Consider the following 230,686-nt stretch of genomic DNA (forward strand, 5'->3'; position numbering starts at 1 on the left):
TTGATTTGCTGAGTGAGATATGTCGTCTGATAACGCACGAATACTTTTAGATGTCGAAGTCACCAGATTCTCACATTCTTGCATACTTTGTGCTGAACGCCCACCGAGCTCTGCAACAGAATCACAGCTATTTGATAGCTCGTTAATGCGCTCGTCTAAACGTTGAATGTTTTCCTGATTAACACTGATGTTTTTACTGACTTCGACCGCTTGTTGTTTAGTTGTTTCGGCAACGCGGCTAATCTCAACCATCTCAGCATTTAAATTGGTCACGGTACTCGTTGTTTTATGGTTATTGTCCTTAATGGTCAAAATTAGGCTGCGAATATCGCCCGCAAGTTGGCCCAGCTCGTTATTTGAGTGATGATGAATAACGTGGGTTAAATCTTTATTCCGAGTAATAATGTGTAAGTCAGATGATACCGATTTAATGGGGTCGATAATAAACCGTTTGTTTAATACAAATGCGAGGGCGATGCATCCAATCAAGGAGGCTAATGTAATTGCTAATAGCATGTTTGCACGCACGATATGATTGGCAATCTCTTCGTTTTTATCAGATGCGCGCATGTTTACATTGTCAGATATTTGTTTTAATGCTTGGTTCAAGCGCTCAGAAATTTGCTGTTGCTCCATTAATATATCTCGGGCCAAATCCCAATTGACACTACTTTGCGCCATTACGCCCATTAAACGCTGTACATTATTGAGCAAGCCGTTTAGTTCTTTGTCGAGAGCGAGGCTTTTACCAGAATTTGAAAAGACTTGCTGAGACAGGGAAGCAATATCAGCTTTGCGTTGTTCGAAAATATCTGCAAATTCGTTACTACTCAACACCGTACCATACAATGCGAATGCATCGATTTGCGTATTCTTAATTTGCCTTTCAAGAGATTGCAGTTGTTCTTTTAAAGGCAGGGTGTCTTGAGTAAAAGAGCGGCTTAATTCTAGGATGCTTACATTGTTTTTTACTTGAATCGCCGCAGTAATCAAGACGATTGCCAGAATGAACCCATAGCCGATCATGGTGGTTGAATAGACACTGTTATTTTTCATATTAATAATGTTCTCAAAAATTAGAAAACTACTGTTTTTTCAATGACTTTCAGTATAGACCGTTTGAACCAAAAAATTCTTTCCTTGCTTGTAAAACAATAGATGCTTATTAGGTTCTGCGCCATGCATAATGCCAGCCTTTCGATGTGATGATCTGTTTGACTTCGCTGGGGAGTGCGTCGCTCGGAATAGGTAGATCACTGGTGATGTATTTTATTTTCCATATTTTAAAGAGCGGGTTTTGTCCAAAAGTGATTGCGCCAACATAGGCATTGTCAGCGTTGAATATAGTGCAGGTTTTTCTCATACAACATAAACACCAGAAATGACTAGGATGTCTGTACTGTAATAATATACAGCATGGTGAAAAGAGACAACCATTTATTGAGTGAGGTATTGAGTGGGGATATCACAGGCTTTAAGTTGTGTTTGCCAAAACGCAATATGGCGCTGCATTTCGTGTTTGTAGGCATCAAAAGTAGAAAAAAACCTTTGTATTTTCTGCTTAAATGCTGGCGATAGCTCAGGGTGGTGTGCCAATTTTTCTAATATTTCAGAGAGCGCATAATGATTCTGGTTTAGGTTGGCGCCAATAGGCTGAATATGGGCTATGAATTGTTGGCGAAAGACATTGGCTAAATAGGATACGTTGGGTTTATGACGCGCACTTTCGCACGGGAGATCGATTGTCAATTCAGACAGTGTGTCTGTGAGCTGTTTTAAGTTCGCTGTCAAAAATAGCTGACTACGTTGCTGATGCGCGATGACAGGGTATACGGTTAGCACACGCATTGCAGTTTCGATTACCTCAGAGGTGACATGTTTTGCTGATTGCGCGTTTGCTAGTATTGCCAGTGCTTGTGCTACGTCACCGACGTGTAAATTATCCGCGTTAATATACCCCGCATTGTGAGAGAGTTGTCTGCGTATTTCGGGGCTCAACTGCATCATATTCGCCCACACACCACCGAGTTGTGATTGTTTCAATTTAATCCAGGCTTGTATGGGGGGCTTTTTTTCTTCAGGCTGGTTATCGGCACACACCTTTAAAGCCTGAAGGAGTTTAAACTCATAAACAAAACGAACCGATGGCGTTTGGACTTTCCCTAGTGCCGTATTTCGTTCACCAATAAGTTGAATGGCGGGGCAGTGGCTCAAGCGCGCGAACTCTCTCACATTTATGGTTAACATTGGGATGTCTTGGCGCATTTCGCTGAAGTTAGGATAGGTTAATATGTCAGGAGAAACCGTGTCAGGCAGCTCAACACCCAGAACCGCCGACAGTCTCAGGGTGTAATTTTTATACACATCGGCTAGATCGTTTTTTTGACTACAAGAGGTCAGCGAGCATATGAATACGATGCTCCACATAATATGCTTAATGATCTTTTCCTACTTAATACACTTGCTCATCGTCTGACATAACGCATATATCTATACGCCGTTTCGTTTCGTTCATATGAAGGCTAATGTGTACATTGTTACAGCAGTTAGGGCAATCTTCAAAATAATCTTGGTCACCATTGCTGTAATCAATACTAATATGCATAGAATGGCCGCAATGAGGACATTCAATTGTCGCAGATTTTGTTTCCATCATTTACTCCACGGATTCTCTCACTCTTCAAAATACTGTGTATTAAGTGTAGTCGAGGCTACTAATTTCCGTGAGTAAGATAGGGTATTTAGGCTTTTGCATTTGAAGCGATACTTCTTCCTCCATCTACAGAAATGACTTGACCCGTCACGTAAGTGGCACGAATCAAATAAGCAATGGCCTCAGCAATATCTTGTGCTGAACCAAGCCGATTAGCAGGAATAGAAGCCAATACTGCCGCTTTTTCAGACTCTGACAGTGGTGCTTCAGGCCACAAAATCGCGCCTGGGGCTACGGCATTTACACGGATATCTGGTGCTAATTCACACGCCAACGACTTTGTTAGATTAACTAATCCCGCTTTTGCCAATGTATACACACTGTGACGCGCTAGTGGGCGCTCAACGTGAATATCAGCCATATTAATAATCACACCTCGGTTGGCTTTTAACGTAGGCAAACAGGCTTGCGACAAAAATAATGGGCCTTGCAAATTACTCCCTACCAAATGATGCCAATGATCGGGTGTAATTTCCCCGAATGGCGTTGGAAAGAATGAGGAGGCATTGTTTATTAATACATTGAGTTTAGAAAACGCTTGTATGGCGTTATCCGCTACTGCGGCGACATCTGAGACGTTACATAGATCCCCTTGCACGACTTTACATGAATGAGGGCGTGTCTGATTAAGCTGGCTACATAAACTTAACGCGTCTTTTTCAGAGTGATGGTAGTGTAATACGATGTTGTAACCTAACTGGTGAAGGTGACCGGCAATGTGTGCGCCAATGCGTTTTGCGCTGCCAGTAATGAGCGCGACTGGAGTACCTGACATAGAAGCGTGCTTTTTGTTTCTTTTAAAGCATGTAGTGTAATAACAAATGCCAAGAGAAAAAAGCAAATTAGCGTTGCTTCATACTGGGTTTTCTTTGCGCTATTTTCGCTGTTCGATGAATGTCGTCTCGATATTATTGGTCAAGCGCCATCAACATAGACGTGGCAGTATCGCGGTAGTGGCTACCAAACATGAGAGCGTGATTGAGAATATGATAAAGCTGGTACACTTGTTTTCGATATGCGTACCCTTCGTTGAGCGGCCATGTCGCTTCGTAGCCATCATAAAACGAAGGGGGAAAACGGCTAAATAGTTCGGTCATGGCAATGTCTGTTTCTCTGTCACCAAAATAAAATGCAGGGTCAAACAAAACCGGCGTGCGTTGGTGAAATCCAACATTTCCTGACCACAAATCACCATGTAACATGGAAGCGATAGGGTGGTGTCCGTAAAGAAGTTGTTTAACACTGTCTACTGCTCGTTCGATAGAGACTGAGCACTCTCCTTTCTCTGCAAGCAGTTGCAATAAAAAGCCAATACGTTCTTCTGCAAAAAACACATCCCATCGCTTATGCCAATGATTGGGTTGCGGTGTGCGTCCGATGAAATTGTCTTCCTGCCAGCCAAACATTTCTTGAGTATGTTGTTGATGCATGTGGGCTAGTTGAACACCCAATTGGTACCAGCTTTGCTCATCGCCGTGTTGTAACACAATATGCTCAAGCACAAGATAACTGGTATTTTCAATAATGCCTGAACAAATAACATTTGGGACACGGAATAACTGCGTGTCTCTGAGATGGTTCAACCCGACAGTTTCAGCATCAAAATAGGGTAAGCCATCATCACCATTTAACTTGATGAAAAAGCGTTTGTGGCCATCAGATATTTTATAATTCTGATGGGTATCGCCGCCTTTTACTTCTCGAATATCATCACATATAAAATCATCACCGATTGATTGACTGATTTGCTCACTGATGAAGTGCCACATGGCATTGACCATATTTCATGTTAAACAGACTGATAGTATGGAACACAACGCAAGTTTAGTAGGTTGATTACGCTATGCTAAGCGACGTTTTTATGTCAATCGGTAATTTGTACTTTTTGGTATTTTGGATTAGCGACCTTTTTTTGCAGCTGAATAAACGTGGTAAAAATAGACGATATCGCGAGGTGATTAGCAAGCCACTCGGGAATACTTCCGCCCGCATCAGCACTGCCTTGGTAGGTAATGATAACCATTGAGTCGTCGTTTGAATGTGAAGTAGGGTACACGCGCCATTGACCTTGAACATGCTGAATTCTTACTAGGTGGCTTTGCGTTGGGTAACGATCACCTTGATTTTCAATGTTGATAGTGAGGACGTCAATGTTCGAATCATATTCTGCTATTGAGCGGGTTATCATGTCGCGGTCAGAAAATGGCCAAGGTGCATTAAATACGGTTTTCACTGTTCTCTCGCTATGACCAAACCAGTCTAATACATCGACTGATTTTGCGTGGGTTATCCATTCTGTCGCTGCGTCAGTGTCATCCAGTAACGCCAACAGGGCAGTAGATTTAGCCTTAGCGAACGTAATAGCTTGAATTTCAAATACCCCTTGTACACGTTGCCGACTCATCACCACGACATTTTGATTCTGCTTTTCAATATTCCAGCCTTGAGTGGTCTGTGAGGAAATAGGGTTTGCTAGCATGTGATGGTGTTTCTCTTTTGCACTGAGCGGGTGGATAAACGTGACTAACAAAAAAAAGACAAGGAAGGGGGCAAAAACTGGCCTTAAAGCTAATTGCATATCAGTACTAAAATTCGCTATCATTCGGGTTTGCTCCTTAGGTACGTATACGTCCTTATAAAGGAACATCTTTTGAACCTGACTCAAGGTGAAATAACAAGTTTAACTTAAGTTTTTGGCGCAGTCTGTGGTTTTGTTTAATTGTGCAGCCTGTGAAATAAAAAGAAAACTGATGAATAACGCAAGTGGCGCTTGGTAGGCGTCACCACTGTAAATAGGAAAACGAATGGTTACTATAACCCTCCCTGATGGCAGTCAACGCCAATTTGAACATGCTGTATCAGTCATGGATGTTGCAAACGACATCGGTCCTGGCCTAGCAAAAGCAACGATCGCGGGTAAGATCAATGGTGAGCTTGCAGATGCAAGCGATATGATTACCGAAGATGCAAAGTTGCAAATTATTACGGCGAAAGATGAGGAAGGGTTAGAGATTATTCGACACTCTAGCGCTCACTTGTTGGGTCACGCGATTAAGCAACTATGGCCTGATGCGAAAATGGCAATTGGTCCTGTGATTGACAATGGCTTCTACTATGACGTAGACCTTGAGCATTCGTTGACGAGCGAAGACCTTCAAAAACTAGAAAAACGCATGCTTGAATTGGCGAAAACCAATTACGATGTTGTGAAAAAGAAGGTGAGCTGGGAAGAGGCGCGTGAGACCTTTGCATCTCGTGGAGAGAGTTACAAAACAGAAATCTTAGACGAGAACATTGAAAAATCTGATCGTCCAGGCCTATATCACCACGAAGAATATATTGATATGTGCCGTGGCCCTCATGTGCCTAACATGAAATTCTGTCATCACTTAAAAATCATGAAAGTGGCGGGTGCATACTGGCGCGGTGACAGTGACAACAAAATGCTTCAACGTATTTATGGCACTGCATGGGCTGACAAGAAGCAACTGAAGTCGTATTTAACCCGCTTAGAAGAAGCGGAAAAACGCGACCACAGAAAAATAGGTAAAGCGCTTGATCTGTTCCATTGGCAAGAAGAAGCGCCAGGTATGGTTTTCTGGCATAACGATGGCTGGAGCATTTACACAGAATTAGAAAAGTTTGTCCGTGACATGCTGCGTAAATACAGTTATGACGAAGTCAAAGGTCCACTGATGATGGATCGCTCGTTATGGGAAAAATCAGGACACTGGGACAAGTACGCGGAAAACATGTTTACTACCGAGTCGGAAAAGCGTGAATATGCGATTAAACCCATGAACTGCCCTGGTCACGTGCAGATTTTTAATCAAGGCTTGAAGTCTTACCGTGATTTGCCGATAAGAATGGCAGAATTTGGATGTTGTCATCGAAATGAACCTTCTGGTGCGTTGCATGGTCTGATGCGGGTACGTGGGTTCACGCAAGATGACGCGCACGTATTTTGTACTGAAGATCAGATCGAGGCTGAAGTCGGTAGCTGTATAGACATGATATACGAAGCCTATGAAGCATTTGGATTTAGCAAAATCGTTGTAAAACTATCAACGCGTCCAGAAAAGCGCGTCGGTAGTGACGAAATGTGGGATAAGGCTGAAAAATCACTAGCTGACGTACTCACGGCGAAAGGCATAGAGTTCAGTTATTTGCCTGGTGAGGGAGCGTTCTACGGTCCTAAAATCGAATTTACTTTGTACGATTGTTTAGATCGTGCATGGCAGTGTGGTACAGTACAGCTTGATTTCTCAATGCCAAATCGTCTGGGTTCAACATATGTCGCTGAAGACGGTGAACGCAAAGTACCAGTAATGATTCACCGTGCGGTACTTGGCTCGTTAGAGCGTTTTATTGGTATTTTAACTGAAGAGTTTGCGGGTTTATTCCCACTTTGGTTAGCTCCTCAGCAAATAATGGTGATGAATATTACCGATAAACAGAGCGAATATGCGGCCAATGTAGTGAAAAAGTTACAAGAAAATGGCTTTAGAGCAAAGTCTGACTTGAGAAATGAGAAAATTGGCTTTAAAATCCGCGAGCACACATTAAAGCGTGTTCCATATATGCTGGTTGTCGGCGACAAAGAAATGGAAGCTGGCCAAATTGCTGTAAGAACACGTAAAGGTGAAGATCTCGGTTCGATGTCTATCGAAGCATTTATCGAAAAGGCAGCGCAAGAGGTCAAAGACAAAGTTATAAGCTAATTGCTTTTACGCAATAGCAAGAGGTTACCCGCTTTATTTGCTTTTTCACAGCGGGTAACGCGAAGATTGAACATTTTGGAGGACTAGCACATTAAAGGCGCTAACAATAAGGCTCAGAGCGACAAAGCTCGAATCAATAATGAAATTAAAGCAAGGGAAGTACGCTTAATTGGACAAGAAGGCGAGCAGGTAGGAGTGGTGTCAATAAATGAAGCACTTCAAGCCGCCGAAGAAGCAAGTCTGGATTTGGTTGAAATTAGTCCAAATGCTGAGCCGCCTGTATGTAAAGTAATGGATTACGGCAAGTTCTTGTTTGAGAAAAGTAAAGCTCAAAAAGAGCAGAAGAAAAAGCAGAAGCAAATTCAGGTCAAGGAGATTAAATTTCGCCCTGGCACTGATGAAGGCGACTACCAGGTCAAACTGCGCAACCTGCGTCGCTTTCTAGAAGGTGGCGATAAAGCCAAAGTAACGATTCGCTTTCGCGGACGTGAAATGGCGCACCAAGAGATCGGCATTGAACTTTTGAATCGTGTTAAAGCGGATCTAGAGGAAATTGCTAATGTTGAGTCTTTCCCTAACCGGGTTGAAGGCCGACAAATGATCATGGTGCTTGCCCCTGTTAAGAAGTAAGTAAGGTTTACAAGTAATCGGGCCTTATTCCTCACGGAATAGGGATCTGCACCCGAATCACCTTGCTACTGGTTGTAACAACGACCCCTGTATCTGCAATACAGCGAGGTCCATTTAACAATGCGGAGTTTTAGCAATGCCTAAAATGAAAACTAACCGTGGAGCTGCTAAGCGTTTCAAGAAAACTGCTTCAGGTCGCTTCAAAAGTAAACAGTCTCACTTGCGTCACATTTTGACCAAGAAGAGCTCTAAGCGTAAACGTCACTTACGTGGCAAGAAACTAGTTCATACTGCGGATACAGCTTTGATCCAACGTATGCTTCCATACGTGTAAGAGAGGAGACTGAATAATGGCAAGAGTAAAACGTGGTGTAATTGCACGTGCACGTCACAAAAAAGTACTAAAGCAGGCTAAAGGCTATTATGGTGCTCGTAGTCGTGTTTATCGCGTTGCTGTCCAGGCAGTAACTAAAGCTGGTCAATATGCATATCGTGACCGTCGTCAGCGTAAGCGTCAATTCCGTCAACTATGGATTGCACGTATTAACGCGGCAGCGCGTCAAAATGGCATGTCTTATAGCCGTTTCATCAACGGTCTTAAGAAAGCGTCTGTAGAAATCGATCGTAAGATCTTGGCAGACATTGCTGTTCACGACAAAAATGCATTCAGCGCACTTGTAGAAGCTGCAAAAGGCGCACTGGCTTAATTTTATAAACAATTAAGTTTAAGTTCTTTCGGGAAACGGCGAGCAGGATGCTCGCCGTTTTTCTTTTCTGAATCAAGTATCGTTATTTCATTAACGTTTCATAATCATGCAAGCCTACGCAGGTGGTGAACAGAACTCCCCTCGCCATATATCAAATTGCCGTACAATTAAAAAGCAGCTTGCATTAGATGCGTGTTTTGTCGAGATTTTTATGACAAAAAAGCAAATGAAGTGTACGTGAAAAGGTGGGATGGAACGATTATTCAGACGAACTAGAGGGAGGAACACCGGCTTCAGCCAATTCATCTCTTGCGGTATCTTTGGCAAGTTCTCTGTTCGCTTTAATTTGCCACAATTTCATGGCTATGGCTGTAAATGAAAAGCGGCTTTCCGTAGTGTTATTTGTTCCTAACCATCCTTTCAAGAAGCCTAAAGAAAAACTGGCAACCAGAGATTCTGGTCGTTTGAGCAACGACTCCGAATGAACCAATAGTTTATCTGTCAAAATGTGGTTTTGCTGTTTTCTAAAATAATAGGCTTTTTGTAATGCATCTAGTTCACGACGTTCTCGCCTTAATAATAGGTTGCCTAGCATCTTACTTCTCCTCTTCTGGCGGCGTTGACAATTTAAGTACGCGCCACGTTCGGCTGAATCCAATACGAGACGACGTCTGTTTTATCGTGTGCCAGAGCACATAGCTTGCGAATAGATTCAACACAAACAATGACGGAATGACGACCCAGTAATTTGCGTCTATTGACATGAGGCCTAGTGCAACAGCCCAATTGATGAGTCCCCATAAACCCGCTATTACGACCCCCAACACGATTGAGAGTAAAATAGTGAGAAAGAAACTGTGCTTGCTATGCTGCCATTCGTATTGCGCTAGACGTACACCAGCATTCCATTGTTGCTGATACCCTTCTGCTAATTCAGTTCCGGCTGAAAAAATCTCTTCAAGAAGCGCAGAATCACTTAGTGATTCTGCGTCTGCTTCTTTAGGCCTTACAGGGCGGTTCATCAGAACAGTTCCCTCTAATTAGGCTTGCGTAATAATGACGAAATAAGCACGCCCGCTGCAAATGCGATACCCGCAGAAGCGACAGGGTGATCTGATACATATTTGCCGACTGACGATGAATGCCACTTTTTGTCAATTTCGTCGCGCTTTTTACTGAAAGATTCAGCTGAATTATGCGCACCTTCTCTTAATGAAACTTCGGTTGCAGACACGCGAGCGGCTAAATTGTCAATTGCTTCATGCAAGGTATCTCGGGCTTTGTCTGTAAGCGGAGCGCCTGTAGAAACATGTGTATTTCCTGTGCCATTAGGTTGAGATTTACTTTGTGGTGATGCAGTTGCCATAATTTCCTCTTTTACTTTTCCGATAGAAAGTAACAGGTAGACAGCAAAACGTATGCCTGTTAAACATACTCTATATAAATCATAGCGTTGCGACGTCTACCCCTTAGTATTGTCATCGTTTTCCGCGCAACATTTACAACGATTTAAGAGCAACGTGTAATTGTTTCATACTGCTACTTTACTTCGTTTACTGCTTTGTTTAACGACCCGATATGGCAATACGCTCTAATTATAGAATATTTTTACCCTGTTCAGGATCTCTCGCATTTTGCGCTTGATTATGAATCTCTTGAATCGAGGAAGACACATCATCTATTTGATTTATTGCGCGCGCTGATATTGGTGGGGAAGTGGGTGTTGATGCTTCAGCGTTAGTTTTCGGTTCGTAATGCTTTTGGCGATAAATTGGCACGCCTTCAGGAAATACGATTTCTCTGGCATCGTCTGGCATTGAAATATTATTTTCAAGAAAGGCATTGGTAACAGCGCGCATGGCCAACGATGATACTTTTAGTACGCTGTAGTCGTGTGCGTTTAGCCAAAAATACACTTTAATGTTAATCGTGGCAGAGCCTAATGAATCGACCAAAATCTGGGGTTCAGGCTCTTTTAAAATTGGCGTTAATGATGTCAATGCTGACATCGCGATTTGTTGTGCAGTTTGAATATTGTTGTCATAACCGATGCCAACCATGAAGTGACTTTGCATATTCGGGTTTGCTGTGAAATTCTTAATGGTATTTTTGTAAATGGTCGCGTTGGGAATCTGAATATGATTTCCATCAAAGTCCACCAAGGTGGTAGCACGGGCGGTGACTTGTTTGATGATGCCTGTCTGCCCATCGACTTCAATCACATCACCAATTTTAAATGGTCGTTGAATGCTCAATAGTAAGCTTGAGATAAAATTTTCGGCAATATCTTTAAATGCAAATCCGACAATAAGACCGATGACACCCGTGCCGCTAAGAATAGCTAACGCGAATGATGTGAGCCCGGCAAACTGTAAAAACAGATAAAGGCCAAGCAAGATAAATGCTATGCGAAATGTTCTGCGAACCACGGTTTGAATAAGAAGTGAAGAATAGACGTTTGACACTAACCGAGTTAAAAAATTAGCGAATGGCGCAGATAGAATAAACGTAATTATGAGTATTAAGAAGCCGATACCTATTTCAGGAAGAAGGTCTCTCGCGCTGTTGAGTATATCTGTAATTGGATCCATAACACTACCAGTAACGTTGTTTTTGTTTTCCGCGTTTCGCATCTTTACCTGATGCCGATTGAGCATCTCCTGTTTATGTTGACTTGAGTGTTAGCCCAATACGCGGTGAATAGATCACCTTAATAGCATGTATTGTCTATATTTGCCCAATTTTTCAACGAATTAATGCTTTTGCTCTGGAAGAAGGGAGTCAAGATCATGTACAATTGCGGGTTCTTTTTTAAATATATGTATACGCGTTGAAGTGAACCAACGACGCTTAAAATTAGCACTATCCAAATCGAGGAATCTATGGATCTCGACGCCATAATTAATCAAGCAGAAATGCGCATAAACGAAGCGCAAGATGCGGCAACATTAGATGCTGTCCGCGTCGACTTTATGGGCAAAAAAGGCCAGTTAACCGACCTGTTGAAAGGGTTGGGCAAATTGTCGGCTGAAGAACGCCCAGCAGAAGGACAAAAGATCAATCAGGCTAAGGGCCAAATCCAGCAGCTTATTCAAGCTCGTGGCGAATTCCTAAGAGATCAGGAGTTAAATGCTAAGCTGGCTTCTGAAACCATTGATGTTACGTTACCTGGCCGTGGCACGTCTGTCGGTGGGCTTCACCCTGTCACAAGAACGATTAATCGCATCGAGAGTTTCTTTAGTGAACTTGGATTTAGTGTGAAGTCAGGGCCTGAAGTTGAAGATGGATTCCATAATTTTGATGCGCTAAATATTCCGGATAACCATCCTGCCAGAGCAGATCACGATACATTCTACTTTAATCCAGATGTGATGTTGAGAACGCAAACCTCGGGCGTGCAAATTCGTACGATGGAAGTCGAAAAGCCTCCTTTGCGCATTATTTCGCCGGGTCGTGTTTATCGAAACGACTACGACCAAACGCACACGCCTATGTTTCATCAGGTAGAAGGGCTGATGGTCGATAAGAATGTGAGCTTTACTGAGTTGAAGGGCATTCTGCATGACTTCTTGAATAATTTCTTTGAAGAAGATCTGAAAGTTCGTTTCCGTCCTTCTTACTTCCCATTTACTGAGCCTTCGGCTGAAGTGGATGTTATGGGTAAAAATGGAAAGTGGCTTGAAGTGCTAGGGTGCGGAATGGTTCACCCTAACGTATTACGCGCAGTGAATATTGATCCTGAAGAGTACACAGGATTTGCCTTTGGCATGGGGGTTGAGCGTCTAACTATGTTGCGTTATGGCGTTAACGATTTACGTGCATTTTTTGAAAATGATCTACGTTTCCTCAAGCAGTTCAAATAGGCGAAAACGACAATGAAATTCAGTGAAAATTGGTTAAGAGAGTGGGTCAATCCAGCCATTACGTCTGAAGAGCTGGCAGAGCAACTAAGTATGGCTGGCCTTGAGGTAGATGCTGTTGATCCCGTGGCAGGGGAATTTACCGGTGTTAAAGTTGGTGAAGTTGTTGAGTGCGGGCAGCACCCAGATGCCGATAAATTACGCGTCACCAAGGTCAATGTAGGCGAAGATGAACTACTTGATATTGTATGTGGTGCGCCAAATTGTCGCTTAGGTCTTAAAGTTGCCGTCGCGACAGTAGGAGCGGTGTTACCAGGCAATTTTAAAATTAAGAAAGCAAAGCTACGTGGGCAACCTTCTCACGGCATGTTGTGTAGCTTTTCAGAGTTAGGTATATCTGATGATCATGACGGTATCATTGAGCTTCCTGAAGACGCTCCTCTTGGGCAAGACATCAGAGAATATTTGAACCTTGATGACAAAGCCATCGAAGTAGACTTGACGCCGAACCGCGCTGACTGTCTGGGAATTCGCGGTTTAGCGCGTGAAGTTGGCGTATTGAACCAAGCGGATGTGTGTAAGCCTGAAATAACCTCAGTTGAAGAAACTCTACAAGAAACGAGAGCTATTCGTCTTGAATCACCAGATGCATGCCCACGTTATCTCGGTCGTGTTATTCGCAATGTTAATTTGTCTGCTGCTTCACCTTTATGGATGCAAGAAAAATTGCGCCGAAGCGGCATACGTAGCATCGATCCTGTTGTTGATGTAACGAACTATGTGTTGCTTGAGCTGGGTCATCCCATGCACGCTTTCGACCTTGATAAGTTAGATGGCGATATTATTGTTAGACATGCGGCTGAAAATGAAAAGCTGACATTACTTGATGGCAACGAAGTTGAGCTGAAAACTGATACGCTACTTATTGCCGACCAGAGTAAAGCCCTTGCGATGGCGGGGATTTTTGGCGGTGAAGAGTCTGGTGTAACAGCGAACACCCAACATATTTTCCTTGAAAGTGCGTTTTTCTCACCCGATGCCATTCGTGGCGTAGCGCGCCAATATGGTTTACACACAGATGCCTCACATCGCTATGAGCGAGGCGTTGATCCGCAGCTTCAGCGTGTTGCTATGGAGCGTGCAACAGAACTACTTACACAAATTGTTGGTGGTGATGTTGGGCCAATAACAGAAGCGGTGAGCCACGATCACTTACCAACCACGCGTAAGGTAACGTTGCGTAAACAACGTTTAGAACGCGTTTTGGGTATTGAGATAGCACAAGAAAAAGTGACAGATATTTTAAATCGCCTTGGCCTTGATGCTACGTTTGACTGTAATGAATGGCAAACCGAAGTGCCTTCCTACCGATTTGATATCGCTATCGAAGAAGATTTGATTGAAGAAGTTGCTCGGGTTTATGGCTACAACGCGATTCCTAACGTTTCGCCTACGGCACAGCTAAAGATGTCTCAACATCAAGAAGCGGCAATTTCTGCAAAAACGTTTAAAGATGTGTTGGTAAATCGAGAGTATCAAGAGGCGATTACCTATTCGTTCGTTGAACCTAAAATGCAAGCTGCCTTATTCCCTGAACTTAAAGGGTTAGTGCTACCTCATCCGATTTCGGCTGACATGTCTGTGATGCGTGTAAGCTTATGGTCAGGCCTACTGCCGGCTGTATCATATAATCAAAAACGTCAACAAGGCCGTGTTCGTTTGTTCGAAACAGGGTTGCGCTTTATTCCTGATAGCAGTGAGAAAGCGGGTGTCAGACAAGAAAATATGATTGCAGGTGTTGTCGCGGGTAACATCAATGATGAACACTGGGATAAACCTGACCGCGCAGTAGACTTCTTTGATGTTAAAGCTGATGTAGAGGCGCTGTTGTCTGCTACGGCTAAAATATCCGAGGTAGAATTTAAGCCAGCTCAACATAGTGCACTTCACCCAGGGCAAAGTGCTGCTATCTTTATGCAAGGTCATCTAATTGGTCATATTGGCGCGATTCACCCTAAATTTGAAAAAACATTGGGTTTAAACGGAAGAACTTACGTTTTTGAGTTGGATTTAGACGCTATTTCGACTAAAAAGATACCTGAGGCTAAAGAAATTTCGAAATTTCCGGCGAACAGACGTGACATTGCCGTTGTAGTATCGGAAGATAAGGCTGTAGGCGATATTTTAAACTGCGTCGAAAAATCTGGCGGAAATCAATTAGTTGGCCTAAACTTGTTCGATGTATATAGAGGTAAAGGAATTGAGCCTGGATTTAAGAGTCTGGCTATTTCAATTACCTTGCAGGACGCAACGAGAACGCTTGAAGAAAGTGAAATTCAAGCAGAGGTCGATAGCATTGTGTCCCAGTTGAAAGAACAATTCGGGGCTTCTCTGAGGGAATGACGGTATGGCGTTAACCAAAGCCGACATGGCGGAACATTTATTTGAAAAGTTAGGCATTAACAAGCGAGATGCGAAGGAGCTTGTGGAACTGTTTTTCGAAGAAGTCCGTGAAGCATTAGAATCAGGAGAGCAAGTAAAGCTTTCTGGTTTTGGTAACTTCGACTTACGACAGAAGAACGAACGGCCTGGCCGCAATCCAAAAACGGGCGAAGATATTCCTATCAAAGCACGTAGGGTTGTTACATTCCGACCTGGGCAAAAGCTGAAAAGCCGGGTAGAAAATACCAAACCTGCTGATCAGTAAATGACAGAGAACAAAACGCGAGAACTGTGTGAAAGAACATCACGGTTCTCGCTTTTTTTATGCTTTAAATAATATTCCTACATAGACTGTTGCATGGTCAGAAAGTACGTGCCTAGTCCAACAGTAAATAAAAAATATCCCCAAAGCGAATGTTCCAGTACAACGATGAGTGTTGATCGGGTTTGCATGTAGCGATAACCGAACAAAAGCCCTCCAGCGCAAGACAATACAACTGCAATCCAATTCCCATAAACAGTATGGGCCATTCCAAAGCATAATGAACTCAGAATCCATCTCGCTGTTTTAGACGGTAAAATGCGTTTATATCGATGAAAGAAATATGTTCTAAATATTAACTCTTGCGGAATGACTGACACAAGAGGGTAAATTAGTAAGGTTGTCAGCCATAATTGCTGATGCCGCGAAGGAAGATCAAACCATCTATCTGGCAATAAAAAGTACACAAAAATAGAGAGCATTATAGAAAGGGGTAAAAAAAGGGCGAGTAATTGGCGTACATGAATATTAAAGGCAACAGTATGCCATAGCCGAAATCGCTTAAAGCTTTGATCGGCGAGCAAAACAATGAGGCAACCTGTTCCGACTGCGAAGAGGACTGGCATTAACCAAGCATCGATATCATTGATTAATGCTATCATTATGGTAGGTAAAACGATGAAAAGGGTGATGAGTTCACACCATCGAATCAGCTTCATTTTTAATCTCCCAGTGATAAGAATAGAAGCTGAAATAAAAAAGACATATTTCTTGTTACACAATCATCGTGCCATTCTCTGGCTAGCGAGTTTCAGTCGCTTAGGTGTATTCAGATAACGTTAGTACGCAGGCAATACACCAAATCGTTCAGAGCGCTAAGGCTAAAAAAGATGAAAGCATGGTTTGCATTCACCTTTAGTTAGAGGGTCATAGTTTAGCCTTTGGCTTTTCCATTACCCGAGCTTATATGATTACAACGCGTATTTGCCAAAGTGGAACGAGCTGATTTATAGGTGAGGAAGCGCCACAGCTTTTCTAAAGGTCCCATTTTATAACGTCTCAGCCATGCATCACTCATGAATAACTGAACAGTGATAATCGTGATTGCAATCGAAAATTGCACAAGCCGAGATGCCTCGCCAAATAAGCCAAGATAGTAAAATATCCCAGTGCAAAACAATGTTTGCATAATGTAGTTGGTGAATGCCATGCGGCCCACATTAGCCAGTTTTTTACTCAATTCAGACGTGAACGTGTTATCTACGCGTTGTAACCGATTTTCGCTAATCATCACCTTGCATGCCAGCATGACCCAAGCTGCATATCCAGTAGCTTGAATAGCACTACCCCAGTAGTTAAATTGACTACCGAAAAACATTGAGTGCGCTAGTGTGAACTGATGAGATAGATTGTAATGAACACCATATCCCGTCAGCGCTAAGCCAAGTATGGTGGACACTGCGGCTAGGGTGAAATATTTGTTCGCTGACCACTCCAAATGGAAAAAGCGTTTTCGAAACAAAATTATCCCTAAAATCATTAATGCGCTGACACGCCAAAACGTATTTGTCATAAATAAGAACGTTTGTAAAAACAACGCTTTTTCTGCTCTGATAGGTAGGGCTTCAAGCCAACCTGCCGTATACGCGTGTCGTTCATTATTGATGAGTTCAGCAGAAGGTGTCCACGATTGTTGAAGCTCTTCAAGGGCGACTTGAGGCATGAAATTTAGGCTAGATTGAAAAAAGAACGTGATGAGCGATGGAATGGTAAAGAAAATAACACTTAACATAATCAGTGTTTTGGTGGCTTTGTTCCTTACTACATAAATAAACAACCCACATAGTGCATAACTGAACAAAACGTCTCCGTACCAGAGCAAATAGGCATGAACGAGCCCAAACACGAGTAACCATCCCATTCTTATGAAATGGAGCCGATTAGAGAGTCTCTTTTGACTTAGGTTTTGCAAGAAAATAATGACACCAACACCAAATAACATAGAAAAAACCGACATAAATTTTTGATCTGCGAAAAGGTGAGAGACAATCCAGACCAGCTGATTTACGCCTGAAAAGTCACCGTAAACGGTTGGGTTTATGTAGGTTTCAAATGGCATTGAGAAAGATTGAATGTTCATAAACAATATACCCAGTAGGGCAACGCCTCTAAGCATATCAATAGATTGAAGTCTTTCAGGGGCAAGTGAGGTTATCATCAGGTAATATCTCAAAAAGTAGTCGTGTTTTCTGATAGTATGGCGTTGTCGTGAGAGTGACATGTGCCGAAAGTCACTTTCCTCTGTAAGATTGTTCTAAGGAATCAATAATAAAATGAAGAAATTTGCTCTGTTCATCATTGTTCTGTCAGTGCTGGCGATACTGTTTTATCACCATGATGAAAATGAGAATGTTACACAGACAAAGACACAACCTTCGATCAGTTACATAGACATCCTGCATAATCCCGAGTTTAAGCATGGCATTATGCAGGCGGTGTCTGCTAAAGATGACGCTTTACTAAAATCCTTACAAGCCAAGGCGCTCGAAATTGCGGAAGCCGCGAACTTAAGCGAGCAGGAAATTTCGCTGTTTGCTGGTACCAAAGGAGAGGGGTTCATTCGATTTCATGGGAGTCGCTTTCTTTTTTGGCAGAACGTAGAGCAACGTTATCGTAACTTAACAGACATCGAAGATCTTAAGACTCAGTATCCACAAGCGCAAGACCTTTTCTCTAAAGCAGATGCATTATTAGAAAAACGTAACGACTTGCTCTCTCAGATGGTAGAGGAGTATCGAATCGCAGGAATTGAAAACCCAGAAGACGCCGCTAGGCATAACTGGTTAGCCGTTCATACGAATCAAATTTAAACTCTTCTACTGGGGACTTTTTGAATATGTACGGGCGTTTGCAATGCGTTCCTTAAGCCTAGGGTGAGTGGACAGCAAATTTTCTAATTCCCCTTCATCTTTAGAAATAGAAGCAAGCGCCTCGAATGCGTCAGCAAAGTCGTTAGAATCTAACCCTATCTTGTGCAAGTTTGATAGTGCAAAATTATCTGCTTCTGTTTCTAATGCTTGAGAATACTGATTTTGTATCACGGTATGAGAGACACCAAAAAATAATTCAATAACGCCGCCCATGTCTCCCAAAATGTATTCTAACAATAATGTAGTAGACAAGACTTCTGCCATATATCTCAGACTATGTTGATGGGCGACATGACCAAGCTCGTGGAGTAAAATTGCATCGAGTAAACGTGTTTCTTGATCAACGAGTTTGATCAATTCATCAGTGAATATTATGGTACCGTCGGGCAAGGCGAATGCGTTTGGGCCTAATGCGTTACCCTGTCGAAATAGCACCTGATAGGTGACATCGGGATTTTCAACGCGTTGAAGTTGAGTGTGCAAGTGCCTACCCAGCTCGGTTTGTATTGAATTGGGCAAAGTAGAAGGCGCTAAAACGCCGTAATCTAACACGTTTAACGTGTGTTTTGACGCATACTCAGCAAATGCATGTGGCGTAGCAAGGGCTACCGCCTGTCCGATCATAGGTACGATAAACTTAAATACTATAAACAGCATTAACGGTACAAGTAGCAAGCTAGAAAAGATTGCAATAGGGTTTCTTTCTAACTTATCTACACGTGAATGAATATGACAATCTAGCCATTCATTAATCGCAGCCTGCTGCTTAATAACGAGTTTGTCTCCACTTGGAAGTAACACTTCTCTGTCGAGGCGCCCTAATCGTGGAGAAACAGTTAACTGTTGGTGCTCGTATAATTGCACCTCCTCGTCAGTATCTATTTGTAAGTATCGCTCATGAAGAGAAACGTCTACAACGGAGCACATGGCAGAGTCAACCTTGAATAAAGTTGCACACATAGGCTGACTCATAGAGGAGGCTGAATCATTATTCATTGAGTGTGGTTAAACCAATGAAACGTCAACGTCAAACACATCGGCGACTTCGTCCAATGTTGCACTGGATTGTGAAAGTTCGTTTCTAAGGCTAAGCTCGGCTCCAGGAAGAATGCCGACTTTTGTATGAGCCGCCAAATATGCTGCCTTTCGTACTTTTACCCACGCAAGGCCTAACCCAAGGGTGAAAATAAGAATCAATAGATTGCTGGTTCGCAACCACAATAGTCCCGCAAAGTGAAGGTTAGACTCAAAGTTTGCTAAGTTTGCAAGTTGAGAGTGATTGAACAGGTGATTTCTGATTTTGGCAGAGTAGTAACTCGATGCAATCACGAATGAAACAGCATATGCGGCAAATAATGCAATGGTGCTAAAATTAAAGCTACCGCTTTGCTCGAACATCGCTGTGAGATCAATGCCAAACGCAAAAAATAAACCTGTGAAAGCCAGTAATCCAGAAAGCGCCGCAACATAGAATACTGCAAAATAGTTTCCAGTAGACAGTTCCGTGGCAAACTGTTTGTTACCAAATTTTGTGTTTGAAACAATGAAGTTGTCAATTTGTTTCAACGCCCAAGGCAATGTTAGATAGAGCGTAAATAGCGTGGCGATGGGGAAAACGATAAACACACAAAAGGCTTGGACGTAGCGGCCCGTAAAATTAAATTGAATATTGCGATAGGAAGTCATTCTTAGATTGAACTTTATACTCTGGCAGATTAGCCACGGCGAAACGAACAACCAAGCTACAATGAAGATGCCCGCAGCAACAGAGGATATTTGAGTAAGGACAATGTAGAGCACAAAAATAACGACTGCAATAATGCGTCCTTTAAGAATTTGCAGCGGCTTTGCAAGATAAGTAAAGGTGTGGCCGTCTAGTTCTGTATTACTGTAAAAATAGCGGTTTGTTCGAACTTTAGCCCAAGCTGAATAAATACCGAAGGTCAAAATAGTCAGTAGTACATTAACGATCCAAATGCCGAAGAACTCTTTCCCGCGCCCGTTAAACACTACTTGGTGCCAAACGGGTTTTTGTTGTTCACGTTCTTGTTCCTGTTGAGAAGCTTCTAGCAGGCCAATCCGTGTTTTTAATAACGCTTCGCGTTCTGGATAAGTTGCGGCATCTACGCTCTCTAGGGCGTCTTTGAGTTCAGGCAGTGTGTAATGTTGAATTTTATCTTTATAGTCCATGTTAGTTCCATTTATGGTCTCGCTGCGTTCTGGAATAAAGGTGACTACTGTTGAGCAGCGAGATCAGGTTTAGTCCTTTAACCCTGCGCGAATATCTATTTCGCGTTAAGAGGCGCAATTTATATGAAACGTAGCGCATTTTCCAGAATAAATTTTTGTGTGGACATAAATAACCATTTAATGCAGTTCTTTCTCATCCAAGTAAAAATTCGTGTTCAAGTATCAAGTTGATTTTTAACGGGAAAAATTACTGGTTGTTAGTAACAATTTGCTCGAAATTAGGTGACCGTTCTTTTATAGTTCTTATCAATTAGATTTAGGTAGAGGTACTTATGGGACCTGTCATGCTCGACTTGTCAAGTTGTGAACTGACAAGCGATGAAAAAGATATGCTTGATCATCCCGTGGTTGGTGGCGTCATTCTTTTTACTCGAAACTTCCATGATATGAAGCAGCTCAATGCGCTTGTGTCACAGATTCGCCTTCATGCTAGAAATGATGTGATTATTGCGGTGGATCACGAAGGTGGCCGAGTGCAGCGTTTTCGTGACGAGTTTGTTCATATTCCAGCGATGGGCAGAATATATGAGCAAACAGCAGGGGACATGGATGACGCATCAGAATATGCCCACCAATTTGGTTGGCTAATGGCGTCTGAGTTGTTAGCCCATGATATTGATATCAGCTTTGCGCCTGTGTTGGATGTAAAAGGGGTCTCTGATGTGATTGGAGACAGGAGTTTTGGCGAGAAGCCCGAAGTGATTATTCAGCTTGCCAACCAATTTATTAAAGGCATGCGCAAAGCTGGAATGAGATCGACAGGTAAGCATTTTCCTGGGCACGGCAGTGTAAAAGAAGACTCTCATATTGCTATTCCAGTTGATAATCGAAGTGAGTCGGAAATATTTAACTACGATATGCGCGTGTTTGCTGAAATCCACCAGCAGGGCTTATTGGATGCTGTCATGCCTGCGCATGTGATATATCCGAATGTTGATAAACTTCCAGCTGGATTCTCAAAAATCTGGATTAGAGATATTTTGCGTAAACGCTTAGGCTTCGACGGCGTTGTATTCTCAGATGATCTGTCGATGCAAGGGGCTGCGCAGGTGGGTAGTTTCGCGCAGCGTGCCGAGGCGGCGCTGGATGCTGGCTGCGACATGGTGTTGGTGTGTAACGATCATAGCGCTGCCGCTGAAGTGATAGACAGCTTGCCTACAAATTATAGTGGTAGCGAGCGCCTTCCTCGGATGCGGAAACAACATGCACTTGATGTTGAATCTCTCAAAAAAACATATGTATATCGTAATGCATTGAAGGCAGTAGAAAAGTTCCGATAATGAAAGGCATCAAAACTATCGTCATCGCAGCAGTGGCATCCTGTGCGCTTGCATATTATTTAATGGTGATTGGTCAGCCGGTGGCTATCGCCTCAACGGCGGCTATTACTTTATTTACTGCAACACTCTGGGTGACTGAGGCGTTACCCATACCCGTCACGTCCTTGATCCCCTTTGTTGCATTGCCTATGGCAGGTGTGATTTCACATAAAGAAGCCGCTTCTGCGCTTGGTAGTCACGTCATCTTGCTGTTAATGGGCGCATTTATGTTATCCAAAGCACTTGAGCGTTCCAATGTTCATCATCGCTTTGCGACTTACATGCTTAATTTAACGGGAGCAGATAGCGCAAAACGTTTGGTATTGGCGTTTATGTTAACGGCGGCTTTGCTCAGTATGTGGATATCAAATACTGCGACGACGTTGATGTTGCTGCCCATCGCACTGGCTATTTTATCTCATTTCAATAACCCCCGACTAACCGTTGCGTTATTGTTAGGTATCGCGTTTGCAGCCAGCTTAGGAGGAGTAGGCACGCCAATCGGAACGCCACCCAATATTATATTCATGAGTGTGTATTCAGAAACTCAAGGAAAAGAAATCAGCTTCTTGTCGTGGATGAAAACGGGGGTACCGATTGTTTTAATTGCGATCCCGATTATGGCATTGTGGTTGACAAGGCATCTCGGTAAATTAACCGAATGCCCACAACCTGAATTAGGTGCGTGGTCTACCGAGGAAAAGCGCGTCATTGCGGTATTCTTTTTTGTGGCGTTAGCATGGGTATTTCGCCCCTACTGGACGGCTTGGCTAAACATGCCGTTTGTGGGAGACAGTACCATAGCGCTGCTCGGTGTCGTTGTCATGTTCATGATTTCGAGTGGTGATGCAAATGATAAAGATCGGCGCTTATTAGATTGGCAGACCGCGTCTAATATCCCTTGGGGAATGTTGTTGTTATTTGCAGGGGGGATCTGTTTGGCGAAAGGGTTTGCCGCATCAGGTTTGAGCGCGAAAATGGGCGATCTGATGACTGGGCTAGCGACTTGGGATATCTTTTGGCTGGTATTAGGAACCTGTTTATTTGTCACGTTTTTAACAGAAATTACCTCAAATACTGCTACGGCTACATTGTTAATGCCTATTCTTGCTACGGCTGGTGTAGGTGCGGGAATTGACCCTGCGCTATTAATGATGCCAGCGGCAATTAGTGCAAGCTGTGCGTTTATGCTACCCGTTGCGACGGCTCCCAACGCAATTGTATACGGAACCAATGCCTTTTCGATAAAAGATATGGCCAAAGAGGGCTTTATTTTAAATGTGATCGTCGCATTTGTGGTTTCCAGTGTGGTAGTGGTTACCAGAACGTAGGGCTCGTAATTAAAAGAGGGGGTGTTAACAATTTACCTCCCCCTTATCAAGAGACAATACAAAACCATGGTTTTCACGAGCAAAACTCGTTAGGAATGCTAAAGCGCGTTACCAAGATACATGCGGTTAGTTATACCGTTGTATCGGCAATCGCATTTTCATGATTAAGACTACGAGCCAGAACAAAAAAGTAGTCAGACAATCGGTTTATGTAACTTAGTGTGAGTGCAGGAACATCATGGTCATTTGCCAAGTTCACTAACTCTCGTTCGGCACGACGAGCAATGGTGCGACACACATGCGCTTGTGCAGCTTGCTGGCAGCCACCTGGCAAAATAAAATGGGTTTGTGGCGGCAGTGTGTCTGACAGTACATCAATTTGATTTTCTAACATCGCCAAATCATTGTCCGTTAACGCAGACGTAGCAGATATTGCAAATCCTATTTGGAACAAATTTCGTTGTATTTGCTCAAGTTGTGCGTCGAATTTGCTAGGAGACAATAAGCTAACTAGCAAACCGATATGGGCGTTTAGTTCATCTAAGCAACCGTAACAATGCAATATCGGATCTGCCTTAGATTTACGTTTAGCATCGCCAATATAAACTTGGGTTTCCCCCTGATCACCTTTTTTCGTATATATTTTCACGGTGGATACTCACTCTATTCTACGTTGTTACTTGTTAACTGATCTTCTGGTTGAGGGGGCGTGTGGCGACGAATTTGTACCACCATGCCAAAAAGTGGGTGGTCAAAATAATGAATTTGTTTACTGATCACTCTACGCAATTGTTTAAACTCATAGCTCTTGAGTAAATCTGGCTCGACTGGCGTGTCGCTATTGTTTATTTTGTTGAGGTTATCGTCGCTAATTACAGGAACGCGGTAGGCCATTTCACTGTCGATATGTAAATACGGTACATTGCGAATTCGTCGTAAGAATACCTTAATAAACCCATCTAGTTGCCATAATTCGTTAAGTTGTACGCCACGCTCATCGTCGGGTTTTTCCACTTGGTTGAGCATGGCTAATATTGTGTTATGGTCAATATCTTGGTTGTTGTCGAGCTGCGCGTTTAATGTGTCAAACAAATCTGATGAAATTGCTGTTGGTTGGTTGTCATCTTCAATTAATTGTTCGTTGTCTAAACTGATAAATTGCCCAGTAGAATCAAATCGTTTGGCAAAATTTTCTCCTGCAATCAGCCGAAGTGCAGGGGCCTTGCTTTGCCCGAATGGAACATGCTGTCTCCAGCCTAGGTGAAGAAGTTCTGACACATTCCGTTGTCTATTGATATCCCGAGCTAGGCGTTTTAATTTTAATGCTTTAGCAGGGATAAGGTAGGGGGCGCCGCTAAAGGGCTTTGCAATACCATCCACAATTTTAGGTACGCTTGATGCGAAGGATGACACTGCGTTTGGTTTTTGATTCGGCCATGCGAACACTTCGTTATCAAACTTACAATACAATGAATTGGGTAACACGACAGACTTTATCGGCTGTGGTGCCAATGCATTGTGCTTGTTGTTGACGTGTACTTGGTTATGGCTAGCGTTTGAAGCCATCTTAACTGCATCTACGATACCGAGTAAGTAAAGATCTAAATCTGTCATCGGCGTGTCGGATGATTGCCAAGCTTTATTTGACCAAAGTGCATCGAGTGTCACGTGGCGTGCAGCAATATCATGATGAAAACTAAAATCAGAAATAAAGGAAAACGCTGGCTCATCTGCATAACACACAGGGATGCCTTCGATTAGCGTAGTGATATCAGGGTTGAGAAACTGTCCTATCAAATCGAAATCCGCTGAATATCGCTGGTAATTAGGCGTAAATTGTTCGTTTACCAACTCAGGCGTGATGTCTCTCTTAAACATGATAACTTCAATTTCAAACCACCAATCTTGGCTCATGACGGGCGAACTAGCCATAACCGAGAAGGTAAAAAGGCTGAGCAGCAGCTTTTGTTTCACATTGTGTTTTCTCATAAGTCTTAGTAAGTGTTTCAAGCTGCTTTTACCTGTTGCGCGAAGTCACTTAACAGTGATTCGACAAATGCTATTCTGGACTCGGCTGATTCCGTGGTTTTCATGAAACGAATTTTCTGGGGACCTTCGAGTCTGAAAACATTGGGCTTAGACTGAATAAGTTGAATGATATATCCAGGATCCACATGAGGCTGTTCAATAAACTCAATTGCGCCACCAGCTTGGCTTGCGTCTACTTTCATGATTCCGGCTTTTTCTGCATGCAATTTCATTTCTGAAATTTTCATTAGATTTTTTGCCTGAGGAGGAAGCAATCCAAATCGATCAATTAACTCAACTTGCAGTTCTTTGATTTCATTCGTATTTTTGCAGCTAGCGAGCTTTTTGTACAGAGAAAGACGTGTATTGACATCGTTAATATAATCTTCGGGAAACAAAGCTGGCACACGCAATTCAATGTCGGTTTGATTCATTAATGCACCATCAAGGGAGGGTTCCTTTCCAGCTTTTAGTGCATCGACGGCTCTTTCAAGCATATCCATATAAAGTGAAAAGCCAACGGTGGCTATTTGTCCTGATTGATCGTCACCCAATAGTTCTCCAGCGCCTCGAATTTCTAAATCGTGGGTCGCTAGCGCAAAACCTGCACCTAAATCTTCCAGTGACGCAATCGCTTCTAGGCGTTTTTGTGCATCTCGCGTCATGCGTTTAGGGTGAGGTGTCAACAAATAAGCATAAGCTTGGTGGTGTGAACGACCTACACGACCACGCAGTTGATGCAACTGTGCCAATCCTAAATGGTCAGCTCTATCCATGATGATAGTATTTGCTGTGGGCACATCTATACCTGTTTCAACAATGGTGGTACAAACCAAAACGTTAAAGCGTTGGTGATAGAAATCACTCATGACTTTTTCAAGTTCACGCTCACGCATTTGCCCATGACCAATGCCAATTCTGGCTTCTGGGACTATCTCTGCAATATCGGCAGCGGTTTTCTCAATTGTGTCGACTTCATTATGCAGGAAGTACACTTGTCCGCCTCGCAAAATTTCACGCATAATGGCTTCACGAATCATTTCTTTATCGCGCTGGCGTACAAATGTTTTAATCGCTAATCGTTTTGCGGGTGGCGTAGCAATAATCGACAAATCTCGCATGCCACTCAGAGCCATATTCAGTGTTCTTGGTATCGGTGTAGCCGTTAATGTAAGAATATCGACGTCTGCACGCAACGCTTTGAACTTTTCTTTTTGGCGCACACCAAATCGATGTTCTTCATCGATGATAACTAAGCCGAGATCGCTAAATTTTACGTCGTCCTGTAACAGTTTATGCGTGCCTACTACAATGTCTACTTTGCCCTCAGCAATGCCTTCAATTACTGCCTTTTGGGCTTTTCCTCCGACAAAGCGCGACATGACTTCAATTTTAAATGGCCAGTCGGCAAAGCGATCTTTAAAGTTTTCGTAATGTTGCTGTGCAAGGAGTGTCGTGGGGACAAGTATCGCTACTTGTTTGCCTTCATTGGCGGCTAAAAAGGCCGCTCGCATGGCCACCTCAGTTTTACCGAAGCCAACGTCTCCACAAACGAGTCTGTCCATCGCATTTGGGCTGCCCATATCGTGTATGACGGCATTGATAGCTTGGGCTTGATCATCGGTTTCTTCAAAGGGAAAGCTGTCGGCAAAACGTTGGTACTCTTCCCAGTTAATAGGATAAGCGTAGCCAGGTTTAGCAGCGCGTCTGGCGTAGACATCGAGCAATTGTGCAGCCACGTCACGTACCTTTTCAGCGGCTTTTTTCTTCGCTTTACTCCATGCATCGCTGCCAAGACTGTGTAGCGGCGCGCTGTCTAAATCGCCACCGCTATAACGACTGATCATGTGCAGTGCTGAAACAGGCACATAAAGCTTTGCTTCTTTGGCATACTCAATCGTCAGGTACTCTGTCGCCACCCCGCCAGCATCCAGTGTTTGCAAGCCGAGGTAACGCCCTACACCATGCTCAAGGTGAACAACTGGCTGGCCTACCGACAACTCGGCTAAGTTTTTGATAACCGCATGTTCATCGGTTGCTTGACGTTTTTCTCGCAACCGACGTTGACTAATTTTGTGGCCGAGTAACTCTGCTTCGGTGATAAATGCCAGTTTGCCATCGGGTTCATCTAGCAAGAAACTATGCTCGACAAGAGAAACGGTTATTCCTATGGGCTCGTGACTGGCCATAAAGTCAGATAGCCGTTCAAATATTTTGATGCGAATGTCTGCTTTTTTGAGAATATCCATTAGGCTTTCGCGACGGCCTTGCGATTCTGCGCTAAACAAAATTTTTCTGCCGTCATTGACCCATTGATTTACTTGTTCTTTCAAACTGGCCCAAGGCACCTTGCTTTGGTGTTTAATCGCAATATTCTCGACTTTTTCTGCTCGAAAATTGACATACCCCGCTTTGTCTTCCAATGGTGCATGTTGAATAACAATACGAGGCCATTTTTTTAGGTGACCAAAAAGCTCTTCGTAGCGAAGAAACAATTCGGCTGGTGCGAGAATCGGCCTTTCTGTGTCGTAGCGGTATTGTTCGTAGCGTTCATTGGCGTCAGCCCAGAAAAATTCGCTGGCAGAAGAAAGATCACCGTGTAGTACGACACGTGTATTCTCATGAAGGTAATCAAATAACGTAGAGGTTTGCTCAAAAAACAAGGGTAAATAATACTCAATGCCCCCAGGCATCAGGCCTTTCCCTACATCATGGTAGATGACGTTTTTCGCAGTAACATTATCAAACCGTGATAGAAACCGTTGTTTGAATTGCGCGATGGCGTCTTTGTCTGTTGGGAATTCTCTGGCTGGTAACAGGTTTATCCCGTCAACTTTGTCACTTGAGCGTTGAGTCTCAGGATCAAAGATACGAATGGTATCAATTTCGTTGTCGAACAAGTCGATACGATAGGGGTGATGACTTCCCATCGGGAATAGATCGATAATACTGCCTCGAACAGAGAACTCGCCGTGCCCCATTACTTGATTCACATGCGTATAGCCTGCGCGCTCCAATTTGCTGCGAAAGTCATCAATGTCAAGTTGCTCTGACACATGTAAAATTAACAGATATTTACCAAGGTAATCTACTGGTGCCATTCTAAGCATGAGTGTATTGATTGGCACAATGACGACGCTGTTGGCTTGTTGTGTCAGTTTATAGAGTGTTTCTAAACGTTGGGAAACAATGTCTTGATGAGGTGAAAATTTATCGTAGGGCAACGTTTCCCAGTCAGGTAACAGAGTAATGGGTAGCGCTTCACCTTTTAGAAAATAATTTAGTTCTTTCTCTAACTTTAATGCAGATGGCGTATCGGCAGTGACAAGTAATAATGCGCCATCTAGTGCTTTTGCTGCACTCGCGATGGCAAGCGCCAGTGCGCTTCCACGTAAATTGCCCCAATAGTTTACATCGCCAGGTTTACTTGGGAGAGAAGGTGAAAATATAGTTTGCTTCATTACTCAGCTTCGTTTTTCTGTTGTTTGGCGCGAGCGCGTAATTGTAAAGTTTGAAGGTGCAGACTCGCTCGCACAATTAAGTCTTGGTCTTGTTCCCGAATGCGCGTGAATAGTAGTGCTATATGATATTGGTCGTCAGCTTCTTTGCAATCTATCACTTCTGCATACGTAAAAACCGCAGATGCTTCATCAGTAAGAAAGAGTTTCAACTCAGCCTTTTGGCCTATGGAGAGCGGTTTGTCACTTACTATCGTTAGACCGCCACCACCGAATGAAATCGTTTTATATCGATTGTCTTCATGGTCTTGTTGTTGAAGAATAAACGACATGATTAAGTCTATTTTTCTAGATTGATGATTGAGAAACTCAACCAGTTCAGCGGCATGTTCGCCTAATCGCCTCAGTGGTCGCAGTGCTCGGCTTTCGATTTCAGACATTTCACTGGCAATTCGAAATGCATAGGGCATATTTTCTGTCAATTCATCGACAGGTGGGAACTCAAACGCGTCAGACAGGCAAACAAGATTCACACTGATTGAGTGTTGAATAGAAAAAAATTCGTCAAACTGGGCTTGTTTTTGCGCCAGATCTAAATTGCTCATGTCCTCTCCGAATTACTGCTTATTCGCAGGATGGTGTTTTTGCTTGAAAAGCAGGCAAAAGGCATCCTGTTTTAGTTCCCACACTATTGTTGGGGCTTGGTATGCCATAATCAACATTTTTAACACTTCTGCTTGTTCGCAGCAACGCTAACACGTAATATGCCATGCAATTCAAAACTTTAGTATGGCAGACTATTTTACACGTAAATCGACATTCTTTGTGAGTGCGTATTTTATATTTAGTGTAGCCAACGCCATTTAGCCAAAGCCTGAGGTACGTGCACGCAGTACCGTAGGGGTTTAATACAGACGACACTCGATACCATGTTTCAACCTGCGTTTGCTTTTGTTGGGCTCAGATATGCAAGAACGACAAAGCGAAATCATTTTATTTCATTTATCAATCTTTTTTCGGTTGTAGGGATAGCCTTGGGGCTGGTTGCCTTGATTACCATGTCTTCGGTGATGAATGGGTTCCAAACCCAATTGAAAAACCGTGTGCTAGGTATCACGCCGCATATTGTGGTGAACGCTCCAGTAGATGGAGAATTAACGAAAGTGTTACAACAAAGCGCTAGTGTTATTGCAAGCTCTCCCTTTAGCGAATCTGAAGGCGTACTGCAATCTGCGAAAGACTTACAAGGTGTGATGATTCATGGTGTGATACCTGACGATATGCTATTGCACAGCGCTGCGGCACAAGCGATGTTGGCGGGGGAATTTACTCAACTCAAAGCAGGGGAATTTGGCCTTATTATTGGGCGTGCATTGGCCATTCGGTTAAACATTAGTCTTGGCGAACGAGTGAGGGTGATTTCGGCATCTACGGCGGTATTTTCGCCTTTTGGTCAAATGTATAGCCAGCGCGTATTTCGTGTTGTTGGCATGTTTGACATTGGTTCAGAGCTGGATGACAAAGTCGTTTATACGCATCTTCATGACGCAGCCAAACTACAACGGGTGAAACCAGAAGCGATGGCATCTACCCGGTTGTTTCTGGATGATGCGTTTAACTATTTACAGGTGATCGACCTGCTTGATGGTGCTGAACTGAGCTATGACACTTGGCGTGCGAGGCAGGGGCCGCTGTTTGATGCGGTAAAAATGGAAAAGAACATGATGGTCCTCATGTTGGTTCTAATTATTGCGGTTGCGGCGTTTAACATTGTGTCTGCTCTTGTGATGCTGGTGAAGGAAAAGCAGGGCGATATTGCGATTTTGCGCACGCAAGGGATGGAAGATAAAGGCGTGTTTCTCGTGTTTATTTTAAGCGGTTTATACAATGGCGTAAAAGGCACCATTGTTGGATTACTTGGTGGCCTACTGGTTGTATTTTCACTGAATCCTTTACTGTCTTTACTTAATGTACCTATTATGTTGGGAGAGCATGGTCAGCATCTTCCTGTCGATTTACGCCTGTCTCAGGTGGTAGTGCTGGTGGGGCTGTCTTTGCTGTTATCGTTCCTGGCGACGCTTTACCCTGCATACAGAGCGTTAAAATCAGAGCCAGCAAATGCATTGCAGTATGAATAGTCGCCAATAATGGGTGGGAATTCGTTCGCTTAATGAAAATAGTGTGAAATTTCAGACATATGTTGACGATAATTTGGCTATAATAGCCGTTTATTATTTCAAATTTTGTCGATAAACGGTTTGTACTCCGTAAATGTTTAGTTTAATGGGGTGAGAAATCACATCGAACATGCTGGGTAAGAGGTAATCCAATGGAAAAAACATTCATCACCGCACAGCAGTTACTAGAAGACTCGTTTCGTCTTGCTGCTAAGGTTTATGAAAGTGGTTTTCGTCCACATTTTATCGTAGGTATTTGGCGCGGTGGCGCACCAATCGGTATCGCGGTACAGGAGTATTTTGACTTTAAAGAAGTGGAAACTGATCACATTGCAGTGCGTACCTCTTCATACTACGGTATCGACCAGCAATCAAAAGAAATCAAAGTGCATGGCCTGCATTATTTGATTGAGAATGCAAACGAAGAAGACAGTCTGTTAATTGTTGATGACGTGTTCGACTCAGGTCGCAGTGTAGAGGCGCTTATTAAGCAAATTAAGAAGCTGTCGCGTCGAAATATGCCTCATGATGTTCGTATCGCGTGTCCGTGGTATAAGCCACAAAATAACAAAACAGATATTGTGCCGGATTACTTTGTGCATGAGAGTGAAGAGTGGTTAGTTTTCCCTCATGAAATTTCGGGGTTGACGCCTGACGAAATTATTAATGGAAAAACAGATCTTGCCAATGTAAGAGATTTGCTGACCAAGTAAACGTTGTCACGTTTTTATATCCAAACAAAGCGCTTCATGTAGGAGCGCTTTTTTGATTCAACGCCACACAAAGCGTATCTCAGACTGATCACTTATCCTTCAGCTTTCCCCTTAACGGGGTATTGCCGCTTGGCGGCATACTTTTTGAATACTTTTCCTTGAAATTTACCAGAATGATTTTTTCTTAAGGCCGTTTTTTATATTTAAGTAGCCTAGAAGGCACGATATGTCGGTGCTGACAGAAAAATTCAAAAATTGGCATTTATATGTCAACCAAACTCTATGCTGTGCGTTTTTACATAAGCATAGGGAAATTTTACAACGATAAAGGAGCGTCTCTATGCAACAAGTGGCTGTTTTATATCGCATGGTAACGGATGAGCATGTGTGTCCGTTTGGCATTAAGTCTAAACACTTATTAGAGGAACAGGGTTACGACGTTGAGGATCATCACTTAACCAACCGTGAAGAAACGGACAGGTTCAAAGAAAAACACGACGTTAAGACAACACCGCAAACCTTTATCAATGATCAAAGAGTCGGTGGGTATGATGAATTACGTCAGCACTTTGGTAAGCAGACAGAGCAAGAAAAGGTGTCGCGGTATAGGCCGGTTTTAGTAGTTTTCGCTATTGCGTTTTTATTGAGTGTTGGCTCTCAGTTGGCGTTTATGAGCGGCCTGTCTTTTGAAAAAACAGTCTTTATGTTTGTTGGTTTTACTATGACGTTGTTGGCGCTACAGAAATTACAAGACGTAGTGTCTTTCAGTAATCAATTTCTGGGCTACGATTTATTGGCGCAACGTTATGTCCCTTATGCGTACGTCTATCCCTATGCTGAAGCATATACGGGCATCGGTATGATATCGGGCTTACCAGCATGGAGTGTAGCCCCCATTGGATTGTTTATCGGAATGATTGGCGCGATTTCGGTGTTCAAGGCGGTGTACGTCGATAAACGGGAACTGAAATGTGCGTGTGTTGGAGGCAATAGTGATGTTCCGCTTGGGTTCATTTCATTGTCTGAAAATCTATTCATGGTTGGGGCAGCCGTGTACATGTTATGGAAATGGATGTGAATTTGGGTGGCGAAAAATTGATCAGGGTCAATGCCTGTTGTTAAAAGCTGCTGAATAATGACAATAACAAACATTGGGAGCGAGAGAATGCAATTTTCAGAATTTGTGAGTTTTTTTGGATGGATGACAGTGGTTAACTACGCCATTTTATGCCTATGGTTGGCTATTTTTGGTGGTGCAAAACAACACTTATTCTTCTTACATACCCGTTTTTTTCGCCTTACTGAACAACAATTTGACCTCATTCATTACTGCGGAATGGGTTTATACAAGTTGCTGATTATTGCATTTTCTCTTACGCCATTTTTAGTGATGAACTCATTGTTTTAATGAGGGAGTTCATCACAGTACGTGACTTAATCGATTGTCATTAATAATCATTTATCTTGCAAATAAAACTTATCGTAAAAAGTATACACCCATGTAGGCTTATAGATAATGAGTAACGTCATGGTCATACCGTTAAGCATTGCCTCTGGAAACAACATCAATGGAATAAGAATTAAGAAGTTGTCTTTCACGGTGTTCCAATCGTGAAATCCGTCGACAAAATAATAGCCACCCAGCAGTGCCATTTTTAGTGCAATAAGGATGGCTCCTGGGAAAAATGCACAAATGAATACATAAACAAAAAAGTGACGTGGCAATTTGTGAAATGATAGGTTGTAAATGAGGTAGCTGACGCTCAACGGAATGAGTGCACCCAATACGCCATTGATGCCAAACATCGCCCAATTTTCCAACCCAGCAATGGTTACACCCAACAAGCTTATAAAACTGCATACAATGGCCCATCGCAAACCAAGTATCAGTGACAAAGCAGCAAGCCATAAAAAATGCACATTTAGCCCGTCATAAATACCTGCACGGAACATCCACAAGATAAATACACTGGCAGCACACCCAAATACTAGATGCTGGAGTTTTTTGTCTTCTACAAGCTGTTTTAAATCAAGATGACGAACGGTGAAAAACAGGCTGGCGATATACGCCAGCAAGCCAATTATTTGTAAGGTAGTCAACGCAATTCCTTATTGCTGTTGGTAAACGGCCCATATCGGTGCATGGTCTGACGGTTTTTCTATGCCGCGCAATTCATAATCGATCCCCACTTCGCTGAGGGATTGATGCAGTGAAGGGGTGGCTAGAATTACATCAATGCGTAATCCACGATTGTCGTCGAAGCCTTTTGAACGATAGTCAAACCAGCTGAACTGATCGTTCACATCGGGGTTCATGCTTCGAAAACTATCTTCAAACCCCCAGTTCATTAACTTGGTCAACCACTCACGCTCTTCTGGCAAGAAGCTACATTTTCCTGTTTTTAACCAGCGCTTGCGGTTGGCTTCACCGATGCCAATATCTAAATCGGTAGGGGAGATATTGATATCGCCCATGACGACGACATGTTCTTCTGGCGTATGGTAGTCATCTAAATAGGTCATTAAATCTTGATAGAATTTACGTTTAGCAGGGTACTTAGTTTCATGCGCCTGATTTTCACCCTGTGGGAAGTACCCATTCAATATCCGCACACTCTCCCCATTGGGTGCTTCATAGGTCACCATAATCATACGACGCTGCGCGTCTTCATCATCTGTTGGGAAGCCATATTGAACGGCTGTAGGCGCGTTTTTACAGAGCATCGCGACACCGTAATGCCCTTTTTGGCCGTGATGATACACGTGGTAGCCCATTTTTTGCACGTCTTCGAGAGGGAACATCGGGTTATCGACTTTAATTTCTTGAAGCCCAATCACGTCAGGCTGATGTTTCTCAATAAGCGCTTGAAGTTGGTGAAGCCTTGCGCGTATTCCATTGATATTAAAAGAAATAATCTTCATAACATACGATTGCTTTGTGTCATTTTTATATTGGGAAGAATACTACCAGAAATATTCATGTAGCAGAACCCGTTACCCTTATCCATAAGGGGTAGGAATGTGTCGCTGTGTATGCATTGGTGGCCGCGAATAGCCCTTTTTATTAATTGGCGGCAAGGTGATGTCGGGATAATGCACGTGAGAGTAGGGAACTTGAGATAAAATATGGCTAAGGCAGTTTAGTCTGGCTGCGCGCTTATTTTCTGCGTCTACCACAAACCAAGGAGAAGACTCGGTATCTGTATGCTCAAACATAGCATCTTTGGCTTTAGAGTATTCTACCCAGCGGCTGCGCGCGTATACATCCATATCTGAAAATTTCCAGCGTTTTAAGGGATTACTTAGTCTTGCTTGAAAGCGTTTCTCCTGCTCTTCGTCTGACACTGAGAACCAATACTTGATTAGCAAAATACCCTCTCGAATTAGCATATTTTCAAACATAGGGCAGTCTTGTAAAAAGTTGTGGTACTGCTTGTCTGTGCAAAAGCCCATAACGCGTTCTACGCCAGCGCGGTTATACCAACTGCGATCGAATAATACGATTTCTCCCGCGCTCGGCAGATGGGCGACATAGCGTTGAAAGTACCATTGGGATTGTTCTGTGTCTGATGGCTTTGTTAATGCAGCAACCCGCACAATTCTTGGATTTAAATGGCTCGTTAGCATTTTTATCATGCCGCCTTTGCCCGCTGTATCACGCCCTTCAAATACGATAACCACACGCTGGCGCTCCTTAGCCACCCACTGTTGTAATTGCACCATTTCATGCATGAGAGCGTACAAACACTTTTCGTATTCTTTCTTTTTCATGGTATCTCCCTGAGCCTAACATACTTAACGCTGACACAGACCTTTTCATCAGGCAACATTTATTACAGTATAGAGAATAAGCAAATGTGTTATTTAATATTCGATTAACGAGATTGCGTCATTAAGTATTTGATTAAGTACATTAAAAATCAGAGACTTTGTTACAATCGAGCCACAAATCGGCGGGAAAAATACGTGCTTCACTTAATTCAATCAAACAACATGACGGTACTCGCAGCACACCTTGTGCAGCACATATGTAGCCAAAAAGACGGTGCTTTTTCTGTGTTTCGCCCAGACACCGTCTTAGTGCAAAGCCCAGGGATGGCGCAATGGTTGAAATTGTTTATTGCCGAGCATGTCGGAATTGCTGCAAACTTAGCTTTTCCGCTGCCATCAAGCTATATCTGGCAACTTTATCGAGATCATATTTCTGATTTGCCTGAGCAAAGTGCCTATACCAAACCCAATTTAACGTGGAAATTGATGGCAATATTGCCGAAGTATATTCATTTGCCAGAATTTGCATCGGTCAAATCGTATTTGGTCCCATCTGCAACTTTAGAACAGCGTGAGAAACAAAACGGCAATCAGGATGAACTTAACCTTCGGTGGTTCCAGTTGTGCCATAAAATAGCCGACGTCTTCGATCAATATTTGGTGTACCGGCCAGAATGGATAATGGCGTGGGAGGAGCATGATGATCTCTTAGATGAAGTTGATGTGTCGCTGCACCCGTGGCAGCCCATTTTGTGGCGTGCTTTGCAAGAATATACACGGGTATTGGGTGAGTCTGGTTATCACCGAGCAAATTTGCACACCACACTCATTGAGCAATTGCACACCACATCAGATGTACAGGCGTCAGAAGGTGAAAATCACCCAAACTCTCAACCACAGCCGCCATTGTACGTGTTTGGTATATCCGCGTTGCCCCAACAACAGCTCGAACTCTTAACGGTGTTAGGACAAACCCGCGATGTCTATATATTTTGGTTAAATCCAAGTTGTCATTATTGGGGAGATATCGTTGACACCAAAACGTTAGCGAAGATGGCACTGAAAGACCGCCACAACGGAGATAAATACCGCGATGTTGGCAACCCTTTATTGGCGTCATGGGGAAAACTAGGACGTGATTACCAAGACATGCTTTTGCAGCTTGATGTGCTCCAGCATGACGCATTTGTAGACTTTCCCGAATCACATAATTTGACCTTGCTTCAACATATCCAACGAGAAATCTATGAGTTAACGCATCGTGGTTCGCCTTCGCCGTTGGCTGCCGATGAATTGTTATCTAATGGCCGAACTTTCCCTAAGTTGCCAATTTCTGCTACTGATAATTCGCTGCAGATAGCCGTGTGCCATTCTAAGGTGCGTGAATTGGAGGTGTTAAAAGACAAACTACTACACGCATTCGAAACAGACCCGTCACTACAACCCGGCGATGTGATTGTTATGATGCCTGATGTCGCGGCATATGCGCCTTTTATTGATGGCATATTTACGGACAAATCTGATGTGACGATTCCATACGGTATCTCTGACCGCAGCGCTGCCGACGCATCGCCATTGGTGAAGAGTTTTTTGCAGGTTATGGCGTTACACACCAGTCGCTTCAGCCTGTCTGATGTGTTGTCTTTGTTAGATGTACCTGCGGTACGTCGTAAATTTACCATTTCAGATAATGAGTTTGAAAAGATAAAATTGTGGCTAAACGAAGCGGGTGTTAGGTGGGGGTGGAATGCGACCGATAAAATTCGCTGGGGATTACCGCCATCTCACCAGAATACATGGGCATTTGGCTTAGAACGGCTATTAAGTGGATTTGCGCAAACAGATCATCATGTCTTGTTTGCGTCGGGTAGAAACATGTTGCCGTACGGCGAAGTGGAAGGCCAAGACTCAATGGCTGTTGGCAAGCTGTATTGTTTTTGTGAGAACCTACAAACGGCGTTGAATTACTGCCAGACTGACGCGCCCTTGGCAGATAAAGTAGCAGGGGCACATGCATTGTTAGATAGCCTTTATGACGTTGATGAGATTGAACAGCTTGAGATCAATCATTTACGTCAGGTAACCGAATCGCTTCTTGCACACAGTGCTCAATACCGGGGTGATATTAGCCAAGATATTTTTCTTTATGAAGTCACGCAACGATTGCAGGAAAAAGGCGTAGGGCAGCGCTTTTTAGCGGGGAGCGTTAACTTTTGTACATTGATGCCAATGCGGTCTATTCCCTTTAAACGCGTGTGTATATTGGGCTTAAATGATGAAGATTATCCGAGACAAAATGCGCCGCTTGGCTTTGACTTAATGCGCCACGCTGTGTCACGTCGTGGTGACCGATCTCGTAAACATGATGATCGATATTTATTGTTAGAAGCGTTGTTGTCAGCAGAAGAGCAACTTTACTTGAGTTATCAAGGTTTCAGCGAGCGCGACAACAGTGAAAAAGTGCCTTCCATTTTACTGAGCGAACTAATTGAATACTGTCAGCAAACCTTTTGTATTGAAGGTTCAACCGATGTGGAGGCCGAAAAAACAACCAGGATGTTAACTGAACATCTGATGTCGTATTTTCCGCTACAGCCGTTTTCACCATCAAATTATTTGTCGAATTCAGGCAATGGCGTGAGTTATCAAGCACGGTGGTTTGATGTAGCCGCATCGTCATTTGTCGCTGAAAAGCCGTTTCATCAGCCGCTCACCGCTGAAACACCAGACATTGATGAGCTACAAATTGAAGATTTAATCCGCTTTTTCACCAATCCAGCCCGCTATTTCTTCCGACAGCGTTGGGGAACAAGTTTATCGATTTATACCCAGACACTCGAGGATGAGGAGCCTTTTTCTCTCGAGCCTCTGACACGTTTTCAATTGAGTGAAGCGCTGATAACTGCAAATGAGCCTGATCAATTTGACAGCATCGTTGCTAGCGGTGTGTTGCCTGCTGGGCAAGCATCGCAGATTCACTTTGACGGATTGCAGCGCCGACTCGCACCAATTAAAGAAGCATTATTGGATTTCCGTAATAATCAGCCATTAAGGGCACACGTAGATTTTCCAGCGCTTCTTGAAGGGATCAGTGTGAGCGGCACCATCGATCATATTTACGACGGTAAGTTGATTCGATGGCGAACAGGAAAAGTACGCGGCAAAGATAAGTTGGCATTGTATATTGAATGGCTAACATTGTGTGCCCTTGAGGACTCCCCAACTGTGCTTAAAGAGGCAATATTTATCGGCGAAAAAGCGCATTTTACGCTGCCTCTGTTTGAGCAGCCCGATGCGCTGGCTCGATTGTCGAACTTGTGTTCTTTATGGCAACAAGGATTGCATCAACCTTTGTTCTTTTTCCCTGAATCTGCATTTGCTTGGCTTAAACATAAAGACGAATCAAAAGCGATAGCAGCATTTAAAGGCAATGACTTTGCTAAAGGCGATGTCTCTGACCCACATATTGCGAGACTGTGTCCAGACTTGACGCAACATTTTGATACGTTTACTCGCGTGTCAGAATCTGTTCTCGCGGGTTTGGAGGAGTGGATCTGATGCAGCAGCTTAACAGTGTGACATTCCCATTGACTGGCCCGTCACTCATCGAGGCTAGCGCGGGAACAGGTAAAACCTACACGATCGTTAATTTGTATTTGCGCTTGTTGCTCGGAGACGGTTGTGAGCCTCATGACATTGAAAATATTCTTGTTGTTACCTTTACAAAGGCGGCGACAGCTGAATTGAGAGAGCGTATCCGAGCGCGTTTACATGATGCCTATATGGCGTTTTATGCTGACAAATTGGATAACGTTAATGACGAGGTGCTACACCATTTAATTCACCACTGCCAAGATAAAGGCATGGCATTACGTCGACTTAACCTCGCGATACGGCAAATGGACGAGGCGGCGGTGTTTACCATTCATAGTTTCTGTCAACGTATGCTATCTGAGCACGCATTTGAAAGTGGTGCGAACTATGACGTGGATATGGTCATGGATGAAAGTCAGTGGGTTGAATTAGCGGTGAATGACTATTGGCGACGAGAGATTGCACCGCAAGATACTCACTGGATTGAAATGGTGATGTCGGTGTTTAATTCGCCCGATCAGTTACGCCAGACATTACGGCCTTTGTTATACCGATCAGTTCGTATTGATGATGCACACGATGTGATGCAACTAGAGCACAATGTCAAAGAGTATGTGCACGCAGTGAAGCGATTTAAGCTGTGGTGGCTTAATGCGAATTTATCTGCCAAATTGCTAGAGGCCGGGCTGAAGAAAAATCATTCAGTAGGTAAAGCCGCTTTTCATGAAAAAATTCTGGCGTTCTGCCAATCAGATGACATCGTGCCTCAATTTTCCAGCGCGCCCAGCTGGGAATCCATTACATCTGACAAAATACAAAAAGCGCTACCAAAAACTCTCGACAAACCATTAGATATTGATTTTACCGTGATTGATGATCTTCATCTAACGTTAACGAGTATACAACGTGCATTAAAGCCTTCAATTATTGCGCATGCGCAACATGCGGTATCGCAGTTATTGGCAGACATCAAACAACGATTGTCACTGATTGCACCTGATGACTTGTTACGGGTTTTACATGACGCATTGCGCCATCCTCAAACAGGTAAAAAACTGGCAGAGGCAATTCGCCAAAGTTATCCGGCTGCATTGATAGATGAATTCCAAGACACCGATGCCATACAGTTTTCAATTTTTGAATCATTATATTTGTCTCTGCAATCGGGTTCGCCTCAAGACAATGACAATCATCGCCTGATTAACGAGATACCTGTCGATGCGCCTAATATGACGTCGCCGTGTTGTTTCATTATGATTGGCGATCCGAAACAAGCAATCTATGCGTTTCGTGGTGCAGATATTTTTACTTATATTCAAGCGAAACGCTGTTTAAGTGAAGAGCGACTATTTACTCTGACAAAGAATTACCGCACGCAATCGTCATTAGTACATAGCGTCAACCACATCTTTGCAAGGCAAAAAAATGCGTTCATGATGGACGCAGATATTCCATTTATGCCAGTACAAGCGCATCAATCTGAGACTGCAATCACCATCGGTAATAAAAGACTGAATGCGCTAACATTTCGCCATTTAAGAAGTGACACAGATAAACCGCTCAGTTGGTCTGAAGCGAGTGTGATAATGGCGACAGATGCAGCATTGCAAGTGAAAGAGTTACTCACACTCAATGCTATGGTGGCAGAGCGAGCGATACGCGCTGGTGATTGCTGTATGCTAGTTCGAGATAGGCAAGAAGCGACATTGCTCCGAACGGCGCTGCGTCAACAGGGTATTGATAGTGTATTTCAAGTGCGCCAGAGCGTGTTTAGTTCAACGGTTGCTCGGGATCTCTATTTGTTGCTGCATGCCATTGCAAATCCAGCAGAAGAGCAAGCACTTAGGGCAGTATTTTGTAGTAGTTTGTTTGTCATGGATGCCGCAGAAATAGACGCGTTATTTTCAGACGAAAAGCGGTGGCAGGCGGTGTTAGACCAATGTTATAGCTGGCAAAAGAGCTGGCTACGATATGGCATAATGCATACGGTGATGCAGGTTTGTGAGCAGTTTGATGTCTTTAGGCGAAATGTGATGCACTTTGAAGATGGTCAGCGACGGGTTACGGATTTACGCCATGTTACTGAATTATTGCAAGAGCAGCATGCCAAAACGCCATCGATGTCTCAGGTTCTTCACTGGTTCAGTGAGCATTTGCATGAGCCTGATGATAATCATGAAGCTCAGCAAATCCGTTTAGAAACAGACGAAAACCTTGTTCAAATCGTGACGATGCACAGCGCCAAAGGGTTGGAGTATCCTGTCGTATTTATTCCTTTTGCTTGTCGCGCAAGAGAAGCGAATAACGCGTTATATCACGATGCAAATCATGCTTTGCGTGCAGATTTAAACAATCAGGAAGCACGTTTAGCTTTGGCAGAATCTGAGCGTCTAGCAGAGGATATTCGCCTTTTGTATGTTGCTCTGACTCGCGCTGTGTATCATTGCAGTGTCGGAATCTGGAATCCGGGCGACAGGAAAAAGCAATCTGTGTTCACGCGCTCGGCGTTAGGCGCGCTGTTAATTCAAGAGCACTGTGCCATGAATGACACAGATAACGTTGACGATGGGGTGTTGGCAAAGGCGATTATGGCTTTGGTAGAGGCGAAGTCTTCTAATACAATGGATCTTAGCGATACGGCTTACCATCAGATCGATCCTAGCGCTATGGCACAAGCTCCACATGTGACTGCCCGCAATGATAAAGGGTCAGATAAGTCGGCACTGGCGTTATCAACCGTCACCAGACACAATCTGCAAACGTGGCGATTAGCCAGCTATTCGAGTATTTCTAAACAGCGACAAGAGATTGAACATCATACTTTACTGCCTGGTCGAGACGAAGGGGAGAGGGATATTGAGCCGCAAAAGCCAAGTGTAGATATTGACGCGTTACCTACGCGGTTTGCCTTTGAAAAGGGAGCGCAAGCGGGCTCTTTTTTACACGGCGTTTTAGAGCATTGCACTTTTAATTCGCTGGATAACTTGCCAGACATTGTGGCGCAACAAAGCCAATGGTTTGGCATTGATGAAGAGTGGCACATTAAATTAGTAGATTGGATCACAGAGGTACTTAATACGCCTTTGACGGGCGCGCTCTGTGATGCCAAATTGAGCGATTTGCCTGCTACACATATTTTACCTGAAATGGAATTTCACCTTCCTATGAAGCAGGTAAAAGAAGCGCAGTTTAATCACATTCTTAATCAATTTATGCCCGGAAAAGCGAAGTATTACCGTTTCCAAGAAATCAATGGCATGTTGAAGGGGTTTATTGATTTAACGTTTTGCCATCAAAATCAATACTACGTTGCAGACTACAAATCGAATCACCTAGGCTACCATTTTGACGATTACACACAAGACAACCTCGAAGCGGCAATGGATGATCATGATTACCACCTTCAGGCGATTCTGTATTCTTTGGCTATGCATCGTTGGTTGAGGCGTAAATTGGTAAATTATGATTACGATACGCATTTCGGCGGGGCCTATTATTTGTTTTTACGAGGAATGAGTGAGGCACAGCAAGGCCGCGGCGTGTATTTTTCTCGTCCAGAAAAGGCATTTATAGACGCATTAGATGCCCTGTTTGACGGCGAATATCGCCCTCAATCTTCCGAGCAGGAGCAAATGTCATTATGGTAAAAGACGGTTTACGAAAATTACTTGAAATGGGTATTGTATCTGAACGTGATTATGCGTTTGGTTGCTTTTTGAACGACCATGAGTCGGGGCATGCAGCGTTAATCGCCTACATCGGTTGCTATTTGAGTCAGCGCTTGTCTCAGCAAGATACGTGTATTGATGCGACTGAAATACGTCAGCCATTTTTGCCTGTATTCACGTTTCCAGATCCAGATATATTGTTGCTGAAATTAGCGGAATGTCACCTTGTTGCATTTGGGCCTAGCAACGAGGTGCTCGACAAACCTATTGTCGTAGACAACGGCAAGTTATATTTGCAACGATATTGGTTTTATGAAAAGCAATTAGCTAGCCAATTACTCGAACGTGCAGGGCAGAGACGAAATATTGACTCAACACTAGCGAAATCGGTGATCAAAACCTTATTTTCTGAGACAGCTGGTACGGAAGACATCGACTGGCAACAAATTGCAGTGGCACTAGCGGCAAGCAAGCGTTTAAGTTTTATTACTGGCGGGCCAGGAACGGGGAAAACAACAACGGTAGCGAAGCTGCTGGCGTTACTTCAGTCGTTGGCGCGTGCGCAAGGGCAACCCTGTCGAATTAAATTGGTTGCACCTACGGGTAAAGCCGCCGCGCGACTAAGTGAATCGCTGGAACAGGCTAAAACACGATTGCCTGACGCATTTGCTGCACATTTGCCTACGCAATGTAGTACCGTGCACCGGCTTTTAAAAGTGATACCTAATCGAACCCAATTTAAGCATAACATCCGTCACCCCCTTGCCCTTGATGTATTGGTGGTAGATGAAGCGTCTATGATTGATTTGCCATTAATGTCTAAGTTATTTGATGCGTTACCTCAGCATGCTCAAGTCATTATGTTGGGTGATAAAGAGCAGCTCGCATCCGTAGAAGCGGGCAGCGTCCTTGCTGATATTTGTGATGCGGGGTTGCAGCAAGAGAGCGTGACTTATTCTGCAGAGATGTGCGAAAGCATTGCATCGCTTACGGATATTTACCTAACGCCGCAACGTATTTCTCATGCTGTAGTGCCCCCACACGAGCCTACCCAAACAACGTACAGTGGAATATCAGACAACGTGGTCATGCTACAAAAAAGCCATCGTTTCTCTGCTGATAGCAGCATTGGTCACCTTGCCTTGTCTATAAAAAACGGCAATATCAATGGGGCAATGCAAGTGTTGAAGTCAGAACAACATGACACAGTGCAGTTAAAAGCAAATCAATCCCCACAAGATGTGGTAAACGACATCGCGAAGCACGTTGATGCGTACTTTAATGCCGTGCTCAATGGCGATATTCAACTCGCGTTCGCGTGTTTGCAGGCACAGCAGATATTGTGCGCTCAGCGTAACGGTGAATGGGGCGTTGAGCAAATGAACGCGCGAATTGAAGCCGCTTTGTTCCGCTTAGGTAGAATTGATCTGACGTTTGACTATTACGTTGGGCGGCCAATTATGCTGAGTGAAAATGATCATGCGCTAAAATTGTTTAATGGAGACATTGGTATTGTGTTTCCTGACAGTGATAACCCTGAATTAAACAAGGTGTATTTTCCCGATGGTAAAGGCGGAGTGAGAGGGATTTTACCGGGGCGATTGCCCGCCCATGAAACCACATTTGCTATGACCGTTCACAAAAGCCAAGGATCGGAATTTCAGCGCGTATTATTATGCTTGCCAAATGCGAAGCAAGGCGCGACTAAAGGACTAAACCGTGAGTTGCTATATACTGCATTGACGCGCGCTAAACAGCACTTTACGGTATTTGGAACGCAAGACGAGATTGCAACTTGTATTCATACTCGATGTCAACGCAGTTCCGGCTTGGCCTCAAGGTTGATAGCATCTTAACCTGATTTGTATAGCGTGACGAATAAGCAAGTTAGCTGACAGAGCAATAGTTGAACGCTACAAGAGGGCCGTTACATTGAAAAAAGGGTAAACGCGCAGTCAAATTAATGGGGTGAGAGATGGGGAAAAAGCCTGTAGAATCCCCCGCCTTACATTAAAGAACACAGAAACGAGAAAGAATATGCAAACAGACGGTCAAACAACGTTGTCGCCAGACACTTTTGTAGAAGTGAGCAATATGCAGCCAGAGGCACGCTTTGACTACATGATGGAAACCTTAATTAAACAAGGCGAGCTTTGGGGATTATTTGGCAAAAATGGTTGGCTTATGCTTAAAGCCGATGATGATGAATGCTTACCAATCTGGCCTCACAGTGAGTTTGCTAAAGCGTGGGAAAAAAATGACTTTCCTGATTGCGAGCCTAAGCGTATTTCGTTACAAGAATTTCAAAATAAATGGTTGCCGGGCATGAAGCAGGTAAACCATCTCGTGTTGGCATTTCCACTGAGTGAAGACGAAGAAGGCATTGTTTTGGATGCAGACGAAATGGCGGAATGCATTCAGGATGAGAGAGACGCTCAAGGTTAATGCCGGTGTCGGATTCCGCTGATAAAGCTGGTTTACTCGGCGCGGTTGGGCTGGGCGATATCAAGGCAAAATGTGTTATCTATATCGCTAACCAACCCATTGGTAGCGGATTCGAATCACCGGATGGGGTGATGGCACTGTCGAGTGGCGATATTGCAGATATTGGTACCGCATGCGGTAATGGCTGGCGTAAGGTGTTTAACGTGATGGCGAAACTCCTTTTTGCAGCCCGCTTTAACGGTTGTGATACGCGTTATGGTTCTTGGCAGAAGTACCGTGATAACGAGATGCTACACAGCGAATCTGGCATTGCTTTGGTGTTTTCACCACCTCAAAAAAATGAGGCAAAATTACAGATTGTGATGGGTAAACACTATGCAATTTCATTGGCGTTTCCACAAAACTGGCGATGGCTTGATGCGTATTTTGCTGAGAGTGAGGGTTACCAGATGATAGCGTGCCCGTATTTTGATTATCGCCAGTTAACCAATCAGAAAATTATTGCGTTGGTTTCAATACTTCAAACCTACCATCGCGCACTTTTGCAATCACCCTCGAAGGACTAAACTGCGTCAATGAATACGTTGCGTCAACATTTTCCGATTTTTCAACACATGGATGAGAATGTGCACGGTTACCAATGGGTCTACCTCGATAGCAGTGCCACTACACAAAAGCCTCAAAACGTCATACAAGCGGTAAATCAGTTTTATTTATCGGGCAATGCCAATGTGCATCGCGCCAGCCATGACGTAGCGAGAAAAAGCACAGAAGCTTATGAACAAGCTAGGAAGCGAGTGGCCGCATTTTTGCGCGCGTCGTCTCACGAAGAAATTGTCTGGACTAAAGGGGCGACAGAAGGGATGAATCTGATTGCCAGCAGTATTACGTCTGACATGCTCAACGGTGGTAAGCGTATTCTAATATCAGCGACTGAGCATCACGCTAATATCGTGCCTTGGCAGCGATTAGCTGAACGATTTGGAATGTCGATTGACGTGATACCGGTGGATGAAAAAGGCGTATGGAAGCTTAATGATGGATTGAGTTTGCTTGGCGAGAATACAGCGATTGTGGCGTTAGGGCATGTTTCTAATGCACTGGGAAATATCAATCCAATTTCACCATTTATTGATAAGGCCAAAGAAGTAGGCGCACTAACCATCATTGATGGTTGCCAAGCGGTAGCCCACTTTCCCGTTGATGTCACAGCCTTGGATTGCGATTTCTACCTGTTTAGTGGACACAAAGTGTTTGCGCCAATGGGGGTGGGGGTTTTGTATGGAAAGGCAGATGTGCTCAATGCGTTGCAGCCTTACCAAGTTGGCGGTGAGATGATTTTGGATGTCGAGTACACCCACTCGAGCTACAGAGATGCACCTTACAAATTTGAAACAGGCACACCCAATGTGCCGGCTATTTTGGGCCTTGCGGAAGCCATTCAGTTTGTTCAGACCCATTTTGATGAGATTCAACGTGTTGAGTCAGAACTGTATGAGTATTTGCTCGAAAGTATTTCAGCGATAAAGGGGCTTGAACTATGGGGAGACAATACCCGTAGCGTTGGCGTGGTTTCATTTACTTCAAGCACGATAAACAATCAGGATTTAGGGATCCTGTTGAATGAGCAAAATATCGCCTTACGGGTTGGGCATCATTGCGCTATGCCGTTAATGAAAACATTGGGCATTTCTGGAACGCTGCGTATTTCACTAAGTTGCTATAACACCAAAGACGATATTGACCGAGTGATTGCCGCAATATCGCGCGCGTTGTCACATGAAAATGACACCATGACAATGTCTGTCGAAAGCGGAAGCTCAATATCGACAGAGAGTGAAACAACAGATACATCATCTTTTCCTTTGGCAAAAAAAGTATCGACTGCATCGTCTTGGGATGAGAAGTATCGTCAAATCATGTTAGCCGGAAAGCAGCTTGAACGGTTGGGAGAGGACGAAAAATCATCAGACAATGAGGTTCACGGGTGTGAAAGCCGAGTATGGGTTGAAGTACATACTGACCCTGTGGTGGTCATTAAAGCCGATTCTGCTAGTAAAATTATTCGCGGTTTGCTCGCCGTGTTGCTGGAGCCCTTACAACATCAACCCAAAAGCATGGTGATGCAATTTAACCCTCAAGACTACCTATCATCGCTGGGGTTAGAAAAACATATCAGTGAGTCGCGCGGAAACGGGCTTAAACTTGTGATATCTGCTATCAAAGAGAAGTTAGAAGAGTAGGCAAAAGGGATTGCATTCTACTCGTTTCCAATCAGTTTGTTCTTTGCTTCAATCCACTGCGACATATATTGGGTGCTTTTGTGCTGGTGGTGTTGGAGCATTGCTCCTGTAAAATTCGTTAATCTGTGCGTGTTTAGCGTTTGTTGCAATTGGGTGATACGATCAATTAGCTGAGAGGCGATAAGATCTTTATCAAACCGGGAGCGCAGCAATGGTGTGGCAAGGCGTTGTTTTTCTGCCCAGCTATCAGCTTGTGTATATAGCGACACAGCGCTATTTGCAAACGTTTCCGCATCGTCGGTCACACTGCCAGGCCATGCTTGAATATCGTCAATCATTCCTTCTGCGCCGATTGATGAGGTCACACTGGGCGTTCCGGTTAACATCGCATCGGTTAGTTTGCCTTTTATTCCTGCTCCGAAACGCAGGGGAGCCAAACAGATTCGTGCGTTTGCTAACACCTCGTATGCATCCTCAGCCCATCCTTTGATCAGAAATCCTTTTTTAGGGTTGTGTAGTTGCGTTGCTTTTGGCGGTGGATAAGCGCCATAAATATGTAATTCGGCCGTTGGAAGTTGCTGGCGTATTCTAGGCCATAGGGTATTCGCTAAGTACAACACCGCATCCCAATTGGGCGCATGGCGAAAATTACCAATTGAAATAAAGTGTTCTCGCTCATCAAACTTGCGTACTTCTTTATGTTCAAACGCGTCTATATCCAACATGAAAGGGCAATGAAACAGAAGATTCGACGGTACATTAAAGGTAGAGGTTAATAGCCTAATTTCTGCGTCTGAGATTATCAGGGTTAAATCACAGCGATAAATAGAAGCGATTTCACGTTTGGCCATATCGCTAAACAAATCCGCATTTGTCATTTCACGGTTTTGTTTAACAGCAGTATGCCTTGCGTGACGCAAGCAGTGTAAATCTTCTGTATCCAGAATACGCAGCGCATTGGGACAACACGTTGCGACACGCCAGCCAAATTGCTCTTCCATCATGAACCGATCGAATACCACGAGATCGGGTTGCATGTCGGTAACAAACGCATCAAACGAACTGCAATTCAGAGCAATTGCGTGTTCCTTCACGCCTAAACTTGCTAAAGAAAATCGGTGCTCACCTTGTTGTGCTGGGCTGGCGTATTCAACTTGCCACCCATTATTCAATAAGGTTTGTACAATGCTTAGCATGTGTCGCCCAGCGGCAGACGAGTTAGGTTCTGGCCATACATAGCCGACAATAAGCGCTTTTGGTAAGGAGGTCATGGTCGTTGATTTACTTGCTTTTGATATCTCGTGTCGATTTTACGCAGTTTCTTCCCGCTTTTTTGGCTTCATACAATGCGATATCGGCTTGTTTCATAATATCGTGAAAATCCGTTAAGTCTGCAGTGCGTTCAGCGACACCAAAACTGCATGTTACATTCACGGTCTTACGCGTTGGTGCATCAGCAGCAGAGTGGCGCTTTTTAGGGGCCTCGTCTGGGCGATCTTTTCCGCGCAACACAATATCATAGTCTGCGATGGTTTGCCTTAACACGTCTAAATGCGGCGTGACATCGGCAATCGAACGTCGAGGAAAAATTATGGTGAATTCTTCTCCGCCGTAACGAAATGCTTTTCCACCACCGGTAACAGCATTTAAGCGGCTTGCAACCAGTTTAAGTACTTGGTCGCCAACGTCGTGACCATAGGTGTCGTTGAATTTTTTGAAGTGATCCACGTCACTCATTGCCACCACATACTTTCTGCCTAATGTGGGTACATATTGCATGAGCGCTCTACGCGATGGAATGCCTGTCAGTTCATCTCTAAATGCCATGTTAAAACTGTCGGTGAGTATCGCAAACAGATAAAGAGCGGATATCGCTAATGCAATCATACCGATGACATAAAATTGCGTATCTAACATGATAACGACAAGCAAGCATTGGGTTAACCAAATAACCACATGAGTATGTGTAGGAACTAATGCCACACGCAGCAAGCCTGCTGCCAGCAAGCATGCGATAAGCAAATACTCAAACACCGATAGGTGCGTTAGCAAAGATGGATTCAACGAGTGAAGTACGTCAAATAAGCCTGAAAGATAGGGGGTAAGTGTATTTGCTAAGTTGTCTATGCTAAGTCGCAGTAAAATACAAATAATAGCGATTTCTGTAACACTCCAGACAAGGTTAATGGGGGAAATACCTTTGTCTGGTCGCCAAAGTAGCCACGCTGCCGAGACAAATACATACATCGCAGCCATATTGGCAAAATGCAGGGCTTCTGAGGCAACGATGCCAATGCCTAAACTAAGAAGTGATAAAAAGGCGAGTCGGGTTCGACCAAAGCTAATGGCAACTGTGCCAGCTATGCAGAGTGCTGCATAGGGTAACCACTCCATTGGAGACAACCAATCGCTCAGGGTAGGCTGCTGCCAATATATGGTAAAAATAAACGCGATGATAAGAAGAGTGAGAGGGGTTAATCGCTGATAAATAAACTGCTTTAAAGGCACAACATACCATTGATACTACAGATAAAGATGGCCTTATTGTATGCATAATTATTACGTGATTGCACGGCTTTGATGTTCGGTGTAAAAGGTTTTTGTTGCTTACTTCTTAAGATGAATACGCAAGATGCAAATACGTATTTTAAAATATACGTTTGGGTGTGGTGAGATACTCGCAATTGCGTGTGAAAATGCTTACTATATTTTTATATATCTCATTGCTTGTATGGAAGTTTTTGCAAATATTGTGGTGTATTTGCATGATTTTATCTGATGATCGACGGAGTGAACGTGTCACATCTTATTTTTGGTGCCGGACAGATTGGCTGTTTTATTGGAGCCTGTATGCATGAGGCGGGTGTAGATGTGTCTTTTCTTGCTAGGCGTCATATTAAAGCCATGCTTGAACACGGCCTATTGCTCACCGATTATCAAGGCTACCGATCAGAAGTTACGCATTTGCAATGCGTAGATACAACACAAGCACGGCCTTTCGATGTTGTATGGTTAACCGTGAAATGCACCGCAGTGCAACCATCATTAGATGAGCTAGCGGCTTTTGTGGGCCAAGACACCATTATTATGTGCTGCCAGAATGGCCTTGGCAGCGATCAGATCGTACGCGAACGCTTTCCTAATAACCAAGTGCTTCGTGTCATGGTGCCGTTTAATGTGGTACTGCAAGAGAACGAGCAAGCTAACAGTCAGGTGCGCGAAGTGAGTAAGTTTGCCAATTATCATCGAGGCTCAGAAGGCACGTTATGTATTGAAAAAAATCATTCCGACAGGTTGGCCGCGTGGATGAAATTAATGAACAGCAGTTGTCTGGATGTGGCTGAAGAATCAAACATGACGGGCTTACAATGGGCCAAGCTGCAATTAAATTTGGGCAATAGTGTGAACGCTCTGGCAGACATTCCCGTAAAAGCTATGTTGATGCAGCGCAATTACAGGTTGGTTATTGCGTCTCTCATGGATGAGTTACTCAACGTGGCTCAATCTCAGCATATTCAGCTACCGAAGGTAGCGAGTGTGAAAGGCCATTGGATTCCCTATGTGTTAAGGCTACCGGACATTTTGTTTAAGCTACTAGCGAATAAAATGCTTGCGATAGACCCTACTGTTCGTACCTCAATGTGGTGGGATATCAAAAATGGTAAGCCGACTGAAATTCAGTATTTAAATGGTGCAGTGGAGCGCGCGGGCCAAGCGTTAGGAATAGCATGCCCGATTAATAATGCGATTATTGCTCTCATTTCAAAGAAGCAAAACGGTGAGTTAAAAGGCGCAATTTCTGCTTCTGAATTAAGAAAATATGTATTAAGCAATGATTCGTCTAAACTTAACGGATAATTGTCTGATTTTGCTTTAAAACTTGAAAAGCCCAAATAATTATTGATCTGCTTGGATTTGTGTTTAAATTATTGGGGCGAAACTCTAGGACGTTGAACTGTATATGAATGCATTAGAATGTGCCAATCAGGCTGTAGACGTTTTTGTTCTTCCTGACGCTGTCATGCGCGTGAAAGAACTAATCGATGATGATTCCGCAAGTATGCAAGACATTGCAGATGTGGTGAATTTCGATCCTGCGCTAATGAGTCAGGTGTTACGTGTTGCTAACAGTGCGATATACAATTTTCCAAAATCTATAGATACGGTGAGTAAGGCCGTTCAGGTAATTGGCTCTAATTCTATCTATGACCTTGTGGTTGGGTATGGTGTCTCAAAAGCATTTGGCTCAGTGGATCCTAATGTCATTGAATTAGACAAATATTGGGAAAAAAGCGTTACCTGCGCATTGTTATGTAAATATTTGGCCGATAAATTAGGTGCTGAAGAGCCTGAGCGCTTATTTGTGTCGGGCCTTCTTCATAATATTGGTGAATTGGTCGTCGTTCAGTTTCAACCGGAAATGGCAGCAAAATGTGCGCAATACGATGAATCTGTGACTCCAGAAGCGCTACAACAGCAACATTTGTCGACTACGTATGCGCAAATTGGCGGAGAGCTGATTGCCGCATGGGGATTACCAGAGTCAATTGCTCAAACCATCAAGCATCAACATTTTGCATATACAGAAGCAAAAAATCTGGATGAAAAAATCATGCAATTGGCCTATGTGCTGACGTTAGATAACTCACACCCTGAGTTTTATGCAGGAAATGCAAACGTTGATCCAGAGATGTATGACAGATTAAACCTTGATCTGGCTGATTTGCAGGCGGCGCTGGATTTTACCAATCTACAGGCACTGAGTGTTTTAGCCTTGTTTAGCCCGTCTTCCGCGTCTATTTATTAGCATTCACGTTTCAACTGCAATACGCTATTGCGATGAAGGCAAGGCCTTAGTCGCAATAGCTTAATTATTGTATTAATCGAATATCGCTACGGCTTGTCGGCTTATTGCAATCAAGTCGCCATTTTCATCCCAAATATTAGCCTCAGTGTGGCCATAGCCATCAGCTGCTTGACGCGTGTCTACTTGGTAGGCAAACCAACCATCGGCTTTAAACTCAGCATGTGGATGAATAAACTCTACGTTCCAACTCATCGTGCTTGCTGGGGCTGGCCATTTAAGCATTTGTAAAACAGTAGGCGGCCACGCATCAATCAGTCCAATCAAGTGTGCATCGGTAATGGTTGCCGGCGCTTTTTTGTAACGCATCCAGCCATGAATATGATGGTCTTTGCTTCCTGTAAATGGCAGCTTACCCGAGTCTATGGCTAACTCAAAGTGACGTAAAAATTTAGGCGTAAGTTTGGGGATTTGCGGAATGAATTTCGCCTTTTTAGGTAGCGCCATCGTATGTTTATCATTGTTTGCTACCGTTACTTTTGACTTACGGGGAACACCAAAACTCGCTTGTGCTAAAAGGCTAACGTTACCATTTTGAACAATACGCGCTAAAATTTGCGACGCATTTTTGCCCTCTCGCAGTATTTCTACTTTTACTTCAAAAGGGGCATCGGGTTCAATGGGGCCTACAAAATTACAGTTGAACGAGCGCAGCAGTCGATCAGCGTGAATTGAAACACGCATTGCTTCGTATGCAAGCGCCGCAGAGACACCGCCGTATAGGGTTCTGCCTTGCGACCAATCTTTAGGGACCAACATAGTAGGCATTTGTTCAGGGGATTCAATGTGTTGCCTAACCTGTGTTAAAAGTTCATCTATATGCATAAGTCTGTTATCTGTTACTGCGAGATGTGTCATTTATAGCGGGCAACTGGTCGGATGTCTAGTGAATTTCTAATACTTTGGTGATAATTTAGGCCAACTATCATCACTTTTATTTATATATGTTATTTTATTTACATATAGTTAACATAAAATGCTTGTTTTCTAGGTTGGCGAAAAATTAGACTGATTTCAGGGTGTTGAATTTTCGCACTCTTGCCAAGGGATTGCCATTTTGGCGTATATATCTGATAAGAGGTAACTCGTATGGAGCACGCATCAGTCGCTAATCGAACATCTACCAGTGACGCCCGTTCAAAACACTATAGAACGTATGTATTGATCGTACTCACGTTGGTGTACGCTTTTAATTTTATCGATAGGCAGATTATTGGAATTCTTTCACCGTTTATCAAAGAAGATTTGGGGCTGGATGATGCACAGTTGGGCTGGCTAAAAGGAATATACTTTGCGCTGTTATACACCACCGTAGGGATACCCATAGCGTGGTTGGCTGACCGATATAATCGTGTGAATATCATTGCAATATCACTTACGATGTGGAGCGGTTTTACTGCGCTTTCAGGCTTAGCATCTAACTATCTCCAACTTGCCCTTGCGAGGATTGGCGTCGGTATAGGTGAAGCGGGGGGAAGTCCGCCCTCCCATTCAATCATTTCTGATTTATATCCTAAGGAAAAACGGGCTGCGGCATTGTCGATTTATTCTTTAGGTATTCCCTTTGGTATCATGATTGCGTTTTTTGCATCTGCATTTATTCTCAAAGGCGGCAATGCAGACTGGCGCACCGTGATGATCAGTGTTGGGTTGCCAGGTATCGCCTTAGCACTGCTATTAAAATTTACCGTTCAAGAGCCGCCGCGTGGTGGAAGTTCTGCAGGGCAAATAGACAAAGAACCAATCCCGTTCAAGCAAGCCATCGCAATGCTACTCACCATTCCTTCGTGGTGGGGAATGTGTTTAGGTATTTCGTTTAGTTCGTTTGGTAATTATGCCATTTCTACGTGGGTAATTGATTATTATGTGCGAGCGTTTGCAGGTTTGGATATATTCACACTATTAATTTGGATGGGAATTATAAACGGAACTGTCTATGCACTCGGTGTTTGGCTAGGAGGCGTATTGGCAGATAAATGGTCTGCTAAAACGCCTAAGGCATATGGTTACTTACCGGCCGCTGCACTTATTGTCGGTGCACCTGCGTTTTGGTTTGCGCTGCAAGCCGAATCATTAACTGCTTCACTTGTGTTGTTTACTGTTTTGCTATTTACAACAGGAATGAACCTAGGTCCTTCCTTTGCTATTGCTCAGACATTAGCACCCGTGAGAGTAAGAGCTTTGTCGACAGCACTGTTTTTCTTCGTACTAAACCTTATCGCTTTGGGTGGCGGGCCAACATTTGTCGGCATTGTGAGCAATAGCTTGAGTGCTACATTAGGGGAAACGGAAGCGTTGAGAACGTCTATGTCATGGCTGATGGTAACGTATGGCTTGGCGATTGTGGCATTTTTATGGACAACTGTGCACATCGAAAAAGATTGGCACAAAGCCAGACACTACTAGTGTTGTTTTAGACAAAAAAATGCCGCATAGGGTGCGGCAAAGTGGCTTCGAAGAACACAACGCAGGGAGCGTTGCGGTAGAATTTATTTCGCAGTGCGAGACAATTCCATTTGCTCTTGGTTCGTCTTTTGATTGTTAGACGTCATTACTGAAACCAGAGACAGTCCTTCGCAGCTCATTGTTTTGTAATGGGATGCAATTTTTTGTTGATAATTGATTTTTCCCATTTGAGCACGTGGCTTCATTTCAGTGTTTCGCTCATGCGTGTTTCGCGAGCTATCGACCAACTCAGCGTGTTTGCACACGGACACTAACGCTGTTTCGATGCCTGTGGTCGCACTCTCAGTATTTGCACTCACATGTAAGGAAAACAATGACGACGCGCCTAACATAATGCTTAACATCAAACTGGTTTTCATGGTCATTGTTGTCATCCCTCACTTTCATCGTTGCTGTAATTTTAGTCAGTTCGCTGGCGTGTAAAAGAGTGCAGGGGATACCTATGTATTATAAAATATACGAAAGCACTGGTGGGAGGACGCGGAGTGATGCCAACCTTGTGGTTTTACAGCGTAACTTTTCAATTTTTTCATTCATTTATTGAGAATTGAAAAAGTGGTATAACCAGTTCTAATTACAGCTTGCTTTGAATAAAAAAATGACGCGACTACATTTTGCTCACGCGAATGGCTTTCCTGCTGGCAGCTATCGTCAACTTTTCGAATATTTGCCAGATACATGGCACATTGAAGCAATTGACAAAATTGGCCATAATCCTCAATTCCCCGTTTCTCGCGGCTGGCCATTTTTAATTAAGGAGCTGGAGCATTATCTTGAATCGCATTTTGATGCGCCCGTTTATGGCGTGGGCCATTCATTCGGTGGACTGTTAACTTACTTAACTGCATGTCATCGCCCCGATTTATTTAAGGGCGTGATCATGCTCGACCCACCCGTGGTAACAGGGCTAATGCGTCATGTCGCTAAAGCGGTTAGGTTGACCCCGTTTTTCGATAAAATCACCCCTGCTGGCAAGGCTGCCGTCAGGTGTACTCGCTGGCCTAAAGACACTGATTTGGTCCAGTATTTCAAACAGCGAGGGCTATTCCGTCATATTTCTGAAGACATTGTTGGAGATTACGTTGCGTCTGCAATTGCTTCCAATGAAGATGAGCACATATTAGCGTTTGATCATCAAACTGAAGCTGAAATATTTCGTACTGTGCCATTGAATCTACCTGCGTATTACAACAAATTTACCGTACCTGGAAAGTTGGTTACTGCGGAACACTCTGATGTGGTCAAGCCAAGTATGGTAAAACAGTTTATTCATAAAAATGGTTTACTGCACACTGAATTTAAAGGCGCAGGTCACATGTTTCCCCTTGAACAGCCTGGTGAAACCGCGAAGTTAATTCAGCGCACTATTGATAACTGGGAGCATGGTTAGTCTAAATCGCTTCGTTTTAGGTGCACGCAAGGTGGTTATTAGTAGCCAACTGGTAGTCCTAGCATTTCGCGAGTGACCAACACGACATTGTTATCGGTGACGCGAAACCCACGGGCTACATCCTCGTCTTTATTTTTACCGATTGTTGTACCTTCCGGTATCACGCAACCACGATCTAAAATAGCACGATTAATATTGCAGTGACGTTTGATTTCGACATCGGGCAATAACACAGACTCGTTAACTTGACTGTATGAATGCACGCGTACGTTAGAAAAACACAAACTTTTCCGTAATGTCGCGCCAGAGATAATACACCCTCCCGATACGACCGAATTGATTGCAGAGCCTGTTCTATTGGTTTCTTCCCAAACAAATTTTGCTGGCGGCAGTTGCTCTTGGTAAGTCCAAATTGGCCACCGTTTGTCGTATAAATTTAACGCGGGAACAGGCGATACCAACTCCATATTCGCTTCCCAAAACGAGTCAAGTGTGCCTACATCTCGCCAATAGGTTTCGCGTTGGTCGTGGCTGTCAAAAGGGTAAGCATGCACCGTATGCTCTTTAATAATAGAAGGGATGATGTCTTTGCCAAAATCACGCTGCGAACCATCGGTTTCAGCATCACGTTTAAGTTGTTCAAACAAAAAGTCTGCGTCAAAGACATAATTGCCCATTGAGGCTAAACACATCTCGGGATTATTGGGAAGCGGGTGAGGGGAGGCGGGCTTTTCCTCGAAACCAGTGACATGCATATTTTCATCTACCGACATCACACCAAATGCGCCCGCCGCCTCTTTGCATTTAACAGGCATACAGCACACTGTCATCGGTGCTTTAGATTCAGCATGTTTGGCAAGTAGTGCGCCGTAATCCATGCGATATATATGATCGCCAGATAAAATCATGACGTACTTTGGCATTTCATCGCGAATGATATCAATGTTCTGAAACACCGCATCTGCGGTACCTTGATACCAGTTTTCAGAAAAACGCTGTGAAGCGGGCAATATCTCTACCGATTCGCCCAGTTCTTTTTTAAAGTGCCCCCAACCTCGGACTAAATGGCGTATCAAAGAGTGGGATTTGTATTGAGTGATCACTCCAATTCTGCGAATACCCGAATTTACACAATTTGACAGTGGGAAATCAATGATTCGAAACTTGCCGCCAAAATACAGGGCAGGCTTGGCACGCCAAGTAGTGAGTTCATGTAGCCGCGAGCCCCGACCTCCTGCCAAAATGAGTGCGTAAGTATCGCGCGTAAGGTTACTGATATAGCGGGGGCTGCGGTTAACCATAATACACCTTTTTTGAGTAATACTGACAGTGAACGCCGAAAACAACTAAGGCTGTTTTCTAACTACTCAAAGCGTTTTATGTAGAGTAATTCATCTTACACAATGTGTTTCTAAACTCAATACATTGCATTTAACCTTGCCTAACATTATGCTTCGCGGTTCGTTTCAGAATGGAAGTAGTAACATGCAAACTAAACAAGCAGTAATTTTCGATCATGATGGTGGGGTAGATGATTTATTATCATTGATGCTGCTGTTAACGATGGAACACATCGATCTATTAGGCGTAACCGTAACACCTGCTGATTGCTATCTTTCTGATGCGACTACATCGACATTAAAACTTCTTTCAATGTTCGGGCGTGAAGATGTGCCAGTCGCGAAAGGCACACTACATGGCATCAACGCATTTCCTGCCGATTGGCGTGCACAGCCCAAAATGTGTAATGCGCTCCCTATGATGCTTACGGCCAAAGCAAATACATCGCAAATCAGTGAGTTACCTGCGCATGAGTTTATTGCTACGGCATTGAAAGATGCTGACAATGTCACTTTGCTAATGACAGGGCCGTGTACTAATTTAACCGCAGCAATGGACTTAGATCCAAACATCAAATCGAGTATTAAAGAGTTGGTATGGATGGGCGGAGCAGTACATGTACCTGGCAACGTGTCAATGCATAACCACAATACCTCTGCCGAATGGAATGCGTTTTGGGATCCGATTGCCACAAAAGCGCTTTTTGAGTCTGGTATTAACGTTAAATTAATTTCATTAGATTCTACCAATGCTTTACCCGTCGATATCGCGTTTCTTGAGCGACTCGCTGCCATGCGCGAGCATGCAATGGCGGATTTAGCTGGGCAATTTTGGGCATTAACGGTAAATAGTATTCCTGCTTACGAGTTTACTTATTACATGTGGGATGTGTTGGCTACCAGTTATTTGGGTCTGCCAGACGGGACGATTCAATTTGAGAAAACAGAACTCGATGTATCTGTAGATGAACCCAATGCGGGTGAAACCTTTGTTTCTGAGGGCACTAACAACTTGATTGATGTGTCTGTGTCTGTGAATAAAGATGTGGTTTTAGATTACGTTGCAAGCCAATTTGCAAGAGACTTTAACAAGCGTATTTAACAAGCGTCTTTTACAAGCGTCTTCTACAAACGTACACATCAAAAAAATCTGTTAATCCCTATGCTAATGGGCGCTTAGGCACTTACTTTCACGTTATATTAAGGTAACGGCCTTGCGTCCATTGCATTATGAGTTTAAGCATTTTCTATTCCCCCCGTCTTTGTTCTACATTACACGCTCTTGTTAGTATTAATCAGCCAGTTATAACTTTTCCTACCATATGTTAATAATATGTTATATATTCTGGTCGGACATGATGAATAACAGGAACATCGCCCATGTTTAAAAAACTGCTCATCGGTGTAGTGGTAGTGGTCGTTGGATTTTTTGCTGTCGGATTTTTGTTGCCCTCTGACTTTCGAGTCGAGCGTTCCGTTTTAATCGAAGCACCACCTGAAAAAGTGTTTCCCTATGTGGTTAATTTGCGTGAATGGCGTAATTGGGGCGTGTGGTTTAAACGCGACCCGCAAATGACAACCGAATACTCAGGGCCAGAAGCGCAACAGGGAATGAAGTCCCAATGGACGAGTGAAACCGAAGGATCTGGTGAAATGGAGCTGGTTGAGGTCAAGCCAAATAGGTTGATTGTGTACTCGCTGTATTTTCCTGAATTCGATATGGGGTCGACAGGTGAGATGCGGCTACAAGAAGAAGATGGACGTACCATCGTAACGTGGGTTGATTATGGCGATGTGGGAGACAATCCAGTGAATCGCTACTTTGCACTTATGATGGATTCAATGATTGGGCCTGATTTTGAAGTGGGGCTTGAAAATCTCAAAATGTTGGCTGAAAACGGAACCATCTGATGGAATTAGATTCTTCGTCAGTGCCAGATTTTAGGCAGGCGTTAGCGAACACTGAGTTTAGGCCGTTTTTGAAAAAGTCTAATGGCTTAGCTCTCAGAAGCCTAGGGATAACTTACGGGCTGATTGCCTTGGCGTTTGCGCTTCCCATTTTATTTCCCCATGCTGTTACTGTTCTACTCGGCATTGTGTTGCTCGGAAATCGCCAGCTGGGTTTGGGGATTTTAATGCATGATTGTGTTCACGGTGCATTATTTACATCGTCTAACCTTAATCGCTGGGTAGGAGAATATGTATGTGCGGCACCCATATTCGCGCAATTTGAAGGCTACCGCCGTTATCACCTTCGCCATCATGCCAAAGCGGGCACAAAAGACGATCCAGACTATCCAAATTATCAACCGTACCCCGTCTCTAAGCGGAGTTTAATGAGAAAGTTTCTACGTGATCTGGCTGGCATTACGGGATTGAAAAATCTATATATCCTGATGCTGATGCATGCAGGTTACATTGAATACGATATGTCTTATCAAACCCACTCACGTCAGCGCAAATTAGGTGTTTTTGAGGTGGGCAAGCAGCTGTTTCGTAACATGTTGCCTGCATTAGGGTTTCACGCACTTCTTATTGCCATTTTATGGTTTTGCAATGCCGTTGTGTTTTACGCAATGTGGTGGGCAGCTTACTTAACGACGTTTATGTTGTTTTCGAGAATACGCAATGCGGCGGAGCATGCCAATGTCCCTGATTTACTGAGTGCGGATCCACGTTTACACGCAAGAACCGTTTACGCCAGTTGGTGGGAAAAATTAACCGTTGCACCCTGCGATGTAAACTATCATCTAGAGCATCATTGGATGCCTGCCATTCCTCCTTATCGTCTTAAAGGCTTTCATCAACATCTACTTAAACACAACTTGTTAGATCAAACCGCTATCTTATCTGGCTACCGTGATGTGATTAGCGCGTTAGTGCGCTAATTGCGTACAGCATGCTATTTTACAAAAGCACCTTGAGTTTTACCGTGTTCGGTTGAGTGATCATACTCGCTATTTTTGTGTTTGTAGCGTTCAATAATCTCAGTCACTTTTGATGCTATCTGTTCGTTTAACATCTGGCAGTCATAATGGGGTGGAAACCTCTCTAACGCTTCTTCGATTTTCAAGCCAGCCTCATACCACAGTGTTTCGTGTCCTTTTTCATGCGTCAGGAGATTCTCATAGTATGCGGCAAAAAAAGAGGTGATTTTATTATCAACGTGTTCTGCGTTTGCCAGCTTGGGTAAGGTGTATACACCATTTATTTCAATATGAATTGCGTTAACTCGGCATAAACCATGGTGTTTACTGAGGTTGTAATAAGGCTGCAAATGCCATTGCGTTTGACCATGAAATTGCGCCTTGCCTTTTTTAATCGGAGACTGGGAGCGTAATTCGTATTTTATATCGGATACCGATGTTGGAGCGATGGGGTAGTGATGTGTTGTAGTAGATATGACAACATCTGCTATCGATGAAGCAGGTAAGATGCTCATAGTAAGCAGCAATGTTGTCAAAAATCGGTGGGTTTGAATGCGCAAGTAGATGTATAAATCGCAATTGAATAGACGATACTATAGGCAATTGCTGTTTGTCTGTGAAGCGTAAGTACAAGAAAAAAGGTTAGGCCTGCATCAAGCAAGGGCCTAACCGTCAACGGAGTATTAGATAGTAAGATCAGTGTTGTTTATTACACTAACGCATTGGCGACTTTGGATTGTCCCTCGCGATTAAGAGCGCGCATAATGGTTTGGCCTGCATCCACGAGTTTATTCAAGTCGATGCCAGTATCAATGCCCATACCGTGTAGCATGTAGACCACATCTTCGGTAGACACATTTCCAGAGGCACCTTTGGCATAGGGGCATCCGCCTAACCCCGCAACCGATGCATCGATCGTGGCTATGCCATGTTGTAATGCAATTAATATGTTGGCGAGTGCTTGACCGTAAGTATCATGAAAATGCACTGCCAACTTATCAACAGGCACAACTGTCAATACTTCACTTAGCATTTCTGCGGTTTTTATTGGTGTACCGACGCCAATGGTGTCGCCAAGTGAAATTTCATAACACCCCATGTCCAATAGTTGCTTTGCAACATTGGCAACGGCTTGAGGGTGAATAAATCCATCATACGGGCAGCCTAATACGCATGACACATAGCCACGAACACGTATATTGTGTTTCTGCGCTTCTGCAATCACTGGTTCAAAACGCGTTAAGCTTTCCTCTATCGAACAGTTAATATTCTTTTGAGAAAACGCTTCAGACGCTGCACCAAATACGGCGACTTCATCGACATTGGCCGCCAGAGCGGCTTCGAAACCCTTCATGTTTGGCGTTAGCGCAGTATATTGCACAGAAGGATTACGGCTGATGTGGCGAAATACCTCTGCGCTATCTGCCATTTGCGGTACCCATTTAGGAGAGACAAAACTGCCTGTTTCAATCACATTTAGGCCAGCATTGGCGAGGTCGTGCACTAGAGTGACTTTGTGTTCTAACGAGACGATGTCCTTCTCATTTTGCAAGCCGTCTCTTGGGCCGACCTCTACAATTTTTACCTTGGAAGGGTAACGAATCATGTGTCAGACTCCTCAAAGTCAAGTAATGTAGCGCCACCGTCCACAAGCTCACCTGGTTGGAAAAAGAATTCTTTCACTGTGCCTTTGGTTGGTGCAGCGATTTGGTGTTCCATTTTCATGGCTTCCATGACCATCAATGGTGTCCCTTTTCCGATTTCTGTTCCTACTTCTACCAGATGCGCAACGACCGTGCCATTCATGGGAGCAGTAAGCCCAGCACCTGATGTATCATCGTCAGCTAAGCCGAGATCGGGCATTTCGCGACTAAATCTAAGTACGCGCTCTGATGTGAAAATAGAATAGCTTTGCTCATGCGCGACAACAGTAGAGCGGCGTCGGTGGCCGTTGATGGTGGTAATTAGCATGTCACCATCTAAATCTGCCTGACACTTATATGCGTCATTTTCAGTTTCAATTAAAAATGATCGCGTCCCTTGTTGCATTTGTAACGTCACGCTCAGTGTATGGACTTTATCATCCACACGTAGCGTTAAAGTCTGTGCATGTACTTCATTGGCACGCCAGTTGTTGTTCTCCTGCCACGGAGAATAGCGATCGTGATTGCCTGACGCCATATCGGCTTCTTTGCTAAGCAACAAATACAATGCAGCCTGAGGAATCAGACCTTCTGCATCCGCGTCATCATGTTTAAACAAACTTTCTTCATGTTTTTCGATGAAGTTGGTGGTTAACTCGGCATGCTTAAATGAAGCGTGTGTGCTCAGGTTATATAAAAAATCTATATTGGTGGTCACACCTTCGATGTGGTACTCGCTCAATGCAGTTGAAAGACGAGCCAGTGCTTTTTCGCGGTTTTCATCCCAAACAATGAGCTTTGCAATCATGGGATCGTAGAACACCGATACGTCATCGCCTTGGTTCACACCTGTATCGACTCTCACAAAGTCTGATTCAACAGGTGGTCGCAAAAGGTGCAGTGTGCCAGTTGCTGGTAGAAAGTCATTGTTAGGATCTTCCGCATACACCCGCGCTTCAAACGCATGTCCTTTTAAGGTCAATTGTTCCTGTCGTTTAGGAAGTGGCTCACCACTGGCGACACGAAGTTGCCACTCAACCAGATCTTCACCTGTAATCATCTCGGTTACAGGGTGTTCTACTTGCAAACGCGTATTCATTTCCATGAAGTAGAAGCGGCCATCTGAATCCAGCAGGAATTCGACTGTGCCCGCGCCGACGTAGTCGATGGCGTTAGCCGCTTTTAATGCTGCTTCGCCCATTTGCGCTCGCAGATCGTCAGACATACCAGGTGCAGGAGCTTCTTCGATTACTTTTTGGTGGCGGCGCTGTACGGAACAATCCCGCTCGAATAAATACACCCCCTTTCCATATTTATCACAGAAAACTTGAATTTCGACATGACGCGGCTGAGTAAGGTATTTTTCTACCAGCATGATGTCGTCACCAAAACTCGACATGGCTTCTCGTTTAGCTGCATTCAGTGCAGACGTAAACTCAGATTCAGACCATACCTGACGCATGCCTTTGCCACCGCCGCCAGCAGCGGCTTTAAGCAGTACGGGGTAACCCATATCGTCAGCATGTTTTTTCAGTATGTCTGGTGCTTGGTCGTCGCCATGATAGCCAGGCACTAATGGAACACCGGCTTCTTCCATAATTTGTTTAGCAGCAGACTTTGAGCCCATTGCTTCGATGGCAGACGCTGGCGGACCAACAAATTCGATATCATTGTCTTCACACATACGTGCAAAGTCGGCATTTTCAGATAAAAAACCATAACCGGGGTGAATGGCATCTGCGCCAGTTGCGACGGCAATATCGATAATCTTTTTAGCTTGTAAATAGCTCTCTCTCGAGGGAGATGGGCCAACATGCACGGCTTCGTCTGCCATGTTCACATGTAACGCGTTCGCATCAGCATCTGAATAAATAGCGACAGTTTTTACACCCAGCTTACGGGCTGAATGAATCACACGGCAAGTAATCTCGCCGCGATTTGCAATGAGTAATTTCTTAAACATGATTACTTATCATCCTTTGAGGTAGCCACTTCAGCGTCTTTTGCAGTTTGAACTCGCCATGCAGGTTGACGTTTTTCCAAGAAAGCTGTTAACCCTTCTTGACCCTCTTCAGAAACCCGTATTTCTGCAATTTTATTGCTGGTAAGTTGCATTAAAGGCGCGCCAATGGTTTGGTCTTTTACGTCAAAAACAAGTGACTTGGCGGCTGCCACGGCTAAGGGAGCATTGGCGAGTAGGCTATCTAATATACCTTCGATGGTTGAATCTAGTTCTTCTTCTGTTACCGACTCATCAAGTAAACCTAGGCGTCTTGCACGGTGGGATGAAAAGACTTCTGCGGTCATAAAATAGCGTTTAGCATTGCGGGTGCCCATCGCTTCCATGACATAAGGACTAATGGTGGCAGGAATGAGCCCCAATTTTACTTCACTTAAACAGAATTTGCTTAGTTTGCTGCCGATGGCGATATCGCAGCATGCGACTAAACCCACAGCACCACCAAAGGCTGCGCCTTGTACACGAGCGATGGTGGGCTTTGGTAGCGTGTAAAGCGTATGCAGCATGGTCGCTAGCGCATTCGCATCTGCAAGGTTTTCATCGTAAGAATAAGTCGCCATGCGCTTCATCCAGTTTAGATCTGCACCCGCGCAGAAACTTTTACCTTCGGCTTGGAGAATCATGGCTTTTACACGCTCGTTTGCACCTATTGCTAGGAACGTGTCGGTCAATCCGGCAATAAGTTGGTCATCAAATGCGTTATGTTTTTCAGGACGATTCAGGGTGACATAGGCCACACCACGAGCGTCAATTTCAACACGAATGGCTTCGTTAGAGGGAAGGGAAGTGATAGATGTATTCACGGCTATGTCCTTACATTCTGAATACGCCAAAGCGTGTTTCTTCAATGTCTTTATTAAGGGCGGCTGATAGAGACAAACCTAACACATACCGTGTGTCGGCAGGATCGATGACGCCATCGTCCCACAAACGGGCCGATGCGTAGTATGGATGCCCTTGTTCTTCATAGGTGTCGATAATGGGTTGCTTGAACGCAGTTTCATCGTCAGCACTCCAATTTTCACCGGCACGCTCTTTTTGATCGCGTTTAACCTGTGCTAGAACACCTGCGGCTTGTTCGCCGCCCATGACCGAAATGCGCGCGTTAGGCCACATGAACAAGAAGCGCGGATCGTATGCTCTGCCGCACATGCCATAGTTCCCTGCACCAAAACTGCCGCCGATCAACACCGTGAGTTTAGGAACATTTGCACATGCCACAGCGGTAACCATTTTTGCGCCGTGCTTGGCAATACCGCCAGATTCGTACTGTTTCCCTACCATGAACCCTGTAATATTTTGTAAAAATACCAGCGGAATTTTACGTTGCGCACAAAGCTCAATAAAGTGTGCCCCTTTCTGTGCAGATTCTGAGAATAGAATGCCATTATTCGCGACAATGCCTACAGGATAGCCGAAAATGCGCGCAAATCCGCAGACCAGCGTTGTGCCATAAAGGGCTTTAAATTCGTCGAACTCAGAACCATCGACGATGCGGGCGATGATTTCCCGAACATCATAAGGCTGCTTGGTGTCTTTTGGTATTACACCGTAGATTTCTTCGCTGGCATATAGTGGGTCAACTGGCGGCCTGATATCAAGTTGCGATGACTTAGTGCGATTTAATCGCGCTACGGCATCTCTTGCGAGTTGAAGGGCATGGTGATCGTTATTGGCAAGATGATCAACAACGCCTGATGTACGGCAGTGTACATCTCCGCCGCCTAGTTCTTCAGCGCTGACCACTTCGCCCGTTGCCGCTTTAACCAGTGGAGGTCCACCTAGAAAAATGGTGCCTTGGTTTTTTACAATAATCGACTCATCAGCCATAGCTGGTACGTAAGCACCACCCGCCGTGCATGAGCCCATTACCACCGCAATTTGAGGAATATTCTGTGCAGAGAGATTAGCTTGGTTGTAGAAGATACGCCCAAAATGCTCACGGTCTGGGAATACATCATCTTGGCGTGGGAGGTTCGCACCGCCAGAGTCTACTAAATAAATACACGGTAGGTTGTTTTGCTCTGCAATGGTTTGAGCGCGTAAATGCTTTTTCACGGTAAGTGGGTAATAGGTGCCACCTTTTACTGTGGCATCGTTTGCCACAATCATACATTCGACACCGCTAACGCGTCCGATACCGGCGATCACACCGGCTGCGGGAACATAATCTTCGTATACATTCCAGCCTGCCAATTGTGATAACTCTAAAAAGGGAGAGCCTTCATCTAATAAGGTATTGATGCGTTCACGAGGTAACAGTTTACCTCTGTCGGTATGGCGCTTATTGGCTTTTTCGCCGCCACCTTGTTTTACCGTATCAATGACTTCACGCAAGTCGTTAACTTGAGCGCGCATGTGCTCAGCATTGTCTAGGAATGCCTGAGATTTGCTATTAATTTTACTTTGAATGCGGGGCACGGATTTGCTCCTGACAATTAACTTCAAAAACAGCAAGCGGGCTTATTCACTGATGAATAAACCCGCTCAGGTTTAATTAGATTAGACAGACTCTTTGAAGAGTTCACGTCCAATAAGCATGCGGCGAATTTCCGATGTGCCTGCGCCAATTTCATAGAGCTTGGCATCACGCAACAATCGACCCGTTGGATACTCATTGATGTAGCCATTTCCGCCGAGAAGCTGAATAGCATCTAATGCCATCTTGGTGGCAAGCTCTGCGGAGTACAAAATGGCTCCGGCTGCGTCTTTACGGGTGGTTTCGCTACGATCACATGAGCGGGCAACAGCATAAACATAGGCACGTGCCGCATTCATTTGGGTGTACATGTCGGCTACTTTGCCTTGTACCAACTGGAACTCACCAATCGATTGACCAAATTGCTTTCTGTCGTGAATGTAAGGAACCACAATGTCCATGCACGCTTGCATAATACCTAACGGGCCGCCCGATAAAACAAGACGCTCGTAGTCGAGTCCGCTCATGAGTACGCGCACGCCATCGCCTTCTTTACCCAAAATATTTTCTGCCGGTACTTCGCAATCTTCAAATACCAATTCACATGTGTTGGAAGAACGCATACCTAATTTGTCGAGTTTTTGAGCTTGAGAGAATCCCGGCGTGCTTTTCTCTACAATAAATGCGGTAATACCACGAGGACCTGCGTTTACGTCTGTTTTCGCATAAATAACAAACGTTTCAGCATCAGGCCCGTTTGTGATCCACATTTTATTGCCATTTAGTACATAAACGTCGCCTTTCTTTTCAGCGCGTAGCTTCATGCTTACCACATCAGAACCCGCATTTGGTTCACTCATCGCTAATGCGCCAATGTGCTCACCACTGACCAATTGGGGGAGGTATTTTTCACGCTGGGCATCATTGCCGTTACGATAAATCTGATTAACACATAGGTTAGAATGTGCGCCATAACTTAAGCCAATACCCGCAGAGGCGCGGCTCACTTCTTCCATAGCTATGGTATGGGCTAAGTAACCCATATCTGAGCCGCCGAATTGTTCAGATACTGTTACCCCTAACAGGCCCATTTCACCCAGCTTTGGCCATAATTCATTTGGAAACTGGTTTTGTTCGTCTGCTTTTTCAGCAAGCGGAGCGATTTCAGCTTGTGCGAAGTTGTATACGTGGTCACGCAACATATCAATTTCTTCGCCAAGGCCAAAGTTTAGGGTAGGGTAAGGTGCATGCATGGTATTTATCCTCTTCGTAATTCGCTGAGCTCGTCGATACAACGGGCTTCAACTTCGTCCAGTTCATTCATTAGCATTTGAATATCTTCTAACTGCTGATTCATGATGGCGCGCTTTTGTTCTGTCATAAGCAGCATCGCCTCTAGCTGTGCTTCAGAGTTGCTACTGTTGTCATAAAGGGCAAACAACGTTTTGACTTCCGCCAACGAAAATCCTAATCGCTTGCCTCGTAATATAAGTTTTAAGCGTGTTTTGTCTTTCTTTTTGTAAACGCGGTTTTGACCTGCACGCTCAGGTTGCAACAAACCTTGTTCCTCGTAAAACCGAATTGATCTAGGTGTTATATCGAAGGTTTTTGATAACTCTCCGATGGTGTAAGTCACATCAGCCATGGATTTACTTCTCAATTATTTGCTGCTTTTATCGAAAAATATCACTTTACGTTTACGTAAAGAGTAAGTTAACGTAAAGGTAAAGTAACAGTTACATGTCGTCAACATTTGTTCTGGATTTGTGAAGAACGTTACAAAGTCGTATGTTCATAATCCTGTACGAAACGACAAATCTGTACGAAATATTGTCTATTTTTTAGCGTTAAGGAATTCTTATGAGCGGTCAAAATGTTGTCATCGTTGCGGCAAAACGTACTCCTATGGGAGGGTTTATGGGCGCACTTTCACCTCTGGCAGCAACAGAACTAGGCGCAGAGGCGATCAAGCACACTGTGACGTCTGAAATTGCCAAAGACGTCGATGAAGTTATTATGGGGTGTGTTTTACCTGCTGGGCTAGGCCAGTCACCAGCTAGGCAAGCAGCATTAAAAGCTGGGCTCCCCCTGTCGGCAGGTGTGACTACCATCAATAAAGTATGTGGCTCAGGTATGAAAGCGGTCATGATGGCTCATGACCTGATTAAAGCCGGTTCGGCAGATGCCGTGGTGGCAGGTGGCATGGAAAGCATGAGCAATGCCCCTTACTTATTGCCTAAAGCACGTGGTGGTTATCGTATGGGTCATGGGCAAATGCTCGACCATATGATGATGGATGGATTGGAAAATGCCTATGATGGACAAGCCATGGGATGTTTTGCGCAAGCTACCGCTGATGAAGAGGGTATTACGCGTGAAGCGATGGATGAGTTTGCGTTACGCTCGTTGTCTCGCGCATCTGACGCAATCGAGTCAGGCGCGTTTGATAATGAAGTGGCACCCATCACGATATCAACTCGCAAAGGTGAAATCACGGTGACGAGTGATGAAGGCCCAGCCAATGCGAAGCCTGAAAAAATTCCGTCTTTGCGTCCGGCATTTAAAAAAGATGGCACCGTGACTGCTGCCAACTCAAGTTCTATTTCAGACGGCGCCGCAGCACTATTAGTAATGTCAGAAGATAAGGCAAAGTCGCTTGGCCTGCCTGTGTTGGCTACTATTAAAGCGCATGCCACGAATTCAATTAAACCTGAAGATTTTACCATAGCGCCCGTCGGTGCGATGGAAAAAGTGTTAGAAAAAGCAGGGTGGAGCAAGGATGACGTTGATCTATTTGAAATCAATGAAGCGTTCGCTATGGTAACGATGTTGGCCATGAGTAAATTGAACTTAGATGCTGATAAAGTGAACATTCACGGTGGCGCATGCGCATTGGGTCACCCAATTGGTGCATCGGGCGCGAGATTATTGGTCACACTTATTCACGCATTGAAAAACAAAGGACTGAAAAAGGGTGTTGCGTCTCTGTGTATTGGTGGTGGTGAAGCTACGGCTATGGCAATAGAGCTTGCTTAATAACGTTTTGAGAACACCCTTCTGAATACAGGTGCATGCCAGTTGATAGGGTATCTACAGATACATTGAAAATTGGCTTCGCACCTGTGGGCGTTGTCAATATGCTCTCATTTTATTGACAACGTTATGAACACATTAGAAATGAATCGTATCGAATGAAAATGTGCTGAAAAGGACCTATTATGGACAAAACAGAAAAAGCCATTGAAAGCGCTTATCAAGCTCACGTTTCTTCACTTTACAAAATATTGACCGAAGCGCTGATGGTGGCGAATGGGGATGAAACAGGTATATCGGCAGCTGAAGCTCGGTTTAAAAAAGGGCTCGATTTTGCGTCCTATGTAAGAGAGAAAGCAAGGGCTGCCGCAGGGTTGAATTAATCCTGCGTTTAGATGATTGCAACGTTCCTCAGTGATGCATAATGCTTCTGTTTAAATATATACGTAGTGTTATAGTTTCGTTCTGATAACTTTGTGAGCTCGCGTTAGTGAACGCTTTGCGCTTCATGAGCGTTTATTCAGTTCACGCCATCGCCTGATTGATGAAGTGAAGATAAAGTACCAATTGCCACTGTAGACAAGCAAGTCAGGGGGCGACTTCTCTGAAATTTAATTAGACAACATCTAGTGTTGAGCCTTGCCTATATTTTTCTTCAGCAGAAAAGGAGGGGTATAACGCTTTTCCTTGTCAGGAACTATCCTATTTTACGTTTTGGACGCTTATTGGACGACACCTGATAAAAACTGGCAATGTGGGGTAGCGATGAAGGCAACATCTACTCGTCGATTAAAAAGACCAAGGATTGGATCATATTTGCCATCATTTTCGTCAACCACGCCGCGCCTTAATGCCATCTCGTCATATTCAGTCCAGCGGGTACCCGTTACTCGGCATCCTTTTCCACATTCCAGCAAGCCTGTTTCATCAAGCCCCAAAGCGCTTAAAACTCTTTCACGTCGTGCATTTGCTACCTTTACGTTGAATTCCATCGGTGATTTTACACCGCAACCTTGTAGGTCTCTTCGGGCAATGGTAGAGCTACTGGCAAAGCCTGCGACGTCAATAACTATAGTGTGTCCTCGGCCTACACACGCTCTAATTTCTTCTTTGAGCTTGAAAAGATAGCTCTTATCATCTGGCATAATCTTCAACGAATTTTCATCAATACGCACGCTCATATTTTCCTTCTGTAGGTCGGTGTTTTGAGATGCACATTTTGCTTCTGCATTGAAAAAAATCGGTAGTCTTATTTCGCGATTATACAGTGTCTGCTTACTCGCACCTTCCTCTACTTTTAACACTTCTGAATTTTGCTTTTCATTTCTCTTATCCAGATAGATTTTAAGCGACTCTATAATACGGTTACTTATAAGGCTGGTGCTTATAGGCAAACTATGCTGTTCGGTGCTTCGGGATAGTGACGGCGGTAGAATGATTGAAACAGGTAAGGCGGTAGTTTGACCCTCAGCAGTGTGAGAGGATGAGATGTTTATGGATTCTTTTCGAGCTATCATAAAGAGCAAAAAAATGACAATGATAAGCACTAACAGCGAAAAAAAAATACTGAATAGCCGAAAGTGTTTGTTTCTATTCTGAGCTTTAGTATCTCGCCCATTTTCAGCAGCGTGAAAGGCTGCAGCGATTAGAATGCATGTTATTCCGATTAATGATACTGCTAAACTAGGAAGTTCAGCACTGAATTCGACTGCTGTTAGTGAAATGCTACTACTTAGCGAAATAATAAGCCCCGTAAACAACATTGAAATTTCGAAGCCGTTCAGGTTGTCATATTTATCTTTAAGAACTGACAGCAGTTTTCCAGCGGCATAAATTACAGCATATAAAATTAAGAAAACTATAAGAAAATAAGCCCAAATAGGGATATCAGATATTTGGTTTACAGTTTTTTTCTGGTTAGTTTGTAGAGTAGTGTTAATTTTGGCTAGTTGTGATGATATTGCAGATAAATCTAATTCCGAAGATTGGTTAGTCAGTAATTCATGTTTACGCTTTTTGAGATTTTCTTGCAAATCCATAAGCTGTTCGTGCAAGGCTCTATGATGGGAGAAGTTTTCATCGACCGCTTTATTGGTAGCAATTTCCTGCTCTAGCCAAGTTATTCTGTTACTGAGCTCGTTGAGCGTGATGTTTATCGATAATTTAGCCTCTTGCAACTGCTCTACGCAGCCTTCGCACTGATTAAAGCTCTCAAGTGTTTGCGGAGAAAGAGCCACTAAAATCGGTTCATTTGGCTTTGGCGCGGGCTTTTGGAATGCTCCAAATAACATGATTGAGACAGGGATAATCGTCAGTAGTAGTATTAATACCCAGCGAATAATTAGTCTATCTCTGTGCCAAGATGTTTGAAAGTTAATTAATATCATCGTAGCCGTCAATAGCCCCAAAAGAGCCAATAGAAGCATAAGATATAAATCCATTTGGCCACAATCCTTATAAGAAGCCAGAATAGCGCAATAGCACGATAACAGTCGCTGAAAAAACAAAAAGAACTGCCAGCAATATTGAGTTGTGAAGCGCAGATTGTTGTAACAGCTGTTTTTGTAAGAGCTCGGTTACATCGCCTATGCTCAAATTTTGGTTAGCGAACCTAACGGTTTCCTTCACCTCTTTTTTATCATAATTTTGTAATGTAGGACGTAATGATACTTTAACGATATAACCATCGCCGAATTTATCTTGCAGCTGGTGGGAGAGCATTGTCCGTGCATAATCTTCGAATATTTGTCTAGCATCGCTGGAAATAGCAACATTAACGGCTAACAGCGCTCCCACCTCTTCGTCATCTATAACGTGTTTAACAAAGGGATCGCCAATAATATCTCTTTGCCAATCTAACGTGTGCGGGGTAAATTTAGTTCTGAATACCTTTCTGTACGTGTGTTCTAGTTTAGAAACAACCTCCTCGAGTTTTTCATTACGCTCAGCTTTTTCGTGGGGGCTCGAAACACTTTGCGTTTTAGTAATCAAGATATTAAACAAATACAGTGAGTTTTGGCTCATGCTCTGTCACCTCCATGTCTTAATCGTTGTAAAGTCATGTGAACCAATATTTTTAAGTATAGGATAAAAAGCCTAAAAGCTTAGGTCTGTTAGAGCGACGTTACTTCGTTACATATTTTTTGCCGATGTTTGCTATCAGCTAACTGGTCGTTTTTACCTAAAATGAATATGTGGAAATCAAGACCTTTCAGTTTGCACTCACAGGGTTATTTTTCTCTATACTAGCGATTGGGGCGACGCTGTTTGTTAAAGAATCTGCCCCCCGCTTTGCTAATCCAATTTGAAGATAAATTTGGACCTAGTTGTTCGTGTGTTTTCTCTCAACAATATATTTTTATTGATGAGTTCGGCCAATTAAGATGCCAATATGAGAATGTGAGCTTGGAAGAACTTATTTAAAACCTTAAACTTGTAAGAAATCAGGATCGGTTTACTACCGTCGTTATTGCATCTAGAAAAGTGGCAAAACATCAATATGTTGTGTCTGTAACAAAAAAAATTACTAGGCAGTTTGATGACGTTGGTATTATCTGGAGTGACATATAACAAATCTCTTCGCGAGAAGCCGTTTGGAGTTGAATTCACAAAAGGCTTTTACTCAGAAACTTTTGCCTTTGATTTAGATATGTATTCAATAAATAATTTACATTTTGTCGGAGGTGTCAATTGATGGTGCACTTCTCTGACGATGTAATTTGAGTAAGCATTCTCTACCATAAATATGTCCATTTTGGGTTTAGCATAGATAAGTAAATGTCCTCCGCAACCACCGTATCCACCTATATAAATATCGTAACGATATGACTTAGCCTCGTCATCATAAACAATGTTATTTCCATAATCGCTGAAAGTGGATATATCGTGATTACTTAATATTTCAATGTGCCCTCTTGTTATATTTAACGTTTTGACATTAGTGCATGACGTCAAAAAAACGACCAAAAAGAATATTAATCCAATTTTTAACATAAAATTCTCTGTACATTTAATTCTAATAAGACAAGTAGTCGTGAAACCAATGCCTCTTCACATTTATCTAGGAAAGTGCGTAAAGAGATTACAGTGGCTATACTACCACGTAATTGTATTATTTTACGCATCATGCTGATATGTAAAATCGACATGATTATATAATTGGTATTTTTTATTGGAAGGAACACACCAGTATTTTTAATGACTGCTTACTGATTAAGCAGTCCATTTTTAGGGGCGGGTTCAACAACAATAAACATATCGCGATGTTGTTCTATTTTATCGCCTAGCTCTTCGATACGTTTTTTGTTCCCCGTTGATAGTTCACGTTTGCTTAAGTCATTGAACAATCGTAGTGTTCGGGCTTCTTTATGTTTGGGAATTTTACCCTCTACTAAGCTTTGCAGCAGGTTTAATCCAAATGCGGGTTCTTCGGGGAATAAAATATAGGCCTGATAAAAGTAATCGATTGATTCGTTTACTTTATGATCGTTGTAAAGCTCAAGACCTTGTTTATTAAACTTAAGGGCACGAGGACGCTTTTCACCCAGGTTTTCTTCGCTTTTGCTAATTAACATATTGGAGAGGGTTTTCTCGGTGAAATCTTCTAACGCCAACATTTTGTTTTCAGATTCGCATAAAATTTGTGATGCTTTTAACTCATCTCCCACTGCCAACCATGCTTTAACGGCGTCGGTCATGGTTGAAACGTCAGCTTTTTTGAAATTATCAATGCCTTCTTGTTTTAGTAGGTTTTCGGCCTTTTCCATATTGCCTTCCAAAATGGCCGCAACAACGTTCATGTAACTGCGTTTTAAGTCCAAGCCATCTTCTAATGTGCGTCTACCCGCAGAGCCAATGAGAAAACGGGCGACCTGTAGGCTGTCGGCACGCTCATTGGCGGGCTTGTCTTCCGCTTCTTTTAAATAGCATCGAGCGAGTTCTAGTGAATATTCAGCAAATTTTTCTTTTACGCTTCGGCTGGCTTCACGTCGACGTTCCAGTAAGCCAACGGCGTCTTCCACTTTATCTTGAATTTGGTATAAATAGGCTTTTAGCTTCGTTGCAGGTACAGACAGCGAGCTTTCTTTAATCTGCTCCATGTACTCTTCTGCTTTAACGAATTCCTTCTTATCAATGCTAATGCGAGCCAACCATTCGCACGCTTTGTCATTAGTAAGGTGCGTGCCCAGCATACCTTTGAGAATTTTTTCGCTAAGCTCAGAACGACCGGCAAGAAATTCACTTTGTATAAGGCCCCATTTAGCCCAAATAATTTTATCTGAGCTTTGCAATACGTTTTTGTATAACAGCGTAGCTTCATCAAAGCGCTCAAGCTTGATGAGAAGACGTGCTTTTAGTTTGAGCATATGGTTATATGCTCGCGGCATTTTATTCGCGAACATTAGCTCTTCTAACTTTTCCAACGCTTCCGCGTACTTTTTTGCATCCATTAATGTATGCACAGATTTAAGATGCAAATTGACTTTGAGGGTATTAACGACTGTGCGTTGAAGGTTATTAATCGTGTAGGGTTTGAGCACCAAATCGTCGGGATGAATATCAACAATTTGCCCGATAATCATGGGCATGCGGTCTGAGGTAATAAATACCAGACTTGTGGTTTCTTTTAGTAAGCCTTCGCGCTTTAAGTCTTGCACAACTTCAACGCCGTTTTTATTTTCACCTAAATGAAAATCCATTAGCAAAATGTCATAGTGGCGACGACGCATGCTAGATTTCAGCTCTCGCCCATGACTGAAGCAATCCACCTTATTAAATTCCATTGCTAACAGATGATTACGTATGTTGATTTGTGCCATGCCGTTATCTTCTACAACAGCGATGCTGACAATGCGCTTTTCCACTCGGTAATTTGAAACCTGTTTCTATTCTTCTAGTCCAAAGAATAACAGCGAATTTACGTGCTGGATACTCGACTTACGTATCGTTATTTATACAGACGATACAGATTAGGGTTTGAGGTGTACAGAGAAGTTGTCACTCATCATTGCAGTTAATTGCACTTTACGTTAACGTCAAGGTTAAAAGTTTGATAATCTCGACAACAGAAAATTAACAGAAGTGTATTTGCACGTAACATAGTTGCAAATGTTTTAAAAAAACATGGCCTCGTAAAGGTAATGATATGAAACAAGTTCCTCTTCTCATCAACGGTGAATTCACAGCATCCCAGTCTGAGCAGTTTATCGATGTTACGAACCCCGCTGATAACAGTGTGATTGCCCAAGCACCTTGTGCAACTGATCAAGAAATGGCGCGTGCGATTGCAAGCGCAAAAGAAGCATTCGAAAGCTGGAAAAATGTGCCAGTACCTGAACGTGCTCGACTGATGATGCGTTATCAGCATTTACTAAAAGAACATCATGATGAACTCGCTGAAATTTTAAGTCAGGAAACGGGTAAGACGTTTGCAGATGCGAAGGGCGATGTTTGGCGAGGCATCGAAGTGGTTGAACAAGCCGCAAACATTCCCTCACTGATGATGGGGGAAACGGTGGAAAATGTCGCGCGTGGCATTGATACACAAAGTTACATTCAGCCGCTTGGCGTCTGCGCGGGCATTACACCGTTTAATTTTCCAGCGATGATTCCTCTGTGGATGTTCCCAATGGCGATTGCTTGCGGCAACACCTTTGTACTTAAACCTTCGGAGCAAGATCCTCTAACACCAACGCGTCTGGCAGAGCTGTTCATTGAAGCGGGTGCGCCAAAAGGGGTGCTAAATATTGTTCATGGAGGAAAAGAACAGGTAGATACTCTGTTACATCATGAAGATATCAAAGCGGTGTCGTTTGTAGGCTCAGTGCCAGTCGGGCAATACATTTACAAAACGGCCACCGATAACATGAAACGAGCCCAGTGTTTTGCAGGCGCAAAAAACCATTCAGTGATTATGCCAGATGCCAATAAAGCACAGGTATTAAACAACTTAGTGGGATCTTCAGTCGGGGCGGCAGGGCAACGTTGCATGGCAATTTCTGTGGCTGTGTTTGTTGGCGAATCAAAAAATTGGATCCCTGAACTGGCAGAAATGATTAAAGAGGTGCAACCTGGCTTATGGAATGATGAAAAAGCCGGATTCGGCCCGCTGATTAGCCCGCAAGCCAAAGCCCGCGTGCTTGATTTAATTGCTAAAGGTAAAGAGCAGGGGGCGACGTGCTTGGTTGATGGATCAGAGTTTACGTTGTCAGGTTACGAAGAAGGAAACTGGGTTGGGCCGACGGTGTTTGCAGATGTCACAACGGATATGGCCATTTATCAGCAAGAAATTTTTGGTCCGGTGCTGTGTTGTATGTCAGTAGATTCACTCGATGAGGCGCTGGAATTAGTAAACAGCAATCCATACGGAAATGGCACATCTATTTTCACCGCAAGCGGCGCGGCGGCAAGAAAATACATGCATGAAGTAGAAGTGGGTCAGGTGGGTGTGAATGTACCCATCCCTGTTCCTTTACCTTTCTTTTCATTTACAGGGTGGAAAAACAGCTTCTACGGCGATCTGCACGCCTATGGCAAACAAGCCGTGCGCTTTTATACCGAAACCAAAACAGTCACGTCTCGATGGTTTGAGGACGACATTCCAACAGGCCCAAACATGACCATCACACTGAGATAAATCGTTTACAGGCTATAGCGGCGCTAGATAGTCAATGCGCGTCGCTTCGTCGTATTAGCTTTTAACAGGATTTCACATGAATTTTGATTTAACAGAAGATCAGGTTGCCTTTGCCGAGACGGCACGTCAATTTGCTGATCAGGAACTTACGCCGAATGCGGCGAAGTGGGACAAAGAACATTACTTTCCTAAAGAAGTGATTCAAAAAGCGGGAGAGCTGGGTTTCTGTGGCTTGTATACACCTGAAGAGCAGGGCGGACTGGGATTAAGCCGTTTAGATTCGTCTATTATTTTTGAGCAACTTGCAACAGGGTGTACCGCTACAACAGCCATGATGACGATTCACAATATGGCAACGTGGATGATTGCGTCTTGGGGAACGGAAACGGCAAAAGAACACTGGTGTCCCGTGTTAGTTACCGGCGAGAAACTTGCGTCATATTGTCTTACTGAACCGGGTTCAGGATCTGATGCAGCCAGTTTGCGTACCACCGCCAAGCGAGAAGGGGATCATTATGTCATTAATGGTTCTAAAATGTTTATCTCCGGTGCCGGAGAAACCGATGTTTTAGTGGTGATGGTTCGCACAGGCGGAGAAGGTGCCGCGGGAATTTCTGCCGTGATTGTTCCGGCTGATGCTGAAGGGATTATTTACGGTAAGGCGGAAGAAAAAATGGGTTGGAATGCGCAACCTACACGTTTGGTGACGTTCGAGAATGTGAAAATCCCCGTCGATAATCTACTTGGCGATGAAGGACAAGGCTTCAAGTTTGCCATGATGGGTTTAGATGGTGGCCGCATTAATATTGCGACCTGTTCAATTGGCACAGCGCAGGCTGCGCTAGATACTGCGAAAACGTATATGCAAGAGCGCAAGCAGTTTGGTAAACCCATTGCTGCATTCCAAGCGCTTCAATTTAAGATTGCTGACATGGCAACCGAGTTGGTGGCTGCCCGCCAAATGGTTAGACTCGCTGCCTACAAATTGGATACTCAAGATGCAGAAAAAACGGCCTATTGCGCAATGGCAAAACGCTTTGCTACGGATGTGGGGTTTAACGTATGTAACGAAGCGCTTCAGTTGCATGGCGGATACGGGTACATTCAAGAATATCCCGTCGAGCGTATGGTGCGTGACGTGCGTGTGCATCAAATTCTTGAAGGCACAAATGAAATTATGCGCGTCATTATCGGCAGACGCATCTTGGCTGAAAACGCAGGCGACATCCTATAGGAGGTGATATGTCTGACGTTGTACTTTTCTCGTTGTTAGAAACGCCTTCTGGAAAATATATCGGAAAGGCAACATTGAATAAACCCAAGGCGCTAAATGCGCTAGGGCAAGATATGATTGACCTTTTACTTCCTACCCTTCGCGAGTGGGAAAAAGACGACAATATCGTATCTGTGTTTCTTGATAGTGAAGGTGATAAAGCATTTTGTGCAGGGGGCGATATCGTTGCTATGTATAAGGCGATGCAGGCTGCACCAGGTGATATGCCATCCTCATTGCAAACCTTCTTTACCGATGAATATACGCTAGATTATCTGATCCACACATTTTCTAAACCTATCGTCGTATGGGGTAATGGTATTGTGATGGGCGGCGGGCTTGGTTTAATGAGTGGCGCGAGCCATCGTATCGTTACCGAAAGTTCCCGCATAGCCATGCCTGAGATTACGATTGGTTTGTATCCTGATGTGGGGGGCAGTTGGTTCTTAAACAAGATGCCAGCGGGATGTGGTTTATTCTTGGGACTAACGGGTGCCAGCATCAATGCAACAGACGCCTTGTTTATTGACCTGGCTGACTTTTACATACCCCATGAGCAAAAAGACGCATTTTTGTCGCGCCTTATCGATTTAAAGTGGGGAAGTTCAGATAGCTTGAACCATGAAAAGGTATCTGATTTATGTCGCCATATGCATAGCGATTTTAAAGTCGGTTTGCCTAAAGGCAATGTAAAAGCTAACGCAACTAACATTGAAGCGGTCACGCAAGGGGATAATGTGACGCAGGTCGTCGAGTCAATTCTTTCGATGGACGTGACTGACGATAAATGGCTAGCGAAAGCCCAAAAGGGGCTTGCAGCGGGTTCTCCAATTACGATGCATCTTGTTTTTGAGCAATTAGCCAGAGGTAAGAATAAAACACTGGCTGAATGCTTCAAGATGGAATTAGGCATGTCATGCCGTTGCGGAGAACTTGGTGAGTTTCAAGAAGGCGTTCGTGCATTACTGATAGACAAAGATGGCGAACCAAACTGGAAGTACAAAAATGTGCAAGAAGTAGAAACATCTCTTGTTGAGAGCTTCTTTACACCTCGTTGGTCTGATCAAACTCACCCTTTACACCATATTCATTAGCGCAGGACAGGAGCATCTCATGGCAAAGATTGGATTTATTGGCTTAGGCAATATGGGTGGCCCAATGGCCGAAAACCTGTTAAAAGCCGGTCATGACGTTACCGTGTTTGACTTAAATACAGAGGCGGTGAAAAACCTTGAAGGATTAGGAGCGCGTTCGGCATCTAATTTACAAACGCTTGCTCAAGATAAAGAATTCATAGTTACGATGCTGCCTGCGAGTCAGCATGTGAAAAATGTGTATTTATCTGATGAAGGCTTGATCCACACGCTATCTGCCGAATGTGTTGTTATTGATTCAAGTACGATAGATGCGGCAACAGCGAAGCTGGTGGCTCAACAACTAGGCGAAAGAGGTGTTCAGTTTGTTGATGCGCCAGTATCAGGTGGGGTCGGTGGAGCCAAGGCTGGCACGCTTACGTTCATCGTGGGGGGCGAGCAAAAAACCTTTTCTGCTGTTGAACCGATATTGTCAGCAATGGGAAAAAATATTTTTCATGCTGGTGATCACGGTGCTGGTCAGGTGGCAAAGATTTGCAACAACATGCTATTGAGTATCTTGATGGTTGGCACCTCTGAAGCCCTTCAAATGGCTATCGACAATGGCCTTGATCCCAAAGTAATGTCTGACATCATGTTGAAAAGCTCAGGCAGAAATTGGACACTTGAATTGTATAATCCATGCCCCGGCGTGATGGATAATGTGCCAAGTTCAAATCAATATCAGGGTGGATTTATGGTAGATTTGATGAAAAAAGACTTGGGACTGGCAATGGAAACGGCGACACATAGCAGCTCGTCAACGCCTATGGGGGCTTTGGCGCAAAGCCTGTATACCCTACATAGTCAACATGGCTATGGCAAACAAGATTTTTCAAGTATTTTTACTATGTTCGAAAATAAAAAGTAAGGTAAGCACGTGAATTTAAAAGATAAAGTAGTAGCGATCACAGGAGCGGCACAGGGGTTAGGTCGCGCGATGGCTGATACATTAGCCGATCAAGGTGCGCATATAGCGCTCATTGATATGCAAGAAGATGCACTTGAAAAAGCAGCATCTGAGCTAGCAGAGAAGGGGATCACCGCGCGTGCCTATGCAGTAAATGTGACGGATGAAGAGGCGGTTGAAGCCATATTTTCTCGCATAGCGAATGACTTCGGCAAGTTGAACGGGTTGATTAACAGTGCAGGTATCATGCGAGATGGTATGCTACTTAAAGTAAAAGAAGGCAAAGTCGTCGATAAAATGTCTAAGCAACAGTTCCAATCTGTGCTTGATGTAAACCTGACCGGCACGTTTCTTTGCAGCCGAGAGGCAGCAATGCAAATGATCAATACCGAAAGCGAAGGCGTAATCATTAACATTTCTTCAGTGTCTCGTGCTGGTAACATGGGTCAAACTAATTACTCTGCGAGCAAATCGGCCGTCGCAACCATGACAGTGAGTTGGGCGAAAGAATTAGCGAGATTTGGCATTCGTACAGGGTGTATCGCACCGGGATTGGTTGAAACCGCGATGGCCAATCAGATGCGCCCAGAAATGAAGGAAAAGTTCCTCAGCACCGTTCCGCTTAGACGATTAGCGGATGTTAGCGAACTAGGTCATGCTGCCAAATTCATTTTTGAAAATGAATATTTCACTGGGCGCACAATCGAGCTGGATGGCGGCACGCGTATTTAGGCATTCGTTAACATTTGAGTGATAATAGCTATATGGCGCGCGTTGGAGCGTCATGTCTTTATTAAGTAATAAGCGCGAATCTCGCGCTTTTTTCGTATAGGGCAACTATGTCGCTTTCAATTCTTTTGCGTACCAATTACATTTAGCACTTCATCGGCTACGAATTTACCGATGCTGTACAGTAGATTCCTCGCCTGCACTCCACTACACTATGCGGCTAATTTGAATTTGGAAATCTAAACCATGTGGATTTGCCCAAAGTGTAAACAGCCATTATCTCAAGATACGCAATCGTGGCATTGTGAGGCAGGTCATATTTATGATAAAGCAAAAGAAGGCTATGTTAATTTAGTTCTGGCGAATCAAAAGCGCAGCAAAACGCCGGGCGACAGTAAAGAGATGGTGAATGCGCGACGTAATTTTCTTATGTCAGGAGCGTATCAACCACTGGTCAATGGGCTTAAAGAGTTGTTTTCAGTCTATGGATTACTTGATTCAGGTAGCCACATTTTTGATGCTGGATGCGGTGAAGGGTATTATCTAAGAGAGATCGTCTCTGGGCAAAAAGACGTTCACGTTGCTGGTTGTGACGTATCTAAATTTGCAGTTTTAAAAGCGGCAAAAGCCAATAAAAACTGGCTCTATGCGGTGGCAAGTACCTTTGACGTGCCCGTTAACGCCGCGTGCTTTGATGGTATTTTGCAAATATTTTCACCGTCTTCGGAGGCAGAAATGCATCGAGTATTAAAAGAAGATGGGATCTGGATTGTTGTAGAACCCCATTCTCATCATCTGAATGAATTTAAGCAATATATTTATGATGACGTTGAGGAGCACCCTGTACCTGCACATGAAATGTCAGGATTTACACTGCTTGATGAAAAACGGATAACCTTCACCATTTTGTTAACAGACTCTGTCCAACGGGATCAACTGTTGATGATGACACCTTATTACTGGGCTGCAAACCCCTCTCAGAGAGAAACGATTAATGCGTCACTTACCTCAATTACAGCAGATTTCAGAGTGATGGTTTGGAGGAAGGGCGAATGAACAAAGCGCTTTTGTTAGACCGTGACGGGGTTATTAACATCGATCACGGTTATACCTATCAAATTGATAAATTTGATTTCGTTCCAGGCATCTTCGATGTCGCTAAACGATTTTATCAGGCAGGGTATACTATCGCCATAGTAACGAATCAGTCGGGTATCGCACGGGGGATGTATTCCGAGGATGACTTTAACCACTTAATGAATTGGGTAAAAGCGCAATTTCAACATCATGGGGTGACAATACATGCTGTCTATTTTTGTCCACATCATCCTGAGTATGGTATACAAAAAAGATGTTCTTGTCGAAAGCCCGCGCCCGGTATGTTGCTAAAGGCGAAGGCCGATTTTGATTTGAATTTGCTTCAGAGTGTTATGATCGGAGACAACGTATCAGACATGGAAGCCGCCGAAGCTGCAAATGTTGGGCGTAAAATTTGGTTTAGGCAAGATGACAACTTTTCCCCATTGTCGCAAGAGGAGATAAATAAACTAGATATTGAAACGGCGACGTCATTGATTGACATCACCGTGAGTTAAGCGAGGAGACGAGTGTTTACTGATAAAAGCGGCTCAAATGCTTCATTGCTTGGCTTAACAAGCTGGTATTTAGCGGTGCCAAGCTTTCTTCTCCAGAGTCTCGTTCATAGATTTTATAATTTCCATTTCCAAGAACATCAATCTTATGGCCGTTGTACAATACAACCACTTTATTGTCTGTTGTACTGACTACCCAATTGCGATTTGGCGCGATAAGACTTCGGCCTGTACTGTAAATGGATGGGGCAGCGGCACATCCCAATCGTGATAGTACGGTAGGGGCGATATCTTCACTGGTAGACAATGTCGTATTCAGCGCATAGTTACTGTACAGCTGCACTGGACCATGTGGATCTTGTGAGTACGACGTGAGAAGTACGTCAAACCCACTGTTAGTTACGGTCGAGAGCAACGACATAACCTGCGAGCTATTCACAAAAGCAAAGGCAAGAGTGGGCTTTTTTTTCTGCAGATCACGGGTAAATGCAGACCATTCTTTCGTATAGCTCACTACCTTATCGTGCTCGATTACGCTGTCACTATAAACCGTAACGTTAACGCCCATTTTGGACACTAGCTCTAGCACGAGAGGCGTTTTATTTGATAGTGAAGGTTGATACAGTTCTGGCAATCCAAATAACGTCGTAGTCACCATCGACTGATAGTTTGCACCAAACGTGTAATGCCCGCTGTATTTATTAAAACTAGCAAGCTGCTGCCTGAAACCCTCATCGTTTGGCAATTCGCCATCCACAATCACAACAATGGATTGACTTGCTGTATTAATACCACAATAAACTGGCTCGGTAGGGTATTGCAGTTGTTTGCTGCCATAATCCACTTGAAGCGCTTTGCGCTGACGATAATTTTGAATGTCCAGCAAGCCATAACGTGACATCAATGTTTTTGCTGTAGCCGGATAAGAAAGAGGAAACATATCATCTTGCTTTACAACTGGTTGATACAAATTCGCGTCAGCCCAAACGTGCATGGCGTGGCTGCTGACAAAACACAGCACAAAGAAACTGCTGATAGGCAAACCAAGTTTGAATTTTTGCAATCGTTCAATACGTTTCCAAATGGCATTCGCCACAATTAATTGGAACGATAGCCAAACCATAAACAGTAGGGCTAAGAACAGCCATCGAGACCACGTCAGCTGAGCGACTACGGTCTTGGTTTCGGAACGTATTAGCTCTGCACTACTTAAATTTAGATGCAGTCCGTATTTGTTGAACAAAAGTGCATCAAAAGCAAGCAACGCCAACCCAGATGCTGCGACAACTGAGCTAAGCCCTTTTACGACGTTCGCATTGGGAACCAAATAGCATAGCGGTAGAATGACAATAACAAACGCCATAAAGGTGAGAAACCCCATATGGCTAAACCAATTGGTAAAGAGGTAAAGGCTTCCAACTACCGTGCCAGGCACGGGCGAAGAAAACACGTAGATAGACGCGATAACGATTGCTAGCACAATATTGAGCAAAGCAAACCAATGTCCCCAATTAACCAGCTTGGTGACGAGCTTTCTTCTCGGCGTTTCAGTGAGTATCATTTAATTTTTTTATTTTCCGTTGATACTTTTTAAGAGTACTTGTGTAAACTGTTCGGCCATTTTTTCGCGCTGAGCGTCGCCAACCTGATGTTTAAAAATGTTGGTGATTACGTTACCCAGTGCCATAAGTGATAAATCTCGGTCAGCTTGATTCTTTTCTAATGCCATGATGATGTCATGCATAACGGCTTCAAACTGATTATCTGAGTACTTAGATTGTTGTGGCATTAAAAGGTTCTCGTAAATATATAAGTTAAACGATGAAATAGTATCAATCGTCTATCAAAATTGCGAGTGATCCCGTGATAGGTGGTCAATATTTAACACTTTGCTGATTAATTCGACTAAAAAAGGTTCAAAAATGAGTGCAGTCATTCATCATTTCGTTGTACATCGACTTTCGATTAACGAGCAACAAGAGCTTGTGGTTAATCCAAGAAACGCCTGTTTTGACGTTTCAGCTGACATTGAAGAGCTAGCCCACCAAATTAATCATGCGTTCAACACCAAACCTGGTAAAGGCGTTGGTGGCTTCATCGAGGCTGACAATATTCCCGAGACTGAAGATAACGAAAGCAGCGTAGATGCCGAACAGGTTTTACAGTTCAGAACGCTGTTGCAGAACATGATGGAAAATCCTGATAACTTCGTCGAATTTAGTGTAAAAAGCAGTGAACTATTGAAGAAAAGCCTACTAAATGCTGGCACGGTTGAAACCGGGTTTGTGATTTTTAGCCACTACGAATTTTTAGCCACTGAATATTTGATGATTTCTTTGCTGAATACTCGTGAGCACGTAGAAATTAATGCAAATTTAGAGCTGAACCACAGCGACCACTTAGATTTGGCAAAAATGCAATTGGCAGTACGAATAGATTTAACGCAACTCCACACCACACCAGAGCAGAATCGTTACATCGCATTTATTAAAGGACGCATGGGCCGTAAGGTGTCAGATTTCTTCATGAATTTTGTGGGTTGCCAAGAGTTAGTTGATGTTAAGCAACAAAACAAGCAACTTCTTAATTCGGTAGATGAATATTTGTCGAGCGAACAACTTGATCCACAAGAAAAACAACAAAATCGAGAGGTGGTGGCACAATATTACAAAGAAAAAATTGAGCAGGGGGAGGATATTCAGTTACGTGAATTAGCTGACAAGTTGCCGAAAGACAGTGATAACGATTTTTATCAGTTTAACCAACAAACAGATGCTCCTCTTGAAGAAAACTTTCAGGCGGATAAAACGATGCTAAAATCACTTGCAAAGTTTACAGGGCAAGGTGGAGGAATCAGCCTAAGCTTTGACCGCAAGTTGTTCGGTGAGCGCGTGATGTATAACCCAGAGACTGATACGCTGATGATCAAAGGGATTCCACCTAACCTCAAAGATCAATTGCTCAAAGCGAAATGATGGGTGGCGTATTTGTACCACTGGCACAAACTTTAACCAGATAAACTGAGTCAGGTGTCATCGACAGGCATCTGAATGTATACTCTAGCTCTAATGAAGAAAGAAGACGGAACCTATGCAGTTATTCGTAAATGATCTCACCGTAATGGATTTTTCCTATTTGTGCCCTAAGCGCGGTATGGTAGGGGAAAGCTGGATCGTTGATGTTGTGCTTGACGGCGCGCTCAATGAAGAAAGTATGGTGCAGGATTTTGGTAAGGTAAAAAAAGAGCTGAAGTATCTGATAGACGAATATGTCGATCATAAGCTGTTAGTGCCTGCCGAGCACAGCCAATGCCAGATTACGACCAACTCATCCACTGAAATGGTGCGTGTTGATTTTATGCGTCAAGAAGGCAAGTCTATTCATCTCAATTGCCCGCCCGATGCGTATGCATTTATTTATGCAGACGAGATCACGATGCCGTCGGTGAGCCAATACCTGAAAGAAGTCATTGCGACGCACCTTCCCGATAATGTCGAAGGATTGGAGTTAATTCTGCGTGAAGAAGTGATCAATACCCCGTATTACCATTACACGCATGGGCTGAAAAAGCACGATGGTAACTGCCAGCGTATTGCTCATGGTCATCGTTCTAAAGTCATCGTGTTTGAAAATGAGAACGAAAGCCAATTTTGGCAGGCGTATTGGGCAAACCGATGGGAAGACATTTATATTGGCTCTGAAGAAGACATGGTGACGCTAGAAAGAACAGGTTTTGTCCCTGACTTAGTTGATTATGCGGAGCATTACTTGTTTTCTTATGAAGCGAGCCAAGGTATTTTTGAGCTTGCCATTCCGAAATCTGAAACTGAAATTATCGACACAGACTCGACGGTCGAATGTTTGGCACAGTACATGGCAAATGAACAAAAGCGCCTTCATGAAGAAAAGCATGCTGGTAAACCAGCGAAGTTTAAGGTTTTCGCTTTTGAAGGTGTGGGTAAAGGAGCAATCGCCTATGCATAAGGTGCTGGCAGGGATTCTGGCTTTTAGCCTCGTTATGTTTGGCGCTAATATAGGGCAGGCACAAGACTTGGTTCTTGAAGGTGAGCGCACACAAGGTAGTTTATTGCGAGGAAAAGTGGCACCCAATGCTAAGGTGTTTCTTAACGATACGCAGGTGAAAGTCTCTTCTGACGGGTATTTTGCCATTGGGTTTGGGCGAGATGCTCCATTAACCCATACTCTTAAAGTGGCATTAGATGAACAACAGCCACGCGTTCATACGATTACGCTATCCGAGCGAGAATACGATATTCAGCATATTGAGGGGCTACCTCCTAAGATGGTTACGCCACCTGAAGAAGTGCTTAAGCGTATTCGTCAAGATAATCAACAGGTGGCTAACGCCCGAAGAACCGATGATGATCGTGTTGATTTCATGGGCCAATTTGTGTGGCCAGCTGAAGGGCGTATTTCTGGGGTTTATGGCAGCCAGCGAGTGTTGAATGGAAAGCCAAAGCGTCCGCATTTTGGTGTCGATGTAGCAGGGCCTGTAGGTACGCCAGTGCATGCACCCGCTGATGGAATTATTACGTTATGGGTGCCTGACATGTACTATTCTGGCGGTACCATGATTATTGACCATGGCCATGGAGTGTCATCAACGTTCTTGCACTTGAGTAAAGGACATGTTGAAGCAGGTGATACGGTTAAACAAGGACAACTGGTCGGTGAAATAGGTGCGACGGGAAGGGCAACTGGGCCTCACCTTGATTGGCGTATTAACTGGTTCAAAGAACGCCTAGATCCCGCATTACTTGTGCCGAAAAGGTAGTTTGAATTAACGGCTCTAGGTGATGTGTGGGAACTAAAACACTCTATCTACTTGATTTCGATGGAACGATAACGTATTCCGACACGTTTACGCCTTTTATACTCCGTACTATTTCTTTACCGCGTAAAGTCGTTTTTGCGCCCGTGTTCATTCCTCTCTATTGCCTTTATAAGTTAGGTATTTTTCCCGCTTCTTTACTTCGTCAGTGGGTGGTTTACATGGGCTTTGTTGGCGTAAACAAACATACCGTTGAGCGTGCAGGGCAGCGCTATTGTGATAACACACTTGCAGGTGTGTTACGTCCTGACATGGTAACGTTGATTCAACAAGCAAAGCTAAATGGAGACTGCGTATTTGTTGTATCAGCGTCTCTGTCTGCTTATTTGCAACCTTGGTGCAAAACGCTGAATATTGGGCTGTTGTGTAGTGATATTGCATCAAATGAGAGAGGAATATTAACGGGACGATATGTATCAGGTGACTGTACTGGGCACAACAAAGTAACAAGGCTGCTCGAGCAAGTGAATTTATCTGATTTTGATACGATTATTGCTTACGGTGATACCAAGGAAGATATACCTTTACTGCGTACCGCTAACTTGGCTTACTACAAAGGGAGAAAGGTGGAGCCTCTCTCCCTATGCGCTAAAAACTAGGCGTCGGGCAGCCAGTGCTTCACTTTGTTTTGGTCTTCTATGGTTAGGTACAGCGTATTTTTTGGCGCTGCTTTTACCGTTAATGAGAAAGGCAACAATCGCTTATCGCGGAATACATGTATTCTAACCGCCTTTCCTGACTGGCACTGATCTATTGCAGTTTGAAGGTTGTCATGGGTTACCATTTCGTTATTTAGTGCAATGATAATGTCATTTAATTGAAGTCCAGCCTCTTGAGCTGCTGAACCCTCAATAATCTGTGCAACCTGAGCGCCCTGCGCGTGAGATTTGCTGGTTAGTCCTAATCCATTTCTGATTACTTTTTCTGCGGGCTTACCGCCTACATCTTTAGAATTTGATTGGGCCCGACGTGTAATAGATATCCCAACGTGCTGCAATAATTCTTCTGTTGGTAATGGCTGTGTTGTATATAAACACTGTTGTAAAAATGCATCGGCATCTATATTGAATATTTCTTTGAGTGCGCGATGAACCACATCATCTTCGGTGCCCAGTTCGTCTTTTCCAAACGCTTGCCACATATGCTGTATGAGAGCATCGAGAGTGACTTCATTCGTGCTTTGTTGGCGAATAAATAAATCCAAGCACATCGCAATCACAGCCCCTTTGTTGTAGTAGCTGACGATGTGATTGATGGCGCTAGCATCTTGTTTGTAAAACTTAGTCCAAGCTAAAAAGCTGGAGTTGGTGACAGTTTGCTTGAGACTTCCACCGTTTCGCAACAAGCGGGTTAGATTTTGTCCGACTATTTCTAAGTAGGTATCTCGTGAAATGATCCCGCTTCTATACAAAATTAGATCATCGTAGTAGCTGGTAAACCCCTCGTAAATCCAGAGTTGCTCCGTATAGGTTTCTTCACAGAGTGTAGCGTTTTTAAGCACTTTGGGCTTGAGCCGCTTAACGTTCCAAGTGTGGAAAAATTCATGGCTGCATAGACTTAAAAATGTGCGGTAGCCCTCTGACATCTCTGGAGTGTGTTTTGTCGGTAAGTCACCTCGAGAATACATGAGGGCCGTTGAGTTTTTGTGCTCTAGCCCGCCAAACCCATCACTGCATAACAATGTCATAAACACATAATGCTCAATTGGGTAGGGTTGACCAAAAAAGTCTAGTTGGTACGCACAGATAGTCTCTAGATCCCGCACAATTCTCGCTGTATCTGCGTTATGTTTACCTGCAAAAACACAGTCAAAGGTAACACCGCGTGCTGTAAATGGGATGATGTCTAAATCTCCCATAACGACGGGGTAATCGATCAGAGCCTCATAAGATGCCGCCTCAAACTCTCCAAACGCATGTTTATCTTTATTTTTTGAGGGCATGCCTGTAGAAATGACCCAATTAGAACAATGTGAGGCTGTAGGTTTGTTTATCATAACCTGACACGCGGATTCGGCCTGACCTTCTACCTTTAAAAACATACTCGTGCCATTAAAAAATGCATATTCATCGCTGACGTAGGCGCTTCTCACAGACAAATCGAACGCATACACGTCATAGGTAACGGTGACTGGACCTTCACATGGGGATAACTGCCAAGATTGTTTGTCTAGCCACTGCACAGCGACAGAATTCTGATGTTTATCTTCGGCGGAAATAGACACAATATTTCGCGCGAAATCCCGAATCATATAACTGCCGGGTATCCATGCGGGAAGAGAAAGAACCTGTCCGTTGGGGTTAGGAGAGTCAATGATTAAAGAGATAGTGAATAGGTGACTATGTGGTGATGACAAATCGACGTGATAACGAATGGGTAGCGCTGACATAATGATGTTTGTAAATCAATGAGTGATAAGGTTGATATTAACAGAACTTTAATAAGGTCGTTAGTTTGCGAAGTAGATTGATATATCTGATTTGCTCATTCAAAGGCAGAGGGATTCCATGCTAGACTCAAGCTTACCATGTTGAAAAAAGCAAACTTCTCAATGAGAAGAATAAAAATAAGAGGTTAGAGAATTCATGGCAATATTGCGTGAAAAAGTGGGGCTGTCTAACAAAGATTTAAAAAAGCTGCGCTCAATGCGGCCCGGCATGCCACTGGACTTACAAGTGAAATCCCCCACAGGAATTAAACGCGTGAAAACCGAATTTATCGGAATGGATGGTACCCGTTGTTTGATTATCAAATTCCCTGACGAGGGAAAATGGGGCAGCTTACGCGATGCCATTTATACTGACAATAGTATGGTGGTGCGTTACATTTTAGAAGATGAAACAGGCGAGATAGTCGCATTTAAAGTCAAAGTTACGTTAGTACTGAGCAAGCCTGGAAATTACATTTTCACTACATTTCCATTATCACTGCAAAGCCATGGTCTGCGCGCAGAAGAGCGCTCTCAAACGCAAGTGCCAGCCGCGTTGTATGGAGCAGAGAGTGAAGCAAAATTGTGTGAAGGCGTCATTCATGATCTGTCTAATAGTGGGTGCAGAATTGGCGTTAGTCGAGGAACACAAAAAAATCGTATGGCACCTAAAACCCACGTAAAAATACATGTGACTAACTTTGAAGGTGAAACAGAAGCCTTCTCTGGTACGATTATGAATGCAAAAAGTGATGAACTTTCTCACTATTACGGCATTAAGTTTGCTGAATCTGAGGCGGCAGTAGAGGCTCTTCGTAAACGTTTGTTACTGGTATAATCAGTAGTTTTCAACTTGACTTTTTTGCAGTATTCTTAACAAAAAAGTAACAATGTACGTTGCAGCCACGACAAAGGAAAGCAAATGAGACGAGTTGAAGCCTTACTAAATGAATATGGTGAAAGCCATACCAATAGCACAAATATACTGATTCATGCGATAGCCGTTCCGGCCATTTATTTTGTATCAATCGGGTTGTTATGGTCTATACCTACGCCCGCTTTTCTGGATTACTTTAATGTGACATGGGCGCATGTGTTTGCGGTACCTGTTCTTTGGTATTATTTCAAGTTGTCGGGTCCGATCGGTGCAGCCATGACGTTGTTGACCATTGCGGGTTTTCTTTTTATTTATGCAATTGATAACGCTGGTTTGGTGGTATGGCAAGTGTGTTTAGCACTCTTTGTAGTCATGTGGATATTGCAATTTGTTGGACATCACATTGAAGGAAAGAAACCCTCTTTTTTCAAAGATCTTCAGTTTCTACTCGTTGGGCCTGCCTGGTGGTGGGGCCATTGGTTTAAACGTTTAAATATCCAATATTAATGGGCACTTACCTTATCAGATAGTGACCTCAATCCTATTTAGCTAAAGTATGCGATAAACGACGGTGTAGTCAGGTTCAATGGCTGCACCTGTTGTCGTTCGAATCGTATAATCTTTTCATAGTATTACTTTATTTTATTGACTGAGAGTTAGATTGGTACAGTGGCAAAAGCTGTTTGAAAACCGTGAAAGGTTGTTCTGGACGTTACATACTGGTGGCTGGGTAGGTTTCGCCATCATTTTTTATATAGGCTCGTTTTTACATGACATGCGTAGTATTTGGCTGTTTGTCATCGCGCTGAATGCTTACGCAGGTTGGCTGATTACCATTCCTCTTCGCTATGTGTTTCGTTGGGCGAGACAACAATCTATTTGGACAATGCTCTTCACGGTTGCTATCTCGACATACCTAACAGCGTTGCTATGGGCAGTCGTTAAAAATATCAATGCGTGGGAAATATACAAACACGGATATCGACCTGATGAATGGTATATGTATTTTACCAATACCCTGAACTCTCTCATCATGGTGGTGTGCTGGAGTGGCCTATATTTTGGTATTAAAAACTTTCAAATGCTTCAAAAAGAAAAGCAAAATGCGCTAAAAGCATCGACTATGGCCCACCAAGCGCATTTAAAAATGCTGCGCTATCAGCTGAATCCTCACTTTCTTTTTAATACATTGAACGCCATTTCAACGCTTATTTTAATAAAAGAGAACCAAACAGCAGGAAAAATGGTAAGTAGATTGAGTGACTTTTTAAGATACTCACTCGACAAGGACCCAATAAAGCGGGTCGAATTAAAGCAAGAGGTACAAGCGTTAGAATTGTACTTAGAAATTGAGAAAGTTCGGTTCGACGAGCGATTGTCTGTTGAGTGGGAAATTCAACAAGACGTACTAGATGCCGCTGTACCAAGCTTGATTTTGCAACCTATTATTGAAAATGCAATTAAGTACGCCATCTCCAAAATGGAAAATGGTGGTGAAATCAAGATATTAGCAAAACGTTTTGGAAACGATTTGCTTTTAGAGGTGTCTGATAATGGGCCTGGAGCAGACATTGTTGATGGAAGGCTTCAAAGAGCAAGTGGGCAGGGCGTTGGGTTAACTAATATTCGCGAACGTTTACACTCACTCTATGGTGATGATTTTTCGTTTGTGGTGTCTCATAACCACCCTAATGGCGTAAAAGTAAGTATTCGAATTCCGTTTGAAGTAGGCGAAGATGCAAAACAAAATTAAAGCAATGATCGTGGATGATGAGCCTTTAGCCAGAAAAGGGCTAGCGGTTCGTTTAGAGCAATTCGACAATGTTGAGGTTGTGGGAGAATGCCATAACGGCCTTGAAGCCGTGACATTGATCCCTCAATTACAGCCTGATTTGGTATTTTTAGATATTCAAATGCCAGGATTGAATGGCTTTCAGGTCATCAATAAATTACGAGAGTTAAATCAAACTATTCCCCTCATCGTGTTTGTAACAGCCTACGACAGCTATGCAATAAAAGCGTTTGATATTCATGCTCTTGACTATGTACTTAAGCCTATTGATGAAACCAGACTGTCTGAAGCCATGGACAAGGTCAGTACGGTGCTATCTATGCACCAAGAAGGTGACCACAAACATCGCCTTGCAAAATTGGTTGCGGATTTCACGGGCGATGATTGTGAAGAAATTCTACGTAAACTTGCTTCAGGTGAAAGTTTAGATTCTCCAACTTACCCAGATATTTTAGCCATTAAAGACGGCTCTGAAGTGACTCGCGTGAACGTAGATAGGATCCAATGGATTGATGCTGCCGGAGATTACATGTGCGTGCATACTGAAGGCGACACACATATTATGCGCAGAACCATGAAAGAGCTTGAAGAAGAGCTTGATCCAAAGAAGTTTGTACGTGTACATCGTTCTGCCATTGTGAATATTCAATATGTGAGCAAACTGGTTAGTCACGTGAGTGGTGAGTACCATTTGGTGTTGAATAACGGTACAGAGCTAAAAGTCAGCCGAAGTCACAGAGATCGTGTAAAGGATATGATCAATAAGTAAGGCTAAATAGCGACAAGCGTTAAGGTTGTTTAGACAGGTTGAAAAAGTCTGTCTGCACCTTGACCAAATAGCCATCTAAAGACTTGGTATTCGTCCATGCTGATGCTAATTCATTCGATACGGGTTGCTGATTGATTTCACCCACCATGATTCTGTTTTTACCCGCAATGGCTTCTTCTACCGCATAAGCTCCCAGTTTAGTGGCAAGAAGCCTGTCTTGGGACACCGGTGAGCCTCCGCGTTGCACATGTCCTAAAATAACAGGGCGGCACTCAAGTTGTGTTTCTTTGTGTAGAATGGTTGCTAATTCCGTCGCGCCTCCGGCCCATAAGTTTTCACTGATCACAATGACGTAACTACAATGCCCGCGCCGACGTTTGATTTCATCAAGCTGAGACAGAATAGCGTTCAATTCGGTTTTTGTGTCTTTTATTAATTCTGGTACTACCACGTAGTCTGCGGATGAGGCAACCGCTGCGTGCAAACCTATAAACCCTGCGTGTCTGCCCATGACTTCAACGACAAATACGCGTTCATGGGCGTCTGCGGTATCTCGCACTTTATCAATAGATTCAAGTGCTGTTTCAATCGCGGTGTAATATCCAATCGTTGCATCGCTACCAACGATGTCGTTGTCAATAGTGCCAGGAATGCCGATTACTTGCCCTTGCCAAAACTGAGATAAATGAAGTGCGCCTCGAAACGAACCGTCGCCCCCGATAACAAGAAGTGCTTCTATACCCAATGTGTTTAGATGCTGGGCAGCCAGCTGAGCTGCGTTTTCTGACTTGAATGCATCACACCGAGCGCTGCGTAAAATCGTCCCTCCGCGCTGAATAATGTTGTGCACATCACGCGGACGCAAAGAGGCATATTCTTGATTGAGTAAACCATTATAACCGTGAGCATAACCAATGACTTCTATGTCAAATCTTGCTGCGGTTAATACAATAGCCCGAATACAGGCGTTCATGCCTGGTGCATCTCCGCCCGAAGTGAGTATGGCGATTTTTTTCATTTATTGGTGCTCAGTGTGAAAAGGTCGCTTTACTTATGTTGTTAAGATTATCAGTCGATTCTGAAACTGAATACATTTTTTTACATAATTTCTGAGAGTTACGAAAACAAACGCAATCGGGTTGTGGTCTACTTAACACAATACCAATCTGAATCGTTGCACCATGCGTAACAATAACCAAATGCGCTAAGGAAGAAAGATGAAACTTATTCGAACGGCCTGTGTGGCCATTTTGCTATTTGCATTGGCGGGTTGCTCCTCTACCTTTGCTTATCGAAATTTAGATTGGTTAGTACACTGGTTTGTTGATGATTATATTGACCTAACTACCGAGCAAAAACGTGCCTTTGATCAGAAAATGACGGTGTGGCTAAACTGGCATAAAACCGAAGAACTCCCAAAGTATCAGCAACAACTGTCTATGCTGAAGAATCAATTACAAGCAGGAAATATGCAAGCAACTGATTGGATGGCGCACTTTAGGACAGGGAGAAACCATTGGGAGCGACTTCGACGGCATTTGGCCCCAGATCTGTCTGAATTGGCTGCATCGGTATCAAATGACCAAATCGATGAATTTGTTGAAGCCGTGACCAAATATATAAAGGAAGAGCGCGGAAAATACGATGATTTATCAGATGAAGAGCGAATGGAGAAACGCATTGAATCGATGGAAGATGATTTACGAGAATATATAGGACGATTGTCTGATTCTCAAAAGCAGCTTGTAACAACTTATGCGGCTAAATTACAGCGCAATATATATTGGCGTGACTATCAAGCAAGGGTACTGGAGGAAATAGAGAAGTTGCTTCGCGAAAAAGCAATCAATCCTCAATTTGAACAAGACGTTGCAGCGCTAATTATTTACCCTGAACAATTCAGATTACCAGAGCATAATCAGGTTTCGGAGCATAACAAACGTGTTTATGCGGCGTATTATGCTGACTTGATGGCAACCCTTAGCCCCAAACAGAAAAAACGACTTTTGAAAAAAATCGACGATCTCATTGACGATATAGAAGACATGAAGTCTTCATAAATTGAGATAGATCATTTACTGATCTTGTTTTTTAGGCTTTGGTGCACCTATTGGTTTTTGATCACCTTTGCAAATCGTGTCATATTCGTCTCGATGATAACGGAGGTTTAAACACGCTTCTTCAAAGCGCTTTTGAGCCGTTAATGCTTGCTGCGGATAGTCTTTTTGTTGCATCACCTTTTTGAGTTTGGCGCATTCTTGTTGTTGCCGTTTGACTTCCAAAATTTCTTCACAGGGGCGTTGTTGTGATGCGCACCCTTGAACGAATAAAAGACTGAATGCGCCGGATAGAGCGAGAAGGGTGTGTTTTGCGTTCATGTGTACTCTTTTGATACTTCGTTGCGTCTCAATGACGCAGGGTTATTTCCGCAATCTCTGTTTATCTCGTTGCGGTTTATGTAAGTATAACAATAGATTACAAATTTCAGCGGGTCTAGTTTTAAAGCGCCATTGATTTACAAATACTTATAGGTACTAAGACGCGGTAACGATTCGCAGAATGAGCTGACTAGGATTTAGTTTTTCTTTGTAAAGAAAGATATGAGAGTGAGAAAAGTGGTGGAGGGGGCTGGATTCGAACCAGCGAAGGCTGAGCCGTCAGATTTACAGTCTGATCCCTTTGGCCACTCGGGAACCCCTCCACAAGTGAGGCGCATATTACCAGCATTTTTTATCTTGTAAATAGGTTTAAAGAATATTTTGGTTTAACCGATAAAAAATTAATCAAATACAGGAATAAATCGTGCCAGACTCGCCAATAACCTCACATTTGCCCATTATTAACGACGTTGAATACACCGGTTCACTGAACCGTGCGTCTACACAAGGCGCGTCGTTTGGTTTGTTGTTGGCCATGCTTCAGCAAAATATTCTGGAGCGCCCTCATATAGAAAAAGCGGTTCAGTCAGCTAATCAAAACGAAGGCCAGTTTGAACACCTCAAGGTTTACCCAACCCCTGCATTAAAAGCAGACGAGAAACATTTTAGCGATTTGCATATCACGTCAAAACTGATCCATCAGAACATACAGGATGCAATGCTGTTTCAAACAATGCGACCACATCCGCTTTCACAATACGATGATGCGTCACATATTAATGATGAAATCATAGCAAACTGTGATATGTATACACAGCGCCGACTAAGAAACGCGCCAGACCACCAAGTTGATAGTGAAATTCAGGTCGATGAGACGAAATTGTATGATGTGCTCGAATCCCTTTCAGAGATGCGGTTTTAACGCCAAAATTTGATTTTCAACTGCGAATCTTTTATATTGCGCTCCGCAATTTTGCTTTGGTTTTACGTTCCAACTCGCAACTAAAAGGTATCTCTATGACTCAGTACGTAGTATGTGCTCTGTACAAATTCGTCGCGCTTGAAAATTACAAAGAAATGCGCGAGCCGCTTACTCAAACCCTCGAAGCTAATAATATTAAAGGCACATTACTGCTTGCCGAAGAAGGCATCAATGGTACCGTGTCTGGCAGCCGTGAAGGCATCGACAATTTACTCGCTTATCTGAACAGTGACGACAGAATTAATCCCATTTCTTTTAAAGAATCTTTGCATGAAGTTCAACCGTTTTACCGTACCAAAGTAAAGTTGAAAAAAGAGATTGTGACCATGGGCGTTGAGGGTATCGACCCACGCAAGACGGTAGGAACTTATGTTAAGCCGTCTGAATGGAATGCATTGATTTCTGATCCTGACGTGATTCTGGTTGATACGCGAAATGATTATGAAATTGAAATTGGTACATTCAAAAATGCCGTAAACCCTAATACGAAAACATTCCGTGAATTTCCGCAGTACGTAAAAGAAAATCTTGACCCAGAAAAACACAAAAAGGTTGCGATGTTCTGTACCGGTGGGATTCGATGCGAAAAATCTACTGCATACTTAAAAGAGCAGGGCTTTGATGAGGTGTATCACTTAGAAGGTGGCATTCTTCAATATTTAGAAGATGTACCTAAAGAAGAGACAATGTGGGAAGGCGACTGTTTTGTATTTGACAATCGCGTGGCCGTTAACCACGACCTAGAAAAAAGTGAATTTGATCAGTGTTATGCGTGTCGCTTACCTATAACGGAAGAAGACATGCAGAGTGACAAATTTGAATCCGGTGTAAGTTGCCCGAAATGTTTTGGCACCCATTCTGACGATCAAATTGCGCGTTTCCGAGAGCGTGAGAAGCAAGTTAACCTCGCACGTGAACGTAATGAAGAACACGTTGGAACGGAAGCGCGCTTAGCCACTAAACGTCGTCGTCAAGAGAAAGCGGCTGAACGTAGAGCGAGACGCGCGGCGATGGGAAAGACCAACGTTTAATCTGAAAACATCGTAGACTTTTACCGTAAATAAGCGGTAAACTCGAAGTAAATCAACTAGGTATCATTTAGTTATGTCAGAACAAACGCCACTTGCGCAAGAGCAGGTAGAAGAAATTCGTAAAGAGTTCGAGTTTTTCGATAGAGATAAAAATGGTCAAATCGATTTACCTGAATTTATCGAGTTACTGACTGTACTCTCGCCAAAAACCAAGGCGAGTCACGTACAGGAAGGGTTTACATTAATTGATGAAAACGATGATGGGTTTATCGATTTCGAAGAGTTTCTTGCTTGGTGGCAGGAAGGTTGGTGGGAATACTAATTTCGTTCATTAACCCGTGAGATTATTAACAAAGCCAGCATATATGCTGGCTTTGTTGTTTTCCACATTGGTAATTCATAGAAAGGCGTAGTAGCTCCGTCTTAGATCTTGGCGACCAATGGGAATGTCGCTTCGTTATTCCGTTACATCAGGAATATATACCCAACCTTCCATTAGTCTTCGCGCGCTGCGTCCCATAACGGCTTTTTTGGCTATCCATTGGCCATCTTCGGCTTGTTCGGCTTCTGCGCCCACCGTTAATGTGCCAGAAGGGTGTCCGAAGGTGACGATGGAAGGCGAACGTGATGTTGCAGCCTCATTCACAATGGTGCCTGGTATGACCGCTGCGGTAGCGATTGCGACGGCCGCTGTACCCATCATGGCGTGATGGAGCTTACCCATCGATAACGCTCGAATATTAACGTCAATGCTGTCTTCAGAAATGGGTTTACCACTTGACGAAACATAAGAGGCGGGTGGGGCAACAAATGCAATTTTAGGCGTATGCGCTCGACTTGCCGCTTCGTCTATATGAGTAATCAAGCCCATCTTTACAGCACCATGTGCGCGAATAGACTCAAACATTGCTAGGCGCTGTGGGTCTGTGTTGATGTCTTCCTGCAACTCTTTGCCGGTTAGTCCAACATCTTTAGCGTTGATGAATATGGTAGGAATACCAGCATTTATTAACGTTGCGGGTAAATCGCCAATATTTGGCACAGATAACGTGTCTACCAAATTGCCGGTTGGAAACATTGCGCCTTCACCATCAGCAGGATCTAAAAACTCAACCTGTATCTCGGCTGCGGGAAAGGTGACGCCATCTAGCTCAAAATCACCCGTTTCCTGTACCTGACCTTGGGTAATAGGAATGCGTGCGACGATTGTTTTATTGATATTGGCTTGCCAAATCTTCACCGTACACATGCCATTTTCAGGTACGTTTTCTGGCGAGACCAATCCGTGGCGAATCGCAAATGCACCTACCGCTGCCGTTAGATTTCCACAGTTTCCACTCCAGTCTACAACTGCCTTATCAATTGCAACTTGTCCGAAAAGGTAGTCGACATCATGATCATCTTTGTTACTTTTAGATAAGATAACCGTTTTGCTGGTACTGGATGTTGCACCACCCATACCGTCAGTGTGTTTTTGGTATGGGTCGGGACTGCCAATGATGCGTAATAATAACGCATCACGTTGTGGGCCTGCTTGTCGTGCATATTCGGGTAAATCGTCGAGGTTGAAAAATACACCTTTGCTCGTGCCACCACGCATGTACGTAGCAGGGACTTTTATTTGTGGCTTGAATGCCATAATTTATTCCTCGAAAAAAGGAGGCAACGAGCCTCCTTGGTGACTATGTTATGATGTTTCGGTAGCCAAAAAGTCGTTCGCAAAACGCTGAAGAATGCCGCCGGCGTCATACACTGATACTTCATCTGCCGTGTCAAGCCTGCATGTAACCGGCACCTCTGTTACTTCGCCGTTTTTACGGTTGATAACTAGAGTGAGTGTGGCACCTGGCGCAGGTATACCTTTGACATCGAAGGTTTCAGTGCCATCAATGCTGAGTGTTTTGCGGTTTGTTCCTGATTTAAATTCAAGTGGCAAACAGCCCATGCCGATAAGGTTAGTGCGGTGGATACGCTCAAATCCCTCGGCCACAATCACTTCTACCCCAGCTAAGCGAACGCCTTTTGCTGCCCAATCTCGAGATGAGCCTTGCCCGTAGTCCGCACCCGCGATAATAATCAGAGGCTGCCTACGTTCCATGTAGGTTTCGATGGCTTCCCACATGCGTGTTACGTTGCCCTCAGGTTCAACCCGAGCAAATGATCCTTGTACGATGTTTCCGTTTTGGGTAACCATTTCGTTTAATAGCTTTGGATTAGCAAAGGTTGCACGCTGTGCCGTGAGGTGATCGCCTCTGTGTGTGGCATACGAGTTAAAGTCTTCCTCGGGTAATCCCATTTTCGCGAGGTATTCGCCAGCCGCACTATCTGCCATTATCGCGTTAGATGGCGATAGGTGATCTGTGGTGATATTGTCGCCTAGTACAGCAAGTGGGCGCATTCCTGATAAAGTTCGCTCTGCTGCCAACGCGCCTTCCCAGTATGGGGGGCGACGAATATACGTACTTTGTGGTCGCCAGTCATACAGCGGACTGATTTCGTCGCCGTAGCTCACTGATAAATCAAACATTGGCTCGTAAACCTGCTTAAATTGTTCTGGTCTAACGGCTTGTTTGATCACATTGTCTATTTCTTCATCTGTAGGCCAGATATCTTTCAATGTAATCGCTTGCCCATTTTCGTCCGTGCCGAGTACATCTTTTTCAATATCAAAACGGATTGTTCCCGCAATCGCATATGCGACTACAAGTGGCGGAGAGGCCAAAAATGCTTGATCGGCATGGGGATGAATACGCCCATCAAAATTACGGTTACCAGAAAGAACGGCTGTTGAGTATAGCTTGCGCGCCTTAATTTCTTTCTCAATGTTCGGATCTAGTGCACCACTCATGCCATTACAGGATGTGCAGGCATAGGCAACAACGCCAAACCCCAATTGCTCTAACTCTGGCAGCAAATTAGCTTCTTCTAAATACAGGGTCACCGCCTTCGAACCGGGTGCTAAAGACGTCTTCACCCACGGCTTACGAAGTAATCCTTTTTCGTTTGCGTTACGGGCAAGTAATCCCGCGGCTATCATGTTCCTTGGGTTGCTCGTGTTTGTACAACTGGTAATAGCCGCGATGATAACGGCACCATCTGGCATTTTGTCGCCTTCGTTTTCAACTACGCCACTGATGCCTTTTGCGGCGAGATCTGTCGTAGACACTCGCGCATGAGGGTTAGAAGGGCCTGCTATGTTCCTAACCACTGACGATAAGTCAAAGGTTAAGACGCGCTCATATTCAGCTGTGGTTAAATCGTCAGCCCACAGACCAGTCTCTTTGGCATACGCTTCAACCAATTCGACTTGCTTGTCATCTCGACCTGTTAAACGTAGATAATCAATGGTTTGTTGATCGATATAAAACATGGCTGCGGTAGCGCCATATTCAGGGGTCATATTAGAAATAGTAGCGCGGTCGCCCAATGTTAAGTGGGATGCACCTTCTCCAAAGAACTCTAAATAGGTTGATACAACACGCTCGTTTCGCAAAAATTCAGTAAGTGCAAGTACAATATCGGTACTGGTGATACCCGCTTGTGGTTTACCCGTTAACTCAACGCCGACGATATCAGGTAAACGCATGTAGGAAGGTCGTCCCAACATTACATTTTCTGCTTCTAGACCACCTACGCCAACAGCGATAACGCCTAGTGCATCTACCATTGGGGTGTGGCTGTCTGTGCCGACTAAGGTGTCGGGAAACGCCACATTGTCACGTAGCTGAATGACGGGAGACATACGCTCTAAATTGATTTGGTGCATGATGCCATTACCTGGTGGGATGACATCAACATTTTTAAACGCTTTTTTAGTCCAGTTAATAAAATGAAAGCGGTCTTCATTGCGCCGTTCTTCAATCGCGCGATTTTTCTCAAATGCGTCTTTTTCGTAGCCAGCGTGCTCAACAGCTAACGAATGATCAACAATTAATTGCGTTGGCACAACGGGGTTTACTTTGGCCGGATCGCCACCTTTTTCCGCAATCGCATCTCTTAGTCCTGCTAAGTCAACCAATGCAGTTTGGCCCAAAATATCATGGCAAACCACACGTGCAGGATACCAAGGAAAGTCAAGGTCGCGTTTTCGCTCGATAATTTGTACCAAACTATCCTGTAGTTTTTCTGGTTCACACTTACGAACCAGGTTTTCAGCCAGCACACGAGAGGTGTAGGGAAGGGTTGCGTATGCGTTAGGTTTTATCGCATCAACTGCCGCGCGAGTATCGAAATACTCAATGTGTGAACCCGGCAGTAATTTTTTGTATTCGGTATTCATATTTTGTTTCCAAAAGCGCAGGGTAAGCGCCAAGTAAAAACGAGGCGCATTGCCCCGTTTTCGCTCATGTTACACGTCACATTATGTGTGTTAACGTGCATTAATAGGGGGTACGTCTCTGTATTCTTCGCCAGTATATTCAGCAGAAGGACGAATAATTCGGTTGTCTTCACGCTGCTCCATTACGTGTGCTGCCCATCCCGTTAGACGTGACATAACGAATATTGGCGTAAACAATTTTGTTGGAATATTCATAAAATTGTAGGCTGATGCATGGAAAAAGTCGGCATTGCAGAATAGTTTCTTCTCACGCCACATGACTTCCTCACATCGAACCGATACTGGGTAAAGTACGTCGTCGCCTACCTCTGCCGCGAGTTTTTCAGACCAACCTTTGATAATGTCATTGCGCGGGTCTGATTCAGAGTAAATGGCATGGCCAAATCCCATGATTTTATCTTTGCGTGCCAACATGCCCATTAACTCTTCTTCAGCCTGATCTGCTGACTTGAACTTCTCGATCATGTCCATTGCTGCCTCGTTTGCACCGCCGTGTAAAGGACCACGCAATGAACCAATTGCGCCTGTGATACATGAGTGTATGTCAGAGAGTGTAGAGGCACAGACGCGTGCTGTGAATGTCGAGGCGTTAAATTCATGCTCTGCGTATAAGATAAGCGAAACGTGCATGACTTTTTCAAACAGCGCTTTAGGCGCTTCACCGTGAAGCATGTGTAAAAAGTGTCCGCCAATGGAGTCGTCGTTTGTTTCTACGTCGATGCGAACGCCATCGTGGCTGAAGCGATACCAATAGCAAATAATGCTTGGGAAAACGGCTAACATGCGGTCGGTCACATTTTGCTGCTGGTCAAAATCGGCTTCCCCTTCAATGTTCCCTAAGAACGAGCAACCGGTGCGAAGTACATCCATTGGATGGGCATCGGCAGGAATACGTTCAAGCACTTCTTTGAGAGAGTCAGGTAGGCCACGCATATTTTTAAGAGACGCTTTATAGTCAGCCAGTTCGGATGCCGTGGGCAGGTTACCTTTTAGAATGAGATACGCGACTTCTTCAAATTCACAGGTATTGGCGAGATCTTTAATATCATAACCGCGGTAGGTTAGACCTGAGCCTGATTTGCCCACTGTCGATAATGCCGTTTTTCCTGCAACTTGACCACGAAGGCCAGCGCCGCTTAATACCTTTGCCATCTTACATTCTCCTGTTTGTAAGCGATTTAATATGTTGTGCTTGTCAGCGTTTTGGGTACAGTGTTTATTCTGACAGGCCTATTTGTTTTTACCTTGGGCGAAAAGGGAGTCTAACTTCTCCTCGTATTCGTGGTAGCCAAGGTAATCATAGAGTTCCATGCGAGTTTGCATTGTATCGATAACGTCTTTCTGATCGCCTTTCGATAAGATAGTTTGATAGACATTCTCAGCCGCTTTGTTCATAGCTCTAAATGCGGATAGCGGGTAAAGCACCATATCAACACCCCAGTCACCCAGTGCTTTCTTATTCCATAGTTCGGTTTTGCCAAACTCTGTAATGTTGGCAAGAATTGGCACATCAAGCGCCTCTGCAAATGCGCGGTAATGTTCTTCTGTCTGCACCGCTTCTGCAAAGATGCCGTCTGCGCCCGCCTCGACATACGCTTTTGCACGTTCTATGGCTTTTTCTAACCCTTCTTGAGCAAACGCGTCGGTGCGAGCCATAATGAAGAAGTCAGGATCTGTGCGCGCGTCAACTGCAGCTTTAATGCGATCGACCATTTCTTCTGTGCTAACAATTTCTTTGTTTGGACGGTGTCCACAGCGCTTCTGTGCGACTTGATCTTCCATGTGCACCGCTGCTGCTCCTGCTTTTTCCATGTCTTTAATCGTCTTTGCAATATTGAACGCGCCGCCCCAACCAGTATCGATATCGACCATTAAGGGCAAGTCACATGCTGATGTGATACGGTTTACATCGACTAACACATCATTGAGTGACGTCATGCCTAAGTCGGGCAAGCCGTAAGACGCATTGGCGACGCCGCCACCAGATAAATAAATGGCTTGGTGCCCAATTTGTTTAGCCATAATGGCTGTATACGCGTTGATGGTTCCGACAATTTGTAACGGGTGATTAGCGGCTAACGCATCACGAAACTTTTTTCCTGCACTCATAAATTGTTCTCACTGGCTGCACTGAGCTTCTGCTCAATATTGCGTTTTGAATAATAGATATGTCGACGCATCAGCATTTCAGCAAGTTCTGCGTCGCGGTTTGATATCGCCTGAATAATATGGCGGTGTTCATCGTAAGCGGTAGTGACCCTTGGGCCTTCCATACCGAGTTGCACCCTGTACATGCGCACAAGGTGGTATATTCCCTCAACTAGCGTAGAAATAAGCTGCTTATTCTTACTTCCCACCACAATACGGTAGTGGAAATCAACGTCGCCGGCTTCTTGATAATAAGAATCACCGCCTTTGACTTCCTCAAAGTGTGTATTTAGCAGTTGATTGATGTCGGCTATTTCGTTATCTGTCATGTTAGTCGCGGCTAAGCGCGCAGCCATGCCTTCCAGCGCTTCTCGGACCTGATATAACTCAATCAGTCCTTCTGGGCTAAGTGCGACTACGCGTGCCCCGACATTGGCTTTTCGCTCGACCAAACTGCACCTTTCTAACCGATTAATCGCCTCACGTATAACGGCTCGACTTACGCCATAACGCGAAGATAAGTCGGTTTCGCTCAATTTACTGCCTTGGCGAATTAGACCCTCAACAATGTCTTTGCGCATAGTTAAAAAGGTTTTATCTGCTGAGGTAACAGCCTGATCTACTAACATGCTTATCATATTGATTAATTAAATATGTCGACAATATAGACAATAAAGATAAGATATTCAATCTTAAATGCGTGAATTTGTCGACAATGTGTTTTTTATCGTGATGAGAGATTGTTTGGTTTGGCATCACCATGCATATAAGGACGAATAAATTACGAAGAAGGAAGGTGTGGCATGTTTCGAGCTATCATTTCTTTCATGTTATTACCCATTTTCTGTGTTGAGGCTAACCACGATCTTGCAAAGGTGATGGCAGGATACGAAGGGCATTGGCACGGGCATGTCGAATACAACGATAGGCAAGGGGAGGTTAAGACTCAAGCAACGGTTGAGTTGGTGGCAATACTTGCCCAAAATGATACGGCGTTAGTGAAACAATATGCGTTTTCTGAAGCTGGGCATCAGACTCGTGCGACCGCATTATTTGCTTTAGATGTAACAGGGAGAAAGGCCATTGAGAGCTATTTTACTGCGAGTCAGCGCTATTTATTTTCTTACGATGTAGTAGAAAGTGACTATCAGAATAAATTCAACTGGCGGTACACACTGACAGAATATGGAATTAACAACAACATGCCAGCGACAATCACGCGCAAAGTACAACGTAAAGGCAATATACTAAACAGTAAAACCTTTGTTCGCTACGACCATAGTCCTTATCAGCAATTGCTACGCGACAGCATGATGCTGGCGACGAATAATTGATATTGAAGAGAGATTCCAGTCACATCGTCACGTTTACACAGAAAACTTGGCATATAAAATTCGTTCGTATTTCAGTGAGCATTAAGTGGTTTCATCTTTTAGCGTACAAGATTGTGAACGCAGCCATTGTTTAATTATCTTTTGAATATCTGATTTTAGCCATGCAGGACCATAATCTGACATATCGTTGTGCCTAGCATTCTCAATTTTTATCACGCAACTACCGTATTGTGATTGCTCGGTTTTGGAGGGCAATACGCCTTCATCTGCTTTAAAATCAGAGGCTCTTAGAGATAATACCTTTATTTCTGATGTTCTAGGAAGCGGCACACGACGATGATCTAAGGTAATTATTTGCTTTACATAGCTTGGTGACTTGCGTAAAAGCCAAGCTGAAATATCGCCCCCGTTTGAGTGTCCCACCAACGTGATAGTATTAAAATCGAACGCACGATACCTAACCTGAAGTTTGTCCCTCACAATGTTTAGCGTTTCAGCGCCACGTATCCAGTTTTCTTTGCGGGTTTCAAATAAATTACCTGATACAGACAGTGGAGGGTCCATAGGTAATTCATGTCTGATAGCGACAACTAAATAACCGAGCTCAGAGAACAGACTAGACAAAAATTGATACTTTGTGTGAGGAACACCGTAACCAGCGCTTAGAAAAATAACAGGGCACTTCATGTCATTTGAGCAGTTATCATTAGTTAGTGGAACGGATACATCTATCGGAATACTTCTGTCCCGGAGAGAATCAATGATTTCGTCTGCACACCCAAATGTACAGACGAAGATAAGCATAAAAGCAAGAAATCTGTTCATTATATTCCCGGCTGTCGCGCTGGTGTCATTGCCTAAGTTGGCTTTGGTGTCTTACTCGTTCTCTTGAGATTCAGCGCTTTCGTCATCATTAACGTCCTGGGTTTTTCGAGGCTTACGTTTTAATGGTGCGTCGCCGACATCTACGCCTTCCATATGTTTAATACGTTTGGCCTTAGGTTTGGCCTGTGAGGCAGATGGCTTGTCGGCGTTGGTTCCCGCCGCAGATTTCCATGGATTGGACTTTTTCTTGGGTTTGTCTTTGTAGCCTTTAAAGGTTGCTTCAAATCCCTCAAGGGTTTCTGCTTCAATGCTTTGCGTTAGAAAACGTTTAACGTGTTTAAAGCTATTCCAATCTTTCGGGCCGACAAAAGACAGGGCTTTACCTTTTTGTCCTGCACGTCCAGTACGGCCAATTCGGTGCACATATTCGTCTGCCATTTTTGGCAGATCGAAGTTAATGACCAAGGCAACATTGAGCAGATCCAATCCGCGTGACGCTACATCTGTGGTCACTAATACCTGATACTGCCCACGGCTGAAGGCGTTCATGATATTGCTTCGTTGCGATTGGTTTAACTCGGCACTTAGTGCAGTAGACGAAACATTTTTTTCTTCAAGCAATTTGGCCAAACGCTCAGTGTCGCTACGCGTGGCCGTAAACACGATAACTTGTTTATTCTCGGCCTCTGAAATGACTGCCGATAACATGGCATCTTTATGCTCAATATGATCAGCAAAGAAAAAACGTTGCTCGATATCCAAATGCTCTTCATTTGCTTGACCAACGCTTATACGTTGTGGTGCATTGAGCATTTCACGCGTCATGTAGTGAAGCTCTGCACTATCAAGCGTGGCAGAAAACATCATGGTTTGACGCTTTCTATGATCGGCTGCACGGTCGATGGCCTTGAGCTCAGATGCAAAACCTAAATCCAACATACGATCAGCTTCATCGAAAATGAGTAATTCTAATCCATTCAAAAATAAAGAGCGGTCTTTTAGGTGATCAGCAACGCGACCAGCTGTACCTACAATAAATTGAGGACCTCGTCGTAGTGCTTTGACCTGATCGTTGAAGTTTTCTCCACCCAAAATCAGCGCACTATGCAGAGACATATTGGCGGTCAGCCACTTAAGCTGCATGAATACCTGTTTAGCTAATTCGCGAGTGGGAGCCAAAATCAAAACGCGAGGATCTTTTTTACTCAGCGCTTTGGTGCGCAGTACTCTGTGAACAGCGGGTAGCAAAAAGGCCAGTGTTTTACCCGAACCTGTTTTTGAAGACGCAAGTAGATCTTTTCCGAGTAAGGCGTGGGGTAATGCCTTGGCTTGAATTTCAGTGGCTGTGTCGAAGCCTTTGGCAGTTAAAGCAGATAAAATTCGATGATCGAGTGGAAAGTCACTAAATTGCAAAATACGTCTCTTATATGAATGATTACGTCACTAAAGCCTAGCGGGTAATTTAAAGGATGGTTCAGAATTAATAGCTTAGTTTACACTGAACGCCATATAGAACAAAGCGGAATATTCTTTGTTGTGGTATGTATGATGGGGAACATGGTGGCGAAGAACCCAGTGTCTTCGCCACCAACTGATTAGAACGTCATTTCTGGTACGTTGTCAGAGGCTATCAATTTCCCTGCGGTTTTTTCACGGATTTCATCAACGCTTACACCCGGAGCACGTTCTTTTAGGTGGAACGCACCGTCTTTCACTTCCAATACGGCAAGATCGGTAATGATGCGGGTAATGCAATTTACGCCAGTAAGAGGCAAGGTGCATTCAGACAACAACTTCGAATTACCGTGTTTGTCTGCGTGAGTCATGGTAACGATGATGTTTTTCGCACCCGCGACTAAATCCATCGCACCGCCCATGCCTTTGACCAGCTTGCCGGGGATCATCCACGATGCAATATTGCCATTAACGTCCACCTCAAAAGCGCCCAATACGGTAATATCGACGTGTCCACCACGGATCATTGCGAAACTTTCCGAAGAGTTAAAAATTGATGCTCCCGTAATGGCTGTCACGGTTTCTTTGCCTGCATTGATCATGTCTGCATCAAGCTGCTCTTCGGTTGGGTAAGGCCCCATGCCGAGTAATCCATTTTCAGATTGCAACATCACGGAAATCCCTTTGGGGACATAGTTTGCTGCGAGAGTAGGGATACCAATACCTAAATTAACGTAATCGCCATCGTGAAATTCTTTGGCAACGCGCATTGCGATTTGATCTCGAGTAAGTGCCATTATCGTGTTCTCCTTACTTGGCCAGTACTTTGCGTTCGATGCGTTTTTCGAATGTACCTTTGATTACGCGATTAACGTAGATTCCCGGCGTGTGAATTTCACTAGGCTGCAGCTCGCCGGGCTCGACGATTTCCTCGGCTTCTACAACGGTTATTTTTCCTGCTGTGGCAGCCATGGGGTTGAAGTTTTGCGCGGTATGACGATAAACACAGTTGCCGTACTTGTCAGCCTTCCATGCTTTCACAATAGCGAAATCACCTGTAATAGATTCCTCGAGAATGTACTGTCTTCCATTAAACTCTCGTGATTCTTTGCCTTCGCCAACAGGTGTGCCATAACCGGTTGCTGTGTAAAAAGCCGGAATACCCGCTCCACCAGCACGCATTTTTTCAGCGAGCGTGCCTTGTGGGGTTAGCTCGACTTCCAATTCACCATTAAGAAGCTGTTGTTCAAACAATGCGTTTTCGCCTACGTAGGAAGACACCATTTTCGTTATCTGTTTGTCTTCTAATAGCAACCCAAGGCCGAATCCATCAACACCGCAGTTATTAGATACTACTGTTAGCCCTGTTGTTTTCATGGTTTTGATATGGGCAATTAACCCTTCAGGGATGCCGCAAAGGCCAAAGCCACCTGCGATCAGAGTCATGTTATCTTTTAGCCCTTCTAGTGCCTCTTCATAGGTACTGACGACTTTATTGAAGCCTGCCATTGCAATTTTCTCCGTTTACATATTGGCTTTAGTATTAAAAAATCTGTTAATAAAGTAAAATTAATTAAATATAATGATTAATAAAAATTACTAATTAAAAATGTCTGTTACGTATCGCCAAGTAGAATCGTTTGTAAGAGTAGCGCAATCGTCAAATTTTGCTGAGGCGGCAGAACGCTTGCATTTGTCTCAACCTGCGTTGTCATTGTCGCTCAAAAAATTGGAATCCATGTTAGGTGGTAAACTCATTTCGCGAAGTACCCGAAGCGTCAGGCTAACGCCAGAGGGCAAAGAGTTTTTACCGATTGCTCTTAGGTTATTAAATGATTGGGATCGGGCTGTGGAAGATATGCAAAGCCGTTTCTCTGCGCAACAAGGCAAATTAAGCATTGCGGCCATGCCTTCATTCGCTGCGACGGTGCTGCCAAATATTCTCTCATTGTTTCATTCACATTTTCCAAACATCAGTTTGTCAGTTTCGGATGTCGTGATGGAAACTGTCTTTCAACAAGTGAGGGAAGGGCGTGCTGAACTAGGGTTTACGTTTGAGTCCGATAGGTATGATGGTGTTGCTTTTCACACGTTATTTTATGATGCGTTTACTTTGGTAGTGCCACCCAATCACGCGTTAGATTCAGAGTCAGTGGTATCTTGGTTCGCATTGCAAGATTTCCCTTTTGTCGCGATGAATCGAGGATCAACGATTAGGGGGTGGCTGGACGATATATTTTCGACGAAGGCGCTGGCAGTCAATGTGGTAGCTGAGGCAAATCAACTTGCCACAATAGGACAATGTGTGAAATTCGGGTTAGGCGTGTCTGTTGTTCCGCAAGTGTGCGCAGAACAAATGCGCCAGAATGGTTTGGTCTGTATTCCTTTAAAAGAAGTATGGCTTCGAAAAAAAGTGGGAATAATTCGTTCAACGCATCACGAATTGTCTGTAGCGGCGGATCGATTTTGGTCATTGGTGCGTGAAGACGACACGCTAATTTTCCCTTATTGAATGCTGTCTGCACTGACTCAATTATATGCAATTGAAGGGAACAGTAAAAAGAGTCTGGCTTAATCGCGTAGCCAAACTCTTTTAATCGAAATAGGGTGTTTTCTACAATTAGAAAGGTTGACCACCATTCACTGCATTGAGTGTGTAGCCATAGCGCCCTGATACTGAGTAGTATGCAATCGTTGATGCAAACACAGCTTTATCAATGCAAGTCTTAGATTTTGATTCCCAAGAAATTTTGCCCACACCAATATCTTGCGTATAGGTGTGAAAATAGAACTCGCCTTGCTGACCAGGTTCTAGCATGGCACCTTCAGCACTCAGTGGTGTATTGGCGGTCGAAAAGTGAAATTTGTATTGATTTGCCGACGGGCTTTCTATTGGGCCGTCAGGATTGTTAAGCGCAACTTTAACATTAATCGTTTCGTTAGAAATATTTGTAATGACATAGCCACCAGTAAAGCCGCCTCCAGCAGGCCCTGTTGCATGTACATAGGCTTGTCCGGTAGAAATACACTCGTCCGCGAACGCATTAAAAGCAGATAGCATTAAGCCTGTAATCAATATTTTTTTCATGTTTTATGTCCTTTAAACGTTGTCCCTATAACAATTAGGGACAACAAATTTAAAGAACATACCTACAGGATAAAACGGGTTTATCTATACGTAAGTATTGGAAAGAATACACCTTACCATTTCTTCTTCGGCGCAAATAATTCGTCTAAGTCACCGTTTTCTTCAGATTTTTTCTTCTTACGATCTTCAGCGTTGGCATTGCGAAGATTGTCTTGAATTTCTTTGAGCTGTTCCGTGATTGATTGAAGCTTTTGTTTCGCGTAATCATCTAATGTATTTTGTGCTTCAAGCGCTGATTTGGCCTTCTCAAAATACTGTCTTGCAGAGCCCATCATGCCGGTCTGTAGCGCGGCATTACCACGTTTGATTAAGGTTTCAACATTAACTCTCAGCTGCAATGCTGCAAGCAATCGGTCTTCTTTCGCGAACGTTGATGAATCTACTTTGCCTTTACTGTGCTCTGAGCGCAATAAAACGCGAAATTTTTTGATCGCTTGAATGTATTGGATGATGAGTTTGTCGTTGTCGGGCAACCTGAATGCGTCAGGCGCGGGTGGCTCTGCCGACACGTTAATGGCCTTGCTGCGCTCTTCGCTTTCTTTTATGCGTTGCTTGATGTCGGCGACACCGGGTGTCATTTCATTGATCACCTTCAGTGCATTGTAAATTCGCTGATGAAGAATATGCACCAGCTGTTGAGACACCGGCATCGAGTCTGCGGCCATTAAAACATTCTCAGTTTCGTCAATGATTGCCCGTTGTTTGGCAACCTCAGTACGTTTTTCTGCTTCAATCCGTTCTCTGTGTTGTTGCACTGCATTCACAACAATCGCCACAACGATGAGGGCGACGATCAGTATGATGACGATAGTAAAAATCATTTTATTATTATTTCCAGTTACTGCTTAACATGTTCATAGGCATTACCTTTAGGGTAATCGGAGCGTAAATACGCTGCCACCAAGTGTGCCGCCATTGGACAATACAATCTCTCCCTTGCGATTTCCAGTACTATGCGCACCAGCAATTAACCTCGCAAAGAAAAGTCCTAGGCCTGTTCGTCCATGACTAATATCAAAATCTTGTATATTTATCGTCGTTGCCTTCAGCATACTTGAGGGATAACCTTTGCCGTCATCCTCTACTTGAAAAACAATATACCCGTTTTCTTCAAAAATTTTTAATTGAATTGTGCTTTTACAATACCGCATGGCATTGATGATGACGTCATTGATAAGTAACACAACCAAATCCCTGTCTAAGTACCACACCAAATTGCCGCTTTGTTCTACTGTAAGCGTTAAGCCTTTGTGCTTTGCATAGCTTTCGTTGTTATACAGGAGCTCATCAATGAGATCCTCGATGTAGCATTCGTCTACATTTAATGGCAGGCTTTCAATTTCTGCTCGGTATAATGAAAGAAGCTGAACCAAACCCGTGTTGAGTCGAGATGCCTCATAATGGGCTGTAGCGAGATGGTTTTTAGCAACCGAGTTTGAATCCTCTACTTTTAAACTTAATTCTTCTATCGTCTGACTAAGTAAACACAGCGAATTCTTCATATCGTGAACTGCCGCCGCGAGTACAGTCGAAAAGTCTATGGGGTGTCGTTCATTATTCATAGTGGTGCTGTTTAAAAAACCATCGGATCATTGTTACTACCTTCATACAGTATCCTTTAAAAACAGCGATTTACCAAAAAAACCATCCAATTTCGAAAAAAATGCGGCTTTTTCTAAAATTTTATGGAATTAATTCTCGCTTGGGTATATATAATTTGCATATAGAATAGAAAAGAGTCAAATGGGTTTTAGGCATAGGACATGAAATTACAGCAACTTCGTTATATTGTTGAGGTTCTCAATAACAACTTAAATGTTTCTGCTACCGCTGAAAATTTATACACTTCACAACCTGGCATTAGTAAGCAAGTACGGATGCTTGAGGATGAATTAGGAGTACAGATTTTTGGTCGCAGTGGCAAACACCTGACTCATGTGACGGATGCTGGTAAAGATGTGATTAACATTTCCCGCGAGATTCTTGCTAAAGTGGAAAGCATCAAAGCGGTAGCAAGAGAGCATACTTTGCCAGATCAAGGCAAACTCAATATTGCGACTACTCATACTCAGGCGCGTTATGCGCTCCCTGATGTTATTCAGGGCTTTATGTCTAAATACCCCAAAGTGTCTTTGCACATGCACCAAGGTACGCCATCTCAAATTAGCGATCTTGCCGCGAAAGGCGAGGCCGATTTTGCGATTGCGACCGAAGCATTGCATTTGTATAACGATTTAGTGATGTTGCCATGTTATCACTGGAATCGCAGTATTATCGTTAATCGTGAACATCCTCTCGCCAAGAAAACGTCAATAGGAATAGAAGACATTGCTGAGTTTCCGTTGGTTACTTATGTTTTTGGTTTTACGGGGCGTTCAGAACTTGACCAGGCGTTTGAAAAGGCTGGGCTGGAACCTAAAATCGTGTTTACTGCAACGGATGCAGACGTGATTAAAACCTATGTGCGCTTGGGTGTAGGTATTGGTGTTATTGCGTCAATGGCGATTGATGAAGAGCTTGATTCAGATTTGGTGAAAATAGACGCTAGCCATATGTTTGAGTACAGTACGACCAAAATTGGTTTTAGAAAAGGTTCATTCTTGCGTAGTTATATGTATGACTTTATTGAGCGCTTTGCCCCGCATTTAACCAAAGATGTAGTTGAAAAAGCGATGATGCAGAAAAACAATGATGAAGTAGAGAAGATGTTTAAAGGATTGACGTTACCCGTAAAGTAAAGGGTAGCCCTTTATTCTTATGACTACCTGCCGCTGAAGCGGCAGGTTAAATCAGATAACAGGGATTTCTAGCACTCGATTATATTCACAGCGAGCCCGCCTCGTGCAGTTTCTTTGTATTTTGACTTCATGTCATTTCCTGTATCCCACATGGTTTTAATCACTTTGTCTAACGACACCTTGTGATCGCCAGTTCCTCGCAGTGCTAGCCTAGACGCATTGATTGCTTTAATTGCACCCATCGCATTACGCTCAATGCAAGGCACTTGTACCAATCCGCCAACGGGATCGCACGTAAGACCAAGGTTATGTTCCATTCCTATTTCGGCCGCACATTCAACTGCACCTGGGCTTCCACCAAGTATTTCGGTTAAACCACCCGCTGCCATGGAGCATGCAACGCCGACTTCTCCTTGGCAACCGACTTCTGCCCCTGAGATAGACGCATTTTTCTTATACAAAATGCCTATTGCCGCACAGGTAAGTAAATAGCGTGCCGCCGTATCTTTGGTGACTGGTCGAATAAATTTATCGTAGTAGCATAGTACCGCTGGGATAATACCGGCTGCACCATTCGTTGGTGCTGTGACAATGCGGCCGCCTGCTGCATTTTCTTCATTCACTGCAAGCGCAAATAAGTTGACCCAGTCCATAGCTTGCATTGGATCCGACGTTTGCTCGCTGGTAAGGCGGCGGTGAAGGGCTGGCGCACGTCGTTTCACTTTCAGGCCTCCTGGAAGAATGCCTTCAGTACCAATCCCGTTATTAACCGATTCCAACATGACTTGCCAGATATGCCAAAGCTTATCGGTAATATCTTCTTTCGTCGCTTGGGTTTGTTCATTCTTATACATTAATGAACTGATACTAAACCCGTGTTCTTTGCAGTGTTCTAGAAGCTGTGCTGCGCTACTGAAGGAATAAGGTACGTCTTCTTGCACTTGTTCAATGGTTGTTTTCTTAACCGCCTCAAAATCTTCATCTTTGACGATAAAGCCGCCACCAATTGAATAGTAGGTTTGGCTCGCCAGCAGCGTTTTTCCTTCATAAGCATGAATTGTCATGCCGTTGGCGTGTTTAGGCAGTGACTTTCTTCGATGAAATGTGATTGCCCCTTGATTCGGGAATGCAATGTCTTTTTCGCCGTTGAGGGATAAAGATTGAGTAACATCGACTTTATGCAATAACGCGTCGACACTACTCACATCTACGGTTTCAGGTTGCAGACCATGAAGACCAAGAATGACAGCCTTACCTGTACCATGGCCTTTGCCTGTCTGGCCCAGCGAGCCAAACAGTTCTACTTCAACGTTATCTGTTTTGTCGAAAAGCTGTTGCGCTTTTAAATCCTGACAAAACTGGCATGCCGCGCGCATTGGCCCGACGGTGTGTGAACTTGACGGCCCGATGCCGACACTGAACATATCAAACACACTGATCATTGTTAATTCTCTAATTCTTCGCTTGATGGCGCCAACTATGCGTAAATCTATACACTAGGGCAAGTTGATAAATCTAATGTTTCGGAAAAGTTAATCTAATGTTATGTAAAGTTTAGTTTGCTTTGTGGTGAATGTGATTCGATAAATTCCTGATAAATGCTGCGGTTGCGCCCCAAATTTGTTTGTTTTCCCACGGAATAAAGTAGATGGGATGTACGGCCTTTTTTCGCTCAACCCAATGAATAAAATGATTGGTTTTGTCTAACAGAAAAGCAAGAGGCACTTCAAACACATTATCGACTTCATTTTCATCTATTTTAAGTGAAAAGGTATCAGAAACGAAAGACACAAATGGTAAGACCTCAAAACGACTCACCGTTCTAAATTTGGGCAATGTACCTATCACATCAATATATTGGCGTGTAATGCCAATTTCTTCTTCCGTTTCCCTGAGGGCAGTATCAAGCAAACTTTTATCTGTAGGCTCTTGTTTTCCACCTGGAAAACTGATCTGGCCGGCATGATGCCGTAAATGTCTTGCGCGTTGAGTAAATAACATGGTGAGAGAGTCTTCTCTGACAACGATTGGCAGCAATACAGCGGCTGGCCTAGCCTGAACACGCAGAGGAAAATCTGATTCAGGCGGAACCACTCTTACATGCTGGAATTGTGCTAAAAACTCATCTTTATTCATGTTACCTAAATGCTGTTAGCTTTCTAAAACAGGCAAAATTTTCGCTACCTTATCAAAGGTTTCCTGATATTCTGAATCTGCCTCAGAGTCTAACACAATGCCACCGCCGGCCCAGCAATAAACCGCGTTTTTTTCTAATAGCAGCGTTCTAATACAGATGCTGGTGTCCATGTCATTATGAATGCCAATATAGCCTATGCTTCCGCAATAAATATTCCGTCTATGAGGCTCCAGCTCATCGATGATCTCCATCGCACGGATTTTGGGCGCACCAGTAATAGAGCCACCCGGAAAGGCGTGCTGAAGCAAAGATAATGAATCATGCTCGGGCGCTAGTGTGCCTGTCACGGTGCTAACCAAATGATGCACAGCAGAAAAGCTCTCAATATCAAATAGGGCGGGAACATCTACGCTGCCCGCCATGCAGGTTCGACTTAAATCATTACGCAGTAAGTCGACAATCATTAAATTTTCAGCTTTGTCTTTTGTTGATGCTAATAATGCCGCTTTTAAAGCAGAATCTGTTGCTTCATCCTGATGCCTTGGTCGCGTGCCTTTAATCGGTTTGGTTTGCACTTTTCTATTTCTGCACTGTAAAAACCGTTCAGGTGAGATACTCAATATATGGTAATTATCGAAAGACAAAAACGCAGAAAAAGGGGCAGAATTTTCTTGTCTTAATGCCAGATACGCTGAAATAGGGCTTCCAGAAAACGTGCTTTTAAAGCGTTGCGCAAAGTTCACTTGATAACAATCACCAGCCAATAAGTATTCATGAATATGGTGCAACTTCTGTGTGTACTCTTCTTGAGAGATATTCGCCTGCCACGCAGATGTAAGTGTAAAGGGTAATGTCGCATGGCTATTTTCAAAGAATCGCACGCATTCATGGTCGCTGGGTGTGGCATAATCATTATGTCGACACACGTAAATCGTCTTGGTGTGGTTGTCTTTAATAATTGACCAAGCGTAAATGCCTATCGCCATATCGGGTGCTTCATACTCGTTGATAGCCGCGGAAGGAAGCACCTCAAATTGCCTACCTAAATCATACCCAAAGTAGCCTAATGCGCCGACTATAAAAGGCAGAGGTTGGTTTTCATCTGCTTTAATGGAAAAGCCCGTATCAACTAACAGTGCTCTAAGCGCGCTTAGCGGAGAGGTTGAGTTTTCTTTAATGTCAGTAGGGGCACTTGCTCTACTAACACGATTTATACCACATTGGTGAGTAATGGTAGCAACGGGGTTGGTAACAAATATATCAAACCGGCTGTCTGGATGTTGGCTATTCGATGAATCTAACAGCATGGTCCAAGGCGTATCTTGAAAGTGCGATAAGAGCGCGGTTAAATCATGGTTGCTGTTCTCAAAAAGCGTCGAGATAGTATATTTATCGTGCCAATTTGTCATCATGTTGGGTAACTAGCGTAAAAAAAGTGATTAGTCATGGAGCTATTTTGGCGGGCAGGTTATCATATTGTGATAACGCTAACGACAATAATCTCTTAACGACGAAGAGGCAATTATGGCAACAATCCGTCAACAGGATTTCATTGATAGCATCGAAGATGCGCTGCAATTTATTTCTTACTACCACCCGCTAGATTACGTAAAAGCGGTTGAAGAAGCTTATAACAGGGAAGAAAGCCAAGCGGCCAAAGACGCCATGGCGCAAATTCTGATTAATTCACGTATGTCGGCAGAAGGGCACCGTCCTTTGTGTCAAGACACGGGCATTGTGACGTGTTTTGTCAAAATTGGCATGGACGTGTCGTGGGATAAAACCGACATGACGGTTCAGCAAATGGTAGATGAAGGAACACGTCGCGCTTACACCAATAGCGATAATCCTCTTCGCGCCTCAATTGTGGCTGATCCAGCTGGTGCACGTAAAAATACCAAAGACAACACCCCAGCCGTTGTGCATATTGATATGGTGCCAGGTGACAAGATTGAGGTAATGATTGCCGCAAAAGGCGGCGGTTCAGAGAATAAGTCAAAAATGGCCATGCTCAATCCCAGCGATGATATAGCTGAGTGGGTAGTGAAAACGTTACCGAGCATGGGGGCGGGTTGGTGTCCTCCAGGTATGCTAGGAATTGGTATTGGTGGCACGGCAGAAAAAGCGGCTGTGTTGGCAAAAGAAAGCTTGATGGATCCAGTAGATATTCAGGAGTTGATGGCACGTGGTGCTGAGACGACTGAAGAAAAGTTACGTTTAGATATTTTCAAGAAAGTGAACGATCTCGGTATCGGTGCACAGGGTTTGGGCGGTTTAACGACAGTGGTCGACATCAAAATTAAATCACTTCCAACCCATGCGGCTTCTAAGCCCGTAGTGATGATTCCAAATTGTGCTGCGACGCGTCATGCTCATTTCTATCTAGATGGTTCTGGTCCGGCTGAATTGAAAGCGCCTAAATTGGAAGATTGGCCAGAAGTGACCTGGGAAGTGGGTGAGAATACACGGCGTGTAAACCTTGATACGGTGACCAAAGAAGACATCCAAGAATGGAAGGTGGGCGAAACCGTGTTGTTGTCAGGCAAAATGCTGACGGGGCGTGATGCGGCACACAAACGCATTCAAACAATGATGGACAATGGTGAAGGCTTGCCAGAGGGGGTTGATTTAACCAATCGCTTTATCTATTACGTTGGGCCAGTGGACGCGGTAGGTGATGAAGTTGTTGGACCCGCGGGCCCGACAACCGCAACCCGCATGGATAAATTCACCGATATGATGCTTGAAAAGACAGGCTTGATTGGCATGATTGGTAAAGCTGAGCGCGGCCCTGCGACGGTAGATAGTATTGCTAAACACAATGCAGTTTATTTAATGGCAGTTGGTGGTGCAGCTTACCTTGTATCGAAGGCGATCAAGAAATCACGCGTTGTTGCCTTCGAAGACTTAGGAATGGAAGCCATTTATGAGTTTGAGGTCGAAGATATGCCAGTTACCGTGGCCGTAGATAGCACCGGCGCTAACGCCCATCAAACTGGGCCAGCTATTTGGCGCGCCAAAATCGCCGATTTGGATGAAACCTTAAAGGCATAAATTGTTATGCGAGAAAGGCGGCACTGGCCGCCTTTTTATATTTTTTTGCACTGAAGTTTATGCTCTGTTACATCATTTGCGGGTGCTACGGTGCGGTGAAGAGTAACAGATAAACTTCAATACACAATAATATAGCGAACTATGTCGTTTAGTAACCCGATTAATAACAATACGTGATAACCATGACAGAATTAAGCTTTCTTGATCCCACTTTTCTTCTCTTTGTTTTTTTCACCGCTAGCTGTGCAGCGGCAATTACATATAGCGTAATGAAATCGCGCCTTAGTGAGGCCGTATCTCGCGCCGACCAGGCTGAACAAAAGGTAATGTTAATCGATGGGCAGTTAGAAAGTGTGTCGCTGGCTCTGCAAGAGCTACAGCAAGAGTATAAACACACGCAGGAACGACTTTTTGGCGCACAGCAACAACTGGGTGAGTTATCGCAAAAGTCTGAGACTATTATTTCTCTTAAAGAAGAGAAACAAACGTTAGCTGACAAGCTTGATGAACAGCATGAGCGATATAGTCATCTTCGTGCACAATTCGATTCTTTGCATACTAAAGCAGAAGAAGAAAAGCGACATATGGAAGAAAAGCTTACTCATGTTGAAGACGCTGAAAAACGGTTGCAACAGCAATTTGAAAATTTGGCCAATAAAATTTTCGAGCAAAAAAGCCAAACGTTCAGTCAATCCAACAAAGAAGGTTTGAATGCGTTACTGACACCCTTAAAAGAGCAAATTGATGGATTCAAAAAACAAATTTCTGACCAATATGTAAAAGAAGGCCAAGAGCGGGCTTCTCTCAAAACAGAAATTATTAACCTAAAAGAGCTAAATAAACAAATTACTGAGGAAGCGGCTGCATTAACTCGTGCGCTAAAGGGAGATAATAAGCAGCAGGGTAACTGGGGCGAATTGGTACTAGAACGTATTCTCAAAGAATCTGGACTGCGAGAAGGTCACGAGTTTGAAAAGCAAGTATCAATGAAAAATGAGGGCGGTAAGCTCTACCAGCCAGACGTGGTGGTGCATCTGCCTAATGACAAAGACATCGTAATTGACTCCAAAGTATCCTTAGCAGCCTATGAGCGATATTTTAATGAAGTTGACGATGAAGCGGCACGCAAAAAGCATCTTGCTGAACATATTGATTCACTCAAGACGCATATTAAACAGCTAGGTAAGAAAGACTATCAGCAGCTGGAAGGAATACGCACACTGGATTATGTGCTGATGTTTGTGCCGGTCGAGGCTGCATTTTTGCTGGCGATTGACCAATCTCCAGACTTGGTGAAACTGGCATTAGATAACAACATTATGCTTGTGAGCCCTACCAATTTATTAGTAGCATTACGTACAATTAATAATATTTGGCAATACGAATACCAGAATCAAAACGCCCAGAATATTGCTAAGAAAGCGGCCGACTTATATGACAAATTTGTTGGGTTTACCACTGATATGGATGGCCTAGGCACCAGCTTGCAAACCGTACAAAAGCGCTATGATGCAGCGATGAATAAGCTAGTCGAAGGGCGTGGGAATCTGATACGCAAAGCGGAAGCATTTAAAGAACTCGGCGTTCAAACAACTAAAAAGATAGATCAGAAGCTAGTAGAAAAAGCCTTAAGTGATGATGAGTAAGCCATTGAGTTTAATGAAAGTGCGTTTACAAGACTGTTGAGTTGCTCATTCATCTTACGCTAATAACCCAATTGATTAATTCGTTTGGCTAAATTCAACAGAGGCAGATAAGCCTTGCCTCTGTTGAACATAGTTACTCGCTAAGCTATTCAAGTTTACATGGTAGCTTCGGCGTTATCTTCGCCTTCATCATCCTCATCGTCTACTTTCACGGCCCACATATCATGCTCATCGGCGTGGACAATTTGCGCCCATATTTTGTCACCTGGCGCAACATCGAATTCATCCGTTAGGTAAACTTTTCCATCAATTTCAGGGGCATCTGCATAACAGCGTCCCACCGCTCCTTCCGTAGTTACTTCATCAATTAATACTTGATATTCAAGGCCAATTTTGTCTTGAAGCTTCTGCGCACTAATACGTGCTTGTACCTCCATAAAGCGTTCAAAGCGCGATTGCTTTTCTTCTTCGCTTACTGGATCTGGTAAGTCGTTCGCCGTTGCGCCTTCTACGTCAGAGTATTTAAAACATCCAACGCGATCTAGTTGCGCCTCTTCAAGAAAGTCCAGTAGAGTTTGAAAATCTTCTTCTGTTTCGCCTGGAAAGCCAACAATAAAGGTAGAGCGAATGATCAGTTCAGGGCATATCTCTCTCCATGCCTTGATACGTTCCAACGTGCGCTCCGCAGCGGCAGGTCGCTTCATGAGCTTCAAAATACGCGGGCTGGCATGTTGAAGGGGAATATCCAAATAAGGAAGGATTTTACCTTCAGCCATCAGTGGTATTACTTTGTCTACTGATGGGTACGGGTAAACGTAATGTAATCTTACCCATATGCCCATTTCTCCCAATTTTTCACATAGTGCCACCATGTTGGTTTTGACTGGCATACCGTCCCAAAAACCTGTCTGGTGTTTGACATCGACACCGTAAGCACTGGTATCTTGAGAAATAACGAGCAACTCCTGAACGCCAGCATCTTTCAGTCGTTTGGCCTCATCTAATACGTCACCGATAGGGCGGCTGTCTAGATCGCCTCGCATAGAGGGGATGATGCAAAATGTGCAGCGGTGATTACAGCCTTCAGAAATTTTTAGATAAGCATAATGCCGTGGCGTTAGCTTTACACCGTGATCGGGAATCAATTGTTGAAATGGATTGTGCTGCGGCTTAGGTAAGTGATCGTGCACTTGTTCAACCACCGTCTCGTAGGCATGCGGTCCAGTGATCGCAAGAACATTAGGGTGAACTTCTCTGATCTCGTCTTCCTTCACGCCCAAACAGCCAGTTACAATCACTTTACCGTTTTCTTTTAATGCTTCGCCAATGGTATCTAACGACTCTTGTACCGCTGAGTCGATGAACCCACAGGTATTAACGATAACTAAGTCAGAATCATGATAGGTCGAAACAACATCGTATCCCTCAGTCCGGAGTTGGGTGAGAATGCGCTCAGAGTCAACCAAGTTTTTCGGGCAGCCTAAAGAGACGAAACCAATTTTCGCTTCGGTACCGGTTAAAACTGGCGCGTCTGCATTATGATGTTTACTGATTTCTTCTTTCGCAACACGTAACGTTGTGGTCTGTTGAGGATCAAATTTTTCGACGGTCATAGATGCCTGATAACTTAGTATTGAATTGGGGCGAGATTATACAGGAATAATTATGCTTGGGGTAGGTAAGGGGGGCTTGTCAAGGATATAATAATTTCTGTTGTTGGTTGGTTTTTTTTGGGGGAAAAAGATAACGGCAATAGCTTGATTACACAGTGTTTTCTACTATGGTGAAAAGGGGCATGGGGTGCTGCTTGTTACAAGTACCTAGTTGTCGTGTAAAAATTCACCATCGTTGGATGCTTCACAGCTAGGTGTGCTTCCAGCAAATTCGATAATCTGGACTTGATTTTTGGACTTTTCCAGGAGACATCATGATTAGACTACTTCTCGCCACTTTCATTTTTACAACCTTTATGACTCACGCAGACGTCCATGTTGTTGTTCATCCGAGTAATGCGGATACGTTTGATGTCACCACGGTGTCTCGTATTTTTATGGGAAAAAACAAGAGCTTTCCATCCGGACAACCTGCCATACCAGTCAATCAGACAGGCAATAAGGCGCTACTTGAGGAGTTTAACGATAAAGTGTTAAATAAATCGTCTAGTCAGATTAAGGCGTATTGGTCAAAACTCCTGTTTACGGGGAAAGGCCAACCTCCTCAGCAGGTTGTGAGTGAGGCAGAAATCGTTGATTTGGTGTCTAAAAACCCGAATATTATTGGCTTTGTCAGTGGTGATAGTGCACAAAATAGTAATTTGAAAGTGGTGTTATCACTCTAAACTGTTTCGTTTTATTGACTCTGTCGCGCACCATTCAGATATTATTTTTTCGAACGTTCTACTAATATCCTGTTAATGGTGATAGAGTCCATCTCCATTATGCTCCTAATACATCTGAACGTTTTATGTATATTCAGATTACATCTAGCTAACATGAATAAAAAATAAGGTTAATGAGGCAGTTTTTATACTCTTTCGCTTTAATGTTTCTTGGCATGCCTTTTTCAGCGGTTGCTATTGAAGATGGCGGCGATATAAACGAAGAAATTGGTTTATTCCTCAATCAAAATCCAGTCAAAACCTTTGATTGTCCTTCAGACTATGTGTCAACGAATGTCAATCGCTTCTTACGCTCGGCGAATTTATCTGACGAATTTGAAGCGTCTCTAAAGCTTATTCAAACTCATTATCAGATCTGCCAAGGCAAATATGTAGAGGCAAAAGACACCGTTGAAATGCTGTTAAGTAACGGCGATGTAGCGCAATCGTCACGAAATTATTCATACGCTTTGTATCAACTTGGCTTTATTCTTGATGTAGATGGAAGCCCTGACGACTGTCGTTATTATCAAAAGGCAGATAGGCTGGCTAAAAACCGATTTGATGACATTGCGCTTAGCGCTCAATTGTCAATTCTCACCGAGTGCTCGACCACGTTACCGCTTGCTGAGAAGTTAGGAAAATTGTATGCCTTGCTTGAATCATTTACTAAAAAAGGCGATCCCGCAGCCATTGCGCATATCCATAATTCAATTGGATTATATTATTCTAGCATTGGACAAGAAGTACTGGCCGGTGAACAATATTTAAAAGCATACGAGTTGGGACTAAAACATTATAACAGTTCTAACTTACTCTCTACATTGGTGAGCGTGATCACCTCAAAATATGCGACTCGAAAATACGATAAAGCTTGGGAATTGCTTGAGGAGTACCGCCGAGTCAATCGAAAAGTGAATACACCATTGAGTAATAGTTGGCTATTTTTAGCTGAATCCGGGTATTACTATCGAACTGCCGATTTTGATGCATTACGTAAAAGTCTTGCTAGATGGGAGGTCTTTCTGCCGCAAATTCAGAGTGCGCGCCATCGTGCTTTGTATCAGTGGTACAAAGCGGGAGTGTGTCTGAATGATAAGAATGTCGCCTGTGTAAATGACTATCTAACGTTGTACGAATCGTACGGCGCGAACTCTCCTATTCCGAATACGAACAAAGACCATCTGAAAATGATAATGGATATTCATTTATTTTTGGGAGATATAGAGAGCAGCAAAGCGGCATTTGATAGGTTTTCCGACGTTATGTTTAGTAATGCGGTAAAGCTACAAGAAGCCGGAAAAATACTGGGTGTTGCGCAGCTTCATAGCCAAGTGTTGGCATTGGAGCAAGATCTTATTGCAACACAGAGAGAGCGGCAAGCTACATTATTTAAATATGCCATTGTTATGCTGCTGATCGTACTTATTTTATCTGTTTATTTGCGCAAAAAATATTTTGAGCAGATCCGCATTGAAAAATTTGGACGAGAGATAAACTCTAAAAAAGCGATTACTGAAATCAAAAGCGTACCTCGCGCAGATCATGAAAAAACCAATGCGTTAGCGCTATTGGATCTTAAAAAGTTTAAAGATGAAGCTAAAGAGCTAGAGTTTATTCTTACGCAAAACATGATGTCTAAGATAATCGGTACGCTGAGTAACGTTACCCGTGATAATGATATTGTCGCCAGAATATCTGAGCAGCAATTTTTAATCTGTTTGGTAAATATTGAGGAGCGTACTGCCCCCCAGTTTTTTGAGCGAATTCAACGCGCATTGGAAAGTACGCTGGCAAATGCATTGCAGCACTCTGTAGACGTCGGGAAGTTGAATCTATCAACATCGTTGAGTATCTATTTATCTACAGAGTCATTTGATGACATAGACGACATTCTTGATGATCTTAAAGTGTCATTGGATAAATCGTTTTCGGTAGCTTGAGGCGGAGTGGAACATGGTAAAAGTAGAGGAAATCACGAGTACGGAACTAATTGCTTCGGCATTTCAAATCATGCAGCAGTTGCGGCCTGATTTAGAAAAAACTCACTATGTAAGCGCCGTCGTTCGGCAACGAGAGCGCGGTTACAAACTGATGGGCGCATACCATGGCAAAACCCTTGTTGCGTTAATGGGATTTTGGGTGGGTGAGAAACTGGCGTGGGGCAAGCATGTTTATATTGATGACTTGATTGTTGATGAAACGTACCGATCAAAAAATGCAGGAAAGGTATTACTAGAGTGGGTCACCGATTATGCGAAGCAACATCAATGTCAGCAGGTGCATCTTGATTCTGGCGTACAACGCTTTGGCGCGCATAAATTTTACTTACGGGAAGATTTCATTATTGCCAGTCATCACTTCGCTAAGAAGTTAAACTAGCCGTGTCAGTGATGTTACCTTTACCGTTAAATCGCTACGATGAGAGCGGTCGAGTCTTGCCACCTATGGGGCTTTGGTTGGTGCTGGCGTATTTGGCAAAGTCACTGATAATCATAATTGGTGCAACCTTGTTTAACGAGCACACCGACCGTCTATTGAAGCTAATTTATCCCAGCTCTGACATTTTACTCTATTCTCTGCTCGGGATAGTGCCAGCTTTGTGGGTGTGGGTATTCGTCGCTTATCGGCAAAAACTTTGGGAAAGAGATAAATATAAATGGGTTAAATGGATTAAGCCCGTGCTGTATTTTTCAATTTGTTTTGAGGTGGGGTTTTCTTTGTTTAATATTGCCTTACAGCATGGAATGTTCAACTGGTGGCATGGATTAAACATTGTGTTAGCGTTTTGGGCTTGTTTATGGCTTGGCAAGAGCAAGCATATCAGCTTGCTCGTGAAAGATTGGCAGGAGAAATAACTATTCAGACTGGTTGTTTTTAACAGCTTGGTGAAAATAGTTATTCACACTGATTTGTGAATCATTCACTAAACGTTGATAACAAATTCCAGCAAAAGCGTATTCATGCCCACCAAACTCTAGTGCGACAAAAGGGGCTTCGGGATCACTTGTGTCATACTTCCAATGACCGCCGACAATTTTAATGAACACTTCGCCAATATAAGCGCCGTATATGTTACATAAAGTGAATACGGCATTGTCTTCCAACACTTGATCTTGATACTTGCTTAGCCATTGAAGCAGAACATCATCGACTAATTTAATACTGTCAACGCTCCCGTCAAGCTCAATACCAAACTCATCTCGCGTAGTTTCAATTGCATTTGCTGCGCTATCTGCCATTAATTGTTCGAGTTCTTCTCGGGTGATATCCATCAATCAACGTCTCAATATGAATCTTTATTATAGTGTGGCTATTTAAACACGATTTGTCGATTTACAACACCCGCAACCTCGTTGTTATAACAAAGTTTTCGACGTTAATGATCTATATTTCAGTTAATTGATTAAGAAGTGAGGCACATTAAATGGGAAGTAAACCGCGTGAAATACTATTCTTCTTTACCGTTCACTGCACTCATGGCTATTTCCATAATTGGCTTATTAGTGACCTTTGATCTCGTTCCGTCAGGCCAGACCATATTAGAAAAGCTGAACGAAAGCTTTCAATCCTATTTTTACTTGATCATTTTTATCATTATTTTGCTTGAGTCTATTGTCTACGTCGGGTTTTACTTTCCGGGGCAATTTTTTGCGGTATCTTTGGTGGTACTTAATCAGCCAACATTTAACGATATATTATTGTTAACGGCTTGTATGGTGTCTGCCGCAACCATTGGTTCAGCAATAAACTACACTTTGGGTCGCCAGTTTTCTGATGATAAGCAATCAGGCGAGGGACGCCCCTCGATAAAAGCGTTACTGCTTGCAATGATACACATGAACTCGTTGGCATTTTTTATGTTCTCTCAAGGCTCTGCAAAAAATCGTTTCTCAGTGGTTCTGCTTGCGGGTGTACTGAATCTTCCTTATTACCTCGCACTTATCTGGCTTACATCTACGTTTAGTCATTCGATAATGGAAATAGCAGAGAGTACTTGGTTGGTATTTACACTGGTAGCTGCTTGGTTAGTTATCGCCCTGTTCCTTGACTGGCGGAAAGGGCGCTTTACATGGAATTCTGTCAACTAACTTTTGTTTCAGTCGTCTTTTTAAGGTATTTATTGATTGCGTGCGCAGCGGCAACAAAGCCGAAACTAGCTGTGACCACAACGGCTGCACCAAAACCATTGTTACAATCAAGCTTCACACTGCCATCGCTTAGGTTTTTAGTGGTACACACTGACCCGTCTTGTTGCGGATATTTTAATTGCTCAGTTGAAAACACACAGTCAACACCAAACTTCCTTTTGCTATTGGTAGTAAAACCGTAATGTTTTTTTAAAAAAGAGCGCAGCTTTGAGGCAAGCGGATCTTGAATTGTTTTTGTAAGGTCACTCACTGCTATTTGGGTAGGATCGGTTTGGCCGCCTGCGCCTCCTGCGGTAATTACTGGAATTTTATTTCGTTTACAATGGGCGATGATAGCCGCTTTTGCTTTAATGCTGTCGGTTGCTTCAATCACGTAATCAAACGTGTTAGAAAGATAATCACGCACATTTTCGGGTGTAACAAAATCTTCTATAACATTAACATTACAGTCTGGATTAATGGCATGAAGCCGTGATGCCATGGCATCAACCTTTGCCTCTCCTACAGTTTGGTGAAGCGCATGAATTTGACGATTTGTGTTGGTTACGCATATGTCATCTAAGTCAATAAGCGTAATATTGCCAATGGCTGTTCTGGCTAGTGCTTCTGCAACCCATGAGCCGACACCCCCAATGCCAATGACACAAAAGTTTGCTTCATTTAAACGCTGGGTTTCTTTGGTGCCATAAAGTCGTTTAGTGCCACCAAAGCGACGGTCGAAATCGGAATGTTGGATTGTCATGCTTCTTGAAACTGCTAATATCACTTAGAATATGGATTATATCAGTCTAAGCAGGATGTGTTTAAAAAAATAATGAATAAGAGTGATGTAATAATTATTGGAGCGGGAATAGTGGGTGCGTCAGTGGCGTATCAATTGTCACAACGTTATCCCGGCCTTAAAGTAACAGTAATTGAAAAAGAGAGTGAGCCAGCAAAGCATCAGACGGGGCGAAATTCTGGGGTGATCCACGCAGGCGTTTATTATGAACCAGGAAGCCTCAAAGCGACGTTTTGCCGAGAGGGATTAAAAGCAACCATTGCTTTTTGTCAAGATCATGGCCTTCCATTTTTGCAGTGTGGAAAGCTCATTGTCGCGACGAATGATCAAGAGGAGCAACGACTGCACGCTTTGTTTCAGCGTTCTCAAGAAAATCAACTCACTACACGCTTGTTATCTCAGTCGCAATTGCGAGCATTAGAACCCAATATTACAGGGCAATCTGCAATTCATGTGGAAGAAACGGGTATTACTGATTACCAGGCTATCACTCGAGCGATGCTTGATAGTGTGGTAAGTAATGGTGGTAGTGTTGCTTACCAACAAGAAGTGACAGATCTGTATGAAGATGAAACCTGTGTAAAGGTTAACACTCAACATCATACGTTTCAGGCAAATTGGTTGATTAACTGTGCTGGATTACATTGTGATCGTTTGGCGAAAATAATGGGCGTTAACACAGATATCAAAATTGTGCCTTTTCGTGGTGAATATTATCAGTTACCCAGTCGCTACAACGATATTGTGAAACATCTTATCTACCCGGTGCCTGATCCGCAAATGCCATTTCTAGGTGTACATCTGACTCGTATGATTGATGGATCTGTGACGGTTGGCCCTAATGCGGTTTTAGCCCTCGCACGAGAGGGCTATAGCAAGGCTGACTATTCGTTCAAAGATGCACTAGAAACTTTGACTTTTCCTGGATTTTGGAAACTGGCTTCCACTCACGCAAAAAGTGGATTCGGTGAAATGCGTGACTCATTGTTTAAGAAGGGGTACTTAGCCCGCGTTCAAAAGTACGCGCCAGACATTCAACTTGATGACTTGTTACCCTATCCTAGTGGCGTGCGCGCGCAGGCTGTTTCTGCACAGGGAAAGTTGATTCATGATTTTGTATTTCATGATACACCTCGCTCTTTACATGTGGGAAATGCGCCGTCACCTGCTGCCACTTCGGCGATTCCGATTGGAAAAGAGATTATTTCCCGTTTGGCTGACAGGCTTGATGTTGCATAATGGTTACTAGAGTGTCTACCTAGACATTCGTTTTACAAATACTACGACAAAAAGAGCAATCGTAAAGCTACCCAAAAATGCTTCCGTTACGGCGATAAAGCGCGTCAAGCCAACTGGCGTGATGTCGCCGTATCCCAGGGTAGTAAACGTCACGACACTGTAATAAAGAGACAAAAAAAATGTGGTGAGGTTGTCTGTTAGGCTCGCATCAACATTGAATTTAATGAGTTTTTCATAATAGTTAACACCTAGAAAAAAGTAACCAATGGCGCAGCTGAATATTAAGAAAACAGAGAACAAAATGGTATTTTCGGGTTTTTCGCCATAACCGCATAGGGTGTCAATAGCATGAGAGAAAAGCCACTTTGCTGTCCAGCGTTTCAGTTGTCGCCGATGGGCGATCCGCTCACGATACCCATATTGACCCGCAAGCACGAAAAGCCCCTGATCTTCAGCACAACGTTTAAGCTGTCGGTACACTTCTTCGGATTGTTCAAACTGGTCCATAGCCTCTGTAACACGCCCCTGTTTTCGATATTGTCGCCCAAGAGATTCCTGAATCAACTCATCACCGACTTCCAAATTGTCGAGTCTTGCATCCTGCCATCGGGTACCGAGTAAATTCGTGTAATTTAAATGAGCACAATGCAAGTTGGCTTCACGAAGATCAGCTTTCATCAGTGAGCCATTGGATAACGTCACATTGAATAAGTGCGCACCTCTTAATTTGGCTCTGTATAAATCACTTTCTGATAGGTCGAAGCCTTGCTTTTCACCAGTATTGACAAGATCAATGCCTTCCAAATTCGCTTTTTTTAATTGCAGGCCAATACTGTACCCACCGTTTTTAATGTGGCTCTCAAGCTTCTTCGATAGGTCCATGTTGGATTTATCTACATGAGGGTCATGCCAAAAGCAATAACCGTTACCCAAATCTTCAAGTGGACATTGTGTATTTTTTAAAGAGACGAATCGGCATTGTTTAGACATGTTGTGTAGAGCACCTATATGCATTTGTTAAGTGTAGCAGGGTGGAGAATTTTGCGCGGATTCCGCAAAATAAAGCTACGCTTTTGAGTAATAGTGTATAAGGAGACAGTTGTAATGGGGTTATTAGTCGATGGACAATGGGTTGATAAGTGGTATGAAACTGATAAAAACGATGGAAAGTTTGAACGGCAAGCATCACAGTTCAGAGATGAAATCAGTCCTGATGTGAATGCAAAATTTCCTGCTGAGAATCATCGTTACCACCTTTATGTGTCACTTGCTTGCCCGTGGGCACATCGCACACTGATTTATAGGAAGTTAAAAGGGCTTGAAGCAATCATTGGGCTGTCAGTCGTTTCGCCTGATATGCTAGAGCATGGCTGGAGCTTTGGGTCATTTCCAGAGGCGACTGGAGATACGCTTTACGGTCACGACTTTCTACACCAGCTGTATACCTCGGTCAATGATACGATTACAACCCGAGTGACTGTGCCAGTGCTATGGGATAAAAAAGAGAAAACGATTGTAAATAATGAATCTGCAGACATTATTCGTATGTTTAATTCAGCTTTCAATGAAATGACGGGTAATCGTTTAGATTTCTATCCGAAACCTTTGCATAATCAAATAGATGAAACTAACCATTTTGTTTACCACAATATTAATAACGGTGTGTACAAAGCCGGCTTTGCAACAACCCAGCAGGCGTATGAAGAAGCTGTGTCAGCGCTGTTCGATGCGTTGGAAGAAATTGAGACCAGACTTGAAGGACAGAGCTATTTGGTCGGAGATCAATTAACAGAAGCAGACTGGCGCTTATTCACTACGTTAATTCGGTTCGATGCGGTTTATGTCGGGCATTTCAAATGTAACATTAAGCGTATCGCCGATTTTCCAAACTTAAGCCGGTATGTTGAAATGTTGTATTTGCACCCAGGTGTCAGTGATACGGTGAACATGGCTCACATAAAGCGTCATTATTATTATAGCCATGCGCATATTAACCCGACGCAAGTAATACCGATTGGGCCAGAATTACCCTTTATTAAGTGATTGTGATCGGATTTCGTTACTGAGCCATTGAATGTGTTTACATCCTCGCATACCATTTGCTCATAAAAATAAAGGCTAAGCCTCTCACTGTTATAAGGATTTTTGAATGAAACCTGTCGTTTTAGCTGGTGGATCTGGTAGTCGACTTTGGCCTAAATCAAGGGCTGCATTACCTAAGCAATTTCTTTCGTTGACTTCAGATAATTCGATGCTGCAAGAGACATTATTGCGTCTTGATGGTCTAGACGTTGATGCACCTGTGTTTATTTGTAATGAAGCACATCGTTTTCTTGTTGCGGAGCAGCTTCGTCAGGCAGATATTGATCATGGTGGCATCATCTTAGAGCCTGAAGGAAAGAACACAGCGCCAGCTATTGCGCTTGCGGCCTATCATGCGCTGAAGTCGGGTGAAGATCCTACACTATTAGTATTAGCAGCCGATCATCTGATTAAAGACGTTGGGCGCTTTCATAAAGCAATAAAACATGCTGAGCGCCTAGCTGAAGAAGGTAAGCTCGTCACCTTTGGTATTGTACCCACGATGCCACACACTGGGTATGGTTATATTCGTCGTGGTGAGCAATTAGATCAGGCTGAGACTGGATTTTCTGTATCTGAATTTGTTGAAAAGCCAGATGAGGCTACTGCGAAAAAATATATCAGCAATGGCGATTATTTTTGGAACAGTGGCATGTTTATGTTTAAGGCCAGCCGCTATATAGAAGAGCTAAGTAAATTTGTTCCCCAAATGGCTGAAATCTGTAAAACCTCTATTGCATCGGAAACTCAAGATTTAGACTTTGTAAGAATCAATGCAAATATCTTTTCTGCATGCCCTGAAGACTCCATCGATTATGCTGTCATGGAGCAGACATCTGATGCGGCGATGGTAACGCTTGACGCTGGTTGGAACGATGTTGGGAGTTGGTCTTCACTGTGGGAAACGGCTGAAGACAAGGATGAAAAAGGCAACGTATTGAAAGGTGATATCATGCTTCATGGTACCGCTGATAGTTATGTAAATGCTGAAAATCGCTTGGTTGCGCTGGTCGGAGTGAGCGACATGGTTGTAGTGGAAACCAAAGATGCTGTGCTAGTGGCGAACAAAAACAATGTGCAAGATATAAAACATGTTGTTAATCGTCTTAAACAAGAGAAACGCCCAGAATTTGAATTTCACCGAGAAGTGTTCAGACCATGGGGAAGTTACGACTCAATAGACAATGGCGAACGTTTCCAAGTGAAGCGCATTACCGTAAAGCCGGGCGAAAAGCTATCTGTGCAGATGCACCATCACCGTGCTGAGCACTGGATTGTGGTATCAGGTACCGCAAAAGTAACAAAAGGCGAAGAAACGTTTTTAGTGACTGAAAATGAGTCTACCTATATTCCTATCGGCACAGTTCACGCATTAGAAAATCCTGGCAAACTTCCGTTGGAGCTCATAGAAGTGCAATCGGGGAGTTATCTTGGTGAAGACGATATTGTTAGGTTTTCTGATCGCTATGGTCGAACGGAGTAGTATTAGTGAGCGAACTTACATGTTTTAAAGCCTACGATATTAGAGGCAAATTAAATGTAGATCTGGACGAGCGTGTCGCGTATCGAATAGGTAGGGCATTTGCTGAGCACCTTTTGGCCAAAAAAGTGGTCGTGGGCGGTGATGTCAGGTTGTCTTCTGAACCCCTTAAATTAGCGCTGGCAGCGGGTCTTATTGATGGTGGTGCTAGCGTTCTTGATTTAGGTATGACGGGTACAGAAGAAATTTACTTTGCCAGTAACTATTTGGATGTAGATGGTGGAATTGAAGTGACCGCGAGCCACAATCCGATAGATTACAATGGCATGAAGCTGGTAAAAGGGGGGGCGTTGCCCATCAGTGGCGATACTGGGCTCTTTGATATTCAAACATTGGCTTCGTCTTATTCTCAAGACAGTATCGATCATGGTCTGTGCCACTACGCACACCCTTCAGTTAAAATTGGCAATACGTTTGATAGCAAAAAAGCATCAGAATTGTTTGAAAAAGGCATCTCATCTATCGATGTTGACAAGCTCAAGAAAAGCGATTGCTATCAGCAGCATGATACTGTGAACGAATATATTGCACACGTGTTAAGTTATGTTGAGCTGACACATTTTACACCATTGAAGTTAGTTGTGAACGCAGGAAATGGTGCCGCAGGGCCGACTATTGATGCGATGGAAAAAGCCTGTAAAGTGCGGGGCTTTCCGATTGAATTTATTAAAGTTAATCATACCCCTGATGGCACATTCCCAAATGGCATTCCTAATCCTTTGTTACCTGAAAATCGTGGCGCTACGTCAAAAGCCGTCGTAGAGCATGGCGCTGACATGGGTATCGCATGGGATGGTGATTTTGACCGTTGCTTCTTATTTGATGAAAAAGGCGAGTTTGTAGAAGGGTATTATATTGTCGGTTTGCTTGCTAAAGCATTTTTGCAAAAGCAAGCTGGCGAAAAAATCATTTATGATCCACGGGTGTATTGGAATACCGAAGAAATAGTAAACCATGAAAATGGTATACCTGTGAAAAGTAAAACAGGACATGCGTTTATAAAGGAGCGTATGCGTGCAGAAAATGCCATTTATGGCGGCGAAATGAGTGCTCATCATTATTTCCGAGACTTTGCGTATTGTGATTCAGGCATGATCCCGTGGTTATTAGTCGCCGAGCTGATTTGTAAAGATAAGAAGCCATTGAGTGACATGGTAAAAGATAGAATTGCCATGTTTCCATCATCGGGTGAAATCAACGCAACTGTAAAAGATGCAGATATGGTGTTAGCTCGCGTTCAGTCTCATTTTGAAGCTGAAGCGCTAAGCATTGAAAGCATTGACGGCGTGGGAATGGAGTTTGATGGATGGCGCTTCAATCTCAGAAAGTCTAATACGGAACCCGTTATTCGATTAAACGTGGAAGCACGCGGCGATGCGGCTTTAATGAAAGAGAAAACAACGTTACTTTTGGGTCTGTTACAAGCCTAAACCCCAAACACAATTAATCAATATTGGCTAAATGAGAGCTAATTCTGGCTCTCATCTCTATTTAAGGGTCATCATAAAAACCTGACTTAACACAACAAAAAATGTTAAATGTCCGCGAAAGCGCATATACCCGTCAGGCTTCACCAGCCAGCATTTATCAGCAATGAGCACCATTATGTAAGCAATAGATAAAGTGATGAGTGCAGGGAAGTAATTCAGAAATGTGATAGAAACCCATCCAACCAAACTTGGCGCCATGGCAAAATAAGGTTGAAATGATGCTGATTCTTTTTGTAGTGAGTCATACCAGTGCACGCCGCCAAGAAATGACAGAATAATCGCACTGTAGGTGAAAAATAGTGTCTCACCAAAAACAGGATTGATGATCGAAAGTGAGATGGCTAATGGTAGTAGAATAAATGGGATTAACCCTAAATATCCTAATACTTTGTAACGGACTCTTTCCATTTTTCATTTTTCCGGCTAAAAAAAATGGCGCATAAGCGCCATTTATTGAATAGTTTGATTAATCTTTTTTGATTGGTGAGTATTTTCTTTGCGTTTCACCAGTATATAACTGACGAGGACGTCCAATCTTTTGACCCTTCTGACTTAGCATTTCATGCCAGTGAGAAATCCAACCAACTGTTCTTGCAAGTGCAAAGATACACGTAAACATATTAGTCGGGATGCCAATTGCTTTAAGAATAATACCTGAGTAGAAGTCTACGTTAGGGAACAACTTCTTGTCTTTGAAGTAAGGGTCGCTAAGTGCAATCTTTTCTAGTTCCATTGCTACGTCTAGTAATGGATCTTGAATGTTTAGCTCTGCTAATACCTCGTGACAGCTCTCACGCATTACCGTTGCGCGCGGGTCATAGTTTTTATAAACACGGTGACCAAAGCCCATCAAGCGGAAAGGATCATTTTTGTCTTTCGCCTTTTCAATGAACTCAGGAATTCGGTCTACTGAACCAATTTCTTCAAGCATTGTTAAACATGCTTCATTAGCACCACCGTGCGCAGGCCCCCATAGGGATGCAACGCCAGCTGCAATACAAGCATATGGGTTAGCGCCAGAAGAACCTGCTAAACGCACTGTAGATGTCGATGCGTTTTGCTCGTGATCAGCGTGTAGAATGAAGATTCTGTCCATTGCACGTGCAACAGCTGGGCTAATTTTGTATTGCTCTGCCGGTACAGAGAACATCATATTTAGGAAGTTCTCTGCATAGCTTAGGTCATTACGCGGGTAAACAAAAGGCTGACCAATGTTGTACTTATAACACATTGCAACCAATGTTGGCATTTTAGCAACTAAGCGATACGCGCTTCGAAGTCTCTGATTTTCATCAGAAATATCAAGGTCATCATGATAGAAAGAAGATAGGGCACCCACTGTACCGCAAAGCATAGCCATTGGGTGTGCGTCACGACGGAAACCTCTGAAGAAGTTGTTAACCTGATCGTGAACCAGTGTGTGTCGTGTTATCGTATCTTTGAACTTGCTGTACTCTTCCGCTGTTGGCGTTTTGTCATGCAACAGCATGTAGCATAATTCAATATAGTCTGCGTCTCGTGCTAGCTCTTCAATAGAGTAGCCACGGTGTAAAAGTACACCGTTTGCACCGTCAATGTAGGTGATAGCAGACTCGCATGAACCAGTTGCCATGAAACCAGGGTCAAAAGTAAAGTAGCCGTGCGAACCTAGTGCGCGAACGTCAATTACGTCCTGTCCCGCTGTTCCAGACATTACGGGAAGTTCGATTTCTTTATCTCCCACTTTCAGAATGGCTTTCTGATCTGCCATAAGATGCTCTCCTCGAATGGTTCCGTTGGAAGTGATTAATTGTATAAATATAAATCACTTCGAAAAAAGTGTGGCTATTTGTACTGATAAAGTCCGCTTAAGTCAATTTAAATGCATTTATGGTCAATATGTATTCTCTTTATTTAAAAATTGGTTACGTTTAAATCAATTGATTTAGATCATAACTACTTAATAAAGAACAAAAATTGTAATTAGTGAAAACGCTGGATATACTTTGTGTCAGCTGAAAGACAGCATGTAAAGCAGTTGTATGCAGATTTACATTCTTGCAACAACTGATTAGTTAACAATAAAAGAGTAATTGGGATTCGATATCTTGATGTCAATGATAAGAAGTGAACCCACTTCATTGAATCGAGGTATGAACAAAAACCCTACGGCTATTACAGGCAACAAATCGTGAAAAAGCAAAGACCAGTTAATCTACAACTCAATACGATTAGTTTTCCTCCTTCTGCCATCGTTTCCATTCTTCACAGGGTAACCGGTGTTGCGATGTTTTTTGCACTGATTTTTGTGATCTGGGCATGGGCAGCATCAGTATCATCTCCTGAAGGATTCGATTCGGTGAAAGACGTAATGGGAGGGCCAATCGGCAAATTCATTACTATAGGAACATTATCAGCATTGACCTATCACATCCTAGGTGGGCTTCGCCACATGGTGATGGATATGGGCCATTGGGAAGAGCTAGAGTCAGGTAATGCGAGTGCAAAAGCGACCATCGGACTATGGATCGTGCTAACCGTTATCTTGGGAGTTGTATTATGGTAACCAATCAGGCCACCATCAAGCGTGACGGCGTACAAGATTTTGTTACGTTACGTTTAACCGCATTAATTATTACTGCCTTTACGTTGTTTATGGGCTGGTATTTCATTTCCACACCTGAAATCACGTATGCTTCATGGTCCGCGTTATTTAGCGGTATCGCGATGAAAGTATTTACGTTGGCTACACTGATTTCAATCATGCTGCATGTTCGCATAGGCTTATGGCAGGTGTTGACGGATTACGTCAAACAACCTGGTCTTCGTTCAATGCTTCAGTGGATTCTAAATATTATGGCGTTTGCTTATGCAGCGTACGGCCTGTTTGTATTGTTGGGGGTATAAGTGAGTATTCCAGTTCATGAGTTTGATGCTGTAGTGATAGGCGCCGGTGGCGCTGGTATGCGTGCAGCGTTACAAATTTCTCAGTCAGGTAAATCCTGTGCATTATTATCAAAAGTATTTCCAACTCGCTCGCACACAGTGTCTGCTCAAGGCGGTATCACTGTCGCGTTAGGCAACGCGCACGACGACAATTGGGAATGGCATATGTACGATACGGTTAAAGGCTCTGATTATATCGGAGACCAAGACGCAATCGAGTACATGTGTAAAACCGGACCAGAAGCCATTATTGAAATGGAGAATATGGGATTGCCATTTTCTCGTTTCGAAAACGGTAAAATATATCAACGTCCGTTCGGTGGCCAATCGAAGAATTTTGGCGGCGAGCAGGGCGCAAGAACTGCCGCTGCGGCTGACCGTACTGGTCACGCGTTACTGCATTTGCTTTATCAGCAAAACGTTAAAAACAAAACAAAAGTGTTCAGCGAATGGTACGCACTAGACTTGGTTAAAAACCAAGACGGTGATGTAGTTGGTTGTACAGCAATTGATATTGAAACGGGTGAAGTTGTTTACTTCAAGTCTAAGGCCGTTGTGCTTGCTACAGGTGGTGCAGGTAGAATTTATGCGTCGACCACGAATGCTCACATCAATACGGGTGACGGCGTAGGTATGGCATTACGTGCAGGTGTACCTGTGCAAGACATGGAAATGTGGCAATTCCACCCAACAGGTATCGCTGGCGCGGGTACATTAGTAACCGAAGGGTGCCGTGGTGAAGGTGGCTATCTGTTAAATAAAGATGGCGAGCGTTTCATGGAGCGCTATGCACCAAATGCAAAAGATTTGGCTGGACGTGACGTTGTTGCTCGTTCAATGATGACAGAAATCCGTGAAGGTCGCGGCTGTGAAGGCCCTTGGGGTACGCATATTAAGCTTAAGCTCGATCACCTAGGTAAAGAAGTTCTAGAATCACGTCTTCCTGGCATCTTAGAATTGTCTCGTACATTTGCGCACGTTGATCCAGTAAAAGAGCCAATTCCGGTTATACCGACTTGCCATTATATGATGGGTGGTATTCCAACTAACGTTGATGGCCAAGCAATCGGTATCGACGAAAACGGCAACGAGAAGCCTATTAATGGCTTGTTCGCTTGTGGTGAAATCGCGTGTGTATCTGTGCATGGTGCCAACCGTTTGGGCGGTAACTCACTGCTTGATCTTGTTGTATTTGGTCGTGCTACAGGCCTTCACTTAGGCGAAGCATTAGACAATGTTGTATCGCGCGAAGCGTCTTCGACTGACGTAGATGAAGCCTTGGTTCGTTACAACCGTTGGGAAAATTCTGACGCAGGTAAAGGTGAAGACCCAGTTCAAATTAAGAAAGACCTTCAACAGTGCATGCAATTGAACTTCTCTGTATTTAGAGAAGGTGATGCGATGGCTCAAGGTCTTAAAGAACTTAAAGAGATTCGTGAGCGTCTTCAACATGCACGCTTAGATGACAAGAGTAGCGACTTTAATACGCAGCGTATCGAATGTCTTGAGCTAGATAATCTGATGGAAACTGCATACAGCACGGCTGTAGCGGCTAACTTCAGAACAGAAAGTCGTGGCGCACATAGCCGCTTCGATTATCCTGACCGTGATGATGAAAACTGGTTGTGTCACTCAATCTACCGTCCACAAACGGAAGAAATGAGCCGACGCGATGTGAATATGTCGCCTAAACTACGTGAAGCTTTCCCGCCGAAAGTTAGAACGTACTAAGTGGAGTAACGAAGAATGAAATTACAATTCTCTGTGTATCGTTACAACCCGGATGTTGATAACGCGCCTCGTATGCAAGATTACACGCTTGAAGTGGAAGAAGGCCGTGACATGATGGTACTGGATGCATTGCTGGCACTAAAAGAGCAAGATCCAACCTTATCATTTCGTCGTTCGTGCCGAGAGGGCGTTTGTGGCTCTGATGGCGTAAACATGAACGGTAAAAACGGGTTAGCGTGTATTACACCGCTGTCTGCGCTAGGTAAAGGCAAAATCGTTGTTCGTCCATTACCCGGCTTACCTGTGGTGCGCGACTTAGTGGTCGACATGACACAGTTCTACAACCAGTATGAAAAAATTAAGCCGTTCTTAATTAACGACGACAAGCAACCTCCTGCTAGAGAACACCTTCAGTCTCCTGAAGAGCGTGCTAAGCTTGATGGATTGTATGAGTGTATCTTGTGTGCGTGTTGTTCAACGTCGTGCCCGTCTTTCTGGTGGAACCCAGATAAGTTTATCGGGCCTGCGGGACTTCTGCATGCGTATCGATTCTTAATTGATAGCAGAGATACCGCAACCGAAGAACGACTAGCTGATCTTGATGATGCCTTTAGTGTGTTCAGATGCCACGGTATTATGAACTGTGTAAGCGTTTGTCCTAAAGGTTTGAACCCGACCAAAGCGATTGGTCACATCAAATCAATGCTATTACAACGGGCTGTTTAGTACGCAGGTCGTCATTGCCAACCTATGTTGGCTAGATGTATAAACACTAAATAGCCATTCCTTTTATAAAGGATGGCTATTTTTTGGTTACAAACGTATCATAAGTTACTAAAATTAAAGGTGGAATACACTTTTATAACGTCTGAATACCAACCGGTATTTGTTTAAGAGCCTTTTTAAAACCAAGGGACAACAATGCAACAAAGCGTGATGAAAGCATGGTGGGATTCGTCTCACATGGCTGGTGGCAACGCTGCTTATGTAGAAGAACTCTATGAAGCTTATCTCGATGACCCGAACAGTGTGCCTGACGAATGGCGTTCTGTTTTTGATCAACTACCAAAGGTTGACGGCGTCGAGCTAGAATCAAATCACAGTGATATACGAAACCAATTTCGAACGCTCGCCGCGTTAGGGCCATTAGGCCGTGCGCCTAAGAGCGGTGGTGACGGTGCCTCAGTCGGTGACGAGAAGCAGGTAAAAGTTCTGCAACTAATCAACGCCTTCCGATTTAGAGGGCATCAACACGCGAATTTAGACCCACTAGGGCTATGGCAACAAGAGCGTGTACGTGATTTAGAGTTGTCACACCATAACCTTTCTCAAAATGACTTTGATACGCATTACAATGTTGGGTCTTACGCCATTGGCAAAGACACATTGTCTCTTGGTGAGCTATACAAGTCTTTGAATCGCACTTATTGTGGGTCGATTGGTGCAGAGTACATGCACATCACTGACACAGAGCAAAAGCGTTGGATTCAACAGCGCCTTGAATCTGTTGAGGCCAAGCCAACTATCGATAGAGATGAAAAAATTAGTATCTTAAAAGGACTAGTTGCTGCTGATGGTATGGAAAAATACCTTGGCTCGAAGTTCACAGGTGCTAAGCGTTTCTCGCTAGAAGGTGGTGATAGCTTAATTCCTATGCTTAAGTCACTCATTTCTCATGCAGGCACTAACGGCGCGAAAGAAGTCGTTGTTGGGATGGCTCACCGTGGCCGTTTAAATGTTCTTGTGAATGTGCTGGGTAAAAACCCGTCTGTTTTATTTGACGAGTTTTCTGGCAAACACGATGAAAGTTTAGGTGCGGGTGATGTTAAATATCACGCGGGCTACTCATCGGATTTCGCAACACCAGGTGGAAACGTGCATTTGGCATTGGCGTTTAACCCGTCACATTTGGAAATTGTTAATCCAGTTGTTATGGGGTCGGTGCGAGCGCGATTAGATCGTCGTCAGTGTGAAGATGGCTCGGCTGTATTGCCAATCACAATTCACGGTGATTCAGCGATTGCTGGTCAAGGTGTTGTCCAAGAGACGTTCAATATGTCTCAGACCCGTGGCTTTAAAGTCGGTGGCACGATTCGTATTGTTGTAAATAACCAAGTTGGCTTTACAACATCAAAAACTGAAGATACTCGCTCTACGCAATACTGTACGGATATTGCAAAAATGGTGCAGGCACCTATATTCCACGTGAATGCGGATGATCCTGAAGCGGTAGTATTTGTGACGAAACTCGCGCTAGACTATCGAAACAAATTTAAGCGTGACGTCGTGATCGACCTTGTATGTTATCGACGTCACGGTCACAACGAAGCTGACGAGCCAAATGCAACCCAGCCGTTGATGTATCAAAAAATCAAGAAACATCCTGTTCCGAGACAACTTTATGCTGATCAACTTGTTGCTGAAGGTAGCATTGAAAAGCATGAAGTAGATAAACTAGTCAGCGAATATCGCGCTGCACTGGATCACGGTGCTTGCGTTGTTGAAGAATGGCGTCCTATGACAGAGCACTCTGTTGATTGGAGTCCGTTCCTTGGGCATGATTGGGATGTACCGTACGATGGTTCTATTGCGATTGAGAAGCTTAAGGAATTAGGGCAAAAACTGACGCAATATCCGGAAGATTTCCCGTTACAATCTCGCGTTAAGAAACTCTACACAGATCGCGTTAATATGGCTAATGGTGACAAACCATTGGACTGGGGTATGGCGGAAAATCTAGCGTATGCCACTATCGTCGACAACGGTACAGACATTCGTATCACCGGTCAGGATTCTGGTCGAGGTACTTTCTTCCACCGTCACGCTGTACTGCACAGTCAATCTGATGCAGATACTTATATGCCATTGCAAAATATTAAGCCTGAGCAAGGCAAAATAGAATTGTATGACTCCGTGTTGTCTGAAGAAGCAGTAATGGCATTTGAGTATGGCTATGCGACAGCTGAACCCACTACACTAACCATTTGGGAAGCACAATTTGGTGATTTTGCTAACGGTGCTCAAGTGGTTATTGATCAGTTCTTAAGCTCTGGTGAAGCAAAGTGGGGACGCTTATGTGGTTTGACGCTATTGCTCCCTCATGGTTACGAAGGGCAGGGTCCAGAGCATAGCTCTGCACGTCTTGAGAGATTTCTACAATTATGTGCGGACCATAACTGGCAAGTCTGTGTACCCTCGACCCCATCGCAAGTGTTCAACATGCTACGTCGCCAAGCTATACGTCCAATGCGTAAGCCACTTATTGTTATGTCGCCAAAATCTTTGTTGCGTCATCCATTAGCGGTTTCGTCTCTTGAGGAGTTGTCTGAGGGTGTATATCACAACGTGATTGGTGAGATTGATGACCTTGCAACTAAAGACGTCAAACGTGTAGTGATGTGTTCAGGTAAGGTCTATTACGACCTACTAGAGCAACGCCGTAAAAACGAACAAACAGACGTTGCTATTATCCGTTTAGAACAACTTTATCCATTCCCTAAGCAAGAAGTGGAAGCGGTTGTTAAACAATTTTCTCATGTTAAAGATTGGGTCTGGTGTCAGGAAGAACCTCAAAATCAAGGGGCCTGGTACTGTAGTCAGCACCACTTTAGAGATGCAATTCCTGAAGGTGCCAAGCTTACATATGCGGGAAGAGAAGCGTCTGCTTCGCCAGCTGTAGGCTATATTTCTGTCCACAATCAACAGCAAAAAGCATTGGTTGACGATGCACTAACGATTAAATAAGGAACCAGTATGACAACAGAAATTAAAGTACCGGTATTGCCAGAATCTGTTGCAGACGCCACCATTGCAACATGGCACGTGAAAGAAGGCGACTCTGTAAGCCGAGACCAAAATATTGTCGATATTGAGACAGATAAAGTGGTACTAGAAGTGGTTGCACCAGAAGACGGTGTAATTGGAAAAATCATGCATGCTGAGGGTGATACTGTCCTTGGTGAGCAAGTTATCGCACAAATGGAGCAAGGTGGAGCCGCACAAAGTCAAGCAAGTGCTGCACCGGCTTCTGAATCAAGTCAAGAATCAAGTTCTGAGGGTAAAGAATCAGTGGAAATCAAAGTTCCAGTACTGCCTGAATCAGTGGCAGACGCAACCATTGCTACTTGGCATGCACAGCCAGGTGAACAAGTATCTCGTGACCAGAATCTGGTAGATATTGAAACAGATAAAGTGGTACTGGAAGTCGTCGCTCCAGCAGACGGTTCATTAAGCGAAATTCTTGCGCCAGAAGGCGAAACTGTCACTGCGGAGCAGGTGATTGCGCAATTTACTGCGGGTGCATCGGCAGGCGCAGCTGCAAGCTCTGGTAGCAGCAATGAGCAAAAGCAAGATGCAGAGCCGGAAGAAAGTGACGCGCTTAGCCCATCGGTTAGACGTTTACTTGCTGAAAAGGGCATAGAGGCTAGCAAGATTAAGGGCACTGGAAAAGGTGGCCGCATCACTAAAGAAGACGTTGAAAAGCATCTTAAATCGGGTGATCAGAAACCAGCAGCGGCAGCAGCGAAAGAAGACGCAGCAGCGCCTGCGGGCGAGCGCACTGAAAAACGTGTTCCAATGACGCGTCTTCGTAAAACAATCGCAAACCGTTTGTTAGATGCTAAGAATTCGACTGCGATGTTAACGACGTTCAATGAAGTTAACATGAAGCCGATTATGGACTTGCGTAAGCAGTACCAAGAAGGGTTTGAAAAACGTCACGGTATTCGTCTTGGCTTTATGTCATTCTACGTGAAGGCGGTAACGGAAGCGCTTAAACGTTTCCCTGAAGTAAATGCATCAATTGACGGTGACGACATTGTTTACCACAATTACTTTGATATTTCGATTGCGGTTTCTACGCCACGTGGTTTGGTAACACCTGTATTGCGTGACTGTGATGCTTTGGGCATGGCAGGCGTAGAAAAGGGCATTAAAGATCTTGCAGTTAAGGGTCGTGACGGTAAATTGTCGATGGACGACTTGCAAGGTGGTAACTTTACCATTACCAATGGTGGTGTTTTCGGTTCATTGATGTCTACGCCGATTATTAACCCACCTCAAAGTGCAATTCTAGGTATGCACAAGATTCAAGATCGTCCAATGGCGGTTGACGGTAAAGTCGAAATCCTTCCAATGATGTACTTGGCATTATCGTATGACCATAGAATTATCGATGGAAAAGAATCAGTAGGCTTTTTGGTTACTGTGAAAGAGATGTTAGAAGATCCAACACGTCTATTGTTGGATGTTTAGTAACGTTGACAGGTGAAATATTCGTTTCACCTGTATCATTGCCGGTGTTTGGCCTATAATGCCGGCACCTGAAATCAAGCTGCGATTTTCGCGGCTTTTGTCTTAAAAAAAACGGATAGAAACACCATGAATTTGCATGAATATCAAGGTAAGCAGTTATTCAAAGAATATGGCCTACCTGTTTCTGAAGGTTATGCTGCAGATACGCCACAAGCGGCTGTAGAAGCTGCTGATCGTATTGGCGGCAGCGAATGGGTTATTAAATGTCAGGTTCACGCTGGCGGACGCGGTAAAGCGGGCGGCGTAAAACTGGTAAAAACCAAAGATGAAATCAAGCAATTTGCGCAACATTGGTTGGGCAAGAACCTGGTTACCTATCAAACAGACGAAAACGGTCAACCCGTTAGCAAGATTTTGGTAGAGTCATGCACAGACATCGACAGCGAACTATATTTAGGTGCTGTAGTTGATAGAACAACACGCCGTGTTGTTTTCATGGCATCGACGGAAGGTGGCGTAGAAATTGAGACAGTTGCAGAGGAAACACCTGAAAAGATTCTTAAAGCACCTATCGATCCAATTGTAGGCCCTCAGCCTTACCAAGCGCGTGAAATGGCGTTTAAATTAGGCCTAGAAGGTAATCAAGTTAAGCAATTCGTTAAGATTTTCATGGGTCTAGCGAAAATGTTTGAAGACTTGGATGTTGCACTTATCGAAATTAACCCATTGGTGATTAAAACTGATGGCGATCTACACTGCCTAGATGCAAAAGTAGGTATTGATAGCAACGCACTTTATCGCCAACCTAAGTTGCAAGACATGCACGATCCTTCACAGGAAGATGCACGCGAAGCACAAGCGGCTAAGTGGGAGCTTAACTACGTGGCACTAGACGGCAACGTAGGCTGCATGGTTAACGGTGCAGGTTTGGCAATGGGCACAATGGACATTGTAAACCTTCACGGTGGAAAGCCTGCCAACTTCCTAGATGTAGGTGGTGGTGCGACTAAAGAGCGTGTTGCTGAAGCATTCAAAATCATTTTGTCTGACGACAATGTAAAAGCGGTTCTAGTAAACATTTTCGGTGGTATCGTACGTTGCGATATGATTGCTGAAGGTATTATTGGTGCAGTTAAAGAAGTCGGCGTAAATGTACCTGTAGTGGTTCGACTAGAAGGTACAAATGCAGACCTAGGCCGTGACGTATTGGCGAATTCAGGCCTCGATATCATTGCTGCTGAATCGCTAACTGATGCAGCGCAAAAAGTTGTTGCAGCAGCGGAGGGCAAATAATGTCAGTTTTAATTAATAAAGACACCAAAGTTATCTGTCAGGGTTTTACTGGCGGTCAGGGCACATTCCACTCTGAACAGGCGATTGCATACGGTACGCAAATGGTTGGTGGTGTTACACCAGGTAAAGGCGGCACTGAGCACCTTGGATTGCCAGTTTTCAACACTGTTCGCGAAGCGGTAGAAGCAACAGGCGCGACTGCATCTGTTATCTACGTGCCTGCACCTTTCTGTAAAGATTCTATCGTTGAAGCAGCAGACGCTGGTATTGAGCTTATCGTATGTATTACTGAAGGTATTCCTACGTTAGATATGCTTTACGTTAAAGAATACGTTGAAGCGAAAGGCGTGCGTATGATCGGTCCTAACTGCCCGGGTGTAATCACACCAGGAGAGTGTAAGATTGGTATCATGCCAGGCCATATTCATAAGCCAGGTAAAGTGGGTATTGTTTCTCGCTCTGGTACACTCACGTACGAAGCGGTTAAGCAAACAACTGACGAAGGCTTCGGTCAATCTACGTGTGTAGGTATTGGTGGTGATCCTATTCCAGGTTCTAACTTCACCGATATTTTACAGATGTTCCAAGATGATCCTAAAACTGAAGCGATCGTTATGATTGGTGAGATTGGTGGTACAGCAGAGGAAGAAGCTGCTGAATTCATCAAAGCTAACGTTACTAAACCTGTTGTTTCTTATATTGCAGGGGTAACTGCACCTCCAGGTAAGCGTATGGGCCACGCGGGTGCCATTATTGCTGGCGGTAAAGGGACAGCTGACGATAAATTTAAAGCGTTAGAAGCTGCGGGCGTGAAAACAGTACGTTCTTTGGCTGACATTGGTAAAGCACTACGCGAAGTGACGGGCTGGTAATCAGCGCTATTACTTTGATCTGAATAGTAAAAAACCGCAGCTGACATGCTGCGGTTTTTTTATTTTAAACCTACTATGTTGAGCTCAGCGCTCTGCCGATATTTACTTTAAGTCTTAAGGCTTCGCTCTCGACATGCATACTCTCTATTTATACTGAACTTGGCTTTTGGCATCTTCATAGTATTGAGAGTACCCTTTCTGATTAATTTTCTGATGCTCTAGCAAAAGACCGTCAAGCATCGGTGCCACTCTCGCTCTAAAGGTGCCTTTTTTTCCTTCACCTTGTTTGAGTTGACGAATATGAGCTTCTGCGCTTGGAGAGCCAGAAAGTACTAGCCCCAGCAATGCATATTTACTTAAATTGTCATTTCTATCTTGTCGGGATTTAAATGATGAGCGTGTTGTAGCAACTTGCTTATCTTCCCAGTAAGTCGGAGAGAGCGCGGAAACAAGATAAGCTTCTACACGTTTGTTTTTTGTGTGATTGGCCAAGTATCCCATGCTAAAAATGGCAGTGGTTTTCGCTCTGTAATGTTCGTCTCCATAATCACCCATTTTATCCTGTTCAATAAAGGTTTTAAGGGCGTCGAATGAGTGTATATCGCCAATCATGCCCAGCAAAGACGCAATGTTTCCCCAAGATTCACTGTACGTGGGGTCTTTCAGCATCGCCTCAAGTTGACGTGCATCTTTAACACCGTAGTTTTTTGATGCGCTGTAAGGTACACCTTCAAAAAAGTGTTGTTGAACAAAGTCTTGAACGGGTAGTGAATGAGTAGCAAATGCCGTAGAACAAAATAGGCCCGTTAACAAGGCCAGCGTTGAGGGTAATTTTTTCATGTTGAATATCCTTTTGGTGAGCCATTGTTAGTTATTTCTGAACGCGTTACATTCGCTCACATTTAGATGGTGACGATGCCCAATACTTGGGTACATAACGGCATTGGTGTCTGAATCGCGGTGTGATAATCCAACATTATGTCCTTTCTCGTGTGCCCAGAGTACATCTTCATTGCTTGAACGTCTGACTACTGCGATACGTTTGCCTGGCTTTGAACCGCAACCAATAATATTGGGTTTGAGGCCACCACAATAATTGATTTCAGACACCACATTGACGCCATCAGGCAATTTGTTAAATTCCGAATCGCTGTCGATAGAACCATCGTGATTTAAAAGCAAGCTAACATTCCCATTTCGTTTCATCTTGGTGTTGCAAGCGGTGTCTCCATAACCGTCATAGCTTTTTATAAGCGCAGATGCATTAGATAATATAGTATCGACTTCAGCATTGGTTATTGATACGTCAGGATGGCGACGTACGTCGAGATAATGTGTACGTGTTGGCTCTATATAAAACTTAACGTAAAGGGAGTCTGACGCTTTGCCATCACTTACAGTGATTAGAATCATTTCTTCACCCGCTTGGTTTGAGTATGGCGTATAAGTAAATCCACCTCCTGACCAATGTCTCAGCGTCCCTTTTTTAAGATAAGGATGTTGTGTAAAGCTCCACGTTAAATAGTCACCGTCAGCGTCGTTTGCACGCAGGGTAAACGTTATTGGGTCGCCTTGAAATATGAACAGGTTAAAAGGGTCGGGGCTGGTAAACTGTGGCGGGGAATTCGCATATGAATTCCCTGATACAAATAAGCTAGATAGTAACGTGGCTACATAGCCAGCGAGTTTTATTTTCTTCATCCTTCTATCACCTTGTGCTGGTTTTAATAACGTGTGTTCCCTCGACAACCTATTCCGATTTGGCTTTATTTATACATTTTGTTTAGCAAAGTTTGTTGTAGGTTGTCTGTTGTTGTTTCTTTAACTGCATTTTCCTCTGATCGAGGTATTCCGGCTAAAACGTTGTTTAACTTACTCACGATACCGCTCAACAAGGAGGCATCATCTTTCACTGCTACGGTGGCGTGAGAGAGATGCTGGCGCATTGCCTCAATATCACCCCGAACAAACGCCAACAAGGTATGAGCGATGTGGGATATGGTGGTTTCATTTTCCTGCCACAATAAGTATGCCGCTAACAAATATTGAATTTGTTTGTATTCTCCCAACGAGAAGTGCAATAGTGCCAATTGTATCCTTGCCAGTTCGTTGTCAGGATAGTGGTCCAATAGGCGGTAAAAGCGGTCTTTCGCTAATTGGTTTTCGCCAGTATCTGCAAATAGCGAGGCAGACAACAGTAGAAGGCCTTCGTCATTTGGGTGTTGTTCTAAAAGTACTTCAGTTTCAGCACTTCCTTGTGCACTTGGTAGAACGGAAATCTTTTCAATCAGTTTGTGTATTTGTACTTGGGAATCCATTGTGTATACCTTTTAACTAAAACTTTGAACTAATGAACCTGCAATTAGCGTCCAGCCATCGATCATAACGAACACCATTATCTTCAACGGAAGAGAAACGGTGATTGGTGGTACCATAATCATGCCTAACGCCATTAAACAACTGGCAACCACTAGATCGATTAACAAGAAAGGGAGAAAAACCATGAATGCCATTTTGAAAGCCAGATTAAGTTCACTCAACATGAAGGCAGGCACTAAATGAGTCAGCTCTACCTCCTCAGGTGTGGCGGGTGGCGGTGCATTTACCATTTCTAATACACGATAAAAGTGCGACTCATGTGTTTGCGCTAACATGAAGGTTTTTAATGGCTGAATTGCATTAGCGATGGCTTCTCCAAAGCCGATTTCTTGCGCGAAAAAGGGGGTGACCGCAGATAAATTAATTTGAGCGAAAACACCATGCATGGCAAAAATCGTTAAGAATAGTGTTAAGGCAATGAGGACACTGTTAGGCGGCGTTTGTTGCAATCCAAGGGCTTGCCTTAGAATAGAGAGCACGATGATAATCCGAGTAAATGCGGTCATGGCAATCACTAATAACGGGATAAAGGTCAGGCTGGCAATGCTGACGATAACACGTAGTTCTGGTGACAAACTGTCTAACCAGCCCGTTTCTGTCAACAGTGCGGTAAATGGCTGAGAGGTACTACTACTCATTATTATTGTTCCTACTGAGTACTGCTGGTTGGCTTCACGGGTTCTTCAGTTAGCGTCGTGATGCCGCGAGGCGACTCATACAGTGTGTAACGCGTTCCTTTGGCTTCAACCACCACGAGATAGCAATGAGATCCTAATGGAAAACGCTGATGTTTATAACTTTGGTGCTTAGATGTATGGCTTCGCTTATGGAGCAATACCCAGACTACGAGAAGCACAATACAAATAACGATTAGCATGAGCCAAGAACCGGAAGAAAATGCGTCTGCAGTTTTTAATCCGAGTTCACTACCAGAGACAACCTTTTCAGTTACATTAGCAGTTGCACTATTCGCCACTGCCACAGACCTCAGTTACTTCAAGAGCGAGTTCGCCATCGACAGCCACAAGTTTACCTTTGGCAACTACAAGATGACGCCATTTGAGCTCAAATTCTTCATCGGTTGCTTTACCAAGGTTAAGGATTTGGTTCTCTTTTAAGTTTTTGAGTTCTTCTATGGTGAGCTCTGTTTCGCCCAAGCTCACTGTAAGTGGCACGCGTGTATGATTAACTATGGTGTCACTAACGTGGTTAATGACAGATTGCCCTTCAGGCAATTGATTTATGTCAGTTAATTCGAATGAAGCGATTTCAGACATGAGATGATCCTTTTACTACAATAACTTTTTGTTCGTTTCGTTTTGCCAAGTAGCCCTGTGCATAGGTTTCGCCATTACATACTAATGTAAATGGCTCGTCGTACTTGTGGTTAAGTGGGATGCGTTCACCCACTTTAAGTTGGCCTAATTTGTCTAGAGACATTGGTTGAGTTTGTGCTGTAACATCAAGCTTAACCTTTTGTGCATTGATAACATCTTGAGAAATATGTTTCATATTTCCAGAAAGAGTGGGCTGTGAAGCACCTTTGCGCATCGATGACACTGTAGGCTCTGGCAGCAGTATCGTGAGCGCGACGGAAGGGGTGAGTACCACGTTAATACAGCAAGAAATTTGAGTATGAACGTCTTTGCTTTCACGCCAGCCCAATGCAGAAAATAAATCATTTCGACATTTTTCAATGAGTTGCTCGATTTTATTGGGCGCGATATTGTCTGAAGACAGTGCCTCACCGAAAATGTAACTCACCAAGGTTTGCCAATCTTGGTGCTGTAACTCTGGCGTTAATTCTTTAGGACGAGCATCTCCGAATATCCTGTTATTCCACGCGAACTCATACCGAGGCGTGCAATTGGCAATCCATTTCATAAGCCATGGATTAAGTTTTTCCTTAATACCAGACTCTATTTTGATTTGCGCACTTCGAGACAAAGTGTTGCATTGACTCGTGCTCACAGTTATCTGCCTCGCGTATTTTCGTAAAGTTGTTCAATCATTTGATTGGCCACGTTTAACACACGAGAACTGGCTTGATAGCCTCGTTGAATAACGAGCATATCAGCAAACTCTTGTGACAAGTCTACGTTTGAATTTTCAACGCTCTTAGTGGCTAGCTTGCTAAATCGAAGTTCGCCCGCTCTGCCAAGTACACGACTCGCATTGTCGCTAGCGGTAAATATCGTGCCACTATCTAGTTCTAATGACTGGATATTGTCAAAATCTGCTAGGGCAAGGGTAAGGGGGGTAAGCTCATCGCCGTTGCTATACTTCAGTTTAATCACCCCTTCATCGGTGAAACTACGATTAATCAACGTTCCTGTTGGTTTACCATCTGATTTTAAGACCGAGACGTTTGAATCAGTGCCTGTTGAATTGGTGTGTGTAACACCAGAAAAGTCACCCAGTTGACCAATTTTCACTTCAACCGGCGTGTCGTTACCACTGCTATCGGCCAAGTCGAATGTAAATGTGCCTTGCCCAGCAGACGGCGTGCCGTCAGGACCAAATAATAGTGACTCTGTGTGGATGACGTTTCCATTGTCGTTGAGTACCTCAACCCGCCAGCGATTAGGTATAATCGCTTTTTCATTGGTAAAGCGAATGCTGACATCAACGTCTTCCCCAAGACTGTTTATCAAAGTGGCATTAGGGATCTGGTAAGTATCATCATCTGGTGACAAGTTTCCTGTCAGGCTTATTGATGTACTTGCTGTTGGTTTGATAGCCTGATAGTTACTTAAATTAATTTCTTGAAGCTTACCTTCGTCATCAATACCAGCTACTTTGAATCCGGTTATTGTGTCGATTAGCACATTATCTTGGTTAAAATCGAACTTACCCGAGCGCGTATAATAGGTGTTATTGTCATCCATAAGAACAAAAAAACCATTTCCTGTTAATGCCACATCAAACTCGTTACCAGTTTGACGAATATCACCAACAGAAAAGCGATGACCTTGCCCGGATATTTCCGCACCCAGACCTGATTGTCCTTGCTCTCCACCAATCGCTTTGAAAAAACTTTCTGTGCCTCGGTACCCCGGCGTGTTCATGTTGGCTATATTATTACTCACAGTGTCTAAGCTTTGTGAGTATGTATTTAGTCCTGCCAATCCAGTAAAAAATGCTTGTAACATAATCTTGTCCTTATTTTACGACGGTAATTTGGCCCATTGTGACATCTGTCATCAATTGGCCGTCAGGGGCTTTCACCGTCAGCGCTGCACCTTGTTGGGAAAAGTTAATACTGGTTACTTCACCCACAAAAGGTTGGCTTGATGCATTATTAATTTCTACAGTTTTTCCAATCAGAGTAATTGCCTGATCTGTTGATTCGATTGCTAGCAACGAAAGCGCATTTTCGTTGCTTTGTCGGTTGATCTCGAGGGAGGAGAACTGTGCTAATTGCGCCAAAAATTCACGGTTGTTTACCGGCTCTAGCGGATCTTGATAATTTAACTGGGCAACGAATAACTCCAGAAAATCGTTTAGGTTAATATTACTTGAAGCATCGGTAGGCGTAGAGCCTGAACCGCCAATAGCATCAATTTCCATAGCCTATCTCCTTGTACTCACGCCCGTTTATCATGAGTTTTTCAATTGTATTGTGTGTTGTGTTAAACATGCTGAGGTAAGATTGAACATCAGTAGAGAAATAATCTCTCACTCGTACGGTTTTGCCGTTTTCTGTCGTATTTATTGTCAGACGCTTAGGGGTAATAGGATCAAAAAATAGAACCTGAGGAGCAGCAGAAAAGAGCTGTTTTTGCGCTGTTCCATTGCTTTTGTTCACTGCGATTGCCAGTAAACTAGCTGCTTGACCGACATTGGTTGTAACCCTTGGGCTTGTATGCTGAAGAGTGTGTTGTGTGGTTAAACTTGAAAGACTATCCACAAATTGAGCTGTACCCGCTTGCAACGTCGCCATTGATGTTAAGGACGTACTTTTGACCTCCCCTGAAAATGAATGAGCTAAACTGAACGATCCCGAAAATGACCAAACAGGTGTAACTACTTTAAGCGTCTGTTGTGTTTGCTTGGCAGGTGTCGAGGGATGAGACTGAAGCCATTGTTCCGTGCTCTCCACTGGTTGGGCCAAGCCATCAGCATTTATTGATTGATCTGCATTAAGTGCAGTGATTGCCAAGGTATTGCTAGGAGTCCCCAATAATGCCGTCTGCCAAGCGAGTTCATTGCCAGCGGTATTTTTTCCATTCTGGGCCAAATCCATGCTAAACATTTGGGATAGTTGTACTTCAATCATATTGTCTATCCTCTGGTGAATTATTATATTGTTTGTCACGCTTAAGGGATTTTAGTCTTAGGTGGTGACGTTCGGTGTCTTGATATTGACTTTCTAAGTATTTAATATTTAAAACTATTTTTGTTTGCTTTGCCGTAAGCGTTTCAAATTGACTGATCAGTGAAGCTTCCGTTTGTTTTTGCAATGAAATTTGAGTGTCTAGATCTGCAATATAATGTAACCAAGCACTATGCATGCTGATATCAAGTTGATTGCCTTGGTGTGACGCAATGTCGTCAACTCTACTTTGTAAGTTACGTATCGTTTGCTTTTTAAGCGTCAAACTTTCAGCTAATTCATTGATATCTTTCGTTAATTGGCTTAACTGAATTTGTTTTTTAGCCACTTTTATTAAGAGCGCACTCATACGAACTCTCCAGGGCACAGGTTTGAGAGATACTCTAAGCCGCAGGAAGAACCGCGCTCAATTTCAGATACGTCACTTTCTGCTAGCCATGTGTTTATTTCGTGGTTGGCTTGAGACAGTTGACGCAGTGATGAAGACAAACTTCCCTCAGCTTCACTGAGATCAATCATCATCTTTTTCTCGTTATACGCAGAGAGGGTTTTCTTGATTCTCGTTAATTGAGTACGTTGATTGTCATCGAATAACGCTGACGTAAGCCGGCTCAAGCTAGTAAGCACATTAATAGCAGGGTAGTGCCCTTTCTCTGCCAAATTTCTATCTAACACTATATGACCATCAAGAGAAGCACGTAGGGCATCAACAACAGGATCATCAAGATCACCGCCGTCCACTAAAATAGTAAATAAGCCACTGATAGCGCCACGATGCTCAAAGTGCCCACAGCGTTCAACAGTTTGTTGAAGCAATGAAAATACCGACGGTGTGTATCCTTTAGACGATGTTGGTTCACCCATAGATAATCCGATTTCTCTCTGGGCCATAGCAACGCGTGTCATTGAGTCAACGAGCAGCAGTACATCGGTGCCTTCCTGAGAAATAGATTCTGCGAGTGAAATACCATATTTTAGAGCGAGAACGCGTGTTACTGGCATTTCCTCGGCGGTTGCGACAATCACCGCCGTACGTGATTTGGTGTCGCTATCGAGCTGGTGGTTCACAAACTCTTCTACTTCTCGGCCCCGTTCTCCAACCAGTACGGCTACCACGGCAGTGTTTTTGCGGCTGAGATGAGAGGCAATAAGGCTCAATAGGGTACTTTTACCTACACCGCTTCCCGCCATTATTCCCAGACGTTGCCCTTTCCCAAAAGGGCAGAAAGTATCGATTGCCCGTACACCAGTGGCAAGGTTTTCCGTAATGGGTTTGCGAGACAAAGGATTAATGACTTTATCCACGGCTACTTCAATGAGCGGGGATGACGATCCCATGCTCTGACTTTCGCGTAACTCTCTGCCAAAACTATCAACAACGAGGCCCAACATGTTAGTACCACCTGGTACCAATGCATGCTTACCTGTACCCTCGACCTTATCCCCAAATCGTAAGCCATGTAACGACTCAAATGGCATCAACTTAACATTTTGGTGATCAATCGCGATGACTTCAGCTTTAACAGCAGGAGTGTTCGCTTGACGCTTTTGTATCAGACATAGTTCACCTACGGTTGCTCCTGGCAGTGTTGCAATGATGAGTAAACCACTGGTTTTTAATACACGACCTTGACGATAGAAACCATCTTGTTGTTCGAGCAAGTGTAAGTTCAATGCCTTCATTTAGCTTCACCTCTATTATCGGCTTCCACTAATTCGGTGAGTGTTTTTAACACTTCGAGAGATGAAAAGCCGCTGTTTCCCGCGGCAGAGGTGAGTGTAAAGCTGAAGCGAGGAAGCGTATTTGTGTCAATGGTTGATATATGTGACGTCAATGTATCTAACAAAGAGGTCTCTTCTAGCCACGCTTTGTCTTTTTCACTAATGACCAACGATGGTTGCACATGTGCATAACTTTCTCTGATAATATTTTCACACCACTGAGTGTAAACGCTATGATCGTTGAGCGATGTCCCAATGATTTTTTCAGCCAGTCTAATACCAAAATAGACACTATCTTGGTTCGCCGTATGTTCGTTATTTTCAACCTTAGGCTGCGCTAAGCTTGCAAGAAGTGGCGCAAGTTTATCTGACCACTCTTTCTGAAGTTGTTGTTGGATATCAGAAGTTTGAGCACGAATAGCATTATGCAGTCGTTGCTCGTACTGTTGGCTGAGTTGATGTTCTATTTCTTGTTTCGCAGTCGCTATTTCTTGAGCCGCACGTTTGTCTGCTTCTATGGACACTTTCGCTTGTTCGTCAGCTAACAGAGCATGCATAAACTGAGCGCGTTCGCTCTCAGACAAAGCTGCAAAGGCGTTTTCTGCCTTGGCTAACGGGGTTGACGCTTCAACCGAGTGAAAGCTTTTCTCAGATTCGGAATACGTCTCGTTGACGTGTGCCGCACTAGTAGAGCGAGATGCGTCAACGGTGTCTTGCTTGCGCTCAAAATGAAAACTCTGCACTGATGCCATTACGCGGTTTCCTTCTGTTCACTGACAAGTTCAAGAAAGGTTTGTTTAGCGTGTGGCGTGATAGTTTGGCTTTCTACGTCGCTGGCATGCTTACGCAATACTGCGATTTCTTTTTCGTTTTTACAGTTAAAAATGTCAATAGGCATGTTGTACTCTGTAAAATCGGTTACCTTCAAGTTAAGTTGACGTGATTTAAGCAACGCTGCATACACATCTTCTTTAATCGCAGCAGGTAGCTGCGCAAGAATACGTTGCTGCTTTCTTTGGTTGACAGCCATTAACATAATGGCTGCTTTACACGCCTTCGCGTTCATGACTCGCTTCCTTGACATCAAAGAGTTGGGTAATTTGTGCCACCATTAGCGTTTCTTCTTGCTGCTGCTTCTTACGATACATCAGCGCACCTCCGCCTAGTGCACCCATCATGCAAAGCCCAAGTCCCAACAGAGAGTAGGGGATGTTACTGGGTTGTTTAAACTGTTCTACAGTATTCGGCGTAGTAGAAAGCGGAGTAAGCGCCACACTGTCATCAGCAGAGCGTGCCGCGTCTGACACAAGATTAGGCATGTTCACCATGCTTACCGATACGCGGTCACCGCGCTCGTAATCGATCGCAAGTGTGTGTTTTACCAACTGAATTAATTCTGTTTTTAGGCTTTCATCCTGAGTGGTATTAATCGATACTGCCGCACTAAGTCTGATAATCTTGCCTGCGAGTTCTTCTTGCTCACGGGTAATTGTGCCGTGTGCATAGGTGACTTCTCTGGTGGTATGCTTAGTACCTGGTTTGGATGCATCTCCTACAGAAGATTCTTCTGTTACTTTTTCGGCCTGAATTAACCCTGCTTTATTGCCTGACTTAACGGCACGCGTTTCCTGCGTAATGACGTTTTCAGTTGACATTTCTACTGCCACTGAGACCGCAAGTTTATCTTCAGAAAAGAAGGGGCGTAAAACGTTCAGCACTTTTTGCTCAAGGTATGACTCAGTTTGCTGTCTTTTAGCGAGAATGCTGTTATCCCCGATACGGGTTCCAGATTGGAGCACGCCCCAATCACCCGAACCATCCAAAATGGCGACATTTTCAGGGGATAAATGTTCAACTGCTGAAGCAACAAGTTGTTTAATAGAATCAAAGTCAGCGAGGCGAGGTACGTAATTGTCTACAGTAAACAGTGTTACTGACGCTTTTGCTTCATTGTTTTTGGTAAACAATGTTCGCTCAGGCAGAGTCAAGTGTACGCGTGCGCGTTTTACATAGCCAAAGTTAGAGAGGGTACGTTCGATTTCACCCTGTAAAGCGCGAATAAAGTTAGCTTTTCTTGCATGCTCTGTCGCGCCCAAATCGCTGTTATCATACAATTCTAAACCGACTTGAGGAGAAGCTTGAAGTGACTCTTGCAATGCGGCAACGCGCGCGCTGTTGGCAACGGCCGCGTCAACATATATTGTGCCTTCTAGCGGGTTCGCTTGGTAAGCGATACCGGCATTTTCAAGTTGTGCAGAATACTCCATCAGTGTTTCTTGTGACACGTTACTGAATATAGCCACCTGCTCGTCATCAAGTGCCCACAAGATAGCCGTGAACGCTGCGAGTAACAATAGGCCGACCCCGGCAATAAGGGATAACGCTTTGTTGTTGTCTAATTTAATATTCATGTTTTTTTACTACTACACTTGCATTCTAAACAGCTCTTGGTAAGCAGCTGTTAGTTTATTTTTGACTTCAACGGCAAGCTTCAAAGATAGCTGTGCTTGTTCCAATGCAATCATTAGTTCGTCTGTTTGAATGGCTTCGCCTTGTGCATATCGCTCGACAAGATCAGACGCAGTCACCAAGTCCTGATTAACAGATTGCAATCCGTTTTCAATGTGAGACAAAAAAGTAGGCTGTGGTGCCGTTGTCTGCTCAAGCGCTGAAATCGCTTTTTGCTCTATTAAATTAATGGGTTGGATTTCCATATTACTTTCCTATTTCCAAAGCTTTTGACGCCATTTGCTTGTAGCTGTTATATACCTTAACGTTGGCCTCATAAGCGCGCTTTGCACTGCTTAAATTAAGCATCTCGCTGGCGAGGTTTATATCGGTGGCGTATACGTTACCGTTTTTGTCCGCTAAAGGGTTGTTTGGTTGATAAATCTGCTTCACCTGGCTTGTGGTTTCTAGCTGTGCGTATTGGGCTGTCCCCTGCGACTGCATTAAAGTAGCAGTGAATAGCGGTTGCACATCGACTGGACTTGTGCTGAGCACATTGATGTTCGCGATATTTCTGGATGCCGCTTCGATACGCATGCGCTCGAAGGCCATACCTATCTTGGCGATTTCGCTGGCTTTTAATTCAGACATCGTTAGCGCTCCGAGTTCGAAATAGCAATCGACATTAACCCCATTTTCCTATTCAGGGTTTCAACCAGAGTGCGGTATTTACCGCTTGCATCAAGGGTATCTGCCGTCAACTGATCGAGAGAGATTTGGGATTTATCTATCGATTGGGTGTGATAATTTACAATGTCAGATGTCGCTGCATTTGGCTGCAACTGTGCATGTTGTAACACTGCGTCAAAATTCGCATGTTGCAAATGGTTAATGGCGGCATTGTTATAGTTAGCCACATTGTTGGCGAGCATTTCATGCTCAGCTTTGGCCACACGCATCGCGGTGATTATACTGTTTACTTCCGTAATCATGTCACTGGCTTCCTATTGCACTATGATGTCCGCATACAGCGCGCCACTTTGCTTCAATCCTTCGAGAATTGAAATAATGTCGCGTGTCGGAATATTAAGTTTTCTAAGGGATGAGACGACTTCTGCAATCGTGGTTTCATCTTTATTGATGTAAACAGCTTGCTGCCCTTCATCAACGTCAATTTCGGTTTCTCTGATAACCACAGTCTCTGCATTCGACTGACTTTCAATCAGGAAATTATTTGGCTGAGAGACTCTCGGAATAGAGCGAATTTTTAAGCTAATAGCACCATGACTGATAACCACTCTCGACACGGGAATATCTGCACCCGACACAATGACGCCGGAGCGCTCATTAACAACAATTCTGGCGAACTCTGTGGTATGTACCTTAAGCTGTTCTATTTGCGCCAAATCGCGCAGAGATAAACCACTGCCAGACACCTTGATTTTGCCGGCATGTTTTCGTGCAACCTTAAAGCGAGGAAATTGCTGTTCTAGTGCAGAGGCAATATTCTCCATGAGCGAAATATCTGGGGCGTTCAGCACAATATTGATTGCACCGTCGTCGTCGAATAACGATCCCTCAATCGAGCGTTCAACCGTTGCGCCACGCGTAATCGTGCCTACAGTAACGTGGTTTTTTGCAACCACATTCTGATCCTGTTCAAAACGATAGCCGCCAACAGTAATTTGGCCTTGAGCCAATGCGTATGAGGTGCCATTGGGCGCTTTCAGTGGGCTAAGCAGCAATGTGCCGCCCGCTAAACTACGTGCATCGCCAATTGCACTCACGCGAATGTCTATTTTATCTCCGGGCTCTGCGAAAGACGGTATATTGGCGGTAATCATCACTGCGGCGACATTGCGGCTTCTTACGTCTGCGTCATCGACATTCACATCAAAGCTTCTAAGTAGGCTACGTAAGGATTGGGAGGTAGAAACAAAATGTGAAGAATCCCCGGTGCCTGCCAAGCCTGAAACCAAACCATAACCCACTAATGCGGTGTCGCGCATGCCTTGAATTCTGGCAACATCTTTAACCGTTGCTATGCTTGCAAAACTGATGCTGGGCAAAAGCAGTGTAAAAGCCACAAAGGCAACAAAAATACGTCTCATATGATACCCAACCATCTTAGTAATGAATTGATAACGCCTGAATCGTGTCCGTCAGATACCGTACCTTCTCCAGTAAAGCTGATTTTTGCGTCAAGTAAACGAGAGGAGAGGGCGGTGTTATTCGCTGCAATATCGGTGTGGCGAAGCTTGCCTTCAACTAATATAATTTGTTCTTCATCGTTGATTTTTAGCTTTTGCGACCCCTTCACGTTAAGCAATCCGTGCTGATCAACGTGCAATACCTGAACGGTGATATAAGCGCGAATAAAGCCTTTTCTCTCTGTTGCAGCATCGCCGTCATTGTCAGCACCAATGCCTAAACCGTAATTCCAGCCAAGGCTATCGCGGCTTGCGCCTGCGGAGATATCAAAACGGCTGCTGTCTTGAAGATTTGCACTTGAACCTGCTCTGGCGTCTTCAAAAATTAGCAAGGTAACGATATCACCTACCCGAATGGCGTTTTTATCTGCAGTCAGAGGACGAAAATCATCGATATTGACTAAGTCATCTGCCAACGTTGTAACCGTAAAAAGGCATGAGAAAACAAGCCCAATACACCTTAATTTATTCGCCCACATTCACGTGTCCTTTTTTTGTAATCGTCGCCTGTATGGGACTGTTCGTGCCTTGTATCAGTACCATGATATTTTCTCCTACCTTTCCACTACCTAGTGATTTCGCTCTGGCGGTGATCTCGATCTGTCCGTTTTCTAATGTGGCACTGACGTTATCACCCGCAGATACTGCTGGTGCACCTTCCAGCCATGTAGAACGGAGCGTGGCTCCACTGGCGATAGCACGCTTGGCTATTTGATTAAAAGGCATCACAGTGTTGAGATCACGAACGCTAATCTGTGTTAAAGGAACAGATTGAAAGGCCACGTTTGCATTTGATATTGCGTCGCCTACCGAAATATTTTGTGAGGCAACTAATACCTCTACATTGGCATGTAAGGTAATATTGAGTTGTTCGCCCTGTTTATCCGCAGACGTCAGCACATTATCTCTTTTTAATATTTGTGCGTGCTTTAATGCAAAATTACGTGTTTTATTCCAGTTTTCGCATACTTGTCGAGAAGTCACTTCTACAGCGTTAACTGAAAGTGCAGAGGCCCAAGGTTGGCGAGCTATCCAAGCGAGAATATTTTCTTTAAGTTTTTGCTCATCGGCTTGATGGCATGCATTAACCCATATTCGCTTGTAGGGGAGGTTGGCTGCGTTTAATTCTTCTTCAGTTAACACCGAGGTGAGATCGAGCCAACCTTTTGTCTCGATATCAAGTAGCACTCGATTTTTAACGTCACCCTGTATGGCAGGCGCGACGTCTTTTAACGTGAGGGGTAAATACGTAGTCATCGATTTCCCCATTACGTTATTCGACGTAAAGCCAGCTAACACTGAAAGCAAAATAAACGCGTTTTTCATTATCTTCTCAGGTTATTCAGAGTTTCTAACACCTGATCCGAGACCTGTATGAGTCGCGCGTTAAGTTGGTAACCACGCTGTGCGAGCATCATGTTCATCATTTCCTGATTCAAAGACACATTTGATGCTTCCAACATACCTTGTTCAATTGAGCCTAACCCGTTTTCTCCAGCTTCAGAATAAAAGGCCGATTGCGCTGCACTGTCTCCAGCTGCAAATACGTTATCACTCAGGAGATGAAGGTCATTGGTATTGGAAAACTTAACCAGTTGAATGTCACCGAGTTGAATGGCTTCGCCGCTGTCTAATGTCGCTGAAACTGCGCCATTGCGACCAATCTCAAGGCGTTTAACATCAGGTGGTATTTGTATTGATGCTGATAATCTGTGGCCTGAATCTGTTTGTAAAAAGCCATCGTTATCAACGCTCAAGCGGCCGCCACGAGAATAGGCTTTCTCTCCGTTTGTTAGGTCGACTTCTATAAAACCGTCACCACTAATTGCGACATCAAGTGCTCGACCTGTCTGTTGCATCTTACCTGCGCTAAGGTCTAGTGCGCTTTCTCCCACTGCGACACCCAATGCCTGAGTGCCTATCATATCGCCATTTGCGTCACGATTTTCTTGCACTACCGTCATGAAATTAACGTGGTTAGCTTTAAAGCCAGGCGTAGACACATTGGCGATGTTATTAGCGATGGAATCCAGTTGCTTTTGTTTTACAGTGAGTCCAGATTCTGCAATATATAAGGCATCAATCATGGTTATTTTCTCCCTAATTCTGAAATACCGTATGAAACCGTGGTGTCATAGGTTTGGTAAGCTTTTTGTAGTGATTCAATAGCGCGTTGGGTTTCGAGCATATTCACGACATCAGTCGTGGTACTTTGCCGAGTTTGGTTCAACGCTTGTGGCAAAACGTTAGCGCGTTCATCGACGTTCCATTGAGACCATTGTGGCGTGTAAAGCCCTTGATCTTGAGGTTGTAAATCTAAATGCTGTGCTGATGGTTTGACTGTTTGTATCAGCGAAGACAGTAGCGATGTGTCCGCTTCTGTTAGTTGAGTTCCTTCGCTCGTAACAGGGTATGCGCCTGAAATATGCGCAATATTACCATCGCTATTTATATGAAACCGTCCGTCTTGCGTTAAGTACTGTTGACCTTGTTTCTCAACAATAAACATTCCCCCATTCATTACCGCAAGCTCTAATGGATTTTCGGTCTGACGTATTGCGGTTTTCAAACTGTCTGCATTCACAAAGCGCTGAACCGACTGTTGACCTTCTACCACCTCTATAAAGGTGCCGCTGGGTAGGTAACCTGGTGTTGACGCATTCGCAAGGTTATTACTTGTATTACTCAATTTTAGTAATTGTAAATTAATGCTGTCGTTAACTATTTTTTCAATCATCTAAGCCACCTGTAAGTTGTGATCGCTCACCACACCCAAACTATCAATTTGAATGTGATTGGGGATTTCAGCGGTAGACAACACATGTACCATAGGGAGGGAACGTGTAATGGTACGCCACACACTTCGTCTGATCATGGGGTTGACCAACAGAATAGGCTCAACGTTTAAGCCAATGGCTTTCTCTGCAAACACTGTGATCTGTTTGATTAGATGATCAAGATCCTGAGGTGAAACTAATAACGCTTGACCATCCTGATTGTTAGCCGCTGACATCAACTTACGCTCAAAATTTGGGTTCAATGAGATGATATGCAGCGTTTTCGCTTTGTCGGCCAGTGGATTAGTAAGCTGTACTTTAAGTCTTTGTCTGACAAATTCCGTTAGGATCTCGACATTTTTTTCAGTTCTTGCTTTGTCAGCCAGTACTTCGAACATCAAGCCCGCGTTATGCAGAGGCACTTTTTCTTGTATAAGATTGACAAAGATTTGATGCACATCTGCAATCGCCAATTGCGTTGGAACGACTTCTGCTACAAGTGTTTCATTCTGGTCTCGTTGTTCTTCTAAAACTTGGTCAACAAAGGATCTGCTAACGAACTCTTGGGCATGTTGCTTAATAAACTCGGTTATGTGCGTAAGCAAAATGGTGTCGGGCTGCACGATTGTAAGCCCTTGTTGTTTTGCGCTTTCGCCCAATTCAGACTTAAGCCACACTGCATTCAATCCATAGGCTGGTTCTTTTGTACGTATTCCGTCAACGCCTGAGAGTTTATCTGCCGGGTCAATCGCGAGAATTGAAGTAGGGTAAATCGCCCCTGACGCATACTCTATATTGCGAATATGAATACTATAGGTGTTTTCATCTACCCCATCGTCTTTATGAAAATCGATGTCGGGCAGTAGCAAACCATATTTGTTTTCGTACTGCTGCTTAAAGGTTTCATAACGGCTTTTTACCTCAGATTGAATCTCTTTGCTGTCGTCAAACAGGGTTTCGTGCATGGCAATGGTGAGAGATAGGCCATTTCCTGACGGTTCGTCTTGTGTTTCAACTTCGTCAATATCTTCTTTTACCGCGTTGTGTTTTCGATACGCGACAAACCCGAACACAGCGAATACAGCCGAAACAAAAAGCAAACTAAATCCGGGTAGGCCAGGAGCCATCGCGGCAGCGGCGAGTAGCACAGCCACCAATGCTAAAGTAAAAGGGTGGGTGACGACTTGCGTAAACAGTTGATCTGCTAAATTCCCTTGCGTCGCAGCGCGAGTAATGATAATTCCAGTACCCACCGCAATAATTAGCGAAGGAATTTGTGTAACAATGCCATCGCCTACGGTTAGCAGCGTGTATAAATGAAGTGCTTGTTGCCAGCTTAATCCGCCTTGCGCTACGCCAATCGAGAGGCCGCCAATAATATTGATTAAAATAATCACAATACCAGCAATGGCATCACCTTTTACAAATTTGGTTGCCCCGTCCATTGCACCATAAAAATTAGCTTCTTTTTCAATCATTGCGCGGCGGTGTTGGGCTTCTTTTTCATCTATGATGCCCATGTTCAAATCGGCATCAATACTCATTTGTTTACCCGGCATCGAGTCGAGGGTAAATCTAGCTGCTACTTCCGCGACACGTTGTGCACCGTTAGTGACAACCACAAATTGCACCACCACCAGAATGAAGAATATGACTAATCCAATCACGTAGTTTCCGGCAACCACGTAATCTCCGACCGCCATGATGACTTTACCTGCATCGCCATTATCTAAAATGAGTCGGGTTGAGGAGATATTTAATCCGAGCCTAAACAGTGTGGCAAGTAACAGCACGCTGGGAAACGTGGAGAAATCTAATGGCCGTTCAGAATAGAACGTCAGCAATAACACCAGCAACGCAAGGCTGACATTAAGAATGATTAATATATCAAGCAGCCATTTGCTCACGGGAACAAATAAAAGCATAAGAATGGCTACCACACCCAAGGCGAAAAAGGCTTCGCCGCCTATACCGAAGCGCTTTGCAAACATCTTCATTGCGTAGCTCCTACGTTGAGTAACTGACGATAAAAAGGAGCCAACCCTTGGTAATATTCAGGCGTGATGGGGTGCCCGATTTTAATGTTTTTATATATGCCTCTGGCTAAAGGAATATCAGTAATTTGAGCAACACCGTGCCGTGCTGCTTCTTTTCGAATAAACTGACCAATTAAGCCTCTACCACTTGAGGTAACGATAGGCGCCACCATGGTCTGAGGGTCAAACTTAATGGCCACGGCTATGTGAGTTGGATTATTCACCACCACATCTGCCGTCTTCACTGTACTCAATGACTTAAGCTTTTTGCCGAGTTCATTCTGCTTCTCTTTTCTTTTAGACTTAATCTGCGGGTCGCCCTCGCGTTTTTTGTGTTCGTCTTTCACCTCGCGTTTACTCATCATCATTTGCTTCGAAAAATCCCATTTCGAGAACAAAATATCGAGTAATACCAAGGGGATAGTAATGGCAAGAATAAGCGCGGCTACGCGAATCATTTCTTGCAGAAATACGTTTCCAAGTTCATCGAGACTACTGGAAGAAGATGCATTTACGAAATGGTAGTAGACAGTTGGGAATATCCAGACAAGGAGCGCAACTACCACTACAAGCTTAAGAACTTGTTTGACTAACTCAAACAAATTTTTCTTTGAAAACAGCTTTTTAAATCCTTTTATTGGATTCATTTTTTCAAATTTGGGTTTTAAGGGAGCAGCTGAAAATACCCAGCCTTTGGTAAGTATATTAATTCCGATTGAAAATATAATAAGAATTGAAAAAAATGGAATTAAAAGGCCGATAACATTGAAAAGTAAATCTCCACTCACATTATTAATGTTGTTGTTTGGGGAAATTAATTGGTCACCTATATGTTGCACAACAATTAATTTAAGTTGAGATGCCATTTCGCCAGAGAATATGGCTAAATAAGCTACTGAAATTAATAATAAAAGCCATCCATTAAGTTCCATACTTTTAAATGTTTGACCTTGCTTTCTCGCCTCTTTTAATTTGTGGCTTGAGGCCTGTTCTGACTTATGTTCATCACTCATCTTACAGTCCCCAAAAAAACTTCACTGGTGCAAACGCTAAATCATGCATGTGGTTTGCAAGTGCTTTAACGGTCAGTGAAAGCACCACTAATCCAACCAAAATTTTGGCTGGTATCAACACAAAGTACACATTCATTTGAGGCATGTTTTTTGACACGATACCTGATGCCACGTCGACTGCGAATAACGCAGCGATGACAGGAAATGATAAATAAAAACCAATCAAAAATGTGGTAGACAAATATGCGAGAATGCCTTCGGTCGCAAACAGTAAATTGCTGCCAAGTGGAAAGAGTTTAACGAGTTCAAATAGTATTTGAATGATATCTAAGTGTAGGTTAAGCGCCCAGAATAAAACGAGTATACAGAACACGAGGGCAGAACCGATCAAAGAGTCTTGGCTATTGGTTGCAGGGTTTAGAATTGCCGCTGCACCTAGTCCAAGTTGCATATCCATTACCCTACCGAAAAACAGCAACGCTACAGCGGGAATAGATAACACTACCGCTCCCAACAACCCAAAAAGAAACTCGAATAACATGGCGGGTATGAAGGCGATGGTATTCTCTGTCGATAAGGTGATATTCGCGTTTTCTCTTGCTAATACGTAGAGGCAGAGCACTAGTGTCATAACTGTGAATGCCCTTACAGTAAGAGGGATTCGAGCGAGTGGACCTGTTAAGGGGATCCAGAACATTACGCCGAATCGGGAGAGCATTAATGCAAACTGCTTAACTTCGGCTTCCATGTTACATTGATCCGATTGCGGTGATAGATTGCGACATATATTGTTCAATACTTCCCAATAGAAAGGGAGACATTGCGCCTGCAACAAGGACAACAATAATAAGCTTAGGCACGAAAGTGAGTGTCATCTCTTGAATTTGAGTGACAACTTGAAAAATGCTGATAAGCAAACCAACAATAAGTGCTGTTATTAAGATAGGGCCGGCCACTTTAGCTGCAACCCAGAAAAGATCTGATAACAGTTGAATGGCGTTAGACGGTTCCACCTCGTACCTTCCTTGTAATTATTATTATTATTTAAACTTCACGTATGAACCTATATTTTGACTCGCAATTAGGTAAATACGACTACCAAGGTGATTGGTATAGTTATTATCTATGTCGTGCAACAAATTACCCTAATACACCTCGCAATGCAATATATCTTTTTCGCTAAATTGGTAAAAATAATTAATTGAAAATGTAGATTCACTTTATATTCTTTTTTGAAATAAAGGATAAAAAAATGCTTGATCTAGTTTTTAATTATGTTAATTTTTTCACCATTAAAGGAGTAAGGTAATAACATGAATAATAACGCCTTGACAAACTTAGACGAACGGATCTCACGGCTTGAGCATTTTTTAGAAGTCGACAAAGACAATCCAAACATTCTTGGAGACTTAGCCCAACTTTATATAGAGTCAGGGGACGTTGACAAAGCGCGCCAGTATTGTATTCAGGGTTTGTCGTTGGATGAGTCAAACCAGAAATTGCTATTTGCATCGGCGTTAGTTGACTATCGGTTAGAGGATTTTGTTACTGCGGTCACTAAAATGGAGACCTTATCTGATAGCCTTCTACACACTCCTCATGTCGCTTATCCATACGCGTACTCCTTACTAAAGCTTCATCGAAGTGAAGATGCGTTGCGTATATTGAAGCATGCGTATCAAATTGATGAACATGAGGATATCGCTTTTCTTCTGGCAAGAACATTTTATCAAGTTAACGCTTATGATGAAGCTATTCTTATTCTTGAGAAACTTCATGCGCAGCAAATACTTCTTGCCCCCGTGTCTGGGTTATTGTCACAGATATATTCAGACATGGAAGAGTGGGATAAGGCAGCGTACTTTGCTACTACAGCATTAGATTTGGATAAACACAATGTTGCGGCTAATTTGACGCAAGGTTATGTGTTGCTCAAAGCAAATCGTTATTCTGACGCGTCTGAGTACTTTAATTCCGCTGTTATGCAGCAGGCTGAGAGTGGGCGTGGCCATCTTGGCTTAGCCATTACTTTCCTTTTCCAGAAAGACTTTACCCTTGCTGAGCAGCATCTTCACAAAACGCTTCAAATACAACCGGACTTACTGCCCGCAATTAATCTCTTGGGTTGGTTGTATATTCTCCAAGACAAGTTTTTCGACGCACGAAAAATCTTTCAAAAAGGTATCGAAATTGATCGTAATTTTGGCGAAATGTATGGTGGCCTAGCTGTCATCGAAGCTATTCAGGGCAATGAGGAAGAAGCGAGGCATCAAGTTAGGCGCTCACTCAGACTGAACGGAACGAGTTACTCGGGAAGCTTTGCCAAAATTATGTTACTAGACAAGCGTGGGGATAAAAATCAAGCCAAAATGGTTTGGGAAAATCTCATGGCATCTAAAATTGATGAGTCTGGTAAAACCATGGAAGACGCGATTATCGAGCAAATAAAGGATTACCTTAGCGTAACCATTCACTAGAACGCTTATTTCTAACGAGATTTTAGAATTCTCAGCAATGGGAAGGGACTTTTGTTGCCAAAAGGCGGCAAAAAATTTCACATACAAAGGGTGAAGGAAATAAAAATGAAAACCAAAATAGCGATTGCCGTGGGATTACTCTCTCTTGGTGCATCGTTCTCTGCGTTATCGGATAGCATGAATGTAAGCTATTCCTTTAACAATGCGAACGGTTATCCAGGAAACGGCGAAGAGATGTTAAGTGGTGGGAGAGGATATTTTCCACTTTCAGGGGCAGGTAATTTTACTGCGACAGGCCGTTCTGGCTTGGGATTGTCTGAAGATGTGATGGTAGTGGGTGGCTTAGCGCCATTCTTAAAGGATATGCCGTTAACATTGTCATTGTGGATTCGTCCTACGTCTTTTGCCGCAGGCTCGACCATTATTTCTAAAAAACATACTGATTTAGGACAAGGCTTTAGCTTGGACTTCGACGGTGCTATGAACCTGTCATTCAGTATTATTGATAATAATGGTGGAGAAATCGCGGTTACGTCTTTGGCGTCAGTACCTACCGATAACCTTTGGCACCACGTTACGGTAACCTATGCTGGAGATGCAAACGCATCTAATCTTGCGATTTATATCGATGGTCAACCAGCAGAGCTGCGTCTTGACTCAAATAACTTGAGTGGCAATGTTGAAACATATCACCCATTAGTCGTGGGTGCTGGTCCTTCTTATACACAAGCGATTTCGGCTGATATCGACGAAGTGTATATGGTGCCTATCGCATTCACCAAAGACCAAGTTACGTGTTTAAACCAATTAAAAACTGACTGTGCATACAGACCGACTGTCGGCACCGTAGGTCCAAGAGGACCAATGGGACCAGCAGGCGAGCAAGGACCTCGAGGCGTTAAGGGTACGGCTGGTGCAGATGGTATTGCTGGCTTAAAAGGCGACACAGGTCCAGAGGGTCCTGTTGGCGAAAAAGGTCCAGTGGGACCGAAAGGGTACACAGGCCCAACTGGACCAGTAGGTGAAGATGGCCTTGATGGTTCTGATGGTAAAGATGGCCTAAACGGGGCACCTGGCGCACAAGGCCCTGTTGGAGACACTGGATTACGCGGTGCGACTGGTGATACGGGCCCTCAGGGTTACACAGGACCAAAAGGAGCTACGGGTTATCGTGGTGCACAAGGTCCACAGGGTAACCAGGGTGTTCAAGGCTCAAAGGGACAAAAAGGTGACCAAGGTCCTCCAGGATACCGTGGTGCTACAGGCGACAAAGGTCTAACTGGACCTCGAGGTGATACTGGGCCTAAGGGCTATACGGGCGCGACAGGAGATCAAGGTCCTGCTGGTAATCCTGGTGCAACGGGTAACCGAGGTTCATCTGGCGCGAATACTGTAGGTAATACAGGACCGACTGGAGATAGAGGTGATACTGGTCCAAGAGGTGACGCACCACAATGGTGTGATGAAATCTTTGGGTTTGCAGAAGCGCCTATCATTGATGTCAGCCCGGCTGTTGTAGGGGTTGATAGTTTCACTGATAAGCCAGTTTACGCTATCGATCCTGAGTACATCCTCAAGGCCGCTACCACCACAGATGCTGATGGTAACCTTGAAATGAATTACACAGTATTAGGCCTTGAAAATGAGCGTGAAGCGTCAGACTTCTTTATCGCTCTTAGTGAAGGTCAACATCTGAAATTCATCAAAGATCTTTATCAGCAAAAAGGATTGGATAACCGATATGTTGCGATTGCGCTAGGAACGCCAATTTTATCTGAAGCGCCAATCCAGCCAGGTATTGGTCTACCAGACACAGCATCGGGAGACAGTGAATAATGAAAATATCTTCTTATACAAAAATTGCTGCTGGTTTAGCGCTAGCATGTGGTTTAAGCAGTGCAAATGCATCTAACTGGGATGCGCATTGGCCTTTATCTGATAACGGCAATGAAACCTTATCAGAGGCACATGTTGGCCAATTCCCTCTAAGTGTTGCGGGTAGCTTCATCGTAGGTAAAAAAGATAAAGCACTTTACTACGATATGATGACGGTAGAAACGCTAAGCATTCAATCTGGTGCGGATCCATTCTCAGCGTCTATTTGGGCACTTCGTGAGTTAACAGACTACAAAGAAACGCTACTTTCTAAGCAAATGGACGACTTTAGTCCGGGCATGTCAATTTATATCAATGACTTTAACCAAGTGGTATTGAGTATACGTGATATCCAAGGTGGTGAGCTACGCGTAACCAGTTCAGAGCAATGGAATGATATGAGTGATTGGCATCACCTTGTCGTCACCTATGACGGCTCTATGCAAGCGTCTGGTGTATCTATGTATTTCGATACTACGCCAATGACAATGATGATTGACAGTGACTCACTGAGCAACGACATCGGTGCCAGTGACCCGCTTACAATTGGTGCTTCAGGTGCTACGAGTTTTGAACCCTTCAATGGTGCGATTGACGAGGTGACGTTGATCAGCCATGCATTAAATAGCAGTGATGTCTCTTGCTTATTTGCTTTACGTGACAATTGCGTAGCGTCAGACACAGGGGATCAACCTGAGCTGGGTGAAAAAGGCCCACGTGGATTCGAAGGCCCTCAAGGTCCTAAAGGCTTGCAAGGGCCTAGAGGTGACGCTGGAGCAGATGGCGCCAAGGGCGAAACAGGTGATAAAGGCCCACAAGGCCCACAAGGTCCGAAAGGCGATAAAGGGCCTGTCGGTGCTAAGGGCTTAACGGGTTTAGCTGGTGCGCCGGGTATTGACGGTCGAAATGGCCGTAATGGTAAAGACGGTAATGATGGTCTTCCAGGTCTACAAGGTCCAGATGGCCCAGCGGGCTTAAAAGGTGCGCGTGGTGCAACAGGCCTTAAAGGGCCGACAGGCGATGCGGGTCCTCAAGGCCTCAAAGGCCCAATGGGTCTTAAAGGCTTGAAAGGTGCGACTGGTGATACAGGTGCTAAGGGTGTCACAGGTCCAATTGGTCTTCAGGGACCCCCAGGTGATCAAGGTCCAAAAGGCTATAAAGGAGCTACGGGTAACAAAGGGGCAACAGGCGCGACTGGTCCTACTGGACCGAGAGGTGCTACAGGCCCTCAAGGCTATCACGGTGTTGTAACAACGGGACCGCGTGGAGCAAAAGGTCCTACAGGATATCGTGGGCCGCAAGGACCCAATGTATACATTTCGGGTAGTGGTGGATTCGATCCACGAAGCTTTGGCGCTATCGACGCGATTAAACAATTTAAAGCCTCTACGGGTTCAAATGAAATTTTACCTGTTGATGGACATGTTTCTGTTAGCAATGCAGGAGACGGAGAATGAAATTAAGGACTTTAATTGCTAGCAGTTTACTTTCGCTAGCAGCAGCGCAGGCTAATGCCACCGATTTTAGCGCATACTATTCCTTTGAAGGGGAAGCAAACGGGTATAAAGATACCTCGGCAAACGGCAATGATGGCTACTTTTTAAATTCGGGTAAAGGCTCGTATATTTTAGAAGGTCGAAATGGCTTGGCAATGAATAAAGATGTATTCGTTGTTGGTTCGCTTCCTGCCCATAAAAAAGATGTCCCGTTAACGTTGGCGTTGTGGGTAAACCATGATGCGTTGAGCGCTGAACATACGTTGATATCTAAATTAGACGCCTCAACAAACCAAGGTTTCAGTTTGTCAATGTCTAACTCAGGCCTACGCTTCTGGCTTAAGGACAAGAACAACAACGGTGTTGAGTTGACTTCAGCGTCGTTCAGTTCGGTAGGTTGGACTCACATTGCCGTCACGTATAGCGGTAATGGTAAAGCCTCAGGCGTTAAATTTTATGTTGATGGCTTAGAATTAGCGGGAACAACTGTATTGGATACCCTCGTAGGTGAAACCAACACGCATGGTCCGCTATACACAGGTGCATCACTTAAAAATCCTAAACCATTCCCTGGTGCGATTGATGAAGTGTTAATCACACCTCGCGTTTACAACATCGGTCAAATCGGCTGTTTAGCAACTTTTGGTCGTGATTGTGCGACGGCGAGCGGGCTAGGACCTCGTGGTGATGTAGGACCACAAGGGCCAGTTGGTGAGGCTGGTGAAGTGGGCCTAGTCGGTCCAAATGGTGCTAACGGTGTTCGTGGTGATGTAGGCCCTATGGGTGACCAAGGACCTGTAGGTCCTGCGGGTGACCGTGGTGACGTTGGCCCAATTGGAGCGCAAGGTGCCAAGGGTGCCAATGGTAAAAATGGTACTGATGGTATAAATGGTGCTGATGGTTCACCTGGTGCGAAAGGACCGAAAGGCCGCGTTGGCCCGAAAGGCCCTGTGGGTGACCGTGGTGCGACAGGCCCTGCGGGCAATAGAGGGGCCACTGGTCCTACAGGTGAAAAAGGTGACACCGGACCCGCAGGAGATGCAGGTAATAAAGGTGCAACCGGAGCCCGAGGCACGACAGGGGGTAAAGGCCCTCGTGGAGTTACTGGTCCTAAAGGCGTAACGGGTGACCGTGGCAACACTGGTCCAAAAGGTGATACAGGCGCCAAAGGCGGAACCGGCCCTAAAGGGTATACAGGTCCTACTGGGGTGAGTGCAGTGTCACACTACGGTAGTGGGCTGGCTGCTGAAAAGGCGAGAAAAGTAGGTCCGAAGGGCTACAAAGGTGATACAGGACCCAAAGGGTATCCTGGTCAGTGTCTCTGTAGGGATAGATGGGGACGTCCTTGCATCATTCCTTAAATCAAAACAATAACTAAAAACCGGGGTGTACAACTGTACACCCCTTCTGTACTTATTTTTCTGGAGAAAACGGATGTCATCACTTATTACTTCATCTGAACTCGGTCTCTTTGGTGCGCAATTTTCTAGCAATAATATTGTTGGTGGGGATGCATTTGGGCATCGTCTCAATCAATCATCACTTAACTTGGTAACAGGTAATGTGGTTATTCAGCGACAAGATCATCTTGCTATGGCTCGCGGCGTGTCGAGCCAACTGGTGCAAACCTATAACAGTCAGGGGATGGACAGTGACGGTGATGCATGGTGGTTTGGTGTAGACAAACGTCTCACTAATATTCCGTCAACTCATGAAGCGGGCAGTACAATTACACGCTTGCAAGGTGATGGCAGCAAGCAGGTTTTTGCTTACGACGTACAATCTGGAAAATACATATCCACTGATGGTGAAGGGCAGCATGATACCCTGGAACTGAACAATGGAACGTGGATATTTAAACGTAATGCAAATAGCGAAGAACGTTATAATGGGCAAGGTCAACTTGTCAGTATTCAGGATGCGTTTGGAAACAGTAAAACGTATACCTACACGAACAACAAAGTCACTCGGATCAATGACGCGTCCGGGCAAACAATTTTTATCGATTACGTCAGCACATCAGGTGGCGACAGAGTCAGTGCGATACGCACGCAGGATAATGCAGGCACGTTAACCAATGTGCGTTATGGCTATGATACTGCGGGTCGGTTGACGAGTGTCACATATGATTTGACACCTGACGATAATAGCATTTCTGATAATAATACGTTTGTGACACGCTACACGTACGATGGCAGTAGCCACCGTATAGCCAGTGTAAGTAACAGTGACGGTAGCAGCACACGTTTCACTTATAAGCAATATCAAGAACGCGGCAGCAGCTATATCGCAACTGGTGATTGGGTTTTAAATACCATGACCGATGGTGAAGGTCGAACTGTGACCTTCGACTACGATGCATTGGCGCGCAGTACCGACGTGATTGACAGTTTCGGACGTACAACAACGTACCGCTTTGACCAGCAAGGTCAGTTGTTGTCTGTCGCAAAACCCCCGATTGATGGTACGCGTCAAACGACATTTTTTAGTTATGATGATGAAGGCAATCTTACGTCTAAAAAAGTAGGCGGAGAGGTTGAACATTATTACTACGACAACAATGGTAATTTAACGGCAACACTCGATGCAGAAGGGCGTCGAATTGAACGCCGTTATGACGCAAACAATCGTTTGATTGCAGAATTAAAGTACGTCGATTTTGATACCGATGGCACGGGATTGGGGCGTCCTGACGACGCGTTGGTCACACGATATGTGTATGACAGCAACGGCGCACTGAGGTTTGTTGTTAAAGACAATGGCAATGTATCTGAATTCCAATACAATGGTTTAGGGCAACAAATTAAATCTGTGGTTCACACCAATGCCTACAATACATCGGGTTTATCTGATAGTGATGACCTTACCCTATCGACGCTGCAAAGTTGGTCAGGTACACAAAACGCAAACACGGGTGTGGTAACACGTTTTACGTATGATTTTCGTGGTCAGCTAAGCACAAAGAAAAGTTTTGACAATGGTGTGTTGGTTGGGAGCGAGAGCTTTATCTACGATCAAGCGGGTAGGCTATTGTCTTCCACTGATGCGACCAACAAAACCACTCAATTTATGTATGACGGCATAGGCCGATTGACAAAGTCCATTGATGCGCTTGGTCAGGTAACCTTAATATCTCATCAAGACAATGCGCAGCGCGTGTTAACCAGCCATGCTAACGGTATGGTATCGACCCAGACATTTAACCGCAATGGTGATTTAATCACGTCATTTGATTCTGCTACAGGAGAAGGGACTGCGAATAAAATGGGGTACTTATACGATGACTTAGGTCGTCTGCGTGTATCTCAGTCTGCAAATGGGACCAATCAATATTATTTTTACGATGCCCATGATAGAAAAATTGGTCAAATTGACGGTGCGGGTCAGTTAAGTACTTGGCATTACAATGACAAAGGTCAAGTGTCACAATTTACGCGCCATGGTAATACGGTCGATCCCCGTCGTTTGGTGTCTGCGCAAGGTGTATTAAATGAAGCCTATTGGAACCTGACTGAGTTCGTGCAGCAGGCATCAAGTAGTGCCGACAGTAAAGAGTTCCGCATTTATGATAGCACCGGATTATTGCGTTTCCATGTAGATAGTGAAGGTACGGCATCTGAAAAAACCTATGATGGTTTAGGCCGTCTGGTGCACTCTGCAACCTACGAAAAGAAACTCGATATCAGTAAGCTTGGCAGTAATGTGTCTGAAAACCGCTTACTAGGTTTGCTATATGATCTGAAAGTGGCAGATGTCACCAATGATGTGGTTACCACGGGTCGAGATCCTATTCAGCCCTATAACTTATCGAATGACGCCTACATTCAAGACCGCTTTTTAGATACTCAGATTTTTGGCGTATACAAAACAGGTGGTTTCGGCGAACGCGTGCCTAATCAGCCTTATATCTACTCTCACGCTGCTGACAAACCCGTTTACATTGAACAAGACTCGATTTCTCAGGTAGAGCAAATTCGACTGAGTGATGGACGCCAAGCGTTAAAATGGTCAACCGATGGCTTGCCTTATCCGAAAGTTGAGCTTGGTTATCGAATCTTACATAACAATGATCAGTTTGAATATTTACCAGTTACATACAGTAACGGAGAATATTACGTTGAGTTACCACAGCTTGAGCGTGACGACTATGAATTTGCTTTCTTCTATAAAGACAATTTCAATAATGTACGTAGCCAATCTGGCGGCGCGTTTACGCAACTAAGAGATCCTGCTGTTACATCGAAAACAATAGATGTAAGAAACTTTGAGTCTCACTGGACAGTAGAGCAATCGACGGGAAGCAGTCTGGCAGATGTTATTCCTGCACATCTGTGGGATCAGATCGAGAATGTGTCTGCGACGGTGTATTCTACGCCATCAGAAGCAATTCGCGGTGACTTGCACAACCTAGATTTCGTCGTGCAAACCAACACAATGGTTACTGCATATCCATTATACAGCGGGCAAGTCAATCTAAGTGTGGGCGAAGAGTTGTTGGCAGGTCGCTACCAATTGCATCTTACGATGGAAATGAAAGATGGTTCGACACAAGAAATTGCACCGTTCTTATATGAAGTGGGTAGCCAAAGTACGGGTCAGCTGTCACAAACACTAAGCTGGCCTGAAACCGCCTTTGCTGACCAGCCGGGTGGTAGTGTAACGGTTAAATACAGAAGTGGTTACAGAAATACTGGCTTTACCACCGCTACAGCAACACTGTCTAATGGTGAGTATCAGGTTACACTTGATAACTTGAATGCGGGTGAGTATTACGAGGTCGTCGTTGAGTATAATCAGGGGCAAAGCACCTTCCATGGTTCAGTTGAAAATCAGCGTACGAGTACTTTCCTCTTCTTAGCTAACGATCAAGACGGACTGGTTGAAGCAGAAACACGTGCATATCGTGTGTCGAATACGTGGACTGAAGGTACGTCACTAACGGGGGTTTACACGCAAAGCCAAGCGAATGCAATTGACTACGTATTAGCTGATGTGTTCGATAAAGCCACGGGTGAGCTTTTATATAGCGCATATACCTATATGAGCGCTTACGATATTTACAATGGTGAAGTTAACCTTTCAACCGAAGGGTTGCTAGCCGACGGCCAATATCGCGTCGAGCTACACGAGTATCGTCGCAATCGAAGTACGACACTAAAAACCTTTGATTATGAAGTGGGGCAACAACAAGAAACAACACGCCCAACCATTGTCAGTATTGATATTGATGATTTACCAGAAAATGCGGAAGTACATTATTTCTTCCCGCAGTTAAATGGCGCACGTTATGTAAAAGGTGAGCTAGATAGCGATAACAAGCTCAAAGTACAGATGAACGATTTGTTCTTGTACGATACGCGTCAGATTCCAGATGGCTTATTCGACATGTTTATCGAGTATCGCGATAAAACAACCGGTGAGCGGCTTGAGCGTTTTCATACTCAGGTAAAAGTAGACTACGAGTCTCATGACTCAGTCGTCAGTGATTTTGACAATGCACTTGTCGCACCTGATGGGTTGCATGAGCAATACTATTACGACAGTGAAGGCCGATTAATTGGAAAATCAGATAGAAATGGTTCTATTACAGAATACCGCTATGACTCTGCAGGCCGATTAACCGACGAGATACGCTATGCAGGCGAAGGCGTTTACGGTATATCGCAGAGCTTTGAAACCTGGGCGCAAATGTTATCGCGAGTTGGCACTAGCAATGACGATCAACATACGCGTTATTTCTATGATGGCGCAGGTCGCAAGGTCGGAGAACTTGATGCGGGTGGGTATTTAACACGCTATCAGCATGATGCGGCAGGTCGCGTAATCAGCACGTCTCGTTATCAAAATAAAGTCAGTAATCCAAACGCTGGATTTGACAGCTTGGTGTTGCAATCGTCGGGCCAAATTCGTACTACAAGCTTTGAGTATGATGCATTGGGCAGAGTAGTCAAAGAAACTAGCCACAACAATGTCGAAACCATTCGCACCTATGATGCAATTGGCAACCTGACATCTAAGCACAGCCTTGATAAAAACAACAATGACTATCAACAAGGCGCAGTGCGCAAGTATGACGGATTTGGGCGAGTTATTGCTGAACTGGATGCCATTGGTGCAGAAAAGCTAAGACGCACAACGAACCAAACGTTGATTAATAATATTTGGCGAGATTACGCAACCCATTTCGAATATGACGATGCAGGCAGAGTGATTCATTCTTATCAGCGTCATTCGCAAGTGAAAGACCCTATATCTGGTGCGTTGAGAACGGAACAAATTGATAATTGGTTGTATTACGATAATGCTGGCAGACTCCAATATACCGTTTCGGATACAGGTACGGTGTCTGAGAGTGTATATGATGCGTTTGGGCGTGTAACTCAGGTAAGAAAGTACGCTAATACGGTTAGCACGTCTGGATTAACGGGGGGTGACAACACCAATCAAATCAGTCAACGCTTAACCGCTTCCACCTCAGATATTAGTACATTTTCGCAATATGATTCCGTCGGGCGAGTGACATCATCAACGAATGTTCTAGGTATTAAAACGACGACCAATTATGACGCCTATGGTCGAGTAGAAAGCACGTTCAGACAAGATGGAATCAACGCAAGCTCTGGTGTTACCAAAGCGTATGAATATGATGGTATAGGTAATCTAGTTAAGTCTATCGACTACTCGACTGGCGAAACGAGGGTGACTGAAAATACCTACGATGTCTTTGGCCGTTTAACACAATCTCGTGCTACGGGCGGGCATTCAGTCACCAGAGTACTTGATAAATTAGGTCGAGAAGTCTCAGTGACTGACGGAGTGGGCAAAACAGCGTATACCACTTACGATGGTTTTGATCGTATCGTGACTTCCAGAGATAAATTAAATCGTACGACGCGGTTTACCTATTCTGGTAATCAAATGACGATGACTGATCCATCGGGGAATATCACCCGAACAATGCGCGATGGATTCGGAAATGTACTTGAATTTACTGATGTAAATGGTAAGCGTACAACCTATTCTCGTGATGAAAATGGTAAAGCGGTTGTCGTTAGGGAGTATTCTGCATCTGGTGCTTTACTAACAACAGAAACGAATAAGTTTACTGGACGAGGAAAACTGACTGAGACCCGCAATGCGAATGGTGTATTAACACGTTATTACTTCGATGCCGAAAATAACATGGTGGAACGTGTTGAAGACGTAAGTGGCTTGAAAGAAACCACGCGCTACGAATTTAACGCATTGGGCCGCAAAGTTGCGGTAATTGAGCCCTCTGGAATTCGAACCGAGCTTGAATATGACGATGTAGGTAATTTGAAAACCCATACCGTCAATGTTAACGGTACCGACAAAATTATCACTCGATATAGTTACGATGATCGCGGTAACAAGTTAGCGATGTCTCGTGAGAATGCGTCAGGTATTGTTTATGAAGCAGTAAACTATGAATACGATCAGCGAAACAGGTTAGTTAAGAAAACCGAAAATCCTGGCGGATTAGAGCGTATCAGTGAGTATGTCTATAACCAGTTTGATCAAGTAATTCGCAAGATAGAAGGAAGTGAAACTACCTACTTCATCTACGATGGATTTGGACTTGACAATTTACTGTTCAAAGTATCGAAAACGGGCTTAGTGACTGAGTATCACTACGATGCACAGGGGCAGAAATTAGAAGAGAAGACCTTCGCAAAATCTATTGATACAAGCGGTTTGTTGAATGCGATCAAGCAGGCCAATGAGCCGCGCGTGGTTGTCGAAACCCGCTTAGCGGAACGTCCTACTTATCATAACGATCCTGAAATGCCGCAAGGTCAGTTAACGGAACTAAATAATCGAGAAGTTAACTTTTTCGATGCCAATGGCAATATTTCCCTTCAGTTAACCGCAAATGGCTACTTAACTGAATTTTACTACGATGGCATGGGAAATAAGGTCTCAGAAACACGCTACGAGGCTGACTTCTTTGCGTTATTAGAACTTGATGTCCATCAACGCCCATCAGTATCCCAGCTTCGAAGCAAAATTACTGAAATGAAAACGTTGTTGGCAGAGTATGAAGCTGAACAGGCTGCTCAACCTGCTGCTACGGAAGGTGAAGAAACGGTTGAAAACGAAGTATTTGAGTTTGTTTTCAATACGACACGGTATGTATATGACAGCTTTGGTCGTATGTCGCATGAGATATCTGGCAATGGTAGTGTCACTGAATTCGTTTATGACAAAGAAGGTCAGCTTGTTGCAGAACGTCAGTATGCCAATACGCTAGATATAAGTGGCTTTTCTCTGTCACAGGTGTTGACAGCGAGCCAAGCGTCAGTGCCTGCGAGCTCACAAGACAAACTTAGTCAGACATTCTATGACCGCTTGGGGCGTGTTCAATACACCATTGACAATGGTGGATTTGTTACTGAAATTAAACGCGATGCAAAAGGTAACGAAACGCAAATTGTTAAATATCAAAACGCGGTTACTAAACGTATATACAATTCTGCATCTGAATTCACTAGCCAGCTGAATAGTGCAAACGCCACGATTACTCAGCGTTGGTATGATGAGTTAGGCCAGCTAATTTATGAAAAGGATAGCGAAGGTTATGTGACGCAGTTCACGTATGACTTGATGGGACGGGTAACCCGTTCAGAAAAAACGAGTATCACGCTATCGGTGAGCAATTCTGCTTCTCTTAATACAGTTAAAGGGGCCTTTGAAGGTCTCTCTGATGAGGAAAAAGCGGGCAATATTGTTGATACCTATAGTTATGATCAACTCGGACGCCTTACCGCTTCAACTGGGGCAGATGGGCAGTCGAAAAATTACGGCTATGACGATGCGGGTAATCGTATATACGAAGAAGATTCTCTAGGAAACCGCATTTCTTACGCTTACGATGCGGCTGGGCGAATGACGCGCATGGTAAGGCCGGTGTCTGATACTCAAGGCATGGTGACAGATTACGTGTACAGCGATCGCGGCATGTTGATGAAAGAAACATCTTATGTGAATCTTGTTTCGTTAAAAAATGCGCAAGGTGAATTTTACGCTGCGGGCGCAATCTCGGTAACCCCTTATACTGGTCCAGAGGGCGACCGCATTACACGCTACAGTTATGACGCACAGGATCGCCTAATTCGTAAATCTCAAGAATTGAGCTTCTATGATGGTATTACTGCCAAAACAGAGCTAGTTACTGAGATTAGCTATAACAGCTTCAATCAAATTGTTGAGCAGGTTGAAGGCAGCGGTACGCAAGAAGAGCGCAGAACGCAATTTGAGTATGATGCAGTCGGTCAGCTGGTTAAAGTTATTAAAGCTGCGGGCACGCCAGCAGAATCGGTTACTGAATATCGATACGACGCGTTAGGTAATCAAACCCATATTATTGACGCACGTGGCCACGCACTGGCTGAAACTGATTCTGACTGGGCTATGAATAAGCGCTTATCACTTGGCTGGGTAGTGAGTGACGCGTTTGGCGTAAGAGCAAAGTTTGCCAGTGAACTCAGTGGGGCTGAAAAAGAGCAAGCTAAGTTACTGTTTGCTGAAGTTTCAAGCCATGATAGCTTAGGTCGAGTAACCTCTGTAACAAAAGCGTCAGGCGAAACAACACAGACCGATTACAATGCCAATGGCGATATTATTCGCCATAGAGATGGCGCTGGGAAAGAGAGCATTATGCTCTATGACTCAAAAGGGCGGGCACGTTTTGCTGTTGACGCAAATGGTTATGTGACAAGCTTCATATATACCGTTCGGGGTGATATCGCTTCCCAAACGCGCTACCAAGTTGCATTGCAAAGTGGAACGTATTCTACGTCGACATCGCTCGAGCAAATGCAGTCGCTAATAGATCAAAGAAGCGCTCAGGAAGGGCATCAAACACGTTATGTTTATAACTCACTCGGACAGGTAACCGAAGAGCGTGACCCTATGGGGTATGTACAGCGTTACGAGTATGACGCATTCGGTAACTTAACCAGTATTACAGATAGACGCGGTAATAAAACGGTTAATGTCTATGATATGAAAGGCAATTTGATTGAGAGCCGTACGCCTTCAGTGACTTACGTAACCAATACCAATACGCGAGCCACTGAGTCGGGTGAAATCATCACCAAATATACGTACGACAAATTCGGCCAGCAGTTGTCTATGACCGAAGCAGTGGGAACGCCTCAGGAAAAAACGACCACATTTGAGTATGATGAGCTAGGCCGTCAGGTTAAAGTCAATTATCCTGCTCGTTTGGTCGCTGTAGGCACTAATGGTGCTCAACAAATGGTCACACCAACTGAAACGAAAGAATATGACCTTGCTGGGAATTTGGTGAAAACCACTGATAATTTGGGGCGCTATCAAATTCGTTTGTATGACGATGCCAATCGTTTGACCCATTTTGTTGATCATGATGATGTATTAAGAACGTACATCTATGACGCGAATGGCAACAAAATTGCTGATCGTATTTACCAGCAAAAAATGGACGGTAGTACCAACGAATCATTTATTCGTAGTGTGGCGAATATGCTACCTTACTTTGAAACCCGCTATGAATATGACGGTCAAAACCGACTCGTTTCACAAAGTACATCAGATGCGCTTTACTACGCCGCAGGGGAAGGGTTTAGTCAATCCTCAGGTAAAACGCAGATTATTTATAATAATGCTGGACTAGAGGCGATTACGGTTGACGGTCGAGGCGTAAGTCAGTTTACCTATTACGATGCAGCTGGCAACGCGGTTGTGACGATTAATGGCGATGGTTTTGCGTCAACGCGTGAATATGATGCCAATGGCAATAATGTTCGAGAGACAGTTTACGCTACTGCACTGACAACCGCAGAATTGGCGGCACTTAACGCTAACACCGCGTTGTCTACTGTGATGGGTTATATCAATGCCTCACCGAGTAAAGATCGGACGACATTGATCGAATATGACGCTTTAAATCGCGTTACTGAGCAACGTATACTAAACGTACGTTACAGCACCGTGACCAGCGGCACTATGACAAGCGGTATTGCCGATTACACTACGCGTTTCAGTTACGATGCAAATGGCAATGTACTCACGACAGAAGTAGGCGCTACGAAGAACGGAGCGTGGGTACAAGAAAAATCCTCAATCACGTTCTCTTATGATGCGCTGAACCGTCAAATAAAATCTGTCGATCAGGGTTTCACTGACTACGTGAATGCATCAGTTGCGCCGACTAAGATCATGCAGTTCGATGCACTTGGCAATCAAGTTGTCGAAGCATTAGATGCAAAAGTTGGTACTGTAGGTGTAATTGATACCAACGATCGTATTACGACTCGCCATTATGACAAGTTTGGTCGTGTGATCCGCATCACCGCGCCGGGCGATATTGACATTCGCTACGTCTATGACCAATACGGTAACGTCACCATGAAACGTGAGAAACAAACGTATCAGGTGTACGATGAATCGAATAGAACAAGTTCTACTCGCCATCGATGGTTAATTGACAAATACCAGTACGACAGTGCAAATCGCCAAACTGTGCACACTGACGCCGCTGGTGTTAATCACACAACGCGCTATGATGACGTAGGTCGCGTGGTCGCTAAAGGTGCGCAAGGAAAAGAGCATACCTTTTATGAGTATGACTTAAATGGTCGAATGGTATTTTCCTCAGAAGGAGGACGCCATATGCGTTACTTCTACGATGAAAATGGCAATGCGACACTACAAGTCAATTCAGCAGGGACATCAATTAGACAGCTTTCGTTGAGTGCACTTTTGTCTATGAGTAAAAGTGCAGACTCCATTCACTTTAAAGCAATACGATTTGATGGGCGCAACAATGCGATAGAAAGCATTGACCCTGAACTTGAGTATTTGCGTGCGCAGGCGAATGCCGCTCCTGATGTGGGCAACGTACCGGGAAGCAACTTCTCAAGCGGTGCCGCGTCAGTGGGCAAAGGCGGTGATATAGACGTTAAATTCCATCTCATGGCCTCTGGTTCGAAAGACAGAAAACCAGAACAAATCTACAAGCAATACGGCTTGAGCTTTAAGCTGTCGGGTATGGAAGACTATCAAGGTAAAATTAAACTTGAATGGGATACTGGCTTTGCAGGTTATGCGACGCGCGGAACAACAGAAATTGACTCGTCTTCTTCTGGATATCAGTTCCAAGGCATTAACTCTCCACGATCGTACTTATATGGTAAGGATGACTTTAATCGTTATGGTGTGCAGGCGCACGGTAAAACCACCACAACGAGTATCAAAGAGCGTGGCTTTGTTTACAGCATAAAAACCTATAAACAAGATAGTCAGGGCAATTGGGTCTATTACAAAACTCTTACAGGAAGCTATGGTTGGGAAGGCTCAGCACCTGATATTAATCAGTATAACGCCCGCTCGTTCCCTGATGATAAGCACAGCTTACCTAGCTTGGTAACGTTGACACAGCAACCTGAAAATGCGACGCGTGTTAGTTTGTATTACCGCACGCAAGGGTCTTCAGGCACATTTTCTAAGCTACTGGCGTACGATGCTGGTAACGGAAAATTCCAGGTAGATGTGAGTGCGCTAGCAGATGGTAATTACGAGTACTACTACGAAGCAACTGACGTGGCAGGCCGTGTTGTTAATGGTGCAAAGGGTAATATGACCTTAGGCGCAAATAGCGCTATAACGCATGCTAACACCGCCAAACCTGATCTGTCTAAGCGCAGTTTAGATGTGCTGGCATCGCAATCTGTTGCAGAGTTACGTCAATATGGCGCTTCTCGCTCGCAATCATACAATGCGTTCGGCCAGATTGAGAGCACGACTGATGCTAACGGAAATACCACACGTTACAACTATGATAACCGTGGTCAGTTAGTTCAACGCATTGACCCACGTACACAAGTAACGGGAAGTAATGGCGCGACGGTATCAAGAAGCGTGATGACCCAATACAAGTATGACGTGCAAGGAAATCAAGTCGCTGAGATTGATGGCAATGCCAAGCTACAAACTCGTGAATATTCTGCTGGTAAGTTGACGCGTGTTAATCATGCAGATGGTACGTATCAATTGTATTACTACGATAATTATGGGCAGTTAATGAAAGAGCGTACCAAAGAAGGTCGCTTCGTTAACTATGCCTATGATGCGGGTGGAAATGTCATCAAAGTTGACCGCGCAGGTAAAAATGATGACTTTTATGTATACAACCAACAGGGGCAGCAGCTAAGCCATAACACTGGTTATGCCAATGTAATGACACGTCAGGCAAATATGAGCTATTACGAGTTTGATACTTTAGGTAGAACCACTCGAGCTATTGATCCTGCGGGGTATATCACAACTTACAGCTATCGTTATGATACGAGTATTGGTAACTACGGTGGATGGGAAAAAACCACAACCTATGCCACTGGAGATACCAAAAAAGAACATTTGGATCACGTGGGTAGAATTTCGTTTAAAGAAGATTTGGGTGGAAATACGTTCCACTATTACTACAACGCGAATTCTGGCTTCCTTGACGTACAAACGGGTAGCACTGGGCAAAATATCAGTTATTCCTATTTTGGGACTGGCCAGAAAAAAGGCATTGATGATACGGGTGCAAATAACTATGCAACGTTCGATTACGATGCGAATGGCAATGTAATTGGTGAAGAGTACTTCTACTTCAATGATGGTGGTCAAGCGGTATATAGCCAGCAAACAAGGGCCACCTTTGATGAGTTGAACCGCATTAAATCAATTACGGATACTGGTGTCAGCATTCAATACCAGTACGATGCGGTAGGTAATCGTCGCCGTATTCAATCAACGTACACAAATGTTGATGGAAACAGTGCGTCGGTTGATCACTGGTACACCTATGATGCAATGAATCGCGTTGAGATCAGTAAAGGCTCGCTTGAAAATGGCGCCATTGTCAGAGGTGACGGCGTTAAGGTGACTTATGATGCAGCTGGTCGTCGAAGCACAGTCGAGAATGCGGGAGGCTCAATAGAGTCATACACCTATAATGCATTCGGCTGGCTGGTGGCTGTCAAAGTCGACGGTAACTTACGTGCAACGCGTTCTTATTATGACGGGGGTTATCTCCGTCAGGTGAAAGAGTACCGCCCACACGAACAGCCGGTAGTACGCTGGCGTGAATACCGTGAGGGACGCTATGAATATATTGCGGAACCTTACGAATATTATCCGAATGGAAATAACGGGTCGCTGCATTCAACCACTGATTACTACTACAACGCAGCGGGTCAAAAACGCAGTGAATCTAACAAGCGTTACACGAGTGCTGGCGTAAATGACCAGAACGTGACTACCAGTTATATGCTCGACAAAATGGGGAATGTCCTGTCTAGTCGTGCTAGTACGTCAAGTAAACAGAGTGATGGTTCATGGAGCACCAGTGTTCAGACTACGCGTAATACCTATGAAAAGTGGGACAATTACAAACAATCTAAAATTGAGATCCAAGGCAGCGTGAATGGTGAACTGCGCTATTCATGGGCAAATGGTCTGTCGAAACTGGAATATGATGCAAACGGTAATCTGGTGAAAGCGACTGACACCTACGCCGGACGTGTTCTGGATTATGTAAACAGCTTTGACGGTAAAGTGTTAACGCGAACTGAAGAAGCGCCGACGTACACTAAGAAACAACGTTATTTCTACTACAACGGTGTCGGTGTCGGTGACATTGGTAATGATGGCCCGAGCTATCGTGACTATGCTTCTGTGTTGGCCGAAGCGCAGAAGAAACGTTCAAGCAATGCATCTAAAGAGCAAGAATTTAAACCTGTGATGGCCGCAGATTTTGACGCGAACTTTGTTCCTATTGGTCGCCAAAGTGGTATCAGCAATGGACGCTACACCGTAAATTCTGGCGATACCTTAATGAACATCGCGACACAATTGTGGGGTGATAAATCGCTATGGTATCTCATTGCTGATGCAAACGGACTCAAAGGGACGGAAAGCCTAACGGCAGGAACAGTACTTAACATTCCTAATGTTGCGAGTACCAACCTGCACAATAGCTCAGAAACGTTTAGACCGTATAACGCGGGGGCTGCAATGGGGGATGTTAATCCAACGTTGCCTGAGGTACCGCCTCCGCCTATTCCGCCTAAGAAAGACGGCTGTGGTGGCATAGCCATGATCGTTATGGTGGTGGTTGCGGTAGTGGCTACTGTTGTCACCGCTGGTGCAGCTGCGTTGGCTATGTCAGGTGCTACTATGAGCATGGGCGCAGCATGGGCTGCCGGCACCGCGATAATGACTGGAGCTGCCGGTTTTAGTCTTGGTGTTGCGGCAGCAGCATTTGCTGGTGGCTTCGTAGGTAGTGTTGCCAGTCAGCTGGTAGGTAAAGCCATGGGCGTCGTAGAGAGCTTCTCGCTCAGAAAAGCTGTTGCGGGTGGTTTGACGTCTGTTGTCACCGCGGGTACTGCGGCAGGATTACGAGAATTGGGTTATGTTTCATCGGTTAATGGTAAAGAGGTACTCAGCAACGCTGGTAAAATATGGCAGTCAGCATTGAGTGTACCGCTCAATGTTGGGGCAAATAAGATTGCGGGCATTGATACATCATTTAGCTGGGGTAACGTGGCCGTTTCAGCACTTAGTACCGCGGTTATGACGTCAGACACCATGAATGGTCTACTTGGTGAGATGTCCTTTAATGCAGAAAAGGGCGCTAATTTTGATTGGCGCAATGTCGCTGATGGAACGACAGGTGGCATTGTTGGTGCTGGTGTAAGTTATGCGATAGGTAAAGCCGTCTTTGATGGCGAAGATGAGCCATCTTGGAACTTCAAGCAAGTGGCGTTAAACGCGTTTGGTAGTGCAATTGGTAATGAAATTAACCGTAGTCGCACAAAACGTCATGAGATCGAACAGGTTCAGAAAAGAACGGAGGAATTACTTAGCTCTATCACCAATCTCTTACAAGATGAGGCGATGCGAATTGCTAACGCACAGAGAAAAGAAGTTTTTCAGGAGTTAGATAGTGATGTCCAAGAAATTAGCTCTCAGGTACTAGATAAAAAGCTTGCTGAACGTGCAGCGGCTGAGGTGCCTGAAAGTCCAATTTCTAAGCCACCAGAAGTGGCACCTATCGAAGATGAACTTGGTATTATGAGTAAAGAGAAAGTCACAGCTCTCAATACTCAAAATGCTGAATCTCGCGAGGTTTTGCTTGAAACTGCAAACAATGCGGCTGTAGAACCGTTAGAGCCTAAAGTTCATTTGACGAGGGTTACAGAAGAAACCGCTCCAAGACAACTAACTGACGAAGTAATAGCAGAAGCGGAAGCGAGATTGCGTCAAGGTGATAGAGCAGGGGCTTATCTTGTGTATGCTGAGGCAACAGGGCTTTCAATACTCTACGATCAGGCCTCAATTACAACTTATGCGGGGGTCCATGGTGGTGCAGCATTATTCGGTAACTTTATTGCGAAGATGAATAACGGACCTGACTATCCTGTCACCCTCGATTCATTTTCATATTTGATTGATAATGCCGTACACCAGTTTTTTGCAGCTCACCATGAAGCGACAAAAAATGAGTTAGGCATTTCATCTACAGTTTCACTGTCTAACGATCATATTGAAAACGTGGATTACCTCGTATGGGAAGGTCTAGGAATGGGTGAAAACTTCCCTGGCAATATGTTGCTTTTCATGGATGATACTTATGCAGGCTCCAAAGTTGGAATTGGAGATATTGAACAAGGCTTTCATGCAGGGGCTTTCCATGGCCATTTAGGACGCGTACCGGCTGAATTCATGAATGATCCTAACTTCACGATTCATGAAGGCGCGGACTTTATCAACGTAATCAATAATAATAACAATACGGTTGAGCTCTTTTTCCAAAAAACACCACAAATTCCATTAGTGAGTGCTTTAGGCGACTGGGCAAATGATGCGGTTGAATGGGTAATTGATGCGCAAGCTGAGCCTTGGGAATTACCAACTCAGCAGAATTTAGAGCGCCGCAGTGTCCTTCAGCATTTCATGGAGGCGGGTAATGTCAATCATGTGGAATATACGCCAGCCAATCCAAATCGTTGGTTATGGAATGACAATGGTACGGTTGTATCGCCAAGACAAATTGGTAACTTCCTCAACCCGTTACCTGCAATTCCATCTTCACATGTGGATATTCAAAGGGCATTCTTAGGAGAGTATTAGTGACAAAAAAGTATTTGAAGGTGGCAGCATTTGCTGCTGCCTTCGCTTACCTATCATACAATGCATTACTGTTCATATTTGAAGTCGATGTTCAGTGCTCACAAAACCTAAACGGAGAAAGTAAAAATTGTGTAGTGCTAGATGTTAGCGATACTAAAATAGTCGCTTTGAATCAGCACGGATTGCGCTATGATGATAGACTAAATTTTTTTAACAGCTATGCGTTTACTTGGGGTAGCCCTCATTATAAACCATACACGCAAGAGAAGCTTGTTTTGGCAGATATTGCGGAATGGCCAGTGTTAAGCTCGCAGCTCAATCATCCAATTATTTTGATGAGACAAACGCTAGACTTACAATATTATTACTTGGCGAATGCTGATGAACCAATCTTCATTCGGTGTCAGAATCTGAAGGGGAATGCACAGGCGTGTCATGCAATTGTGATGCTACAAGATCATTTTCATTTATCATTTTATGGCATTGCTGAATCACAACGAATTGACGTAGATCAGTTACTTAAAGACCTTATTGCACTTCAAAAAAGGTTTGAAAGCCCTGTAGTATTGTCGCTATTATTTTGACGTAAATAATGATTGAAACGATAATTTCTGATACTTCGGTTAGAAGTGGTATTCTCTATTATACTTTGATAGCTTTGTCTTTAACCGTGTTAGGGTTTATTGCCGTTAAAGTTAAGACTATCCCTAACACAAAAAAGAAAAGATACATGCCTTTAGCTGTGTTGGGCAGTGTTTTTCCTATTAGTTTTTTAGTAATATCTGTCATTCATCTAATCACTTTAGCGAGCTACGTAGGTTTAAAGCCAAGCGAATTGGAAACAGTTAAAGGTCGCTACTATTTGCTAGAGAGAGTAAAAAGTGGCACCCACTTGTTAGTCGGTAAACGCCATATTTTCGTAAAGAACAAAACACCGTTTTGCAAAGACATTAGTTTATATTCTAAAGTTGGGGTTGCAGAGGGCGATATGCTTAGTGTTGAATTAATTACCAAAACAAGACTAGGCATTACTTTCCAATGCATATTAAAGATAACAAAATACGAATAGTATGAGTGATACGGAATGCACAGCCCACATTATCTAGCGCGTTTCTTTTAGGAATTATTTGGCGCGTTTATGACGTGTCACTCGTGCATATACCTAGTGTCAATTTTTCTCCTCTAACCTATATACATAAATTTAAGCGTAGAAAAGGAACTTTATTCTATGAAAAATCTAGCCTATCAAATTGGCATATCATTTCTAATGGTAATCGCTGGAGCGGAAACTGCGTTTGCTAACTGCTCTACAGACGTGCAACTGTTAAACGACAAACTTTACAAAGAAAATTATTCTTATGAAGCTGCAGTAGAGTATTGGCGTGGAACGAGTGAATCTTGCAAGTCGACGGGAGTTTATTATCAAAAACTAGGCGCCCTGTATAACTTAAATAAGCAGCGCTCAAAAGCAGTGCAAACGTACCATGAAGGACTTGCACTTGATGATGACGCGAAGCCTGATCTGATGGTAGGAATTGCAAATGTTTATTTCCAGGCCGCTGCAGCTGGTGAGGCTTATGAAGAGAATGTAAAGCAGGCAGCATCTGAATTTGCCAAAGTTGTAAGAGCTTATCCAGAAGACGCATATGTTTTGATGCAGTATGCTAACTTTCTTTACTTCATAGAGCGTTATGATTTGGCCTTTAACTACGCTGTGAAGAGTAACAACATTAGAGAGGATTACTACTCTTTGCGCCTGATCGCAATCATTTTTGGAGAGCACAAAAATGACAGTGAAAATGCAATTACCACAGCGTATCGCGCTTTGGGTATGAGGAATAATTTTAATACTGACCTAGAGTTAGAAGTGGTATTGGCGCACGCTTATATGGATAAAGGTGATGCGGAATTTGCTGCGAAAATTTTGCAAAGTTTGAAGGATAGGCGTCCATCTATAGTCACGGAGAAAAAATTTATAGATGCGCTTGAACGTTTGCGTCCACTTTATCAATCTTCTAAAAATTGATGATTCAGCTTGAACTTTGTCGTATCACGGGAGTAAATGTTGACAACCTTTTATGAGATAAAACCTTTCGTTGGTGGGCAAGTAATGCTGGCTGCCTTCTTTTGCTTTATGTGTTTATGGATCATAATTGCATTGGTTCAAAAAGCGTCAATAATGATTGCTTTTTTCTCTTCGCTTGCTGCTTTATTTTTCATCTTACTTTATACCTCTATACAGTCTCGAATTGAGGCTAAAGATAAAGTTGAACGTGGAGAAGGGGTTATCTACTACGAAGGGGTATTTCGATTTAGTGACGAAGCCGTATGTATTAGAAAAGGCTGGGAGAATGCAAGCCGTTGCGGCAGTACGGCATACTCTAGTTATATCAATAATGAGTTCATTGCATTATTTCCACGGCCTAATCTAGTGGCAGTAGAAGACTATTGTTATGAGGCAGAGAAACGCAAATTACAGGCACTAAATGGAACGTTAGTAAAATTCACAGGTAAGTGGGACAAGGCTGAAAAAATAAATATTCCTGATCTAAAAGAAAAATACCACAATAAGTTTTGCATCTATAAAATCGAAGTGCTCGCGTCTTCTTAGCCGTAAGGTGTTTTGGTGGCGAGATGTGTCATTTAACTAAATGTATATTACTTTATCGTTTTATAGGGTTGCGCTGATTATGACAGAATGGAATGTTTTTTATGAATTGAGATCTTTTGGAGCGTTGCAACTTGTGCTTATGTCTTTTGGGCTGTCTATGTATATTTGGATGCTTATCTTTACTCCTAAAGAATTTCCGAAGTTTGCATTGGTGCTTATGAGTATTTCAATGGTGCTGTTTACTTTTTTATATTTTTCTTTAAATTCAAGAATAAATTTAAAAGAGAATATGAATAACGGTATTGGCGTTGATAGCTACGAAGGGCGGTTCATTATAAATTCTGATGAAAGTTGTATTTCTAAAAATTCAAGAAATCAGAGTGGATGTTTATATACATCGTATGATGGTTATGTTGGAGACACTTTTATAGCACTTTTCCCTGCGGTAGGCAGGATTGCGGCTAACCTTTGTTACGAAGCTGACATAAGACCCCTTAAAAAGATCGATGGTAAACATGTTAGATTTGTTGGTATATGGGAAAGTGTGTCTGAAATTGATAAATCTTGGCTACATGAAAAATATCAGAAAGTATTTTGTATCTATAAAATCGAAGTGCTCGATAACAACAAAACCGAAAATATCTGAGCGATGATTCGAATAAATTTTTATTTTGGATGGCTCTGTTTATGATTCGCTTGATTATGAATAAATAATGTAGGTGATTGGTGCAGCAATGATAAAGGAAAAAAATACGGTGGGAATTGAGTATTTCAATATGCTGGGAACCCACCTATACTTGGAGGGTAACTTAAGCACGTTTTCTTTTGTGATTACATAGTCAAACAGTAATACAAACGATGTAGGAAAATACCACATGTAAAAAATGTCATAATTTTCTTTGTCGTATATTTTCAGAATGATGCCTAGTACGATTGCAAAAATCCCCATTATTGGCATTCCAATAAATGACAGCGCCAGACAAACGTATCCAACTATTTCTATTATGTGCATGAAAATATACAGTAAAGAATAAAGATGCAGTTTATCTTATTTCTCTTGCAGGCTAAATCTCAATACATAGCAACGCCAAAGGCGACAAAGCCAACTTGAACTTCCAGATTTGATCAAATATCTTCAACATAGGGTAAAATAAGACCCTAAAATATTCTACAATCTCCGTAACAACTCGATTACATCTTGTTATGTGAAAGTTAATTACGAAATTTACTTTCTTGTTTAGGTTGATATTGGTGCTGTCATGTAGTTATAAAAATATCATTAAAAACAATGTTATATGAAAAAGTAACACCCTCGATTACGTTGACACTGAAATGTCAACTATGTTAATCAACTGTTGCTGTATTTTCCTGAATACGTATGCAGAGTATTGAGGCAACAAATCAATTCCTTGTAGTATTTCGCCCAGAATAAAGAGAAGTGTACTCATTGTTATTAGGAAACGTTGCAGTAGGTGCGCTAACAACTAAACGGAACGGGACACACACATGAAAAACTTCAAGCCCAACCTTATCAAAGCAGCCATGGTGGCAGGTGGCATTGCCGCAGGGTTAGCACCTACTGCTTATGCTCAGGATGCAAATACTACTGATGAATCTGTTGAGGTGATTCAGGTATCTGGTATTCGCGCGAGTTTACAAAAATCCCAAGCGATCAAAATGAGCGAAACCTCTGTCGTTGAAGTGATCACGGCAGAAGATATTGGTAAATTACCAGATTCAAGTATTGCTGAATCACTAGCTCGTTTGCCAGGGTTAGCGGCGCAACGCTTAGATGGACGTGCTAGTTCTATCTCTATTCGTGGTTTAGGCGAGAACTTCAGTGCCACTACGTTTAATGGTCGTGAACAAGTTTCTCTGGGCGACAACCGCGGCGTCGAGTTTGATGTTTACCCCTCCGAAATCATGAATGAAGTGGTGGTGTATAAAACGCCTGAAGCGTCATTGATGACACAAGGCATCGGCGGCACCATTGACATGCGTACTGTAAAGCCGCTTGCCTTTGGTGAACAAAACCTTTCTTTTACTTTACGCGGTGAAAAGAACGATATTGGTCAGTTAAACCCTGATGGGGAAGATACAGGCGTACGCGGAAGCTTTTCGTATATCGACCAATTTAATGACGATACCTTAGGTGTTGCTTTTGCATACGCACATATGTCATCACCTGTGAATGAAGAACGATTCAATACGTGGGGGTGGCCAGAAAATGATGATGGCGTTGCTGTCGTTGGTGGTTTAAAGCCGTTTAATCGTTCATCAGAACTTACCCGTGATACGTTTATGGGGGTTGTAGAATGGACACCCAACGAACGGTTAAAAGTCAATATTGACGCATTGTACATCGACTTTGAAGATGAACAGCAACTTCGCGGCCCTGAAATTCCCGCTGCTTGGGGAGATGCAGGGGTAACAGTGGGCACTATTACAGATGGGTTTGCTACTACAGGCACTATCGGGTGGATTGACTCGCCTGTTGGTGCAGTGATTCGAAACGACATTACCGTACGAGAAGCAGATTTAACCGCTATCGGTGCTAACTTTGAGTATGAACTGAATGACGCGTGGGTATTGGAGTTTGACGCTGCATATTCACAAGTAGAAAGACGCACTTGGTCACTTGAAACCTATGCTGGGTCTGGCCGTGGGAAAGATGACCGTTTACCCGAGTCTATTGATTTTGTATTTAATTCCGATAATCAAAGTGTCACCCTTACACCCGATCTCGACTACGGTGACGACAGCGTTATACAGCTGGGTAACCCACAATCTTGGGGTTGGGGCAACTTATTGGATCCTGACAGCGACAACGACCAAGATGGTTTTATTAATACGCCAACCGTCGAAGACGAGCTAACAACCTTGAAAATTGCCGCAGAGCATGTTTTGGATTCAGGCATGGTGTCTAGTGTAGAATTTGGACTCTACTATAGTGATAGAACGAAATCTAAGAAAGATGCCGGCTTTTTCTTAACACTCCCTGGCACGTTAGACGCAGATGGCAACGTAATCCCCGGCGCGCAAACCGCGATTCCGTCAGAATACAGACTACCTAATGTTTCGCTAGACTTCCTAGGCTTTGGCGAAATGGTCGCGTTTGATTCATTCCGATTCTGGCAAGATGGTAACTACCTTGAGTACGATTCTTCAATTACCGATCCTGATCGTTGGAAAAACACATGGGAAGTGAAAGAAGAAGTCACGACGGCATTCGTAAAAGCCAATATTGATACAGAAATTGGCACCATGCCATTGCGAGGAAATGTTGGCCTACAAGTGGTGAAAACAGATCAAAGTGCTACTGGCTACAACACGCGTCGATTGGCTGACCGCACGTTAGACATACAAAATGCGGAAGGGGGAGATGACTTTACCGAAGTGTTACCGAGCGTAAATTTAATTGCCGATATAGCAGACAACCAAGTGGTACGCTTAGGTTTGGCAAGAACCATGTCTCGTTCACGCATGGATAGAATGAACGCCAGTTCTGGCGAATTAAACTTTGATGAAAAAGTAGGCATATGGTCTGGCTCTAAAGCGAATCCGGCGTTGCGCCCGATTAAAGCCGACCAAATAGATTTAACCTACGAAAATTACTATCACGAAGAGGGTTACTTCGCCGTTGCTTTGTTCTACAAGAAGTTAGAAGACTGGCAACTAGAAGTACCGAGTTTGGTAGATACATCACAATTAACGCCGCCAGAAGGTTTTCAACCTGCACCTATTGGTGTCATAACACAATGGCAAAATCTAGGAGATGGAGACATTCAAGGAGGGGAGGTGTCTTTCTCTTTTACCGGCGCGATGTTGTCTGATGCACTGGAAGGCTTCGGTGGTATCGTATCTGCTACCTTCCTTGATAGCTCAATTGAGTTTGATTTAGAAGTGCCAACCGATACACAAGGCAATACAGACGTTCAGTCTTTTGACATCACGGTTCCGGGATTATCGGATGAAGTCTACAACGCCACCCTGTATTACGAGCGAGCAGGGTTTGAAGCTCGTGTAAGCTGGCGTAGTCGTTCTGACTTCCTCGGTGAAGTATCAGGACTGTCGCTAAAACGCGTGCCAGTGAATGTGAAGGGCAGTGACATCGTAGATGCACAAATTAGCTATAACTTTGATGATTCAGGTATTGCTGCATTAGAAGGTCTGACGGTGACATTGCAGGGACAGAACCTGACAGACGAAGAGTTTGTGACTAATCATGGGCTTGAAGCAGGTCTTGATGTTCGCGATGCACAGCGCTATGGACGCAATTTCTTACTCGGTATTAACTATCAGTTTTAATACAGAAATACGGTAACAGTCAGCCGCCGCTTGGCGGCTTTCTTTTGTGTAAAGCGTGTAACCGTCTCTGGCGTGTCTATGGTTCAACAGGCATTGTTTAGCCAACGACACAAAGGTTTCATTTCTAAACGAGGAATGGTGCTATGCGTATCGTGATTTTGGGTGGGGGATCGTCTGGCTGGATGAGCGCCAGTTTACTCGCCAGACTGATGGGAAATCAGCTTGATATTACGTTAGTCGAGTCTGAACATATCGGGACTATTGGCGTCGGGGAGGCGACGATTCCGCCAATTACTCATTTTAATAAGGTACTGGGTATTGATGAAAATACCTTCATTCAAAAAACCAATGGTACATTCAAGCTCGGTATTGAGTTTGTAGGATGGAAAGACCCAACGTCATCTTATATGCATGCCTTCGGGCAAATTGGCAAAGACATGGGGCTTGCGCCATTTCATCATAATTGGTTAAACGCCCGAAGTAACGGTTACAAAAATGATTTTTGGCATTTTTCGTTAAATTACCAAGCAGCAAAAGCGGGTAAATTTCAGCCATTACCGCGCATTCCCAATACACGCTTGCCCGGCATTGTCCATGCGTATCATTTTGATGCTGGTTTGTACGCGCAATATTTGCAAACGCTAAGCACAGCATGGGGTGTGAAACGTATTGAGGGGGAAGTCGAGCATGTTTCTCTTAACAAAGAAAATGGTGAAATAACCGCGTTACGACTTAAAAGTGGGCAAGTCGTTGAAGGCGATTTCTTCATTGACTGCTCGGGCTTCAAAGGCGTGTTAATTTCAGAAGCACTTAAAACGGGCTACGAAGATTGGCGTCATTGGTTACCCTGTGATCGTGCCTTAGCCGTTCCCACTGAAAATACCTCTGACATTCCACCTTATACACAATCTATTGCGCACCAAGCTGGATGGCAATGGCGCATTCCTTTACAGCACCGAACGGGCAATGGGTTGGTATATTGCTCTGATTATTTAGATGACAACTCTGCAACAGAACTTTTGCTTGGTCAACTGAATACCAACGTAATCGGGACGCCGAAACCTATCAAATTCGTAACCGGTCGACGTGTAAAGCAATGGCATAAAAACTGTCTGGCAATCGGATTGTCTAGTGGATTTCTTGAACCGCTAGAATCAACCAGTTTGCATTTGGTGCAATCGGGTCTGGTGCGCTTTATGAAACTGTTACCAAACAAGAGCAATTATCACGCTGCTGAGCGCGAGTTTAATCGGCAGTCTGAAGTAGAATTTACCCGAATTCGTGATTTTATTATCCTGCATTACGTTTTGAATAATCGAAACGAACCGTTTTGGAAGCGATGCCGAGACATGCCAATCCCAGATTCGCTTGCCCATAAAATCGCGTTATTTAAAGCCACCGGACAAGTATTTAGAGAGCAAGACGAACTGTTCACTGACGTGGCGTGGCATCAGGTCATGCTAGGCCAAGGGTTGATGCCCGAAGCATGTCATCCTCTTGCCGAAGCGCTAAGTGGCAGCCAAACATCAGATCTTTTCTCAAGCTTGGAAACACTGATTAACGCGACAGTTGCCGACATGAGTGAACACACTGCTTACATTCAACAATATTGTCGAATGGACAATCCTCGCTAAAACGTATCGGGGCGTCAAAAAAGGTTTATAAAATGAATATAAAATTAACACACTGGAAACCCATTGCACTCGGGGTCGTAGTGGCGACAATATTACAAAGTTGTACTCCCAGTACAACGCGCATAACTGAACAAGTAAACACTGGTGTAGAAAGACAAAAACCAGTCGTATATCAAGTGTTTACGCGCTTATTTGGAAACACAAATACCACCAACATGCCGTGGGGGACGAAAGCACAGAACGGCGTGGGTAAATTCAATGATTTTACGCCTGAGGCGCTTGATGAAATTCGTCAACTCGGGGTTAGCCACGTGTGGTATACAGGCGTGCCCCATCATGCTTTGGTGGCAGACTATACAGAATATGGCATAACGCTGGATGATCCCGATGTGATTAAAGGTCGGGCAGGTTCGCCCTACGCGGTAAAAGATTATTACTCAGTGAATCCAGACCTTGCTACCAATCCTGCCAATAGGGTGCAAGAATTTGAAGCTCTCATTAAGCGTACACACGACGCTGGAATGAAAGTAATAATCGACATTGTGCCAAATCATGTTGCCAGACGATACCAGTCATTATATGCCCCTGATGGAGTGGAAGATTTTGGCGCATCAGATAATACATCGGTCACTTATTCTCGAGATAACAATTTTTATTATGTTGTAAATGAAGCCTTTGATGTGCCGACATTGCCCGACGCGCTTCGCCCTCTAGGTGGAGATACAGCGCCATTGCTAGATGGTAAATTTGAAGAGTATCCCGCCAAGTGGACTGGAAATGGTGCCCGTACCGCGAAACCCAAGGGAGATGATTGGTACGAGACCGTTAAGGTGAATTACGGTGTTAAACCCGATGGCAATTATGATTTTCCATCTTTACCCGATGACTATCGAACTAAAGACTATTCGGAACACGCTGCATTTTGGAAAGACAAAGATTTGCCTGATTCTTGGCACAAATTTCATCATATAGTGCACTACTGGTTAGACAAAGGCGTCGATGGTTTTCGTTATGATATGGCTGAAATGGTGCCAGTGGAATTTTGGAGTTATTTAAACTCTTCTATCAAAATTAAAAACCCTGATGCCTTTATATTGGCAGAAGTGTACAACCCGAGTTTATACAGAGACTACATCCAGCTTGGGAAAATGGATTATTTGTATGACAAAGTGGAGTTTTATGACACGTTAAAGGCGGTGATGCAGCAAAAACAAGGTGCAGCTGAACTGGTAGAAATTCAAACACGCTTGCAAGATATCGAATCCCACATGTTGCACTTTTTAGAAAATCACGACGAGCAACGCATTGCCAGTCCTGAGTTTGCAGGGAATGCTCAAGCCGGTAAACCTGCGATGGTAGTGTCTGCACTTATTAGCCGTTCGCCAACCATGTTGTACTTTGGTCAAGAAGTAGGTGAAGACGGCAGTGAAGATATGGGGTTTGGTAAGCCTAGCCGAACGACCATATTTGATTATGCAGGCGTACCTGCCCATCAGCGCTGGATGAACAACGGAGAGTTCGATGGTGGACAACTGAGTGATGATGAGCGTGAATTGCGTGCTTTTTATAAAACCGTGCTCAATATTTCAGCGTTTCACCCATCGATGCAGGGGGAATTTGTGCCGTTACAGGCCATGAATCTGGCAAACACTAAAGGCTATACGGATAACCTGTTTTCATTTATTCGCTCGGCACCAGAAGGGAGTTTACTGGTGGTATCTAATTTCGATCGTGAAAATTTGCGCAAATTTACGCTTAGTTTTCCAGCCCATTTACTGGGTGAAAGTGACGCTGGCATCGATTTACTAACAGATAAAGATGTTGCATTTACGATATCAGGCCAATCTGCGAGCGCCGAATTATCGTTGTCACCTAACGAATCCGTTGTCATCGCGTGGTAATCCAATCATGAAGTTAGCGAACTTATTTCATTACAAGGCAGCCTTAACACTTTTCGTTGTGTGGTTGTTTGCTCCTCAGCTAGTATCAGCGACCGAATACCACTATTTATCGCATGCGGTAAAGGCAGATCGTGTTGACATTGAAACCTCACATTGGCCAGTGACCATTCGCCCATTAACGGACAATAGTGTTGAGGTTCATTACGCGCCTGAAGACAACAGTCAGCTTCCCTCTTTTGCGTTGGCTGATGTGATCACTGCCAATCCGTCAGTAAAAATAGAAACGATATTCAAAGTGACAGAGAGTGAGAATGCACTTTCCATTGAGCTTGGTTATCTCTCAGTGAAAGTGACTAAGTCACCGTTTCACATGGCTTATTATGCCAATGGTAAGCTATTAACGCAGGAAGAGAGTGGGCTGTTTTATTCTGATACGTTACGTGGGTTTCGCTTCGCGTTGTCTGATGAAGAAAAGTTACTAGGAGGAGGCCAGCGTGTTTTAGGCATGAACCGCCGAGGCCACAGAATGCCACTGTACAACCGTGCCCATTACGGATATGGCAAACAGTCTAATCAAATGTATTACAGTTTGCCGGGTGTCATCTCTACGCATGGCTACAGCATTTTATTTGATAACTCCGCTAAAGGAACATTGGATATTGGCAGTCACGAAGAGAATATACTTCAGTTTAGTGCGGTGGCAGGGCGAACCGCCTATATCGTTGTAGCGGGTGAAACAATGCAAGAGATTACCCAAAACATGACTGATGTGACTGGTAAACAGCCGCTGCCCCCGCGCTGGGCGTTGGGTAATTTTGCCTCGCGTTTTGGATACCGAACAGAAGCACAAACTCGTAGCGTCGTCGAAGGATTCAGAAAGGCGAACATTCCTCTTGATGCTATCGTGCTCGATTTATATTGGTTTGGCCCAGATATTAAAGGCCACATGGGCAATTTAGAGTGGGATCGCAACGCATTTCCCACGCCAGAAAGGATGATTGAGGATTTGGCGAAAGAGGGCGTTAAAACGGTCATGATTACTGAACCGTTTGTATTAACTACATCACAGAAGTGGCAAGAGGCGGTCGACAATAATGCGCTTGCACTTAATGCCGCAGGTAAACCTAAAACTTACCAGTTTTACTTTGGTGAAACGGGGTTAATTGACGTATTCAGTGATTCCGGAAAGCAGTGGTTTAATCAAGCTTATCAAAGGTTGGCGGAACAGGGCGTGCATGGTTGGTGGGGCGATCTCGGGGAGCCTGAAGTTCATCCAGAGGATACCTTTCATAAATTCAATGGGCAGCTAGTTGGCGCTGATGAAATTCATAATGTCTATGGGCATATATGGGCAAAGAATGTGTATGAAGCGTCACGTAAACTGCAACCTGAGTCTAGGCCGTTTATTATGATGCGTTCTGGATTTTTAGGTACGCAGCGTTATGGCATTATACCGTGGACTGGCGATGTGGCCCGCAGTTGGGAAGGGTTGTCTTCTCAAGTTGAATTGGCGCTACAAATGGGTGCTTTTGGGTTGGCGTACACGCATTCCGATCTAGGAGGGTTTGCTGGAGGAGAGGCGTTCGATCAGGCGCTGTATCTGCGTTGGTTGCAATATGGTGTGTTTCAACCCGTATTTAGGCCGCACGCGCAAGAAAATATTGCACCTGAGCCGATTTTTCATGACAGCGAAACCATTCGCATAGCACGTGACTACATAAATTTGCGCTATCAATTGTTGCCATACAATTATTCGTTGGCCTATGAAAATAGCTTAACGGGTAAGCCACTGATGCGTTCTATGAGTGCAGCTTTCCCCGATAACACTCTTACATGGTTTGATGAGACACAACAATACATGTGGGGAGATGCGTTTTTAGTTAGGCCAATAGTAGACGAACAGGCTAAAACAATTGAGGTGACATTGCCTAAAGGGCAGTGGTATCAAAGGGGGAAAAGCATTCCAATCGCTGGCAATCAAACCTTGCGTGTCACCCCTGACCTAGACACCTTACCTGTCTATATTAAAGGGGGGGAGTTTATTCCTATGTCGCCTGTTATCCAATCTACAGATGAATACAAGGGTGACCAATTAGTACTCCACTATTATTTGGCACAGGGTCAACATTCTCGCATTTATCGCCAATATGAAGATGGTGGGAACGATGTTCAATCAATCGCAACGGGTCAATACCAGGTGCTCACCTACAAGGCAGAAGAGACAACAAAGGGTATAGATCTGCTGTTAAGCCAGTCAGGTGAGTTCCAAGGCGCACCAAGCCAGAGACAGTATACACTCGTGTTACATGGCATTGCGCAGCCGCCCAAAGGGGTAAAAGCCAATGGCGAATTGATTCAAGAACAGTGCGATGAATTAGAATATGACATCAAAATGGCTTATTGCCATAACGCGGGTGAACAACAGTTTCGTATGAAGGTATCACTAGAATCTGAAATGAAAATTGAGGTAAATTTTAAGCAATAAATACCGTTATGTAGTCGCTACTTTATTCAGCATGTTAAGCGGGGGCATTATGCCCCGCTTGACGTTTCTACTTAAAAAGTCGTTTATCTCTGGCAAGATTGACGAATAATTAGCTCGACAGGCAAGGTTCGAGTCTCTACATTTTCACCGTTAATCAGATTTAAAAGGTTGTCTACTAGTGTTTTACCCGCCAGATTGGTGTCTTGTTTTACAGTTGTTAGTTTAGGTGATGTAAAGCTAGATACTGGAATGTTGTCATAACCCACCACCGCTATGTCTTCTGGGACCCGAATGTTAGCCTCGTCTAATGCTTGGATGACACCAATGGCAATTAAGTCACTCGCACATACAACTGCGTCTAAAGCAACTGGCTTTGAAAGAAGTGTCTTGATTGCTTGATACCCTGAAGGCTCATTGGAAATAGCATCCACCTGATAAGATTGTGAATTGTGTGTGCCTGGTTCGCCTAGCGCTTTGCAAAAGCCTTGATATCGTGCTTGAAATTCTGGTGCGTGATTGTCGGCACCGCCAACGAAAGCTAAGGTTTGACAGCCTTGTTCCAGCAAATGCTTGGTGACGTCGTAACCCCCTTGGAAGTTGTCGCAACCAATAGACACGCCGGGAAACTCTTCGTCTTCTGCTCCCCAACGAACAAAATGGGTGCCTTGGGCAACCAATTTGCTCAGTTTATCGCGGTAATCCTGATAGTCTCCGTAGCCTAGCAATATAATGCCGTCGGCTTTGTTGGTGTCTTCATAATCTGCATGCCAGTCATCACTCAGGTTCTGGAAAGAGATCAGCAAATCATAATCCGCTTGTGCACAGGCACGTGTAATGCTGCCTAACATGGTAAGAAAAAATGGATTAATGAGTGAATCATCGGTTGTAGGATCTTCAAACAATAATAGCGCAATCGTCTTACTTTGTTGCTGGCGCAAGTTGCTCGCGTTTTTGTCTACTTTGTAGTTAAGTTCGCGGGCTATTTGCTTAATTTTGTCACGGGTTTCTTGATTGACTAATGGACTGTCTCTAAGCGCTCGAGACACTGTAGATTGCGAAACACCCGCCTTGTGGGCAATGTCGAATGATGTGGCTTTTACTTTCATAAACGAGGTGATACTAACAGTACAAATGTTAACCTGATTAGAACGATTTATTGTTATTACCTACGTTATACAGCAAGCGCGAAGCTAAATCTTCTGATTTTTGCAATGAAAATGTAGATGCATATGTAAGGATCGTGCCACGACTCATCACTGATAGTATGAAAATGCCAACGAAACCTATCGAATTCCAGTAAAGCTTGATAAAAAGATTTTGCATCGTTCTCAATTGGGTATAATGCGGGATTATTCAAAACATTAATAACGACAAACGGGGTGTTATAAATGGCCGAGACAGACATTCGTCCGACCAATTTTATTCGTCAGATCATTGATAAAGATTTAGATAGCGGTTTACATTCGCAAATCTATACACGTTTTCCGCCAGAGCCAAATGGTTTCTTGCATCTTGGCCATGCTAAATCAATTTGCCTAAATTTTGGCCTTGCGCAAGATTATCAAGGAAAATGTAATCTTCGATTTGATGATACTAACCCTGAAAAAGAAAACATTGATTACGTTAATGCTATAAAAGACGATGTGCATTGGCTTGGTTTTGCTTGGGAAGGTAAAGAGCGTTATTCGTCAGACTATTTTGATCAACTGCATGGCTACGCTGTTGAGTTGATTGAGAAAGGCTTAGCTTACGTCGATTTTTCAACTCAAGAAGAAATGCGAGAAATGCGTGGCACGCTAACGTCACCAGGTAAAGAAAGTCCTTATCGAAATACATCACCTGAAGAAAATAACGCTATTTTTGAAAAAATGACACAGGGTGAATATAAGGAAGGCGAGTGCGTATTACGTGCAAAAATTGATATGACATCGCCTTTTATGTGCATGCGGGATCCGGTTATCTATCGAGTTAAATTTGCACACCATCACCAAACGGGTGACAAGTGGTGTGTGTACCCGATGTATGATTTCACCCATTGTATTTCTGATGCCCTTGAGGGGATAACGCATTCTTTGTGTACATTAGAATTCCAAGATAATCGCCGTTTGTATGATTGGGTGATTGACAATATTTCAATTGATTGTACGCCAAGACAATATGAGTTCTCACGTTTAAACCTTGAATACACAGTACTTAGCAAACGCAAGCTAATTCAATTGGTTGAAGAGAACCATGTTGACGGTTGGGATGATCCTCGTATGCCTACTATTGCAGGTATTCGCCGTCGTGGTTACACCCCTGCGTCTGTGCGCGAATTCTGTAAGCGCATTGGTGTGACCAAAATGGATAACATCATAGAAATGAGCATGCTAGAAGCCTGTATTCGTGATGATCTCAATGAAAATGCCTCTAGAGCAATGGCCGTACTTGAGCCGGTCAAAGTAGTGATTGAAAACTTCCCAGAAGACGGATTAGAAATGCTTACGGCAGCGAATCATCCTAATGATGAGAGCAAAGGGACACGTGAACTGCCGTTTACCAAAGAAGTATTCATTGAAGCAGAAGACTTCAAAGAAGAAGCAAACAAGAAATTCAAACGTTTAGTGCTTGGCAAAGAAGTGAGATTGCGTAACGCGTATGTGATTAAAGCTGAACGTGTTGAAAAGGACGAAGCAGGAAACGTAACAACGATTTACTGTACCTATGACAGTGAAACACTGGGCAAAGATCCTGCGGATGGACGTAAAGTCAAAGGCGTAATTCATTGGGTATCAGCAACCAAAGGGGTTGAGGCCGAAATTCGTTTGTACGATCGATTATTTAACGTGCCTAATCCAGCAGCAGAGGACGACTTTGCCGCAGCGATTAACCCTGAATCGTTAGTGATAAAACACGGTGTTGTTGAGCCAAGTTTGCTTGAGGCCGAAGAGGGCAAGGCGATCCAGTTTGAAAGAACAGGGTATTTCTGTAAAGACAGAACCTCAACCGAAACGCGTCCAGTCTTTAATCGCACGGTTGGCCTAAGAGATACTTGGGCTAAAATCGCGGGTTAGCGATAGTTCGTTAATAAATTAACGCCCTCAACCATGAAAATGGCTGAGGGCGTTTTCTATCTGCTTGTTACTATTTACGCGTCTTTAAACCTAATCTCGATGCACTATTTTGGCTGCGCAACGAAGGTTTGACCATTCTCTTTAACGCTGTCTTTACCCATTAAATAGAGATAAAGAGGCATAATGTCTTCTGGGGTTTTTAGTGTTTCAGGATTTTCTGCTGGAAACGCTTTCGCACGCATTTGGGTACGCGTGCCACCCGGATTAATGCAATTAAAACGTAACGAAGAATTAGCATATTCATCGGCCAATACCTCCATCATACCTTCTGTGGCGAACTTAGACATGGCGTACGTTCCCCAGTAAGCTCGACCTTTAGAGCCAACAGACGAAGACGTAAAGATGACGGATGCATTGTCACTTTTCTTAAGCACGGGTAAAAGCGCTTGCGTCATAAAAAATTGGCTTTTCACGTTCACTTTCATGACTTCATCGAAAATGTCTTCTGTTATCTGAGTGACCGGTTCTAAATGTCCAAGGACGCTGGCGTTTTGCAGCAAACCATCAAGCTTACCAAACTGAGATTCTATCGTGGTGGCCATGTCTTGATAATGTTTAACCGTAGCACCCTTCATATCTAGCGGTACAATTGCCGGTTCGGGCCAGCCGTTTTCGACAATAATGTCATAGACTTTTTCAAGTTTTTTAACGGTTCTGCCTAATAAAATGATTGTCGCGCCTTTTTCCGCGAAACTTAAAGCAGCTTGCTTGCCGATGCCATCACCAGCACCTGTAATAAGGATTGTTTTATCTTTTAAGAGATCGTCAGGAGCGTTGTAGTCCAACATAATTCTTCATTGTCCTAGAATAGATAGGCGTAGTTTACCATTGTACTGAAATAAAATAATTGACTTTTTAAATACGCAAATGCATTACAATGTGTTAACAAACCTTTGCAAATCGGTAACAAAGTCAATACTATTGCCTAAACTGATAACTGGTCATACTTGTTGTATTTTGTTTGCACAATTGTAAAGTGATAATTGTGTGGTGAGTAGCAAAAGCAAGTAGAAACAAGAAAAACAAATATGTTTCGGGGAGACGAAATGAAAAAACTTCTAGTCAGTGCTAGCGTAGCTGCTGCATTTTCACTCGCTGGTTGTGGCGGCGGAGATTCGATTGACGAGGTAAGAGCGGATACGCCTAAAGAACGTCCAGCATCACGTATCGTGTATGACCCATCTGGCGGCAAGCTTCAAACGCCGACGGATCTTCTTTTTGCTCTAGTTGAGCAAACTGACGATGGAACGCTAGAAGTACCTGATGAGATTGCTGCACAAGCAAACGGTGGCACGCCTGATTTTGGTAACCCAAGTGTTGCATTAGGCGCAATCGATGGTTGGTCCACGCAGCATCCGTTTTCGATCGAGATTTCCCACCCCACTGGCATTACACTTGATGAGGCTTCGGCTGGTGCTCCTGGCGCAGTGCGTATTTTCGAAGGTGCATTTGGTGGAAATTTAGATGATGCAGATTGTGCGACAGTATCCCCATTAGCAGGCTGTAAAATATACAGTGAATTGACATTTGGTGTTGATTTCATTACCAAAGCAAATGGCGACGACATTGCAGTGATTCCGCTTAAGCCGTTGAAAAACTCAGGCCAATACTACGTTGTAGTGACCAAAAACCTAAAAGCGAGTGATGGACAATCTGTGTTAGGCTCAAGTACATTTGATTTGCTTAAGGCTGACATCAATACGTTACCGCTTGCTACTGATTCTCAATTATTGCTTCAATCGTTGACGAACTCCTTCATGGCTGTAGTAACAGAGCAAGGTGGTGTAAACGCGGATGATATTACGTTTATTAATACCTTTACGACACAGTCTGGTGAACGCATTCTTGATACCATCAAAAAGTTACAAGTTGGTACATTTGCTCAGGCTGTAGCGCAAGGTATGCCTGTAGAGACTGCGGCGCAGTTTTTACCTGCATTATCAGTAAATGAAGCGACCATGGACAATGCATTTGATGTGCTAGCACCAACTTTATTGGGTGCAGACTATGAAAGTCTACAAGCGGTAGGGTTAGATAACTGCGCTGGTATTATTGCTGCTGTGACTAATCCCTCGTCGCCACTCAACGCGACTGCAGCTGGCTTAATCGGGCAGGTTGGCGCGTTTTGTGCTGCTGATTTGAAAGCAGGTAGTATTTCGCTTCCCTATTATTTGAGTACAACAGAACCGTTATCGACACGCTGGAAGGCGGCATGTACGAATGGCTTAATTATGAACTCGCTTGGAGAAGAGCAGATTTCACAGCTCATTCAAGATGGCGTTATCTCTGAAGGGCCTCTCGATGAGATGTGTCAAGCTGCGACAGCGGGTCAAGCAATTCAATTGAAAGATTTGGATTTGACGAATCTTCAAATTAACGATTTACGCCACGTGACGCGTTATAGCCCGATTCCGGCAATGCAAGGTACTAACCCTGATGGCACTCAAACATTGGATGTGCAAATTACAGTACCAAATGAAACAATCATTGCGACACTTGCAGCGTTACCAGGCTCTTCAGTTTCTGCTATTACAAAGCCCGCATCGGGGTGGCCAGTTGTTATTTTACAGCACGGTATAACATCTAAGAAAGAAGATATGCTAGCGATTACTGGTGCTTTATCGGTTGCAGGTTTTGCAACTGTTGCTATCGATCACCCATTACATGGAAGCCGAGGATTCACTATCGATGGTGAGGTGGTCAATGCATCAAGTGGATTTGGTGGCGCCACGACAGATTACATGAACTTGGGTTCACTTCTCACGACTCGAGATAATCTGCGTCAAAGCATTGTAGATGGTATGGGGTTACGATTAGGGTTAAATGCAGTTCTGGATTTAACGGGGGGCAGCGTAGACCTGGATGAAGCCAATGTATCATTTTTGGGCCACAGTTTAGGGTCTATCTCAGGTATTGGTACGGTTGCTATGTCTAACAAATCTATGGGGGGAGACTTGGCGCCACTAGATGGCATGTATACCTTCAAGAATGCAACATTTTCAGTGCCGGGCGGCGGTATTGCGGGATTCCTTGTTGAGTCCCCATCATTTGGTTCATTAATTAAAGGATCATTGCTGGCTAAAGCATCGCCTGACTTCCAAGCTTTCTTGGCTCAGTTTGCTGCACAAACACAAACGCCAGTTGAAGACGCGATTCCTGATGCATTTGATGCGTTCATCCAAATGGTGCCAGAAGAATCACTCGCTGAAATTAATGCAACATTTGCAAGCTTTGTATTTGCAGCACAAACCATTACCGATGCGGCTGATCCAAATAACTTTGCAGCATCTGTTGTTTCAACTACACCAGTGCTTGTTCATGAAGTAGTGGGTGGAGGAACGAATGATGATGGTTCTGTGGCGATGCCTGATCAGGTTATTCCCAATACGACAGAAAATTACATGAGCTTCGCCGGTACTGAGCCTTTGATCCGCTTTATGGGTCTTTCACCGATTGTGTCAACGACACAGGGCGAGTCTGTGACGGGTGCAGTTAGATTTATTTCAGGCGAGCACAGCTCACTTCTTAGACCTACGGCAAGTGCAGCCGCAACAACTGAAATGCAAACCCAAGTAGCTAACTATTTTGGCTCCGGTGCGCAAGCTGTGGTTGTGACCAACGAGTCAGTGGTTAAAAACTAAGCGATTGGATCGGTTTGTTAAAAAGTCAGGTTCTTGCCTGGCTTTTTTTTTGGCAGAATAGCAAGAGCATAAATAACCTGGAGTAGGGTAGTTTGGAATTTTTATATGAATATGGTCTGTTTATAGCAAAGGCCGTTACCATCGTTGTTGCAATTCTAGTAACCATAGGTGGCATAGTGGCACTTGCATCAAAACAAGGGCCCGAAGGTAAAGGTGCATTAAAAATCACGTCGATGTCAAATCAACTTGATGATATTAAGCACGAAATTGAGAGTGAAATTTTTGATAAAGATGAACTGAAAAAGCGTCACAAAGCACGTAAAAAGGCTGAAAAAAATAAACAAAGTGACACGACTAAACCAAATCTGTTCGTCATCGACTTTAAAGGCTCCATGGATGCGCGAGAAGTAGAGGGGCTCAGGCAAGAAGTAACAGCTATCCTCAATGTTGCAGCGAAAGAGGATGAAGTACTTATTAGATTAGAGAGCCCAGGCGGCGTGGTGCATGGCTATGGATTGGCTGCTTCGCAGTTGCAGCGATTCAGAGACGCGGATATTCCTCTAACAATTGCGGTTGATAAAGTGGCCGCCAGTGGAGGATATATGATGGCATGTGTAGGGAACAAAATACTGAGTTCTAAATTCGCGATTATCGGCTCCATCGGCGTGTTGGCGCAATTGCCAAACTTTAATAAGTTGCTTAAACGAAACGATATTGAATTTGAGCAACATACTGCTGGACAATTTAAACGTACATTGACGATGTTTGGTGAAAATAATGACGCGGGCCGAGAAAAATTTCGTGAAGAGCTAGAAGAAGTTCATACAATGTTTAAACAGTTTATTAGCGATAATCGCAATGGCTTAGATGTAGACAAAGTGGCAACTGGCGAGTATTGGTATGGTTCGCAAGCGCTAGACTTAGGTTTAGTTGATGAAATTAAAACCTCTGATGACTACTTACTCAAAGCGAACCAAGATAAGCAAATATTTCTAGTTAAATATGCATTAAAGAAAAATTTTGCAGAGAAAGTAGGAATTGCTGCGTCTACGGCCATTGATTCAGTTTTTGCTAAGGTTTGGAATAGCATTCAATTTACTAAATAAATTAAACGTATTATTAATGATAGATATAGAAAGCCAACCGTAAGGTTGGCTTTTTTATGGGAGAAATAAACACCTTTCTTTACAAATGAAAGGCGGTTCGTAAAACGCTTACTATCTTGATAAAAGACAATGGCACTATCCTAACTTTCAAATGCTATTATCCCATACCGGCCGAAGCGCCTAGTTTGCATTTATTCGTCGATCAGACCCAGTCAAACCACCAGTTTCAAAGGCAAAAAAGGCGCTCCAAAGTCAATAGACAGTTCATAAATCAAAATCCTCTATCAAAAAAAATATTTTTTCATTTTTGATATTTTTGTTTGTTTTTTTTCTACATCATTGTTTATATATGGACTGCCAAACGAGCATTTGGTGTTGAAGATAAGTAAATATAAATACCAAAAGCATGGTAGATAGCCATGCGTTAAAAAGAATAGTTTACTGGGAAAAAATAATGAACACTCCAATAACAAAACTAGCAAAGCATATTCGGTATGTGATTGCCGCCTCGACTACTGTGGGTTTGATGGCAGCATCTCCGATTGCATTTTCTCAAGAGGCTCCAAATGCTGAAGGAGCAGACAACGCAGATGTTGAAAAAATTGCAATTGTTGGCACACGTGCCGCTCCCCGTTCAGTAGGTGACTCTGCTGTTCCAATAGATATTATTTCATCGGAAGAATTTAGAAACCAAGGCTCAACGGATATGGTTTCTATGATGCAAAATGCTGTTCCGTCATTTAACGTTAACGATCAACCGATCAACGATGCATCTACATTAGTGCGTCCAGCGAATTTACGGGGACTAGCATCTGATCACACGTTAGTGCTTGTGAACGGAAAACGTCGCCATCGCTCAGCAGTCATTACTTTCCTTGGTGGTCAGATTTCTGATGGTGCTCAAGGGCCTGACATATCGGTGGTTCCAGCCATTGCCCTCAAGCAGGTTGAAGTATTACGAGATGGCGCTGCTGCGCAGTACGGCTCTGATGCCATCGCGGGCGTAATCAACTTTCAACTTAAAGATGATAGCGAAGGTGGTGTTGTAGAGGCGCGCATGGGCTCTTATTACGAGGGCGACGGCGATATGTATCAGCTAGCCGGTAATGTTGGCCTTCCTCTTAGTAGTGACGGTTTTGCTAACTTGAGCTTTGAATATCGTGAGTCTGACGCCACTAGCCGAAGTGTACAGCGAGACGATGCCCAAGCACTGATTGACGCTGGAAATACGTTTGTAAATGATCCTGCTCAAATCTGGGGTAGTCCAGAGATAAATGACGATATTAAGCTCTTTGCGAATTTAGGCTTAGAACTTTCGAACAATAGCGAAGCGTATTTGTTTGGTAATTATGCAGAGCGTGAGGTTGATGGTGGTTTCTATTACCGTCATCCACATACGCGTGGTGGCGTTACAGCAGGTCCAGAAGTTGATGGTAAGAAAACGTTACTCGTTGGCGATCTTGATGGTGTCGGCACAGGTATTAGTTGTCCGACAGTCTTCATTGAAGACGACAACGTGCTTGATGATGCAGATTATGCCCAAATTGCAGGAACGGGAAGCGATGTTGCAGCGAATTGTTTTGCGTTTCCTGAGTTATTCCCTGGTGGTTTTACACCTCGATTTGGTGGCAAGGTCACTGACAAATCATTGGCATTCGGTACGCGTGGGCAGCTAGACAGTGAACTTAGTTACGATGTTAGCGTTTATATGGGTGAAAACGAAGTCGCCTATTCTATTCGTAATACAATTAACCCGTCGCTTGGTCCCGATACGCCGACCTCGTTCAATCCTGGGCAGTACACGCAGTCAGAGCAGAGCTTTAATATAGACTTAAGCAAACCATTTGACGTGGGTTTGTCTGACCCTCTATTTTTAGCGGGTGGTTTTGAGTATCGTCATGAATCGTTTGAAGCTATCGCCGGTGATCCAAAGTCATATGAAGTCGGGCCTCTGGCATCTCAGGGATTTGGCATTGGTTCTAATGGATTTCCAGGTTTAGCTGCACGATTCCAAGGCGAAAATAGCCGTAACTCTGTGGCGCTATACCTAGATTCAGAAATGTTTCTAACTGACTCGTTTATGGTGGGTGCAGCGCTTCGCTATGAAGACTTCTCAGACTTTGGTAATACCACGAAAGGTAAATTGTCTGCACGCTGGCAGATGACGGATACACTTGCGCTACGTGGAGCATTCTCTACGGGCTTTAAAGCACCTACTATTGGTCAGGCTACCGTGCGCAACGTAACGACCGCGTTTGCCGACGGTGGACGACTTGTTGACCGGGCTACGTTGCCTCCGACTAATCCCATCGCAATACAAAAAGGTGCGACTCAGCTCCAGCCTGAAGAGTCAACCAGTTACAGCATTGGTTTAGTGGCGGAATTTGACAACGGATTGTTTGTTACAGTTGATTATTTCAACATTGAACTTGAAGATCGTATTAGTACCACATCAGGCATCAAACTATCGCAAACAGATATTGATGCATTGTTAGCACAAGGCGTTTCGGATGCGTCAAGTTTTGATGAGGTTAGTTTCTTTACTAATGACTTCACAACAGATACGCAAGGTGTTGATATTGTTGCAAACTATTCAATGGATATGTTCGGCGGTGATACGAAATTCTCATTCGCCTACAACTGGACGCAAACAGAAGTGTCTGATGTTAAGACTTTTATTGTTAGCGGCGAAGAGGTGCAGAATATATCTGATACGCGAATTCGAATGCTAGAAGATAACCTACCAGCAGTACGTTATAGCTTAACGGCGAATCATACGAATGGCGATTGGAGGGTACTTGGCCGCATGAATTATGCGGGGAGCATTTATGAAGACCACTTAGATTCGGGGCTAGATATTGACAATGTCGGATCCGAATACACATTTGATCTAGAAGTGGGTTATCACGTGAGTGAGAACTTAGAAATAGCTGCTGGCGCGAAGAATTTGTTTGATGAACGCCCAGACAACAATGTGTTGTATGATACCGAAGTTGCAGGGTCAGAGTACCCAACAACATCACCAATTGGTATTAACGGCGGTTTTTACTACCTTAAGGGTGTCTACAAGTTCTAGTTTAGAGGGGGCCTAGCGCCCCCTAATTTATATTTGTGATATAGATTAAATCATTTCAAGTTTGTGCTTTCTTTCATGGCTAATTAAACGTAGTGTAATAGGTGAAGTAAGGGAAAACTGGGATAAATACATGAATAATAAATCCAGCGTTTCAAAAACGTTTCTGTCCTATCGGAAGCAAATTATTAAGGCTATCAGCGGCATTGTTAAACGTGACGATATTGAAGATATTGTTCAGGAAACGTTCGTAAAAACGTATGAAGCGGAGCTAAAGCAAGAAATTACCTATGAAAGAACGTACATGTTGAAGACAGCAAGAAACCTTGCGCTAAACCATGTATCTAGAGCCTCTGAAACTTTAAGTGAGGAGTTTAGTGAAGATATCACGTCGCCAAAAGAGTTGATTCAAAATAACATAGAAAAACAAGTTGAGAGCAAGGAGCGCTTTTTACATTTTTGTAAAGCGACTGATACGTTATCTAGTGAGGTAAAGCGCGTCTTTATACTCAAAAAAGTGTATGGTTTGAGTCAGCGAGAAATTGCAAATCAATTATCCCTGAGTGAGAGCACTGTTGAAAAACACGTAGCAAAAGGCCTGCATCTTTGCGCTGTCTATTTACAAAACTTAAATAAAAATGATAGCGACAACGTGATAAACTCGCGCGCCATCAACAAGCTAGCAACCAGTATATGGCGCAGTAAGTAGTAGCCCATGAACAATATCATTCCAATTAACAAAAAACATCTCGCGAGAGAACAAGCGTCTTCTTGGATCAGCAAGATAGACCGAGGTCTGCGCGATGAAGAGTTCAGTGACCTAAAAAAATGGTGTGAACAGGCGGATTTACACCGTGAGTTGCTCTTTGAAATGGCTGAGCTTTGGGATAGTTTGAGCGCGTTAAATGAACTAAGTGGCTTGTTTCCATTAGATGCTTCTGATGAAAGGAGTACCGCACCCGTATCACGATATGGATTCAATTTTATTGGCTTTAATATGGCTACGGCGGCATCACTGGTGCTAGTCGCCTTTATTGCATTCTTAATGGTTCCTCAACCATCAACACGTCAAAGTGATTTTGTTGTTAAATCTGTAGAAGCGAGCACATCAATAGGTGAACAAAAACCGGTGACGTTGGAAGATGGATCAATCATTCATCTCAATACGAATAGCCACGTCAATATTCTATATACTCAACGTTCGCGCCAAATTGCACTAACTAAAGGAGAGGCACACTTTGATGTCGCTCACGACCCAAATAGGCCTTTCATTGTAACTGCAGGTAACAATACGGTTACGGCAGTAGGAACCGCTTTCAATGTTGAGCTAGATTCCACGGGTATGGTGGAGCTCTTGGTGACAGAGGGGAAAGTACTAGTCAAAGATCGAGGAACAAATGCGCCTATCACTACGCCAACACAAGAAATGATGCGATTGGATAGTGTACTACTCGTGTCTGGCGAGAAAGCAGTGATAAAGGGCGAGATTATGTCACAAGAATCTGTAGCGCTTGAGTACGTTCAAAACCAACTGGCATGGCAACAAGGCATGTTGGTATTTGAAGGAGAGTCGTTATCAGAAATATTGGCAGAAGTAAGCCGATATGCAAATGTATCTTTCTCATTGTCTACTAAAGATCTGGGTGAAAAACGTGTTGCTGGACACTTTAAAGTTGGTGACATTAAAGGACTCTTGTTCGCATTGGAATCTAGTTTTGGTATAGAGTACGTTCGGACTGCACCGAACGAATACGTATTGCTGAAAAAAACGTAAAACACCTATCTACGAAATTGTGGCAATTGTCTAAATGGCAGTTGCCAACCTATTCCTTTCTTTAGTATAAACAGAGCATTATCCTTTTAAGATCAATAATAATTTGCCGGATTGCTTCATTAAAAAGGCACCACGTAAGGGTCACAAAAATACTTCTGTTTGCGCGGTTAACATTACAAAAGCCACCATTGTTGTGATGGCGGCTTTTGTATGCTCGGTGTTTGCCGAGGAATCCATTACATTGAATTTACCGCAGCAAAGCATGCATAAATCTCTCACGCAACTGGCTGAAAAAGCACAGGTTACGCTTTTGTTTCCATTAGAGATCGCCGAACAACACGTGTCTCAAGCGGTAGAGGGAAAATTCACTGTGAGTGACGCCATTCGTTTAGTCATTGCCGGCACAGAACTTTCGTTGATTAAAGGCGAAGATGCGTTGTATTCAGTCGGTATGGCCAATGCTATTGCGCCCAATCCGCAACATCAACCTAATATAGGCGATAGTGCGCCAGAAGCTCAAAAACATAAAATTGAAAAAATTGCCATTGTTGGGACGCGTTCTACACCAAGAACGACCACTGACTCTCCTGTGCCAATTGATATTATTAACGCGAGCGAACTGTCTTCTACTGGCGGCATGGATGCGCTTAGTGTGCTGTCTAGTTTGATTCCCTCCTTAAACGTTAACGATCAACCTATCAATGATGCATCTACGTTGGTTAGACCTGCTAATCTGAGAGGATTAGCGTCTGATCACACCTTAATACTGATTAACGGTAAACGCTATCATCGGTCAGCGGTGATCACGTTTTTAGGTGGTGGGTTATCTGATGGGGCCCAAGGTCCAGATTTGTCAACGATTCCTCTGTCTGCAATCCATCAAGTAGAAGTGCTTCGCGATGGAGCTGCCGCGCAATATGGGTCTGATGCGATCGCTGGTGTAATTAATTTTGTACTTAAAAATGATGCCAACGGTGGCGCCGTTGTTGTGCAAAATGGTGGCTTTTTTGACGGCGATGGTGAAGCAACTCAAATCCAATGGAATAATGGATTCGAATTTGGCAGTGGTGGTTTTGTACACTTGAGTAGCGAATTTAGACATCAAAATGCGACGAGCAGAAGTACACAACGCGATGACGCGATGCGTTTAATTAACGCTGGCAACCATTTTGTCGCGGAGCCCGCCCAACATTGGGGGGCGCCAGAAATTAAATATGACGCGAAGTTTGCCCTCAATAGTCAGTGGGAGTTAGATTCTGATACGGCGATGTATAGCTTTGCTAACTTGTCTGAACGGAAGATGATGAGTGGTTTTTATTATCGGCATCCGCAGCAACGACAACAGGTGTTTGTTAGAGGGAATGATGAAACACCTCAATTATTGGTTGCGGATTTAGATGGTATTGACAGCGGTATAACGTGCCCAACAATCCCAATCGTTGATGACAATGTGCTCGATGATACAGATTATTTGTTGATTGCTGATAATCAAACAGAAATAGGACAAAATTGTTTTGCATTCAATGAGTGGTTTCCAGGTGGGTTTACGCCTTTGTTTGGCGGAAAGCTATCGGATATACATGGCGTGATTGGGATAACGTATGATACTGATAATCAGTGGGCTTTTGATTTAAGTGCCACTTATGGTCGCTCTAAAATTCAGTATTTACTTGAGGGTAGCATTAATCCCTCTTTAGGGCCTGACAGTCCAACATCATTCAAACCAGGCGCTGCTATTCAACAGGAACAAAGTTTGCGAATAGATGCTCAGAAAGAGCGCACCGTTAATCAATTGCAAATGAGTATGGCAATGGGAGTAGAGTACAGACAGGAGCGTTTTGAACAGATAGCTGGAGACAAGCCATCTTATCAGGTGGGCTATTTAGCACTTGATCCATTGACTGGAGCATCACAAGGCTTTGGAGCAGGCTCCAACGGATTCAATGGGTTCAAACCCGCTGTAGCGGGAAAGTGGCAGCGATATAATTGGGCTAGCTATGCGGATTTAGAAATCCGATCTGATGCAGGTATTCAACTAGGGCTGGCTGCGCGATACGAGCATTTCAGTGATTTTGGAAATACATTTGACGGAAAAGTAGCGCTTATGTTTGATTTGAGCGAAGACTATTCTGTTCGTACGTCTTTTAGTAGTGGTTTTAAAGCCCCCTCTGTTGGTCAAAGCAACGTAGTAAATATAACCACGGCATTTTTCGAGGGGCAGCTAGAGGATCAAATTACACTCTCTCCACACCATCCTGTCGCAATGCGTTTGGGTGCTTCAGCGCTAAAACCCGAACAGTCTCACCACGTGAGTTTAGGTTGGGTGGGGCAGATGTACGATAACTTCTATGTTACGGTTGATTACTTCAGTATTCACATGCGGGATAGAATAAGCACAACATCAGCGCTATCGCTCACTGATGATGATATTCGTTACCTTGAGTCAATTGGAATATCGGGGACGTCAGGTATTACAAGTGCAAAATATTTCGCCAATGACTTTGATACACACTCTCAAGGTGTGGATATTGTCATGTCTTACGACTTTGATTCGCGGTACGGCGAATCTCAGGTAATATTCAATTATAACTGGACCCATACCGATGTTGAAAACGTTGAGGCCTACATTCGTTTCAACCAGCAAGGTGAGCCAGAACCCACCTCCAACATTACGCAGCAGCGTATTCGTATGCTCGAAAACAACCTACCGCAACATCGTCTCGCTGTTACGTTTACGCACGCAACTGACGCGTTCGACTACTTACTTAGGGCCAATTATTTTGGTAGCTACTATGAAGACCATGTTGATGCTTCCGCTGGTTATGATATCTACGCAGGTAGTGAGTGGACCCTTGATGCCGAGGTGACCTATAGAATGAGCAGTGCTTTTTCGACCAGTCTAGGGGCAAAAAACGTGTTGAATAATTTTCCTGATACGAATCCATACCAAGGGCTGGTAGGATCAACTTATCCGCTGACATCTCCGATGGGCATAAATGGTGGCTTTTATTATTTACGTGGCATCTGGAATTTTTAGGCAAAAAAAAGCCCGGTTTCGAAAGCGCTAGTGAAATCGGGCATTCAGGGAGATACGCAACAAAATGCGTATAGTTATAGACTGCGATGCCAATAAATGGTTCAAATAAATTTTTTTGTACTTGAAGAGATCCAATTTTGTTCTATCACTGTTTATGTAAGGTAAATTAGAAAGGTAGAAAAGCTTGATGGATAAAGAAGCAGTCAACAAAGAAATAATTCATGTTGGTGTAAGTGCGTGTGTAGTTGGCGATAAAGTAAGGTTTGATGGTGGACATAAGAAGTCTGGCTATGTTTCGAACTACCTTGGCGAGACATTTCATCTTGTGCCAGTTTGCCCGGAAGTGGGAATGGGTATGCCTGTGCCTCGTCCTGCAATTCGAATTATTGAAGATGAAGGTCAAGAAAAATTAGTCGACTCCAAAGATTCAGCCATTGATCACACGTCAGCGTTAAATCGCTTTTACGACACTAAATCACCGCAGTTTGCTAAGTTGGACGGGTATATATTTTGTGCAAAATCACCCACGTGCGGTGTAGAAAGAATTAAAGTTTACACGTCAGAAGGTGATGTACTGCACCGTAAAGGAATGGGGCTTTTTTCTAAGCGATTAAAAGAGCAGTACCCTTTGTTGCCGATTGAAGAAGACGGAAGGCTTAATGACCTTGGATTGCGCGAGAGTTTTGTTACCAAAGTATATGTTCATCATCATTTTCGCAATGAAGTGATGAATAATCCAAGCATGGGCGCGTTAGTTAAGTTTCATAGTAAACACAAATTCTTGGTCATGGCATATAGCCCCAAGGCGTACCAGCAACTCGGCCGTTTAGTCGCGACGGGCAAGAAAGTACAATTTGACACATTGATGAAAGAGTATTTAGGACTTCTGTTGGGTGTGTTGAGCAAGCCAACTAATCGTAAAAAGCACACCAATGTATTGATGCACTTACAAGGCTTTTTGAAGAAGCAATTAAGCAAAGAAGACAAGCAAGAATTGTCTGATCAAATTGAGCGCTATCGGTTAGGTTATATTCCATTGATGGCACCGATTACGCTGCTTCAACATCACCTTAAGCACCATCCCAACGAGTATTTGTCGAGTCAGGTGTATCTAGAGCCCTACCCAGAATCTTTGGGAATTCGCGCATAAAAAAGGGGCGTATTCGCCCCGAATTTTATTTTGCGTATCTGAGACAGTTATCGAGGCTTTCTAGCGCCTGTATTCTCAGCTTGAATTTTTTCCGCCCAATATTCTTTTACCGAAAAACCGCCTTTTGCTTTTTTCTTAGTAACTGGCTTTTTCGCTTTAGGTTTAGCTGGGGAAGACTTTGTAGCTGGCTTTGATTCTTTGGTTGCAGCCTTTCCTTTGCCTTTTGACATTTCGTCTGCCAGCTCATCAAGGGCCGCTAGACGCAGGTTCTTACCACCATCAACACTATACCAACCACCTTTGGCTTCAATAGATGGTGCTTTACCATTTGCTGCTTTATAGGCCTCGGTGAATTTTGCAATTACTTGGTCTTTATCCAATTTACTCATAATGAGGTCTTTGCCTTTTTTATTGATTTATATTTAAAAAGTAAAAACTGGACGGGTTTTATACCGTGTTTTAAGTATAATGTCTAATTTTCACTCTGCTGGCAAATTTTAGGATATTAAATGAGCATAAGTCGTAATGAACTAAACGCTTTCTTAGCGAACTTACTGACGCCAGAAAAAATCAAAGACTATTGTCCAAACGGTCTTCAAGTCGAAGGGGCCGAACAGATAGAAAGAATTGTTACTGGGGTAACAGCTTCGCAAGCATTGATCGATGCCAGTATCGAGGCGGGTGCAGATGCGCTACTTGTTCACCATGGCTATTTTTGGAAGGGCGAAAACCCAGTGGTTACAGGCATGAAAAAGCGTCGTTTACAGGCGTTATTGCAAAATGATATCAATTTATTTGCCTATCATTTACCACTCGATGTTCATCCTACTCTGGGTAACAATGCGCAACTGGCACAGCGCTTTGACATTAAAAATGCACGAGGTTTAGAGTTAGGCAATCCATTTAGCGTTGCCATGCAAGGCGAGTTCGAACAAAAAAAATCAATAGATGACATCATCAGTAAGATAAACTCGTCTTTGGGGGTGTCTGCGCTGGTAGAAAAAAGCGGACCTGAAAAGATTAAAACGGTAGCGTGGTGCAGTGGGGGCGGACAAGGTTATATAGAACAAGCTGCCGAACAAAATATTGACCTGTTTATTACTGGTGAGGTGTCAGAGCAAACTATTCATACTGCGCGAGAATGCGGAATACATTTTATTGCGGCTGGCCATCATGCTACGGAACGGTATGGGGCAAAAGCGTTAGGTGAATACATAGCGCAGCATTTGCCAGTAGATGTGACATTTATTGATATTCCTAATCCTGCATAAATTTGCTCACAAACATCAATGACAGAGACTAAACTTCTCTGTCATTGGTTAGCGTTTTCTCGCAATGTAAAACAGTACGATTATGAAGTAGCAATCATTCAGGTCTTAGTTTCTGCCACAGTAATCCCAATGTTTCATACCACCATCGTTCCATCTTTTGAATGTTAGAAGAGTGAGGAAGATAGTTCCTTAAGCTTGGGTTGTCTGAGCGTTTCACCAAATGCTCAGTCGGTGCAGGGTAGGGAACCAAGCCTACATTTTCGAACTCAATCACAGCTCGTTTCATATGGCTCGCTGATGTCACAAGTGCAAATCGTTTATTATGTAAAATGCTCTTTAGGTATGTGGCTTCTTCGTGGGTGTCTCTGCCGACATTCATCGCTTTGAGCTTGTTAAAAGAGATGCCCAGTATAGCGAGTATTTCCTTGTTAAACTCCGCTTGAGTAAATGCTTCCGTGTTATTGACGCCCGATGTAATGACAACAGCGCCAGGGTTTTTCTTATGGATCCTTACAGCTTCAATTAAGCGGTTGTCGGTGCAATGTTTTAGTTGCGCGGATTTAGGCAACGTTGCATCATTCACGTGACCGCAACCCAAGACAACAATGTATTCCACCTCATCTGAAAGGTCGAATTGTGGGTAAGCGTGCTCTAGCTTGCCTAAAAGCGTATTAGGTACAAAGGGGAATGAAGATACAATGATTAACAATGTACCTACTGCGATACTTAATTTTCCCAATGCCCTCTGTCTGAGAATCATTCCGAACAGGATAAGAATAAATGATATACTCATCGGCATGAGTAAGGCCCCAATCCACTTCTTTAGGTAAAACAGTTCCAAAACGGTCACATCCTTCAATAGTTATGAAAGACAATAATAAACCAGATCAAAGCTTTAATACGATAGCTAATAAATTTGAGAAAAATATTTACGGGTCATCAAAAGGGCGATTAAGGCATGAGTTGCTTGTAAGCTATTTAGCAGATCATTTGGAAAGCCAAGATCCGCCACTTCTCGTATTGGACGCGGGTGGAGGAACGGGTGAAATGGCGAAGGAATTTGCGTTAAAAGGTCATCAAGTGCTCGTTAATGATATCTCAGAAGATGCGTTAAGTTTATGCAAAGACAAGCTTAGTCACTGTGACAATGTGCATTATCATTTAGGTAAAATTCAATCTTTGGATTCTACTGATATTCAACACATTATTGCTGGTGAGAGCACGCATTTCGATTTAGTGTTGTGTCATGCGGTATTGGAATGGTTAGAGACGCCTGAAGATACCATTGCACATCTTGTTTCGCTATTGAAACCCAACGGGTGGCTGTCGTTGAGTTTTTTCAACGAAGACGCGCATCGGTTTGCCAACTTATTGTATGGCAATTTCGATTTTGTAAAAAATGGCATGCGACAGCGTAATACCGTTAGGTTGAATCCGAATAATGCACAATCACCGAGCTATATTAAATCAATATTATCCCACTTGCCTGTATCAATTAAACATGAAGCGGGTATTCGCTGCTTTCATGATTATATGCGTCCAGCTGACAGGGAAAGAGTGTCCTTCGAGGAGATAATTGAAATGGAGAAACGTTACGCAAAGGTATTACCGTATCGTGATTTGGGTCGCTATTATCATATTCTGGTGCAAAAGCTCTGAAAGAATATGCTTAATATCAATTGTAAGCGAGATAAAAATTTCACAACTAAATTTATCGCGTTAGAGCGTTATCATGCTGAACAAGAAGGGGCGTATTCAATGCGTTTGATATATGTATATCGTGTTTAACGAATTTAGCTAGCCTTCACAACAACATTAAAATCAACAAAGAAAGGTTGTATCTGGATACCGCCCTAATCTGGCATTTTCAATATTGGAAAGCGTCGTGGTGGCGATTTCCTGTAATGCTTCATGAGTGAAAAAGCCTTGGTGTCCGGTAATGAGGACATTGGGAAAGCCTGCCAAACGGTCAAAAAGATCATCTGATGGGATCTCCATTGAGTGATCTTCAAAAAACAGTTCAGATTCCATTTCGTAAACGTCAAGGCCAAGAAATCCAATTTTGCGTGACTTTAGTGCCGCTATGAGCGCTTTTGTGTCGATAAGCCCGCCACGTGACGTGTTAATTAACATAACGCCATCTTTCATTTGTTGAAGAGAACGGGCGTTAATCATATGCGAGGTTTGCTCGTTTAGGGGGCAATGTAATGAAATAATGTCAGCATGCTCCCAGATATCTCGCAAACTCACGTATTTGCAGCCCATTGCGGTGATACAGTCTGATTGTATAGTGTCGTAGCAAAGAATTTCACAACTAAACCCGTTAAGAATTCGGCACAATGCAGAACCGATTTTGCCTGTTCCAATTACTCCAACAGTTTTTTTATAAAGATTGAACCCAGTTAATCCGAGTAAACTAAAGTTGTTTTCTCGAACACGGTTATAAGCTTTATGGATGTGTCTGTTTAAACTAAGAATCAGTGCCATCGTATGTTCAGCCACTGCTTCTGGCGAGTATGCTGGTACGCGAGACACATGTAAGTTGAGCGTAGCAGCATATTCCAAATCCACATTGTTAAAGCCCGCACAGCGCAGGGCAATGTGTTTAACGCCAAGAGAGTGAAGTATGTCTAAACAGGCTTTATCAAGCACGTCATTAACAAATACACAGATAGCATCAAATGTCGCAGCCAGTGGCGCGGTTTGGTGAGTCAACCTAGAGGGAATAAAGGTAAATTCAACCTCTTCGGCATGGTTATTTTGACTGAGATAGGTCTGATCATACGGTTGACAACTGAATACTGCGACTCGGTACATAGTATTCTTTCCAATTTATTGGTTAGTAGAAATGGCCAGTAAATGTATGTGAATCAACGACAATTAATCTTATGTTCTTCGGATTTTATTGATTCAACTTTGCTTCTCCTGACCTGCTTCTCATAATCTTACGCCAAGATTGTGTTGTATTGCCTTGATCGAAATCACCGTTCTACAACAAGTTGTCTATGTCTTTTTCAATGTCTTCTGGTTTTGTGGTTGGCGCATACCGTTTAACCACCTGACCATCACGGTTTACGAGGAACTTCGTAAAATTCCACTTAATCGCTTTGCTTCCTAATAAACCCGGTGCGGCTTTCTTTAGGTGTTCATAAAGTGGTGCTGCGTCATCACCATTCACGTCAATTTTCTTAAAAATTGGAAATGATGTGTCGTAATTCATACTGCAAAACTGTGCGATTTCGTCATCACTTCCTGGCTCTTGATGACCAAATTGATCACAGGGGAAAGCCAGCACACTAAAGCCCCGTTCATTGAATTTTTCATACAATGCCTGCAGCCCTTTATACTGTGGTGTAAATCCGCATTTTGAGGCTGTATTTACGATTAATAAAACCTGATTCTGATATTCGTCTAATGGCTGCTCCTGACCATTTCCAAGAGGCAGAGAGTATTGATAAATCGTATTATTCATAACGCTTACTTATAATTAAAATTAGACGATGGGTTCGTATTGCCATTGGTGGCCTTCGTAGAAAACCAAGGCACGTCCATATTCTTTTTCTGCTCGCCAAGTGCGATTGTTTAATTTCACCACCACGCCTGGATACAGCCGTTTATTCGCAACCAAGCGTATCTCGTCTTGATAACTGTCTTTTGACGTTTTCAGTTGTTCGGCCTTCATCATTACCCAATGTAACAGGTTTTGTTCTGCTTTTAGCATCGATTCGGCTTCTTCAAACTTTGATACCAGATCTTTATGAATGTTTTTTGACCGAATAAGGCCCATTTTCTTTTCATGACGGGTGTTGTTGTCAATCAACTGCTTTAATAGTTCATCAAGGGTCTCTTTGCGCTCAAGAAGCAGATTGAAGCCACCGCTGAAGTCAATACTGAGGTTACTGCCAGAAACTGCTCCCAGTGTTCCCGCAATTACGCGGCCGTGGCAATGAATTTCGCTCGCAAATAAATTGCCATTAGGATTGTCAACGGGACCAACTGTCACGCTGCCTCCACACATAATTCTGCTGTAAGCGAGTTGACGCCCAATCGTAACATTGCCACTGCAATTAATATCTAATCCTTGCCCGTGTTGAACATGAACATTACCTTGTGATACTAGCTTACTGCTGAAGGTTGTATGGGTTTCATTTACTTTGCCCATCGCTCCTTCGGTAATAATAATGTCACCGCCCGCATGAATAGTGGCAGACTCCACAAAGCCATTAATAGTTACATCACCCGCAGCAATAATGACCATCTTCTCAGTGACATCACCGTTGACCAATACTGCGCCGTCGTAATTGATATTACCCGTTCCTACATTTACGCCAGTACAAATGAAGGTTTCATCTACCCACATTTTTTGATCTTTAAACTTTGGCATCCCAGTAATTTTGGCTACGACGAGATTTTCGTCGTATTCGCTGATTTCAGCGCCTTCGCCAATGTCGATATTTTTCCAATCGCCAGGCTTAGAAGGAATGCTAGTGCCTTTTACGGTATAGCCGTCACGCCCTAGTGTAGGAGGGAGTCTGCGCAGTAGCTCTGTTCCTTGCTTGACACAAATCACATCGCCTAGGTTGCGCATATCAACCCGATTACCACCACTGGCTTGCGGCTCTAAAATTCGCTCTAATGCGTTAGGTACTAAGGGTCTGAGCTTAGAGCTTTTTCCCATTTTAGGTGGAAGGCCTTTGGCAATAATATCTTCAAGAAGGGCACCTGGTGACGCTGACACCAATTTTCTTAACAGTGCATGAACCCGTTTTTCACCGAATCCTCGCTCTATGCCGTTTTCTTTAGCTAATAGTTTGATATCTTCGACAGAAGGAATAGAGCCGCCATAAGGAGCGGTAAGCTGAAGTTTAGCCACCAAATCGCCGTCTGAGAAGCTGAAGGCAATAGCAGTATCACGTTTTTCAGCAACGGTACTCTTAATACTGGTTGCACTGCCTTTGCTTTCTTTGATTTTTGCTTGCGCCTTTAAAAACGCATCTTCAATTATGAAAAAATCACGAAACTCACTTTCTAAAAAGAGAGCAGATAGCTTCTTTGCGTCAATATCGTCGGCTTTTACAGAACCATCAATATGCACATCTACATGTATTTTATTTTCGTTTAATTTGAATTCGATCCCATTCATACTCACTTTCCGACGTCACTTCTTATGTCGCTGCGCTCGTTTCGATGAGCTTTCCGATATACTAGGTTATCGACCAGACTAAAACATACATAACTAATTACAAGCGATTTCGTCCTTAAAAAGCAATTGTTTACAATTGTTGAGCATATGTATACAGGTCTTTGAGTATTTGGCGTTTTCTGGCGTCGTCTACATATTGTTCCGCTAATAAACCAATTCTTTCTAAATATTCTGGGAGAATGATGCTGGCATCACCGTGGGCTTCCATGAGCCGATACTGGCGATGGCGTTGCCATTTCTCTATTTCTTTTTCACTTAATGTGGTCGGGTAGTTTCTTGCTCTGTAGCGAAACAGCATTGATTGTATGCGGGGATCATCAAATTGCCAGGCAAGTTCAATGAGTGCTTCTGGTGCCATTTGACGGATTTGCTCCATCTTTGCTTTATCTGAATCTGAGAAAAAACCACCGGAATACAAGCTGTGGTCTACGTCTACCTGCTCATTGTCTGAATACGGCGTGTCGTAAACATCCTGTAGCTTTTTATGTAACCCTTCTGATTGCTTAATCCATTCTAAATGCACAAGGCATTGTTGCCTATTGATACCCAGCCTTTCAGCTCCTTCTTCTGACAACGACTTGGGCGGAAGCACAACCGGGCATTTATTTAAGTGAATTAACTTCAATGGTAATCGTTCTGTGCCGTCAGGAAAGTCCTCATTTTTGGCGTAAAGTAAGGCTTTAATTTCTTCCGTTGAAAGCGCTGCTAGGCGAGTAGGGTCTTGCTGGAGATTAATGCATATCACCGCGTTTTTGTTGGTGGGGTGATAGGCTATGGGTACCATCCATGTACAACATCCTTGTGAAGCCGGTAACTTTGACGAAACATGAATAAATGGCTTCATATTGTAGCAATCGATCAGTTTGCCTACGGCTTGTTTCTGCCTAAGTGAAAATATGTAGTCGAACAATCTCGGCTGCGCTTCTTTGACGCGCTTTGCTAATGCGATAGTGCCGTAAACATCTGACATCGCATCATGGGCGTTTTCATGGCTAATGTCATTGGCAATGGTTAACTCTTCTAGTTTAAATGACGGTGTACCGTCCGATTTATATACCCAATTAACGCCTTCAGGACGCAAGGCGTAACATGCTCTTACTAAATCGATAATATCCCAACGGCTATTGCCATGCTGCCATTCACGGGCGTATGGATCATAAAAATTACGGAAAAATGTGTTACGCGTAACCTCGTCGTCAAAACGAATACTGTTATACCCCAATGCACACGTGCCCGGTGTACTGAACTCTTGATAAATTTTACGCGTAAATTCTGCTTCGATTAAGCCATCTCGTAACGATTGCTGCGGCGTGATTCCCGTAATTAAACAGGCTTCCGGATGCGGAAGGTAATCATTAGGGATTTGGCAGTATATATTCAGCGGTTTACCTATGGGGTTTAGGTCGGCATCTGTTCTTATTCCTGCAAACTGCGACGGGTGATCCTTTTTAGGATTTGTTCCCCAGGTTTCGAAGTCGTAAAAATATAAAGTTAAATCTGACAAAGAGAGTTTCTTCTAATTAAATAATTGCCTGCCGATCTCAACAAATTATGACGTGGACTTCAAAGAATTTTTCAATAAACCGATCCATATAACAGTAAATAGTCTATGAATAGTACATTGATAAAAAAGGAGAAACGCAATGTCTACCCATACATATAAACTAATTGAACTCACTGGGTCCTCGCCGAAAGGGTCAGATGAGGCGATTCAAAATGCATTGGCGAAAGCGAAAGAATCGATTCATAACATGCGTTGGTTCGAAGTGATTGGCACACGCGGACATATAGAAGATGGTAATATCGCGCATTGGCAGGTTACTCTAAAAGTCGGTTTCACGTTAGATTAACCATTATCGCGGGTTATATTTTGCACGGCTGACATTTTGACTAGAGGGTGATACTTTACTGATTCTAAACAGAAAATCGGAGTCAATGATGCGAACCCTCATATTTAGCGCTGCGCTGCCTTTTCTTCTCTTCCATGCTTCTAGTCACGCGACCGACAAAGCACCTCCTGTTGCGATAGCGATTCATGGTGGTGCAGGCACGCTATCAAAAGCCAATATGTCAGATGAGCAAGAAGCACGTTACCGACAGCAACTGGAGAACGCAGTAAAAGCCGGACATGCGGCGTTAAAGAAAGGCCATTCTAGTGTGGATGCCGTAGTTGCCGCTATTACGTTGCTAGAAGACTCGCCTTTGTTTAATGCTGGTAAAGGCGCAGTGCTAACGTTTGAGGGCGCGCATGAACTTGATGCATCAATTATGTACGGAAAAAACCGCATGGCAGGAGCCGTGTCGAGCTTGCGTACAGTAAAGAATCCCATTCTAGCCGCCAGAGCAGTAATGGAAAAATCTGTGCATGTGATGCTGTCGGCTGACGGTGCGGAAATTTTCGCAAAATCACATGGATTGACGCAGGTTGATAATAGCTATTTCACTACGCCACACCGAAGACAAGCGTTAGATAGGGCGTTGCAAAAGCTTACGTTTTCTCCATCATCTACTTATTCTATTGATACATTCGATTATAAATTTGGAACCGTAGGTGCAGTAGCGCTAGACAAACACGGTGACTTGGCGGCTGGCACATCAACAGGCGGCATGACCGCAAAGCGCTACGGGCGAGTAGGTGATTCGCCCATTATTGGAGCGGGCACATTTGCAGACAACGAAAGCTGTAGTGTGTCGGCAACGGGGCACGGTGAATTTTTTATTCGCTATAATGTTGCCGCTGATATCTGCGCTCGTGTTAAGTATCAAGGTAAGCCCCTTGAAAAGGCTGCGAAGGAGGTGATTCATGATGTGTTATTACCGGCTGGTGGGTTAGGGGGTGTGATAGCGCTTGATAGGCATGGAAACATTGCCATGCCGTTTAACACAGAGGGCATGTACCGCGCTAGCATCAATACTCAGGGCGAGGTATTGGTGGAGATTTTTAAATAAACACAGGCATTTCGTTATTCTGGTGACTATCTTTAACAATAGACACCTAGCATTAATATCATGTGGAGGATAGATGGAGTCTTTAAAAGTCAGTGATTATATGAACCGACATCCTGTTACCTTTGAAACCGAAATGCCCGTTGCTGAAGCTGTCGGTAAGCTGTTAAGTAGCAATCAGCCTGGTGGCCCTGTGCTTGATGCGAATAAAAAAGTGGTGGGGTTTGTATCTGAACAAGATTGTATCAAGCGAATGATAGAATCGAGCTACTACCGTGAACAAATAGCACGTGTTAAAGATATCATGCACAAAGAAGTTCTGAGTGTTAAACCCTATGAGTCAATTTTTGAGTTAGCCCAAGAAATGCTGGGGCAGAAACCGAAAATCTACCCCGTTTTAGACGACGATGGCTACCTTTTAGGCACGATTAATCGTACTCATGTGCTTAAAGCGATTGATATCCAACTAAAAGACGGCTATCGGACGCCGTAAACAACTGGAAATTGCTATCAGGATCTTCTAGGATCTTGCGCTTTAATGACGACTAATCTGGCGAGAAGATCCTTTGACACCCGCAAATCACCAAGAAATAAAAGAATTGATTAATCAAGCAATTGGCGCCGAACGATTTCGTTTTCGGCGTCGACTCAATGATTTAATAAAAAATAAAGGTGATAACCAAGAAAAACAGTGGGCAGATTTAAAGGAGCACGTAGTGCGTTCTTGTGAAAGACGTGCATTGAGAATGCAGCAGCGCCCTGAAATTTCCTACCCAGATTTGCCCGTAAGTGATAAGCGCGATGACATTGCCGACGCCATCCAGAACAATCAAGTCGTTATTATTGCGGGGGAGACTGGTTCTGGTAAAACCACTCAAATACCTAAAATTTGCCTAGAGTTAGGTCGCGGTGTAGACGGCCTTATAGGTCATACTCAACCCCGACGTTTAGCAGCCCGTAGCGTAGCGACGAGGATTGCTGAAGAAGTGGAATCACCGCTTGGTCATCATGTTGGATTTAAAGTGCGTTTCTCTGATCAAGTCAGTGAAAATAGTTACATTAAATTAATGACAGACGGTATTTTGCTCGCCGAAATACAGCAAGATCGATTTTTAAATCAGTACGATACGATTATTATTGATGAAGCCCATGAGCGCAGTCTAAACATCGATTTTATTTTGGGGTATTTGAAGCAATTGCTGCCCAAGCGTCCTGATCTTAAGGTCATCATTACGTCAGCAACAATCGATCCTGAGCGTTTCTCTCAGCACTTCAATCAAGCGCCTATCATTCAGGTGAGCGGAAGAACATACCCTGTAGAAATTCGCTACCGTCCTTTCGACGATCCTGAGCAAAATATTGATCAGACTCAGGCGATTATTAATGCGGTGCATGAACTATCTGGCGAGGGAAAAGGCGACATTTTAGTATTTTTAAGTGGTGAGCGAGAAATTCGTGACACGGCTGACGCATTGTCAAAAGAAAAACTCGGGCACACGGAAATATTGCCTCTTTATGCCAGACTTTCAGCAAGCGAGCAGAATAAAATATTTCACCCTAAAGGCACGAGACGAATTGTTCTCTCCACGAACGTGGCTGAGACATCGTTAACGGTGCCTGGTATTAAATATGTCATCGATCCGGGTATGGCTCGAATTTCACGATATAGCGTGAGAAGTAAAGTACAACGGCTTCCGATTGAGCCTATTTCACAAGCATCAGCTAACCAGCGTTCGGGTCGGTGTGGTCGGGTATCTGAAGGTATCTGTATTCGACTGTATTCTGAAGACGATTATTTATCTCGAGATGAATTTACTGCCCCCGAGATTTTGCGTACAAATTTGGCCTCCGTTATTTTACAAATGTTGTCGCTAGGATTAGGCAATATCGATGCCTTTCCTTTTGTGCAACCACCAGATAGCCGTAATATCAATGACGGGTTCAGGTTGTTAGAAGAGCTTCGTGCTTTAGAGAAGCAAAAAGGACGGGCTAGATTGACTCAGATGGGTCGTCAGATTGCAAAACTTCCGGTCGACCCTCGATATGCAAGAATGGTGGTGGAAAGCGCAGAGCAAGGCTGTATTCAAGAAGTGATTGTAATCGCAGCGGGATTGAGTATTCAAGATCCTAGAGAAAGGCCTCAGGAAAAACGACAAGCCGCAGACGAAGCCCACAGCCAATGGCAGGATAAAGCCTCAGATTTTATTGCTCTGTATAATTTATACAGCGGCTTTCGTGAACAACAAAAAGCGCTCTCAAATAATCAGTTGCGTAAATGGTGCAAAACCCAGTTCGTGAATTATTTAAGAATGCGGGAATGGCAAGATATTGTCAGCCAATTAAAAAAGGCGATTGCTGAATTAGGCTTTCGTTTAAACAGTGAAGCAGCAGAATATGATGCTATTCATATCGCTCTGTTATCTGGCTTGCTTTCTCATATGGGCGTCAAGGATAAAGAGAAAGAATACATAGGTGCGAGGAATTCTCGTTTTCTAATATTTCCGGGGTCCCCACTGTCTAAAAAGCCACCTAAATGGACAATGGTGGCAGAGCTAACAGAAACCTCTCGCTTGTTTGGGCGCGTTGCGGCAAATATTCAATCTCAATGGGCTGAACCATTGGCGAAGCACCTGGTGAAATACCAACACTCAGAGCCTCATTGGTCAAAAAAACAAGGCATTGTTAAAGCATCAGAAAAGGCATTGCTTTATGGGTTAACCATTATCCAGAATCGCTCGGTTAATTTTGGAAAAATCGATGCGAATGTAAGCCGCGATATTTTCATCCGCGAAGCCCTTGTAAATGGCGATACCAAGATTAATGAGACGTTTCTTACTGCCAACCAAGACGCAGTAGCGAATGTACTTGAGCTAGAAGATAAGTCGCGTCGCCGAGACATTCTTGTTGATGAGTCTGACTTAATCGCTTTTTATAGTGAGCGTATCCCAGCCCATATTTGTTCAGAAGCATCGTTCAAAAAGTGGTGGAAAACTAAGCGAGAGCAAGATGCGCGTTTTCTACACTTCGATCCTGAGGCTTTATTCAAACGTGAAAATATTGGCGTATCGCCTTTGGATTTTCCTGACGCTTGGCAACAGAATAATCTGTCGCTTCCTGTAAACTATCACTTTGAACCAAAGGATGAAGATGATGGTGTTAGCCTTATGGTGCCATTA

197 protein-coding genes and 1 tRNA gene (2 of these 198 only partly in view) are annotated in these 230,686 nt (G+C 43.7%); 98 read left to right on the forward strand and 100 right to left on the reverse strand.

The annotated features are described in order from the left end of the window. The 7 genes from OE749_RS10735 to OE749_RS10765 all read right to left on the reverse strand — a co-directional run. Window positions 1-1,056, reverse strand: the 5' portion of a protein-coding gene (locus OE749_RS10735) for a methyl-accepting chemotaxis protein (RefSeq protein ID WP_263712458.1). It extends 546 nt beyond the left edge of the window; only the first 1,056 of its 1,602 coding nucleotides appear in the window; its start codon is at window positions 1,054-1,056; the stop codon falls past the left edge of the window. A 109-nt stretch (window positions 1,057-1,165) separates the two neighbouring features. Next, window positions 1,166-1,363 carry a hypothetical protein gene (locus OE749_RS10740; RefSeq protein WP_263712459.1) on the reverse strand — a complete coding sequence of 66 codons (198 nt, stop codon included), beginning with the start codon at window positions 1,361-1,363 and terminating at the stop codon, window positions 1,166-1,168. Between the two features lie 74 nt (window positions 1,364-1,437). Next, window positions 1,438-2,364, reverse strand: a complete 927-nt coding sequence (locus OE749_RS10745) for a DUF3080 domain-containing protein (protein ID WP_263712460.1) — start codon at window positions 2,362-2,364, stop codon at window positions 1,438-1,440. An 88-nt stretch (window positions 2,365-2,452) separates the two neighbouring features. Next, window positions 2,453-2,656, reverse strand: coding sequence for a CPXCG motif-containing cysteine-rich protein (locus OE749_RS10750; protein WP_404828164.1), 204 nt, complete (start codon window positions 2,654-2,656; stop codon window positions 2,453-2,455). An 85-nt stretch (window positions 2,657-2,741) separates the two neighbouring features. After that, entirely contained in the window at window positions 2,742-3,488 is a 747-nt protein-coding gene (locus OE749_RS10755; protein WP_263712462.1) for a pteridine reductase, read from the reverse strand. Between the two features lie 133 nt (window positions 3,489-3,621). Further along, window positions 3,622-4,482 carry a fructosamine kinase family protein gene (locus OE749_RS10760; RefSeq protein WP_263712463.1) on the reverse strand — a complete coding sequence of 287 codons (861 nt, stop codon included), beginning with the start codon at window positions 4,480-4,482 and terminating at the stop codon, window positions 3,622-3,624. A 95-nt stretch (window positions 4,483-4,577) separates the two neighbouring features. Continuing rightward, window positions 4,578-5,315, reverse strand: a complete 738-nt coding sequence (locus tag OE749_RS10765; RefSeq protein WP_263712464.1) for an START domain-containing protein — start codon at window positions 5,313-5,315, stop codon at window positions 4,578-4,580. A 202-nt stretch (window positions 5,316-5,517) separates the two neighbouring features. Between OE749_RS10765 and thrS the strand changes: the two genes are divergently transcribed. The 4 genes from thrS (at window position 5,518) to rplT (ending at window position 8,771) form a co-directional block, all read left to right on the forward strand. Further along, entirely contained in the window at window positions 5,518-7,434 is a 1,917-nt protein-coding gene (gene thrS / locus OE749_RS10770; RefSeq protein WP_263712465.1) for a threonine--tRNA ligase, read from the forward strand. A gap of 90 nt (window positions 7,435-7,524) precedes the next feature. Continuing rightward, complete coding sequence (gene infC, locus OE749_RS10775; RefSeq protein ID WP_263712682.1) at window positions 7,525-8,064, forward strand: translation initiation factor IF-3; 540 nt, start codon at window positions 7,525-7,527, stop codon at window positions 8,062-8,064. 136 nt (window positions 8,065-8,200) lie between these two features. Further along, window positions 8,201-8,398, forward strand: a complete 198-nt coding sequence (gene rpmI, locus OE749_RS10780) for a 50S ribosomal protein L35 (protein WP_263712466.1) — start codon at window positions 8,201-8,203, stop codon at window positions 8,396-8,398. 16 nt (window positions 8,399-8,414) lie between these two features. Beyond that, window positions 8,415-8,771: a 50S ribosomal protein L20 gene (gene rplT, locus OE749_RS10785; protein ID WP_229158280.1), complete on the forward strand. Its 357-nt coding sequence runs from the start codon at window positions 8,415-8,417 to the stop codon at window positions 8,769-8,771. 259 nt (window positions 8,772-9,030) lie between these two features. Here rplT and OE749_RS10790 read toward each other — a convergent pair whose 3' ends face one another. The 4 genes from OE749_RS10790 to OE749_RS10805 all read right to left on the reverse strand — a co-directional run bounded on the left by OE749_RS10790 (window position 9,031) and on the right by OE749_RS10805 (window position 11,362). Next, window positions 9,031-9,366: a hypothetical protein gene (locus OE749_RS10790; RefSeq protein ID WP_263712467.1), complete on the reverse strand. Its 336-nt coding sequence runs from the start codon at window positions 9,364-9,366 to the stop codon at window positions 9,031-9,033. A gap of 1 nt (window position 9,367) precedes the next feature. Beyond that, window positions 9,368-9,793 (reverse strand): hypothetical protein, encoded by a 426-nt coding sequence (locus tag OE749_RS10795; protein WP_263712468.1) that lies wholly within the window; start codon window positions 9,791-9,793, stop codon window positions 9,368-9,370. A gap of 14 nt (window positions 9,794-9,807) precedes the next feature. Continuing rightward, a complete protein-coding gene (locus OE749_RS10800) occupies window positions 9,808-10,137 on the reverse strand; it encodes a DUF883 domain-containing protein (RefSeq protein WP_263712469.1) in 330 nt (109 codons plus the stop codon). A 229-nt stretch (window positions 10,138-10,366) separates the two neighbouring features. After that, the gene (locus OE749_RS10805) at window positions 10,367-11,362 is read right to left on the reverse strand and encodes a mechanosensitive ion channel family protein (protein ID WP_263712470.1); all 996 of its coding nucleotides are present in this window, start codon (window positions 11,360-11,362) and stop codon (window positions 10,367-10,369) included. Between the two features lie 291 nt (window positions 11,363-11,653). On the opposite strand from OE749_RS10805, the gene pheS reads away from it, so the two are divergent. From pheS to ihfA, 3 genes are read left to right on the forward strand one after another with little or no spacing between them, the layout of a single operon-like run. Continuing rightward, window positions 11,654-12,634: a phenylalanine--tRNA ligase subunit alpha gene (gene pheS, locus OE749_RS10810; RefSeq protein WP_263712471.1), complete on the forward strand. Its 981-nt coding sequence runs from the start codon at window positions 11,654-11,656 to the stop codon at window positions 12,632-12,634. 12 nt (window positions 12,635-12,646) lie between these two features. Then, window positions 12,647-15,034 (forward strand): phenylalanine--tRNA ligase subunit beta, encoded by a 2,388-nt coding sequence (gene pheT, locus OE749_RS10815; RefSeq protein WP_263712472.1) that lies wholly within the window; start codon window positions 12,647-12,649, stop codon window positions 15,032-15,034. A 4-nt stretch (window positions 15,035-15,038) separates the two neighbouring features. Next, window positions 15,039-15,338, forward strand: a complete 300-nt coding sequence (gene ihfA / locus OE749_RS10820) for an integration host factor subunit alpha (protein ID WP_263712473.1) — start codon at window positions 15,039-15,041, stop codon at window positions 15,336-15,338. A gap of 77 nt (window positions 15,339-15,415) precedes the next feature. On the opposite strand, the gene OE749_RS10825 is transcribed toward ihfA, so the two are convergent. Together OE749_RS10825 and OE749_RS10830 are read right to left on the reverse strand one after the other, a co-directional pair. Continuing rightward, a complete protein-coding gene (locus tag OE749_RS10825; RefSeq protein WP_263712474.1) occupies window positions 15,416-16,054 on the reverse strand; it encodes a CPBP family intramembrane glutamic endopeptidase in 639 nt (212 codons plus the stop codon). A 215-nt stretch (window positions 16,055-16,269) separates the two neighbouring features. Then, on the reverse strand, window positions 16,270-17,553 hold the full coding sequence (locus OE749_RS10830) for a DUF418 domain-containing protein (RefSeq protein ID WP_263712475.1): 1,284 nt from the start codon (window positions 17,551-17,553) through the stop codon (window positions 16,270-16,272). Between the two features lie 115 nt (window positions 17,554-17,668). On the opposite strand from OE749_RS10830, the gene OE749_RS10835 reads away from it, so the two are divergent. Next, window positions 17,669-18,205 carry a hypothetical protein gene (locus OE749_RS10835; RefSeq protein ID WP_263712476.1) on the forward strand — a complete coding sequence of 179 codons (537 nt, stop codon included), beginning with the start codon at window positions 17,669-17,671 and terminating at the stop codon, window positions 18,203-18,205. Between the two features lie 6 nt (window positions 18,206-18,211). Here the strand turns inward: OE749_RS10835 and OE749_RS10840 are convergent, their stop codons facing one another. Further along, window positions 18,212-19,225 (reverse strand): M48 family metallopeptidase, encoded by a 1,014-nt coding sequence (locus OE749_RS10840; RefSeq protein WP_263712477.1) that lies wholly within the window; start codon window positions 19,223-19,225, stop codon window positions 18,212-18,214. Window positions 19,226-19,270: 45 nt separating this feature from the next. Next, on the reverse strand, window positions 19,271-20,455 hold the full coding sequence (locus OE749_RS10845) for a YjgN family protein (RefSeq protein ID WP_263712478.1): 1,185 nt from the start codon (window positions 20,453-20,455) through the stop codon (window positions 19,271-19,273). A gap of 344 nt (window positions 20,456-20,799) precedes the next feature. Here OE749_RS10845 and nagZ point away from each other — a divergent pair, with 344 nt between their 5' ends. Then, on the forward strand, window positions 20,800-21,795 hold the full coding sequence (gene nagZ, locus OE749_RS10850) for a beta-N-acetylhexosaminidase (RefSeq protein ID WP_263712479.1): 996 nt from the start codon (window positions 20,800-20,802) through the stop codon (window positions 21,793-21,795). After that, window positions 21,795-23,165, forward strand: a complete 1,371-nt coding sequence (locus tag OE749_RS10855) for an SLC13 family permease (RefSeq protein WP_263712480.1) — start codon at window positions 21,795-21,797, stop codon at window positions 23,163-23,165. The genes nagZ and OE749_RS10855 overlap by 1 nt, the downstream gene beginning before the upstream one ends. Window positions 23,166-23,295: 130 nt before the next feature. On the opposite strand, the gene OE749_RS10860 is transcribed toward OE749_RS10855, so the two are convergent. Genes OE749_RS10860 through OE749_RS10875 form a run of 4 tightly spaced genes read right to left on the reverse strand, consistent with a single transcriptional unit; the run spans window position 23,296 to window position 29,256 of the window. Further along, the gene (locus OE749_RS10860; RefSeq protein WP_263712481.1) at window positions 23,296-23,814 is read right to left on the reverse strand and encodes a cob(I)yrinic acid a,c-diamide adenosyltransferase; all 519 of its coding nucleotides are present in this window, start codon (window positions 23,812-23,814) and stop codon (window positions 23,296-23,298) included. Between the two features lie 14 nt (window positions 23,815-23,828). Further along, window positions 23,829-25,139 carry a peptidoglycan binding protein CsiV gene (locus tag OE749_RS10865; protein WP_263712482.1) on the reverse strand — a complete coding sequence of 437 codons (1,311 nt, stop codon included), beginning with the start codon at window positions 25,137-25,139 and terminating at the stop codon, window positions 23,829-23,831. 32 nt (window positions 25,140-25,171) lie between these two features. Beyond that, window positions 25,172-28,654, reverse strand: a complete 3,483-nt coding sequence (gene mfd, locus OE749_RS10870; protein WP_263712483.1) for a transcription-repair coupling factor — start codon at window positions 28,652-28,654, stop codon at window positions 25,172-25,174. Beyond that, window positions 28,654-29,256 carry a PilZ domain-containing protein gene (locus tag OE749_RS10875; RefSeq protein WP_263712484.1) on the reverse strand — a complete coding sequence of 201 codons (603 nt, stop codon included), beginning with the start codon at window positions 29,254-29,256 and terminating at the stop codon, window positions 28,654-28,656. The genes mfd and OE749_RS10875 overlap by 1 nt, the downstream gene beginning before the upstream one ends. Before the next feature lie 324 nt (window positions 29,257-29,580). On the opposite strand from OE749_RS10875, the gene OE749_RS10880 reads away from it, so the two are divergent. The 4 genes from OE749_RS10880 (at window position 29,581) to OE749_RS10895 (ending at window position 32,949) form a co-directional block, all read left to right on the forward strand. Further along, window positions 29,581-30,789: a lipoprotein-releasing ABC transporter permease subunit gene (locus tag OE749_RS10880; protein ID WP_263712485.1), complete on the forward strand. Its 1,209-nt coding sequence runs from the start codon at window positions 29,581-29,583 to the stop codon at window positions 30,787-30,789. Between the two features lie 191 nt (window positions 30,790-30,980). Next, window positions 30,981-31,541 carry a phosphoribosyltransferase gene (locus OE749_RS10885; RefSeq protein ID WP_263712486.1) on the forward strand — a complete coding sequence of 187 codons (561 nt, stop codon included), beginning with the start codon at window positions 30,981-30,983 and terminating at the stop codon, window positions 31,539-31,541. A 340-nt stretch (window positions 31,542-31,881) separates the two neighbouring features. Beyond that, window positions 31,882-32,619: a glutaredoxin gene (locus OE749_RS10890; protein ID WP_263712487.1), complete on the forward strand. Its 738-nt coding sequence runs from the start codon at window positions 31,882-31,884 to the stop codon at window positions 32,617-32,619. A gap of 87 nt (window positions 32,620-32,706) precedes the next feature. Beyond that, window positions 32,707-32,949 carry a DUF6868 family protein gene (locus tag OE749_RS10895; RefSeq protein ID WP_263712488.1) on the forward strand — a complete coding sequence of 81 codons (243 nt, stop codon included), beginning with the start codon at window positions 32,707-32,709 and terminating at the stop codon, window positions 32,947-32,949. Between the two features lie 47 nt (window positions 32,950-32,996). Here OE749_RS10895 and OE749_RS10900 read toward each other — a convergent pair whose 3' ends face one another. From OE749_RS10900 to ppk2, 3 genes are all read right to left on the reverse strand, one after another. Continuing rightward, on the reverse strand, window positions 32,997-33,641 hold the full coding sequence (locus OE749_RS10900) for an energy-coupling factor ABC transporter permease (protein ID WP_263712489.1): 645 nt from the start codon (window positions 33,639-33,641) through the stop codon (window positions 32,997-32,999). 9 nt (window positions 33,642-33,650) lie between these two features. Beyond that, the gene (gene xthA / locus OE749_RS10905) at window positions 33,651-34,463 is read right to left on the reverse strand and encodes an exodeoxyribonuclease III (RefSeq protein ID WP_263712490.1); all 813 of its coding nucleotides are present in this window, start codon (window positions 34,461-34,463) and stop codon (window positions 33,651-33,653) included. 78 nt (window positions 34,464-34,541) lie between these two features. Continuing rightward, window positions 34,542-35,312, reverse strand: coding sequence for a polyphosphate kinase 2 (gene ppk2, locus OE749_RS10910; RefSeq protein WP_263712491.1), 771 nt, complete (start codon window positions 35,310-35,312; stop codon window positions 34,542-34,544). A gap of 195 nt (window positions 35,313-35,507) precedes the next feature. Here ppk2 and recC point away from each other — a divergent pair, with 195 nt between their 5' ends. The 6 genes from recC to OE749_RS10940 all read left to right on the forward strand — a co-directional run bounded on the left by recC (window position 35,508) and on the right by OE749_RS10940 (window position 47,262). After that, window positions 35,508-38,870 (forward strand): exodeoxyribonuclease V subunit gamma, encoded by a 3,363-nt coding sequence (recC, locus tag OE749_RS10915; protein ID WP_263712492.1) that lies wholly within the window; start codon window positions 35,508-35,510, stop codon window positions 38,868-38,870. After that, window positions 38,870-42,553, forward strand: coding sequence for an exodeoxyribonuclease V subunit beta (gene recB / locus OE749_RS10920; protein ID WP_263712493.1), 3,684 nt, complete (start codon window positions 38,870-38,872; stop codon window positions 42,551-42,553). Before recC ends, recB begins: the two co-directional genes overlap by 1 nt. Next, on the forward strand, window positions 42,547-44,430 hold the full coding sequence (gene recD / locus OE749_RS10925; RefSeq protein ID WP_263712494.1) for an exodeoxyribonuclease V subunit alpha: 1,884 nt from the start codon (window positions 42,547-42,549) through the stop codon (window positions 44,428-44,430). The genes recB and recD overlap by 7 nt, the downstream gene beginning before the upstream one ends. A gap of 181 nt (window positions 44,431-44,611) precedes the next feature. After that, on the forward strand, window positions 44,612-45,019 hold the full coding sequence (locus OE749_RS10930) for a DUF2750 domain-containing protein (protein WP_263712495.1): 408 nt from the start codon (window positions 44,612-44,614) through the stop codon (window positions 45,017-45,019). 5 nt (window positions 45,020-45,024) lie between these two features. Further along, on the forward strand, window positions 45,025-45,585 hold the full coding sequence (locus tag OE749_RS10935) for a DUF6942 family protein (protein WP_263712496.1): 561 nt from the start codon (window positions 45,025-45,027) through the stop codon (window positions 45,583-45,585). Between the two features lie 9 nt (window positions 45,586-45,594). Next, window positions 45,595-47,262: a SufS family cysteine desulfurase gene (locus OE749_RS10940; protein WP_263712497.1), complete on the forward strand. Its 1,668-nt coding sequence runs from the start codon at window positions 45,595-45,597 to the stop codon at window positions 47,260-47,262. Between the two features lie 17 nt (window positions 47,263-47,279). Here the strand turns inward: OE749_RS10940 and OE749_RS10945 are convergent, their stop codons facing one another. Beyond that, a complete protein-coding gene (locus OE749_RS10945; protein ID WP_263712498.1) occupies window positions 47,280-48,533 on the reverse strand; it encodes a glycosyltransferase in 1,254 nt (417 codons plus the stop codon). A 10-nt stretch (window positions 48,534-48,543) separates the two neighbouring features. After that, window positions 48,544-49,770 carry a GGDEF domain-containing protein gene (locus OE749_RS10950; RefSeq protein WP_263712499.1) on the reverse strand — a complete coding sequence of 409 codons (1,227 nt, stop codon included), beginning with the start codon at window positions 49,768-49,770 and terminating at the stop codon, window positions 48,544-48,546. 288 nt (window positions 49,771-50,058) lie between these two features. Here OE749_RS10950 and OE749_RS10955 point away from each other — a divergent pair, with 288 nt between their 5' ends. Beyond that, window positions 50,059-51,120, forward strand: a complete 1,062-nt coding sequence (locus tag OE749_RS10955) for a 2-dehydropantoate 2-reductase (RefSeq protein WP_263712500.1) — start codon at window positions 50,059-50,061, stop codon at window positions 51,118-51,120. A 103-nt stretch (window positions 51,121-51,223) separates the two neighbouring features. Continuing rightward, window positions 51,224-52,069, forward strand: coding sequence for an HDOD domain-containing protein (locus OE749_RS10960; protein WP_263712501.1), 846 nt, complete (start codon window positions 51,224-51,226; stop codon window positions 52,067-52,069). Between the two features lie 72 nt (window positions 52,070-52,141). Here the strand turns inward: OE749_RS10960 and OE749_RS10965 are convergent, their stop codons facing one another. Next, a complete protein-coding gene (locus OE749_RS10965) occupies window positions 52,142-52,951 on the reverse strand; it encodes an acyl-CoA thioesterase (protein ID WP_263712683.1) in 810 nt (269 codons plus the stop codon). 264 nt (window positions 52,952-53,215) lie between these two features. Between OE749_RS10965 and OE749_RS10970 the strand changes: the two genes are divergently transcribed. Then, the gene (locus tag OE749_RS10970) at window positions 53,216-54,532 is read left to right on the forward strand and encodes a spinster family MFS transporter (protein ID WP_263712502.1); all 1,317 of its coding nucleotides are present in this window, start codon (window positions 53,216-53,218) and stop codon (window positions 54,530-54,532) included. Window positions 54,533-54,615: 83 nt separating this feature from the next. Here the strand turns inward: OE749_RS10970 and OE749_RS10975 are convergent, their stop codons facing one another. Further along, entirely contained in the window at window positions 54,616-54,966 is a 351-nt protein-coding gene (locus OE749_RS10975; RefSeq protein ID WP_263712503.1) for a hypothetical protein, read from the reverse strand. Between the two features lie 224 nt (window positions 54,967-55,190). Here OE749_RS10975 and OE749_RS10980 point away from each other — a divergent pair, with 224 nt between their 5' ends. After that, window positions 55,191-55,982 (forward strand): alpha/beta fold hydrolase, encoded by a 792-nt coding sequence (locus OE749_RS10980; RefSeq protein ID WP_263712504.1) that lies wholly within the window; start codon window positions 55,191-55,193, stop codon window positions 55,980-55,982. A 38-nt stretch (window positions 55,983-56,020) separates the two neighbouring features. Here OE749_RS10980 and glgC read toward each other — a convergent pair whose 3' ends face one another. Further along, window positions 56,021-57,283, reverse strand: a complete 1,263-nt coding sequence (gene glgC / locus OE749_RS10985; protein ID WP_263712505.1) for a glucose-1-phosphate adenylyltransferase — start codon at window positions 57,281-57,283, stop codon at window positions 56,021-56,023. A gap of 184 nt (window positions 57,284-57,467) precedes the next feature. Here glgC and OE749_RS10990 point away from each other — a divergent pair, with 184 nt between their 5' ends. From OE749_RS10990 to OE749_RS11000, 3 genes are all read left to right on the forward strand, one after another. Next, entirely contained in the window at window positions 57,468-58,424 is a 957-nt protein-coding gene (locus OE749_RS10990) for a nucleoside hydrolase (protein WP_263712506.1), read from the forward strand. Window positions 58,425-58,702: 278 nt separating this feature from the next. Continuing rightward, window positions 58,703-59,233 (forward strand): SRPBCC family protein, encoded by a 531-nt coding sequence (locus OE749_RS10995; protein WP_263712507.1) that lies wholly within the window; start codon window positions 58,703-58,705, stop codon window positions 59,231-59,233. Next, window positions 59,233-60,210 carry a fatty acid desaturase family protein gene (locus OE749_RS11000; RefSeq protein WP_263712508.1) on the forward strand — a complete coding sequence of 326 codons (978 nt, stop codon included), beginning with the start codon at window positions 59,233-59,235 and terminating at the stop codon, window positions 60,208-60,210. The genes OE749_RS10995 and OE749_RS11000 overlap by 1 nt, the downstream gene beginning before the upstream one ends. Window positions 60,211-60,224: 14 nt before the next feature. Here the strand turns inward: OE749_RS11000 and OE749_RS11005 are convergent, their stop codons facing one another. The 7 genes from OE749_RS11005 to OE749_RS11035 form a co-directional block, all read right to left on the reverse strand. Then, on the reverse strand, window positions 60,225-60,764 hold the full coding sequence (locus OE749_RS11005; protein WP_263712509.1) for a DUF922 domain-containing Zn-dependent protease: 540 nt from the start codon (window positions 60,762-60,764) through the stop codon (window positions 60,225-60,227). A 194-nt stretch (window positions 60,765-60,958) separates the two neighbouring features. Continuing rightward, a complete protein-coding gene (locus tag OE749_RS11010) occupies window positions 60,959-61,855 on the reverse strand; it encodes a hydroxymethylglutaryl-CoA lyase (RefSeq protein WP_318527878.1) in 897 nt (298 codons plus the stop codon). Next, the gene (locus OE749_RS11015) at window positions 61,852-63,855 is read right to left on the reverse strand and encodes an acetyl/propionyl/methylcrotonyl-CoA carboxylase subunit alpha (RefSeq protein ID WP_263712510.1); all 2,004 of its coding nucleotides are present in this window, start codon (window positions 63,853-63,855) and stop codon (window positions 61,852-61,854) included. Before OE749_RS11015 ends, OE749_RS11010 begins: the two co-directional genes overlap by 4 nt. A gap of 2 nt (window positions 63,856-63,857) precedes the next feature. Continuing rightward, window positions 63,858-64,715 (reverse strand): enoyl-CoA hydratase/isomerase family protein, encoded by an 858-nt coding sequence (locus tag OE749_RS11020; protein ID WP_263712511.1) that lies wholly within the window; start codon window positions 64,713-64,715, stop codon window positions 63,858-63,860. 10 nt (window positions 64,716-64,725) lie between these two features. Continuing rightward, complete coding sequence (locus OE749_RS11025; RefSeq protein ID WP_263712512.1) at window positions 64,726-66,333, reverse strand: carboxyl transferase domain-containing protein; 1,608 nt, start codon at window positions 66,331-66,333, stop codon at window positions 64,726-64,728. An 81-nt stretch (window positions 66,334-66,414) separates the two neighbouring features. Next, window positions 66,415-67,584, reverse strand: a complete 1,170-nt coding sequence (locus tag OE749_RS11030) for an isovaleryl-CoA dehydrogenase (RefSeq protein ID WP_263712513.1) — start codon at window positions 67,582-67,584, stop codon at window positions 66,415-66,417. 5 nt (window positions 67,585-67,589) lie between these two features. After that, window positions 67,590-67,976, reverse strand: a complete 387-nt coding sequence (locus tag OE749_RS11035; RefSeq protein WP_263712514.1) for a MerR family transcriptional regulator — start codon at window positions 67,974-67,976, stop codon at window positions 67,590-67,592. Window positions 67,977-68,191: 215 nt separating this feature from the next. Here OE749_RS11035 and OE749_RS11040 point away from each other — a divergent pair, with 215 nt between their 5' ends. Further along, a complete protein-coding gene (locus tag OE749_RS11040) occupies window positions 68,192-69,367 on the forward strand; it encodes a thiolase family protein (RefSeq protein WP_263712515.1) in 1,176 nt (391 codons plus the stop codon). A 182-nt stretch (window positions 69,368-69,549) separates the two neighbouring features. Then, the gene (locus OE749_RS11045; protein ID WP_263712516.1) at window positions 69,550-69,747 is read left to right on the forward strand and encodes a hypothetical protein; all 198 of its coding nucleotides are present in this window, start codon (window positions 69,550-69,552) and stop codon (window positions 69,745-69,747) included. Window positions 69,748-70,086: 339 nt separating this feature from the next. On the opposite strand, the gene OE749_RS11050 is transcribed toward OE749_RS11045, so the two are convergent. The 4 genes from OE749_RS11050 to OE749_RS11065 all read right to left on the reverse strand — a co-directional run bounded on the left by OE749_RS11050 (window position 70,087) and on the right by OE749_RS11065 (window position 75,228). Continuing rightward, window positions 70,087-71,805: a hypothetical protein gene (locus tag OE749_RS11050; protein ID WP_263712517.1), complete on the reverse strand. Its 1,719-nt coding sequence runs from the start codon at window positions 71,803-71,805 to the stop codon at window positions 70,087-70,089. A 13-nt stretch (window positions 71,806-71,818) separates the two neighbouring features. Beyond that, window positions 71,819-72,388 carry a hypothetical protein gene (locus OE749_RS11055; protein ID WP_263712518.1) on the reverse strand — a complete coding sequence of 190 codons (570 nt, stop codon included), beginning with the start codon at window positions 72,386-72,388 and terminating at the stop codon, window positions 71,819-71,821. A 594-nt stretch (window positions 72,389-72,982) separates the two neighbouring features. Continuing rightward, window positions 72,983-73,357: a hypothetical protein gene (locus OE749_RS11060; protein WP_263712519.1), complete on the reverse strand. Its 375-nt coding sequence runs from the start codon at window positions 73,355-73,357 to the stop codon at window positions 72,983-72,985. Between the two features lie 212 nt (window positions 73,358-73,569). Next, window positions 73,570-75,228 carry a response regulator gene (locus tag OE749_RS11065; protein WP_263712520.1) on the reverse strand — a complete coding sequence of 553 codons (1,659 nt, stop codon included), beginning with the start codon at window positions 75,226-75,228 and terminating at the stop codon, window positions 73,570-73,572. A gap of 281 nt (window positions 75,229-75,509) precedes the next feature. On the opposite strand from OE749_RS11065, the gene OE749_RS11070 reads away from it, so the two are divergent. The 7 genes from OE749_RS11070 to gmhB all read left to right on the forward strand — a co-directional run bounded on the left by OE749_RS11070 (window position 75,510) and on the right by gmhB (window position 82,640). Continuing rightward, window positions 75,510-77,000, forward strand: a complete 1,491-nt coding sequence (locus tag OE749_RS11070; RefSeq protein ID WP_263712521.1) for a CoA-acylating methylmalonate-semialdehyde dehydrogenase — start codon at window positions 75,510-75,512, stop codon at window positions 76,998-77,000. A gap of 76 nt (window positions 77,001-77,076) precedes the next feature. Next, on the forward strand, window positions 77,077-78,234 hold the full coding sequence (locus tag OE749_RS11075) for an acyl-CoA dehydrogenase family protein (RefSeq protein ID WP_263712522.1): 1,158 nt from the start codon (window positions 77,077-77,079) through the stop codon (window positions 78,232-78,234). 8 nt (window positions 78,235-78,242) lie between these two features. Beyond that, the gene (locus tag OE749_RS11080; RefSeq protein WP_263712523.1) at window positions 78,243-79,367 is read left to right on the forward strand and encodes an enoyl-CoA hydratase/isomerase family protein; all 1,125 of its coding nucleotides are present in this window, start codon (window positions 78,243-78,245) and stop codon (window positions 79,365-79,367) included. A gap of 19 nt (window positions 79,368-79,386) precedes the next feature. Further along, window positions 79,387-80,277: a 3-hydroxyisobutyrate dehydrogenase gene (mmsB, locus tag OE749_RS11085; RefSeq protein ID WP_263712524.1), complete on the forward strand. Its 891-nt coding sequence runs from the start codon at window positions 79,387-79,389 to the stop codon at window positions 80,275-80,277. Between the two features lie 9 nt (window positions 80,278-80,286). Further along, window positions 80,287-81,048: an SDR family oxidoreductase gene (locus tag OE749_RS11090; RefSeq protein WP_263712525.1), complete on the forward strand. Its 762-nt coding sequence runs from the start codon at window positions 80,287-80,289 to the stop codon at window positions 81,046-81,048. Window positions 81,049-81,291: 243 nt separating this feature from the next. Next, a complete protein-coding gene (locus OE749_RS11095; RefSeq protein ID WP_263712526.1) occupies window positions 81,292-82,101 on the forward strand; it encodes a putative RNA methyltransferase in 810 nt (269 codons plus the stop codon). Beyond that, complete coding sequence (gmhB, locus tag OE749_RS11100) at window positions 82,098-82,640, forward strand: D-glycero-beta-D-manno-heptose 1,7-bisphosphate 7-phosphatase (protein ID WP_263712527.1); 543 nt, start codon at window positions 82,098-82,100, stop codon at window positions 82,638-82,640. The genes OE749_RS11095 and gmhB overlap by 4 nt, the downstream gene beginning before the upstream one ends. Window positions 82,641-82,656: 16 nt before the next feature. Here the strand turns inward: gmhB and OE749_RS11105 are convergent, their stop codons facing one another. Continuing rightward, on the reverse strand, window positions 82,657-84,198 hold the full coding sequence (locus OE749_RS11105; RefSeq protein WP_263712528.1) for a DUF3413 domain-containing protein: 1,542 nt from the start codon (window positions 84,196-84,198) through the stop codon (window positions 82,657-82,659). Window positions 84,199-84,207: 9 nt separating this feature from the next. Then, the gene (locus OE749_RS11110; RefSeq protein ID WP_263712529.1) at window positions 84,208-84,426 is read right to left on the reverse strand and encodes a YejL family protein; all 219 of its coding nucleotides are present in this window, start codon (window positions 84,424-84,426) and stop codon (window positions 84,208-84,210) included. Window positions 84,427-84,559: 133 nt separating this feature from the next. Here OE749_RS11110 and yejK point away from each other — a divergent pair, with 133 nt between their 5' ends. The 4 genes from yejK to OE749_RS11130 all read left to right on the forward strand — a co-directional run bounded on the left by yejK (window position 84,560) and on the right by OE749_RS11130 (window position 88,088). After that, window positions 84,560-85,612, forward strand: coding sequence for a nucleoid-associated protein YejK (yejK, locus tag OE749_RS11115; protein WP_263712530.1), 1,053 nt, complete (start codon window positions 84,560-84,562; stop codon window positions 85,610-85,612). 115 nt (window positions 85,613-85,727) lie between these two features. Next, window positions 85,728-86,621, forward strand: coding sequence for a 6-carboxytetrahydropterin synthase (locus OE749_RS11120; RefSeq protein WP_263712531.1), 894 nt, complete (start codon window positions 85,728-85,730; stop codon window positions 86,619-86,621). Then, window positions 86,614-87,432: a M23 family metallopeptidase gene (locus OE749_RS11125; RefSeq protein ID WP_404828166.1), complete on the forward strand. Its 819-nt coding sequence runs from the start codon at window positions 86,614-86,616 to the stop codon at window positions 87,430-87,432. The genes OE749_RS11120 and OE749_RS11125 overlap by 8 nt, the downstream gene beginning before the upstream one ends. A 26-nt stretch (window positions 87,433-87,458) precedes the next feature. Continuing rightward, entirely contained in the window at window positions 87,459-88,088 is a 630-nt protein-coding gene (locus OE749_RS11130; RefSeq protein WP_263712532.1) for an HAD-IB family phosphatase, read from the forward strand. Here the strand turns inward: OE749_RS11130 and OE749_RS11135 are convergent. Further along, window positions 88,085-89,878, reverse strand: a complete 1,794-nt coding sequence (locus tag OE749_RS11135; protein ID WP_263712533.1) for a M61 family metallopeptidase — start codon at window positions 89,876-89,878, stop codon at window positions 88,085-88,087. The two genes, OE749_RS11130 and OE749_RS11135, sit on opposite strands and share 4 nt — an antisense overlap. A gap of 196 nt (window positions 89,879-90,074) precedes the next feature. Between OE749_RS11135 and OE749_RS11140 the strand changes: the two genes are divergently transcribed. From OE749_RS11140 to OE749_RS11155, 4 genes are all read left to right on the forward strand, one after another. After that, the gene (locus OE749_RS11140; RefSeq protein ID WP_263712534.1) at window positions 90,075-90,755 is read left to right on the forward strand and encodes a flagellar brake protein; all 681 of its coding nucleotides are present in this window, start codon (window positions 90,075-90,077) and stop codon (window positions 90,753-90,755) included. Between the two features lie 84 nt (window positions 90,756-90,839). After that, window positions 90,840-91,301 carry an Mpo1 family 2-hydroxy fatty acid dioxygenase gene (locus OE749_RS11145; protein ID WP_263712535.1) on the forward strand — a complete coding sequence of 154 codons (462 nt, stop codon included), beginning with the start codon at window positions 90,840-90,842 and terminating at the stop codon, window positions 91,299-91,301. 154 nt (window positions 91,302-91,455) lie between these two features. After that, window positions 91,456-92,547 (forward strand): sensor histidine kinase, encoded by a 1,092-nt coding sequence (locus tag OE749_RS11150; protein ID WP_263712536.1) that lies wholly within the window; start codon window positions 91,456-91,458, stop codon window positions 92,545-92,547. Continuing rightward, entirely contained in the window at window positions 92,531-93,355 is an 825-nt protein-coding gene (locus OE749_RS11155) for a LytR/AlgR family response regulator transcription factor (RefSeq protein WP_263712537.1), read from the forward strand. Before OE749_RS11150 ends, OE749_RS11155 begins: the two co-directional genes overlap by 17 nt. A 19-nt stretch (window positions 93,356-93,374) precedes the next feature. On the opposite strand, the gene OE749_RS11160 is transcribed toward OE749_RS11155, so the two are convergent. After that, entirely contained in the window at window positions 93,375-94,373 is a 999-nt protein-coding gene (locus OE749_RS11160) for an ATP-dependent 6-phosphofructokinase (RefSeq protein WP_263712538.1), read from the reverse strand. Window positions 94,374-94,572: 199 nt separating this feature from the next. Here OE749_RS11160 and OE749_RS11165 point away from each other — a divergent pair, with 199 nt between their 5' ends. Next, complete coding sequence (locus tag OE749_RS11165; RefSeq protein WP_263712539.1) at window positions 94,573-95,415, forward strand: DUF6279 family lipoprotein; 843 nt, start codon at window positions 94,573-94,575, stop codon at window positions 95,413-95,415. 15 nt (window positions 95,416-95,430) lie between these two features. On the opposite strand, the gene OE749_RS11170 is transcribed toward OE749_RS11165, so the two are convergent. Both OE749_RS11170 and OE749_RS11175 read right to left on the reverse strand, forming a co-directional pair. Beyond that, window positions 95,431-95,733, reverse strand: coding sequence for a hypothetical protein (locus OE749_RS11170; RefSeq protein WP_263712540.1), 303 nt, complete (start codon window positions 95,731-95,733; stop codon window positions 95,431-95,433). A gap of 238 nt (window positions 95,734-95,971) precedes the next feature. Continuing rightward, window positions 95,972-96,056: transfer RNA gene (locus tag OE749_RS11175), tRNA-Tyr, on the reverse strand. 101 nt (window positions 96,057-96,157) lie between these two features. Between OE749_RS11175 and OE749_RS11180 the strand changes: the two genes are divergently transcribed. The 3 genes from OE749_RS11180 to OE749_RS11190 all read left to right on the forward strand — a co-directional run bounded on the left by OE749_RS11180 (window position 96,158) and on the right by OE749_RS11190 (window position 98,068). Beyond that, window positions 96,158-96,655, forward strand: coding sequence for a VC2046/SO_2500 family protein (locus tag OE749_RS11180; RefSeq protein ID WP_263712541.1), 498 nt, complete (start codon window positions 96,158-96,160; stop codon window positions 96,653-96,655). 95 nt (window positions 96,656-96,750) lie between these two features. Next, window positions 96,751-97,746: an oxygen-dependent tRNA uridine(34) hydroxylase TrhO gene (trhO, locus tag OE749_RS11185; RefSeq protein WP_263712542.1), complete on the forward strand. Its 996-nt coding sequence runs from the start codon at window positions 96,751-96,753 to the stop codon at window positions 97,744-97,746. Window positions 97,747-97,819: 73 nt separating this feature from the next. Beyond that, on the forward strand, window positions 97,820-98,068 hold the full coding sequence (locus OE749_RS11190; RefSeq protein WP_263712543.1) for an EF-hand domain-containing protein: 249 nt from the start codon (window positions 97,820-97,822) through the stop codon (window positions 98,066-98,068). Window positions 98,069-98,203: 135 nt separating this feature from the next. Here OE749_RS11190 and prpF read toward each other — a convergent pair whose 3' ends face one another. The 5 genes from prpF to OE749_RS11215 all read right to left on the reverse strand — a co-directional run bounded on the left by prpF (window position 98,204) and on the right by OE749_RS11215 (window position 104,862). Next, complete coding sequence (prpF, locus tag OE749_RS11195; RefSeq protein WP_263712544.1) at window positions 98,204-99,385, reverse strand: 2-methylaconitate cis-trans isomerase PrpF; 1,182 nt, start codon at window positions 99,383-99,385, stop codon at window positions 98,204-98,206. Window positions 99,386-99,433: 48 nt separating this feature from the next. After that, a complete protein-coding gene (gene acnD, locus OE749_RS11200) occupies window positions 99,434-102,025 on the reverse strand; it encodes a Fe/S-dependent 2-methylisocitrate dehydratase AcnD (protein WP_263712545.1) in 2,592 nt (863 codons plus the stop codon). A gap of 90 nt (window positions 102,026-102,115) precedes the next feature. Continuing rightward, window positions 102,116-103,237, reverse strand: coding sequence for a bifunctional 2-methylcitrate synthase/citrate synthase (gene prpC / locus OE749_RS11205; protein ID WP_263712546.1), 1,122 nt, complete (start codon window positions 103,235-103,237; stop codon window positions 102,116-102,118). A gap of 78 nt (window positions 103,238-103,315) precedes the next feature. Beyond that, a complete protein-coding gene (gene prpB, locus OE749_RS11210) occupies window positions 103,316-104,194 on the reverse strand; it encodes a methylisocitrate lyase (protein ID WP_263712547.1) in 879 nt (292 codons plus the stop codon). Further along, a complete protein-coding gene (locus OE749_RS11215) occupies window positions 104,191-104,862 on the reverse strand; it encodes a GntR family transcriptional regulator (RefSeq protein ID WP_404828169.1) in 672 nt (223 codons plus the stop codon). Before OE749_RS11215 ends, prpB begins: the two co-directional genes overlap by 4 nt. A 174-nt stretch (window positions 104,863-105,036) precedes the next feature. Between OE749_RS11215 and OE749_RS11220 the strand changes: the two genes are divergently transcribed. Next, on the forward strand, window positions 105,037-105,567 hold the full coding sequence (locus OE749_RS11220; protein WP_263712548.1) for a hypothetical protein: 531 nt from the start codon (window positions 105,037-105,039) through the stop codon (window positions 105,565-105,567). An 81-nt stretch (window positions 105,568-105,648) separates the two neighbouring features. On the opposite strand, the gene OE749_RS11225 is transcribed toward OE749_RS11220, so the two are convergent. From OE749_RS11225 to OE749_RS11240, 4 genes are all read right to left on the reverse strand, one after another. Continuing rightward, window positions 105,649-106,392, reverse strand: a complete 744-nt coding sequence (locus OE749_RS11225; protein ID WP_263712549.1) for an alpha/beta hydrolase — start codon at window positions 106,390-106,392, stop codon at window positions 105,649-105,651. Window positions 106,393-106,443: 51 nt separating this feature from the next. After that, on the reverse strand, window positions 106,444-107,805 hold the full coding sequence (locus OE749_RS11230; RefSeq protein ID WP_263712550.1) for a DEAD/DEAH box helicase: 1,362 nt from the start codon (window positions 107,803-107,805) through the stop codon (window positions 106,444-106,446). A gap of 182 nt (window positions 107,806-107,987) precedes the next feature. Continuing rightward, complete coding sequence (locus tag OE749_RS11235; protein WP_263712551.1) at window positions 107,988-108,644, reverse strand: CoA transferase subunit B; 657 nt, start codon at window positions 108,642-108,644, stop codon at window positions 107,988-107,990. 13 nt (window positions 108,645-108,657) lie between these two features. After that, window positions 108,658-109,356 carry a CoA transferase subunit A gene (locus OE749_RS11240; protein ID WP_263712552.1) on the reverse strand — a complete coding sequence of 233 codons (699 nt, stop codon included), beginning with the start codon at window positions 109,354-109,356 and terminating at the stop codon, window positions 108,658-108,660. Window positions 109,357-109,456: 100 nt separating this feature from the next. Between OE749_RS11240 and OE749_RS11245 the strand changes: the two genes are divergently transcribed. Beyond that, window positions 109,457-110,359, forward strand: a complete 903-nt coding sequence (locus OE749_RS11245) for a LysR family transcriptional regulator (RefSeq protein ID WP_263712553.1) — start codon at window positions 109,457-109,459, stop codon at window positions 110,357-110,359. Between the two features lie 108 nt (window positions 110,360-110,467). On the opposite strand, the gene OE749_RS11250 is transcribed toward OE749_RS11245, so the two are convergent. From OE749_RS11250 to OE749_RS11260, 3 genes are all read right to left on the reverse strand, one after another. Continuing rightward, on the reverse strand, window positions 110,468-110,935 hold the full coding sequence (locus tag OE749_RS11250; RefSeq protein WP_263712554.1) for a hypothetical protein: 468 nt from the start codon (window positions 110,933-110,935) through the stop codon (window positions 110,468-110,470). Window positions 110,936-111,048: 113 nt separating this feature from the next. Further along, on the reverse strand, window positions 111,049-111,816 hold the full coding sequence (locus OE749_RS11255; protein ID WP_263712555.1) for a hypothetical protein: 768 nt from the start codon (window positions 111,814-111,816) through the stop codon (window positions 111,049-111,051). 48 nt (window positions 111,817-111,864) lie between these two features. Beyond that, window positions 111,865-112,557: a sensor histidine kinase gene (locus OE749_RS11260; protein ID WP_263712556.1), complete on the reverse strand. Its 693-nt coding sequence runs from the start codon at window positions 112,555-112,557 to the stop codon at window positions 111,865-111,867. A gap of 201 nt (window positions 112,558-112,758) precedes the next feature. Here OE749_RS11260 and cysB point away from each other — a divergent pair, with 201 nt between their 5' ends. Continuing rightward, entirely contained in the window at window positions 112,759-113,733 is a 975-nt protein-coding gene (cysB, locus tag OE749_RS11265; RefSeq protein ID WP_263712557.1) for an HTH-type transcriptional regulator CysB, read from the forward strand. A 68-nt stretch (window positions 113,734-113,801) separates the two neighbouring features. On the opposite strand, the gene OE749_RS11270 is transcribed toward cysB, so the two are convergent. The 3 genes from OE749_RS11270 to pabB all read right to left on the reverse strand — a co-directional run bounded on the left by OE749_RS11270 (window position 113,802) and on the right by pabB (window position 117,282). After that, window positions 113,802-115,175, reverse strand: coding sequence for an L-serine ammonia-lyase (locus OE749_RS11270; protein ID WP_263712558.1), 1,374 nt, complete (start codon window positions 115,173-115,175; stop codon window positions 113,802-113,804). Window positions 115,176-115,287: 112 nt separating this feature from the next. Then, window positions 115,288-115,869, reverse strand: a complete 582-nt coding sequence (locus OE749_RS11275) for a CoA pyrophosphatase (RefSeq protein WP_263712559.1) — start codon at window positions 115,867-115,869, stop codon at window positions 115,288-115,290. 15 nt (window positions 115,870-115,884) lie between these two features. Beyond that, window positions 115,885-117,282, reverse strand: a complete 1,398-nt coding sequence (gene pabB / locus OE749_RS11280) for an aminodeoxychorismate synthase component I (RefSeq protein WP_318527879.1) — start codon at window positions 117,280-117,282, stop codon at window positions 115,885-115,887. 112 nt (window positions 117,283-117,394) lie between these two features. Here pabB and OE749_RS11285 point away from each other — a divergent pair, with 112 nt between their 5' ends. Then, window positions 117,395-118,924, forward strand: a complete 1,530-nt coding sequence (locus tag OE749_RS11285) for a fumarate hydratase (protein ID WP_263712560.1) — start codon at window positions 117,395-117,397, stop codon at window positions 118,922-118,924. A gap of 182 nt (window positions 118,925-119,106) precedes the next feature. Beyond that, window positions 119,107-120,570 (forward strand): DNA recombination protein RmuC, encoded by a 1,464-nt coding sequence (gene rmuC, locus OE749_RS11290; RefSeq protein ID WP_263712561.1) that lies wholly within the window; start codon window positions 119,107-119,109, stop codon window positions 120,568-120,570. A 155-nt stretch (window positions 120,571-120,725) separates the two neighbouring features. Here rmuC and rimO read toward each other — a convergent pair whose 3' ends face one another. Continuing rightward, the gene (rimO, locus tag OE749_RS11295) at window positions 120,726-122,183 is read right to left on the reverse strand and encodes a 30S ribosomal protein S12 methylthiotransferase RimO (RefSeq protein ID WP_263712562.1); all 1,458 of its coding nucleotides are present in this window, start codon (window positions 122,181-122,183) and stop codon (window positions 120,726-120,728) included. Window positions 122,184-122,497: 314 nt separating this feature from the next. Between rimO and OE749_RS11300 the strand changes: the two genes are divergently transcribed. The 4 genes from OE749_RS11300 (at window position 122,498) to OE749_RS11315 (ending at window position 125,805) form a co-directional block, all read left to right on the forward strand. After that, window positions 122,498-122,908 (forward strand): type 2 periplasmic-binding domain-containing protein, encoded by a 411-nt coding sequence (locus OE749_RS11300; RefSeq protein ID WP_263712563.1) that lies wholly within the window; start codon window positions 122,498-122,500, stop codon window positions 122,906-122,908. Between the two features lie 215 nt (window positions 122,909-123,123). Further along, complete coding sequence (locus OE749_RS11305) at window positions 123,124-124,890, forward strand: GGDEF domain-containing protein (protein ID WP_263712564.1); 1,767 nt, start codon at window positions 123,124-123,126, stop codon at window positions 124,888-124,890. 13 nt (window positions 124,891-124,903) lie between these two features. Then, window positions 124,904-125,329 (forward strand): GNAT family N-acetyltransferase, encoded by a 426-nt coding sequence (locus tag OE749_RS11310; protein ID WP_263712565.1) that lies wholly within the window; start codon window positions 124,904-124,906, stop codon window positions 125,327-125,329. 11 nt (window positions 125,330-125,340) lie between these two features. Then, a complete protein-coding gene (locus tag OE749_RS11315; RefSeq protein WP_263712688.1) occupies window positions 125,341-125,805 on the forward strand; it encodes a DUF2919 domain-containing protein in 465 nt (154 codons plus the stop codon). On the opposite strand, the gene OE749_RS11320 is transcribed toward OE749_RS11315, so the two are convergent. After that, window positions 125,806-126,222, reverse strand: coding sequence for a hypothetical protein (locus OE749_RS11320; protein WP_263712566.1), 417 nt, complete (start codon window positions 126,220-126,222; stop codon window positions 125,806-125,808). A 168-nt stretch (window positions 126,223-126,390) separates the two neighbouring features. Here OE749_RS11320 and OE749_RS11325 point away from each other — a divergent pair, with 168 nt between their 5' ends. Further along, window positions 126,391-127,038, forward strand: coding sequence for a hypothetical protein (locus OE749_RS11325; protein ID WP_263712567.1), 648 nt, complete (start codon window positions 126,391-126,393; stop codon window positions 127,036-127,038). On the opposite strand, the gene tcdA is transcribed toward OE749_RS11325, so the two are convergent. Continuing rightward, a complete protein-coding gene (gene tcdA, locus OE749_RS11330) occupies window positions 127,031-127,840 on the reverse strand; it encodes a tRNA cyclic N6-threonylcarbamoyladenosine(37) synthase TcdA (protein WP_263712568.1) in 810 nt (269 codons plus the stop codon). The two genes, OE749_RS11325 and tcdA, sit on opposite strands and share 8 nt — an antisense overlap. 72 nt (window positions 127,841-127,912) lie before the next feature. Here tcdA and lhgO point away from each other — a divergent pair, with 72 nt between their 5' ends. Continuing rightward, window positions 127,913-129,118, forward strand: coding sequence for an L-2-hydroxyglutarate oxidase (lhgO, locus tag OE749_RS11335; protein WP_263712569.1), 1,206 nt, complete (start codon window positions 127,913-127,915; stop codon window positions 129,116-129,118). Between the two features lie 15 nt (window positions 129,119-129,133). Here lhgO and OE749_RS11340 read toward each other — a convergent pair whose 3' ends face one another. Beyond that, the gene (locus OE749_RS11340) at window positions 129,134-130,108 is read right to left on the reverse strand and encodes an ion channel (protein ID WP_263712570.1); all 975 of its coding nucleotides are present in this window, start codon (window positions 130,106-130,108) and stop codon (window positions 129,134-129,136) included. Window positions 130,109-130,222: 114 nt separating this feature from the next. Here OE749_RS11340 and OE749_RS11345 point away from each other — a divergent pair, with 114 nt between their 5' ends. The 3 genes from OE749_RS11345 (at window position 130,223) to OE749_RS11355 (ending at window position 134,170) form a co-directional block, all read left to right on the forward strand. After that, a complete protein-coding gene (locus OE749_RS11345) occupies window positions 130,223-131,161 on the forward strand; it encodes a glutathione S-transferase family protein (protein WP_263712571.1) in 939 nt (312 codons plus the stop codon). A gap of 106 nt (window positions 131,162-131,267) precedes the next feature. Continuing rightward, window positions 131,268-132,683: a mannose-1-phosphate guanylyltransferase/mannose-6-phosphate isomerase gene (locus OE749_RS11350; RefSeq protein ID WP_263712572.1), complete on the forward strand. Its 1,416-nt coding sequence runs from the start codon at window positions 131,268-131,270 to the stop codon at window positions 132,681-132,683. A 5-nt stretch (window positions 132,684-132,688) separates the two neighbouring features. Continuing rightward, window positions 132,689-134,170 carry a phosphohexomutase domain-containing protein gene (locus tag OE749_RS11355; RefSeq protein WP_263712573.1) on the forward strand — a complete coding sequence of 494 codons (1,482 nt, stop codon included), beginning with the start codon at window positions 132,689-132,691 and terminating at the stop codon, window positions 134,168-134,170. 57 nt (window positions 134,171-134,227) lie between these two features. Here the strand turns inward: OE749_RS11355 and OE749_RS11360 are convergent, their stop codons facing one another. Beyond that, window positions 134,228-134,638 carry a DUF3429 domain-containing protein gene (locus tag OE749_RS11360; RefSeq protein ID WP_263712574.1) on the reverse strand — a complete coding sequence of 137 codons (411 nt, stop codon included), beginning with the start codon at window positions 134,636-134,638 and terminating at the stop codon, window positions 134,228-134,230. 58 nt (window positions 134,639-134,696) lie between these two features. Further along, window positions 134,697-135,980: a citrate synthase gene (locus OE749_RS11365; RefSeq protein WP_263712575.1), complete on the reverse strand. Its 1,284-nt coding sequence runs from the start codon at window positions 135,978-135,980 to the stop codon at window positions 134,697-134,699. A 420-nt stretch (window positions 135,981-136,400) separates the two neighbouring features. On the opposite strand from OE749_RS11365, the gene sdhC reads away from it, so the two are divergent. The 8 genes from sdhC (at window position 136,401) to sucD (ending at window position 146,304) form a co-directional block, all read left to right on the forward strand. Continuing rightward, on the forward strand, window positions 136,401-136,775 hold the full coding sequence (gene sdhC, locus OE749_RS11370; RefSeq protein WP_263712576.1) for a succinate dehydrogenase, cytochrome b556 subunit: 375 nt from the start codon (window positions 136,401-136,403) through the stop codon (window positions 136,773-136,775). Further along, entirely contained in the window at window positions 136,769-137,116 is a 348-nt protein-coding gene (sdhD, locus tag OE749_RS11375; RefSeq protein ID WP_263712577.1) for a succinate dehydrogenase, hydrophobic membrane anchor protein, read from the forward strand. Before sdhC ends, sdhD begins: the two co-directional genes overlap by 7 nt. Next, window positions 137,117-138,886, forward strand: a complete 1,770-nt coding sequence (gene sdhA / locus OE749_RS11380) for a succinate dehydrogenase flavoprotein subunit (protein ID WP_263712578.1) — start codon at window positions 137,117-137,119, stop codon at window positions 138,884-138,886. Between the two features lie 15 nt (window positions 138,887-138,901). Continuing rightward, a complete protein-coding gene (locus tag OE749_RS11385) occupies window positions 138,902-139,612 on the forward strand; it encodes a succinate dehydrogenase iron-sulfur subunit (protein WP_263712579.1) in 711 nt (236 codons plus the stop codon). A 195-nt stretch (window positions 139,613-139,807) separates the two neighbouring features. Then, window positions 139,808-142,630: a 2-oxoglutarate dehydrogenase E1 component gene (locus OE749_RS11390; protein ID WP_263712580.1), complete on the forward strand. Its 2,823-nt coding sequence runs from the start codon at window positions 139,808-139,810 to the stop codon at window positions 142,628-142,630. Between the two features lie 9 nt (window positions 142,631-142,639). Next, on the forward strand, window positions 142,640-144,139 hold the full coding sequence (odhB, locus tag OE749_RS11395; protein ID WP_263712581.1) for a 2-oxoglutarate dehydrogenase complex dihydrolipoyllysine-residue succinyltransferase: 1,500 nt from the start codon (window positions 142,640-142,642) through the stop codon (window positions 144,137-144,139). A 126-nt stretch (window positions 144,140-144,265) separates the two neighbouring features. Next, window positions 144,266-145,432 (forward strand): ADP-forming succinate--CoA ligase subunit beta, encoded by a 1,167-nt coding sequence (sucC, locus tag OE749_RS11400; RefSeq protein ID WP_263712582.1) that lies wholly within the window; start codon window positions 144,266-144,268, stop codon window positions 145,430-145,432. Next, on the forward strand, window positions 145,432-146,304 hold the full coding sequence (gene sucD / locus OE749_RS11405; protein WP_263712583.1) for a succinate--CoA ligase subunit alpha: 873 nt from the start codon (window positions 145,432-145,434) through the stop codon (window positions 146,302-146,304). The genes sucC and sucD overlap by 1 nt, the downstream gene beginning before the upstream one ends. Before the next feature lie 144 nt (window positions 146,305-146,448). Here sucD and OE749_RS11410 read toward each other — a convergent pair whose 3' ends face one another. The 27 genes from OE749_RS11410 to OE749_RS11540 form a co-directional block, all read right to left on the reverse strand. Continuing rightward, a complete protein-coding gene (locus OE749_RS11410; RefSeq protein ID WP_263712584.1) occupies window positions 146,449-147,144 on the reverse strand; it encodes a hypothetical protein in 696 nt (231 codons plus the stop codon). A gap of 27 nt (window positions 147,145-147,171) precedes the next feature. Next, on the reverse strand, window positions 147,172-148,005 hold the full coding sequence (locus OE749_RS11415; protein ID WP_263712585.1) for an Ig-like domain-containing protein: 834 nt from the start codon (window positions 148,003-148,005) through the stop codon (window positions 147,172-147,174). A gap of 65 nt (window positions 148,006-148,070) precedes the next feature. Further along, complete coding sequence (locus OE749_RS11420) at window positions 148,071-148,622, reverse strand: tetratricopeptide repeat protein (RefSeq protein WP_263712586.1); 552 nt, start codon at window positions 148,620-148,622, stop codon at window positions 148,071-148,073. 12 nt (window positions 148,623-148,634) lie between these two features. After that, the gene (fliP, locus tag OE749_RS11425; protein ID WP_263712587.1) at window positions 148,635-149,321 is read right to left on the reverse strand and encodes a flagellar type III secretion system pore protein FliP; all 687 of its coding nucleotides are present in this window, start codon (window positions 149,319-149,321) and stop codon (window positions 148,635-148,637) included. Window positions 149,322-149,332: 11 nt separating this feature from the next. Then, entirely contained in the window at window positions 149,333-149,659 is a 327-nt protein-coding gene (locus OE749_RS11430) for a hypothetical protein (protein ID WP_263712588.1), read from the reverse strand. After that, complete coding sequence (locus OE749_RS11435; RefSeq protein WP_263712589.1) at window positions 149,649-149,960, reverse strand: FliM/FliN family flagellar motor C-terminal domain-containing protein; 312 nt, start codon at window positions 149,958-149,960, stop codon at window positions 149,649-149,651. The genes OE749_RS11430 and OE749_RS11435 overlap by 11 nt, the downstream gene beginning before the upstream one ends. Then, a complete protein-coding gene (locus OE749_RS11440) occupies window positions 149,953-150,654 on the reverse strand; it encodes a FliM/FliN family flagellar motor C-terminal domain-containing protein (RefSeq protein ID WP_263712590.1) in 702 nt (233 codons plus the stop codon). Before OE749_RS11440 ends, OE749_RS11435 begins: the two co-directional genes overlap by 8 nt. Window positions 150,655-150,656: 2 nt before the next feature. Then, window positions 150,657-151,835 (reverse strand): flagellar basal-body rod protein FlgF, encoded by a 1,179-nt coding sequence (gene flgF, locus OE749_RS11445; RefSeq protein WP_263712591.1) that lies wholly within the window; start codon window positions 151,833-151,835, stop codon window positions 150,657-150,659. A gap of 10 nt (window positions 151,836-151,845) precedes the next feature. Continuing rightward, window positions 151,846-152,253: a flagellar hook assembly protein FlgD gene (locus OE749_RS11450; RefSeq protein WP_263712592.1), complete on the reverse strand. Its 408-nt coding sequence runs from the start codon at window positions 152,251-152,253 to the stop codon at window positions 151,846-151,848. Continuing rightward, entirely contained in the window at window positions 152,243-152,962 is a 720-nt protein-coding gene (locus tag OE749_RS11455) for a hypothetical protein (protein WP_263712593.1), read from the reverse strand. Before OE749_RS11455 ends, OE749_RS11450 begins: the two co-directional genes overlap by 11 nt. Continuing rightward, window positions 152,955-153,368, reverse strand: a complete 414-nt coding sequence (locus OE749_RS11460) for a hypothetical protein (RefSeq protein WP_263712594.1) — start codon at window positions 153,366-153,368, stop codon at window positions 152,955-152,957. The genes OE749_RS11455 and OE749_RS11460 overlap by 8 nt, the downstream gene beginning before the upstream one ends. After that, window positions 153,365-154,702 carry a FliI/YscN family ATPase gene (locus tag OE749_RS11465; RefSeq protein WP_263712595.1) on the reverse strand — a complete coding sequence of 446 codons (1,338 nt, stop codon included), beginning with the start codon at window positions 154,700-154,702 and terminating at the stop codon, window positions 153,365-153,367. Before OE749_RS11465 ends, OE749_RS11460 begins: the two co-directional genes overlap by 4 nt. After that, entirely contained in the window at window positions 154,699-155,493 is a 795-nt protein-coding gene (locus OE749_RS11470) for a hypothetical protein (RefSeq protein ID WP_263712596.1), read from the reverse strand. The genes OE749_RS11465 and OE749_RS11470 overlap by 4 nt, the downstream gene beginning before the upstream one ends. Further along, window positions 155,493-155,807: a hypothetical protein gene (locus OE749_RS11475; protein ID WP_263712597.1), complete on the reverse strand. Its 315-nt coding sequence runs from the start codon at window positions 155,805-155,807 to the stop codon at window positions 155,493-155,495. The genes OE749_RS11470 and OE749_RS11475 overlap by 1 nt, the downstream gene beginning before the upstream one ends. Continuing rightward, a complete protein-coding gene (locus OE749_RS11480) occupies window positions 155,788-157,152 on the reverse strand; it encodes a flagellar M-ring protein FliF C-terminal domain-containing protein (protein ID WP_263712598.1) in 1,365 nt (454 codons plus the stop codon). Before OE749_RS11480 ends, OE749_RS11475 begins: the two co-directional genes overlap by 20 nt. Before the next feature lie 12 nt (window positions 157,153-157,164). Continuing rightward, window positions 157,165-157,455 carry a flagellar hook-basal body complex protein FliE gene (fliE, locus tag OE749_RS11485; RefSeq protein ID WP_263712599.1) on the reverse strand — a complete coding sequence of 97 codons (291 nt, stop codon included), beginning with the start codon at window positions 157,453-157,455 and terminating at the stop codon, window positions 157,165-157,167. A gap of 1 nt (window position 157,456) precedes the next feature. Further along, window positions 157,457-157,840 (reverse strand): flagellar basal body rod protein FlgC, encoded by a 384-nt coding sequence (locus tag OE749_RS11490; RefSeq protein ID WP_263712600.1) that lies wholly within the window; start codon window positions 157,838-157,840, stop codon window positions 157,457-157,459. 2 nt (window positions 157,841-157,842) lie between these two features. Next, window positions 157,843-158,181, reverse strand: a complete 339-nt coding sequence (locus OE749_RS11495; protein WP_263712601.1) for a hypothetical protein — start codon at window positions 158,179-158,181, stop codon at window positions 157,843-157,845. A 12-nt stretch (window positions 158,182-158,193) separates the two neighbouring features. Continuing rightward, on the reverse strand, window positions 158,194-159,300 hold the full coding sequence (locus tag OE749_RS11500) for a flagellar basal body P-ring protein FlgI (protein WP_263712602.1): 1,107 nt from the start codon (window positions 159,298-159,300) through the stop codon (window positions 158,194-158,196). Further along, on the reverse strand, window positions 159,297-159,878 hold the full coding sequence (locus tag OE749_RS11505) for a flagellar basal body L-ring protein FlgH (RefSeq protein WP_263712603.1): 582 nt from the start codon (window positions 159,876-159,878) through the stop codon (window positions 159,297-159,299). Before OE749_RS11505 ends, OE749_RS11500 begins: the two co-directional genes overlap by 4 nt. After that, window positions 159,865-160,725, reverse strand: coding sequence for a flagellar basal body P-ring formation chaperone FlgA (gene flgA, locus OE749_RS11510; protein ID WP_263712604.1), 861 nt, complete (start codon window positions 160,723-160,725; stop codon window positions 159,865-159,867). Before flgA ends, OE749_RS11505 begins: the two co-directional genes overlap by 14 nt. Next, window positions 160,725-161,486, reverse strand: a complete 762-nt coding sequence (locus OE749_RS11515; protein ID WP_263712605.1) for a flagellar hook-basal body protein — start codon at window positions 161,484-161,486, stop codon at window positions 160,725-160,727. Before OE749_RS11515 ends, flgA begins: the two co-directional genes overlap by 1 nt. A gap of 2 nt (window positions 161,487-161,488) precedes the next feature. Continuing rightward, complete coding sequence (locus OE749_RS11520; RefSeq protein WP_263712606.1) at window positions 161,489-162,136, reverse strand: flagellar hook-basal body complex protein; 648 nt, start codon at window positions 162,134-162,136, stop codon at window positions 161,489-161,491. After that, window positions 162,137-164,173: a flagellar biosynthesis protein FlhA gene (locus OE749_RS11525; protein ID WP_263712607.1), complete on the reverse strand. Its 2,037-nt coding sequence runs from the start codon at window positions 164,171-164,173 to the stop codon at window positions 162,137-162,139. Further along, window positions 164,170-165,225 carry an EscU/YscU/HrcU family type III secretion system export apparatus switch protein gene (locus tag OE749_RS11530; protein WP_263712608.1) on the reverse strand — a complete coding sequence of 352 codons (1,056 nt, stop codon included), beginning with the start codon at window positions 165,223-165,225 and terminating at the stop codon, window positions 164,170-164,172. Before OE749_RS11530 ends, OE749_RS11525 begins: the two co-directional genes overlap by 4 nt. A gap of 1 nt (window position 165,226) precedes the next feature. Further along, the gene (locus tag OE749_RS11535; RefSeq protein WP_263712609.1) at window positions 165,227-165,973 is read right to left on the reverse strand and encodes a flagellar biosynthetic protein FliR; all 747 of its coding nucleotides are present in this window, start codon (window positions 165,971-165,973) and stop codon (window positions 165,227-165,229) included. A gap of 1 nt (window position 165,974) precedes the next feature. Continuing rightward, the gene (locus tag OE749_RS11540; protein ID WP_263712610.1) at window positions 165,975-166,238 is read right to left on the reverse strand and encodes a flagellar biosynthetic protein FliQ; all 264 of its coding nucleotides are present in this window, start codon (window positions 166,236-166,238) and stop codon (window positions 165,975-165,977) included. A gap of 300 nt (window positions 166,239-166,538) precedes the next feature. On the opposite strand from OE749_RS11540, the gene OE749_RS11545 reads away from it, so the two are divergent. The 14 genes from OE749_RS11545 (at window position 166,539) to OE749_RS11610 (ending at window position 201,196) form a co-directional block, all read left to right on the forward strand. Beyond that, window positions 166,539-167,702: a tetratricopeptide repeat protein gene (locus OE749_RS11545; RefSeq protein WP_263712611.1), complete on the forward strand. Its 1,164-nt coding sequence runs from the start codon at window positions 166,539-166,541 to the stop codon at window positions 167,700-167,702. Between the two features lie 105 nt (window positions 167,703-167,807). Next, window positions 167,808-169,538, forward strand: coding sequence for a LamG-like jellyroll fold domain-containing protein (locus tag OE749_RS11550; RefSeq protein ID WP_263712612.1), 1,731 nt, complete (start codon window positions 167,808-167,810; stop codon window positions 169,536-169,538). Continuing rightward, the gene (locus OE749_RS11555; RefSeq protein ID WP_263712613.1) at window positions 169,538-171,034 is read left to right on the forward strand and encodes a LamG-like jellyroll fold domain-containing protein; all 1,497 of its coding nucleotides are present in this window, start codon (window positions 169,538-169,540) and stop codon (window positions 171,032-171,034) included. Before OE749_RS11550 ends, OE749_RS11555 begins: the two co-directional genes overlap by 1 nt. Next, window positions 171,031-172,434, forward strand: a complete 1,404-nt coding sequence (locus OE749_RS11560; RefSeq protein WP_263712614.1) for a LamG-like jellyroll fold domain-containing protein — start codon at window positions 171,031-171,033, stop codon at window positions 172,432-172,434. Before OE749_RS11555 ends, OE749_RS11560 begins: the two co-directional genes overlap by 4 nt. 73 nt (window positions 172,435-172,507) lie before the next feature. Next, a complete protein-coding gene (locus OE749_RS11565) occupies window positions 172,508-188,257 on the forward strand; it encodes a LysM peptidoglycan-binding domain-containing protein (RefSeq protein WP_263712615.1) in 15,750 nt (5,249 codons plus the stop codon). Further along, window positions 188,257-188,841, forward strand: a complete 585-nt coding sequence (locus OE749_RS11570; RefSeq protein WP_263712616.1) for a hypothetical protein — start codon at window positions 188,257-188,259, stop codon at window positions 188,839-188,841. The genes OE749_RS11565 and OE749_RS11570 overlap by 1 nt, the downstream gene beginning before the upstream one ends. Before the next feature lie 8 nt (window positions 188,842-188,849). Beyond that, a complete protein-coding gene (locus OE749_RS11575) occupies window positions 188,850-189,326 on the forward strand; it encodes a hypothetical protein (protein WP_263712617.1) in 477 nt (158 codons plus the stop codon). Window positions 189,327-189,485: 159 nt separating this feature from the next. Beyond that, entirely contained in the window at window positions 189,486-190,283 is a 798-nt protein-coding gene (locus OE749_RS11580) for a tetratricopeptide repeat protein (protein ID WP_263712618.1), read from the forward strand. Window positions 190,284-190,319: 36 nt separating this feature from the next. Next, window positions 190,320-190,868 (forward strand): hypothetical protein, encoded by a 549-nt coding sequence (locus OE749_RS11585; RefSeq protein WP_263712619.1) that lies wholly within the window; start codon window positions 190,320-190,322, stop codon window positions 190,866-190,868. 79 nt (window positions 190,869-190,947) lie between these two features. Beyond that, the gene (locus tag OE749_RS11590) at window positions 190,948-191,514 is read left to right on the forward strand and encodes a hypothetical protein (protein ID WP_263712620.1); all 567 of its coding nucleotides are present in this window, start codon (window positions 190,948-190,950) and stop codon (window positions 191,512-191,514) included. A gap of 860 nt (window positions 191,515-192,374) precedes the next feature. After that, the gene (locus OE749_RS11595; protein WP_263712621.1) at window positions 192,375-195,176 is read left to right on the forward strand and encodes a TonB-dependent receptor; all 2,802 of its coding nucleotides are present in this window, start codon (window positions 192,375-192,377) and stop codon (window positions 195,174-195,176) included. Between the two features lie 143 nt (window positions 195,177-195,319). Beyond that, the gene (locus OE749_RS11600; protein WP_263712622.1) at window positions 195,320-196,810 is read left to right on the forward strand and encodes a tryptophan halogenase family protein; all 1,491 of its coding nucleotides are present in this window, start codon (window positions 195,320-195,322) and stop codon (window positions 196,808-196,810) included. Between the two features lie 32 nt (window positions 196,811-196,842). Continuing rightward, window positions 196,843-198,711: an alpha-amylase family protein gene (locus OE749_RS11605; protein ID WP_263712623.1), complete on the forward strand. Its 1,869-nt coding sequence runs from the start codon at window positions 196,843-196,845 to the stop codon at window positions 198,709-198,711. A 7-nt stretch (window positions 198,712-198,718) separates the two neighbouring features. Next, window positions 198,719-201,196, forward strand: coding sequence for a glycoside hydrolase family 31 protein (locus OE749_RS11610; protein WP_263712624.1), 2,478 nt, complete (start codon window positions 198,719-198,721; stop codon window positions 201,194-201,196). A gap of 83 nt (window positions 201,197-201,279) precedes the next feature. Here OE749_RS11610 and OE749_RS11615 read toward each other — a convergent pair whose 3' ends face one another. Further along, on the reverse strand, window positions 201,280-202,302 hold the full coding sequence (locus OE749_RS11615) for a LacI family DNA-binding transcriptional regulator (RefSeq protein ID WP_263712625.1): 1,023 nt from the start codon (window positions 202,300-202,302) through the stop codon (window positions 201,280-201,282). A gap of 282 nt (window positions 202,303-202,584) precedes the next feature. Between OE749_RS11615 and glnS the strand changes: the two genes are divergently transcribed. Next, complete coding sequence (gene glnS, locus OE749_RS11620; RefSeq protein ID WP_263712626.1) at window positions 202,585-204,249, forward strand: glutamine--tRNA ligase; 1,665 nt, start codon at window positions 202,585-202,587, stop codon at window positions 204,247-204,249. 104 nt (window positions 204,250-204,353) lie between these two features. Here the strand turns inward: glnS and OE749_RS11625 are convergent, their stop codons facing one another. Beyond that, entirely contained in the window at window positions 204,354-205,097 is a 744-nt protein-coding gene (locus OE749_RS11625; protein WP_263712627.1) for a YciK family oxidoreductase, read from the reverse strand. Window positions 205,098-205,355: 258 nt separating this feature from the next. Here OE749_RS11625 and OE749_RS11630 point away from each other — a divergent pair, with 258 nt between their 5' ends. The 7 genes from OE749_RS11630 to OE749_RS11660 all read left to right on the forward strand — a co-directional run bounded on the left by OE749_RS11630 (window position 205,356) and on the right by OE749_RS11660 (window position 218,090). Beyond that, window positions 205,356-207,950 (forward strand): VolA/Pla-1 family phospholipase, encoded by a 2,595-nt coding sequence (locus OE749_RS11630; protein WP_263712628.1) that lies wholly within the window; start codon window positions 205,356-205,358, stop codon window positions 207,948-207,950. 92 nt (window positions 207,951-208,042) lie between these two features. Then, entirely contained in the window at window positions 208,043-209,056 is a 1,014-nt protein-coding gene (gene sohB / locus OE749_RS11635; protein ID WP_263712629.1) for a protease SohB, read from the forward strand. 454 nt (window positions 209,057-209,510) lie between these two features. Then, window positions 209,511-212,132 (forward strand): TonB-dependent receptor plug domain-containing protein, encoded by a 2,622-nt coding sequence (locus tag OE749_RS11640; protein ID WP_263712630.1) that lies wholly within the window; start codon window positions 209,511-209,513, stop codon window positions 212,130-212,132. Between the two features lie 130 nt (window positions 212,133-212,262). After that, window positions 212,263-212,838, forward strand: a complete 576-nt coding sequence (locus OE749_RS11645; RefSeq protein ID WP_263712631.1) for an RNA polymerase sigma factor — start codon at window positions 212,263-212,265, stop codon at window positions 212,836-212,838. Window positions 212,839-212,844: 6 nt separating this feature from the next. Continuing rightward, window positions 212,845-213,903, forward strand: a complete 1,059-nt coding sequence (locus tag OE749_RS11650) for a FecR family protein (protein WP_263712632.1) — start codon at window positions 212,845-212,847, stop codon at window positions 213,901-213,903. Window positions 213,904-214,165: 262 nt separating this feature from the next. Then, window positions 214,166-216,940 carry a TonB-dependent receptor plug domain-containing protein gene (locus OE749_RS11655; protein ID WP_263712633.1) on the forward strand — a complete coding sequence of 925 codons (2,775 nt, stop codon included), beginning with the start codon at window positions 214,166-214,168 and terminating at the stop codon, window positions 216,938-216,940. Between the two features lie 187 nt (window positions 216,941-217,127). Beyond that, entirely contained in the window at window positions 217,128-218,090 is a 963-nt protein-coding gene (locus OE749_RS11660) for a YbgA family protein (protein WP_263712634.1), read from the forward strand. Between the two features lie 47 nt (window positions 218,091-218,137). Here OE749_RS11660 and OE749_RS11665 read toward each other — a convergent pair whose 3' ends face one another. Beyond that, window positions 218,138-218,479: a hypothetical protein gene (locus OE749_RS11665; protein WP_263712635.1), complete on the reverse strand. Its 342-nt coding sequence runs from the start codon at window positions 218,477-218,479 to the stop codon at window positions 218,138-218,140. Between the two features lie 120 nt (window positions 218,480-218,599). On the opposite strand from OE749_RS11665, the gene OE749_RS11670 reads away from it, so the two are divergent. Further along, window positions 218,600-219,361 (forward strand): Nif3-like dinuclear metal center hexameric protein, encoded by a 762-nt coding sequence (locus tag OE749_RS11670; RefSeq protein WP_263712636.1) that lies wholly within the window; start codon window positions 218,600-218,602, stop codon window positions 219,359-219,361. Window positions 219,362-219,455: 94 nt separating this feature from the next. On the opposite strand, the gene OE749_RS11675 is transcribed toward OE749_RS11670, so the two are convergent. Beyond that, window positions 219,456-220,202, reverse strand: coding sequence for an ElyC/SanA/YdcF family protein (locus OE749_RS11675; protein WP_263712637.1), 747 nt, complete (start codon window positions 220,200-220,202; stop codon window positions 219,456-219,458). Between the two features lie 23 nt (window positions 220,203-220,225). Here OE749_RS11675 and OE749_RS11680 point away from each other — a divergent pair, with 23 nt between their 5' ends. Next, entirely contained in the window at window positions 220,226-221,020 is a 795-nt protein-coding gene (locus tag OE749_RS11680; RefSeq protein ID WP_263712638.1) for a methyltransferase, read from the forward strand. A gap of 162 nt (window positions 221,021-221,182) precedes the next feature. Here OE749_RS11680 and OE749_RS11685 read toward each other — a convergent pair whose 3' ends face one another. The 4 genes from OE749_RS11685 to sbcB all read right to left on the reverse strand — a co-directional run bounded on the left by OE749_RS11685 (window position 221,183) and on the right by sbcB (window position 226,068). Next, a complete protein-coding gene (locus tag OE749_RS11685) occupies window positions 221,183-222,178 on the reverse strand; it encodes a 2-hydroxyacid dehydrogenase (protein ID WP_263712639.1) in 996 nt (331 codons plus the stop codon). Between the two features lie 172 nt (window positions 222,179-222,350). Beyond that, the gene (locus tag OE749_RS11690) at window positions 222,351-222,833 is read right to left on the reverse strand and encodes a glutathione peroxidase (protein WP_263712640.1); all 483 of its coding nucleotides are present in this window, start codon (window positions 222,831-222,833) and stop codon (window positions 222,351-222,353) included. A gap of 21 nt (window positions 222,834-222,854) precedes the next feature. Next, on the reverse strand, window positions 222,855-224,504 hold the full coding sequence (locus tag OE749_RS11695) for a DUF342 domain-containing protein (RefSeq protein ID WP_263712641.1): 1,650 nt from the start codon (window positions 224,502-224,504) through the stop codon (window positions 222,855-222,857). A gap of 130 nt (window positions 224,505-224,634) precedes the next feature. Then, window positions 224,635-226,068 carry an exodeoxyribonuclease I gene (sbcB, locus tag OE749_RS11700; protein ID WP_263712642.1) on the reverse strand — a complete coding sequence of 478 codons (1,434 nt, stop codon included), beginning with the start codon at window positions 226,066-226,068 and terminating at the stop codon, window positions 224,635-224,637. Between the two features lie 139 nt (window positions 226,069-226,207). On the opposite strand from sbcB, the gene OE749_RS11705 reads away from it, so the two are divergent. From OE749_RS11705 to hrpA, 4 genes are all read left to right on the forward strand, one after another. Next, window positions 226,208-226,414, forward strand: a complete 207-nt coding sequence (locus OE749_RS11705) for a dodecin (RefSeq protein ID WP_263712643.1) — start codon at window positions 226,208-226,210, stop codon at window positions 226,412-226,414. A gap of 88 nt (window positions 226,415-226,502) precedes the next feature. Next, window positions 226,503-227,513: an isoaspartyl peptidase/L-asparaginase family protein gene (locus tag OE749_RS11710; RefSeq protein ID WP_263712644.1), complete on the forward strand. Its 1,011-nt coding sequence runs from the start codon at window positions 226,503-226,505 to the stop codon at window positions 227,511-227,513. Window positions 227,514-227,586: 73 nt separating this feature from the next. After that, window positions 227,587-228,003 carry a CBS domain-containing protein gene (locus tag OE749_RS11715; protein WP_263712645.1) on the forward strand — a complete coding sequence of 139 codons (417 nt, stop codon included), beginning with the start codon at window positions 227,587-227,589 and terminating at the stop codon, window positions 228,001-228,003. A 73-nt stretch (window positions 228,004-228,076) separates the two neighbouring features. Next, a protein-coding gene (gene hrpA / locus OE749_RS11720; protein WP_263712646.1) for an ATP-dependent RNA helicase HrpA crosses the window boundary here: on the forward strand, window positions 228,077-230,686 show its 5' portion. The gene runs 1,284 nt beyond the window's last position; 2,610 of the gene's 3,894 nt are visible here — the first part of the coding sequence; it begins with the start codon at window positions 228,077-228,079; its stop codon lies off the right edge, out of view.

Source organism: Fluctibacter corallii, assembly GCF_025751585.1.
In the GTDB taxonomy this organism is placed as follows: Bacteria; Pseudomonadota; Gammaproteobacteria; order Enterobacterales; family Alteromonadaceae; genus Fluctibacter_A; species Fluctibacter_A corallii.

What these genes read in the sequence shown, in the direction of transcription:
- OE749_RS10740 (WP_263712459.1), bottom strand. Translation starts at nt 1,363, where the DNA reads ATGAGAAAAACCTGCACTATATTCAACGCTGACAATGCCTATGTTGGC.
- OE749_RS10750 (WP_404828164.1), bottom strand. Translation starts at nt 2,656, where the DNA reads ATGATGGAAACAAAATCTGCGACAATTGAATGTCCTCATTGCGGCCAT.
- OE749_RS10755 (WP_263712462.1), bottom strand. Translation starts at nt 3,488, where the DNA reads ATGTCAGGTACTCCAGTCGCGCTCATTACTGGCAGCGCAAAACGCATT.
- OE749_RS10760 (WP_263712463.1), bottom strand. Translation starts at nt 4,482, where the DNA reads ATGTGGCACTTCATCAGTGAGCAAATCAGTCAATCAATCGGTGATGAT.
- OE749_RS10765 (WP_263712464.1), bottom strand. Translation starts at nt 5,315, where the DNA reads ATGATAGCGAATTTTAGTACTGATATGCAATTAGCTTTAAGGCCAGTT.
- thrS (WP_263712465.1), top strand. Translation starts at nt 5,518, where the DNA reads ATGGTTACTATAACCCTCCCTGATGGCAGTCAACGCCAATTTGAACAT.
- rpmI (WP_263712466.1), top strand. Translation starts at nt 8,201, where the DNA reads ATGCCTAAAATGAAAACTAACCGTGGAGCTGCTAAGCGTTTCAAGAAA.
- rplT (WP_229158280.1), top strand. Translation starts at nt 8,415, where the DNA reads ATGGCAAGAGTAAAACGTGGTGTAATTGCACGTGCACGTCACAAAAAA.
- OE749_RS10790 (WP_263712467.1), bottom strand. Translation starts at nt 9,366, where the DNA reads ATGCTAGGCAACCTATTATTAAGGCGAGAACGTCGTGAACTAGATGCA.
- OE749_RS10795 (WP_263712468.1), bottom strand. Translation starts at nt 9,793, where the DNA reads ATGAACCGCCCTGTAAGGCCTAAAGAAGCAGACGCAGAATCACTAAGT.
- OE749_RS10800 (WP_263712469.1), bottom strand. Translation starts at nt 10,137, where the DNA reads ATGGCAACTGCATCACCACAAAGTAAATCTCAACCTAATGGCACAGGA.
- OE749_RS10805 (WP_263712470.1), bottom strand. Translation starts at nt 11,362, where the DNA reads ATGGATCCAATTACAGATATACTCAACAGCGCGAGAGACCTTCTTCCT.
- pheS (WP_263712471.1), top strand. Translation starts at nt 11,654, where the DNA reads ATGGATCTCGACGCCATAATTAATCAAGCAGAAATGCGCATAAACGAA.
- pheT (WP_263712472.1), top strand. Translation starts at nt 12,647, where the DNA reads ATGAAATTCAGTGAAAATTGGTTAAGAGAGTGGGTCAATCCAGCCATT.
- ihfA (WP_263712473.1), top strand. Translation starts at nt 15,039, where the DNA reads ATGGCGTTAACCAAAGCCGACATGGCGGAACATTTATTTGAAAAGTTA.
- OE749_RS10825 (WP_263712474.1), bottom strand. Translation starts at nt 16,054, where the DNA reads ATGAAGCTGATTCGATGGTGTGAACTCATCACCCTTTTCATCGTTTTA.
- OE749_RS10830 (WP_263712475.1), bottom strand. Translation starts at nt 17,553, where the DNA reads ATGATAACCTCACTTGCCCCTGAAAGACTTCAATCTATTGATATGCTT.
- OE749_RS10835 (WP_263712476.1), top strand. Translation starts at nt 17,669, where the DNA reads ATGAAGAAATTTGCTCTGTTCATCATTGTTCTGTCAGTGCTGGCGATA.
- OE749_RS10840 (WP_263712477.1), bottom strand. Translation starts at nt 19,225, where the DNA reads ATGTGTGCAACTTTATTCAAGGTTGACTCTGCCATGTGCTCCGTTGTA.
- OE749_RS10845 (WP_263712478.1), bottom strand. Translation starts at nt 20,455, where the DNA reads ATGGACTATAAAGATAAAATTCAACATTACACACTGCCTGAACTCAAA.
- nagZ (WP_263712479.1), top strand. Translation starts at nt 20,800, where the DNA reads ATGCTCGACTTGTCAAGTTGTGAACTGACAAGCGATGAAAAAGATATG.
- OE749_RS10855 (WP_263712480.1), top strand. Translation starts at nt 21,795, where the DNA reads ATGAAAGGCATCAAAACTATCGTCATCGCAGCAGTGGCATCCTGTGCG.
- mfd (WP_263712483.1), bottom strand. Translation starts at nt 28,654, where the DNA reads ATGAAGCAAACTATATTTTCACCTTCTCTCCCAAGTAAACCTGGCGAT.
- OE749_RS10875 (WP_263712484.1), bottom strand. Translation starts at nt 29,256, where the DNA reads ATGAGCAATTTAGATCTGGCGCAAAAACAAGCCCAGTTTGACGAATTT.
- OE749_RS10880 (WP_263712485.1), top strand. Translation starts at nt 29,581, where the DNA reads ATGTTTCAACCTGCGTTTGCTTTTGTTGGGCTCAGATATGCAAGAACG.
- OE749_RS10885 (WP_263712486.1), top strand. Translation starts at nt 30,981, where the DNA reads ATGGAAAAAACATTCATCACCGCACAGCAGTTACTAGAAGACTCGTTT.
- OE749_RS10890 (WP_263712487.1), top strand. Translation starts at nt 31,882, where the DNA reads ATGCAACAAGTGGCTGTTTTATATCGCATGGTAACGGATGAGCATGTG.
- OE749_RS10895 (WP_263712488.1), top strand. Translation starts at nt 32,707, where the DNA reads ATGCAATTTTCAGAATTTGTGAGTTTTTTTGGATGGATGACAGTGGTT.
- xthA (WP_263712490.1), bottom strand. Translation starts at nt 34,463, where the DNA reads ATGAAGATTATTTCTTTTAATATCAATGGAATACGCGCAAGGCTTCAC.
- ppk2 (WP_263712491.1), bottom strand. Translation starts at nt 35,312, where the DNA reads ATGAAAAAGAAAGAATACGAAAAGTGTTTGTACGCTCTCATGCATGAA.
- recB (WP_263712493.1), top strand. Translation starts at nt 38,870, where the DNA reads ATGCAGCAGCTTAACAGTGTGACATTCCCATTGACTGGCCCGTCACTC.
- recD (WP_263712494.1), top strand. Translation starts at nt 42,547, where the DNA reads ATGGTAAAAGACGGTTTACGAAAATTACTTGAAATGGGTATTGTATCT.
- OE749_RS10930 (WP_263712495.1), top strand. Translation starts at nt 44,612, where the DNA reads ATGCAAACAGACGGTCAAACAACGTTGTCGCCAGACACTTTTGTAGAA.
- OE749_RS10940 (WP_263712497.1), top strand. Translation starts at nt 45,595, where the DNA reads ATGAATACGTTGCGTCAACATTTTCCGATTTTTCAACACATGGATGAG.
- OE749_RS10945 (WP_263712498.1), bottom strand. Translation starts at nt 48,533, where the DNA reads ATGACCTCCTTACCAAAAGCGCTTATTGTCGGCTATGTATGGCCAGAA.
- OE749_RS10960 (WP_263712501.1), top strand. Translation starts at nt 51,224, where the DNA reads ATGAATGCATTAGAATGTGCCAATCAGGCTGTAGACGTTTTTGTTCTT.
- OE749_RS10965 (WP_263712683.1), bottom strand. Translation starts at nt 52,951, where the DNA reads ATGCATATAGATGAACTTTTAACACAGGTTAGGCAACACATTGAATCC.
- OE749_RS10970 (WP_263712502.1), top strand. Translation starts at nt 53,216, where the DNA reads ATGGAGCACGCATCAGTCGCTAATCGAACATCTACCAGTGACGCCCGT.
- OE749_RS10975 (WP_263712503.1), bottom strand. Translation starts at nt 54,966, where the DNA reads ATGACAACAATGACCATGAAAACCAGTTTGATGTTAAGCATTATGTTA.
- OE749_RS10980 (WP_263712504.1), top strand. Translation starts at nt 55,191, where the DNA reads ATGACGCGACTACATTTTGCTCACGCGAATGGCTTTCCTGCTGGCAGC.
- glgC (WP_263712505.1), bottom strand. Translation starts at nt 57,283, where the DNA reads ATGGTTAACCGCAGCCCCCGCTATATCAGTAACCTTACGCGCGATACT.
- OE749_RS10990 (WP_263712506.1), top strand. Translation starts at nt 57,468, where the DNA reads ATGCAAACTAAACAAGCAGTAATTTTCGATCATGATGGTGGGGTAGAT.
- OE749_RS10995 (WP_263712507.1), top strand. Translation starts at nt 58,703, where the DNA reads ATGTTTAAAAAACTGCTCATCGGTGTAGTGGTAGTGGTCGTTGGATTT.
- OE749_RS11000 (WP_263712508.1), top strand. Translation starts at nt 59,233, where the DNA reads ATGGAATTAGATTCTTCGTCAGTGCCAGATTTTAGGCAGGCGTTAGCG.
- OE749_RS11005 (WP_263712509.1), bottom strand. Translation starts at nt 60,764, where the DNA reads ATGAGCATCTTACCTGCTTCATCGATAGCAGATGTTGTCATATCTACT.
- OE749_RS11010 (WP_318527878.1), bottom strand. Translation starts at nt 61,855, where the DNA reads ATGATTCGTTACCCTTCCAAGGTAAAAATTGTAGAGGTCGGCCCAAGA.
- OE749_RS11015 (WP_263712510.1), bottom strand. Translation starts at nt 63,855, where the DNA reads ATGTTTAAGAAATTACTCATTGCAAATCGCGGCGAGATTACTTGCCGT.
- OE749_RS11030 (WP_263712513.1), bottom strand. Translation starts at nt 67,584, where the DNA reads ATGCATGCACCTTACCCTACCCTAAACTTTGGCCTTGGCGAAGAAATT.
- OE749_RS11035 (WP_263712514.1), bottom strand. Translation starts at nt 67,976, where the DNA reads ATGGCTGATGTGACTTACACCATCGGAGAGTTATCAAAAACCTTCGAT.
- OE749_RS11040 (WP_263712515.1), top strand. Translation starts at nt 68,192, where the DNA reads ATGAGCGGTCAAAATGTTGTCATCGTTGCGGCAAAACGTACTCCTATG.
- OE749_RS11045 (WP_263712516.1), top strand. Translation starts at nt 69,550, where the DNA reads ATGGACAAAACAGAAAAAGCCATTGAAAGCGCTTATCAAGCTCACGTT.
- OE749_RS11050 (WP_263712517.1), bottom strand. Translation starts at nt 71,805, where the DNA reads ATGGATTTATATCTTATGCTTCTATTGGCTCTTTTGGGGCTATTGACG.
- OE749_RS11055 (WP_263712518.1), bottom strand. Translation starts at nt 72,388, where the DNA reads ATGAGCCAAAACTCACTGTATTTGTTTAATATCTTGATTACTAAAACG.
- OE749_RS11060 (WP_263712519.1), bottom strand. Translation starts at nt 73,357, where the DNA reads ATGTTAAAAATTGGATTAATATTCTTTTTGGTCGTTTTTTTGACGTCA.
- OE749_RS11070 (WP_263712521.1), top strand. Translation starts at nt 75,510, where the DNA reads ATGAAACAAGTTCCTCTTCTCATCAACGGTGAATTCACAGCATCCCAG.
- OE749_RS11075 (WP_263712522.1), top strand. Translation starts at nt 77,077, where the DNA reads ATGAATTTTGATTTAACAGAAGATCAGGTTGCCTTTGCCGAGACGGCA.
- OE749_RS11080 (WP_263712523.1), top strand. Translation starts at nt 78,243, where the DNA reads ATGTCTGACGTTGTACTTTTCTCGTTGTTAGAAACGCCTTCTGGAAAA.
- mmsB (WP_263712524.1), top strand. Translation starts at nt 79,387, where the DNA reads ATGGCAAAGATTGGATTTATTGGCTTAGGCAATATGGGTGGCCCAATG.
- OE749_RS11095 (WP_263712526.1), top strand. Translation starts at nt 81,292, where the DNA reads ATGTGGATTTGCCCAAAGTGTAAACAGCCATTATCTCAAGATACGCAA.
- gmhB (WP_263712527.1), top strand. Translation starts at nt 82,098, where the DNA reads ATGAACAAAGCGCTTTTGTTAGACCGTGACGGGGTTATTAACATCGAT.
- OE749_RS11105 (WP_263712528.1), bottom strand. Translation starts at nt 84,198, where the DNA reads ATGATACTCACTGAAACGCCGAGAAGAAAGCTCGTCACCAAGCTGGTT.
- OE749_RS11110 (WP_263712529.1), bottom strand. Translation starts at nt 84,426, where the DNA reads ATGCCACAACAATCTAAGTACTCAGATAATCAGTTTGAAGCCGTTATG.
- yejK (WP_263712530.1), top strand. Translation starts at nt 84,560, where the DNA reads ATGAGTGCAGTCATTCATCATTTCGTTGTACATCGACTTTCGATTAAC.
- OE749_RS11120 (WP_263712531.1), top strand. Translation starts at nt 85,728, where the DNA reads ATGCAGTTATTCGTAAATGATCTCACCGTAATGGATTTTTCCTATTTG.
- OE749_RS11125 (WP_404828166.1), top strand. Translation starts at nt 86,614, where the DNA reads ATGCATAAGGTGCTGGCAGGGATTCTGGCTTTTAGCCTCGTTATGTTT.
- OE749_RS11135 (WP_263712533.1), bottom strand. Translation starts at nt 89,878, where the DNA reads ATGTCAGCGCTACCCATTCGTTATCACGTCGATTTGTCATCACCACAT.
- OE749_RS11140 (WP_263712534.1), top strand. Translation starts at nt 90,075, where the DNA reads ATGGCAATATTGCGTGAAAAAGTGGGGCTGTCTAACAAAGATTTAAAA.
- OE749_RS11145 (WP_263712535.1), top strand. Translation starts at nt 90,840, where the DNA reads ATGAGACGAGTTGAAGCCTTACTAAATGAATATGGTGAAAGCCATACC.
- OE749_RS11155 (WP_263712537.1), top strand. Translation starts at nt 92,531, where the DNA reads ATGCAAAACAAAATTAAAGCAATGATCGTGGATGATGAGCCTTTAGCC.
- OE749_RS11160 (WP_263712538.1), bottom strand. Translation starts at nt 94,373, where the DNA reads ATGAAAAAAATCGCCATACTCACTTCGGGCGGAGATGCACCAGGCATG.
- OE749_RS11165 (WP_263712539.1), top strand. Translation starts at nt 94,573, where the DNA reads ATGAAACTTATTCGAACGGCCTGTGTGGCCATTTTGCTATTTGCATTG.
- OE749_RS11170 (WP_263712540.1), bottom strand. Translation starts at nt 95,733, where the DNA reads ATGAACGCAAAACACACCCTTCTCGCTCTATCCGGCGCATTCAGTCTT.
- trhO (WP_263712542.1), top strand. Translation starts at nt 96,751, where the DNA reads ATGACTCAGTACGTAGTATGTGCTCTGTACAAATTCGTCGCGCTTGAA.
- OE749_RS11190 (WP_263712543.1), top strand. Translation starts at nt 97,820, where the DNA reads ATGTCAGAACAAACGCCACTTGCGCAAGAGCAGGTAGAAGAAATTCGT.
- prpF (WP_263712544.1), bottom strand. Translation starts at nt 99,385, where the DNA reads ATGGCATTCAAGCCACAAATAAAAGTCCCTGCTACGTACATGCGTGGT.
- acnD (WP_263712545.1), bottom strand. Translation starts at nt 102,025, where the DNA reads ATGAATACCGAATACAAAAAATTACTGCCGGGTTCACACATTGAGTAT.
- prpC (WP_263712546.1), bottom strand. Translation starts at nt 103,237, where the DNA reads ATGGCAAAGGTATTAAGCGGCGCTGGCCTTCGTGGTCAAGTTGCAGGA.
- prpB (WP_263712547.1), bottom strand. Translation starts at nt 104,194, where the DNA reads ATGAGTGCAGGAAAAAAGTTTCGTGATGCGTTAGCCGCTAATCACCCG.
- OE749_RS11215 (WP_404828169.1), bottom strand. Translation starts at nt 104,862, where the DNA reads ATGTTAGTAGATCAGGCTGTTACCTCAGCAGATAAAACCTTTTTAACT.
- OE749_RS11220 (WP_263712548.1), top strand. Translation starts at nt 105,037, where the DNA reads ATGTTTCGAGCTATCATTTCTTTCATGTTATTACCCATTTTCTGTGTT.
- OE749_RS11225 (WP_263712549.1), bottom strand. Translation starts at nt 106,392, where the DNA reads ATGAACAGATTTCTTGCTTTTATGCTTATCTTCGTCTGTACATTTGGG.
- OE749_RS11235 (WP_263712551.1), bottom strand. Translation starts at nt 108,644, where the DNA reads ATGGCACTTACTCGAGATCAAATCGCAATGCGCGTTGCCAAAGAATTT.
- OE749_RS11240 (WP_263712552.1), bottom strand. Translation starts at nt 109,356, where the DNA reads ATGGCAGGCTTCAATAAAGTCGTCAGTACCTATGAAGAGGCACTAGAA.
- OE749_RS11245 (WP_263712553.1), top strand. Translation starts at nt 109,457, where the DNA reads ATGTCTGTTACGTATCGCCAAGTAGAATCGTTTGTAAGAGTAGCGCAA.
- OE749_RS11250 (WP_263712554.1), bottom strand. Translation starts at nt 110,935, where the DNA reads ATGAAAAAAATATTGATTACAGGCTTAATGCTATCTGCTTTTAATGCG.
- OE749_RS11255 (WP_263712555.1), bottom strand. Translation starts at nt 111,816, where the DNA reads ATGATTTTTACTATCGTCATCATACTGATCGTCGCCCTCATCGTTGTG.
- OE749_RS11260 (WP_263712556.1), bottom strand. Translation starts at nt 112,557, where the DNA reads ATGAATAATGAACGACACCCCATAGACTTTTCGACTGTACTCGCGGCG.
- cysB (WP_263712557.1), top strand. Translation starts at nt 112,759, where the DNA reads ATGAAATTACAGCAACTTCGTTATATTGTTGAGGTTCTCAATAACAAC.
- OE749_RS11270 (WP_263712558.1), bottom strand. Translation starts at nt 115,175, where the DNA reads ATGATCAGTGTGTTTGATATGTTCAGTGTCGGCATCGGGCCGTCAAGT.
- OE749_RS11275 (WP_263712559.1), bottom strand. Translation starts at nt 115,869, where the DNA reads ATGAATAAAGATGAGTTTTTAGCACAATTCCAGCATGTAAGAGTGGTT.
- pabB (WP_318527879.1), bottom strand. Translation starts at nt 117,282, where the DNA reads ATGATGACAAATTGGCACGATAAATATACTATCTCGACGCTTTTTGAG.
- OE749_RS11285 (WP_263712560.1), top strand. Translation starts at nt 117,395, where the DNA reads ATGGCAACAATCCGTCAACAGGATTTCATTGATAGCATCGAAGATGCG.
- rmuC (WP_263712561.1), top strand. Translation starts at nt 119,107, where the DNA reads ATGACAGAATTAAGCTTTCTTGATCCCACTTTTCTTCTCTTTGTTTTT.
- rimO (WP_263712562.1), bottom strand. Translation starts at nt 122,183, where the DNA reads ATGACCGTCGAAAAATTTGATCCTCAACAGACCACAACGTTACGTGTT.
- OE749_RS11300 (WP_263712563.1), top strand. Translation starts at nt 122,498, where the DNA reads ATGATTAGACTACTTCTCGCCACTTTCATTTTTACAACCTTTATGACT.
- OE749_RS11305 (WP_263712564.1), top strand. Translation starts at nt 123,124, where the DNA reads ATGCCTTTTTCAGCGGTTGCTATTGAAGATGGCGGCGATATAAACGAA.
- OE749_RS11310 (WP_263712565.1), top strand. Translation starts at nt 124,904, where the DNA reads ATGGTAAAAGTAGAGGAAATCACGAGTACGGAACTAATTGCTTCGGCA.
- OE749_RS11315 (WP_263712688.1), top strand. Translation starts at nt 125,341, where the DNA reads ATGTTACCTTTACCGTTAAATCGCTACGATGAGAGCGGTCGAGTCTTG.
- OE749_RS11320 (WP_263712566.1), bottom strand. Translation starts at nt 126,222, where the DNA reads ATGGATATCACCCGAGAAGAACTCGAACAATTAATGGCAGATAGCGCA.
- tcdA (WP_263712568.1), bottom strand. Translation starts at nt 127,840, where the DNA reads ATGACAATCCAACATTCCGATTTCGACCGTCGCTTTGGTGGCACTAAA.
- lhgO (WP_263712569.1), top strand. Translation starts at nt 127,913, where the DNA reads ATGAATAAGAGTGATGTAATAATTATTGGAGCGGGAATAGTGGGTGCG.
- OE749_RS11340 (WP_263712570.1), bottom strand. Translation starts at nt 130,108, where the DNA reads ATGTCTAAACAATGCCGATTCGTCTCTTTAAAAAATACACAATGTCCA.
- OE749_RS11345 (WP_263712571.1), top strand. Translation starts at nt 130,223, where the DNA reads ATGGGGTTATTAGTCGATGGACAATGGGTTGATAAGTGGTATGAAACT.
- OE749_RS11350 (WP_263712572.1), top strand. Translation starts at nt 131,268, where the DNA reads ATGAAACCTGTCGTTTTAGCTGGTGGATCTGGTAGTCGACTTTGGCCT.
- OE749_RS11360 (WP_263712574.1), bottom strand. Translation starts at nt 134,638, where the DNA reads ATGGAAAGAGTCCGTTACAAAGTATTAGGATATTTAGGGTTAATCCCA.
- OE749_RS11365 (WP_263712575.1), bottom strand. Translation starts at nt 135,980, where the DNA reads ATGGCAGATCAGAAAGCCATTCTGAAAGTGGGAGATAAAGAAATCGAA.
- sdhD (WP_263712577.1), top strand. Translation starts at nt 136,769, where the DNA reads ATGGTAACCAATCAGGCCACCATCAAGCGTGACGGCGTACAAGATTTT.
- OE749_RS11385 (WP_263712579.1), top strand. Translation starts at nt 138,902, where the DNA reads ATGAAATTACAATTCTCTGTGTATCGTTACAACCCGGATGTTGATAAC.
- OE749_RS11390 (WP_263712580.1), top strand. Translation starts at nt 139,808, where the DNA reads ATGCAACAAAGCGTGATGAAAGCATGGTGGGATTCGTCTCACATGGCT.
- odhB (WP_263712581.1), top strand. Translation starts at nt 142,640, where the DNA reads ATGACAACAGAAATTAAAGTACCGGTATTGCCAGAATCTGTTGCAGAC.
- sucC (WP_263712582.1), top strand. Translation starts at nt 144,266, where the DNA reads ATGAATTTGCATGAATATCAAGGTAAGCAGTTATTCAAAGAATATGGC.
- sucD (WP_263712583.1), top strand. Translation starts at nt 145,432, where the DNA reads ATGTCAGTTTTAATTAATAAAGACACCAAAGTTATCTGTCAGGGTTTT.
- OE749_RS11410 (WP_263712584.1), bottom strand. Translation starts at nt 147,144, where the DNA reads ATGAAAAAATTACCCTCAACGCTGGCCTTGTTAACGGGCCTATTTTGT.
- OE749_RS11415 (WP_263712585.1), bottom strand. Translation starts at nt 148,005, where the DNA reads ATGAAGAAAATAAAACTCGCTGGCTATGTAGCCACGTTACTATCTAGC.
- OE749_RS11420 (WP_263712586.1), bottom strand. Translation starts at nt 148,622, where the DNA reads ATGGATTCCCAAGTACAAATACACAAACTGATTGAAAAGATTTCCGTT.
- fliP (WP_263712587.1), bottom strand. Translation starts at nt 149,321, where the DNA reads ATGAGTAGTAGTACCTCTCAGCCATTTACCGCACTGTTGACAGAAACG.
- OE749_RS11435 (WP_263712589.1), bottom strand. Translation starts at nt 149,960, where the DNA reads ATGTCTGAAATCGCTTCATTCGAATTAACTGACATAAATCAATTGCCT.
- flgF (WP_263712591.1), bottom strand. Translation starts at nt 151,835, where the DNA reads ATGTTACAAGCATTTTTTACTGGATTGGCAGGACTAAATACATACTCA.
- OE749_RS11450 (WP_263712592.1), bottom strand. Translation starts at nt 152,253, where the DNA reads ATGGAAATTGATGCTATTGGCGGTTCAGGCTCTACGCCTACCGATGCT.
- OE749_RS11455 (WP_263712593.1), bottom strand. Translation starts at nt 152,962, where the DNA reads ATGATTGAAGTACAACTATCCCAAATGTTTAGCATGGATTTGGCCCAG.
- OE749_RS11460 (WP_263712594.1), bottom strand. Translation starts at nt 153,368, where the DNA reads ATGAGTGCGCTCTTAATAAAAGTGGCTAAAAAACAAATTCAGTTAAGC.
- OE749_RS11465 (WP_263712595.1), bottom strand. Translation starts at nt 154,702, where the DNA reads ATGAAGGCATTGAACTTACACTTGCTCGAACAACAAGATGGTTTCTAT.
- OE749_RS11470 (WP_263712596.1), bottom strand. Translation starts at nt 155,493, where the DNA reads ATGGCATCAGTGCAGAGTTTTCATTTTGAGCGCAAGCAAGACACCGTT.
- OE749_RS11475 (WP_263712597.1), bottom strand. Translation starts at nt 155,807, where the DNA reads ATGAACGCGAAGGCGTGTAAAGCAGCCATTATGTTAATGGCTGTCAAC.
- OE749_RS11480 (WP_263712598.1), bottom strand. Translation starts at nt 157,152, where the DNA reads ATGAATATTAAATTAGACAACAACAAAGCGTTATCCCTTATTGCCGGG.
- fliE (WP_263712599.1), bottom strand. Translation starts at nt 157,455, where the DNA reads ATGGAAATCCAACCCATTAATTTAATAGAGCAAAAAGCGATTTCAGCG.
- OE749_RS11490 (WP_263712600.1), bottom strand. Translation starts at nt 157,840, where the DNA reads ATGTCTGAATTAAAAGCCAGCGAAATCGCCAAGATAGGTATGGCCTTC.
- OE749_RS11495 (WP_263712601.1), bottom strand. Translation starts at nt 158,181, where the DNA reads ATGATTACGGAAGTAAACAGTATAATCACCGCGATGCGTGTGGCCAAA.
- OE749_RS11500 (WP_263712602.1), bottom strand. Translation starts at nt 159,300, where the DNA reads ATGAGACGTATTTTTGTTGCCTTTGTGGCTTTTACACTGCTTTTGCCC.
- OE749_RS11505 (WP_263712603.1), bottom strand. Translation starts at nt 159,878, where the DNA reads ATGTGGGCGAATAAATTAAGGTGTATTGGGCTTGTTTTCTCATGCCTT.
- flgA (WP_263712604.1), bottom strand. Translation starts at nt 160,725, where the DNA reads ATGAAAAACGCGTTTATTTTGCTTTCAGTGTTAGCTGGCTTTACGTCG.
- OE749_RS11515 (WP_263712605.1), bottom strand. Translation starts at nt 161,486, where the DNA reads ATGATTGATGCCTTATATATTGCAGAATCTGGACTCACTGTAAAACAA.
- OE749_RS11520 (WP_263712606.1), bottom strand. Translation starts at nt 162,136, where the DNA reads ATGATTGAAAAAATAGTTAACGACAGCATTAATTTACAATTACTAAAA.
- OE749_RS11525 (WP_263712607.1), bottom strand. Translation starts at nt 164,173, where the DNA reads ATGAAGATGTTTGCAAAGCGCTTCGGTATAGGCGGCGAAGCCTTTTTC.
- OE749_RS11530 (WP_263712608.1), bottom strand. Translation starts at nt 165,225, where the DNA reads ATGAGTGATGAACATAAGTCAGAACAGGCCTCAAGCCACAAATTAAAA.
- OE749_RS11535 (WP_263712609.1), bottom strand. Translation starts at nt 165,973, where the DNA reads ATGGAAGCCGAAGTTAAGCAGTTTGCATTAATGCTCTCCCGATTCGGC.
- OE749_RS11545 (WP_263712611.1), top strand. Translation starts at nt 166,539, where the DNA reads ATGAATAATAACGCCTTGACAAACTTAGACGAACGGATCTCACGGCTT.
- OE749_RS11550 (WP_263712612.1), top strand. Translation starts at nt 167,808, where the DNA reads ATGAAAACCAAAATAGCGATTGCCGTGGGATTACTCTCTCTTGGTGCA.
- OE749_RS11555 (WP_263712613.1), top strand. Translation starts at nt 169,538, where the DNA reads ATGAAAATATCTTCTTATACAAAAATTGCTGCTGGTTTAGCGCTAGCA.
- OE749_RS11560 (WP_263712614.1), top strand. Translation starts at nt 171,031, where the DNA reads ATGAAATTAAGGACTTTAATTGCTAGCAGTTTACTTTCGCTAGCAGCA.
- OE749_RS11565 (WP_263712615.1), top strand. Translation starts at nt 172,508, where the DNA reads ATGTCATCACTTATTACTTCATCTGAACTCGGTCTCTTTGGTGCGCAA.
- OE749_RS11575 (WP_263712617.1), top strand. Translation starts at nt 188,850, where the DNA reads ATGATTGAAACGATAATTTCTGATACTTCGGTTAGAAGTGGTATTCTC.
- OE749_RS11580 (WP_263712618.1), top strand. Translation starts at nt 189,486, where the DNA reads ATGAAAAATCTAGCCTATCAAATTGGCATATCATTTCTAATGGTAATC.
- OE749_RS11585 (WP_263712619.1), top strand. Translation starts at nt 190,320, where the DNA reads ATGTTGACAACCTTTTATGAGATAAAACCTTTCGTTGGTGGGCAAGTA.
- OE749_RS11590 (WP_263712620.1), top strand. Translation starts at nt 190,948, where the DNA reads ATGACAGAATGGAATGTTTTTTATGAATTGAGATCTTTTGGAGCGTTG.
- OE749_RS11595 (WP_263712621.1), top strand. Translation starts at nt 192,375, where the DNA reads ATGAAAAACTTCAAGCCCAACCTTATCAAAGCAGCCATGGTGGCAGGT.
- OE749_RS11600 (WP_263712622.1), top strand. Translation starts at nt 195,320, where the DNA reads ATGCGTATCGTGATTTTGGGTGGGGGATCGTCTGGCTGGATGAGCGCC.
- OE749_RS11605 (WP_263712623.1), top strand. Translation starts at nt 196,843, where the DNA reads ATGAATATAAAATTAACACACTGGAAACCCATTGCACTCGGGGTCGTA.
- OE749_RS11610 (WP_263712624.1), top strand. Translation starts at nt 198,719, where the DNA reads ATGAAGTTAGCGAACTTATTTCATTACAAGGCAGCCTTAACACTTTTC.
- OE749_RS11615 (WP_263712625.1), bottom strand. Translation starts at nt 202,302, where the DNA reads ATGAAAGTAAAAGCCACATCATTCGACATTGCCCACAAGGCGGGTGTT.
- glnS (WP_263712626.1), top strand. Translation starts at nt 202,585, where the DNA reads ATGGCCGAGACAGACATTCGTCCGACCAATTTTATTCGTCAGATCATT.
- OE749_RS11625 (WP_263712627.1), bottom strand. Translation starts at nt 205,097, where the DNA reads ATGTTGGACTACAACGCTCCTGACGATCTCTTAAAAGATAAAACAATC.
- OE749_RS11630 (WP_263712628.1), top strand. Translation starts at nt 205,356, where the DNA reads ATGAAAAAACTTCTAGTCAGTGCTAGCGTAGCTGCTGCATTTTCACTC.
- OE749_RS11640 (WP_263712630.1), top strand. Translation starts at nt 209,511, where the DNA reads ATGAACACTCCAATAACAAAACTAGCAAAGCATATTCGGTATGTGATT.
- OE749_RS11645 (WP_263712631.1), top strand. Translation starts at nt 212,263, where the DNA reads ATGAATAATAAATCCAGCGTTTCAAAAACGTTTCTGTCCTATCGGAAG.
- OE749_RS11650 (WP_263712632.1), top strand. Translation starts at nt 212,845, where the DNA reads ATGAACAATATCATTCCAATTAACAAAAAACATCTCGCGAGAGAACAA.
- OE749_RS11655 (WP_263712633.1), top strand. Translation starts at nt 214,166, where the DNA reads ATGCATAAATCTCTCACGCAACTGGCTGAAAAAGCACAGGTTACGCTT.
- OE749_RS11660 (WP_263712634.1), top strand. Translation starts at nt 217,128, where the DNA reads ATGGATAAAGAAGCAGTCAACAAAGAAATAATTCATGTTGGTGTAAGT.
- OE749_RS11665 (WP_263712635.1), bottom strand. Translation starts at nt 218,479, where the DNA reads ATGAGTAAATTGGATAAAGACCAAGTAATTGCAAAATTCACCGAGGCC.
- OE749_RS11670 (WP_263712636.1), top strand. Translation starts at nt 218,600, where the DNA reads ATGAGCATAAGTCGTAATGAACTAAACGCTTTCTTAGCGAACTTACTG.
- OE749_RS11680 (WP_263712638.1), top strand. Translation starts at nt 220,226, where the DNA reads ATGAAAGACAATAATAAACCAGATCAAAGCTTTAATACGATAGCTAAT.
- OE749_RS11685 (WP_263712639.1), bottom strand. Translation starts at nt 222,178, where the DNA reads ATGTACCGAGTCGCAGTATTCAGTTGTCAACCGTATGATCAGACCTAT.
- OE749_RS11690 (WP_263712640.1), bottom strand. Translation starts at nt 222,833, where the DNA reads ATGAATAATACGATTTATCAATACTCTCTGCCTCTTGGAAATGGTCAG.
- OE749_RS11695 (WP_263712641.1), bottom strand. Translation starts at nt 224,504, where the DNA reads ATGAATGGGATCGAATTCAAATTAAACGAAAATAAAATACATGTAGAT.
- OE749_RS11705 (WP_263712643.1), top strand. Translation starts at nt 226,208, where the DNA reads ATGTCTACCCATACATATAAACTAATTGAACTCACTGGGTCCTCGCCG.
- OE749_RS11710 (WP_263712644.1), top strand. Translation starts at nt 226,503, where the DNA reads ATGCGAACCCTCATATTTAGCGCTGCGCTGCCTTTTCTTCTCTTCCAT.
- OE749_RS11715 (WP_263712645.1), top strand. Translation starts at nt 227,587, where the DNA reads ATGGAGTCTTTAAAAGTCAGTGATTATATGAACCGACATCCTGTTACC.